This is a genomic window from uncultured Psychroserpens sp. (assembly GCF_947501425.1).
Taxonomy (GTDB): domain Bacteria; phylum Bacteroidota; class Bacteroidia; order Flavobacteriales; family Flavobacteriaceae; genus Psychroserpens.
In genome coordinates, this window is sequence record NZ_CANMVN010000003.1 from 115343 (window position 1) to 346028 (window position 230686).

Sequence of the window (230686 nt, forward strand, 5' to 3'; positions counted from 1 at the left end):
TTCCACCGACAGCGACTTTTAGAACATCTTGCACATCTTGAATCGAGATTCCATATCGTGCTATCTTGTCTCTATCTATATCAATTAAAAGATATGGTTTACCAACAATCCTATCAGCAAAAACAGCTTCGGTTTTAACACCCTCCACTTGCTTTAAGATTGTTTCTAATTGTACACCAAAATCTTCAATTTGTTTTAAATCCTGTCCCTTTACCTTAATCCCCATTGGCGCACGCATACCTGTTTGTAGCATGACCAAGCGTGTTTCAATAGGTTGTAATTTTGGTGCAGACGTAATGCCTGGCAATTTTGTTACACGAACAATTTCATCCCATATATCGTCAGAAGATTTTATTTCAGGTCGCCAATTCCTGTAAAACTTGCCATCATCATCTTCAATAAGGTCTTTAGAACTAATTTCAGGCATTGTAACGGCTTCATCTGAATAATTAGGACTACTTGCTGTTGTTCCGTTTTTAAGTTCAAATAAGCCATCTTCATTAACCTTATAGCGTTGACGTTCTCCATTGTCATTCAACATATATTCAGGTTTATATTGAATTAAGTTTTCGTACATAGACAAAGGTGCTGGGTCTAAAGAAGATTCTACTCGTCCTGCTTTTCCAACAACAGTTTCAATTTCAGGTATACTTGCAACAGCCATATCTAATTGCTGTAACACTCGTTTGTTTTCCTCAACTCCTGCATGTGGTAATGAGGTTGGCATTAACAGAAATGAACCTTCATTAAGGGATGGCATAAACTCTTTACCTGTGTTTTTCATAATTAAAAATCCACAAATAACAATAGCTGTTGGTATTGACAAAAAAATAAGTTTGTTATCTAAGCACCATCTTAAAATACGTGTGTAATGATTTCTGAATACAGTAAAAACCCCTAATAGTCCAAAACAGATAACACCAACGAAAATGAGATTCCAAAAAATGCTTTTGTCAACGCCTAAAGGTCTCCAATATTCAGCTAAAAGAAACACTATTGCTAAAGCTGAAATAGCAATATTAACATAGTTCACTTGATTTTCAGATAATCTATTTTGATATTTTAGAATTGCTGAAACACCAAAACCAATAAGAATCAGACCAAGCCAATAACCATAAATAATTACTATTAATCCAAATAGAATTAAAGCACCATTGATAATAAATTTTGAAACCTTTTTAATACTTCTTTTCTGAAATAAAAAGGAAGCAAACGGTGGAATTAAAAATAAAGCAACAATGATTGAAGCTGTCAATGCAAAGGTCTTTGTAAATGCCAAAGGTCTAAACAATTTGCCCTCTGCACCTATCATAGTAAACACAGGAATGAAGCTGATAATTGTGGTTAAAACTGCTGTAAGAATTGCACCTGAAACTTCGGAAGTTGCATTATAAACTACCGTATTAATTGGTAATTCTTGTTCATTCTCATCTAAATGCCTAATAATATTTTCGGAAAGAATTACGCCAACATCTACCATTGTACCAATAGCAATGGCAATTCCTGAAAGTGCAACGATATTGGCATCTACTCCAAAGAGTTTCATTGCTATAAACACCATTAAGACAGCTACAGGAAGTAATCCTGAAATAAGTACGGAAGCACGAAGATTAAATACCATTATGATAATCACTAAAATGGTAATGAGAATTTCTAAAGTTAATGCCTCGTTGAGTGTGCCTAAAGTTTCTTTTATGAGTTCTGACCTATCGTAAAACGGTACTATGGTAAGTTGAGAAGTTCGTCCATCTTTTAATTCTTTTGTGGGTAAGCCTGAACTTAATTCGTTGATTTTTGCTTTGACGTTGTTGATGACTTCTAATGGATTTGCGCCATATCTTGCTACGACCACACCACCAACAACTTCTGCACCTTCTTTATCTAAAATACCTCGTCTTGCTTTTGGTGCGAGTGATACTTTTGCAATATCCTTGATTTTAATTGATGTGAAATCTTCGGAAGTAACAACTGCATTTTCTATATCTGAAATAGACTTAATATAACCCAAACCTCTAACCAAATACTCGGCTTGATTAATCTCAATAGTTTGCGCACCAATGTCTTTGTTACTCTCTTTTACAGCCTTTACAATATGATGTAAGCCAATATTGTATTGTCGCATTAATTCAGGGTTAACATCGACTTGATACTCCTGAACATAACCCCCTATTGAAGCAACTTCTGAAACTCCACTTGCAGATGACAAGGAATACTTTACATAGTAATCTTGAACACTTCTTAATTCGTGTAAATCCCATCCACCTGTGACATTACCGTTTTCGTCTCTACCTTCTAATGTGTACCAAAATACTTGACCTAACCCTGTGGCATCAGAGCCTAAAGATGGGTTGACTTCATTAGGTAATAAATTATTTGGTAACGAGTTTAGTTTTTCGAGGATTCGGCTTCTGCTCCAATAGAAATCTACATCTTCTTCAAAAATGATATAGATACTTGAAAACCCAAACATTGAAGAACTACGAATCGTTTTTACTCCTGAAATCCCAAGTAATGATGTCGTTAATGGATATGTAATTTGGTCTTCAATATCCTGTGGCGAACGACCTTCCCATTGGGTAAATACAATTTGTTGATTTTCGCCAATATCAGGAATGGCATCTACTGCAACAGGGTTGCTTGGTAAAAAACCTGTATCCCACTTAAAAGGTGCATTTACAATTCCCCATCCTACAAAAAGGACGAGTAACAAAACAGCTACAAGTTTGTTTTCTATTAAAAATTTGATGCTTTTATTTAGCATAGTATTTGATAATTAAACAATTAGACATTGGTGTTGTGAAAACTCCGAATACTGCAAATTATCCTTACGACATAAAGCCATAGGATAAAAAAGTCTATTGTTTAAAAATCAAATTAAATAGGTCTCGTCAATCTTGTAGATTTGCCTGACGACGAGTGGTGGTTTGTATTGTTGAAATGTTGATACTTCTTTATCAAACCCTTCAAAAAGATTAATATAAGAATATATAAATGAAGCTACGAATTGCTGTTGCTCAAAGGTAAGATTATCAAAAGAAATTTTTAACTCGTCTTGACCATCTGCTACTAATTGTTCATCGGTACAGCAGTTCTTTTTGGTAATCGAGCAACCATCAGTTGATGGATTTTGCATTTCCACTCCACAACCTTTTGCCTTTTTAAAGACAGTTGTTTCGACCAAAGTATCTCCACAATAATGCATATTCACAGTAAATGACATTGTAGAAAATAGCACTACAAAAGCCATCAGAAAAGACGTTATTTTATGGAATATTTGTTTCATATTAATAACAAAGGTAGAAAAAATCTTTTCAATTAAAATTGGGTAAACTTTTACTTAAAAAAATTGTAATACAATTTGTAGTAATTATTTGCATTAATAAGTATAAAGATTTATTTAAACTTCATATTTACACTAAAAAAAATAGAGTATAAAACATCATGTCTGTCATTTGTTGGAATTTATATGAAATATAGCATTAAGCCGTATAAATTATACACATCAATATGTATTTAAGATGGATGGTAAGACAAGATTATAACGGAGTCGATTTCGGGATTTGGAATAGCCTCTCTCCCAACCAACTCTCTTGTCCGCTCGACGTTCACTCCGGAAATGTAGCACGCAAATTAAAACTTCTAAAACGCAAACAAAACGATGGTAAAGCACTAGCTGAATTAGACAATGCTCTACGACGTTTAGATCCTAATGATCCTGTAAAATATGATTTTGCGCTATTTGGCTTAGGTGTTTTTGAAGGATTTTAAGATTCAGTTGATTATCTTTAGAGCGTAATCAACTCATCCCATTATGAAATTAAGACTTTTATACCTTTTTGTATTGTCTAGCACTATCGTATTTGCTCAAGATTTACAAATTCCAATAGACACCACTATTGTTACTAACCACAGCACAACCATCAAGGGGAAATCGGTAAATTATAACGCCATGACAGGGTTTCAGCCCGTTTGGAATGAGGAAGGGAATGTGACTGCCTCATTATATTATACATATTACAAGCGCACAGATGTAAAAAACGGAAATCAACGACCATTGATTATTTCGTTTAATGGTGGACCAGGTTCTGCTTCGGTTTGGATGCACGTAGCTTATACAGGTCCAAAGGTGTTGAATATTGATGATGAAGGATATCCAGTGCAACCTTATGGTGTAAAAAGCAACCCGAATTCTATTTTGGATGTTGCTGATATCGTCTATGTCAATCCAGTTAATACAGGCTATTCCAGAAAAGTAAAATTAGCTGACGACATTTATGCAGACGATAAGGAGTTCTTCGGAATTAACGCAGATATCAAATATTTGGCGAGTTGGATCAATACATTTGTTACACGACAAAACCGTTGGGAGTCTCCAAAATATATTATTGGTGAAAGTTATGGTGGTACACGTGTTATGGGATTGGCCTTAGAACTGCAAAACAACCAATGGATGTATCTCAATGGTGTAATTATGGTCTCTCCTGCCGATTACAAGGTATTACGTGTTGGCGGACCAGTATCATCGGGATTAAATTTACCCTATTACACAGCAGCAGCCTGGTATCATAAGATGCTACCTGCTGAACTTCAAAATAAAGACTTGTTAGACATTCTACCAGAAGCTGAAAATTTCGCTGTCAATGAGCTGATGCCTGCGATTGCTAAAGGTGGATTTATTTCTGATGTGGAGCGAAAAGCCATTGCTAAGACAATGAGTTATTATTCTGGTTTATCTGAAAAAGTTATACTTCAGCAAAATCTAGATGTTCCGAATCGTTTTTTCTGGAAAGAGTTACTACGAGATAAAACTGGACAAACCATTGGAAGATTGGATTCTAGATATCTCGGCATTGATAAAGTGGAGACAGGTATAAGTCCGGATTATAGTGCAGAACTCACATCTTGGCTACACTCCTTCACTCCTGCTATTAATTATTACATTAAAAATGAACTGAATTTTTCTACAGATGTAAAATACAATGTTTTTGGTAATGTTGGCAATTGGGATCGCTCCAATGATAATGTTCGTGATAACTTGCGACAAGCCATGGCTCAAAACCCGTATTTAAACGTCTTGACACAATCTGGATATTATGATGGAGCCACTACGTATTTTCAGGCCAAATACAGCATGTGGCAAATAGATCCTAGTGGAAAAATGAAAGACCGTTTTACATTTAAAGGCTACCGAAGTGGGCATATGATGTATCTTAGAAATGAAGATCTTATCAAAGCAAATGATGACCTCAGGGCATTTATAAAAGCCTCGTCAGCAAATGGAAAAGCTGCTAAATACTAAATAAAAAAGGCTTCCTAAATGGAAGCCTTTTTTTAAATGATATATTCTATTAACCTTTCAACCAGGCTTTTCTTAATTCTTTTTGTGCTGCTGTAGCATTTTCATCTTCAATTAAAGATTGGCTAATTGCAGTTGCTTCGGTTAATTTTGTATTAATTTCAATAGGTTTTCCATCACGCTCTAAAGTCATCGTAATGTCCTGACCTTTCTGCCAACCAAACATACCACCAATAAGTTGTTGTGCATTTTGTAGCGACAAGTCTTTTCCATTGATTTTCTTGATTACATCACCAGCTTGAATACCTTGAGACTTCCAGAATGAATTGTTCAATGCCATTGGCGAAAAGAAAATAGTTCCTTTCTCCTGATCTGCATCAAAAATGATGTTTTGGCCACCAGCAAAAATATAATTTGTTGGTACTTCTTTCTCTCCTAAAGTTAATCCAGCTTTAGAGAAAAACACGTTGTAATCTATAGGCGTTTTTCCAACAACGTGAGTATTTAAAAATTCTCCAACCGAAGGGTAAGTCATTTCAGTAATTTCAGCAATGATGTTGTCATCTACAAAAGGTTTGTCTTTACCATATTTAGCAGATAGTTCTTTCATTAACGATAACATACTTCTATTTCCGTTACTTTCCTCACGCATCAAAATATCGATACACATTCCTATTAAAGCACCTTTCTGATACACATTAATATAATTTGAAGCATAAGGCTCTTCTAGGATATTTTCACTCATTTCAGTAAAACTCATGGCATCATCCATGTTTTTTGAAAAATTGATCTTCTGCATCATCGTATTGTAAAACTCATCATTGGTCATTAAGCCTTCATATACTTGAAAATGCTGAGCAAAATATTCTGTTACACCTTCATACATCCATAGGTGTTTAGAAAATGTAGGATCGTTATAATCAAAGTAGTGTACATCTTCAGAATGAACAGACAACGGAGTTACGATATGAAAAAACTCATGAGCAACAACATCAACTATAGATTTCGCCAAGCCTTCTTTAGGAGATGCCTCTGGCAACACAACTACTGTAGATGTGTGGTGTTCCAAAGCTCCGAATCCTTTCGGAGAGCCCTCACTACCATCTGCTAAATATAAGTAGATATCATAACGCGGTGTACTATTGATATCGCCTAAATATGCTTTTTGAGCTTCCATCATTTTATAGGCAGTTTCCTTTAAGCTAGCTGCACTATGTACATTATTTGGAGAATATACACTTAAAACTATTTTGATATCTCCTACCATAAACTCTTCAACATCCAAATTTCCGTACATCATTGGATTATCTGTAATGTCAAAATAACGAGGTGCAAAATAAGACGTTGTAATTTGAGTCCCATCAGAACTTGATGTCGAATTCGTATTTTGTAAAGCTGAAGTACGATCAAATGTTGCTGGAGCAGTAACATCTAATGTATATTGTGCATTCTTCAATGAATCAAAATAACCAATAAAACCATGTAAGTTCAACACGTAGTTTTTAGGTTCAATATTAGTACCTGATGGCGAGAAAGGCACTTCTCCTCCAATACCTCCAACGGCTTCCTGATCAAAAGTATCATTAACCATATAGGTTATTTTATCCAAGTTTGTAGCATCAGCAATGGTCCAAGTGTTTGTGTCTACCTTAGTCACTGTCATTTCTTTTCCATCGTAATCAATGGCTTTAAAATTGTCAATATACTTTCCGAAGTCACTAACAGAATAGGTACCTTGGACAACTTTAGGTAATCTATATGTTACCGTTTCCTGTGTAAAACGTCCAGGGTTTACCATTACAGGTGCTTTGTCTTCTACAACTTTAGATAAGTTTATAGATGTTGAAATTGGATTAGCAGTAGCTAAATCATTTACTGTGGATTTTGACGGTCCACATGCTACAAGTACAGTACTCAGAGCAAAAATAGATAGGGTTTTCTTCATTTTAATGATAATTTTTTTGCAGATATTTTCATCTGACGCACAAAACTACAATCTGTTACCAGCAATTTAGCTAAGGTTTTGTTAAAATGGTATTTTTGCAATATGTCAAATTCGCTTATCAGCATACTTATTCCGTTTAAGGATACAGAGATCTATCTCACTGAATGTTTAAATTCTATTTTGGATCAAAGTTATCGTAATTGGGAACTATTGATTGTTGATGATCATTCAACTGATAATAGTTATCAACTGGTTAAGTCTTATGCGGATAAAGATAACCGTATTAAATTATTTAAAAACTCAGGACAAGGTATTATTGACGCCCTACAGTTAGCATTTAATGAAAGTTCGGGGACTTACATCACGAGAATGGATAGCGATGATATCATGCATCCCGAAAAACTAATCACAATGCATAATGAACTACAAATTCACGGTAAACAACATATTGCATTAGGCTTAGTAAAATACTTTAGTGAGTATGGAATTGGTGATGGTTATGCTAAATATGAGGTTTGGCTTAATACACTTACTGAAAATGGCACTAATTATACCGAAATCTATAAAGAGTGTGTCATACCCTCACCATGCTGGATGATACATCGAGATGATTTTTTAACCTGTGGTGCTTTTACACCTGATCGTTACCCTGAAGATTATGACCTCACGTTCAGGTTTTATAAAAACCAGATAAAATGTATTCCAAGTAAAACTGTCTTACATTACTGGAGAGATTACAGCAATCGTGCCTCAAGAACGCATGAACATTACGCAGAAAATCACTTTTTAGAGTTGAAGGTTGACTATTTTTTAGAACTTAATTATGACTCAACCAGACCACTTACCATATGGGGAGCGGGACAAAAAGGCAAGAAAGTTGCTAAACTTTTAAAGCAAAAAAAAGTTCCTTTTATCTGGATTTGTGATAATCCAAAAAAAATTGGTAAGCATATATATAATGAATTACTACACAGTTTTCAACACTTAAATACTTTAGACCAACCACAAAGTATTGTTACTGTAGCTAATTGGGAGTCACAGCAGGAAATCACAACGTTTTTTAATCATCAGAAAATGCAACCTATGATCGATTATTTCTTTTTCTGTTAGCTAATTTGATGAAACGTTAAAATTCTCAAAAGCTAAAGCCACAAATCGCTTATCATTTTCTATATTTGATTCCAAACTAAAACAATCCCAAAATAGGAATGCAGTTTAAACACCCAGAACTTCTTTACGCCTTATTTCTGCTAATCATTCCTATAATTGTTCATTTATTTCAACTGAGAAAATTTAAAAGTGTTCCTTTTACAAATGTTCAGTTTTTAAAAGAGCTCACCATACAAACGCGAAAAAGCTCTCAGCTTAAAAAATGGTTAACATTAATTACTCGATTGTTGCTACTAGCCTTTGCTATAATTGCCTTTGCTCAGCCATACCTATCAAATTCTGATAGTTTCAATACCAAAAGTGAAAAAGTGATTTATCTAGATAATTCCTTTAGTATGCAATCGCCAAGTACTAATGGAAGCCTTCTCAACACTGCAATTCAGGATATGATTGAGAATATTGATGAAAACGAACAGATCTCTATTTTTACAAATAATGTAAATTTTAACAACACAAGTATAAAAGCAGTTAAAAATGATCTTATTCAACTTAAACATTCACCAGACCAACTGACTTATAATGCAGCTATTTTAAAAGGGAAGCAGTTGTTTTCAAATGATGAAAGCACCATTAAAAATCTAATTTTGGTTTCTGATTTTCAACAAAAAGAAGAAGCACTAACTGCCACTACTGATAGTTTAATCAACCTAAAACTGGTACAACTCCAACCAACAAATACAAGCAATATTGCAATAGACAGTGTATACATCTCCAAAACAACAGTTGAAAATCTGGAACTCACAGTCACTATAAAAAATCAAGGTGATGCTATTGAAACCTTGCCTGTATCACTTTATAACGACGATAAACTTATAGCTAAAACTGCCGTTAATATTGACGATAGTGCGACCACCAACTTTACTATTCCGGCTAATTCTATATTTAATGGACGCATTGTCATAGAAGATAGTAATCTGCAATACGACAACACACTTTATTTCAATATTGGTAGGCGCGAAAAAGTGAATGTATTATCTATAAATGAAACTGACGACCGTTTCCTAAGTAAAATTTACACCAGTGACGAATTTGAGTACATGTCCTCAAATTTTAGTGCATTAAATTACAATGTATTAGAGCAACAAAATCTGATCATTCTCAATGAACTTAAAACTATTCCAAATGCATTAGCTACAACTCTAAAATCATTCACAGACAACGGCGGATATATATTAATTATTCCTTCTAAAGACGCAACACTAAACACTTACAATCAATTATTTACGCTTTACAAACTATCAGGATTCAGCAATCTCAATACTACTGAGAAAAAGATAACCACAATCAATTTTTCTCATCCGCTATTAAGTAATGTTTTTGATAAACGGGTTAATAATTTTCAATATCCAAAAGTAAATACGTTCTACAATAATGCTACTAATTCTCTAAACTCAATTTTAAGTTTTGATGACGGAACGTCTTTCTTGTCACAATCCCAAAATGCATATCGGTTTTCGGCTTCCTTAGATGCTGAAAATTCTAATTTCAAGAATTCACCGCTTATTGTTCCTGTATTGTATAACATTGGGAAACAGAGTTTAAAAACAGGTGATTTGTTTTACACTATCGGACAAGAAAACACCATAGATGTAGCCACTAAACTACAGCAAGATGATATTTTAACCTTGGTCAATGGTGATAATTCAGTAATTCCACTACAACAAACCTATGATAATAAGGTGGAGTTAATAACCAATACATATCCAGATGTAGCTGGTATTATTTCGGTACAAAATAAAGACACTTTTCTTAAAAACCTGAGCTTTAATTTTGATCGTAGAGAGAGTAATCTTAACTACTTTGATATCGGTAACATAGCTAATGCTACAATAAATAATTCAGTAGCTTCTGTAATAAGCGACATCAAAAGTGCTACTAATGTTAATGAACTATGGAAATGGTTTGTTATTTTTGCAGTGATTTTCTTAATCATTGAAATGCTCATCTTAAAATTTCTGAAATGAACGTACTTGTAAAATCTGCCACTATAGTTGACCCTAAAAGCGATTTTCACAATCAAACCGTTGATATTCTTATTGAAAAAGGAACAATTTCCCATATTTCAAAACGCATTCAAAACCCGAAAGACTACAAAGAGATCCGATTGGATAATCTACATGTGTCTCAAGGTTGGTTTGATAGTTCAGTAAGTTTTGGAGAGCCAGGTTTTGAAGAACGTGAAACTATAGAAAACGGACTCAAAGCTGCTGCACTTTCAGGATTTACAGCAGTTGCAGTAAATCCAAATACTAATCCAGTTATTGATTCGTATGCAGACATATCATTTTTAAAGTCTAAAGCAAATAAGAATTTAGTTAACCTCTATCCTATTGGCGCTTTGACCAAAAACGGCGATGGTAAAGATCTTGCTGAACTTTTTGATATGAAAACAGCTGGTGCTATTGCGTTCTATGATTATCAAAAACCTATTACTAATCCTAACCTGATGAAGCTCGCTTTACAATATGCAAGTAACTTTAACGGATTGGTGTGCTCATTTCCGCAGGAATCAAAAATTACCGGATTAGGTGTTATGAATGAAAACATAACCAGTACATCTCTAGGTTTAAAAGGAAATCCAGCTTTAGCCGAAGAATTACAAATTGCCAGAGACTTATTTATTCTGGAGTATACAGAAAGTAGACTACACATTCCAACAGTATCAACAGCTAAATCTGTTGAATTGATAAGAGCTGCAAAACAGAAAAAACTAGACGTCACTTGTAGTGTTGCCATACATAACATCATGTTTGCAGATGATTGCTTAAAGACCTTTGATACTAATTTTAAAGTATTACCACCTTTAAGAACTCAAAACGATATTGATGCTCTTATTGACGGACTCAAAGACGGAACTATAGATATGGTAACAAGCGATCACAATCCTATAGATATTGAACATAAAAAGATAGAGTTTGATTATGCTAAATATGGTACGATCGGACTTGAAAGTGCTTTTGGTGCTTTAAACTCACTATTTACTATAAAGAAAACTGTTGAGCTTTTAACGAAAGGAAAAGAGCGTTTTGGTATAGAGCCCTCTCCAATTTCAATTGGGAGCAGCGCAAATCTATCACTATTTAATCCTGACGAACGCTATACTTTCTCAAAAGAAGACATAGCATCTACCTCAAAAAATTCTATGTTTATTGGGACAGAGCTTAAAGGAAAAGTTTATGGAGTTATTAACAATAACCATATGAAAATCAAATAAATACAATGCAAAACACCTCAAATAATACTGATAGCTATGCAATTGTAGCTTATATCACACTCATAGGAACACTTATTGCTTTTTATATGAATCGTGAAGAACGTAATCCACTCGTATCATTTCATGTACGTCAAGCTTTGGGATTATGGTTACTCCAAATGTTCTTGGGTTATTTTATTGGTGCTTTTGATAGTTGGATGATTTCAATGTCATTCTGGATCTTCTTTATTGCATTATTCCTATATGGCATATTTGGTGCAGTTGGAAAACAAATGAATGAGGTACCAATTTTAGGACCATTCTTTCAAAAGATATTTTCATCAATTGGTCAGTAATCTATGAGTTTATATCATCTAACAAAACCTTCGTCATTAAAAGATAATGCGCCTTTACTCATTATGTGTCATGGTTATGGCAGTGATGAAAACGACCTCTTTTCTTTTGCTCAAGAACTTCCTGAAGAATTATTTATCATCTCATTGAGAGCGCCATACGCCATGCAACCATTTGGAAATGCCTGGTATGCTATCAATTTTGATGCCCAACAAAATAAATGGAATGATGTTGAACAAGCTATAGATTCTAGAGATAAAATTTCAGATTTTATTGATGAAGCTTGTGCTAAATACCCTGTAAATAAAGACAACGTAACACTTCTTGGTTTTAGTCAAGGAACTATTTTGAGCTATGCTGTAGCACTTACTTATCCAGAAAAAGTAAAAAATATCATTGCCTTAAGCGGATATGTGAGTGAAGATATGCTTTCAGAGGACCTCAATAAAGACTATTCGCATCTGGATTTTTATTGCTCCCACGGAAGTGTTGATCAAGTAATTCCAGTAGATTGGGCTAGAAAAGCACCAAAATTCTTAAATCAACTCAATATCAAACATATCTACTCTGAATTTCCTGTTGGTCATGGTGTAGCTCCTCAAAACTTCTATGAATTTAGAAGCTGGCTCGAGAAAAGAATCTAAATATGAAATATCTGCTCACAGGGCAAACTACCCAACGCTTAAACTTTAGATTGGTTACTAAACAAGATTACAATCTCTGGCTACCATTGTTTAAAGAGAACAACGTAGATAAATTTCTAGGTATGCCTGAAGGCATGACACAAAGAGAGCAATGCGACTTTTGGTTTAAAAAAGTATTTCATAGATATGAAAACGGACTTGGTGGTATGAATGCGCTTATTGATAAAACTACTGGTGATTTTATTGGACAGTGCGGACTCCTTATTCAAACTGTTGAAGATGAAGAACGTTTAGAAGTAGGCTATTCTATTCTTCCTAAGTATTGGGGAAATGGGTACGCTCAGGAAGCTGCAATAAAATGTAAAGAGTTTTGCTTTGAACATGAATTCACAAACAATCTTATGTCTATGATGCATGTGGATAATATAGCTTCTGAAATTGTAGCAAAAAAGAATGGTATGACCTTTGAAAAATGTGTAAAAGGTTATAATGTGTTTAGCATCAACAGAAACACATGGCTTCAACAAAAAAGTTGATTAAGGCTGATATATAGTAGACTCCACGACTCTGAACTTTAAATTCTTTCTATCTTCAATCTCATAAGTCAATAACATTTCGCCCCAATACGTTCCATCTGTAAAACTTGCTATAATCCATTTGTGGTTAAGCATTCTAATTTGATCGATTAGCATCTTTTTATCAGTCATTGATGCATAAGGTACCAATGGATGGTCTTCAGTGTCGTAAATATTGAGGTTCATCAGCTCATCTTTGATAAACGGTACAAACTCTGAAATCTGGAAGCCTTGCTTTTCCCAATAGATCATAGCATCGTCATTGGTATCAAACTTAAATGTATACATATCCAATGCCTTATTGTCTTCTATTAATCTTATAGAATCTTTGAGACTTGCATTCATTTCCATGTAATTTGTGAGCTTTTTATCATAATCTTCAATAATATTTTTGGAGTTCACATACTGAAAGATTACAAGTAAAAATGTAAAAATAAACAAGTACATAAAAATTCTATTCTTCATAGTTATAGTTCTATTTGTAAGTTATCGTAAGCTAAGTAAACGTTTTCTGGTAATGTTTGTTGTACGTCATCATGAAAACCTAAATAATGACTAATATGTGTAAGGTATGCCGTCTCTGGTTGTACTTCGTCAATAAAATTTAAAGCTTCTTCAAGATTAAAATGTGAAATATGCTCAGTCTCTCTCAAGGCGTTTACAACTAACACCTTAACCCCTTTCAATTTTTCAACCTCTTGGTCAGCTACAGTTTTCATATCTGTTAAATACGCAAAGTCTCCAAAACGAAAACCAAACACCTGAAGCTTGTGATGATAGCCATTAATAGGAATAACTTTCAAGTTTCCGAGGAAAAAAGGAGTGTTTGTTATTTCATTCTGAATAACAGTAGGTACACCTGGATATTTATTTTTAGTAGTAAAAATATAGTCGAAACGTTTCGCTAATTCTCCTAAAACACGTTTATGGGCATAAAATGGAATATCACCTTGTCTGAAATAGAACGGACGAATATCATCTAATCCAGCAGTATGATCGGCGTGCTCATGTGTAAAAATAACACCATCAATCTTACTGCAATTGGCTCTTAGCATCTGTTGTCTAAAATCTGGACCACAATCTACCACATAAGTAAAATTGTCCCACTCCACTAAAACAGATACTCGTAAACGCTTGTCTTTTGGGTTATCACTTTGACACACAGGATGGTCACTTCCAATAACTGGAATTCCTTGCGATGTACCTGTGCCTAAAAACGTAATTTTCAATGCTTATTAATTTAAAGCAAAAATAAAACTTATTTTTTTAGTTTGCCGACCTATTTTAATACCTTTGTCTTGTTGACAAAACCCAGACTTAAAGATGGAAATAACCTTAAAAGGCGATAGAGAGTTTGAAGAGATTCCCTCGTTAAAAACGAAATGTTTACGAATCAACCTAAATGAAAATATTTATGGTACTTTCGCGGAAATTGGAGCAGGACAAGAAACTGTTCGTCAGTTCTTTAGAGCTGGTGGTGCATCTGGAACAATTGCCAAAGCGATGTCTGCCTATGATAAAGCCTTTAGTGATGCTATTTATGGTATAGAAGATGATAGACGTTATGTAACTGAAGCACGTTTGCGCAAGATGTTAGATCATGAGGTTAACCTTGTGGAAGAACGAATATTAAGAGAAACTCATCCTAATAAAATGTTCTTTGCCTATGCAAATACTGTTGCAACAATCGATTTTGCAAAAAAGTATAAAGGTCATGGTTGGGTTGGTATCAAGTATCAGGTTGATCCAAAACAAGGTTATAATGAAATAGTTTTACATATTCGCTTCAAAGAAAATGATGCGAGATTGCAACAAGAAACCTTAGGAATCTTAGGAACTAATCTTATTTACGGTGCGTTCTATAAATATAACGAACCTAAAAAATTATTACGCTATTTATATGATCATCTGGATAAAGACCAGGTAGAAATTGATACAATCAATTTTGCTGGCCCTGTATTTGAGGATGTAGACAACCGTTTGATGAGTTTACAACTCGTGAAGAATGGAATGACAGATGCTGTCATGTTTGCTCCTGATGGTAATAATGTATTGCCTGCCAGAGTACTTTATAAAAAGAACATATTAGCCTTACGTGGTAGCTTCAGACCTGTAACTAAAGTGAATATGGACATGTACAAGAAATCTTATGACATGTTTATTAAAGAGAATAAGGTTGACGTTGATAAAACTCAGGTTATTTTTGAGATCACACTGTCTAACCTTAGAGCTGAAGGAGAAATTGATGAGCAAGATTTTATGGATCGTGCGAGACTACTCTGCTCACTAGGTCAAACAGTATTGATATCTAACTTTCAAGAATATTACAAACTTGTTGAATATTTCTCTCAATATACTAAGAGTCGTATGGGCCTTGCCATGGGTGTCAATAATCTTGTGGACATTTTTGATGAAAAATATTATCGTCATTTAAGTGGTGGTATTTTAGAAGCCTTCGGAAAATTATTCTTCAAAGATCTACGTGTTTATTTATATCCAATGCAGAATGATGATGGCACTATTACAAATAGTGAAAATCTAAAGGTGCATCCAAGAATGAAAGAACTTTACAAGTTCTTCAAATACAATGGTAAGGTTGTGGATATCACAGAATATGACGAATCTATATTGACTGTGTTCTCAAGAACCGTTCTGAAAATGATTGCTAACAGTGAAGAAAACTGGGAAACAATGTTGCCAGAAGGTGTTGCTAAACTTATAAAAGAAAAAAGTCTCTTCGGATGCGAAACTGAACAAGTGCATTTAGGAGATTAAATATTTTAAATATTAAACAATAAAAAGCCGCATGATAATCATGCGGCTTTTTCTATTTGTTACGAATTGCAAATCTTTTTAGTAAAAAAATTTAAAGATTATTCAGAGAGTATTTGAGCTGTATGTTCTTTAGTTTTTACCTTGGTAATCACGTCTTCGATAATGCCATTTTCATCAATTACAAAAGTTGTTCTGTGAATACCATCGTATTCTTTTCCCATAAATTTTTTAGGTCCCCAAACTCCAAATGCTTCAATTACTGCTTTATCTTCATCTGCCAATAAAGGATATTGGAACCCATACTTGTTTTTAAAATTTGACTGCCTTTTAGCACTATCAGCACTCACACCTAAAATTTCATAACCTTGAGCTTTAAAACGATCATAATTATCATTTAAGTTGCAAGCTTCGGCAGTACATCCCGGAGTACTCGCTTTAGGATAGAAAAAAACAACCAATTTCTTCCCTTTGTAATCTGCTAAAGAAATAGTGTTTCCTTGTTCATCTTTTGCTGAAAAATCTGGAGCCTTATCTCCTACTTTTAATTCTGTCATAATTGCTAACTTTGGTTTCTGTAAAAATACGACTTATGACGAAGCAAGAAAAGGTAGATTTTGTTATTAATACGTTAAAAGAATTATATCCTGAGATACCAATTCCTTTAGAGCACAAAGATCCATACACATTACTCATTGCTGTATTATTATCAGCTCAAAGCACTGATGTGCGTGTCAATCAAATCACACCACTTCTGTTTGAAAAAGCAGATAATCCATATGATATGATCAAGCTTTCTGTAGAAGAGATTAGAGAGATTATCAAACCAGTTGGCCTCTCTCCTATGAAAAGTAAAGGAATTTATGGCTTATCTCATATTCTTATAGATAAACATGATGGAAAAGTTCCAAAGACTTATGACGAATTAGAGGCACTTCCTGCTGTTGGTCATAAAACAGCTGCTGTAGTATTATCTCAGGCTTTTGGTATTCCAGCATTTCCTGTAGATACACATATACATCGCTTGATGTATCGTTGGAATCTGACTAATGGAAAAAATGTAGTTCAAACCGAAAAGGATGCAAAACGCCTCTTTCCGAAGGACCTATGGAATGATTTACATTTACAGATTATTTGGTACGGACGAGAATATTCACCTGCCAGAGGCTGGGATTTGGAAAAAGATATTATTACTAAAACTATAGGAAGAGCCTCAGTTTTAAAAGCCTATCACGCTTCAAAAAAGAAATAAAAAAAATCCTGAAGACTAACGATTCAGGATTTTTTCAAATTTAGTTTTGAAGTGCTTCAAACTTCAAATTATTACAATGTATAACACTTAAAGCCTTTGAATAATTCAAAAGAAAATCCACTGTCTCTTCTTTTGGGTTTAGGTTGTTTTGTTTTTGGGGACATTCTGAGTAAAGTTTTGCCATTTTACGTTTTTTAGTTTGTTATAATCACATAAACGCAACAAAACTCAACTTATTGTATCAATTCGTTAAAATAATATTATTCTTATCAATTACTTTTCTTAAGTTAATTAGTGCATAACGCATTCTTCCCAATGCTGTATTAATACTAACACCTGTTCTATCAGAGATTTCTTTAAAACTCATATCTTTATACATACGCATCACTAACACCTCCTTTTGATCATTTGGTAGTTCTTCGATAAGACGACGTAAGTCACATTCTACCTGATCTTTGATTAATTTCTTTTCTGCATTTAACGACGAATCACCCAATACAGAGAAAATATTGAAATCACCAGAATTATCAAATTTTGGCATTCTGTTATTCTTTCTGAAATGATCAATCACTAAATTATGTGAGATACGCATTACCCAAGGTAAAAATTTACCTTCTTCATTGTATTTACCTAATTTTAAATTTTTGATGACCTTTATAAAGGCATCCTGAAAAATATCTTCGGTGATATCTCTATCAAAGACTTTTGAATAAATAAAACTGTAAATCTTTTGTTTGTGTCTATGGATAAGGACAGATAGAGCACTTTCGTCTCCATTCATGTAGTTCTTAACTAAAACAGCGTCTGTGATAAGTTCGTGTCTCATAATAATTACTTTAAATGCAAAGAATTAATCTTAGCTTGGGGTTAATTTGTCTTAAAGTAATATTATTATATAGGCAACTATGTTTTAACTGTTTATGTCTCAAATATAACAACAATCATTCCGAAATTCCAAAAAAAAACACCAAACTTTAACATTTTAATCAGCAATAATCCATTTTCTAAGCTTCAATAAAAGGCGTATCTTTGCACTTTCTTATTCGCTAAAACTCCTATGAACACTAACATTCTAGACCTAAATCCAAAAGAAAATATCATTATAAAAGGTGCAAAATTGCATAACCTAAAAAATATTGATGTTGTGATTCCTAGAAATAAACTAGTGGTTATCACAGGTTTATCAGGCTCTGGAAAATCTAGTTTAGCGTTTGATACCTTATATGCTGAAGGACAACGCCGTTATGTAGAAAGCTTATCGAGTTATGCACGACAATTCTTGGGTCGACTCAATAAACCAAAAGTTGATGTTATTAAAGGAATTGCTCCAGCTATAGCCATTGAGCAAAAAGTGAATAGTACAAACCCTCGTTCTACTGTTGGAACTTCTACTGAAATTTATGACTATTTAAAATTATTGTTTGCCAGAATCGGAAAGACTTACTCTCCTATTTCTGGTCAATTGGTAAAGAAACACAGAACTAAAGATGTATTAGACCTTGTCAAATCTTTTGATGATCGTGAAAAACTATTGCTCCTATCTCCTATTATATTAGAAGAAGGTAGAACAATGGCCGACAAGTTAAGTGTATTAAAACAACAAGGATACGCCAGAATTCAGCATAAAGAAACCGTTTTAAGAATTGAAGATGCTCTTGAAAATGACTTAAAAACCAATGTGTTTTTAGTTGTTGACCGAATTATTGTTAAACATGAAGATGATTTTTACAATAGATTAGCTGATGCCATAGAAACTGCATTTTTTGAAGGAAAAGGTACTTGTATCATAGAATCGCTATCAGATCAAAAGCGTACAGAATTCAATAATCGTTTTGAATTGGATGGCATGACCTTTCTTGAGCCAAATCCGCATTTGTTCAGTTTTAATAATCCTTATGGTGCTTGCCCAAAGTGTGAAGGCTATGGAGATGTTATTGGTATTGATGAAGATCTTGTAATCCCAAATACTGGACTATCAGTTTATGAAAATGCTATTTTTCCGTGGAGAGGTGAAAGTATGAGTTGGTATCGTGATCAACTGGTAAATAACTCCCATAAATTTGATTTTCCAATTCACAAACCATTTTTCGAACTTACTAAAGATCAAAAGCAATTGGTATGGAATGGCAATCAATATTTTGAGGGCTTGAATTCCTTTTTTGCAGAATTAGAGTCTAAAGCTTACAAAATTCAGAATCGTGTTATGTTATCTCGCTATCGCGGAAAGACAAAATGTAATGTATGTAAGGGAAAGCGATTAAGAGAAGAAGCCAATTACGTAAAGATTAATAATGTAACAATTACTGACTTAGTAGAAATGCCTCTGGATCAATTGGCAAATTTTTTCAAACAGTTAGAATTAGACGATTACGATACAAAAATTGCTGAACGATTACTCAAAGAAATCAATAACAGATTGTCTTTTTTGAGTAATGTAGGACTGGACTACTTGACCCTTAATAGAAAATCAAATACCTTGTCTGGTGGTGAAAGCCAACGTATCAACCTTGCCACTTCTCTGGGAAGTAGTCTGGTAGGTTCCATGTATATTTTAGATGAACCTAGTATTGGACTACATCCAAAGGATACCGAAAAACTAATTAAAGTTTTACAAGCACTCCGAGATCTTGGCAATACTGTGATTGTAGTTGAACATGATGAAGACATTATGAAAGCTGCCGACGAAATTATCGATATTGGTCCTGAAGCTGGAACATTTGGTGGCGAAGTTGTAGCTACAGGAACTTTTAAAGATATTTTAAAATCAAAATCTCTGACAGCTCAGTATCTTAATGAGACATTACAGATTGAAATTCCCAAGACAAGGAGGACATCGAAATATCAAATAGAAATTATTGGAGCCAGAGAGCATAACCTTCAAAATATAGATGTGGTCTTTCCTTTAGAAATGCTAACAGTTGTTACTGGTGTTTCTGGTAGTGGGAAAAGTACTTTGGTAAAGAAAATCTTATTTCCTGCTATTCAAAAACAACTTACAGGATTTGGAGATAAACCAGGACAGTTTACAGAACTAAAAGGAAATTTTAAAACCATCAAACATATTGAGTTTGTTGACCAAAATCCAATTGGTCGTTCCTCTCGTTCAAATCCTGTGACTTACATTAAAGCCTATGATGATATTAGAGCCTTATTTTCAAATCAGAAACTGAGTAAAATCCGTAATTATCAAGCTAAACATTTTAGTTTTAATGTTGATGGCGGACGTTGTGAAACCTGTAAAGGTGATGGCGAAGTAACTATCGAAATGCAGTTTATGGCAGATGTGCATTTAACCTGTGAAACATGCAATGGAAAACGTTTTAAAAAAGAAGTTTTAGAAGTTACTTTTGAGGGTAAAAACATTGATGATATTTTGACCATGACCATTGATGATGCTATTGCATTTTTTGATACTCATAACGTTGCTAAAATCAAAAATAAGTTGCAACCACTTCAAGACGTTGGTTTAGGGTACGTGGCACTGGGTCAAAGTTCTTCTACCCTTTCAGGAGGTGAAGCACAGCGTATCAAACTAGCCTCTTTCCTCGGAAAAGGGTCCAAAAGCGATAATACCCTTTTTATTTTTGATGAACCAACCACAGGACTACATTTTCATGACATTAAAAAATTATTGAAATCATTTCAAGCCTTGATTGGAAAAGGACACTCTATCATTGTTATAGAACACAATATAGATCTTATAAAATGTGCAGATCATATTATTGATCTAGGTCCTGAAGGTGGAAATCGTGGAGGACAAGTCGTAGCTTATGGTACACCTGAAGACATCGTAAAAAACAAAGCATCCGTTACTGGACAATTTCTGAAAGAAAAGATTTCATATTAGCTCGTTAAAAATGAAAATGCTAATACTATTCCTCCCGCAGTTGGTATCACAAAGAGTAAAAACACAAAAGAAATGACACCGCTTTTTATCCAGCTTAAAAACCAATTTTGCTTGTAGAATTGTATCAACGCAATTAAAAAATACAAATAGGTAGACAAAGCAATAAGCCAATCAATCCAATCAGGAATGTCATATATAAATCTGTTAACTGCAAAAAGGATACTAAAAACACTAAATAAAAAGGAGAAAAAATAAAAACTAAATACCAAATGGTAGGCATATTTGCCTTTATTGAAATAGAATATTTTCAGAATGAAAGCAAATAACGGGAGCAAGAAAAACATAGCAATAGGAATACTATCAAAAAAGACCTGTAAAATGGATCCTGCACCCTGACCCTTTACCAAACTCAGCATCCTTTCAAAAAAACGACGCTCTATAAACCCTGGATCTTCAGACATTCCCATTTGACGTAATATGACATCCTTCTCTGCTCCTGCTGCTATCATAGAATCGACCTTATTCTTATCAAAATCATAGGATTTTCTGAAGTTATTTGAATTTGCTTTTTCTGTTTTCAAAATAGAATCGGCCATTTTAATATCCTCATCTTTCAAACCAAGCACCTTTTGATTGTCTTTGATTGGTTTCATTAGCTTTTCAATTTGAACAGAATCCAAAGGTTTCAAAGTGTCTTTTTCAGTTTTAATTACTTCAGATTTAACAATTTTATCATTGATCTTATCAGCCTCCAGCACAAGTTCTCTAGTACTAAATGAAATAACAAAAAAGAAGATTACAGAAATGAACAAATACATTTGTCCTGGATGTAAATACAATAAACGCTTGCCTTCAATAAATTTATTTGGCAGAAAGCCTGGCTTAAACATCAATGGAATAAAGCCTTTTAAAAATCGGGCGTCAAAAGAAAAATAATTGCTAATTGTGTTATAAAACAACACACCCAAAGTTAAATCCTCATCTGTTTTTTGCCCACAATGCGGACAAAATTCATAGTGCTCTTTCATTGGTTTTTCACAATTCTTGCACGCTAATGGCTTTATTGTTTCAGGTACATTGGATTTTGCCATTGAAAGGATTAATTGGTTATATAAATTTAAAAAAAATAAAATTCACACCAATTATATAAGCACAATATAATTTTCGGCTCTAAAAAAAACACATAAACACCTGATATTGTATGATTTAAAATTTTGGCACGCATCTTGGATAAATCATAACAAATAGCGTAGGCCGAAAAGCTACAATTATGAGTAGGCAAAATCTAAAACCTTAATACTATGAAAAAACTAGTACTATTATTTACAGGTTTGTTAATGGGATTAACAACTGTATCAGCAGCAGAAACTATCACTGCAACTCAAGGACATGATTTTAATAATTCACGCTATCGTTTTGCAGAACCAATAGTGTTCATTGAGCGTGGTGTAGAATTTTTAATTTTTCCTGACGGAAGTTTTGATTTCAATACAGAAATCGACAACAACGTTTCAGACATCTACTACAGAAACTCAAGAACTAGAAGAGGTTCTGTAAATACTACTCATGGTGCACCTGGAACCGTTGGAAGAGCTCATTACGGCACTTCTGGATCCAGAGGTGTTATCATTACTCATGATAGCAATGGAAAAGTAAGACGAATTGGTAATGTTTTTATCAATTATGACAGACGCGGACGAATAAAACGAGTAGGTTCTGTATATATGAGTTATCAACGTAGAAACGGATTTCTTCGTCAAGTTGGTGGATTAAGAGTGAACTATAACCGTTGGGGAGAAATCGTCCATGTTAGTGGAATTGTAAACCATTATAATGCAAATTTAAACTGTGGTGTAGGATCTGGAGTTGGAGGCAATGAATATGACAACTTTGGATTTGATGGAAATTATGACGACGACTTTTACTACTACCGAAAAAATGGTAAAGTAAAAAAGCATAAAAGAATGAAAATAGATAGAGATTAATGTATTGATTTTTTTGATTGGTTGTTCACCTGATTAGTGAACATATATAAAATCCCGTTGCGCTTCCCCAAGCCTTCGGGATTTTTTGTTCTAACAACTTTCTTCAATCAAAGCTCTGAGTTTCTCATTAGGCACCATATCAATTGTCAAATTTACACGTTCGGTATCACCAGAATTCACCACTTGATGTATATCTGTAAGTTTTAAATACCAACATTCACCTGGTTGCATTGGAACTGGCTTTTCGTTCAAATAAAATACAACACCTTCATTGTTAACTATTGGTATCGTTAATCTAATCACCGATTTTTCAACCTCCAGACCAAGAGTAGGGTCTGTATGAGCCTTCACTTCAGATTTAGGAGCTAATCTTAATAAGCGTACTAAAGTCACATCGGTTAGCTCTCTAAATGATTCAATAATTGCCTTTAAATAAGGAGAACGTTCTAACTCTGATGTATTTGACCAATCAGTCCATGAGCCATCAGCATAATCGTCTGCTGGTGGAGGAACAGGCAATGATGGATCAACAATATGAGCAGGTGCTCGCAATTGGATCACATTATAATATTCAAAATTATTGAGCTGTAATTCCTGATACTCCTCTAATAGTCGTTTAGCATCAAAATGCAATGGTAATTTAACACGATCAGTTATTACTTGAGATTCTCTTACAATATGCATAAGTTTCGTTAAATTTAAATGTGCTACTAAATTACCAGTCCTGAAGCTTTTCTATATGGGTAGATTTACCTGTTTTTATGTTTTTTATATGAAGGGGTTTACACCTAACAATATTTTTTTGGCACGCTAATTGTTTTATTAAAAGTGTAATCAAAAACCCTTACAATTATGAAAACGAAGTTTCACAAACACTTAAGCAATGCAAATAGCGCAAGCAAAAGATTAATATCACTCTTTGTGCTGTTATTACTGGTAGGAACATCAGTAAATGCAACAACCACCAACACAGTAGAATCAAATTCATTACACAACTATGTTAGAGGTTATGGCAATTCTTTCATATTTGTTGAAGGCGGAATAGAATTCTCTATTTTTCCAGATGGTCAATTTGATTTCTACATGCCAAATTACGGTCCGAATGTTAATGTAGGATTTAGTACACCAAATGTATCAATTAGTTTTAATACTGGTTTTGACTATAATCCGTACGTACAGTATGACGATTTTGGAGCTATTATTCAAATTGAGAATACACCAATTTTTTACGATTATTATGGTCGTGTAACTCAAGTAGGAAATGTAAATATTAACTACAATGGTTTTGGTCGAATTACTCGATTGGGTGGATTATACATACACTACAACAGATATAGAGCATTCTCTCACTGTACTGGGTTTATCAACATATACAACAGAGCCTATGTGTTTAGACCATGGCATCAGTATTACGTAGTGCCTCCTGTAAACTATTGTGTTGTATACTCAAGACCTTACAGACAATTTTATACACCTGTTAGACATACGTATTACAGACCATATAGAGATAATTACAGACAGCCTGTAAGAACTAATGGTCGTAGAGGAACTGCTTCAACAATTGGTCGTAGAGCTAATGAAAGATATGTACAGTCAGCTACAACAAGACGTGGAGGAGATAGAAATTTAGCGAGCTCTACAAGACGTGGTAACGACAGAGCTTTAGCATCTGGTTCAGATAATTCAAGGATTAATAGAGGTGCTACTACAAGAACCTCAAGAGATAATAGAACTAATACTAGAACTGTTAGAGATGGAAGAAATACAACAACAAGAACACCTGGTAACAACAGAGCTATTAGAGATAATAGCAAAGCCAATACTAGAACTAACAGAGGCGTAAGAGTGAAGACTAGCAACTCTAGATCAAATTCTAACTCTAGAAATGTGACCAAATCCACTAGAGCTGTGTCTAATAATAAAACGACCACAAGAACGGTTAGAAAAAATGCGAGTGTAAGAAAACCAAATACATCAAATACTCGTATATCTAGTAACAAACGAAGCAACAGATCTTCAAAAACTGTATCACAGTCAAGAAGTAGAAAACAGTCTTCAGCTAGACAATCTAGTTCTAGAACGTCGTCAAAAAGTACAAGATCAGGAAGAGCAAGGTCTCGTTCGTAACAATATATAATTTTTTGGTTGGTTAGTAGATTGTCCCATAAGCAGTATGCCTCAAAGCACCTTATGGGACTTTCTCATTTAAACCTTTTTCTAACGCTTTAACTTCAAATACGTATTAATCGCTTCTGAAATATCTTCAGACACATTAAGCCTGTAAATAATTACTGTGTATAATATTCCTAGAGCTAACGATTTCAGTGTGATATTTACATACGGATTGAATGGGAACTCCCAAAAGTAAAATCCAAACACCAAAACAATTAGTACTAAAGTCATTTTTAAGGTTTCCGAAGTAAAAGGAAGCATATTGAATTTTGCTTTTACAAAATATACCTTTATTGAATTGTAAACTACTATAGCAATAAATGTAGCGATTGCTGAACCATTAATACCATATATTGGAATGAGAATTAAATTTAAAACAATAGCTAAAACTGCTAAAATAACTCCAAAAAATAGTACCACACGATAGTAATCACTATTGAATAGAATGGCATTGTTATTACCTAAGAGGTTGTCATAAAGCTTTGCGATACTGATCAAAAACACAACTACCAAACCACCACTAAATTCAGGAGGAATAATCTCATACAAAGCATTGATATTAGATATAATAAGTAAAAATATAAATCCGCTAATGATATAAAGTGTTAAGGAGCTTCTCTGATAAAGATCTTTAAGCTCTACCTGATTATTTTCATTTAAAAACTTAGCTGTAAGCGGTAATAATATCTGGTGCATAGCTCGTTGCGGAACCGCAATGACTGTAGCAATAAATACAGCAACACTATAATAGGCTATCGTTTCTATGTCCAGATAATTGTTTAACATGAATTTATCAATATCTAAAATAATTGTAGCTATCGAACCTGCAATAATGATAAGAGAAGAATACTTTAAAATTGAACTTAGTTTATCAATCTTATTGAACCTAAATACAGGCAATCGCTTCCAAAACGCATACAACATCATAACAAATGCCCTAAAAACATACACACCAACAATTCCCACAAGAAATTGATCAATAGTAATCAGTTTGAAAAACACTGCAAACAACAGAATCATGGCTCCAACTCTATGGAACACTTCTTTCATAAAGTTTCCAAAAACGGTTTGCATTTGTACTTTCATCCATGCATAAAACACTTCAAAATAAGCCATAGACAGTGCAGTGATAAAAATATACCACAAGTAACCTCTTACTATTTCATTTTTTTGAGACAGAATATCAGCAATAACATCATATGCCAAATACCCAACAATAGCAACTGGAATAGATAATACCAATGGTAAAAACAGCATCAATGTTAAAAAGCTGTTCAATGAATTTTTAGTCTTGAAACTCGTGTAAAACTTAACTATAGTATTGTGGGCTCCAAAAGCCACAAGTGGCATCATAATATTTGCTGCAGATAAGATATAAGCCACTAATCCATAATACTCATCTGTGATGAAATTGGTATATAAAAAAAGTGTATTTACAGCTCCTATTCCAAAACCTAAATAAGTAGTAATGGTGTTTTTTAAGGATTGATTAACGACAATTCCCATTAGATAATTTCAGACAAGGTTTTAGTTAGCGATTTTCGACTATACTGCTCTAACCCTATAGCATTTACAACCAATGAATCAGATTTGTATGCTTCAAAATACAACAAAATTTGAGATTTAATTAGTTCTTTCTCATCATAACAAAAATAATGACCTGTATTTGTGCGTCTCAAAATCGGCTCAACATCAGAACCTTTTGGGCCAACAGCTATAATTGGTGTAGCTGATGCCATATACTCAAATAATTTACCAGGAATAATAACTTTAGTGTCTTCAGAATCAATTTCTACCATAAGTAGAACTCGGGAAGCCATTTGTTGCTGTATCGCTTCGTCGTGTGATACATATCCTAAATTATGTATGTAACGCTCCAAACCAAAAGCATGCATGGATTGTAATACTTCTTCACTCACTACACCTATAAGTTTGAGCTGAAATGCACTCCGGAAATCGTCTCGATCATCAATTAGTTCACTTAGGGCTTCCCATAGTTGTCTGGGATTTCGCTCTGATAATAAGGATCCAATATGGGCTAAAGTAAATTTCTTATCTTTTGATGGTTTTGGTACATGATGATTGTCATAACCATTCGTAATCACCGAAATTGATTGTTTTGTCTTTGATATAAATTCCTGTTTCGTATTCTCACTGGTAACAATGATATGATCTGCTTGTTGCAATACCTGAGTTTCCAATTGCTTGTGTTTTGCTTCGGAAGCCTTGGTCAGTTTTAATGCTTTATGATATCCAATTGTGGTCCATGGGTCTCTAAAATCGGCTAACCACTTCACTCCTAGTTGTTGCTTTAAATGAAAACCAATTAAATGCAAACTATGTGGCGGACCAGTAGTTATTATCGTATCAATATTGTTGGTTTTGATATAGTTATTTAGAAAAGCTACTGATGGTTTCACCCAATTCTTTCGTGCATCTGGAATAAAGAAATTTCCACGAACATATAACATCAAACGCTGAATGAGGGATTGCTTCTTTTTCTTCGGAATAACACCTGAACTGATTTGTTTTGCTCCTTGTTTTGAAAGTATCTTTGCAAAACGATAAGGTTCACTAATAGGCTGTTTTATAACCTTAACGTCCTCAGGAATCTCATTCAATAAACTCTCATCAACTATGGGATAACTTGGGTTTTCAGGACAATAGACAATGGGCTCTATTCCAAACTCTGGCAAATATTTAACAAACTTCAACCATCGCTGAACGCCTGGACCTCCAGCTGGTGGCCAATAGTATGTGATGATGAGGATTTGTTTTTGCATAAAGTGCCTCTTTGTGAAACTTATAATTGTTTAATGTTGAAAAAATCTAATTTAACCTTTAGATATGTTGATACCAATAATTTTCTTTTTGATGTGAACGTCCTCGTTTAAGGGGTATTGAGGTAAAGACTTATCGCGTTCAACCTCAAAATAAATTCCGTCGTACTCTGCCTTCCAAGTATCACAGCCGTTACAAGTAAACCATTCTGGCTTTCCATAAGCATTTACAACATCAATCATCGTGGATTTATTAAGCACAATATTTTTTGATGTTTTGCCATTAAATGGAGATTTAAAACTAATTAAGAAAATTTGTTCTTCTGGATCATTTTGCATGTAATAAAAAGACATTCCCAAATTCTTATATACAATCTGAAAACTATAATCTTTATGTTTTATAAGATCGTAGTCTTTACCAAGTTTATGCTTTACATCTGTTGCATTAATGGTGTTGATATGAAAAGAGTCAATGCCTTTACCTTCTGTAATAATATGCTCATACTGTGTATATTTATTTACGCTACCACAGTTTATCAATACTAACAAAGATAAGATTGACAAAATCTTTTTCATAAATTCAATAATTTGTGAGTGTTATGTGTTAGGAAACTTTTTATATCCAAACCATAAGCCAGCAATCAACAACAAAACAAAAGCAATAGAGCTCCCAAGAGCGATAGTACTTCCGGTTTGTACCACTTGAGGTTCAAATTTGAATTCGATCTCATGATCACCTGCAGGTATTTCGAGTCCGCGTAATGCATAGTTCACACGCTGTATTGGTACTTCTTGTCCGTCTATAGTCGCTTGCCATCCATTTCCATAGTATATTTCAGAAAAAACAGCAAACCCATCATAAGTATTTGCGGACTTATATTTTAAATAGTTCGGTTTATAATCGGTTAATACAATCCTAGATGTTGAATCTGTTACAAAGCGTTTCGAAACTAAGTTTTCATCTGTTGTTATAGCTTTTACAGAAGTTTGCAAACTATCCAGAGCTTTGATTTCGGCATTAGCAGACTCTTTCTTCTCAAGTTCCTTCACAAACCAGGCATTACCATTGGCATCTTCGTTAACAAAAGGAAATATTTGGCCTTGTTCTTCAGCTATAATGTATTTGGTATTGAGCATATTCAATACATTCATATTATTTCTGGAAATATGGAAGTCGTATAACTCGTCAAAACGTTTCAATTTAGCCGCATGATATCCATTAAGCGAGTTATGAAAATACGCTGCTTTAGCTGGCATAGTTCTTCCTTGACTCGAAATATCCCATACTCTGAAATGTCCATCATCTTGCATAATCTCCTTATCTGCTGCATTAGCTTGATAAGGTTTATTAACCTGTATTGCTGATACGAAGTTTTCAGTATTAACATAACGACGGTCAACACCCACAAGATCAAATAAAATAAGTATGGCAAAAATACCAATGACTACATTTTCAGATAATTTCTTTTTCAAAAACATAAAAATCGTTCCTGCAGATAAGAGTACTAAAATCAATGTTCGTAGTGTGTCCTGAGTGAAAAATACACGTCTTTCTTCTCGCAACACCTCAATGTAGCCCTCTCCATATTCACCATAAAGTTGTCGGTAATACCCATCATTTGCACCAACAAAGTCGAATAATGCCGATTTAAATATTAAGAATATCAAAGCCAAACCTCCAGCAATAGCTACTGATATTTTAAGTGCTTTTAGTTTCTTCTCATCTTTATCAAAATCGTTAAAAAGCCTAACTAATCCAAAAATTGCTAATACAGGAATACATAGCTCTAAAATGACCTGAATAGAACTTACAGCTCTGAACTTATTGTATAATGGCACATAATCAATAAAGAAATCGGTTAGAAACGGTAAATTCTTTCCGTAGGATAATAAAAGGGATAAAATAGTTCCACCTACAAGCCACCATTTTAAGCGACCTCTAACCAAGAATAATGCAAACACAAACAAGAAAATAACCACAGCTCCCACATAAGCTGGTGCTTCAACAATTGGTTGATCTCCCCAATAGGTTGGCGTATTTCTAGCCTCTTGTAATGCCTGAGTAGGAGTTGCACCTAATTTTCTGAAGAATTGGTAAATTTCGGAATCTTTGCCTACATCTTCAGTATTTCCTCCACCAAAAAGTCGTGGTATGTAAAGGTTGAATGTTTCTGCTTTTCCGTAGCTATATTCTGTGATATAATCTCTGTTTAATCCAGAGGAGACTTCTTTTGGAGAGTCATCAGGATTGATAGTTAATTCAGATTTGCCACGAGAACTTTCTTTTACGTACTCTTGGGTTGCCAAGATATTTGTTGCATTAAGGCCAATAGCAAGTATAAGCGCAACGACCATGAGACCAACCGATTTAAAAAAATGGGGTAATACTTTCTTTTTATAAGCGTCAATGAAATAAGTAATACCAAGAACAAGTACTAACAACATCAAATAATAGGTCATTTGAAAATGGTTGGCACCAATCTCTAACCCTAGTGCAACTGCAGTGATTAGAAAGCCAAGTATATATTTTTTCCTAAAGGTGAGAACAATTCCACTTAAGACCAATGGCATATAAGCAATAGCATGTGCTTTACTGTTATGACCTACGCCAAGGATAATAATGAGATAGGTTGAGAATCCAAAGGCTAAAGCTCCTAAAGCAGCCAATTTAAAATCTACTTTTAATGAGAGCAACAAGATATAAAACCCTATAAAGTAAATAAAAAGGTAATCAGCAGGACGCGGTAAAAACCGCAAAACAGAATCTAGTTTTTTTATGTAATTGTGTGGATATTTAGCTCCTAATTGATACGTTGGCATACCTCCAAATGCACTATTGGTCCAATAGGTTTCTTCGCCAGTATTAGCTTTGAACTCCTTTTGTTGCTGAGCCATACCAATATAGTGCTTGATATCGCTTTGCATAATCTGTTTCCCTTGAAGAACAGGACTAAAATATGCCAAGGAAATAACCACAAAACCCAATAAAATCAGAAGATGTGGTAATACGTTTTTAAATGAAAATTGCATAAGAGTGATTGACTTTCAATTGAGTCGAAAATTAGTCAATTTCTTCGTAATCTATGTACTCTCCTACTTTTTTATTTGAAGATGAATTTCTATTAGGTATTTTATCGATAACCGTTTCTCCCTCCTTATGCTGCTGAGTCTGCTGTTGTTGCTGACCAAACTGACCCTCAAATTTTTGCTGCATTTTTTTTGACATATAGCGTACCAAATAAGGCGCAAATATCCTAGACAGAATCTTTATTCCGTAATAAATTAAAAGAATAATGAGAATGGTTCTTAAAAAACCAGTTAATGACGCTGCTTGTAACATTAAATTAATTTTATTCAAAAATACAATTATATGTATTTAAAAGGTCTGTTTGGTGACATAAAAAAATCTTAATTCTGGTTATTATTAGGACAAAAAACAATAAAATAGCATTTTTTTCTTTTATGTTAAGAGAAAATCTTTGTGATTCAATATTGATGTGGGAGATTTTCATTTGCCAAAAATCCATAAGGATAAATGGTATAAAATATCTATATTTGACTTAAACCGATAACCTATGAATCTTATCAAAAGAGTTCTATTCTTTACAGCTTTGCTAATCACACAGTTAACCTTTGCCCAGTATACTGAAGTGATCAATTCAAATAGACCTGGTGTATCAAGAAGTGCCTTTTCTGTTGGAACCAACGTTGCACAACTAGAAGTTGGTCCATACATTTTAAATGAAAAGCACACACCTCTAAATTATGAAGTCTCTGGTTTTGGAATAGATTTTTCTGCTCGATACGGATTGCTTTTTGAACCCTTAGAGATCAATATTGAAGGAACCTATCAAAATGATACATTTACTGATAACCGTTCGGTAATCCCTTCAGAAGACAAACGTTCTAATTTTAAAAATTTTACAATTGGTGCCAAATATCTGGTTTATGATCCATATAAAAATGCTGAAGAAGACAAACCAAACCTCTATAGTTACCGTGCCAATAGATCCTTTAAATGGAAATCACTCATTCCTGCAGTAGCAGTCTATGCTGGTGCTAATTTTGATGCAAAGAATAATCCGTACACTGGTCCTGGAATTGAAGGGTTTAGTCCGAAGGTCATGTTAGCCACTCAAAATAATTTCTCTGGTGGTTGGGTGCTTGTGACAAACTTTGTTTTAGATAGAATAGGAACCGATTTTTCAGACTTTCAGTATATTATTACACTTACCCATTCATTTAGTCCTCAATGGGTCATATTTGGTGAAACCCAAGGCATTTCAAGTGATTTCTATGCCGATAATTTATTTAGATTTGGAGGCGCATATCTTTGGAGTAAGGATTTCCAGTTGGACACAGCACTAACCTTCAACACAAAAGACACACCATCGGTTTTTAGTGTTAACTTCGGAATGTCTTATCGCTTTGATTTTCATGTAGATAAAGAGATTGATAATGGAAATTCTCGTAACGATGCTGATAATAGAAAACCAAGAAAAAAGAAAGGCAAAAAGAAACGAACAGATGATTTTGACGATGACGGAAATCTTTAAGCTTTACAAGACTATATGATTACAGTTAAAGAAATTCATTCAAAAAAGGAATTGAAGCAGTTTGTAAAATTTCCTTTTAAACTCTATAAAGACTCTAAATATTGGGTTCCTCCAATAATTAAACAAGAATTAGAAACCTTTAACAAAGATAAGAATCCAATTTTCAAGGATGCTGAAGCTCGTTTTTTCTTAGCCTACAAAAACAATAAAATCGTAGGTCGAATTGCAGCCATTATTAACTGGCTGGAAGTCAAAGATCAAAACCTGAAAAAAATGCGTTTTGGCTGGTTTGACTTTATAGATGATCAGGAGGTATCTAAAGCATTACTTACCGAAGTAGAGCAAATTGGTAAAGAACATGATTTAGATTATACTGAAGGTCCAGTTGGGTTTTCTAATTTGGACAAAGTTGGTGTTATGACTGAAGGATTTGATAGTATCGCACCAATGATTACATGGTATAATCATCCATATTATGTGAAGCATTATGAAAATCTTGGATACCAAATAGAAAAACATTACTCTGAAAGTAAATTCCCCTTTGAAAACGTTAAACCAGAATTTTTTAAGAAAGCTCAGGAACTGATCAAAAGGCGGTATAATTTACGAGCCTTAAAGTTTACAAAAACATCAGAGGTTATGCCCTATGCAGATAAGATGTTTGATCTTTTTAATGAAAGTTATGCATCTTTATCGTCTTTTGTTGCCATTACAGATATTCAGAAGGAATACTTCAAGCAAAAATTTATCAGTTTTGTAAACCCTGAATATATCAAATTTGTGGTTGATAAGGACGATGAACTTGTTGGTTTTGCTATTGTCATGCCAGCATTTGCAAAAGCATTACAGAAAGCGAAAGGTAAATTATTTCCGTTAGGATTTAGACACATTTTAAAAGCGAAAAAGGATAGTAAGGATGTTATTTTCTATTTAATTGGTATTCATCCTACTTATCAAAATAAAGGTGTCCATGCCGTAATCTTTAACGAATACTATGAAACCTTTACTGAAAAAGGAATTCAAACTTGTTTTAGAACTCCTGAATTAGAAGATAACGAAGCCATTCATAAAATATGGAAACACTTCAATCCTGAAGTGTACAAAAGACGTAAAACATTTCGTAAAGATCTCTAAATAAAAAATCCGATTCAGTTTGAATCGGATTTTTTATTTGTAATATTTATTATATAAAATTACTCACCCATTGCAGCCATAACTGCAGCAGACAAGCGCTTATAAGTTCCGTTTTGCAAGCGTTCTCTAATAGCATCGAATGCATCCAACGTTTCTTCAACATCTTTCAATGTATGAGTTGCAGTTGGTATCATTCGTAATAAGATTAATCCTTTAGGAATTACAGGGTATACCACAATTGAACAGAAAATCCCGTAGTTTTCACGAAGATCACGCACTAAAGCCATAGCTTCAGGAATACTTCCTTTAAGGTAGACTGGAGTAACACAACTTTGAGTATTACCAATATCAAATCCTCGCTCCTTCAATCCTGATTGTAACGCATCAACTATAGTCCAAAGATTTTTCTTTAATTCTGGCATAGTCTTTAACATTTCTAAACGCTTTAATGCGCCTACTACGAGTTGCATTTGTAACGATTTAGCAAACATTTGAGAACGTAAATTATATTTTAAATAGTCTATGATCTCTTGGTCTGCAGCAATAAATGCTCCAGTACTAGCCATAGATTTAGCAAACGTAGCGAAATATACATCAATATCATCCTGAACACCTTGTTCTTCTCCTGCTCCTGCACCAGTTTTCCCTAAGGTTCCAAAACCATGAGCATCATCAACAAATAATCTGAAATTATACTTCTTCTTTAATGCTACAATCTCTTTTAAACGTCCTTGCTCTCCTCGCATTCCGAAGACACCTTCAGAAATCACCAAGATACCACCTCCAGTTTGCTCAGCCATTTTAGTAGCACGCTCTAAATTCTTCTCTAAGCTTTCAACATCATTGTGTTTATAAGTAAAACGTTTTCCCATGTGAAGGCGAACACCGTCGATAATACATGCATGAGCGTCAACATCATAAACAATGATATCATCTTTAGATACCAATGCATCTACAGTAGACACCATTCCTTGGTAACCAAAATTAAGTAAGTAAGCAGCTTCTTTGCTTACAAATTCTGCAAGTTCATTCTGTAATTTTTCATGAAGATCAGTATGACCAGACATCATTCGTGCTCCCATTGGGTAGGCAGAACCGTACATAGCAGCAGCTTCAGCATCTACTTTACGAACTTCAGGATGATTAGCCAATCCCAAATAGTCATTGATACTCCATGTAATCACTTCTTTCCCTTGAAACTTCATTCGATTAGAAATCTGTCCTTCCAGCTTTGGAAATACAAAGTATCCTTCAGCCTGAGAAGCCCATTTCCCTAATGGTCCTTTATCCTTATAAATCTTCTCAAATAAATCCTTCATTAAAGCGAGTTTTTAGTCTTATTAGTTGGGACAAAATTAGGTAATTATATTATGACTGCATAATATTTTTATAAACCAATGTTTATATCCTCTTTAAACATAAAAAACCTATCACGATGAGACGTAATAGGAGTTTTATAAACTGAATTGTTGTTTTTTATTTTATATACTGAATTTTCTCAGTAATTTCTGTCTGACTATCAAAGAACCCTTGGTCTTCCATCCATTTATCACTGTACACTTTACTCATATAACGCGAACCATGATCAGGGAATACTACTACAACTTTATCTCCTACTTTAAATTCTCCTTCTTCATTGAGCTGTTTTAATGCTTGCATTGCTGCACCACTAGTATAACCTACAAATAATCCCTCTGTTCTTGAGATCTCGCGAGCTGTATGGGCACTTGCTTCGTCAGTAACTTTGACAAACTTGTCAATGAGGTCAAAATCTGTTGCGGTAGGAATTAAGTTTTTACCTAATCCCTCAATTCGGTAAGGGTATATTTCTTTGTCATCAAACTCTCGTGTTTCATGATATTTTTTTAGTACTGAACCGTAAGCATCGACACCTATTACTTGAACATCTGGATTTTGCTCTTTAAGATACTTTGAGATTCCAGAGATTGTTCCTCCAGTTCCACTACAAGCAATTAAATGTGTAATTTGCCCTTCTGTTTGTTCCCAAATTTCAGGACCTGTAGTGTGGTAATGCGCATCAAGATTAAGCTTATTAAAATACTGATTAATGTAAATAGAGCCTTTGATTTCGTTGTGTAAACGCTTTGCTACTTGGTAGTAAGAACGTGGATCATCTGCACTAACGTTAGCTGGGCACACATAAACCTGAGCTCCCATAGACTTTAGCATATCGATTTTATCAGCAGAGGATTTTGAACTTACTGCCAGAATACACTCATAACCTTTTATAATACTAACCATAGCAATACTAAAACCTGTATTACCTGATGTAGTTTCAATAATAGTGTCTCCTGGAGTTAAGATACCTTGACGTTCAGCTTCTTCTATGATGTGAAGTGCTATTCTATCTTTTGACGAGTGACCAGGATTAAAAGCTTCTACTTTCGCAAAGAAGTCACCATCAAAATCTTCGGTCATTTTATTTAATTTGATAAGAGGTGTCTTACCTATAAGCTGCAAAACATTATCAAATACTTGTATGTCTTTTTTCATAAATGCTATTTATCAGTTCTACAGTTCAATAAAATTGAAACATAAAACCTCGCAAAATTAAGATTTTTTTTTGAATTAGCTAGTAATTCCCTCTAAGTCTAGCAAAAATGCAAATTCTTGGACATCCTCTTTAATGGCTTCAAATCGCCCAGAAGCACCGCCATGACCAGCTTCCATGTTTGTTACCAAAAACAATTTGTTAGTATCCTGTTTATAAGTTCTTAGCTTAGAAACCCATTTTGCGGGTTCCCAATACTGAACCTGAGAATCCTGTAAGGCTGTGGTTACCAGTAAGTTTGGATAGCTTTGTTGTTTAATATTATCATAAGGCGAATAACTCTTTATGTAATCATAGTAATCTTTATCATTTGGATTTCCCCATTCATCATATTCTCCAGTGGTTAAAGGGATTGTATGGTCTAGCATAGTTGTTACTACATCTACAAAAGGCACTGCTGCAATTACACCATTGTATAACTCAGGTGCTTCATTGATAATTACACCCATTAATAAACCTCCTGCACTTCCTCCCATGGCATATAAATGAGCTGCAGATGTATATTTTTGAGCAATCAAATGCTTTGAACAATCAATAAAGTCTGTAAAAGTATTTTTCTTTTTCAATAATTTCCCATGTTCATACCATTCTCGCCCTAAATACTCACTTCCTCTTACATGTGCAATCACATAAATAAACCCTCTATCTAACAGAGATAGTCTAAGTGTTGAAAAATATGGATCTATTGTTGAGCCATAACTTCCATAAGCATATTGTAACAATGGAGCATTACCATCTAACTTGGTGTCCTTTCGTCTTACTAAAGACATTGGTATTTTAGTTCCATCCTGAGCTGTTGCCCAAATACGTTCTGAGGTGTAATTATTTTTATCAAAATCAGGATCTAAAACTTCTTGCTCTTTTTTGACCTCCTTGGTTCTTGTGGTCATATTAAAATCTATGACAGATGAAGGAGTTGTCAGCGAATTATAACTGTAGCGCAATATATCTGTGTCAAAATCCACATTGGTGCTTACATTTGCAGTATAAGTCTCATTATCAAAGGGTAAATAATAATCGGCTGTTTTATCCCATCGCGTGATTCTAAGTTGATTTAAACCTTTTGAACGCTCACTTATGACCAAATAATCTTTGAAAATCTCTATATCTTCCAACAATACGTCGTTACGATGTGCAATTACCTCAACCCAATGATTAATACTAGTTTGATGTTCATGAGTTTTCATCAACTTAAAATTAGTTGCTTCATCGCGATTGGTCAATATGTAAAATTGGTCTTGAAAATGAGCTAAACTATATTCTAATCCTCGAATTCTAGATTGAAATATTTTAAAATTAGCATCTGGTGTGTCTGCATTCAGAATATAAAACTCGTTAGTTAATGTACTGTAACAGGCAATAATGATATATTTTTTTGATTTCGTTTTATAAACAGTGGTACCAAAAGTCTCATCTTCCTCAGTATAAATAAGCATATCTTGAGCTTCAGTATCTCCTATTTTATGTTTGTATATCTGATTAGAGCGCAATGTTTGTTCATCCTTTTTTGTGTAGAAAAGTGTTGAGTTATCGTTTGCCCATGTTGATGATCCTGTAGTATTCTCAATTCTATCTGAAAAAACCTCATTGGTTATTAAACTTTTAATTTGAAGCGTGTACTGACGTCTACCCGTCACATCAACACCAAATGCTATCATTGTATTGTCTGGACTCACGCTTAAACCTGCTAATCTAAAATACCCATGACCTTCAGCCATTTCATTACAATCAAATAACAATTCCTCTTCGGCTTCTAAGGACTCTTTCTTCCTAGTATAAATAGGATAGTTTTTACCCTTTTCATAGCGTACAACATACCAATATCCATTGTATTTGTAAGGCACAGATGAATCATCTTCTTTAATTCTCGATTTCATCTCTTGGAAAAGAGTTTTTTCAAAAGCTTTTGTATGCGCTGTCTCATGCTCATAAAACTGATTTTCTTGTTTGAGATAGTCTAATACATTCTGATCTTCGCGTTGATTCAACCAAAAGTAATTATCTATTCGAGTATCATTATGAATTTCTAAGGTCTTTGGAATCTTTCTGGCAAGCGGAGCTTGAATAGTCGTCTTCATTTTTCTTTTTAATAATCTGGCAATTTAGTAATTTTGTTATTCATAATTTAATACTTAACAATATGTTTGGAGATATGATGGGAATGATGGGCAAACTTAAAGAAGCCCAAAAGAAAGTTGAAGAAACAAAAGAACGTTTACATGGCGTGTTGATTGATATGAATAGCCACGATGATAAACTCAAAGTGACTATAACAGCCAATAGAACCATAAAGTCAATTGAAATTGATGAGGAATTACTTCAAGACAAAGACATGTTAGAAGATTATTTGATTCTCACTATAAATAAAGCCATAGCTCGTGCTACTACAGTTCATGAGACTGAAGTTGCTGCTGTAGCTAAAGAAGGGATGCCAAACATTCCTGGTATGGATATGTTCAAATAAAAAAATGATGCTAAGTCAGCTCTAGAAATCATTTAATATTTCTAGTAGTTTATTATGCATGTCATCAGTATAATCCAAATGGGTTACCATTCTTAATTTATTACTTCCCATTCCGATGATATGAATGTCATGATCTGATAGTTGTTTCAGAAACTCACTTTCGTCAACGTGAGGCTCTAATTCAAAAATAATGATATTGGTCTCTATCGGTTCAACTTTTCTAATAATAGACAAGTTCTCTAAAACATGTCCTATCTCCTTAGCTTTCTTGTGATCTACTGAAAGTCTATCCATATGATGATCGAGAGCATAAAGTCCAGCTGCAGCCAGATAACCCACTTGGCGCATTCCACCTCCCAAAATCTTTCTAACACGAACAGCACCTTGCATAAGGTCATGATCTCCTATCAAAACTGAACCTATCGGGCAGCCCAAACCTTTACTCAAACATACAGATATAGTATCAAATAGTTGTCCGTAATCTTTAGCTGTCTCCTTAGTATTAACTAGTGCATTCCACAAACGAGCACCATCGAGATGATACCCTAAACCATGGGTATCACATACTTTCCTGATACGCTTTAATTCTTCAAAATCCCAACAAGCACCTCCACCTTTATTGGTTGTGTTTTCAACTTCCACAAGAGATGTTAAAGGGCTATGATAAAAGTCGGGTGGATTAATTGAAGCTTCTACTTGTTCAGCTGAAAACATGCCGCGATGTCCATCGATAAGCTTACATGAAATACCACTGTTAAACGAAGCACCTCCGCCTTCGTAATTATAAATATGCGCATACTTATCACAGATCACTTGCTCACCTGGATTAGTATGTAATTTTAAAGCGGTTTGATTAGCCATACTTCCTGTAGGAAAGAATAAAGCCTGATCTTTTCCAAATAGCTTTGCTAAACGTTGTTCTAAAGCATTTACTGAAGGATCTTCTTTATATACATCATCACCAACCTGAGCAGTCATCATGGCTTCTAACATGCCTTTGGTTGGTTTAGTAACCGTATCACTTCTTAAATCTATAATCATGTCTTAATTCTGGTTATAATTACAATAATCGCTTCCAATTGGTGAACCATCGGGTATTTTTGGAGCGTTTTTTATTTTAAATTTTTCTGGGTGTTCTTTAAATTCTTTGATTATCAACCCGTATTGTGTTGCATAAAGTGATGCTTTCTTTTTATCAGATAAATAATCGTGTATCAACGAATTGATTGCATTATTAGCCAAAGCTTTTACCTGAAAGACAGATTGGTCATTTACAGCTAAATTCATTAAATACATCAATACACGTTCATTGATGAGTTGTTGAATCTCATCCATATAAGGGTCACCATGAGTCATTCCAAAGGATTGATCTAACAGGTCTTTTAACATTTCATCAAGCCCAAGTTGCTTATCATCTAAACTTTTCTGCTGAATTATTCTGTTAGCACGTTGCGGATGCAATAAGAATTTCAGAGTCATATCGCTAGCTGTAACTGCTGCGCTCATAGGATCAAAAGCAACTCCTGTTTTTCCTGAAAACGACTCGCGACCTCTACTGTAGCCATAAGCTCTTGGTGGAAATAATGCTAGTTTATCCTTCGGAATGGACAACGCTTCCACAGATATAGTTTTTAAGATCATATCTAAAGTTGCCTTTTGAGTTTTAGCATCAATAGGTTTTACAGTCATTTGTCCATCACCTTTTACAGCATAATTGTAGTCTAATCCTCCAACAACTTTAGTAGCTGCCTCGGTTTGATAACGATGGAAAAAATACAAGGGTACAAATACGTCTTCTAAAACAGAATACGGTTCTCCTTTACGAATATTATCCTTTGAAAAATTTGAAATGGCTTCAGCTCTCACTTGTAAAACATTCTCTAACTCTTCCGAAGCACTTCGTCCGTTATCCCACAAATGTGCTAAGGCATGTGCTCCTCCTTGGGCTCTAGCATCAGAATCGGTAATAAAACGCAATCCTGCGAAATCGGCTGCTTTAAGAATTTTATTGAGAGCTTCTTTTTCGTTGGTATCAGAATCAAATTCAGAATAACTATACGCCACAGTTACTTTATCCCACTCACCAATACCAACAGCATAGGCATCACTAAAATCGATAGCTCCGTTTGTCATGGTAATTGTAGGATGCGGATAATCCATTACAGAGGCTCTTCCTTTGGTACTCGCAGCAAAATTGTGAGCAAAACCAATAGTATGACCAACCTCATGTGCACTCAACTGTCTAATCCTTGCCAAAGCCATCTCTAACATAGGTTGGTAATTATCATCGCGCTCAGCAAAAGGTTTGTTCATCAAAGCCTGAGCAATCAAAAAATCCTGACGTATACGTAAACTCCCCAGACTCACATGTCCTTTGATGATTTCTCCTGTTCTAGGATCTACAACGCTTCCTCCGTAACTCCAGCCACGAGTAGATCGATGTACCCATTGAATAACATTATATCTACAATCCATTGGATCTGCATCTTCTGGTAACATTTTAACCTGAAAGGCATCTTTGAATCCTATCGTTTCATAAGCTTCGTTCCACCATCGCGCACCTTCAAGTAAAGCCGAACGAACTGGCTCTGGTGTTCCTGGGTCTAAATAATAAACAATTGGCTCTTTAGCCTCACTAACTGCAGCATTTGGATCTTTCTTTTCTAAACGATGACGAATGATGTATCGCTTTTTAATCGGCTCCTGAATAGGTGTTGCATAGTCCAAATACGACATAGAAATTGCTCCGCTACGCACATCAAACTCGCGCATTTTATAATCATCATCCGGTAATTCTATAAAACTGTGGTGCTGGATAACGCTTACTAACGACGGTGTAGGTGTAACACTTCTAATATTTCGCCCTTTGGCTTGTCCTTTAAAAGTTAATAAAGCTTCAAACTCCACATTTTTTGGAAAGGCTTTGGTTCGCTCTAATGACAAGGCACTTTTACTAAGGTCAATCTTATGACCTCCTTCAGATTTCAATCGATTTGCCACACCATGAGCATCCAACATCAAAAATGGCGTGAGGTCAATGATATATTTTCCATCCTTATTCTCTAAAATCTTGAATCCATATATCACCGATTTTGCAAAGGCTTGCTCTATACTCTTCTTCTCAAGTTGGTTATCAGTAATAGCTCTGTATTTCAGATTGGGCTGAATGAGCAATAGTTTATTACCTGCTTTCTCAAATTTTACCAAGCGCTCTTGTCCTAGCTGACCTCGATCCAAACCAATATCGTTAGACCCAACACCTGTTGCTAAGGAGTTGACATACAGAAATTCTTTATTTAATTCTTTTACCTCAAGGTAGATTTTATCTGTAGATGTTTCGTAATGAAAATCAAAAAAGCCATTGTAAGACTTTAATTCTTTTTTTTCTAACATCTGTGCAAATGAGATAGTTACACATAAAAAAGCAACTACTGAGAGTATGTAATGTTTCATAATTGTCAATTAGTTTATAAAGCTACATAATTTAGTCAAATTATAATTGTGACAAATTGAAATTAATTGTGTCTTAATACATGAAACTAATAGTTGCAGGTATGAGTTTGCTTCTGATTTAAAATAATTATTCTGAAAGCCCTATCAAACAGATTAATCATCATATTTATACATATTAAGAAAGGAGATTTTAAACCTATCTTTGACAGCTTCTCTACGCGACTATATTCCCAAATTAATTCTTTAGGTCTGGAAGTCTATAAAACATCATTAAAAAATGCTGAATCAAAAATTGACATCTCCATTAGGCCTTTTGAAGATTCAGATGTCAATGCTTTAAAAGAAGGCTTACGACATACAAGATTGGTACAAGAAAGCATTCCTAACTGTTATGTGGCCACTACTAAAAATGAGACCACTATATACAGGCATTGGATATTTAAACATGATCAAAACGAAAGAGTAGCTAATTACTTTGGAGATTTATTTCCAAAACTTAAAAAAGATGAAGCGCTTATAGAAGGTGTATTTACTCATCCAGATTATAGAGGTCTTCGTGTCATGCCCAATGCTATACATAAAACTCTTACGCAACACCAATACACATCTATTAACAGAGTTATTGTATTTGTAGACGAAAAGAATATTCCTAGCCTTAAAGGATTTCATCGCAATGGATTTAAACCTTACATCATAAGACAAGAAAAATGGTTGTTTTTCCGAAGAAAAGTATCTTTTATTCCTATTACTTCGGAAATGGAACATAACTATTTCAATTGGTCATAATCAAGAAACTATTAAACAACTTCAATTTTTATTTTATCTAAAGAATTTAAGTGTTAATTTCGCTGAAAATTATTCACAATGATTACATCAGATCAGATTAAAGATCTCAATACACGCCTTGACAAACTAAGGCACTATCTTTGACATAGATGCCAAACTGATCGAAATCTCTAATGAAGAGGAACAAACCTTCGATCCCAACTTTTGGAATGACTCTAAGCAAGCTGAATTAGTAATGAAATCCCTTCGAGAGAAAAAGAGCTGGGTTCAAGACTTTAACAACTCCAAAACCTTAATTGAAGATCTCGAAGTGATCTACGACTTTTTTAAAGAAGAGGAAGCCTCTGCAGAAGATGTGGAAAACAGATATAACAAAGCCTTAGCTCTTATAGAAAAACTAGAGTTCAAAAACATGTTGTCTGATGAAGGTGATTCGTTAAGTGCTGTCCTACAAATTACAGCTGGTGCTGGTGGTACCGAATCTTGTGATTGGGCAAGTATGTTAATGCGTATGTACTTGATGTATGCTGAAAAAAGCGGATTTAAAGTCAAAGAACTCAACTTTCAGGAAGGTGATGTTGCTGGAATAAAAACCGTAACTTTAGAAATTGAAGGTGATTATGCTTTTGGTTGGCTTAAAGGCGAGAATGGTGTACATCGTTTGGTACGTATTTCACCATTTGACAGTAATGCTAAACGTCATACTAGCTTTGCTTCCGTTTATGTATATCCTTTGGTAGATGACACTATTGAAGTAGATATCAATCCAGCAGATATTGATATCACAACAGCGAGGTCTAGTGGTGCTGGTGGACAAAACGTCAACAAGGTAGAAACCAAAGTACAGCTAACTCATAAGCCAACTGGTATTCAAATCTCATGTTCTGAGACACGTTCACAACATGATAACAGAGCGCGTGCTATGCAGATGTTAAAATCTCAGCTTTATGAAATAGAACTACAAAAGCAAATGGCACAACGTGATGATATAGAGGCTGGAAAGATGAAAATTGAATGGGGAAGTCAAATCCGTAATTATGTGATGCATCCTTATAAACTTGTAAAAGATGTACGTACAGCTCACGAAACAGGAAATGTAGATGCAGTTATGGATGGAGACCTAGAACCATTTCTAAAATCTTATCTTATGATGATGGGACAAAAAGAAGAAAACCCAAACGAATTATAATATATTAAAACATGATTAAAATATATCACAACCCAAGATGTAGAAAATCCAGAGAAGGTTTAGACCTTCTAGAAAATTCTGGCAAAGATTTTGAAGTGATAAAATATCTGGACGAGCCAATTTCCGAAGCAGAACTAAAAAATATAGTATCGCTTTTAGGAATTTCACCTTTAGATTTGGTACGAAAAAATGAAGCTATTTGGAAATCCGATTACAAAGGGAAAGATTTATCAGATGCTCAAGTCATTAACGCTATGGTAAGTAATCCTAAACTTATTGAACGACCAATAGTTATTAATGGAAAACAGGCAGTAATTGGTAGACCTCCAGCAACCATATTAGATATTATTTAAGATGAAAAGAATTTACATTATCGTATTTGTACTTAGCCTATTTGCAAGCAATGCCTTTGCACAACGACGATCACAACAACGACCTCAACGTACCATAAATCCTGAAAAGGAACAGGAACGTTACGAAGAAAGAGCCGAGGAACAAAAAAAGAAATACATAGCTGATTTTGTTGGAACACTAAAAGTTGATGATTTCCAGAAAGAGATCATCACACAACAAATGGATTCGTATTTTGAAGAACTACGTAAGATCAATAAAATGGGCTTAACGCGCTTTGAACGCCAAGAGCAAATTGAAGCTCTAGATGTAAGACATTTTAAAGATACAAGAGCAATGGTCTCTGAAGATGTCATGAATAAAATCATGGATGCTGTCAAAGGCAAATGGGATCAGAAAGCTGAAAAGAAAAAGAAGAAAAAGCGAAAGAGAAAAAATAAGGACAAAAGCTAAGCTTTAATATAGTCTTAGCAAGCTTTAACGCCTTTTAACACTTTATGTTATGAGGCGTTTTTTGTTTAACAAAAGATTAACCATTCACAGGCACAAGTAATTCTAAATTTGCACATCTAAACAACAAAACCTTTAACAAACCACCAATGAATTTAAAACCATTATTATTAGTTCTTTTATTTCTATGTTCACTGTTTAGTTACGCTCAAAATGAAGTAACTATCTCAGGAATTGTTATAGATGCCGAAGATAAAGCTCCTTTAGAATATGCCACCATCTCATTTTTCAGTAAAAAAGAAAATAAGATTGTTACTGGAGGTATTACAGATACCAAAGGTATGTTCAAGATTGAGGTTCCTATTGGTACTTATAATGTTTTGGTCGAATATTTATCATATAAAACCAAAACCTATGAGGACAGAACTATTGACAAAAGTATAAATCTGGGCACTGTCTCTCTCGAACTCAACCTTGAAGCTTTAGATGCTGTAGAAGTGGTTGCTGAGCGTACTACTGTTGAGATCAAACTGGATAAAAAAATCTATAATGTTGGTAAAGATCTAACCGTTAGAGGCGGAACTGTAAGTGATGTCTTAGATAATGTACCATCTGTGTCTGTAGATGTCGAAGGAAATGTTGCTCTAAGAGGAAATGATGATGTAAGAATTTTAATCAATGGGAAACCGTCTGGACTTGTAGGATTAAATTCTACAGAAGCCCTAAGACAACTACCTGCTGAAGCTATAGAGCGTGTTGAAGTCATTACAGCGCCTTCTGCTCGTTATGACGCCGAAGGTACTGCAGGTATCCTAAATATCATTCTTAGACGTAGTAAACTGCAAGGCCTAAATGGAGCTATAACCGTTAATGCTGGTTACCCAACACAAGCTGGTGTCTCTGGAAATATCAACTATAGAACAGGCGATTTCAACTTTTTCAATACCACAAGTTATAACTACCGAAATGTACCAGGTAATGCGTTCACTGATACTGAATTCTTTCCTGATAACAATAGATTAGAGGAAACCAGAGATTTTGATCGTATCAGAAAAGGTTTCAACACCAACTTTGGTGTAGAATGGTATATTAATGATTCGGCATCATTGACCACATCTGTTCAATTACGTGATAGCGACAATGAACAGGAAACCGATAATATTGTTAGAGAATTTGATGCTGATGGCAACTTAACCTCTAGACGTGTTCGTTTTGATCCAGAGTTTGAAGACGATAAAACCGTTCAGTATACCCTTAATTTTGATAAGCAATTTGGTGAAGATAGTGATCATAGATTCACCTTTAATTTTCAGTATGAAGATAGTGCCGAACTTGAAGAATCATTAATTGTACAAGATGATATTCCGGTTGAAGATGTAGCGACAGATGAAAATCAAGAGCGTGTCTTTTTACAGAGTGACTATGTCTTGCCTATAGGTGAAGTAAGTCAGTTTGAAGTGGGTTACCAAGGTCGTTTTCTGACTTTAGATACCGATTATGAGATTTCTTTTAGAGATAACGATTCAGGCGAATTTGAGTTAAGTACTGATTTGAGTAATAATCTTATCTACAGAGAATATGTTAATGCCATATACACTCAGTTTGGTAGTAAAATTAAATCGAAATTCAGCTACCTCCTAGGATTAAGAATGGAGGAATCACGTATTACTATTGATCAGGTTACAAGTGGCGATTTTGATAAAAAGAATTATGTAGGTTTATTTCCAACAGTGAATTTAGCATATGAGATCAGTGATGATGAAAATATTACTTTAGGTTACAACCGAAGAATTAGACGACCACGTTCGCGATTTATCAATCCGTTCCCATCTCGTAGTTCGGCTACTAATCTGTTTCAAGGAAATCCAGATTTAGATCCTAGTTATTCTAATACGTTCGATCTAGGATACTTCAGAAAATTTAGTAGCAAGTTATCGTTAAATACGTCGTTATACTACCAACGCACTACAGATAATTTCAATTTTATCAATCAAGGAACTGATGATTTCTTCATTTTTGAAACCAATCAGATTGTGAATATTGATGACCCAAACTTTGATGAGCTCAATGAAAACTTCGATCTCATCCAAATTATAAGACGTACACCTGTTAATTTAGCTACTAATGATCGCTATGGTTTTGAATTTACACTGACTTACAGACCTACTAAAAAATGGAATATCAACGGAAACTTTAATTTATTCCAATCCATCACTGAAGGAGTGTTTGAGGATACCGATTTTGGAGCCGAAAACTTAAGTTGGTTTGTCAGACTCAATAATAAGTACACCTTACCAGGTAACATCGACTGGCAAACACGTATGAACTATCGTGGACCGCAGGAAGATGCGCAAAATAAAAGACAAGGTATCTTTTCTATGGATTTAGCATTTAGTAAAGATCTGTTTAAAGACAAAGCATCAATTGCGGTAAATGTTAGAGATGTGTTCAATTCAAGAAAGCGTATTTCTGAAACTACCACACCTAATTTCAGGTCTGATAGTGAATTCCAATGGCGAGTAAGAACAATCAACCTTGCTTTTACCTACAGGTTTAATCAGCAGAAGACACGAGAGCGCAATGGTCGTGATAACGGCAATGGTGGTGGCGATGATTTTGATTTTGAAGGTTAAGATATTTAAATGAAAACATAAAAAAAAGGAAACCAATATGGTTTCCTTTTTTTATTTATGATACTAAACGCTTAGAGAGCAGCTTCTCTCTCAGCTTTCTTTTCTTCTTTACGTTCTTTCATACGTTCTATAAATGCACCTCCAACCCAGTAAGGGATCACAAAAGTGATAAGAAAGATCATTAACCAAAAACCGATGGTTAAAATTGTTAAAAACGCTAAAAATCCTAAATATTGGTCAAATTCAAAAATCATGTGGTTTTTTTTTGTTACTGCAAAGATATAATAAAGGGTTTTGTTTTGCAATAAGAAATTTGAGATTTATTAACAGGTTGTAAAGAATTTTTTAAATTATATTTTATTGATACAGTACATCTAAAGCATGGTCATAATAAAAACCACTTGTAACATTTGGGTCCTTTGTATATACACCTAAGATTTGCTTCATGTAACCATTTATTGAACTCGCATCCTTTAACCCTTTAATATCCGTAAAAATACTGGTACTTGGATCTGTAATTTTATAAGTATCTTTAAAAGTATAAGGCTTAGATATATATTTAAAATTAAAATTATTATAGCTTTCTGGATTAGTTTTAGCAGTTGGCTCTGCATAGTAGGTTTTAAAATTAATGAGCTCAAAATCAGTTATATTGAATTCGAAAGATTTAAATCCTGGATTATTGTTATGATTCAATGATATTCCTGGTGTAGAAATACTAACTGTAATTAGTTTGTTTGGATCTGTATTGTCATCAGCAGCATATATACGGCGTAGACCATCTAAATGTGTATGACTAGTGAGCATGCCTCGAATTTTTGGTTGATTGTTCTTTAATAGATCTAAAAAACCATTTTGAACTTTGACACTATTTCCATTTTTATCTGTAACATAAAGGTTATCATTCCACATATTATCACCATTAAAACCATGACCATCACGTCCAGGAGGGATATGCATCATTAATAATACATTATCAGTAGTATCAAATCCATCTATTGTTTTCTCTAACCATGAAAATTGATTTTGTGCAGCAGAGTCCTGAGAAACTCCGTCATTAGGACGATAGTGATTATGCCTCCCTTTTCGGCAAAAAATAACCGAATTCAACGCCACAACTTTGAGCACCTCCTTATCTACATTTAGATCGACACTATAATATCCAAACTCTTTATTAAAATCAAGATTGCTTATAGTAGTCGTTTTTGAATTCCTGTTAATTATTGGCCACGGATTTGTTGGCACATCATCTAATGAAAAAATTGTGGTTCCGTTTGGGCTAACTCCATCTTGAAATGAGTGATAATCGCCTTTCATTGTATCATTATTTCCTGGTAGATACAAAATTGGAAAATCACCATCTAAGTCTCTAAAATCTTTCAATACCTCACCTATATTATGTGTTATATTTGAATAGTAATTAGGTAAATCTCCTAAATACACCATAAATCTTGGTTTTTCATGTTTGCTTACTGAATCAATCTTTCTTATCGTTCTTTTCCAAATCGAATCTCCTGATACAGAACCATAGCCTACCATCCCTAAAGAATCATCAAGATGTACATCAGATAAGGTTAAGAAGTTAGCCGTTAATGGATCTGATGGTGTTGTTTCATCCTCTTCAACTGTATCTGTTAATGAATTTGCTTCTACTTGCTTATCATTTTTACAACTGAATGATAAAACTAAAAACAAACAAAGTAATATATAATAAAATGATTTCATGATTAAACTATTTAAATTAGCTAGTATCAAAACTAATGGCTACATTTTAAAAATCTATGCGTATAAATACCTGATTTATAATTTATAACTCATACGTTAGACGGCTAGTCAACGCTTCCAATTTCCGAGTGAATTAAACCAAAATCCATTCGAAAATACGTATCAAAAATCGTAACTTTGTAGCTCTTAAAATACACAACCCATTATGAACTACAGAATAGAAAAAGATACAATGGGCGAGGTCAAAGTGCCTGCCGATAAACTCTGGGGAGCTCAAACAGAGCGTTCTCGAAATAACTTTAAAATTGGTGCTCCTGCATCCATGCCTTTAGAAATTGTATATGGCTTTGCTTACCTTAAAAAAGCTGCAGCCTACACCAACGCTGAGCTAGGAGTTTTAGCTGATGAAAAGAGAGATTTGATTGCTCAGGTTTGTGATGAAATTTTAGATGGAAAGCATGACGATCAGTTTCCTTTAGTGATCTGGCAAACAGGTTCTGGAACGCAAAGTAACATGAACGTAAATGAAGTAATTGCTAACAGAGCTCATCAACTAGCTGGGCAAGTCATTGGTGAAGGTGAGAAAACCATTCAGCCAAATGATGATGTCAATAAATCGCAATCGTCTAACGATACCTTTCCAACTGGAATGCACATCGCTATTTACAAGAAAGTAGTTGAAACGACTATGTCAGGTGTGATCAAATTGAGAAATACATTACATGAGAAGTCGGTAGCGTTTAAAGATGTTGTAAAAATTGGACGTACGCACCTTATGGATGCCACACCATTAACACTCGGTCAAGAATTTTCGGGATATGTATCTCAATTAGATCACGGACTAAAAGCGTTAGAACACACCTTACCTCACCTAGCCGAATTAGCTCTTGGTGGTACTGCTGTTGGTACAGGATTAAATACTCCTAAAGGCTACAGCGAATTAGTCGCTGAATATATAGCTAAATTTACAGACTTACCTTTTGTGTCTGCTGATAATAAGTTTGAAGCTCTTGCTGCTCACGATGCTCTTGTAGAAACGCATGGAGCATTAAAGCAACTAGCAGTCTCATTAAATAAAATTGCTAATGATATACGTATGATGGCCTCTGGTCCAAGAAGTGGTATTGGAGAGATCATCATTCCTGCAAATGAACCTGGTAGTTCAATCATGCCAGGAAAAGTAAATCCTACACAATGTGAGGCTTTAACTATGGTTTGTGCTCAAGTAATGGGTAATGATGTTGCTGTAACGGTTGGAGGTACTCAAGGTCACTATGAGCTTAATGTATTTAAACCAATGATGGCTGCAAATGTCTTACATTCTGCACAACTTCTGGGTGATGCTTGTGTGAGCTTTGAAGCTCATTGTGCTTCTGGTATTGAACCTAACCATGAAGTGATTAAACAACTATTAAATAACTCATTAATGTTGGTTACTGCCTTAAATACTAAGATTGGGTATTATAAAGCTGCAGAAATTGCTAACACTGCACACAAAAACGGAACAACACTAAGAGAGGAAGCGATCAACCTTGGCTATGTCACTGCCGAAGATTATGATGCCTGGGTGAAACCTGAAGACATGGTTGGTGAGCTGAAATAAGATTTAACTTACGTTAAAATGCATAAAAACATCGACAAAAAGTATATTGTCGGTGTTTTTGTATATATTAGCACCAACAAATTAACACTTATGAAAACAACTTTACTTAGCTTTATTTGCATAACTTTTTTTAGCATACTATCATTTGCCCAACCCTTCGCGGCTGTACAAACGATAGATTCTAATACAGGAACAGACCCTTACGAATTTGCATCAGGTGATCTTGATGGCGATGGTGATATTGATCTGGTTATGGCCACTTATGATTTCAATGGCGGAACACCAGCTCAGGATTATATCAAATGGTATAAAAATGATGGTAGTGGAAACTTTACAGTAGAAACCGAAATATCAACAACCTTACAGTATATTGACGGACTTACCGTTGCTGACATTGATGGACAATATGGTTTAGATGTTATTGCTACATCTGGTAATCAGGATAAATTGGTTTATTTCCTTAGTAATGCTGCTGGTGGATTTGATACTGAAGTAGTAGTTGATGCTGCACTTATTGGTCCTGGAGAAGTTACAACTGGTGATATTAACTTAGATGGCCATACTGATATTGCAACGATTTCATTCTCAAACAGTAGAACTCAATGGTATTCTGGTGATGGTACAGGTAATTTTACTGCTGAAGCTGATATTGAAAATGGTACAGGAAACTTTTCGCTTTATGTTAGTCTCGCAGATTTAGATGGTGATACCGATTTAGATGCTGTTGTAACTTATTATGGTGATCAATCTATTGAGATCTTTTACAATCAGTATATAGAAAGTGGTTCTACATCTGTATCATGGATTAAAGATACTGTTACAGTTGACAGTGGTTCTACAGCTACTAATTTTTTATTCAATGTAACTACTGGAGACGTTAACAACGATGGTAATTTGAACATTATTGCTGTTGATAATTTTTCTGGAGATGTCACTTGGTATGATAAAGTAAAGAATGGAACATCAACAGCTAACGCTATTTCTGATGATTCTATCATTGATAGACCTGCAGCAGCTGTGATAGCAGATATTAATAACGATGGTGAAAATGATGTACTACTAACTGATGGTGGCTCAATAGACGATGCTATTATATGGTTTCAGGGAGCAAATAATGCTAGTCCTAGTGCAACACCACAATTAATTGCAGACAATAACTTCCAAATGTATGATTTCGCAGTGGATGATTATGATGGTGATGGCGACAAAGATATTGCATCTATTGGGTTTAGTAACGATACTGTATTTTGGTACGAAAACGAATTGATTACATTAGGTGTCTCTGAATTTGACCCACAAGAGTTCATCATATATCCTAATCCAGCTCAAACACACATTTCGATAAAAGGTGATTTTAACGAGGCTATTAGTATCTCTGTTTTAAATACTTTAGGTCAGCAAGTGATGAGTTCAAAAGTGATGAATAACCAACGCTTGGATATTTCTAAATTAGAAACTGGACTTTATATTATAAAATTTGATAACTATAACACAACGTATAAGTTTGTAAAAGAATAAGTTATTTTTAAATACTCACAAAAAACTGCCTTTTTCATGACATTAGGCAGTTTTTTTTATTTTAAAGATTAGTATTTTTATATCATAAAATGACTTATACCCTTTCCTATGTCCATACTCATAAAAAACATAAAAGAATTACTTCAGGTTAGAAATACTAACGTCACCATAGTCAAAGGTGACGACATGAAAGTATTGCCTACACTAAAAAATGCCTATGTATTAATAGAACACGATACCATTGTAGAGTATGGTAGTATGGATGATTACTATAACATGAATGCTGAAGAGGTAATTGACGCTACCGGAAAAATAGTCTTGCCTACATGGTGTGACTCACATACACATATTGTGTATGCTGGTGATAGAACACAAGAGTTTGTTGATCGAATAAACGGATTATCATATGAAGACATTGCCAATCGTGGTGGTGGTATTTTGAATTCGGCTAAAACACTTCAAAACACCTCTGAAGATGAGCTCTATGAACAAGCGTCAAAGCGCTTGATTGAAGTAATAAAAATGGGAACTGGAGCCATTGAAATTAAATCTGGCTATGGACTCACCGTTGAAGCCGAATTAAAGATGCTTCGTGTCATCAGTCGTTTAAAGAAAGATTTTCCTGTTAAGGTAAAACCAACATTATTGGCGGCACACGCTATACCAGAAGCGTATAAAAACAATAAAGAAGGCTTTATGGATCTTGTGGTCAATGAGATGATTCCTGCAGTTTCCAAAGAAAAACTTGCCGAATATATCGATGTCTTTTGTGAAAAAGGATATTTTGATCTTGAAGATACAGAACGTGTTCTTGAAGCTGCAATTAAACATCGTTTAATCCCTAAACTACATGTCAATCAGTTTAATGCTTTTGGTGGTGTTGACTTAGGTGTAAAATACAAAGCTTTATCTGTTGATCATCTAGAAGAACTCAACCCAGAGGATATTTCGGCATTACAAAACTCAAATACAATGCCTGTAGCACTACCCTCTTGCTCCTATTTTTTGAGTATTCCATATACACCTGGTCGAAAACTCATTGATGCAGGCTTACCATTAGCTTTGGCAACAGATTACAATCCTGGCTCAACTCCTAGCGGAAATATGAACTTTGTAGTTTCAACAGCTTGTATTAAAATGAAGTTAACTCCAGAAGAAGCCATCAATGCTGCAACGATAAATGGCGCTTATGCCATGGGTATTTCTAACATGTACGGAAGTATATGCAGAGGAAAAAAAGCTAATTTGATTATTACTAAAGCCATTCCTAGTTATCACTATCTGCCTTATGCTTTTGGTGAGAACCATATAGACACAGTTATTATCAATGGAAAACGATTTTAAACTTTCCGAAGATCAACCCATTTCTAAGGCATGTCATGATCAAGGACTAACTCATTATGCTGATGTATTTAACTATGTGAAAGCTTTACCTTATGGCCGTACTTCAAATCGTGGAGATTTTCGCTTGGTTTTACAGGAACACAAAGGCACCTGCTCTACCAAACATGCTTTACTTAAAGCAATCGCTCTGGAAAATAGTTATACTGCTTTAGAATTATACTTAGGCATTTTTAAAATGAATGCTGTTAACACGCCTAAAATACGACCTGTTTTAGAGTATTATGAATTGGAATATATACCCGAAGCGCATTGTTATTTAAAGCATAATAATACAATTACTGATCTTACATTTAGCACTAATAACAGCACAAGTTTTTTAGATGATTTATTACATGAGGAGACCATTATTCCTGATCAAATTGGTGATTATAAAGTGCGTATGCATCAATCTTACATAAAATTCTGGATTGAAGACAACAAGCTTAGATATAACTTTGAGCAACTATGGAATATCAGAGAAATATGTATTAAAACATTTTCAGAATAACCAAAAAAAATCCGGAAATTCAACGAACTTCCGGATCTCAACCTAAACCTATCTCTATCTTATTTCAGAGTAAATTCTGAAGTAGAAATTAATTCTTTGTTATTAAACACGTTTACAATGTAACGTCCTTTTTCAAACTCGTCATTAGGAGCTACAAACTCACAAATATTCAAGTTTCTATTTTCGTAATTGAACTTACTGATCAAACTGTAGTTTAAGACTGTTTCATCAAATTGTATTTGCTCGTTAGCACCTAATACATTGTTCTTTGGATCTAATACCTGAACGTATAATTCTTTATCTCCTGCACCTACTAAAGCGTTTTTAGCAACGGTGTAACACACTCTGATTTTATCACTACGACGTGCACGTTCTGTAGGAATCAACTTACCTGAACTACGTTCTATAACACCAAACCCTTTAAGGTTTACTGTTTGTAATACTGCTGCATTTTCAACAACTTCGGCTAATTGCGTATTTTGAACCAAAAGGGAATCTGTAAACACTGTACGCTCAGCTAATTGCACTGTAGTGCTATCTAAGCTAGATGCCAATAATGAGTTTTCAACTTTTAGTTTATCATTCTCAGCCATGATTACGTCCATTTCTTCCTGAAGTGCTAAGAATTTCTTCTTATATCTCCATAAACTGTTTACGCTATTTTGCGAAATCTTTAAAGAATCCATTAAGCCTTGAATACGCTCTCTGGCATCTATTAATTTTTCGTTTGCTACTTCATTTTCACCAATAGCAACGTCATACTGTTTTGCCATTGTACTTAAATCAGCCATAACCTGCTCTTTCTCTCTGGTTAAAGCTGCTTCATTTTCTTTTTTCTCATTGTACAGTTTTGATGTGTAAAATCCTGTACCTAAAAATAATGCCAATAGAATTCCTAAAGCAATTTTTAATCCTGTACTCTTACTGTTTGAATTTTCCATAAGTTACTTTTTGTTTCTAGTTATTTTTTAAACGTTAATTGTTTCAATTTTATTTGATAATCTTTGAAACTGAAAATAAAAAAACTGTACTTTTAATACATCAAAATTAATCAATTTTGTTGATGGAACACTTAAAACCTTTTACCAATTCAGAATTAAAAACCATTCTGAATAAACGTTCTAAAGAGACCAAATTTGGAGAACACATCTCATTACTCTCAGACTTCAGTGATATATACGAGCAACTATCAAAATTAGATGTTAGCTATGTTATTTTCGGAATAAAAGAGGATGTAGGTGTATTTGCAAATTACGGAAAAACAGGAACTTACAGCGCTTGGGATGCTGTAATAAAAGTTTTGTTAAATACACAAAGTAATAGACATACACACGCCAAAAAAGTGCTTATTTTGGGTCATTTAAACTTTGATATTTATCAGGAAAAACTCAAAAAACTAGATCAAAACAAGAAAAAAGATGTGCAAAAAGCCCGAAAACTAGTGTCTAAAATTGACGAATCTGTTGCCTTTTTAGTATCACAAATTGTAAGTGCTGGTAAGATTCCTATTATCGTTGGAGGTGGTCACAATAATGCCTACGGAAATATTAAAGGTACAGCACTAGGGCTTAAAAAGTCTATAAATGCTATAAATTTTGATGCACATCACGATTTTAGAGCTGAAGAGGGACGACACAGTGGAAACGGTTTTAGTTATGCCTTTGCAGAAGGGTTCCTCAAAAACTATTTTATCTTCGGTCTACACGAAAACTATACTTCTGAGCGTATTTTTAAAACGCTTAAAAAAATAAAATCAGTTGCTTATAACACCTTTGAATCGGTTATGGTGAGGCGAGAATTACAGTTTGATACTGAATTATTACGTGCTTCAGATCATGTAGCCACGTCTCATTTCGGATTAGAAATCGACTGTGATGCTATACAAAACATTCCAAGTAGTGCAATGACACCCAGTGGTTTCGCCGTAAATAAGACTAGAGCTTTTGTGCATCATTTTGGACAACATGACCTGGTATCCTACCTACATATTTGTGAAGCTGCTCCAACCCAAGACACAGAAACACGAGTAGGTAAACTCATTAGCTATTTAATTACAGATTTTATAAGAGCGCATGAAAACCATTGAAATTATTCCTTTTGATAATAGATACGCCAAAGACTTCTATAACTTAAATATAGAATGGTTGCGCACCTATTTCTATGTTGAGCCTTTTGATGAGGAAGTATTAAGTAAGCCCGAAACCTATATCATTAACAAAGGTGGTCATATTTTCTTTGTCAGAGAAGACGATCTCATTCTTGGAACAGTAGCGCTTATGCCTACTGAAGATCCACATGTTTTTGAATTAACAAAAATGGCTGTGCTACCAAACCAACGCGGTAAAAAAATTGGGCAGCAATTATTACAGTATTGCATAGATTTTGCTAAAAACAATGCCTACAAAGCGCTTATGCTCTACTCTGCCAGAAAACTGGAAAACGCAATATATATCTACAGAAAATACGGTTTTATAGAATTAGAACTTGAAGCTAATAGTCCTTATGAGCGTAGTGATATTAAGATGGAATTAAAACTAAAGTGACACTTTTAAAAATTGATCCATTTCAGAACAATAAGTTTGATCTTCTTCACATAGACTATACAAGGTTTGTAACAGCAGTTCGTTTACTGTTTTATCTTCTGGGTAGATGGCATGAGCTAATTTAAATTCAGAATAAGCTCCGACAAAGTTTTGTCCTCTTAATCGACTAATACCAGAATTCATCAAAAATCTAAACGCAATATCATTGTTTCTTTCAATACGTTCTTGCTTAAGCTTATACATCTTATTAGATTGCTCCAAAATTGCTGGTGCCTTGAAATAAAAGCAAGTAAAGAACGCACCTAATAAGAACAGTGTGATTAGTGTTGCTAAAGTATGTGTTTGTTTCGAAGGCTGAAGTTTAAACGTTCTGTTGTAATCAGGTAAGGTATTGCATGTTGGTTTACGTCTTCGTTTAGAAAACACTTTTCTTGGACGCTCTTTATACTTCCAAGACAACATACCAAATCCCATATAACCACCCATAACAGTCTTTATTTATAAGTCTGTAAATCAATGGATTTGTTACAGTTTCAACCATTTAAAAGTAGTTGAAAGTATACTGAAGTTTAATTACAGTTTGAACGTTGATTTAATGTAATCAAAACTATCACCTATAGTATCAAAAATATGTTCTTCGGAAATTAAATCTGGAACAATATCTATAGAGATTAATTTATCTTTTGGTTGCTCCTGAACCGCTGTAAGTAAAACTTGAACACCTTTTTGCTCCAAGTCTAATACAGCGTTTTCCAAAGCATATAAACCAGATTGATCTATATAAGGCACACGATCCATACGAATAATCAAAGCTTTGACTTCATCTGGAATATTTTTGATTTCATCTTGAAAATGAGAAGTAAATCCGAAGAATAATGGACCATATAAATGTTTTATATATACTTTATCTTTAAATTCATTGTAAAATTCCAACTCATCCTGCCAAGGTTTTTCGCCGTCAAATCCAGCTAGTGTTCCAACTTCCATACCTTTTTCACCAATGTCACTAGCACGTTTCATAAATAACAAAGACGCTAACAACAATCCTATCCCTACAGCTTGAATTAAACTTCCAAACGTTGTAATTACAAGTACCAAAATCAAAACCACAGCATCTGCTTTTGGAACAGCCAGTAAATGCTTTAAGCCTTTAGTATCAATAATTTTAAACCCTATAGGAATCAATAATCCAGCTAAAACTGATAATGGAATATAACCTGCTAACTTCCCAAGCCCTAATAATACTGCTAGTAACACTAAACCGTGGACTGTACCTGAGACTCTAGTTCTACCGCCAGAATTTATATTAACAACAGTTCCTTTAGTTGCACCAGCACCTGGTATTCCACCAATTATAGCTGCCAAAACATTACCGATTCCTTGTCCGATCAACTCTCTATTACTGTTATGCTTAGTCTTAGTCATGTTATCAGCTATAACTGAGGTAAGAAGCGAGTCTATTGAACCCAGTACTGCTAAAACAAGTGCATATTCTGCAATCAGTGCATAAGCACCAGAATCTACTAAAAAGATACCATCAATTTGTAACGAAGGCAAGCCAGACGGAATATCACCTATTATAGGTATATCCCAATTTAAAAAATATCCTGCGATGGTTGCAACAATTAAAGCCACTAAAGCACTTGGAATGGCTTTAGTGATATATGGAAACACGTAATAGATAACTACTGTTAAAGCTCCTAAGGTTAAAGCTTGCCAGTTAAAATCTGTAAACAATCGTGGAAAATCCTGAATAACGAGCCAAGTAGATTTTGCAGAATCTAGGCCTGCAAAAGGAAATAACTGAAGAATGATAATAATCAATCCCACTCCACTCATAAAACCTGAAACTACTGGATAAGGAAAATATTTAACATAACCTGCAATATTGATTAGTCCAAATACAACTTGAAAAACACCACCAAGCAAAAATGTGAGTACAATAATTGGCATAGCACCTTCCAAACTACCAGTAAGCTCTATAGCAGATGCTACTAGAGCAGCCGATACAACTGTCATTGGACCAGTTGGACCACTAGCCTGTGTGGCAGTACCTCCAAAAATAGCTGCAAAAATACCTACTGCAATTGCACCATATAATCCAGAAATAGCTCCTAGACCAGATTGAACCCCAAATGCCAAAGCTAATGGAAGAGCAACCACACCAGCAACTAATCCTCCAGTTAAATCACCTTTGAGATATTTAAAATTGTAAAATTTTGATTTCATGACTATACACTTAAAACTAAAATGCTAAGTTATTAAAAAACAATGTAAGAATTTGCTTAATTATTATCCTTCTCTAATGCCTGTAAAGAATCTAACCGACGCTTAAGCACTTCAATTTCTTCGGAATTATTATTGACTTTAGGAATGGTTGTAAGTGAATCTACAACGCGCTGTAAATCTGCGTCGGTCATTTCGTTTTGGTAGTAATAGCCAATGCCTTCACTTGCTCTCCAGGCTTCACCGAGTTGATCATACACTTCCTTATCCCAAGTGCTTGGATGCTTAACATCGATCCAGATCACATCACGATATTCACTATCAATTAAAGCTAAGTCTGGTGTAGCAGAACCATCAAATTGGCCAGCTGCATTTTCTTTGATAGCAGATATTGTTCCGAGGAAAAATAAACGCTTGCGCCCAGCAATATCTTTAATATATGGTCTAAATTCAACAGGTTTATTAACAGACCAATCAAATTCTTTACGTGATTCTATAACTTTTAATGGCATAGCAGAAACGCCTGCATAACCTTGCTTTTTAGCCGCATGATCATAATAGTATAATTTATCAGTTCCATCGGCTGGCACAAAAACACTGTAACTTAAACTTGTACGCTCATCACCTACTGGTTCTAAGCCAAACCAATGATATAAACCGCTATAAGCATCACTCTCTGAGCCTGCAAAATCAAAGTCGGTCACAAAAGGTTGTTGATTTTGGTCATCAGGAAGATCAGGAATTTTAACTGCTGTTTCCATATTCCAAGGTAAAGGATCACTAAAACCACCCAAAAACTTAAGTGATTCGGCTTGTAAGCGAGATACTTCTTCTGCTAATGTGTTTTGCTTACTCAAATAAGGATAATTGCTCATCTCATCTGGCGCAATATAAGTCCCTTTACCTATAGCTATACGCTCTAGATAATCATTAAAATCATGTTCGCCATTTTCTATAACCATCACACCTCCAAAACTAGGATAAGGAAAGAAAAAGCCTTTCCATTTAATCAGACTTACCACCTGTACCCATTCGCCTGAATCATTTTTCATGTAAAAGGTGTCACTAGGTTCATAATTAAATAGCATCCACGGATTAAAACGTTGCACTACTGCGTTGTATGTGTTACGGCTGAACTTTAAAGATTCACCTATTGAAAACGTGACAGGAATTCGGTTTTCTGAGGAGAAACGCGGAAAAGGAGTCGTACTTGACACAGCAAAAACTTCTTCAGTATTATCGCTAATCTGTTGAAATGTATAATTTTCTGAAGGCTGAATTGCCATCGTCCATTTATTTTCATCGTCTACACGAACCAAATGAGGCAGAGACACGTCTTTAGTTTCCCCTACGCTCTCGTTGGCCATTGAGAAAATGTTTCGCAATGGTTGGATTCGCTCATTTTGTGTAAGAGGCAGCTCGTTGATTTCAACTTTATTCAAATCATTAAATACGTTATAGGTTTTCATGTAGTCATACAACTTTAGGTGCCAACCGACTACATAAATTAATCCGAAGAATAACAATAGTAAACCTAAGATTCCCAGACGCTTCCCAGTACTGGCGGAGCTTCTGAATTTTTTGAGTCCGAAAAACAATACCACCAAACTCAGGATAATAATAAAGATATATTTCCGAAGAAATAGTAAAGCCGGTTGATAATCATCACGAAGTACAAAAAGGGCAATGAGTAAAATAAGTCCGACAAGAACTGTTATCACCTTTTGTTTTTTTCCTTTATTCCAATAGTTTTTTAGCATGTTCTATAAATTTCTGTCAGGTCGAGCGCAGTCGAGACCTAATTAAAACTTCCCGACTGCACTTGATGAGACTACTCTTTTAATTCTTTACACACTTCGACTCCGCTCAGTGTGACAAAAGCAAATACCAACCATTCATTACATCAAACCTTTATCCTTCAAACGGTCTCTTGCCGATTTTTGATCTGTCTTAGGTTCTGGATCAGTTTTGATTTCTTCTTTAGCTTCTTCAACGACCTTAGCATCTTTAGTTTTTAGGTCTTCAATAAATTCTTTTCCTTTCTCTACAACATTCTCAAACTTGTCTTCTAGAGATTCGCTTTGCTCCTCTATCACCTTACTTGATTTCAATACAAAATTTGCTAAATAAGTACCTAACAAAGCACCAGCAGCAAATGAGGAAAAAGCTGAAATACCATTATAACTTCCAAATACAGAAATAGGCGTTAAAAATTCAACAACTAAAGCTGCAACTAAAACAAGTGTGACAATAAAGATCAAACGTGGAATAAACGGTTGCTTAAATACAAAACCTTTAGGATTGTCAGCACTCATTTGCAATTCTTTACTGTTGACCATTTTATTTATAAAACGATAAGCGCCATTTCCATTAGACTCTCTCCAGTATAAGAAAATTCCAAATAGAATGGCTACAATAAATATGATTAATTCTAGTCCCATAGTTGTTGGTTTTAATTGATGCTTTATAAAGTTAGTCTAATTTTATTAAATATTGTTACTAATTGTTTCGATAACCCAATCCTGGAGAGACTCATCCCAAGTATCATATTGCTTGTAGAACTCTTGTTTATCATACCAATACAAGAACAATACATCTTTTGGTGAAATATTCATGAGTAGTTTCCAAATGAGATCTTGATGTTTTGGATGTAAACTCGAATGAGGTTCATGCATGGCTTCAAAAAGATCCTGATCTACTATATCTGAAATTTTATATTGATTACTGGTTTCCAGTTTTTCAAGATAACGCTCAACACTCATCACCTTTTTTCTTGTCTCAATATCCACTTTATTAAGGTAACTTTTAAACAACAACGGATTGTTTAAAATATCTTTAATAGGATGCTGTGTATCCTTTAAATGCTGTGCAAATTCAAACTTCTTAATACGTTCGTATCGTTTTGTATTTACGATTTCCTCAAGGTCATAAGCAATGATGATATGGTCTCTAAGCTTTTCTAATAATTCTGGTTGAGAAATATGAAAAATAAGCACATCATGCATGGTGTCTTTGATGGCTTCTTTATACCACTTCATATCTTCAAATACGACAATAGGTGAAATAAAATCTCTTAAAACATAAACACCTCCAAAAGATTTGGTGTAGAATGAATCTGTCACATAATTCACAGGAGCTAAATTGAGATCACGTTCTCTGAGATCTCCATATTTTCTTGCCGATTCCAGTAATTGATTATGCATCTCCTCATCGATAAAATTATTACCATGTTTGAATTTTTCAATGAGTTGTAATTGTTCCTCTCTAACATTATCTAAATTATCAATAAGGTGAAACTTTATAGTCACGATATGATACTTCAAGACATCAAGAGGTTCATAGAACGCATCAATACTTTGATCAAAATCTATACAAATAGCTGAATCTCTGGTAATATCATTGATTCTATCGCCATGCTTTTTAAACACCTGTACCATCATTTCTCTGTCAAAAGTATGGTATGGTAAGTATACAGGCTTTTTGTTTTGTAAAGGTGAAATGATAATGCCATGCGGATTAGATTCTCCATTGCATAAATAGTTCTCATCACCTTTTTCTTCGGCAACTTCAGGACTCCACCCAATGCCATCTATGTGAAAGTGGGTAAGTTTAGTTTCAGTAGAACCTAATTGTAATAAGCATTTATTATAACGTTCCACTAGTTTCCCACTCACAGGAATAAGTTCGCTTCTATATAAATTTGCTGCTTTAAGTTTATTCATGATTATTGTTTACCAAATTGCTCTCTTGCTTCGGTTTCAATATTTAACTGATTAATTCTTGCGTCTACTTTTCGTTTAAAATCGGTATCTGCAATTGTTGCTACATTATCTAAGTATCTCACTACTTCCTGACGTCTAATTTCAGAGAAGTCCAAACCTTTCATATTAGCACGCATCAACTCTTGAAGCATGTTAAACTTGGTATCATAGTCTTTCTTGAAATAGATTTCAGGATTTTCAAACCAGTCTTCCTCCAGATCAAAATCGGTTAAACGCAATGATACTGCACTTTGAATATTTCTAACATCTCTTGATGAGAAAAACGGGAATAACTTCTGAATTTCTTTATACAGATTTGCATAGAACAAATGCTGATTGGTTTTAAAACTCTTTTCTACTTTATCATAAGCTTCAAGAACGCGTTCTTCAGTTGGTTTATCTGAGACGTTTAAAATCTCACCCATATTTTTTGCCAGACCTTGATCTTGCAAATAACTATAGTTCTCTGGACCTTGCATATTGACAAAATCTGGCATGGTGTCATCAAATTTTCGCCACCACAGATGATCCTGATCTAAGAAATCATGTTCAGTTCGTGCACCATCAATTTTAAATCGACCTTGCACTCTTGAGATGACTGCTTTATCTAGCATTTCAGGCAAGTTTGTAAAGAGTCCGATAGAACTGTTTCCGTAGTTAACAGCATAAGCACCTTCAGTATATCTTAAAAACACACCTATCACTTCTTTAACACCAGCAGAAACACCTTGAGCCGTACGTTCCTGTAAATTATTCTCAGCATCATCAATTGGCGCAAAGATCAGTTTTGACGGATCCTGTAAAGGCTTCATCCACTCCACCATTTTTTCCGCGGAACCACCTTGAAAAGTTGAAATTAATGTATCAGGCATTGGGTGAAATAAAAACGGAATATCGAGGTTATCACAATGTTCTTTAAGTCGGGTTGCTATAGCTGCAATCAACATACTTTTACCTGTTCCCGGAATTCCATAACCCATAAACACAGGCATAAAACCACCTAATTCCTGAAACGGATTTTTCTTTGCAGTAAAATCGTAGCTCAACATACGTTCAGTTAAACGTCGAGCAAAGTGTTTTGCATCTCTGTTACCAACAATTTGTTCAAACTGGATTTTATTGAATTCGACACTTTTGGCTGCACCTTGAAATACATTCTCCCATCCAGACACAGCAAAATCTGAATTTTCCAACTTATAAGTTCTATCTGTGATGGTCTCAGTATATTCTAAGCTACTCTTACGCATTTGAATCTCTGAGATCAACGCTTCAAAATATACCACAGTAAAATCGACCACATCCTGATCTGATTTGATGATTTCTGGATGCCCTAAATATTTGTCGTAATAGAACAAAGCACAAGAAATTCCTTTTAATGGCGTCATGATGGACACCTCAGGAATACCTGCAAACTTATTTCGCATAACACTTCTATCATCTGAAGCCACCGTTTGTAAATCATGTAAGATCTTATAGGCAATAGCATATAGCATAAACGCTGTAGCGGTTTGCATTTTACTTTCGTACTCTCGTTTCCCAGAATTGTCTAAGGCTGATCTATTCTCAGCTAAACTTGATAATCCAGAGGCATCATAATAACTATCTTTAATCCAAATTCCAAGTGTGATTCCTTCCTGAACAGCATACAACGTTTGATTGAGATGCAACGGAATGGCGATAGATTCTGGTAACAGACGCTTTTTTAACTCTAAAATCGTTTTAGATACTGAAGTCACTTCTGATCCACCATTTCCTTTGGCACGTGATAAGTACAATAATATCGACTCATCTTTAGCGTCTTTATCTTTATTTTTTGCACGTTGTCCTTGCTCCCATTGTGTACTTTTAATGTAAGAGGTTGCTTCATCACGAAGCATATCAAGTTCATTTTGTTTTATAGGAAAAGTAGAATTGTGTTCCATATGTTTAATCTTCTGTTATCAATTTGTGGTTTGTAAACAAGGTTTTCTTTTGTTTGAATTAATCTGAACTATTCATCACTGTTTACTTCATTTTAAGGTCTGCAATTTGAATAGGTGCTTTGGCCAACTTATTCATAATCTCAGGAGTTTTATTATACAGTAATTGTATCATTCTGTGTGGTGCAAACACATATTTTTGTCGGAATATAGTATCCCATTTTTGAAAGATTTGCTTACTAAAGAAACTGCCTTCCTTAAATTCGCTTTGAGAATTGACTTCATCTATTTTAAATGAAATGGCGTATGATTCTAATGGAATGGTTTTTTTAGCAATTCCGTCAAGAATGGCATGAGTAATCTCATTCTCATCTTTAGCAAACACGTTATGTATTGGTCCGAGATCAACGCGTTTAATCTGTTTTGGTAAGACCTTAGGCAAACGTTTATCTATAGCATAAGCCATAGAATCCATAGCCATCTCACGATCTGCCACCGTTTTTAAAGCATAATAAATCTCTTCTCTATCCTTATGTGGATTACTGCCATCATAATTGAAATACATATAGCAAACGAATGGTCTGTTATGAGATACTTCATAAAAACTCCAACTCACTAAGTATTGTCCAGGAGAACCTGGCGGTGCCTCAATAATCTTACCTTGTACAAATCGGTTAAATATATATTCCTTCTTGGCTGACGTGTAATATACTATAGACGACGCCTGAAAAAGTTTGCGTTTGGCAATGGGTTCTTTTTTACGCAATAAAGTATCAAGAAACTCCTCTTTCAAAACATCGATATTGGTTAATTTTCCAAGATACTCATTACGTAATTCTAAGTCATTAAATAAATAACGGAACTCCAAATAATTTGGAAAACCAGAATCGGTAAGATCCACCTTCATATTTTCTTCATCGTCATACATGTACTTGACACGCATGGCTTCAATTGAGTACAACAATAAATCACAGTATTGCTTAAATAACAACACTTCCTGTTCATTAAGAATCTGCTTTTGTTGTACGGCAACGATCAATTCTTTAAGCGTAAAGTCTATCATTTTGTGATAGAATACATACTGCTCTTTAGAGTCTAATACTGCTGAATCTAATGGTGTAACAATCATATACTTATTATAAATTCAAAGATTTATAAACTAAATTTTTCTTTACAAATATGGGTCTCTTTGGTTATCTTTTCTCCATTTGCTCCATAGGAAACTTCTTTTTTGGTATCACATTCAGAATGATCATTAGAGATAAAGATATAAGTAATAACACCAGAACTTATAATGACTAATACCAGAGACGCTAAAAATATTTTTTTCATAACTACATGTTGCGTTAAGGATAGAGCAATTGTTGAAGCTCTCCTCTTAGCTAGAAAGCTTTAGAGGAAGCGACTTGCGATAGCCTGACCCTCTGTAGCTTTTGGGCGAAAGAGGGGAACGCCCAACGTCACTAAAGTTTCGTTGGACTTACCCAACTTGATTAAAGTTTCTCGTTGGACATCTATAACTTAAGACAACAGATCGTCGTCGTTTGACTCTGGCTTTGCGTCACCTTCTGGTTCTCCTCCTCCATCTGAAGGTGCATTAGGATCTGCATTATAATATTCATCAAAAATCTCTTTCATATCGATACCATAACGGTCTGCAAAATTTTTCTGAATTTCAGAATCTTTAGTTCTTATCTCTTTAAGGGCTTCGGCATAGCTACCATACACACCTTGCATTACTTTCTCATGAACTGGAATGTTATCCATCATTTCTTGACGCGCTTTAGCACTAGCTGTATGCATTGCTGCTAGGGTTTCACCAATATGTTCATCGGTTTTCACACCTAAGTGTTCTAAAATAGCTGCAAACTCCTGATCGGTTCTGGCTTTTAATGCTACTACATAACCATCATAGTATTTGAGACGCTCATCGGTATCACTCTTTAATTTTGCACGATGTGTTTGTAAGTTACTACGTAGAGATGTCAATACTTTTATGGTTAAATTATGCTTGTGAACGAAGCTATCTTTTGAAGCAGCAAGAGTAGTATACGCATTTTTAAGACCTTCAAGTTCTTCAACTTTTTGTTCTAATTGTGTTACTTTTTCAAGCGCTTCTGAATATTCGGTAGATTGTTTATCGGCGACTTCCTCTAAAGCCTGGCGTGCTTGTTTTAATAAAGCGTACTGCTCTTCGAGTTGTGTTTCAACTTGCTTTTTCTTTTCTAAAGCCTTGGTATGGTTGTTACTCGCTTCAACAATAGCTGTTTTTAAACTCTCTTCAACTTCTTTGATTTCGAGCTCTCTGTCTTTTAATCGCTTGATAGCTGCCTGACTCTTAAATGATAATTCATTCAATAAGGTTTGAACGTCTGCACTTTCTATTCGTTGCTGAAACATCGCTTTAGCTTTATTATCAGATGCGTCGCGTTCTTTTTGAGCAGCTGCAAGTTCATCTTCAGCTTTTTTAATCTTGCTTTTTCGTCCCCATAGATTATTCCACCAGGTATCAGGTGTATTCTTTGCATCTTCAAGCTCTACCTTTGCACGCTCTAAACGTTTGATGGCGTTATCGATAATTTTTTGCTCAGCTGCATTTAATGCAGAGAAGCCTTCGAACATGATACCAACCTCATCCTGATAATCGGTAAGGTCTTTTATTGCATCTAATAAGGTCGATCTATCTTTTTCAGCCATATCAACAACATTATCTAATGTTGCATTTAAGATTTTCTGACGACTTTCTGGATCATCTTCCTGGGCCAACTTAGACTTCATTTGGTCTATGGCTTTTCCCCAATTTACATCTACTTTCTCAGTTTTTTCGTTGGAATTTGTTTCTAATAAATCAAAATCATCAGACATATTATGTTGTGTATTAAAGTTGAACAATATTTAGGACAAGCAATTTCGTTAAAAAATATGATTTTAAAAACTTAATCTGCCTAAAATATCTGTATCAAAAGGTAATATTTTGTTACAAACTTTATTTGCAAATCATTTGTAATTATCTTTAGAATCTAAAAAAACAAATACTATGAAATATTCCACCCTTTTTTTAATCGCAATTTGCTTTACTATCTTCTCGTGTAAAACAGATACTAAAGAGCAATCTACCAAAGCGTCTGAATCTAACAGTAAAGATTTAGCCGCTGAAAATTCATCCAAACAAAAACAGTTGGAGATACAACCCATATCACATGCTACCATGGTGCTATCTTATGGAAGTGATGATTTTTATATCGATCCTACTGGTGGAGCTGAAGCATTTAGTTCATTTTCAAAACCTGAATATGTGATCATTACAGATATACATGGAGATCATTTAAATATTGAAACGTTAAAGGGGATTGATCTGAGTTCTACTATGGTCATAGCTCCTAAAGCTGTTGTAGATCAATTGCCCTCAGAACTTAATATCGGTAAATTGGTAACTTTGAATAATGGTGACTCTATTACAGATAAAGGGTATGCATTTGAAGCTATTCCAATGTATAACTTAAGAGAGGAAGCTCTTAAATTTCATACTAAAGGACGTGGAAATGGTTACGTAATGTCTATTGGTGGCGAACGTATCTACATTTCAGGTGACACAGAAGACATTCCAGAAATGAGAAACTTAGAAAATATTGACAAAGCTTTTGTTTGTATGAATTTACCATGGACCATGACTGTAGACAAAGCTGCTGAAGCTGTTATAGAGTTTAAACCAAAAACAGTTTATCCCTATCATTACAGAGGTAAAGATGGTATGAGTGATGTAGACAAATTCAAGACACTCGTAAATCAAGGTGATGAATCTATAGATGTGGTTCAATTGAATTGGTATAAGTAGATTTTACTATATTTTATCGATTAAGTGTAACTTTTTATAGATTAATTGCTTGATTTTTAAATATTATTGTATATTTGAGGACCAAATCAAGTTAAACCTAGTGTAATGCTAACTACTTATACCTCAAATATTTCCCTTGTAAGCACGATGCAACTTACCATAGTTCTAATAGTCACTGCTTCGATATTTCTAGTGTTCATTGCTGTGGCAATCATTAAAATGTATAAGCTGAAGGCGGAGAACAAACGATTAACTGATAACAGTTTTTACAAATCAGAGGTCGATAAAAGTTACCAAGATTTTACTGACGGTCATTTATATGACAATAACAACTAACTAATATGGAAGCTAATCTTGCTAGGATAACAACAATATTATCTATTGCAATAATTACCATTTTAGGATTATTAGTATTGAACCTAATAAAAATTCATTCACTTAAAAAAGAGAACGAAAAGCTTAAAAAGCAAATAGATAAACAATAATAAAAAAGCCAGCAAAATGCTGGCTTTTTTATTTTATGATGTTTGATCTTTATCTTACCAATTTCTTGTACTTAATTCGTTTAGGCATCAAATCACCTCCTAATCGTTTCTTCTTATTCTCTTCGTAATCTGAGAAACTACCTTCAAAGAAATAGACTTGGCTATCACCTTCAAAAGCTAATATATGTGTACAAATACGATCTAAGAACCATCTATCGTGAGAGATAACCACAGCACATCCAGCAAAGTTTTCTAAACCTTCTTCCAAAGCTCTTAAAGTATTAACGTCAAGATCATTAGTAGGTTCATCTAAAAGTAGTACATTCCCTTCTTCTTTTAGTGTCATTGCTAAATGTAAACGGTTACGTTCTCCTCCAGAAAGCAAGCTCACCTTTTTGTTTTGCTCACTACCTGAAAAATTAAAACGACTTAAATACGCTCTGGAATTTACCTGCTTACCTCCCATCATGACCAACTCCTGTTCGTCACTAAAGTTTTGCCAAATTGTTTTTTCAGGATCTATATTAGAATGCGACTGATCAACATAAGCAATTTTAGCGGTCTCACCGACAATAAATTCACCTTTGTCTGGTGTTTCTTCACCCATAATCATCCTGAAAATAGTGGTTTTACCAGCACCATTTGGTCCTATCACACCAACTATTCCTGCTTGTGGTAAATTAAAATTCAGATCTTCGTATAATAATTTATCATCATACCCCTTACTTACACCTTTGGCCTCAATTACATTAGTACCTAAACGCGGTCCATTAGGAATGTAAATTTCCAACTTTTCATCAAGCTGTTTTTGATCCTGACTCATTAATTTGTCGTAGTTCTTTAAACGGGCTTTTTGTTTTGTCTGACGACCTTTAGCACCTTGACGCACCCATTCTAGCTCACGTTCTAGCGTTTTTTGACGCTTAGACGCTGTTTTGCTTTCCTGAGCCATTCGCTTCGATTTCTGATCTAACCAGGATGAGTAATTACCTTTCCAAGGAATACCTTCTCCTCTATCAAGTTCTAGAATCCAACCAGCAACGTTATCTAAAAAGTATCTATCGTGCGTTACCGCTATAACTGTTCCTTTATATTGTGCTAAATGATGCTCTAACCAATGTACCGACTCGGCATCTAAGTGGTTGGTAGGCTCATCCAATAGTAATACGTCAGGTTCTTGTAGAAGCAAACGACATAAGGCAACACGACGACGCTCACCTCCAGAAAGTACACTTATCTTTTTATCGCCATCAGGTGTGCGTAAGGCATCCATAGCTATCTCGAGCTTAGTATCTAATTCCCATGCATTAGATGCATCTATCTGGTCTTGCAATTCTGCCTGACGGTTCATTAGCTTTTCCATTTTATCAGGATTGCTATAGACTTCTTCTAAACCAAACTGGTCATTGATACTGTTATATTCATCAAGAATGGCTACAGTTTCAGCTGCTCCTTCTCTAACGATTTCCATTACGGTTTTATCATCATCAAGTTTAGGTTCTTGTTCCAGATATCCAACAGAATAGTCTTGAGAAAAGACCACATCGCCTTGATAATTTTTATCAACACCAGCAATAATTTTAAGCAATGTAGATTTACCAGAACCATTAAGACCAAGAATCCCGATCTTTGCCCCATAAAAGAAGCTTAAGTAAATATTTTTGAGTACTGGTGTATTTGCAGATTGAAATGTCTTGGTCACGCCAGACATTGAAAAAATTATTTTTTTATCGTCGCTCATTATACTCTTCCTTTTAAAGCGTTAAACACCCAAGCAATAGCAAAAAAGCCAATACCAACAGCTGCAAAACCCCATCCTGCTACTTCATCATATCTAAATGCACCTAGTGCTATTAACCCTAATCCTACAATTATCATTATTGTGGTAGCCCAAGCTAACACAGTATTTTTATTCATAGCCATATTTCAATTTTTTAAGCGAAATACAAATATCGTATTTTTAAACTAAAAAAAAGCATTCCGTTTAAGAATGCTTTTTCGCTATTAATCAATTAAGGTGTATTAATTCATAGGAACCTCAACGATCACTAATTCTGATTTATCATTGGCTTTAATCTCAATACGTTCTGTTTCTGATATTCCAATAGCATCTCTCTTTCTCAGGATGGTATCTGCGATATCTACTTCACCATCAACTACAAATATGTAGAACCCATTCTGACCAGATTTGATATCCAAATGTACCGACTTGCCTGCGTCTAAACTAGTTCTGTAGATATAGGCTTGCTGACTAATAGGTAACGCATCACCTTCCAGTTTATCTTTTGGAGCAACAACAGTTTGTAATTGATTTTGTTTCCCTTCAGAAGCAAATGCACGTTGCTCATAGTTTGGCTCCACACTAAGTGCTTCTGGAATGATCCATAACTGGAGAAAATTAACCTCATCAGTCTTACTATCATTAAATTCAGAATGTGTCAAACCCGTTCCTGCGCTCATCACCTGAACTTCTCCAACTTCGATAGCGCGTTTGTTTCCCATGCTATCCTTGTGAGACAATGCCCCTTTTAATGGTATTGAAATGATCTCCATATTTTGATGTGGATGAGTACCAAATCCCATTTTTGGTTGTACCACATCATCATTAAGAACGCGTAAAGCACCAAAGTTCATTCGTTCCTGATTTTGATAACTGGCAAAACTAAATGTATGATGTGATTTTAACCATCCATGATTTGCAAATCCTCTGGTGTCTGCTTTGTGAATTATTGTTTTCATAGTGTTTATTTTTATTAGTTCGTTGGAAGAAATCCCATTTTTCCCATTTGGTAATCTCGCATGGCTTCCAGCAATTCTGTTTGCGAATTCATGACGTAAGGTCCGTAGGTAGCTACAGTTTCTTTAATTGGCTCACCAGACAAAAACAAAAGTTTACTGTCTTGTTCTGCTTTGATTTTAAATCCGTCACCATCCTGATTGAACTCCATGAGTTGATTTTTGTCTAATTCTAGATCCTCCACGCCATTCACTGTTACTTTTCCGTTGAGTAAATACAAGAATCCTTGATGAGAATTAGCATATTCAATTGCTTCTTCTCCATTAGTTTTTGCGTCGATCATAAACGCATTTACAGGAGTTTGTGTTGCTATCTTTCCGAAGGAATTATTAAGTGTACCAGCAATAATTCTAGTTTCTACATTTTGATCTTCGGAAATGATCACATTAAAATCCTCATGTCTGGCATGCTGATAATTGGCTTGTATCATTTTTTTCTCTGCGGGTAGATTTAACCAAAGCTGAATACCTTCTATAGTTCCCCCTTTTCTTATAAGATCTTTTGTTGGTCCTTCCGAATGAATAATACCGCGTCCAGCTGTAGTCCATTGCACATCACCAGCTTTTACAACGCTTTCGTGACCTAAGGAATCTCTATGCAATTGTTCGCCTTGTACCAAAAATGTTACTGGCTCAAATCCTCTGTGTGGGTGTGGACCTAGATCAAAAGGGTTGTTGGTTTCCGAAATCTCATATGGACCATAATGATGTAACAATACAAACGGATCGATCATCTCAATAGCTTGTGTAGGGAATGGTTGTCGTAACCGAATTGGTCCCATATTGACGAAATGACTACGTCCTGCTCTTTTTATAGTATTTAATTTCATAATAACACTTTTCATTATAATATTCTCCATGGAAAATATTTGATTAAAAAAATACGCTTAACGCATTTTATCCAGCAAATCACTTAACTGTTCTGCTTCTTTTTCATTTAAATTTTTAAGCAATTCCTTATTTAAATTATTAGGAATCGAATTTAATAAGGCTTTTCCTTGCTGTGTAATAACAATTTTAACAACTCTTCTGTCCTGTTCAGAAGGCAATCGTTCTATATAGTTTTTAGCACAAAGCTTATCCATTAGTCGTGTTGCGTTAGGTGAACGCTCCAACATTCTATCCTTTATGGTTTGCACATTAAGCGGTTCTCCAGCTCCTTTGAGAATTCTCAATATATTATATTGCTGTGGAGATATGCCAAAGTCTTTGAAAAACTCATTCTGACAACTTGTGATCCAATTGGCCGTATAAATAATATTAAGCATGGCCTTAACTCTATTATTTTCAAATGTTGAATTGATATCTTTTGATAGATCTCCCATAATAACTCTTAAAATAAAACGTCTTTATATTCGGTTCTCTTTTTAAATACTGCTGCTGCAAACGGACAAAGTGGTAAAATTTTGATTTCTTTTTCTCTGGCATAGTCCACAGAAGCTTCAACTAAAGTATACCCTACGCCTTGTCCTTTCATTGACTCATCAACCTCGGTGTGGTCTATAATGATTTTATCAGAACCAGCATGACTGTATGTCATTTGTGCTTTTTTTAATCCTTCAACCTCATAATAGAAGCGACCTTTACTTCCTGTATCTTCGTGTTGAATAGTCATATTATAAACTCTCTTGAAATTGTTTAACCTCTTCCATCAAATCCTGCTTTAATTGGTCATTTACCAAGACTCCATCTTTAAAGTTTTCGCCAAAAGAAGGTAAAGAAAATTTTCCAACAATGTTTCCTCCCATATATGGAAAACGTCCAGCAGCTATGTCTAAAACTGTTACTCCTCCTCTTCCTCCTGGAGACGTTGCCATCAAAAGCATAGGCTTATCACTCCATAATTTTCCATCGATACGAGACATCCAGTCAAATATATTTTTAAAGACTGTTGCATAGGCTCCATTGTGTTCAGCTAGTGAAATAATAATTCCATCTGATGATTTGATATGCTCCAAAAATTTGTGAGCGTTCTCTGGTATACCATGTTGCATCTCATAATCAATTCCATAAATAGGAAGATCAAAATCATTGAGATCTAACACGTTAACCTCTACATTTTCAACCAATGTTGATGCATAGGTTGCTAATTGTTTATTTATTGAAGTCTTACTATTACTTCCTGCAAATGTTACAATGTGTTTCATAAGTTTATTTATTAATTCGTTTGTAAAAAATGTATGATACAACAAGGAGTACTAGTGCTATTGCAGCACCTCCTTGCTCTCCATCTCCAATCATGTAGTGTGCAAAAAATGCTAATATGAATGCATAGAAAAACCCAGCATAAGCCCATTCCTTAAGCGTCTTATATTTCGGAAGCCATAAAGCCACTAAACCTAATAATTTAACTACTGCATATGGATAAATGATATATGAAGGATATCCAAAACTTGTAAAAGCTTTTACAATATCTTCATGTTTAAAAAAATACATACTAACCGAAAATAGCATCAACATGGTCAGTAAACCAGTTGCTATATAAAAAATAATTTTGTCTCTTTTCATTTGATTATGTGTTATGATGGTACAAATATATGATAAATAATTTTAGTTTCCAAGGAAAATATTTCCACGGATATTATTTTAACAAAGTATTCACTTTTTAATCCGTTATGGGTTTCGTAAATTCGTATTAAATAAAAACACAATATGGACATCAACTTCAACAAGAACGAAGATCATAATAAATTACTCCTATCAGAACTTAAAAGACGCCTTGCTAAAGTCAAGCTAGGTGGTGGTGAAAAACGAATTGAAAAGCACCATGCCAAAGGAAAAATGACCGCAAGGGAGCGTATAGACTATTTGCTGGATTCAAAAAAACCATCAGTAGAAGTTGGTGCTTTTGCTGGAGAGGACATGTATCAGGAGCATGGTGGTTGTCCCTCTGGAGGTGTAGTGATTAAGATTGGCTATGTCAAAGGAAAGCAATGCATTGTCGTTGCTAATGATGCTACTGTAAAAGCTGGTGCCTGGTTTCCAATTACAGGAAAAAAGAATTTACGTGCTCAAGAAATCGCTATCGAAAATAGATTACCTATTATATATCTAGTGGATTCGGCTGGAGTGTATTTACCAATGCAGGACGAGATCTTTCCAGATAAGGAACATTTCGGACGTATATTTAGAAATAATGCTGTAATGAGTAGTATGGGAATTACTCAAATTGCTGCTGTCATGGGAAGTTGTGTTGCTGGTGGTGCCTACTTACCTATTATGAGTGATGAGGCTTTAATAGTTGACAAAACCGGAAGCATTTTCTTAGCTGGTAGTTATTTAGTGAAAGCAGCTATAGGTGAAACTATTGACAACGAAACTCTAGGAGGCGCTACAACGCATTGCGAAATTTCGGGTGTTACTGATTATAAGGCTAAGGACGATAAGGATGCTCTCAATACAATTCAACGTTTGATGGATAAGATTGGTGATTATGATAAAGCGGGTTATAATCGCGTAGCTGCCAAAAAACCAAATGAGAATCCTGATGATATCTTCGGAATAGTACCGCGTTCAAGAGCGGATCAATACGATATGAAAGAGATCATCAAACGACTTGTAGATAATAGTGAGTTTGATGAATACAAGGAAGGTTACGGACAAACAATTATTACAGCTTATGCAAGAATTGATGGCTGGGCTGTTGGGATTGTTGCCAACCAACGAAAACTAGTTAAAACCAAAAAAGGCGAAATGCAATTTGGTGGTGTTATTTATAATGATAGTGCTGACAAAGCCACACGTTTTATTGCGAATTGTAACCAGAAGAAAATCCCGTTAGTATTTCTTCAGGATGTGACTGGCTTTATGGTTGGGAGTAAATCTGAACATGGAGGTATTATCAAAGATGGTGCTAAAATGGTAAATGCAGTAAGTAACTCTGTAGTGCCAAAATTTACGATTGTCATCGGAAATAGTTATGGAGCAGGAAACTATGCCATGTGCGGAAAGGCTTATGATCCACGATTGATTGTAGCTTGGCCAAGTGCTGAATTAGCAGTGATGAGTGGAAACTCTGCAGCTAAAGTATTGTTACAAATAGAAAAAGCTTCACTAGAAAAACAAGGTGAAAAAATTACACCTGAAAAAGAAAAAGAGCTCTTTGATAAAATTAAGAATAGATATGATAACCAAGTATCTCCATATTATGCCGCAGCACGCATTTGGACAGATGCTGTGATCAATCCGTTAGATACCAGAACATGGATAAGTATGGGAATAGAAGCAGCCAACCACGCTCCTATTGAAAAACCTTTCAATATGGGAGTGTTACAGGTTTAGTATGAAATTTTTATTAATTATATCATTTCTTTTAGTATCCATATATGGTTTTTCACAAGCAGATGTGATACCACCATTAAAAGCCAAAGATTCTTTTGAGTTACAAACTAATCCTGTGTTTAAAAAAGACAGCTTAGTTATCATTCCAAGGGAAACGAAACTTGACTCAAGTTCATTCATTGTCAATAATAAAATTGATAAAAAACTACTTAATAGATATAAAATATCTGTTTTTTACTATTCAAATGCGAAATCCAGATACCCATATTATGTAAAACAATGGAACGCTCCTATTGTTATATATATGGATAAAGCTCTACCGAAACAATTAAGAAAATCAGTAAAGCTATTTATCTCAAATTTTGAAGGAATTGATAATTTAAATATCACAATTACAAAAAATAAAAACAAAGCCAACTATTATATCAAACCAACTGATAAAATTTTCATCAATAAAAGCTATATTTTTGAGAATTATTATGAAGAAGAGAGGTTTGCATTCAATAATGGTGATTATGTGATCTTACCTTCAGAAAATCAACAAATACAGGGATGTATTCTCGAATTAAATCTTAATACTCATTTAAGCATAGATATTTTAGAGAGCAATCTAAAGCAACTATTCTTTCTTAGTTTGGGTAGGTTTTTCGTAATTCATAATGACAGAGATGTTACAAGTTATTTATCCCCTTTTTATGAACCACAAAATAACTTAAGCATGTCAGATTTAACAATGTTAAAAATACATTACAGTCATATATATGAGTTCCCTACAACTAGTACCGAATTTAATAACCTATTAAAAGCCAATCAATGAAATATCTTTTAATACTAATCACAATGTGTTTTTGTTTGCTATCTAGTGGGCAATCCAAGAGTGAACAACAGAGAACCAGTTCATATATTCCATTACCGATATGGAAAAAAATTTATAAAAGACCTTTGACTAAACAAGATTCAATGAGTTTTTTAATTCAAGGAAAAGATACTTTAGTTAAAACCAATACTAATCCAAAAACAGGAGGTATAACTGTACCTTATGAATATAAAGACTCCACATTTTTAAGCTATTATACAAAAGTTGCTTTCAGACTAAAAAATGATAGTACTGATAAAAAGCAAACCATGAAATATTGGAAACAACCTATTAGAGTATACATAACAAAAAATTTCTCTAAAAAGGTGGAAAGAGAATTCAAAAAATTTGCAAAATCCACCATTAATCACATCGATTCACTACAGATAGAGTTTGTGAATAAATTAGAAGACTCAAATTTTATTGTTTATTCTCAGAAAGATGACAATTATGAACCTAAAATAAATATTGATAATCAATCTGCCTATTATATGTATTGGAACAAGAACAATCAGATAACCAAGTTTTCAATGCGAATTAATACAGACTTCTATTTTAGTGACAAACTAAAGCTAATGGAAATGAAACGCTATTTCATTCAATCTCTTGGTTATTTTCAGTGGATCGAGGACTTTATTTGTAAGAGCTATTTTTCAACGTGTTCCTCAACTGAAAAAGAACTAACTTTTTTAGATATTGAATTATTAAAGTATCACTATTCATATGGAATTTGTAAAGGAACTGACCTGGAAACATTTATGGATCAACATGCAAAAGCAAAAGCCTTGTTAAGTGAAAATCCAAAAAATAAAATGAACTTTATTCATACTAATTAGTTAAATTAACATTTATATGACTTACTACTAAACCAAGTGAATAATACTAAACACACATCTCCTTCATACGTTATAGTCTTACTAATTCTAGCGGCAGAAGCTGTGTTTATTTTACCATTTGTGTTACAACGAATCTTCAGACCTACATTTTTAGAAACGTTTGATGTTAACAATGAGCAATTGGGCTATTGTTTTTCTGTCTATGGTATTGTAGCGCTATTTTCATATTTATTTGGTGGTCCTATTGCCGATAAATTTCATCCAAAAAATTTAATGGCAGCCGCTTTATTACTCACTGCGGCTGGAGGTGTATATCTGGCATCATACCCAACACTTGGAAACTTAAGAATATTATATGGTTATTGGGGTTTTACTACAATTTTCTTGTTCTGGGCAGCTATGATCAAAGCGACAAGAATTTGGGGCGGACAAAACAAACAAGGGATTGCATTTGGTTTTTTAGATGGCGGAAGAGGCCTTGTTGCTGCTGCTTTTGGATCGGTTGGTGTGCTTATATTCGCGTTATTTATTGATGTAGACATTTCTGAAACGACACTAACTGAAAGGCGCTATGCCTTTAAACAGGTGATTTTAACCTGCTCTGGAATTGTTGCTTTCATTGCAATACTGGTCTTCTTTTTTTTAAATCGACTCAAAGGAAATGACAGTTCCAATTCAAATCTGAAGTACTTTGACTGGACAGCTTTTGCACAACTTATCAAAATTCCTTCGATACAACTTTTGATGATCATTATCCTCTGTGCTTACACAGGTTATAAAGCAAGTGATTTGTTTACTTTATATGCCACTCATGTGATGAAGTATGATGCTATTACATCCGCAGGTGTTGGCACGTCATTACTTTATGTAAGACCAATTATAGGTGTCGTTATAGGCTTTTTGGCAGATAGAACTCGACCTTCACTCTGGTTGGTTATTGGATTTGTACTCACTACAGTATCTAGTATGTTTTTTACAATGAATATTATTGATGATAGTACCACGTTGCTATTCGTTATTAATATCTTATTGATGGCTATTGGTGTTTACTCCTGCCGTGTGCTTTATTTTGCAACATTAGAAGAAGCTAAAATACCTATAGCATTGACAGGAACAGCAGTTGGACTAGTCTCTATCGTTGGTTACACTCCAGACATTTTCTCAGGTCCTATGTTTGGTATTCTGGTAGATAATATTGATAAGCCTGTCGGACTTCAAAATGCGTTTTTGGTACTCGCTTTATTTAGCTTGGTTGGGTTATTAGCCGCATATAAATTTTATCGAATCAATAGATCCTCGTGTTAATTCCCTTTGTGATCACTAACTCTTGGAATGGTCAATAATTTGGTTTGCCTGCCATTGACATATCTAAATCCGTTGTCTCCATAAAAACCAGCTTCCTCAAGCATCACTCTAATATCCCGTTTCCATTCAGGAATTGTCACAGTAGTATTGAGTTCAATAGCATAGACTGTATTAGGATATAGTGGATAATCTCCTGTACCTTCTACTCCGCCTTGAGCGTCCCACATCCCAATAGTTGGTCCTGACGAATGTCCATAACTACCTAATGGATGCGTATAAATAGAAGGTCTCAAACCCTGAGATTTGGCGTCTTTAAGTGATTTTAATAAGATCTCATTTCCTGTTTTTCCAGTTTCAAAATTGGAGGTAAAGATATCCTGAACGCGATTACCTGCTTTGAGAGCATCTATCAGAAATTTTGGAGGTCTGGTTTCATTAGGCTTTAAGACATATGCTAATTCCTGACAATCGGTATTGAGTCTTAAGTATGTTATTCCGAAGTCACAATGAATCAAATCACCTGGTAAAATAACCTGTTGCTCAGGACGATCTGAAAAGGAATATAAATGCCCTTTTAAATCATCTTTACTACGCTGCACATCTACTGTTGGGTGAAACCATGTTTGCAAACCAAGATCGCTTACTTTTTGTCGCATCCACCACTCGACTTCAGTAGTTGTAGTAATTCCTGGCGTGATTACTTTTTCGGAAAACGCCTCAGCAATGATTTCATGCGTAATATTGACCAGCTGATCGTAGATGACCATTTCTCTATCTGTTCTGGTTTCAATCCAACCAATAGCTAATTTTTCCGCAGAAACCACTTTACGATGATACGCTTTTGGGAGATACTTCATGAACGCTTCATAGTCGGTTTTTACAAGTCCGTCAGCAATATTGAAATCGCTTGAGTAATTGAGTCCTATTGTTTTTGGTTGTCGTTCCTCAATAAGTTCCATGAGACGTTTCCATTGGTTAGGCTCTTTATCTTTATCCCATGCCGAAATGATATTCTCTCCAAAATTATATCTGGCAACAGCTAGTTTTTCTATAGTGTTTTTCGTTTTGTTCCTGAAAAATAAAATGATTGTACGTCGTCTCGCGTTAAGCCAGGTTGCAGGTAGCATTGTTTTGAGAACAGGATCTTCATTATATTCTCTTGAAATGACGATCCACATATCAATATTTGCCCGATCCATAAGCTTAGGCAAAACCGTATTGAAACGTTCTTCTAAAATCTCATCAACGACTCTTGCTTGCTCCTGAACAGGAAGTATGTGCTGTGCATTGATCTGAAACCCGAAACCTAATATTACAATCCAAAATATTCTCATAGAGTTAATTGTTTCCTTAAAAATATGGATTTTATATATCAAAAAATAACTTACAAATGTTTTAATCCTTGATGACTGAAATAATCTGTGGCAATAAAGATATAGCTGTAAGTAATACTGCATTATTATTTTTAGAGCCTTCAGAGGCAGTAACAACCGGTTTAGCAGTTGTTACATCAGATCTGGCAATCATAGTCTTGGGGTTTCTTATCATGACAACAGTGCTTAGAACATCTTCCTCTGCCTGCTCCTTTGCGTAATTGTAAGCCAATTCTATACCATCTTTATGCAACTCTTTGATACTACTAGGTTTCAAATGCTCGACAACGTACATGATCTCTTTCAAATCTTTTGAAGAGGTTTTCTTAAGGGCTATTCCGTTAAAACCTGAGTATGTAATAATAGAAATATTGTCTGTAGCAACCAAACGCTTAGATACTAAATTCAAAGCTTGTTTCAAAATCACTTTGTCTTCAGCTATGAGTTCACTAACTGGTGTTTGTATCAAAAAAATATAGTGCTCATTATCATACTCCAGATCTTCATCTTTGTTTTCAATAGCATCTACAATAAATGAGATCAAATTATTAATCGATACTGATTTCGTTTCAACATTCATGTCCTGTGCAGTTGCTAAATAACTCATTAGCAACACTACTACTAGTGTGATTGGATTTTTCATTGTGTTTGTTTTATAAGTTCATAATAAACTTACAATCAACAACTTGAATTAAAAACACATACTGAGTGAACCTTGCTTTTGGATGAGTGAACTACTTTGAAATCGCTTCAAGCGTTTTTTTTCTGTGTAGTTTTTTATTGGGTGTTTCAATGAATTTTGGAATATTATACACCACTTTAGGCACTTCAAATTTATCTAAGGTATCAAAAACAGATGGGTCAATGGTATTAGTTTCAGCTTCTAAAACTAAAACAACCTTTTGTCCCAAATCATTATCACTTTCTGAAGTAATAAAAAAACGAGTTTCAATAGTATCCTGAAGTTTTGCTTCAATAACTTCCGGAAATAACTTTAATCCTCCAGAATTAATCATGTTATCAAAACGACCTATGATATCAAATTCGGTATCAGAAACCAAATTAATAACATCATTAGTTACTACGACATCATCAGATAATTCTGGAGCATTGATCACCAAACAATCACGATCATCTTTTGAAATAGATATATCACGTAATATTTTAAAATGTGCATTTGAATATGACGTTTTATTGAGCTGTCTCACAGCAATATGACTTACCGTTTCTGTCATGCCATAGGTTTCATAAACGGTAGAACGAACCTTTTGTAATTTAGCTTTAAGCGACTTAGACACTCGTGCTCCACCAACAATTACGGTTTTGATGTCTTCCAAACGCTCTAAAGAATTTTGTATCTGAAGCGGAATCATGGCACAGAAATCATAAGATTTATGATGATCATAGGCTGGTATGGTAGATGGTGACACCATATCCAATTCCAATCCTAATATCATGGCTCTCACCAACATCATCTTACCAGCAATATACTGACTAGGCAAACAGTGTAATGCTTTATCGCCAGGTTGCAAGCCGAAAAAATCTCCAGTCATTACTGACGAATTAACCATTTGCTGCTTCTTGATCTTTATACTTTTAGGTAAGCCTGTAGAACCAGACGTATTAGTTATTACATAATCATGGTCATCAAGCCAATCTAATAAAAAGTGACCAATGATTTGCTCATAGTCTTCTCCTTCTTTCACCAAACTATAGCCTACTTCTTTAAGTTCGTCGTGGTTATAGTGAATTCCGTTGAGCTTAAATCTTAAATGTATTTTATCAAATGTCGGTGTCATATCTAATTTGCAATATCTTATTATTCACCAATTATTTTATAATCTTCTTTTGGCGGTTCTTCAACAGTTCCTAGAAGTTTCGTTTTCCAATGTTTCCATCTGTACTTTTTGGATAAAATGAACAAGATGATTGGATACACGACCAATACTGGAATTAATATCTCAGATATATGGTTGGTAGCTTGTTCTGCAGTATTTTTAAAAATAGCATCGGTCTGAATTGCTGACCAATCTGAAGTAACCAATAATGCTGCCATTAAGTTGTTTCCAAAATGGAAACCAAGTGCTAATTCTAAACCATCATCCATTAAGGTCATTATTCCTAAAAGAAGCCCTGTTCCTATGTAGAACATCATGATAACAGGACCCATTTCTTTAACCTCAGGATTAGCCGCATGAAGGACTCCAAATAACACAGAAGTTATAATTAAAGGGAACCATCTGTTCTTTACTACAATTGCAATTTGTTGCATCAAATAACCTCTAAACAAGTACTCTTCGAGACCGATTTGAAGCGGAAATAAAATCAGGCTCACAATGACTAGTATTGAGAATTTTACGGGATCTATTTGCAACTCTAATTGTGAAGAGTCAGAAAAATAGCTAATAGCAAATAAAACCAGCGTGATAGCAACAATTAGCCCAAAAGAAAAAAACGCTCTACGCCAATCTATTTTATCTCGGGCAGTAGTTAATGACACTATACTCCTTTTGTGTAAAAATTTGACGAATAGAAAGAGAAACAGTAATAAAAAAGCAAAAGGCATCAAGTTAAAGGCCAACCAGAAATTCTTACTGGGTATCATTCTCAACAATTTCTTTTGTTCTTCAACAACATCAAATCCATCACTAAAAAAAAGGAAAAAGATAAGATTACCTATGAAAAGCCCAGAAACAACCAATACAGTTAAGATAACTTTCCACGCTTCGTTTTCACCTTTATAAGCTTGTTGCAAATAATTCATTAGTTAAATATTAAAATTCCAGTTGATATGTTTTTCGTATTGCAATGTACCATTTTTTACAACTAATGGCGAATCAAAATTGTTGGTAAATAAACTTCCAGTCCCAAGTCCTTGAGGCAAATTACTATTGAGTGTAAATGTCCACTGAGCTATAGCATTTAATCCTATATTACTTTCTAAAGCACTAGTAATCCACCAACCTATTTGTTTAGCTCTGGCCAGTTTTATCCAACTTTCGCTACCTTGAAAACCACCAACCAATGATGGCTTTAGTATGATATACTGCGGATTAATAGTTTCTAAAAGTGTGCTTTTTTTCTCTTCGGAAAAAACACCAATTAATTCTTCATCGAGTGCAATAGGCAAAGGAGTTTGCTCACAAAGTTTTGCCATCTCATCCCATTGACCTTGTCTTATGGGTTGTTCAATAGAATGTAGATCATAATCTGACAAACGTTTAAGTTTTTCAAGAGCCTCTAAGGGAGAAAAAGCACCATTAGCATCTACACGTAATTCTATAGTATTTGACGAAAATTCTTGTCGGATAGATTTCAGAAGCTCTAATTCTGTTTGAAAATCGATAGCACCAATTTTCATTTTAATACAACTGAAACCAGCAGCTAACTTATCTTTGATCTGATCCTTCATGAAGCTTTCACTTCCCATCCAAATGAGTCCGTTAATATCAATCGAGGCATTTTCTTTTGTAAAATCTGATGGAAATAGTTCGAAACTACCCTGACTACTTAAAGACTTAAATGCCATTTCTAAACCAAATTGTATACTTGGGAATTCTACAAGCTCTATTAATAAATGCTCTAAACCAAGATTGATATGATTACAAGTCCATTGGAGTTGGTCTTCAAAGTCTGACCGATCATCAATGCTCAACCCTCGAAACATGCCACATTCACCAATTCCACTTTTACCGTTTTCGCTTAAAACAATGAACCATGTATCTTTGGTTTTCAAAATCCCACGAGACGTTCCGCTGGCTTGTTTGAAATTAAGTGTATATGGTTTGTACGTTGCAGTCATAATCTTCTGCAAAAATAAGGAATCTTAGTACATTATGAGGTTATTAAGTGCTTAGAATTTATGATGAAAACTAAGTTGCAATTGTGCTTTTCCTACACTATTAGTTTTTTGATTCATCCATCCCAATTGAAAGCGCATATTAGGTTTTAAAACATAACCTAATCCCAGATAGGTACGGTTACGATCAAAAAATTCTACTGTTCTGTTGTCTCCAATATCTTGCTGACCATTAATAAACAGCTCATTGTACAAGGCTGCATAAAAGGCGCCTTTATCTAAAGCACTTTTATTGACAGGAACGTTCATAAATAAGTTGTAGCGGTATCTGGTTCTAAAATCTTGATCTTCCACAAAACGTTGTTCATACCTAAATCGATGTGTAAGATATACGCGATTTCCAATTTTATGAGGCAATAATGCTTCCTGATAAATTCTACTTTCAACTGATGTGTCATCACTATCTCCAAATACTCCTGTAGTAATATGAGCATAACCGAGTGTAAATTTAGCTTTTACACCTTTCGGACTGTAAGTTAAACCTGAGCGCAATAATAATTGTTCTAAATCTCCAATCAAATTCCAATTACGATATTGAACATCACCTTGAACCCCAAACTGACTCTCCTTGAACTGATGATCAAAAAAATACATATACCATGCTCCAGTTTTACCAGATTCTACCTGAGCTAGAGATTTAACTGAAATGAATAAAATAAGTAGAAGTGTAAGCTTTAATTTCATAGTTGGCAATTTAGCGCAAAATAAGACCATTGTATCTGTAATTAAAATCAAAGGTAGCAAATAACAGATTTTTAACAATTTTGTACTTTAGCAGAAAGCAACACTAATAATGCAGGACCCAAACTTCCCAGATATCATCTTATACGCTATTCCTTTTTTTATTATAGCAATGGCACTGGAACTATATGTTACTATTAAACAAGGCATTAAAACTTACGAGACCAAAGATGCTTTCTCCTCTATTGCTATGGGTTTAGGAAATGTGTTTCTAGGATATTTTAGTAAAGCTCTGGTATTGCTATCTTTTATTTACATATATAATAATTTCAGACTCTTTACCATTCCAATCGTCTGGTGGAGTTTTATCCTGATATTTTTTGCTGATGATTTTGCCTACTACTGGTTTCATCGTATTTCGCATGAATGTCGCTTATTTTGGGCCTCACATGTAGTACATCATTCCTCACAGCACTACAATTTGAGTACTGCATTGCGTCAAACTTGGTCTGGCGGATTTTATTCTTTTGTGTTTTGGTTATGGTTACCGCTTTTGGGTTTTCATCCAGGAATGATCATGTTGCAGATGTCTATTAGCTTATTGTATCAGTTTTGGATCCATACCGAAGCCATAGACAAAATGCCAAGATGGTTTGAAGCGGTCTTTAACACACCATCTCATCATCGTGTGCATCATGGAAGCAATCCTCTGTATCTGGATAGAAATCATGCAGGTATTCTCATTATTTGGGACAAATTCTTTGGAACCTTTCAACCAGAATTAAAAGAGGAAAAAGTAATTTATGGATTAGTTAAAAATATCAATACTTACAATCCGATTAAAATTGCATTCATTGAGTGGATCCATATGTTCAAAGACACGTTCTCTGGTCGAAAATCCCTAAAGAACAGACTCCTATACCTCATTAAACCTCCAGGTTGGAAGCATGATGGGACTGGACAAGTCTCTGATGATCTTCGAAAAGAATGGCTAACAAATACTACAAAAAATGACATTCAATAATAAGGTAGTTTGGATTACAGGTGCCTCTAGTGGAATTGGCAAAAGCCTTGCCATTGCTCTATCTAAACACAATTGTAAACTCATTCTATCAGCCAGAAGACTTGAAGAACTTGAGAAAGCAAAACTACTATGCCAAAATCCAGAAGCTGTGAAGGTTTTGAAATTAGATTTAGCTCATATCGAGTCTATGCCTAATATCACAAATACTGCTATATCTTACTTCGGAAACATTGACGTATTAGTAAATAATGGAGGTATAAGCCAACGCTCTCCAATTATAGAAACTTCTATTAATGTGGACCGAAAGCTGATGGAAATAGATTATTTAGGCACTGTAGCTTTATCCAAGGCTTTACTTCCGCATTTTGTAGCCAACCAAGCTGGTCATTTTGTAGTAGTTTCGAGTTTAATGGGAAAGTTTAGCTCTTCATATCGTTCGGCCTATTGTGGTGCCAAACACGCATTACATGGCTTCTTTGATGCTTTGCGCTTAGAACATGATAAAGACCATATAAAAGTGACGATGATCTGTCCAGGATTTGTAAACACAAATGTAGCCAGAAATGCATTAACAGCAGATGGTACAAAACAAGGTTATCAGGATGACATGACCGAAAATGGTCTTGATGTCGATGTATTTGTTAAAAAAATGATTAAAGCCATCCGTAAGGAAAAGTTTGAAGCTTATATTGGAAAATTTGAAAGGTTTGGAGTCTATGTCAAACGGTTATCCCCTAAGTTGATTCATAAATTAGTGCTACGAAGTAAGGTAAGATAGCTTATTTTTTCTCAGCGATTACTTCTATCAAAATCGGACAAAACAACGTTGCGCTCTTATTTTTTGACAGGCTTTCAAAAGCCTCTAGTGCTAGTTTTACATCTTCACCTAATAAGTAACCAGAATCTACTAACCTTGGAAAATAACTATAATAAAAGGATTTGGGCCACTGCCAAACCAAATTATCAGGAGTGGCAAGTTTAGACATTAATCGTTTGCTAGTTACCTTCATTCCGAGGTCTTCAAAAATTTCAGGTAATTGCCTACCAATATCTATTTCTCCTTCTTGTTCTTTAAAACTCTTTAGACAAGCTGCAATAGCTTTAGCTACCGCATCATTGTGTGGTTCAATTTGATGCGTACTCCAATCATAGTATTCGTGTAGTACCATTTTACCTCCTGGTTTTAATGCTGTCATAACCTTTTCTAAAACCTCTTTCACATTAGGTATCCAGGCCATTGCCCATCGGCAATACATCCCATCTAAACTATTAGGCTCTAAAACCATATCATTAAAATCTGCATGCAAGGCATCAATTTGCAAACCATATTGCGCGTTGATACTGTCAAGGAACTTTATAAAATGTTCAGAACGGTCAACTCCAATCACTTTGCCTGAGTTACCAACCACAAAAGCAAGTTCTTTAGTACAAAATCCTGGTCCGCAACCCAAGTCCAAAATAGTTTGTCCAGCTGTAAAACCTGCTAACTCCCAACCCTTATGAGCCTCAGAAGCCCATACTTGATGTTGTAAACCCAGTCTGTGTAGCTCTTCCTGATCTGTTCCTAAAATATAAGCGTTTTCTTCGTTCAATGCTACTGCTTTTTATTACAACTCAATACTTTCTCCAATCTCTAGTAACATCAGATCCTTATTCTTATCAAAGAATTTGCGTTTAGCTGCTTCATGGTCAATTTCAATATAACCAAACGTATCAAAATGATACCCAAGCACTTTATCGCACTGCACAAAGTCGCTGGCATGAATGGCTTCATCAATTCCCATAGTAAAGTTGTCTCCAATAGGTAGTATAGCTAAATCTAGTTTTGTAAATAATGGAATAAGTTTCATATCCATTGTCAATGCTGTATCACCTGCAATGTATATATTTTTATGTTCTCCTTCGATTACAAAACCACCTGGCTGACCACCATAGCTACCATTAGGAAAAGACGACGTATGTATAGCATTGACATATTTCACGCTACCAAACTCAAATTCCCACTGACCGCCATGATTCATGGGATGACTTTCTAAACCGAGCTTATCATAATGCGTAGCAATTTCAAAATTAGATACGATGACTGCTCCTGTACGTTTAGCAATAGCTTCCACATCAAGTATATGATCCTGATGTGCATGAGTAACCAATATATAATCGGCTTTTAGAGTTTCAATATTAATGTCTGCTGCTTTCGGATTACCAGATATGAAAGGATCTACCAGAATATTGATGTCAGCAATTTTAATTCCTAAACTGGCATGACCATAAAATGTAATTTGCATTGATGATTGGTTTTGATTAATTCAGAACCTAAAATACGAAAAAACTCAGACAGATTAGAAGAATTTGTCTGAGTTTTAAAGCCCCAAATTTTATTGCCAACATAATAGCAAACAAATGCCGACCTACAAAATTTCAAGTTAAATATAATAATTAATTATTTGATTTCCAAATAATTATGTTAAATAAATTATAAAATATATCCAATACCTAAAAGTACAGAAAACATAAATGCGGTCAGTGCCAATACTTTTAATTGTGGATCAAACTCGTCGGGACTATTAGCTTTACGTATTTTATTAAGATGGATAATTAAAGGCATATATGCTATGTAGAATAAAAAATTATACACGCTTGAATAGTATAATATTGAAAAAATAAAAGACACTAACATCGCGGAAATAATCAGAAACATATGATATTGTTTTGCCTTAACAGCTCCGAGTTTCACAGCCAATGTTTTCTTTCCAGCTGTGATATCAGAATTAATATCACGCATGTTATTAAGATTCAAAACTCCAACACTCAGTAAACCCAATGAAATTGCAGGTAAAATCACGTGATGATCAACATGCTTAGTGAATAGAAAATAACTACCAATGACGCTCAATAATCCGAAGAAAATAAACACAAAGACATCACCTAAACCTCTATAGCCATATGGAGAACTTCCTATTGTATAATTGATAGCAGCATAAACTGACAAGCCAGATAACAAGAAAAACAACAAGGCATATAGGAAATTTTTACTTCCGAAGGATACAAAAATCAAACCTACAGTTAAAACGATAACTACGAGGATATTCATTTTTATTCCATGAAACATCTCGTCTGGCGAAATAGCTCCACTTTGAATAGCACGTTCTGGTCCTATTCTATCCTCATTGTCTGTGCCTCTAACTCCATCACCATAATCGTTAGCAAGATTAGAGAGTACTTGCAAACTAATAGTCAAAAGGACAGCAAAGGTCATTATCATACCATCAAATTTACCATTGTAATAGGCAAAACAAGATCCAATAATAATACCAGATACAGAGAGTGGTAAAGTACGTAATCTAAAAGCTGAGAGCCATGGCTTTACTTTTTTAAACATAATTAACTTTTAGAATTATGGAATCCATTTCTTATCAAAGTTAGGCTTACGCTTTTCTAAAAACGCATCACGACCTTCTTTAGCTTCGTCTGTCATATAAGCCAGACGTGTAGCTTCACCAGCAAACACTTGTTGTCCAACCATTCCATCATCGGTAAGATTCATCGCAAATTTCAGCATTTTAATAGACGTTGGTGATTTAGCCAATATTTCCTGAGCCCACTCATAAGCTGTATCTTCTAGTTCATCATGTGGAATTACCGCATTTACCATTCCCATGTCGTAAGCTTCTTGTGCAGAATAATTTCTTCCGAGAAAAAAAATCTCACGAGCTTTCTTTTGTCCGACCATTTTAGCGAGATATGCAGATCCATATCCACCATCAAAACTAGTAACATCAGCATCTGTCTGCTTAAAGATTGCGTGTTCCTTGCTGGCTAACGTTAAATCACATACCACGTGAAGGCTGTGACCTCCTCCTACTGCCCATCCTGGAACCACAGCAATAACAGCTTTTGGCATAAAGCGAATCAATCGCTGTACTTCAAGTATGTTTAAACGATGGTATCCATCATCACCAACATAACCTTGATGACCTCTGGCTTTCTGATCTCCTCCAGAGCAAAAGCTCCAAATACCATCTCTTGTTGATGGGCCTTCAGCAGAAAGTAATACAACACCAATATTGACATCCTCATTAGCATCATAAAATGCATCGTAAAGCTCACTTGTGGTTTTAGGACGAAATGCATTTCTCACATCAGGACGATTAAAGGCAATTCTTGCCACACCATTTCGTTTCTTATAGGTAATATCTTCATAAGTTTTTACAGTAACCCATTCGGCTGTGTTCATAGTCAAAAATATTTATGCAAAAATACTGCTTTTATATATAATATATCAACCTAAAAACATCCAAAACTATCACCTCAATCGTATAAACATTTCGTTGTCAAATTTTTATGTGACTTTTTTAATAAAACTGTGTCTTAATTTAGGTGTCAAATGATACCAACATTAATTAGTTAAAATAAATATTAAGGGATATGACCATTGTAGAATCAAATGTAGCTTCAGAAATAATAAAACAGGAGTCATCGGAAGCTGGAACACTCCACTTTTTTAACAATTTAGCTGTTGTTGAATTCAACGAAGGTGTTCATGTAGATCTTAACACTGCAAGACAAACCATACATGATCTTATTAAATACTTCGGAAATTCTAAACCTTTCGGACTTATAGCTAACAGAGTCAATTCGTATTCAATTTCTTTATTAGAAACGGTTGAAGTAAAGTCTATATTTCCAAATCTTGTTGCTTATGGTGTTGTAAGTCACAATGAAGCTGGACGAATGAATGCAGAAATTGAGAGTAATTTCTGTGCCACTCAAAACATCAGTTTTGATAATTTATATGAAGGACTTAATACAATTAACAATAGAGTTATAGAGCAAATACCTGTTTCACTCAACTAGTCGTATGCCATCAGATTCAATAGTAATCAGGCGTTTTTTATAGAGTGTTCCAATAGCTTTTTTAAATGTTTTTTTGCTCATTTGCAGCTCTTGTTTGATATCATCTGGATTAGATTTATCGTTAAGCGGCAGGAAACCATCAGGACTATCTTCTAAATATTGCATAACTATATCAGCATTTGGCTCGATTTTGCGGTAACCTATCTTACCTAAAACGATATCAAGTTTATTATCGTGTCGTACTTTCTTTACATATCCTTTGAGACGATCACCAACACTTATGTCTTTAAATATATCTTCTGAAAATATTAATCCCAAATGTTGGTTATTGACTATAACATTCATTCCCAATTCTGATGGATGTGATACAATAAGATCTACTTCATCAAATTGCTGAACTGTAAGTTTAGTATTGTCCAGAAAACGGTTAGTTTTACTGGAAGCTACTAATCTATCGGTTTCTTCATCGAGATAACAATACACCAAATACCAACCTCCTGCTTTCATTTTAAAGGCCTGTTCCTTAAACGGGCAAAAAAGCTCTTTAACCATTCCCCAATCGAGAAAAGCACCATGAGATGTAACTTGATTACATCTAAGCAAAGCAAAATCATCACGAACAATGTATGGATCGTCTGTAACAGCAACTGGACGTTCTTCATTGTCCAAATAGACAAAAACTTCTATTTTTTCCCATATTTGAAACGATTCTGGAACATAACGGTTAGGCAGCAAAACCTCATTGTTTTCGGTATCTGCTAAATATAGACCTTGATCAGTTTCACGAATTATGTCAAGTGTATTATAGTCTCCAATTCTTATCATGGGTCAAAGATACAGATATTAGTATTGAGAACTAAAAAAAGCGTTACAATTCTATAGAACCATAACGCTTTGAATATTTTAAAAAAATCAGATTAATATGCTGATTCTTTTTTGAAATGCTTTGTTAGTAAATAATACACAACAGCTCTGTATTTATTTCTGTTAGATTTTCCGTAAGTCTCCATGACTGAATCAATACCTTTATCTAGATCTGCGCTATCTTTTAACCCTAATTTTTTAATTAAAAAATTATTTTTAACAGTCGCTAATTCTGATTCATCAGACCCTGAAACCGTTGCTGCATCAGCATTGTAGATCGATGGACCACAACCAATAGTTACTTTTGTCAATAAATCCATATCAGGATTTACACCACATTTGTCTTTTAAATCTGCAGCATACTTTGCTATCAATTCATCTCTTTTACTCATCTTAGTTGTAATTTTTTCTTGTTAATAAATTATTCGGTCTATAAATATAGTTATTTATTGGACACATTAAAATGGGTAAAGTCACATTTATTTAATAAACTCAAAATAATTAAGAAGAATTTCGTCGTTTTCTGTTCTAGGTGTAAAAATTTCCATAAGACGAGGTTGTTTTGAATTTTTATAAAATGATTTCAATGCCATTTGCAATTCATCTTCATTTTTAACTGTTAAGTAGTCAAAATGAAACATCTCACAAAGCTGTTTAGCTGTTAAGTTGTGTTTAGTCTCAAAGAAATAATCAAAATTGTCAGTATTCTTATGTCCTGGGAGAATTCTGAAAATACCACCTCCCTGATTATTGATAAGAATAATTCTGAAATCATTTGGCACATAATTATTCCAAAGCGCATTACTATCGTAAAAGAAACTCAAATCACCAGTAATAAAAGTTGTTTGTTTTTTTGAAACAACTGCACATCCAATAGCTGTTGATGTGCTTCCATCAATTCCACTAGTTCCTCGATTGCAATATATTTCAAGAGACGAATTCATATTAAATAACTGAGCGTAACGTACAGTAGAGCTATTTCCCAATTGCAATATTGATTTATTTGGAAGTGATTTCAACAGCACGCTAAATACTTTAAAATCACTAAATGGAATTTGTTTAATATATTCCAAGTGTTTCTTACTACGGTGTTGTTTCACAGTAGACCAAGTATCTAAATAGCTACTTTTAGTAACATGGGTAATCTTTGGTAAAAACTCTGAAAAGAAATCATTAGGCGTTGCAACAATATGTTTATCTAAACAGAAAAAAGTATCATTGGCTTTTTTCTCATCAATATGCCAATGGTGTTTTGGCTTGTACTTTCGTAAAAATGCTTTGATCTTTTTAGAGACTACCATTCCTCCTAAAGTAACTAAAATTTCAGGTTGTAACGCTTTAAACTCAGCCTCATCAAGAGGAGCAATGATCTTATCAATACTTGGTAGGAATTTAGAATGATGCAAATTTGATGTGGTTTCTGTAAAGACGATAACACTGTCGTCCTCAGCCAATTCATTGAGCCATTGCTGTTCTATTTGGTTTGGCGGCAATACACCAACTAATATCATTTTTTTAGTGGACACATACCATTCATCTATACAATCCTTAAGTTCTGCCTGATCAATTTTAGGCAATTTAAGATCAATCAAAACAGGTTTAGGGTGAACAGTAGGCTCCTCAACACGCTCATAAAGTGGTTCATCAAAAGGCACATTGATATGTACTGGGCCTTTTTTCAGTTTAGCTAAACTTAGAGCTTTACTTATTTCTTCTTCATTATACAACTGAATATCTTGTTGTAGCCCTAAAAACCTTTCTAGCTTGTTCTCAAGGTTCTTAAAAATAGGCAGTTCCTCTTTTTCTGATAATCGATGCTCGTCTTTAAGATCTAATTTTAAATTAGCCGAATACAGAATGTGATTCTCATATACATTTTTTTGTTTGATTGTTTGTCCGTCTCCTATCTCAATTAAATGCTTAGGTCTGTCGGCAGATAACACAACCAAAGGTATGTCACTATAAAAGGTCTCTGAGATTGCTGGATAGTAATTAAGTAATGCACTACCTGAGGTACAAACAACAGCAACAGGTTCTTGTAATTGTTGTGCAATTCCCATAGCAAAAAAGGCCGCACAACGCTCATCAACAATACTGTAACAATGAAAAAATTCATCATTTGTAAAACCAATAGTGAGTGGTGCATTTCTACTTCCAGGAGAAATTACAATATGCTTAATATTTTTGAGTTTACACAACTGAACCACAGTTTGTGCAAGCGGAATTTTAGGGTACTTCATCTAATGACAAAGTTATTTAATTTACGGGTCAAAAAAAACAAGAATTACTACAATTAATTTACTAACTTTCACAACTTTATAATCAATTCAAAAAACATGAAAATTAATTCCCTCATTTTTCTTCTCAGCATTGTTTTTATTGCAAATACCACAAACGCTCAACAACCCGAAAATCTCTGGCTAAGACATACCGCAATTTCTCCTAACGGAAATCAAATAGCATTTACTTATAATGCTGATATCTATGTGGTTTCGGTCAATGGTGGAAAAGCAACCAGACTTACAAGTCATAGTGCATACGACACGAAACCAGTTTGGTCTCATGATGGTAAACAAATTGCATTTGCTTCAAACAGACATGGTAATTTTGACGTGTATGTGATGACTGCCAACGGAACCAATGTAAAACGGTTGACCTTCCATTCGGCAGATGATATGCCTACAGATTTCTCACAAAATAATGATGCAGTTTGGTTTAATAGTATTCGTCTTGATGGAGAAAAATCTTTGTTGTTTCACAGACTTGGGGAGTTATATAGCGTTGATCTTTCTGCTTCCATGCCAAAGCAAATATCAAGTTTTCCAGCTTATGAAGCTAAAAATAACGCCAAAGGCGATATGATTTTTGAAGAAATAAAAGGTTATGAAGACGAATGGCGTAAACATCACACCTCTTCGGTTACGAGAGATATATGGATAAAATCAACATCGGGACAATACACAAAACTTTCAGATTTTAAAGGCGAAAACCGTAACCCTGTTTTTGGTCCTGGTGATACTTTTTATTATTTATCAGAACGCTCAGGAACATTTAACGTTTTCAGCTCTACGCTTTCTGATCCAGGTTTGGCTGTTCAGGTTTCAGATTTCAAAATGCATCCCGTGAGGCACCTTTCAGTATCAAACAATAATATCCTTTGTTATAGTTTTAATGGAGCTATTTACACTCAAAATATTGGTGAGTCTCCAAAAAAATTGAATGTCAATGTTGGAGGTGATCAATCACTAATGGATAATGAGCTTCTTTTTGTCAACGGAAATGTAACAGATATGGTTCCCTCTCCCAACGGAAAAGAATTGATATTTATTCATCGAGGCGATGTATTTGTTACTTCAGTAGATGGAAGCCTAACACGACGATTAACCGAAACTCCAGAACAGGAACGCAGTATCGATATTAGTCCAGATGGAAGAACTATTGTATATGCAGGCGAACGAAATAACAGCTGGAATTTGTACACACAAACCATAGCAAATAAAGACGAAAAGTATTTTGTAAATGCTATAGAACTCAAAGAAGAGGTATTACTCGAAGATTCTTCGGAGAGCTTCCAACCTCTATTTTCTCCAACTGGTGAAGAGGTAGCGTATTTAGAAGAGCGCACTAAATTGAGAACGATAAATGTAAAAACGAAAAAAGTAACCGTTATTCATAATGGTGAAAAACATTTCTCGTATGCTGATGGTGACCAAGAATTTCAATGGAGTCCTGATGGTAAATGGCTTGCCATAACCTTTTATCCTGACCAATATTGGTTTGGTGAAATAGGCATTTTAAAAGCCGATGGCACAGGAGAACTTATCAATGTATCAAAAAGTGGATTTAGTGATTTCTCACCACAATGGTCTCTTGACGGTTCTATATTGTATTGGGCTTCAGATCGAAATGGTATGCATAGTGTAGCTAAAACTGGTCCGTCACAATTAGATGTATATGGTGTGTTTTTAACTCAGAAAGCTTTTGATAAATTCAAATTGAATAAAGATGAATTTTCATTTATGGTAGATGAAAAAACAGACGACAAGAAAGATGAAGACGCAAAGAAAGGCGATAAAAAGAAAGATAAAGATGCTAAAGACAAGGCAAAGGAATTAAAACCAATTACTATTGAATTTGACAATCTTCATAAGCGTAAAGCAAAACTTTCATTATTCTCAACGCGCTTATCTGATATGTTAATCACCAAAGATTCAAAATCGTTGTTATATCTTGGTCGTGTTGACAATCAGGCAAATTTATGGAAACTCGATCTTCGTACGAAAGAGATCAAGTCTTTGGGTAAATATGGACGTGGTGGTTCTATGGTGTTTGGCAAAGATGCTAAAGAAGTGTTCATACTGAGTGGCGGACGAATTTCTAAAGTTGAAGTTGGATCTGGTAAGAAAACTTCTGTAGGAATTAAAGATGAAATGTCATTCAATTTATCTGCCGAACGTTTATACCTCATGGATCATGTGTCTCGACAGGTGAAGAAAAAATTTCTCGATCCTAAGCTCCATGGAGCGCCTTGGGATGAATTATCTTCAAACTATAAAAAGTTTGTGCAACACGTGAACAACGACTACGACTTTAAAGATATCTTAGGTGAACTTTTAGGTGAACTTAATGCTTCGCACACTGGTGCGCGATTTAGAGCATCAAATAGTAAAGGTGACCAAACAGCATCCTTAGGAGTTTTTGTTGATGACACACATTCAGGAAACGGTATCAAAATCTCTGAAGTCATTGAAGGAAGTCCGTTGATTAACAGTGATAAAAAAGTAAAAGCTGGTGTTATTATTGAAGCTATCGACGGAGAAACCATTGCACAAAATAGCAATTATTATAAATTATTAAATAGAAAATCTGGAGATGCAATAACCATTGCTTATTACAATCCTTCAACCAAAAACAGATGGAAAGAACGTGTAAAGCCAATTTCAATTGGTGCCGAAAATGAATTACGTTACCAACGATGGATCAAGAAAAATCGTGAGATGGTACACAAATTATCAAATAATCAAATTGGTTATATGCATATTAGAAACATGAGTGATGGAAGCTTTAGAGAGTTTTTAGAAGAGGTCATGGGAGAAGAAGTGAACAAAAAAGCATTAGTTGTAGATACGCGTTTTAATGGTGGTGGTGATCTGGTAGATGACGTGACGACATTCTTAAGTGGTAAAAAATATATGGAATTCCAAAACGGCGGGAAAATTGTTGGTATGGAATCTCAACGTCGTTGGACCAAACCAAGTATTATGCTTGTCGGCGAATCTAACTATTCTGATGCGCATTGTACTCCTGCTGGATATAAAGATTTAAAGATTGGTAAACTAGTAGGAATGCCTGTTCCTGGAACTTGTAGTTTTGTATGGTGGGAACGCATTCAAAATGGTATCGTCTTCGGAATTCCTAACATGCAGGTATTAGATATTAAAGGCGATGTTCTAGAAAATAAAGAACTACTTCCAGATATTCAGGTAAAAAATGGATTTGACAACATCACTAATGGAAAGGATGAACAAATTGAAGCTGCAGTTAGAGAATTGTTGAAGTCTGTGGATTAAGGTTAAATCAAATTATAAATGTCAAAAACCCAATATCGTGTTTATGTTGTAGAGTTATCTAAACGTGTATTTACAGAACACGCCAGATTTCGAAATGCTAATCCCCAATTTAATGGTGTGTTGCAATGCTTATATGTTGGTATGACCAGTAAGACACCCAAGGAACGCTTTTTACAACATAAAACAGGTTACAGGAATAAGAAAGGCTACAAACTCTCCTCTAATATTGTTGAGAAATACGGCTTGTATTTGAGACCAAGTTTATACAATCACATAGAACCCATGGCAACGAGAGCTGAGGCTTTAAAGATGGAAGAAACTCTGGCATTAGAGTTGCGACGACAACGTTATGCGGTATGGTTTAATTAAGTCAATACAGACAACATAGTCTGCGCCTTATTAACTGTTTCATCCCACTCTTCTAAGGGATTTGAATCTTTGGTAACTCCGCCTCCAACGTAAATCATAGCGTGTTGGTCCTTGATTTGCATACAGCGTAAATTCACATACAACTGACTAGTAGTTTTTACTGAAGCATATGCATTATTCTCAACATTTCGTCGATTGGTATTTCTAGTCTTTGTGGTTTTAATATTGAGTTCTCCCAAAAATCCAGTATAAAATTCTCTGTTGTAATTCTCATTAGACAAGATAAATGCTTTGGCGTTGTGTTTTGGTAATCCACAAACAGCAGGTGTTGGATGTAAGGTATGAATTACATCTTTTAAACAATCAGGTTTTAAGGTGCCAAAAATTTCAGATTTCAAATGTAATAATTGTCCGGCTCTAATGGTCATAGCCTCTGTGCTATTTAAACGCTCTACAAATGGTTTTAAACCATCAATTATAAAATCGGTTACAAACTGTTGCTCCTCTTTATTTTTTAAATTCCAATCTACATTAAGATGGCCATTGTAAGGTTGTGTTCCAGCCAATGACATGGTTTTAAAACGTTGTCCTTCTACATTTAAAAGTGTTTCAGGAGTAGCACCTAACCACAATCCTATTTCAGGATGATACCAGATATAAACAAAGGCGTTTTGGTAATGGTTTAGTAAGGATTGAAATATGTCTAAAGGTGTATCTTCGGATATTGGAACAGTTTCAACTCTGGATAACACAATTTTTTTTACGCTATCAGTAGTGATGTGATCGATACCTTTCTGAACCAAATTGACATGATGTTCTCGTTTACTCTCATCATGTAGTTCCCGATTGTTCTTTGGGACTATTTCCGAAGAAAAAGACATTTCAGAAGTTATCATATTGCAGTGTTCTGAAGGAAAGATAATCGTTGCATGTTCAGAATCAAATGGAGAAAATATAAATCCGTTCTCTGAAAAATCATCAACAATATGAATGGTACTATTGTTTTGAAACAAAGCCTTTACAATGGTCTTATTTGGCTTTCGGTAGGCTACAAAAGGTAATTGAGATGTGTAATGTTTTTCAATATGTAAAAAGAAATCCTTTTCAGACATGTGCATCACTTTTTTGGAAGTGAAATGGTTGAGAGTCTACAAATAGATATTAAATTATCATGATCATCTGTTACTCTAATATCCAGAAGTTGCGTCGTTCTGCCTTTGTGTAAAAATGTAGCTTTAGCGTAAACATGTCCATCTGAGACACTTTTAAGATGATTAGCAGTGATTTCAAGTCCGCGCACAAACATGTTTTCAATGTCCAAAAATATATGAGAAGCAAAACTACCTACACTTTCGGCTAGAGCAGCAGTAGCGCCTCCGTGTAATACTCCATCTGGTTGGTAAACTCTCGAATCAACAGGCATTTTGGCAATCAGAAAATCTTCTCCATAATCTACCATCTCAATATTCAAGGTTTCCATTAAGGTATTTTTACATACTGAATTAGCACGAGCTAACACCTTCTCTTTAGATAATTGCATAGAAATACTGTATTTTTAAAGTCGATAACAAAAATACAAAATGAATTCTACAGAAAAGGAAATTTCTTATACCATTACCAATAGTTATTCTACATTAAACACCTTGACATCTGAGACTAAAAATATTTGGTTTGTATGTCATGGCATGGGGTATTTGAGTCGTTATTTTCTCAAGTATTTTAGAGGGTTAGACCCAAAAGAAAACTACATTATTGCACCTCAAGCTCAAAGCAAATATTACATCTCACCTCAATTTAAACATGTTGGAGCAAGCTGGTTAACACGAGAAAACATACTAATGGAAACCGAAAATGTAATGAGGTATTATGACTCAATTTTTGAGCATGAGCAAATTTCCGAAGTTAAGAACCTTATTGTTTTAGGCTATTCGCAAGGTGTTAGTGTAGCTATGCGTTATGTGTCTAAACGCCAGATCCAATGCTCGCAACTCATCTTGCATTCTGGTGGAATTCCAAAAGAGCTTTCAGCAAAAGATTTTGAATTTTTTAATGCTAAGGCTACACTCATTTATGGCACAAACGATGAATATCTCGATGACGCACGAATGGAACAAGAATCTAAAAAAGCGAGAGAGTTATTCAATGACAAATTAGAAATTATTCCTTTTGAAGGCGTCCATGAGGTCAATGTTGAATTAATACATAATCTTATTTAAAAAGAGGTAGCCATATAATGACTACCTCTTTACTAAATAATTAAATTCAAAATGTCTCAGTTTACAGTATCACTTTTTATTTGATGACACAATTTTCTTAAGCACGCTGCCACGATTTGTAGTAACACGAACAAATAGAATTTGGTCTTTTATATTAGATAAGTTAAACTGAGATTTACCTTCTGTATTTTTGATATAACCTTTAATCGTTACATCTTCTAATACCATTCCTCTGATATCCATAATTTGAATAGATACATCTGAATCAAAATCTAACTCATAAGCAATATTCACTATATCTTTAAATGGTACAGGATATGCTTTGAAGTCAAAAGAATTATCAATCATATCTGTTATTCTATCTTTTTCACCTTCGTATTCAGTTTGCACACATACTTCAACATCAGCATAAGCAATTAAGTAGAAATCATCTAAACAGCCATTTTGTAATACACTATTCACCGGAATAGTAATAGTAGCTGTATTACCATCATCTGAAAAACTAGAGTACGCATATTCATTAGGATCTGTGGTCTTTACACAGACTCTCCTTTCTTTAGTGGTCATTTTTCGATTACCAGTTGATGTATCTTCACATGGAAAAGCTTCACAATCTAAATGCACATTTACATTACCTAATTCGAAATCGAAATCATCAGATAGCGAGTCGTCAACTTCGTAGGTCACAATAATGTCATTACCTTCTCTTACTAAGGTCACAGAACCGACTAACATTGCTAGAGAGTCTTCATCTGTAGGATCACAATCATTATCAGAATCTACATAAAGATCAAACGAATAGGTATTATAATTTCCAAATTGATCTTGTGTCTCAAGGTCTAAACCACCATTGGTCCATCCCCAATCATTCTCGTACAACTGATCTGAATCTAAGAAACACCATTCGTAATCGCCTCCTGGATCTGGTGCATAAGCATAGGCATCTTCATCAACGCAACAATCTACTATTTCTACTTTGAATTTGATTCCTACTTCACAACCAGTACCAATTCCGTAAGTATAAGTTAAACCGTGAACACCTTCTCCCAGAACAGTAGGATCAAAACTATAAATACCTTTATCATCTATTACTCCTGGTCCTGAATATACTCCACCCTCTGGCTGACCACCAAATAGTGGCACATTACCGCCTTGGAGACATATGATCTCTAATGTAGGGTGTGATATTTCAATATGTTTCTCATTAAGGATTAATGTAGCATTATATTGACAACCATTAGAATCGTAGAGACTTAATGTAATAGGAGAATCAAATACATCATAAGTAACACCATTTAAAGGCCATGTATACGTATCACCAGGACAAACCTCAGCTTCAACAACGATATCTTCAACTTCAGGATATTCATTAATAATCAATGTTGCAGTGTAAGGGCAGCCGTTATCGTCCAGTAAGTCTAGTACTACCGGAGAATCTGCTGCACTATAGCGTATATCTGTACCTGCCAAATCCCAAGTGTATAGAGTTCCGTAACATATAGTTACAGTTTCCTCAACATCTGGTGTCACTGGATAGGCAGTGACAGTTAGCACTGTTTTGTACGGACAGCCATTAATGTCAGTTCTGGAAATATCATACATTCCTACACCATATTCAATACCTTCGTAGTTATACGTTTCACCTTCACAAACTTCACCTGAAGCAGTATCGTCTGGTGTTACTGGATAAGCGGTAACTGTTAATACTGTTTTATACGGACAACCATTAGCATCTACTCGTGGAATGTCATAAGAGCCAACAGCATACTCGTTGCCTTCGTAATTATATGTTTCACCTTCACAAACTTCGCCTGAAGCGGTATCATCTGGTGTTACTGGATAGGCAGTAACGGTTAATACTGTTTTATACGGACAACCATTAGCATCTACTCGTGGAATGTCATAAGATCCAACAGCATACTCGTTGCCTTCGTAGGTATACGTTTCACCTTCACAAACTTCACCTGAAGCGGTATCGTCTGGAGTTACTGGATAGTTATTTACCGTAACTGTTGACGACACTTCCGGACATGAGCCTGAAGCCAGGAATGTATAAGTATACACATTCCCTACTGGTCCGCTCCAAATTCCGCCGCCATCTGCATTTCCGCCTAAGGCATTAAATAATTCATTATCTGTTGGTGTCACACCTTCGCAAACGGTTAATGTTCCATTTTCTCCTGGATCTGGTGCATCATCTTCTGAAATCGTTAAAGTCGCAGTATATGGACAGCCATTACTATCTGTTAAATTTAGGATCACTGGTGAATCTGCTATGGTGTATGAATTGTTATCTACTGACCATAGATATGAATCACCTTCACAAACCGTAACATCTGTAATAATATCTGGTGTCACAGGATATGCTGAAACCGTCAACACTGTAGTGTATGGACAACCATTAGCATCTACTTTTGGAATATCATAAGATCCAACTTCGTATTCCATTCCTTCATAAGTGAATTTATCACCTTCACAAACTTCGCCTGAAGCGGTATCATCTGGTGTTACTGGATAGGCAGTAACGGTTAATACTGTTTTATACGGACAACCATTAGCATCTACTCGTGGAATATCATAAGAGCCAACTGCATACTCGTTGCCTTCGTAGTTATACGTTTCACCTTCACAAACGTCTCCTGAGGCTGTATCGTCTGGAGTTACTGGATAAGCAGTAACGGTTAATACTGTTTTATACGGACAACCATTGCCATCTATTCTCGGAATATCATAAGAGCCAACAGCATACTCGTTGCCTTCGTAGTTATATGTTTCTCCTTCACAAACTTCGCCTGAAGCTGTATCATCTGGTGTTACTGGATAAGCGGTTACGGTTAGTACTGTTTTATACGGACAACCATTAGCATCTACTCGTGGAATGTCATAAGAGCCAACAGCATACTCGTTGCCTTCGTAATTATATGTTTCACCTTCACAAACGTCTCCTGAAGCGGTATCGTCTGGTGTTACTGGATAGGCGGTAACGGTCAACACCGTTTTATACGGACAACCATTAGCATCTACTCGTGGAATGTCATAAGATCCAACAGCATACTCGTTGCCTTCATACGTGTAAGTCTCCCCTTCACAGACTTCGCCTGAAGCCGTATCGTCTGGTGTGACTGGATAAGCAGTAACGGTTAATACTGTTTTATACGAACAACCATTGCCATCAACTCTTGGAATATCATAAGAGCCAACAGCATACTCGTTGCCTTCGTAGTTATATGTCTCTCCTTCACAAACTTCACCTGAAGCGGTATCGTCTGGTGCCACTGGATAAGCGGTAACGGTTAATACTGTTTTATACGAACAACCATTGCCATCTACTCGTGGAATATCATAAGAGCCAACGGCATACTCGTTGCCTTCGTAGGTATACGTTTCACCTTCACAAACTTCACCTGTAGCAATATCATCTGGTGTCACTGGATAGGCAGTTACTGTTAATACTGTTTTATACGGACAACCATTGCCATCTATTCTCGGAATATCATAAGATCCAACAGCATACTCGTTGCCTTCGTAGTTATATGTTTCTCCTTCACAAACTTCGCCTGAAGCGGTATCGTCTGGTGTCACTGGATAAGCGGTAACGGTTAATACTGTTTTATACGGACAACCATTGCCATCTATTCTCGGAATATCATAAGAGCCAACAGCATACTCGTTGCCTTCGTAGGTATACGTTTCACCTTCACAAACTTCACCTGAAGCGGTATCGTCTGGAGTTACTGGATAGTTATTTACCGTAACTGTTGACGACACTTCCGGACATGAGCCTGAAGCCAGGAATGTATAAGTATACACATTACCTACTGGTCCGCTCCAAATTCCGCCGCCATCTGCATTTCCGCCTAAGGCATTAAATAATTCATTATCTGTTGGTGTCACACCTTCGCAAACGGTTAATGTTCCATTTTCTCCTGCATCTGGTGCATCATCTTCTGAAATCGTTAAAGTCGCAGTATATGGACAGCCATTACTATCTGTTAAATTTAGGATCACTGGTGAATCTGCTATGGTGTATGAATTGTTATCTACTGACCATAGATATGAATCACCTTCACAAACCGTAACATCTGTAATAATATCTGGTGTCACAGGATATGCTGAAACCGTCAACACTGTAGTGTATGGACAACCATTAGCATCTACTTTTGGAATATCATAAGATCCAACTTCGTATTCCATTCCTTCATAAGTGAATTTATCACCTTCACAAACTTCGCCTGAAGCGGTATCGTCTGGTGTGATATTATATTCAGTAATAGTTAGTGTAGCTGTATAAGGACAATCATTGATGTCAGTTAAGTTTAAAACTACCGGAGAATCTGTTGCTGTATAGGTATTACCATCTACTGACCAAAAATATGAATCGCCAGAGCACACCTCAGCACTGTCATTTATATCATTAGTACCAGGCGGAGGACTTACTCCAGATACATTACCAGTACATTGGGTAGGATTCAGCGGGTCTTCACAACCAGTAGAGGGAATAACAGGAGTAATATCAATATTGAAATCAGTACCTTGATTATAAGTTAAAGTAAAAGAGCCAGATAGAGCTCCTCCACCCAAATTCCCTAGACATACGTCACTTGAAATAGATAATGCGTTTGGATCTGTAGCACTATATTGACCATTAGCTCCATTAATTGGAACTGTTACAGAATAAGTTCCATTTGATACACAAGATACTAATGGATCTTCAACATTAAGTGAGCAGATTACTACATCACTATCTCCGCATCCAAATCTTGCCTTAAAATTGTTTATAGCTAAATCACCATCGGCATCTTGATCCCATACTGCTAAATACATATTTGCAGGTTCTAAAAAATCTTCTCCTTCAATAGGTATAGTATTCCATGTACTTGAACTTTCAACACCACAGGCTATACGTTTAAGATCGCCACAATCTCCACTTAACTCTTGTCCATTAGCCGCCAAAGTAGTTCCTGCTTGATGAACATTTGAAGAATATAAAACCCATGCAATGTTGTCACCAGAATTGTCATTTATCTGAATTTCAAAACTTCCTGCAAATGCCCTAACATCAAAATTTAACCAAATAATAGGTTCTCCATTTGTCGGGTTTAAAGGAAATACTGTTGTTTGGGTACTTGGATCTACACATGGTATCCCAGAAATATCAATTTCAAATTGTGTAGCATCATAAACAGAATTATTATAAGGCATGATCTGAGATTGTGTCTCAGCAGAACTTCCACATCTAATAATACCGTTTGGAAATGCAGCATTAGGTGCGTCATCAATTGATCCACCTGGAAGCCATGTAGAGCCTTGAGTCCATCGCTGCGCACCTTCACAAGGTGTGTCATTTTGAGCAAAAGATAAATGGAAGCCAAATAGAAGTACGACCAGAAACGATACTCTTTTGAATACGATTTTTGGAGAAATAGCAAAGATGTTCATAATGTAGTTGATTTATTATAAGTTAAACCATCACATTATAGATTCTATATGTATAGAGAAGGGCTGATATATGCTACTAATCAACCTAAGATTAAAATGCTATTATAATACGTTAAGCTACTTAAAAGCAACTCGTTGTGGGGAGTATTTGATTAAATATATAAGTATTAAAAGCTTAGCTCACAATTAATTCGATTAACTGCCAAGTTTTACTGAGCAATGGTAAATAAAATCCGACAAACTCATTTTTAGGAACTTACAATTAAGTTTTTGATTTACATTATTTTGAATATTTTTAGAGCTTAATATTGTGCTATGAATATGAACCCTACTCTTGAAAATAAACGCGTAAGATTAAGTCCGCTTACACTTAATAATTACCAAAATCTCATTGATATAGCGCAAGAAAAAGATCTCATCTACTACTCTCCTAGCGATATTTCAACTTCGGAAAATTTAAAAGCCTATGTAGAGATTGCTTTGGAAGGCTATGAACAAAAAACAATCATTCCTTTTATTATATATGACAAGGACAAACAGAAATATGCAGGAAGCACACGTTTTGGATTGATTCATTGGAAAAATAAAGTCCTTCATATTGGTTGGACTTGGATTGGACATGAATTTCAAGCTACAGGACTTAACACACACATGAAATTTTTAATGCTCCAATATGCCTTTGAAACCTTAGAATTTGAAAAAGTGGAATTTAGAATTGACCAGCGTAATCTAAAGTCTAGAAAAGCCGTTGAAAAATTAGGCGCTACACTTGAAGGCATTCTGCGACAAGATACACTTATGAAAGATGGATTTCGACGAAATACCTGTTGTTATGGGATTTTAAAACCTGAGTGGGAGACAATTAAAGTCAGTCTCATGAACAAACTATAATGCTTTTTCAAAAGTCCATTTAAAACCATCGAATGAAAATACATTCATATCCAATACCAATGTAGTGTCTGTTAAGGTTGTAATACCAGCAATTCTAATTGTACCATCTAATGTTCCATCCTCATTATAAAATGCCTTTTTTAAAATTGGAATGCCATTATCGTTATCTTCAATGACATAATCATAGGTTTGATTTAATATACCTGTACCATCAGGATATGTATTATCAACAGCAATGACTATACTATTTTCAGTATCGAAAGTCCAGTAACGGTCGCCAATCTCAAAATCTGTATTTTCACCTCCAAATCCACCAAACTGGTTAATCATATTCCATGTTCCATGCAGTGGGTCAGTTATAACTGGCATTTCAGTTTCATCATTACTACAACCTAGGAATACTCCAAACATTAAAATAACTGAAAATCGTAATAGTAATCTCATGAAGCTAGTTTTATTAAACATAAGAAATAATATCCTAACGTTTTAAAAAATCTAATCTTTTATTTTCCAAAAATTGTCTTTCTAAATCGTTTATCACAGTCTACAACGCCTTATCTATATGAATTAGAGCTACTTTAAAATCTTGCTTTTGTGAATAATAATCGGCTTTAGCTGCATGATATAGATAAACTCTTTGTACTAAGTCTTCAGGGTTTAATTGTTTAAAATATGAATTAGTTTTTTCAAAATCTTTATTCTGAATACAAATCACACCATCGTTAATACATAAATTGGCATAGGTAGCAATACATATAATGCTTCATACCATTTTAAAATTTGGTTCCAATTGGTATATTCAAAATCTTTTGCTTTTAGACGCTCTGCAACTATAGCAGTTTTTGTAATGATAACTGGAAAAATAGTTGTTTACAATTATAAGACGCTTAGCGAATTAAAAAGGGGACAATTTTTTAAAACATTTTCCCCTTCAATATAAAACTTTTGGTAAAAAAAGATACTAATTGTAGCTCTCCAATTTCTTTTTTATCCATTCAGATACATCTCTGTAGTAACTTTCACTTAGCTCATCTTTTTGTTCATCCATTAATTTTAGTGCTTTTTGAAAAGAAGACTTCGCCTTCGTTTTATCTCCGATCTTATCATAGACATCACAAATATTAACAAACACTTTAACATCATTTGGTTTTTTATCTAATGCCATATGATATCCCACTAATGCAGTTTTATAATCCTCTACATCTCTAAAATCATTAGCTACAAAATTCAAATAAGATGCACTAGGTTCGTGCACATAACCAAATAACATCTTTCGCTTTTTATTAAATGCTTCTACTTGTGCTTTTAAATCACCTGAAGACGATTTTGATAGGTCTTCCATAATCTTCTGATCAGCAAAATAATTTCTACTCATACTCACTAATCCATCACAAAGTGAAGGACCAACAATTTGCCAATGATCAACGCGTTCAATTAAACGCGGTTCCCAAGCCAAGGATTCATTTGGATATTGTTTTATCAGCTTGTCAATACTATTAACATAACCTCCAAACTCTAACTCTCTTCTACCAACATCTCCATGAGACAAGTATAAGTACTTTCTAAAAACGGTATTATTCTTTAGCATTTTAGCTGCATTTTTTTCAATAATATTGTCTGTGTCACCAAAGGACGGACTTATACCAATGTAAGCATCAAACATATCCTTATTTTCACTGAATAACGTATTACTAACGAAGGCACCTCCCCAGGAATGTCCAACTATTGTTCGAAATCCATCAGTTCTGTAATTTTTCTCTATCAACGGAAAAACTTCCTTTTTCAAATGCTCCTGAAGTTCTGTGTTTTCTGGATTAAACTCTGATCCACGATTATCAGAAACAATACCAACAGCAATCATTGGCATTGACGCATAATTATCAACGGTATATCCAATATTTCCTTTGGCCATATTCCAAAACAAATCAGATTGTGCGTCGAGTATATAAACCACAGCAAAGTTTGATATGGTGTCGTTTTTATAGCGTTGAGGGAGAAAGACTCTTACTTTTCGTTCTTTGTTAAATACTTCGGAATTGATAACATGTTCGATGTTAGATGAATCTTGAGCTTCAACTTGAATTGTTGAAAAAGCGATGCATAAAATGCAAATGGTTTTTAATAACTTCATAATTTTGATTTTGATGATAGGTATTATTTTACATAAGCATTTTAGTTGATGGTTATATTAAAGATGAGCCTTTAGTAATATTGTTACAGTTAGCATCTGTAACAAAAAAAGCACAACTATCAGGATAAAACCCAATAGCAATGCTTTAAATATAAATAATAAGTTGTATTAACTTGTTTTCTGTAACGTTTTATTCTTTTCTTTTAGAATTGCTAATTGCTTTTCAATAAATGTAATGGCTTGCTCTGTTTTGTAACTTGTTTTAGAAGCAAAGTCATCAAATTTTTCTATAAATTTTTCTTTACCAGAAGCTGCAGCTTTAGAGACGTCCTCTTTAACTTCTGTAAAATCTTTAACGATTTGGTTTTTAATATCCTTACCTTCTTTTTTAAGTTTATCTCGTGTTACGCTCCCTTTTTCAGGTGCTAACAACACACCAGCTGTTGCGCCTAATAATACACCTAACACTATTGCTCCTTTATGAATCATGACCTGTATTTTTAAAATTAATTTGTTTACTATATGAGTCTATCAAATTACAAAATTGTTACAAACAAATTCATAATCAATGATTTAAACTTTAAGCACAGAAAACATAAGTAAAGCTTTATTTATGAAATAAGATTTTTAACAATAGCTTTAACAGGAAGAATTTCTTTAGTATGTTCAATGCTCGGTCCAGCCACCCAAACTGTTTTATAGGTTGCTTTTTTAGCGGCTTTCTCAGTGGCTTTCATTCCAATGGAGAAACGCACCATTTTAACCCATTTTTTAAGCTTTCGATTTTTATTGAGTAGATTTTCAATCCAGGTGGCTTTGGTTCCTATTTTTTGAACATAAGGTGTATTAATCACTGTACACGGTGTTCCGGAGATACGCTCAGTCATGACGATATCCTCTGCTCCATAGTCTACACAAGCTTGCTTATAGTCATCGGTTACACCAGCTTCAACAGAGGCAATGAACGGACTTCCAACAGACACACCTTCGGCACCATATCCTAACATTTTGTCAATATCTGCCTTGCAACCCACACCACCAGCAGAAATAACAGGAATAGATAAATTATCATTTAATTCCTTGATTAATGCTTCTGGAGATAAATTTCCACGGTGACCACCAGCCTCATTATTTACAGCAATGGCTGCATCTGCTCCTAAACTTTCAACTTTTTTAGCAAAGCGAAGATCAGTGACATCACAAAATACTTTAATGCCAACAGCATGTGCCTGATTAATGGTTTCCTCAGGACTTCCGAGAGATGTAATAATAAAATCACAACCTTCTTCACATAGCACTTCTAATTGCCCTTTGTATTTAATATTTGATTTATTGACTATCAAATTAAAACCAAATGAGCCACCTTCTACTTTATTAGCCTTAAGTGTTCTTATAGCATCACGCAATTCATCTAATGTTCTGTAATTTAAAGCAGGAATACAACCTGCAATTCCTGCATTCATAGCCTCAGTAACCATTGCTACATTAGATACTAAAAACATTGGCGCTTGAATGATAGGGTATTTAATATTGAGAAGTTGAGTGAGCTTAGTGTCCATGAATATCAAATTGATTTTAGCAAATATAATAAAATATTATGCACGCATAACATCTGATTGATTAGCAATGTAAAAAAGAGTTGTATCTGATATATATCATTGCAGCAACTACCTCTATAATATATATTTAAGCTGAAAATCATAAAATATGAAATCATGAAAAAATCGGCTATGATTATACTCCTACTTGCATTAAGTAGCCAGGTATATTCTCAAATTGTAAAACTTCCTGAAGTAATCATTACTGCGGTAAATTATAAATATTTAAACGCAGTTGATTCTGCAGAGAATTCGCTGACAGTACAAATGTTAGAAGAGAAAGTTGCCATGTTCGATCTTAAGGGTTATGAACTTTATAATGATGAATATGACACACATTACGTAACATTTTATATTCCAGATGGAAAAATTCTTGCAGCTTATGACAAAAACGGTAAGCTTATTAGAACCATTGAGAAATTTAAAAATGTAAAACTTCCTAAAGCAGTACAAAATGCTATTGCTAAACGCTTTCCAAATTGGTCTGTTGTTAGCGATGTGTATAAGGTAAGCTTTCATAAAAACAACGATGTTGCCAACAAGCAGTACAAAGTACGACTTGAAAATGGTGACAAAAAAATGAAAGTGAAACTGGATGAACAAGGAAACTTTCAGTAGTACTCTTTAAGCAGTTAAAAAAGTCCAGTAATATTCTTACTGGGCTTTTTTTTATGTATTCAATCATGAAATCTGTAATACGCACATTTTAGGTAAGCTCCTTCCTGAAATCCAATAGGATGATCCACATCATGCTGTGTTTTCTGCTCTATGGAAAAAGAACGTTTGGTCGATTTTAATGCTTGCTCATTAATATCATAGAATGAAGAAGCAGTTACTCTAGAGGAGCAAGACGCCAATACTAATAAACCTTCTCTGGCTGTGAGCTGCTCTCCTAATCTTGCTAGTTGCGCATATTTCTTTTTTGCTAATTGAATTTCAGATTGTTGCTTTGCAAAACTTGGTGGATCAATGACAACTACATCAAATCGCTTTTTTTCTGAAATGAGCTGTTCTAAAATTTTAAAGGCATCTCCTGCTATAGTATTATGGACTCCAGAATAGACATTTAGTCTTCCATTGTCTTTTGCAATTTCAAGAGCTTGCTTGCTTATATCCAAACTTGTCACTTCTTTTGCTCCATTAGCTAAGGCATGCACCGAAAAACCGCCAGCATAAGAAAAGACATCTAAAACGGTTTTTCCCTTACTTAACAATCCAACTTGCCTTCTATTCTCTCTGTGATCTAAAAAGTAGCCTGTCTTGTGTCCTTTAATTACATTGGCTGAAAACTTTACGCCATGTTCGACAAACTCAACGACCTCATTGTCCAGACTTCCATAAACCACTTCTCCGTCTTTTAATTCATGAGCTGAGGAGTTTTGTAACCCACGACTCAATCGCAATACCACTGTTTTACAGTGTGAGGTTTCAATTAAGCTTTCCAGAATAGTTTTTAGGTCAGACAACCAAATTTCAGAATAAAGTTTAACCACTAAAACCCTATCATAGACATCAGCAATGAGAGAAGGAAAACCGTCATTCTCCCCAAAGATCAATCGATAACTATTCGTGTCTGTTGCTAAAAGTGGTACTCGTTTTTTATATGCATTCTGAATTTTCCGAAGAAAAAACTCATCATTAATTGTTACTGATCTACTGTCATTGTAAATCATCTTGATACGAATTGGCGAGTTGCCATCATATAAACCAATACCAATCATGGTATTCTTTCGCTTTCCGAAAATTATAGCTAAATCACCTGTTTCAGCATCATTATTAATCTTAGTGATACTATCAGAAAACACCCAAGGATGACCTTGTTGCACATAGTTTTCACCCTTTGCAGTAAGTTTTACGGCCAGACGTTTTTGCTTAATCGAAGTTTCAATGGTAGACGAAAAGTTCATAGGTGCAAAATAGCAGGATTTTAATAATTATTATGAGTATGCATAAAAAAAGCGCGATTAAAAATCGCGCTTTTTTATATTTCTTTATTATTTATCTATGCATTTGCTTTTTGCTTACTTGAAGCTAAGGCATATATTACTAAACCAAAACCAATTTTGTTGATTGCATCTGCGATGTTATAGGCAACATCAACACTTCCAGATCCAAGTATGCTTGTATACCATCCGTCTGTTCCCAGCATATATCCTAAAGGATAGATTGCCCATCCAACTAATACAAACCAACATAATATTTTATGTGCTTTTAGTATTTCTCCTCCTGCGGCAACAGCCAATTTTTTAGCGCTTCCTAACCAAATTTCATACACAATGTAGAAGTAAGCCAATCCAGAGATACCACCCCAAAGAGCTGCCTGATCTGGATATACAGCCTCTCCAAAGTATCCGGTTACTAACATGATTACAGAAAATAAGATCATTTTCCACATCAATGATTGTTTAGCTCCAGCCACTTTAAGAATTAAGTAAAATTCCACACACATCAACGGTACAGTTAAAATCCAATCTACATATCTGAAAAATGTAGGTGATTCCATATTTGCCGCCCAATAATCTCTCATGTAGAAGTAGTGTACAGCAGCAATGAATGTAATTAAACCAGAGACGAGCACCGAAGTGCGCCATTTTCTATCAAATTGGTTAAGAGATAAAAAGAAAAACGCTGAAGCAGCCATCATAGCCATACAGCCTACAAAAAATGTGAACCCAACATAATCAGAAGGATCCATTTTTGTAGTAACGTCAGTTAGAAGTAAAAGAGTTTTCATAACGATTTTTTTTTGTTAATTATTTTTTTGTTTAATCAAATTTAAACATTGTTAAACAAAATTATTTTATTTTTAACAAAATTTTTAGTTATTAATTATTAATCTTGCAAATAATTATGTATAAAATTTATAATCTTTCAATAGTTCTTAGTTTTTTCGGTTTATGGGTGACATCCCTATTTCCGGGAGAGCTTGAAGTTGTTTTAGGATTTATTTTTATTTTCTCTTTTGGTATTTTGCATGGATCCAACGATATTTTACTTATTAATTCTATGTCAAACCCTAAAACCAGATTTCCAATGTTCAGGGTTTTATTCACGTACATCATAATTGTTTTAGCAGCTGTAGTTGTATTCTACTTTTTACCTTTGTTGGGGTTGATACTTTTTGTCCTTTTTAGTGCATTTCATTTTGGTGAACAGCATTGGGAACACAGAACATTATCCATTTCTAAAGGCTTGAAACAACTCCTTTACATACTGTACGGACTGTTTGTATTACAGTTATTGTTTGTATTAAATCCTGATGATGTGATTGAGGTTGTTCAATCTATTTCTGGATATATTTTGGAAGAATCTTTGATTCTTTACTCATTTATTAGCAATAGCATTGCGCTGTTGGTATTAATCATTATTTTATTATTGAAATCGGAGGTGTTTAAAAATAGTTTGATAAAGGAACTCCTTTATTTAATGGTGTTTACTATTATATTCAAAGTATCAACACTTATTTGGGGCTTTACTATTTATTTCATTCTCTGGCATAGTGTGCCCTCTCTTTATGAGCAGGTTGGTTTTATTTATGGAACATTCAACAAAAAAAATGTATTGAACTATTGCAAAAAAGCACTTCCCTATTGGATTATATCACTTGTAAGCATAGCATTGGTCTATGTATTATTTAAAGAGAGAGCTATGTTTTATGCTTTGTTTTTTTCATTTATCGCTGCTGTAACATTTCCACATGCATTAGTGATCAATAAAATGTTTAGTCATAAAACATAAAAAACGCAACCATTTCTGATTGCGTTTTTTAAATGTTAAGTAATTATTCTTTGGATTCCTCGACTTCGCTCGGAATGACAATTCAATTTATTTTACTTCTTCAAAGTCTATACTTCGACTTCGCTCAGTACAGGCTTACTTGACTTCTTCGAAGTCTACGTCTTCCACATCATTTCCTTCTGCTTGTTCGTTCTGACTTGCATCTGGTCCTGGTGCTTCTGCTCCACCTTGTTGCGCTTCTGCTTGTGCTTTGTACATTTCTTCAGAAGCCACTTTCCAAGCTTCATTAATTTTTTCTAAAGCAGGCTCTATAACAGCAATGTCTTTAGATTCGTAAGCTTTCTTCAATTCTTCAAGCGCTTCTTCAATTGGCTTTTTCTTATCGTCTGATAGTTTATCACCAAATTCTTTAAGCTGATTCTCTGTTTGGAAAATCATAGCATCTGCCTGATTTAATTTATCAGCCGTTTCTTTTGCCTTAGCATCAGCTTCAGCATTAGCTTCTGCTTCTTGCTTCATCTTTTGAATTTCCTCTTCAGTCAAACCAGAAGACGCTTCAATACGAATATCCTGAGATTTTCCTGTAGCTTTATCTGTAGCAGATACTTTAATGATACCATTAGCATCAATATCAAAAGTTACCTCAATTTGTGGTACACCTCTTTGTGCTGGTGGAATTCCATCTAAGTGAAAACGACCAATAGTTTTATTATCTGCTGCCATAGCACGTTCTCCCTGTAATACATGGATCTCTACTGATGGCTGATTATCTGCTGCTGTTGAGAATACTTGTGATTTCTTAGTTGGAATTGTTGTATTCGCTTCAATTAACTTTGTAAATACATTACCCATTGTTTCGATACCAAGAGATAATGGTGTTACGTCTAATAATAGTACGTCTTTCACATCACCTGTTAATACACCTCCTTGAATTCCTGCTCCAAGAGATACAACTTCATCAGGATTTACACCTTTACTTGGTGATTTTCCGAAGAACTTCTCTACGGCTGCCTGAACTGCTGGAATACGTGTAGAACCACCTACTAAGATCACTTCATCAATATCACTCTTAGATAAACCTGCTGCTTTTAATGCAGACTCACATGGCTCGATCGTACGTTTTACTAAATCGTCAATTAACTGCTCAAATTTTGAACGCGTTAATGTTCGTACTAAGTGTTTTGGTCCACTAGCAGTAGCTGTTACATATGGTAAGTTGATTTCTGTTTGTGCAGAAGATGATAATTCGATCTTCGCTTTTTCAGAAGCTTCTTTTAAACGTTGTAAGGCCATTGGGTCTTTACGTAAGTCGATACCTTCTTCAGAATTAAACTCATCTGCCAACCAATTAATGATTTTTTCATCAACATCGTCACCACCTAAATGCGTATCTCCATCTGTTGATAATACTTCAAATACACCATCTCCTAATTCAAGAATAGATACATCATGTGTACCACCACCAAAATCAAATACGACGATCTTTTGGTCTTGACCTTTTTTATCTAAACCATAAGCTAAAGCTGCAGCTGTTGGCTCATTAATAATACGTCTCACTTTAAGACCTGCAATTTCACCAGCTTCTTTAGTTGCCTGACGCTGAGAATCATTAAAGTAAGCTGGCACAGTAATTACTGCTTCGCTAACAGATGTTCCTAAATAATCTTCAGCAGTTTTCTTCATTTTCTGAAGAATCATAGCCGATAATTCCTGTGGTGTATACAAACGACCATCAATGTCTACACGTGGTGTATCGTTGTCACCTTTTACCACTTTATATGGTACACGTTCTGCTTCTTTTTTAGACTCAGAATATTTGTTTCCCATAAAACGTTTAATCGAATAAACTGTTTTTGTTGGGTTAGTCACTGCTTGTCTTTTTGCTGGGTCACCAACCTTAATTTCACCACCTTCAACAAAGGCAATAACTGAAGGCGTAGTTCTTTTACCTTCAGCGTTTGGGATTACTACTGGCTCGTTACCTTCCATTACAGAAACACAAGAGTTCGTAGTTCCTAAATCGATTCCAATAATCTTACTCATAATTGTATATTTAATTTTTCTATTTCCTTTACTTCGGAAATGTTATGTTCATTTTAAATTCGTAATCTATATGTCAATGATTATGCCATGACAAAAAATATGACATCATGTCACAAACAATTCATATCATTCATAAAAAAATGTCTACCTTTAAATAGTTACATACTAATATCAACCCTCTACAAACAATGTCAGACTACTATAAGGTTAACTATGATTTTATGCGTTCTTTGTATCCTATTTCAAAGAAAACCTATGACAAACTTTATGCTATTGCCGAATTAAAAGAATTCCAAGCGGGTACAAAATTGGTAGATCTGGGTGAAGTAAGTCGTAAACTTTTTCTCATAAACAAAGGCGTATTGCGCTCGTATCTCATCTTGGAAAATGGTAAGGAATTGACAAAAACACTGTTCACTCCTACTGAATTTTTTGCGTCATTTACCTCAATGCTCACAAATAAACCCTCTGAATTTGTTTATGAAACACTGACCGATTGTGATATTTATGAGATCAATTATGAGGCATTCATGAATTTATGTGCTACTAATTCTGAAGTTTTAAAATTTTATTCTAAATATCTTGAATTTCTGTTTATTGCTGGAGAAAGTATGTTTATTGAGATTTCATCTATGAATGCTAGTGAACGCTATCTTAAGTTAAAAGAACGCATTCCCAATATTGACCAACTCATCCCTCAATACCAAATTGCATCATTTCTCAACATTACACCTGTACAATTAAGTAGAATACGTTCAAAACTGTATTGATTTTATATTTTGCATGTAAGCATTTGTCCCAATAAAAATTATATTTGCCAGACTAAATTGATTTAAAACATGGAGTGTATTTCTGTCTTTGACATGCTTAAAATTGGTGTGGGTCCATCCAGCTCCCATACATTAGGTCCATGGCGAGCTGCCGAACGTTGGATCAAAGAGTTGAAAACCTCCAAAAAGTTTGATAAAGTAGAGCAAGTTAAAGTAGATCTGTATGGTTCTTTATCTCTAACAGGAAAAGGTCATGCTACAGATTATGCTATCCTTTTAGGGTTGAGTGGTGCAGATCCAGAACTTATTCCTGTGGATACTATAGATATCATTATTGCTTCCATAAAAAACACAGGCACAATCTTATTCAATAATGAAAAACCGCTTCCTTTCGATGTTTCAAAACAAATTATATTTAACAGAAAATTCTTGCCTTTTCACGCCAATGGCATGAGCTTTTCAGCATTAATCAATGGAAGATATTATAAGTCTACTTTTTATTCAATTGGTGGTGGATTTGTGGTGAAAGAAGAACGGACAAATCATAAAAAGAATTTTGAGATCAAGTGTTCATTTCCATATCCCATTGATAAGGGAAATGAGCTATTAAAATTTTGCCATGATCTCAATTTGCCAATTTCGGGTGTGGTTTTAGAAAATGAAAAATCTATATATTCTGAAGAACATATTGACACCGAATTGAAGCGCATTTGGGACACCATGTTAGAATGTATGTATGTTGGCTGTCATACCGAAGGTAATTTACCTGGAGGCTTGAATGTAAAACGACGTGCCCATGATATGCATGAACGATTAAAGGGTAATGTTCCTTATACCAATCCGGTGGAATGGCTTTTCTCCATAAGAAATACTGAAGTCAAATTTAGACAGATTTTAAAATGGGTGAGCTGTTTTGCTCTCGCAGTCAATGAGGTTAACGCATCTTTAGGTCGTGTCGTCACAGCACCTACCAATGGAAGTGCAGGTGTAATTCCTGCAGTATTGATGTACTATCTCGTTATCGAAAACCACGATGGTAATTTTGAAGATATCAAACGCTTTTTACTAGTTGCAGGTGAAATTGGCAGCATCTTTAAAAAAGGTGCTACTATTAGTGCAGCGATGGGTGGATGTCAAGCTGAAATTGGTGTATCTTCAGCGATGGCAGCTGGAGCATTATGTGAATTATCTGGAGGTACTCCAGAACAAGTATTAGTGGCTGCCGAAATAGCCATGGAACACCATTTAGGTCTCACTTGTGATCCCATAGGAGGCTTGGTTCAAATCCCTTGCATTGAGCGAAATGCTATGGGAGCTATTAAAGCTATAAACGCTTGTGAACTGGCCTTAGATTCAGATCCTAACCATATGAAAGTCCCACTAGATAAAGTAGTTAATACTATGTGGGAAACAGCAAAAGATATGAATACCAAATACAAGGAAACCTCTGAAGGTGGCTTGGCTGTTGGAGTGCATTTGAGTGATTGTTAATTAGAGCCTACTCCTGTCTGCAATCTTTTCGTCGTGTATCAATTAAATATATAATCTTCCAATTACCATTGTCTTTGAACAACTGAAATGAATTTACACCACAATGGCTAAAGTTTTTATCAAACCAGAAATTATAAGGTGTCCAGGCATGTGCCATGTTACCATCTATCTGGATGTTGTAGCCTAGCAATTCTTCTTTAAAGGTTTTCTCTTTCGGAATGGAAACTATGGAATTCAAAAATGTTTTGAATTCTGAAGTGTTCAATACAAAGCTACCCTCTCTGTTTTGACCAATGGACTGCATTTTAATATCCTTGCCAACAGTCTCGAGTATCATTGTACTGTCTTGTTTATGAAAACCTTCAAAAAAACGGTCAATGGTTGCCTTTACCTTATCTGTTTCCGAAGATTGAGAAAAGACCAATGATGTAGTGAGCAGTGCAATGAGAATGAAAGAATACTTCATGAGTTTGAAAATTTCAGTTAAATTATAAAATTAATAGTTTTTAGACCTAAGAATAAATAAAGTTTAACAAAACTCTGTATTTTTACGGATAATTAATTTATTCAATATGTCTGTTGCAAAAAAAGATTACAAAAGAATTACAGTAAAATCTCTTATTGAGATGAAACAAAACCATGAAAAAATATCCATGCTAACAGCCTATGATTATACCATGGCTAAAATTGTAGACGAAGCTGGTGTTGATGTGATATTAGTTGGTGATTCGGCAAGTAATGTGATGGCTGGACATGAAACAACTTTACCAATTACTTTAGATCAAATGATTTATCATGCGTCTTCAGTAGTAAGAGCTATTGACAGAGCTTTGGTTGTGGTAGATCTTCCGTTTGGTAGTTATCAAAGTGACCCGAAAGAGGCATTGCGATCTGCTATCAGAATTATGAAAGAATCTGGAGGACACGCTGTTAAAATGGAAGGTGGTAAAGAAGTAAAAGAGTCTATTAAACGTATTCTTAATGCTGGAATTCCGGTTATGGGGCATTTAGGTTTGACGCCTCAGTCTATATATAAATTTGGAACTTATACAGTTCGTGCTAAAGAAGAGCAAGAAGCGAAACAATTAAAGGAAGATGCATTAATGCTTGAAAAAGCAGGTTGTTTTGGGATTGTCCTTGAAAAAATCCCTGCAAAATTAGCTCAAGAGGTTGCTGAAAGTGTTTCTATTCCTGTTATTGGTATTGGTGCTGGTGCTGGAGTTGATGGACAAGTTCTTGTTTTACATGACATGATTGGAATGACCCACGAATTCAATCCGCGTTTTTTACGTCGCTATATGAATTTATACGAAGACATGACCAAAGCTATTGGTCAGTATGTTGACGATGTTAAAGCTGTTGATTTTCCTAATGATAAAGAGCAGTACTAAGCTAATGTATCCTTTACAAGATCTTATAAAAACACTAGACTTACAACCGCATCCTGAAGGTGGTTTTTTTAAAGAAACGTACAGGAGTGATGGCATGATATCTAAAACTTGTCTTCCTGATGTTTTTAAAAGTGAAAGACACTACTCTACTGGAATATATTACCTCCTAGAATCCAATGATTTCTCCGCGTTTCACAAAATCAATCAGGATGAAATGTGGCATTTTTATTTAGGAGCTCCACTAGAACTTACGATGATTTCAGACCAAGGCGTATTAACAATGGTTACCATTGGAAATGATATTCTGAACGATCAAGTCTTACAATTTGTAGTTCCAAAGAATTATTGGTTTGCGGCAAAAGTTTCAACTCCAAATAGCTTTTCACTACTTGGTTGCACAGTTGCTCCAGGTTTTGATTTTCAAGATTTCACTTTAGCTTCCCGTGGCTCATTAACTGCTAAATTTCCGCAGCATAGAGCTATAATTAAAACACTAACCAGACAGTAATGTCTCATTTAAAAAAAATACTATCCACTAAAGATAATCTTCAAGTTATTTATGAAGACAATCATATTATCATTGTCAATAAACGTGCAGGCGACATTGTTCAAGGTGATAAAACAGGCGACAAGCCTCTGAGCGATGTTGTTAAGGACTATCTAAAAGTCAAATATAATAAGCCAGGAAACGTATACTTAGGAGTTGTACATCGCTTAGATAGACCAACAACAGGTATTGTGCTATTTTCAAAAACGAGTAAAGCCCTTCCAAGGCTAAATAAGTTATTTGCTGAAAAGAAAGCCAAAAAGACCTATTGGGCCATTGTTAAAAATCCGCCAGAGACGTCACAAGGAACATTGATTAATTGGTTAAAGAAAAATCCAAAAAACAACAAATCGACTGCATATCCTAAAGAAATAAAAGACAGTAAAAAAGCCATTTTACACTATCAGCTGATCAAAACATTAGATAATTACAGTCTTTTAGAAATAGAATTAGAAACTGGCAGACATCATCAAATTAGATGTCAGCTATCTCACATTGGTTCTCCTATAAAAGGCGACCTTAAATACGGATTTGACAGGAGCAATAAAGACGCTAGTATTAGTTTGCATGCAAGGCGTTTGGAATTTATTCATCCTGTATCAAAAGACACAATAGATGTTACTGCTAATCTCCCTGAAGATCCTATCTGGAACGCTTGTAAGTAACAGTATTTAAATTGGGTAATGGATTGTTAACTTCACACCATGATTGGGTTGAGAAGTAATCTCTAAGTCTGCATCGATCAATTCGGCTCTACTTTTCATATTGATAAGCCCTGAACCTTTTTCTGCCGAAGCCACATCAAAACCTTTACCATCATCAGTGGCAGTAATCGTGAGTATATCTGTTTGATAATCTAAAATTACTTTTAATTGATCTGCTTCAGAGTATTTAACTGAATTAGAAAAGAATTCCTGTAAAATTCTAAAGAGGATAATCTCATGCTTTTTATCGCTAAATTCTCTTTTATCTCCTTTGATCTCTAACTCGGCTAAGGAAAATTTCATACGTTTGAGTCTATTCAATTCATTGGTAATTGACTCTTCGAAACCCATATTTAAAAGCACATCATTATTTAGGGATTTGGATAATGCACGAACTTCCTTAAGACTATCTTTAACAATATCTGTCGTCTCTTGTACTTTACCTTTAACATCTTCAGGTACTTTTGTACCTAACATATTAAGTTGCATACTGGCATAAGCTAATAACTGCCCAACATTGTCGTGTAATTCCCATCCAACATGTTTTAAGGTTTGTTCTTGAATTTCAGATTGTGTTCGTGAAATCTCTTCGTCGAATTCTTGTTGCTGCTTAAAATTATCTAATAGAAGTTTACTTTTTCGTCTTTGAAAAGCAATAAAAAAGACGATAACCATAAATAGAAGCATGATGACAACTAAAGTCATATAACCTATTAAAGCTATTTCTTCCTCCTTTATCGTTTGTTGCTGTAAAGCGCATACCAAAATCCAAATGCGAAACATAAGTATGTAAAAATATTAATAATCAATAAAAGTAAGTATCTGAATTTTATAAAGTTAGTATTAATAGCCTTAAAATAACCATCATAAATAAATAATGGCATCACACAAATATACCACATCAACAGTCCAATGCTAACATAGAAAGATGGTAACTTATAAAATTCTAAGATCTCATCATTCCTCATCAGCTCAATGAAATACAATATAACATAAATACAAATAATAATTGTCCCAAAAATCATATCATAAGGCAAACTTGAGGTAAAGAATGCATCAGTGATGGTGAAAAATATCAAAACAAATAAACTGTAGGTAATAATTACGGTACGAATTATAATCTTTGATGTTTTGGTACTCATCATATTTGAATAAAATATTCCAATCATTCCAATAGCTAGATATGAATAGATATTATAAAGCCAAGAATTAGTGCAAAACACACTATTTTTAAAACTGATATACCAGCTATAATCATAGTTGTTTTGCATAATTTCAGAATATTCTCCAATTAGTTCAACAAAGAATGTTAACCATAAATAGTATACAAATATTTTTAATACAGAGTTTTTATTTTTTTTTAAATAAAGTGTACCAAATACAGCAGCAATAAGCTCTACTGATTTTGTTATTACTGAATAATTATTTAATAAAAAATCTTCCAAAAATATATTTATTATTGAGGATAGTTAGCTCCTGGTGGCTTCCCACTACTTCCATGATCTAATCCATCGCCACCAGGCAGATCGCCTCCACCCTGAAATTTAAAATTCAAAAGACTTCCTTTTGATTTATTAGGATAACCTGTTGGTGCAAAAAGTATAGTTGTATAACCTGCTGTATCTCCTTCATTTGGATGAGCACCAAGATATAATCTTACACCTGTCATAGTGTATTGAAGTGTATCAGCCTGAGCTTGAGCGTAAGCAAGATAATTGTTGAGTTCATCTAATGAATACCATGACGATCTGTTATCTCCACCTTCAACTCCTCTAAAGAACTGACTAGAAATACTGTCATATCTTGGGTTATAAGCCTCAGTCAACACCTTAATTTCCTTAGGCGAAATCAAGCCTTTTGGTTGAGATATTGGCACCATTGAATCGACCACATCGTATTCCATAGAGCAGTAGTAATACATCGCAGCTGCTCCGACAACGATTCCTAAAATAAGTCCTCCTAATTTTTTCATAATTTGATTAGTTTTGAATTAATAGTGGGTGTAATGTATTGAAAAACTTAATAAAAATCTACTTTTTTTGTTAAAATCTAGGTTTTTTCTTACTAAATTATGCATTTAAACCGAATCTTTTTGCCAAAAATCTGTTGAGATAACCTATTTATCGAAGACTCAGTTAATTGCAATATTCTTGGGTATCCACCTGTGGTCTGACAATCTCGCATTAATATTAAGAGTTGACCAGATGGTGTTAATTGCACAGTCCCGGGTAATACCAACGATGTAATTATACCTCCTAGTTCATGAGTAATTCGGTCTTCAAACTGATAAGCCATTCTATTACTGTCTTTTGAAATCGTTAGAGTATTGTCAAAAAGCAAATCTTGCTGCTGTTTACTTAATTGATTAAACTCTGGGCCTTTAAAAACCTCAAATTCGTTATGACTAAAATGTTTTTTGTTGATTTTCACTGAAGACAAGGGTTTATGATTGATACTTGTTTTGCTCAAACACTCAAGAGTATCGCCTTTACTGAGCTTTAACTTAGATGTAATAGCGCTATACATACTTCTACTATTCATCTTTTCCTCAGTCATAAAACCACCTAAAACTGCAACATAAACTCTAAATCCGTACTCCAACTTACCAAATTGCAATACATCACCTTTTTCTACTGAAATTGGCACATTGTGCTTTACTACCTCAGAATTAAGCATGGGATTCATATATGCACCAGTAATACATATTTCAGTGGCAATGGAAAACCTGAGTTTTGGTCCGAACATTACAGATTCAATAACTGCAGCATTATTATCATTTCCAAGAATTCTATTCGCCAAACTTGCAGAATAAAAATCCATAGCACCCGAAAAGGGAACACCATAAGCCTGATAACCTATTCTACCAAGATCTTGAATAGTATCACAGAAACCTGTTTTGAGCACTTCAACCATCAAGCACCTCACTTTCTAAAATATAAGTCCCATCTATGACCTCATGCAAAATTGAATTGTAGCGACTTCTACTTACTGATACAAACTGAATTTTATCACCAGCTTTAGCAAAACAGGGCACATCATTATTAACATTAAAAAATTCTAAAGGAGAATTTCCTATGATATTCCATCCTCCCGGACTCGCATTTGGATAGATTCCTGTTTGTTCGCCACCTATAGCTACTGCTCCTTTTTTAATATGTAATCTCGGACTTTTTTTCCTCGGAAAACACAAGCGTTTATCTAATCCGCCTAAGTATAAAAATCCTGGTAAAAAACCAATAAAAAAAACTGTGTAGATTGTATCAGAATGCAGTGTAATAATATCTGATATGGACATATTCTTTTGAATAGAAATTTCATTTAAATCCAGTCCGAATTCTCCATCATAACACACTGGAACTTTCCAGCACTTCGAAGTCTTTTTATTTTTAATCACTCGCTCAGAATATAATGCTTTGAGTGCTAAAATCTTATCATTGACATTATCAATAGCAACATTGTAAATAACTAATATCGAGTTATATGCATTATTTACCTGAACTATAGATTTAATACTACAACTTTCAATGTGATTCTTAAATAACAGAACATCATCTAGTACCTTTTCATCAATTTCTGAGGGCCATTCAATCAAAATTGAACATTCTGAAAAGCGATGATATGTAAGTTCAAAACTCAAGTATTAATTAAGAAATTTCAATGTTATTTTGTTTCAGTTTAAAGATCAAAGATTCTAAGTTTTTTACTACATTTCTTCCATCACTATGTACACAAAATGTATCTGCTTTTATTGCTACTTCTTCCCCGTTTAAAGTCGTTACTTTTTTATCTAAAATCATACGACTTACATGATGAAACATGATTTCCGGATCATCAATTAAAGCATCATTATTTGCTCTGGACACCAAAGTCAGATCCTGATTATAGTTTCTATCTGCAAAAGCCTCAAATACAACCTTCAGGCCTTTTTCAGTAGCTATTTTAGAAATAACCGACCCAAAAGGCGCATACAATGCTGTACTAGCATCTATTTTTATTATGACATCTACAATAATGGATGCAGTATTTGCATCAACAGCAGCAAGATTATACAAAGCACCATGAGGTTTGATATGATGCAATTCTAAACCCTCCGCATTAAGTATCTGTCTGAGTGCATTGATTTGCTCCACAAGACTGTTGCTTAAGTTTTCTGCAGATATATTCATCACTTTTCGACCAAAGTTTGGTTGATCAGGAAATGACGGGTGAGCTCCGATTTTAACAGCATACTTTTTAGCTAATCCTACTACAGTTTCCATAGTAGATCGATCTCCAGCATGCCCTCCACAGGCTATGTTACATGATGAGATCAACGGCATTATAAATGCTTCATTACCAGTACCTTCACCTAAATCGCAATTTACGTCTATTGTTATCACAGATCTACATTAGATTAAATACTTTCAGAATACTTTTTACACCTAGAAAGACAGCTATTCCAAATATAACGAATCCGAGAACATTTTGAAGTATTGAGTTTTTATATCTACCTAGAATGGATGTTTTATTCATAATCCACAATAAAAACCCAGCAATTACTGGTAATAGCAGTCCGTTTGCAACCTGAGCAAATTTTATAATCTCAACAGATTTAAAACCAATTGATGAGAATAACACTCCCAATCCCAAAATAAACATCCAGACCAATCTGAATCTTTTCGCTTTCATATTTGAACTCCAACCCAAACAGCCTGAAGCTACGTAAGCAGCGGCTAAAGGTGCCGTAATTGCACTGGTAATTCCCGCAGCAAACAAACCCAAAGAAAGAAAATAAGACGCATAGCTCCCAAATAATGGCTCTAAACCCTTTGCAAGATCTGCTGCATTATTTACTTCAACTGTTTTAATAGCTGCTGCAGATATTATAATACACATCGACACTAGACCTCCTAAAACCACAGCTATAATGGTATCTTTACGAGCATATTTCAAGTCGGAAACATCTTGCCATTTCTCCTTCACTAGCGAAGCATGTAAGAACAGATTATATGGTACGACTGTAGTTCCTACCAAGGCGATAACTGTCAAAATATTGTCGTCAGAAAACTGTGGAGTAAAAAGTCCGGCAAATACTTCAGAAAGGTCTGGCTTGGTCAGTACTGCGGTAATTAAAAATGCTAAACTCATTAAAACGACTAATGAAATTAGCGCTTTTTCTAAAACTTTATAATTTCCTATGTAAAGTAAAATAAAGGCTATCACACCGATGGCCATGGGAAAAATACTTAATGAAAAATCATTGATATCAACTTGAGAGCTTCCAAATATAGTTTCTAAACCCAATACACTCCCACTAATATTACCAGCTTCATATGCCGCATTACCAATAACTATTGCCGACATGATCAAAATAACGGCTAAGGTTTTAAATACAGGATTAGGAATTTCAGATTTGATAACTTCCGACAAACTTTTTTGGGATACAATTCCTAAACGTGCAGACATTTCTTGCAAAACTACTGTTGCTACAATAGATAACAACATAGCCCAAAGCAGCGAAAAACCAAAATTTACACCAGCTAAAGTACAAACAGTTACTGTTCCAGGACCAATAAAAGCTGCAGCCACCAATGGACCTGGTCCAATGTTTTTAAACCAGTTTTTAATCATGTTTTACAGAGTTTAAGGCATATATAGCAAAACTACCTAACCAGTGACCACCTTCATAGCTATCACCAACAATACTTGGCAACGAGTAATTAATATGCTGATTGGCTATCGTATTGAGATGCGAATACTCTGTCAAGTCTTCAGCAATTTCATTTAAACTCCATGCTCTTGAAAAATTTACACCATCAAGATGCACCAGTTTTCCATCGGTTCTGTCACTAACTTTGCCAGTATCTAAAGAAAACTTCTCATTTTTTAACTGCGGAAGGAAATCATTAAGCCACATTTTAAATTCTTCAGAAGGCAACACACGTTTCATCAATGCTGCTTCTTCTAAACAAGGCGACAAAAAATCAAATCCACTAGGCTCCCAAGTCAAAGGGCAACCTGCATCACTACTGTAAAAATCTTTGGCACGTTGTTCAATCAATAATCTAAGTTGATCATTTCCAACAGTTTTTGCATAATCGTATGCAAAAGAGAGTCCGAATGCTGTATTAGAATGCTCACCAACACGAATAGGATAATTGAGTTTTGGCAGAAAATCGATATATTTTTCTACAATCAAATCGGTCAATGGTTGTAAATTATATTCCAATTCTCTCGCAAGAGGGTCCTTCCAGGTATGAAGTTCTTCGGCCAATTTTAAGAGCCAAGCCCAACCATAAGTTCGCTCATAGGTAGCGTTGTATTTTCCGAAGAAATAATTCACCTCAGCTTTAATATGTTGTTCAGACATGTTCTCAAGCAACATGCTTTTTATAGTGTCTGCATTATCTAATTGAGGATATTGTTTTAACAGACTTACCAAACTCCAATGCCCATGAACAGCCGAATGCCAGTCGAAGCAACCATAAAATGCAGGATGCAAATCTTGAGGCGACCTTAGATCATTATCATCACCAATAGTTTGATTGAGTTTGTTTGGATATTCGGTTTGGATACAATGAATGGGGAGTTGCGCTAAGCGATTAGCCTCTTTTAAGTTAATAATAGGTATGACGATATCTTCCGTATTAGCTTTTGCTTCTGTATCAATGGCTGATTGTTTTTCTTTAGTATTACAGCTAAAAACTAAAATAAAAAGCCATAAAATGTGATAAATTTTCATTTTAAAAGATGTCAGTTAGTGTAGTAAAAGTACAATTTTAATATGCTTATCTATAACTTTTAAAAGCTATCCATGTAAATATTAGTAATAGTGCTTATATTTAAACTTGTAAATTGAAATTTCAGTATTTTACTAGCTATTAAATATTAAAATCGATGTCCACAGAAACTAAACGCTCAAAAAAATGGTTAAGAACCTTAAAGTTTCTAGCGGCTTACTTGGTCGCTGCATGGACATTTCTACAATTTATTGATTGGATATTAAATCGCTACAACATTTCACCTTACTGGGTAGATGTTTTACTTTGGATATTTATTGGCATCATTCCATCTTTACTAATCTATTTGCATCATCAAGAGCGGATTAATAAACGTATTCTGAAGCTTAGAGAAATTATTATTTTTCCACTAAATGCTTTAATCCTTATTCTCGTTATATACTTTGGCTTTGGCAACAGTGACTTAGGGGCTACCACTAAAGAAATAAAATACACTAACGAAAGTGGAAAAACAGAAACAAAGACAATTACCAAAGAAGAGTTTAGAGTTGGTATTCCAATTTACGGTTTCAAACAAATTACTCCAGACACAACTTATTCTTGGCTACGCTATGGCATTGGACGTTTATTAGAAGAAGATTTACTTCAAAATAAAAATATTAGTCCAAATTTCGATTTTTTAACTAATACAACAACTAAAATAAGAGAAGCCTCATTATTCTATAATTTCTATATAGATGGTACTTATGAAAAAGTAGGAAAAGATTTCAAAATCACTACTCATATCAGGAAAGCTAGGAATGGCAAAATTTTAAAAGAGCAAACCTTTACTGGACCAAATATTTTAACGCTCTTAGATGATATTAGTGTATTTATCACATCTAATTCGGGCTTTGTGGAAAGCAACTCATTAACATACTTAGACCTTCCTATAAATGAGTTTATAAGCAATTCTCTGCCTGCCTTGAAAGCTTATGCTGATAACAACTACAGAAAAGCATATGATATCGACAAAGGTTTTGCTCTAGCATATTTACAAGAGGCAAAACGCAATACTAAATACAACAGAGGAAAACTAGAAACGCAAGATATAATTGATAAAGCTGTAACGTTAAAAAATAAACTTCCATTACAGAAACAACTTGAAATATTCATTCAGAGAAATATTGCTTACGGCAATTTTGAAGAAGCCGAAGAACAAGTAAAACTACAACTAGAAGTTGACCCAAACAATGAGTTTTATAATCAAGTACTGTATGCCATTTATGGAGAAACAAAAAACACAAAAGCATACTTAACAGCTTCTGAAGATTTATTTAATAAAAATCCTTCAGCTTTTAACGGACTGACTCTGGCAGAGGCAGCAATGCTTAATGGTGAAGATGATAAAATAATAGAAGGCCTTAAAACCTATGAATTAATCAATCCTGAAATTAAAGCTCTCAAATTAGAACCTCTAATTTTTAAAGGCCAAATTAATGATGCAAAATCTTTATTTGAAGAATACAAATTAGGAAATCCTAACAACGTACGTAATAGAGCTTATGATTCTATATTTTCCTATTTACAAAATCATAACCTTGAAGATCTAGATATGAATGAATTTGTTGGTCTTTACCGTTCAGAATCTAATGAGGCTCTCATTGAATATTGGATCAATAACGGTAGATTAATTCAATATGAAAAGAATCAGGATATGCGTACCTTATTACCAGCAGGCAAAGACGCCATAGCTGGAGGCTTTGTTAATGATCTCACTTTTCACTACCAAATAATTAGAAGTGAAAACGGCAAACCTATTGGACTCAAATCTACTCTTTTTGATTGGTCAAAAAGCTATAATAGGTTTTATTGGAAGTTAGATAGTAGTATTCTAGAAGCTAATGAAGCCTTTGAGAATAATCAACTAAAATTAGCAGATTCTCTTTACAAAATAGCTATTGACAATAATCCTAAACATGCCTTTTTAAAAAACATACAAGAGCATATTAGATACACAGGGACCATCTCTACCGATTCTCTACTGCTACAACACCAAAAGTTTTCAGGATCCTATGGTCCAAGAAGATTTTGGATTGAAGATGGTAAGTTTTACTACAAGAGAAAAGATGAAAATAGCGACTTGGTAAAGGTTGAATTATTGGCTATAAATGAAAATCGATATATGGATTTAACAAGATTAGGTACAATTATGGCGTTTGAAAATGATAATTCTGGAAAAGTAGCCTCTAAATCTTACAGCTATGCTATAGGTGAAGAACTAAAATTTGAATGGGGTTTCTTTGTCAATGAAACTGTTAATAATTATTTCCCTAAAGATGATTAATCACCCCAACCAACCCTCACGATCCATACTGCGGTATTGAATGGCTTCGGAAATGTGAGCGTCATTAATATTCATTAACATAAAAGATCTGAATGACTTTTAATTACATTAATTCTATTTGAAACAGATAATATCTTTTCAACTTTTTATAATAATATATATATTGGTAAAATTTGATAAAAAAATATAGGGAGGGCTTAATATCAAAAAGGGAGAGTCAAATTGTTTTCTAAATACCTGCTATATAGACAGCGGGATTTTCACAAACTTCAGCACAGCCTCCATTATCAGCACATTCTAGTATCGCTACGGCAGCACATTTTTTTGTGGGACAAATGGTATAACTGGTTTCGTTTCCTTCGTCATCAAAACACGCTATATGGAATCTGTCACCTTGTGTTCTTTGTAAATTTCCATTAGACTCCAAAATTCTTATTGAAGTTAGATAGTAAGTGTCAGAACGTTTAGTAATTGTAAAAGCGACATCTGCATTATTATTTATTCTACTGTAATCTTCTACTTCGGATAATAAAACTTCTAATGGGTCTTCAATAGTTAATTCTTTTGTTTCGTCAGACTTATTGAATCCAAAACTTAGAGTAGTTACAAATGCAACTAAACATAATTTAATAAATGTATTTTTCATATTTAAGTTTTAATTGATATTGTTAGGTGTATAAGTGATTTTGGCTTTGTTATTACATACATTTGCACAACCACCACCTTCAAGGCAGTCCCAAGTTGCTTGACCAGCACAGCCGACATCTTCACCACATTCTGTTACTACTGATTCACCATCACCATATGTACAAGTTACTTGATAGTCATCCCCTGGACCACGATTTAGATTTTCAGTACCGTTTACAAAATCCATTACTTTTGCAGAATTTTCAATAATTTCAATAAAACCTAAATAATCATCTTTCTTAAGATTAGCAAACTCATAGGTTACTATCTTACTATTTTCATCTCCTAAAACTTTCATTTTGGAAACAACTTTATCAATCCTTAATCTCAGTTCTTCAGATGAAATATTTTCGGGATTGGATTCTTTTTCACACGAAGTGAAGTTTAGTGCAAATGCACAAAGTAGAAGTACTAAAAAGTACCTCGAATGATAATGAAATAATTCTTTCATATTAAAAAATTTAATGCCTCATTAAAGGTCTTAGGCTGTTAATTACGACCTTTCAAACTAATATTCAGCTTGTTAAAATATTTAATTTACAATTTATTTTTTAAATGAGATTTAATTACTAGAATAAAAACTATTAAATTACCCCAACCAACCTTCCCTATCCATACTGCGATATTGTATGGCTTCGGAAATATGAGTACCATTAATAGTTTCAGAACCTTCCAGATCTGCAATGGTTCTCGACACTTTAAGAATACGATCATAAGCCCTTGCCGATAAGTTCAGTTGTTCCATCGCGTTTTTTAACAAGGTCATAGATGCGTTATCCAACTTACAATGCTTTCTAATCTGTTTCGTATTCATTTGTGCATTATAATGTACAGTTTCCGAAGAAGAAAAACGTAAGGTTTGTACCATTCTGGCCTCAGTTACTCGTTTCCGAATCTCGACTGAAGACTCCCCTTTTCGATCATCAGACAATTTATCAAAAGGTACTGGTGTCACTTCAATATGAATATCTATACGATCTAATAAGGGTCCAGACACCTTACTCAAATACCGTTGCATTTCCGCAGGAGACGATGTTACTGGTGCATTAGGATCATTGAAATAACCACTAGGACTCGGATTCATACTCGCTACCAACATAAACGACGATGGATAAGTAACGGTAAACTTAGCTCTCGAAATCGTAACCTCTCGATCTTCCAGAGGTTGACGCATGACTTCCAAAACCTCCCGCTTAAATTCTGGCAATTCATCTAAAAACAAAACACCATTATGTGATAAGGAAATTTCACCTGGTTGTGGATAACTGCCACCACCAACCAAAGCCACATTGGAAATAGTATGGTGCGGACTTCTAAATGGACGCTGAGACATCAAACCTGTATGCGCTTTGACTCGACCTACTACTGAATGAATTTTGGTTGTTTCTAAAGCTTCATGTAATGTCATTGGTGGTAAAATACTAGGTAAACGCTTTGCTAACATCGTTTTTCCTGCACCTGGCGGACCTATTAAAATAATATTATGCCCACCAGCTGCTGCAATTTCCATACAACGCTTAATGCTTTCCTGACCTTTGACATCACTAAAATCAAATTCTGGAAAATCCAATTTCTTATAAAACTCCTCTCGTGTATTAATGATTGTTTGTTCTAAAGGTTGGGCTTTATCAAAATAGTTAATCACCTGAATGATGTTGTCAACACCATAAACATCCAAGCCATCAACAATAGCAGCTTCTTTAGCGTTTTGCTTCGGAAGAATAAATCCCTTATACCCTTCTTCTTTGGCTTTGATTGCAATTGGGAGCGCTCCTTTTATAGGTTGCAAATTTCCGTCAAGTGATAATTCACCCATGATGAGATATTCATCCAGTTGTTCTGCTTTTATTTGCTTGGACGCTACAAGGATTCCAATAGCTAAAGTGAGATCATAGGCAGAGCCCTCTTTACGAAGATCGGCAGGTGACATATTGATTATGATCTTTTTCCCAGGAATTTTATAGCCATTGTTTTGAAGTGCTGCAGCAATTCGAAAATTACTTTCTTTAATAGCATTATCAGGTAATCCAACCAGATGGTAACCTATTCCAGAATCAATATTAACCTCTACAGTAATTGTAGTGGCTTCAACACCAAAAACGGCACTTCCAAAGACTTTTTTGAGCATAGATAGAATATTTCTTTAAATATAGAAAATATTCTACAAATCTCTATACTAATTAAGCCTTTTACTTAAGAAAGCACACTGTCAATTACAGCTTCAAGATCATGATCATCATCAATTGTATTCAACCAAGATGACGTATCGTCATGAAATAAAAACGAGTTGAGTGCCTGACTCACAGCATGTTTATCTGCAGTTTGTAAGTTATCGACAACTGTTTCAAGATTTTCAAGCAATTGAATTGGTGTTACTTTTTCTTTAGATAATTTAAAAGCAATCTTTCCTGTGATTTCCAAAAACTTGAGGTAATTGACTTTAGTGGTGATTGGTGTATTAATATTCAGACGATTAAACACTTCTCTTGTGAATGCTCTGGTTTGCGGACCAGAAATACCGTCAATAATTACTGGCTTTCCGTAGATATAATGCAACACCATTTGAAGGTATAGGGTTTCGGACTGTGATGATTCGTGATAATCAACTATAACACTTGTATCTACATGCCAGTGATCGGCATGATTAGGATAGAGATGATTAAGTACAATACCAAAATGCTTCCGAAGAAACGATTCGATTCCTAAATACAATTCTTTTTGATGAATGAAATTATTAGTCACCAATTGATGATCATCCCAAAAAATAGCATCGAGATCAAAGGCTTTCCCCAAACCATGATGTCCTGGCTTATTGACTAAGATTCCTGCACACGTAATGATATTTGGAGTACCTAACGGACAATGGTCAAACACCTCTTTTAATGCAGATTCTAACACTGTTAAGAAACTCTCCTCTACTCTAAAATCGTGAAGTTTCCCAGGTGTTCCATATGGATGCTGAGGTAATCTGGCATAATGTAATGCAATGTTATTAATGGCATTTATTGTCTTCATGTTATTTTGATTCTAGTTGTTTAACAATTGATTAATTGCTTGTATTTGTTCTGAAATTAGTTCACTTTGAATAACGCTATCGTAATATTTGATGGTACTTGTACTTAAATGTCTGGCTAGAGTTGGTTCATAGGTTTTCCAGACTGCACCATTATCATCTAGCTCTTTTTTGACTTTAGCATTTTCAACATCTAAAAAATATTTAAGCTCTATAATCTGGTTAGAATCTGTAAGCTCATCGGCTCCTAAAAAATCTTGAACCTCCTCCAATTCGATCTGAAATGGTAAATAGATCGGAATATAAGTCATAGATTCTCCCTTATCTCTATCGTTTATAAAATCACTCAGGTAATTTGGTATTTTATCAAGATTGAGTCCTGTCTTAAGGTCTGCTACAATATTATCCTGTTCCTTTTCATCCATCATTAAATGAGTAATCCCACTTTGTTTTTGAAATTTTTGAATGAGATACCATATGTAATTGTTTCGACCGTTAATGATCTCTACAAATACTTTTTTGGTGCGACTCAACGTCGTATCTTTTTGTATGTAATTATAGAGATCTAATGAACTGAGTAATCCGCTATTATCAATAGCACCAGCATCAATGTAGTGTCCGTAATTTTTGATCTTAGCTGCCGGACTTAATGCAGGAAACCTGTTTGTTGAAGAGATCGCTTCATAATAAGCTATTGCACCATTATGTAACTGTGATAGATTATCTGAATTAAAAAATAATGTGGTCTCTCTAGGATATTTAACCGAATAAAACACACCTCGTTTTCCATTCGTTTTGGCTGTGTTAATTATTAATGATGGAAAATAACCATTAGCATTATCATAAATATTAGTTTTCCAATATGAATTAAAGGACATAGAGTCTAACTCCATAGACGTTTGACTTTCCAAAATATTCCTGTAAGTGACCATAGAGTAATATGAGCGATCTTTATATGGATTAATTTTATTGAATGGATATACCTTTCTAATAAAATCATAACCGAAAGTAAGTGCCAAATCTTTTGATGCAAAATTCTCTTTAGCCACTTCATCTATTTTATTGGCAATTCGTTTGTAATCATTATTGTATCTACCATCTAAAACCGAATATAACGACAAGCCCATCATGCCACCAGAAGCTCCGGAAAGCGATACAGTCTGATCCAGAAATTCGCCATCAGATTGAATTTGGATCTCGTTAAGCACTTTCATAGTCCAGATATTGGCTTTCAATCCACCACCATGAGAAGCCACAAAAAACAAAGGTTTCGTTTTTCGCTCTCTGAGTTTGGCTTTAAATTCTTTCATTTCGAGAACGTTCTCATTAGAGACACTATCATAAACTTTTAGCTCGTGAATTGCACTTTCGGCATTATAAGAAACAATACATAAAACAATGATGAGCATTGTAATAGCTGAGGCAATTAAACGTCTTCTATTAGAAAACTTTTTTTGCTTTTTTAATGGCAATAACTTGTGTCTGTTCTCTGGATATACCTTAGAATTATACAAATAACTTTTATCAGTAACAAGAGGGTTTTTCTCAAGATCTTTCTTCTGAGTTTGAAAAATAGAGATCATAAAAAAGTACTTCAGTAAACATGCTAATGTGTAATAAATGATGAAAAAGTAACTCAGTAGAATGAGCATGGCATTGGATAGTTTCCAATTGTAAAATACCGCAAAATTACTATAGATTAAAAAGAGAATAACGGCAAAAGCAAATACCAAATAATACCTGAGGTAACCAACACTATTACTAATCCATTTTAGCTTGTAGTACACAGCAATCACATAGACCCTGAAAACTCTAAAAAGGATATACATAAATGCCAATAAAAATGTAAAAACCTGAAGTAACCAATAACCAGCTAAACTAAATTTGAGTGAAAAAATAACAATCAATCCAACTATAATCACAAATACAATAGAGAGCAATAAGGCTGTGACACCTAACGAATAGAATCTTTTCTTTTGAGATTTGATCTTATCTATGGCATCATCGTCAACGGCTTCGGCTAGTTTTTCTTGATACACATCAAACTGATCTAACAAAGCAATTAATACAAGAGCAGGAATCACAGAAAGCAGTAATGAAATACTTTTTATTGTGGTGATATCATAACCACTGAATACCAATTTAGGATAGAAGGTTTGATAGATGTAATAATGCCAGATAATAAAAATCACTAAACCGAGACAATGTCTGAAATATTTCGCTTTAAAATCTTCTTTGTAATTGGTCTTATCAATTTTAGAAAAAATAAAAATTGGATAGCTTAACCATTTGTAAACATACCATTGGTGATCGTCACGACTATTATTTATATTTTCTGCATAATAAATATATCTCGGATAATGCGCCAGAACTGAGGCAAAAACAGAAATCACAACAAAACAAAACATGAGAGACCACATGTCGTTCTCTATCATATCTACCAGAAGTGTATTGGCTTGTTCTAATGCTTGAACCATTAACAATATAATACCCAAAAACAATAAACTCAAGTAAGATGATTTACCAAATTTACCAAATGCAGATACGAGATTATTAACAAAATTTAAAAACCGAAGAATCAGTTTCCCTATATTTTTTAAAAACATGATAATTTTTTAAAATTACTACTCTTAGCGTCAACAAGGATTAATTTTAATATTCTATAGGGAGTATTATGACTGTAATTTACAAAAAAATATTAGCTCACAAGTCATGTGAACTTTTAAATTAGAGAATTTATTTCAAGTCGAAATACATTATTTTATATTTACAAAATCTAAGGTATTGCTTATATGAGCCTCTCTAAACGTATTGGATTAGTCTTAGGGCCAACGCTCTTTACATTAATCATTTTATTTTTTAAACCTGAAGGGCTGTCTCCCCAAGCTAATGCGATTCTGGCATCAACAGCTTGGATAGCCATTTGGTGGATCACAGAGGCCATTCCAATTGCTGTTACAGCGCTCTTACCTATTGTTCTTTTTCCACTATCTGGCGGACTAGACCTAAATACGACTACTAGTGCTTTCGGACATAAATTTGTATTTCTCTATTTAGGCGGATTCATTATTGCCATAGCTATAGAAAAATGGAATCTTCATAAACGCATAGCTCTTAACATCATTAATATAATTGGCAGCGATGTAAAAAAGATCATATTAGGTTTTATGGTTGCTACAGCGTTTTTATCCATGTGGATCTCAAATACAGCTACCTCTGTAATGATGCTTCCTATTGGTATTGCAATCATCAAACAACTTAAAGACAACCCAAACACTGCTGAAAATGAAAATATGATTTTCGGAAAAGCACTCATGCTAGCCATTGCCTATAGTGCTTCAATTGGAGGTATTGGAACATTAATTGGCACACCTCCTAACCTTGTTTTAGCTGGTGTAATTTCAGATATTTACGATTATGAAATCACGTTTTCTCAGTGGTTTATTTTCGGGTTTCCTATCTCATTATTGTTATTATCCATCTGTTGGATCTATCTTACCAGATTTGCTTTTACATTCAAACAGACCGAATTTCCCGGCGGAAAGCAAGAGATCAAACGTCTTCTAAAATCTCTGGGAACGATAAGCTATGAGGAAAAGATTGTCGCATTTGTTTTTGGTTTGACAGCTTTTTGCTGGATCACCAGATCATTCATATTAAAAGGATGGTTTACTGCTATCGATGATACTATTATAGCAATCTTCTTTGCCATTCTTCTATTTTTGATTCCGGCGAAACATAAAAAAGAACAAATCATCAATTGGGAAGAAGCCGTAAAACTACCTTGGGGAATCATCATTCTATTTGGTGGTGGAATGGCATTAGCCAAAGGTTTTGAAATTAGTGGTCTTGCAGAATGGATTGGTAATCAAATGACAGCTTTACAAGGTGTCACTACAATTTTACTAATACTTTTACTTGTAGCAGCTGTTAATTTCTTAACTGAAATCACCTCAAACCTAGCCACAACAGCCATGTTATTACCTGTGTTGGCACCTATGGCTTTAACGGTAGATATTCATCCATTTGTATTGATGGTAGGTGCAGCTGTTGCCGCTTCCTGTGCATTCATGCTTCCTGTAGCAACACCTCCAAATGCTGTGGTTTTTGGATCTGGTTATTTGAGAGTTCCTGATATGGTGAGTAAAGGGATTGTCATGAACATCATCTCGATTATTATCGTTGCACTCTTTGTTTACTTTTTGTTACCTGAAGTTTGGAATATCGTTGTTAACCAATTTCCTGAGGAATTGAAACCAAATTAATTCTTTAAAAATTTAACTGATTGTCTTTGGTCTTTACCTTCAATATCAAGAAAATAGATTCCTGAAAGGAATTCGGACACATTAATAGTGACACTCCTTGAGTCTGTTACCGAAATTTGTTTTAGTACTCTTCCATTGAAATCAACAATAGTTATCCTATTTAACATAGAAACACTTTTAATAACTAACTCCGAACTTGCTGGGTTTGGATATACCGAAAATAAACGATTATCAAGCTCTTCAATAGAAAGCAACTCTGTAATATCATATACTTGAGCAAAACCAGCAAAACTAGCTAAGTTATCGTTACTAGGATCACCTATTACTATTTTATTCCCATCAGTTGTTACATCTACACTATACCCAAATTCATCATTCCCATTAATTCCAAAAAGTGTATTTCCTATTTGATTCCAATTATCATTTACCAACTTGTAAATTTTAGTATAATTAGCTTGATATGCACCAATCACTAAAGTCTCTCCATCTCCTGACAAATCAATAGACCACCCAAAACGTTCAAATGAAGATTCTCCTTGAAGGTCTAAACCTAGAGGCTCCCATGAATTAGCATTCAATTCAAAAACCTCTACTTCACCAGAGAAATTTCCATTCTCATTATTTCCCCAACTTCCTATAGCTACTCTATTTCCATTGTCGGATATTGCAGAAGAAGCTCCAAAGAAAATAGCTGGTCCTTCACCAGTAATAGTAGAACCCGTTTGAATCCAAGCAGAATTGACTAACGAAAATACTTTTGCATAACCTACTCTTGAGGTACCATCCTCATTGATTGAAGCTCCACATATAATATGATTACCGTCACTTGACATATCCAAAGATACTCCAAAGACATCATTCTCAGTATCACCTTCGACTTCAAATGATAAGTTCCATTGTGTTCCATCATAATCAAACACCTTTAAAGCACCTGTATCAAATCCATTTGTATTACTATCAAAATATGGCGCACCAACTGCAATTCTATTTCCATCATTAGAAATGGCAACATTAGTTCCAAACTCATGACTATCATCACTTCCATTCAATGTAACTCCCTTTTGTATCCAATCTGTTCCATCAAATTCATAGACTTGAACACTTCCAGCATTTATATCAAACAAATCGCTATACTGTATCCCAATTACGAGTGTTGTTCCGTCATCAGTAATATCAACCGACCGACCAGCATTATCACTTTCATTATAAGAATCTAAATCATTACCTAACTGTATCCAATTTGTTCCATTAAATTGATAAACTTGTATTTTACCTGAACTATCACCATTTATTGTAGCGTTTGGAGAGCCAACCACAACAGTTTGTCCATCACCTGATGTTGCGACTGACCATCCTAAAGCATTATTTATAGAATTCCCATTTATATCATCACCAACTTGCACTTGAGAATTTAGACAACAAGACATCAGTGTGACCAAGCTTAATAAAATATTTGACTTCATTTTCATTTTTATAAAGAGTATTACTTAAGTTCTATTTTGATATTTGTGTTACAAAATCCAAAGCACGATTTTCATTATAGTAGAAGTTTCCAGGTTGAATAAATCCAACATGACCTCCAAACTTTGGCATCTCTAAATGTAAATTCCTATTGACTTTAGCCTCTTTTATCGGATAACACTCTGGAGATAAAAACGAATCATTTAAGGCATTGATCACTAGTGTTGGGACCTCAATAGCATTTAAAAATTGTAAGCTACTGCATTGTTCATAATAGTCCTGAGCATCTTTAAAACCATGTGCTTTAGACGTGTAGACTTCATCAAAGTCTCTTAAAGTTTTGATAGATAAAATTTCCTCCTGGGTAATATGTTCGGGAAAATTTTTGATCTTCACTTTCAACTTATCTACTAGGTGTTTTCTGAATCGTATTGCAAACGCTGCGTTCTTTGGCATATGTAACTCTCTTGCCGAGCCAATGAGATGCACAGGAACTGATATGGATATAGCCGATTTGATTTGCTTCGGAATCTCACGCTCCTCACCTAAGTATTTGAGTGTGATATTTCCGCCTAAACTAATGCCTTTGATGTAAATTCTCGAGTAGTTTTTATTCTGAATACAATGCTGAATTACATCATCCAGATCGTTAGTGGCTCCCGAATGATAACTGTGATAAAACCGATTATCTTCACCACTACAGCCTCTAAAATTCACACTAACGGCATCAATTCCATTCTGATTAAATAGCTTAGCTGTTCCAGTAATATATGGACGTTGCGCATGACCTTCAAGACCATGAAGTAGAATAATCACAGCATCTGACTTGGCTTCAGCATAACTCCAATCTAAATCTAAAAAATCCTGATCTCTAGTTTCAATGCGTTCGCGAATTTGTTCTACACCATTGACTTTTCGGATCAATCCGGAGTACACTGTTCCTATAAATCCGTTTCTAAATTGAAAAGGTGGCTTGTAGTTAGACTCTACTATTGGCATTTAAGTGCTAGCTATTATTTTAAAACTGTGAATTCTATAGATGAATCGTTATACACCTTATGCGTCTGTGCTTTAAAATCCTCTGCTTTAGCCTCAAAAATATTATCGACATAAGTTTGCGGATTAGCATCTATATATGGGAAAAACGTACTCTGTACCTGAACCTGGATCTTATGTCCTTTTTTAAAAGTATGAAACACATCCTGAAGCTTTAAACTGACTGCAGTTTTTTGGTTGGGCACAAATGGCTCAGGGGTAGTCATGCTATTTCTGAAACGACCACGCATGACTTCACTTCTTATCATCATATGATAATTGCTAAGTTTGAGATGATCTTGAACGTCTTCGGTATTTTCGATATCCGATGGAAATACATCAATAACTTTTACAATCCAATCGGCAGCAGTCCCTGTTGTAGACACATTTAGTTTAGTTAAAATATCTCCTGCAAGCGTGATATCGTCTTCTAAAATTTCAGTTTCAAATGTGAGCACATCAGGACGTCTAGATGCAAACCTTTGATCGTCTGTCATAAATTTTCTTGGTGTAAAAACAACTTTGATATCTTCACTATAAGGTACTGGCTTTTTAGGATCACTTACAAAATCAGATGTTGTTATCATTCGGTTAGCTCGTTGTGTTAACTTTTCATAAGGCTGCATGTAATAGCTTTCTTTAGAAACATTCTTTGGAGGCCAAGTATCAAAACTCACCCATTCTTTCTTACCTGTATCAAACATATGAGCTTCAGGTAAATTTGTACTTCCATTTGCATCTCCTTTCAAGAAATGATTGAAAAATGGTGTTTCGATTTCTTTCTGAAAATAATCAGAAATGTTATCTCCAAAATGAATATTCCCTATGACTTGACGCTCTCTAGTTCTTGCCCAATCTCCATGACTCCAAGGACCAAAAACTACAGTGTTGTAGTTGTCGCTATTCTCTTCGATGCTTTCATATGTATTGAATGGTCCGTAGAGATCTTCAGCATCAAATAATCCACCTACAATCATTGTTGCTGGTTTTATATCATTTAAATGCTGAATAATGCCACGACTTTGCCAGAATTCATCATAATTAGGATGATTTTTTATCTGATTATAAAACACATTATTTTCATCATAGTACTGGTCTAAGTTACTCAACGGACCAGCATCTAAAAAGAATTGATATTGATCTTCGGTTCCAATATCTGGAAACTCATACCATGATTCTGTTGTTGGTGTATCTTTCATGTAACCAAATACAGCAGTTGCTCTCCAATAGCTTAACAGAAAAGCTCCATTGTGGATAAAATCGTCAAAATAAAAATCGCCTATACACGCTTGAGGCGATGCTGCTTTTAATGCTGGATGGCCTGATAGCACTGAGTAAGTAGCATAGAATCCCGGATATGAAATCCCGTAAGTTCCAACATTACCATTATTATGATCTATATTGTTAACCAGCCATTCAATGGTATCATATGTATCACTGGCTTCGTCAGTTTGTGTTCCTGTTTTATTGGGAATAAACGCTCTCATATTGTCATACACCCCTTCACTATTCCATCGGCCACGAACATCCTGATACACCATAATATTACCTTCTTCCATGAGATATTTATTTGGTCCAACCTTTTTGCTGAATTCATTTTCTCCATAAGGTCTACAGCTGTAAGGAGTTCGTTTTAAAAGGATTGGATAGGATTTAGAGGTGTCTTTTGGAGAATAGATCGTAGTATGCAGTTTTATACCATCACGCATTTCGATCATTACCTCTTTCTTGGTATAATTATCTTTAACATAGGTATCTTCGACCTCAGCAGTCTTAACATCTTCTACAACAACTTCAGTACGTTTACAATTAACGATTGCGATTGCTATAAAAGCAAGAATAAAAAGTTTTTTCATTATGGTTGGAGATTTTTTAAAAAGCTAAAGATACATATTCTACAAGTGAAAAATCGAAACAAAATGTTAAGAGACTTCTAAAGATGTAAACTCAAAGGTCTTCCCGTTAAATAAGCCTTTATCACTCAATTTCAAGGCAGGAATAACCAACAAAGCCATAAATGAAAGCGTCATATAAGGTGCATTTAATGTGCAACCCAGAGTTTTGGCCATAGCATCCAGATTAGCATAGTCATTACCAATGGTTTGGCCGTCCTTATCACTCATAATTCCAGCCACAGGTAGTGGTACAACTTTGTCTTCGGAATCTGACACTGCACAAATACCTCCTTTGTTTTCAATGATAAGATTAACCGCTTTACAAATCATCTCATCACTTACTCCTACTGCAATAATATTATGCGAATCATGACCAACAGACGATGCTATAGCTCCTTGCTTTAAACCGAAATTTTTAATGAATGCCATAGCTGGCGAATCATCATTATATCGATTAACGACTGTCATTTTTAAAATGTCAGTTTCAGTATTTGAGACTAAATTTCCATTTTCTATCGTAGCAGTCTCAATCAACTCATTGGTCACTAACTGACCTTCCAAAGCTTCTATAACTCTGATTCTTTTAGAATTTGAAGACACTTTAAAATCAGAGACGTTTTTTAGGTTGGTATTGAAATTATTGAGTACCTCAAAAGACAAGGACTTAAGTTTTGAAATTCCATTTTCACTAACCAATCTACCATCTATATAGGTTTGCAGAACTTTAAAATCTTTCAAATCTTCTACAATAATACAATCGGCTGTATCTCCAACGTTTAGCAATCCAACATCAAGATTGTAATGCTTCACAGGATTGACACAAGCTGCTTTAAGTATTTTAAAAACATCAATACCCTTTGCTACAGCTCTAGAACACAATTTATTAATATGATCTATAATCAAGTCATCTGGATGTTTATCATCACTACAAAACATCATATTATCATAATAGTCAGGAAGCAAGTCGATCAAGGCTTCAAAATTTTTGGCTGCACTCCCTTCTCTAATAAGTACTTTCATACCTTTTTGAAGTTTCTCCAAACCTTCTTCATAAGTAAAACATTCATGATCTGTTGAGATTCCAGCACTGATATATTTTGTGATGTCATCACCCAATACACCAGGAGCATGACCATCTACAGGTTTATCGTAATGCTTTGCCCAAGCTATTTTTTTAAGCACTTCTGCATCATCAAACAATACACCAGGATAGTTCATCATTTCGGCTAAATACTTAATATCAGGGTTTGACATTAGTTGTTTGACACCATCAGAATCAATAACAGCTCCTGCCGATTCAAAAGCCGTTGCGGGCACACAAGAAGGTGCTCCAAAGTTAAATTTGAAAGGGGTTTGCTTACCATTGTTAATCATAAAATTCACACCATCAATACCGAGAACATTTGCAATCTCGTGAGGGTCAGACACTGTAGCAACAGTTCCATGGTTTACGGCTATTCTAGCAAATTCACTTGGTACCAACATAGAGCTTTCAATATGGATATGCGCATCTACAAATCCAGGCATAATGTAGTGTTCACTATCGTGTTGTTTCTCTTCAATGGCTACAATTTTCCCTTCGGCAATAGAAACCTCTCCTTTATAGATTCGTCGGTTCTCAATATCGACTATTTGTCCTTGTAATGTTATCATGCAGTCAGTTACACCTCTTTTAGTGTTATTTTTAAAATTTTTGTTGTTTGTTTAGTCACTTTAAATCGTTCATCTGCTCGCCTTCCCAGAATCCAAACAATATCATCATTAGAGGTTAACAACCATATATTTTCCTTATCAACTAATGATAACTTCTCGTCCTTAAAATATTTACTGAGTTTCTTTTTTCCTTTCATTCCTGAGGGATAAAACGCATCTCCTTCTTGCCATTGACGAAGCACAAGTGGATAAGTGAGTTTACCCTTGTCTATAAATATTTGGGTTTTTGAAGCGTTTGAAATGGTATTGACTTGATTAAAAACCAGTGTTCCAATACCAGTTTGTAAGTTATTATCCTGCTCACTGATTTCTATGGATTGGTGTGTTTCAGTAACGCGATTTGTTAAAATAAGATGTTTCCGGTCTTTAATCAATCGATGGGTTTCTGAAAGAACTTGCTTTCCCGATTGGGCATCTAATAAATTGACAACATCATTCCATGCTGTAAACCCATAATCCTTAAACATTTCATACATATATGCCTTTGCATTGTTGACCTTTTTAAATTCTGAAATTTTAAATGTAATGTAATCGTCGTCTATGTCAACAATAGCTCGCTTAGCTACAGCGTTTAAACTTTCCTCAACGATGTCTGCTGAGTCATTAAGGTGACTTAAGGTTTGTTTAAAACCTTGTATTACTTCGGGATTAATCTCTTTAAGGGCAGGAATCACTCGATGTCTCAATGCATTCCGAAGGTATTTATCAGATGTATTGCTACTATCCTCTCGCCAACTTAAGTTCTTTTCATTGGCATAAGACTCCAAATCTTCTCTGGTAAATGGTAATAACGGTCTAATGATAGCATCATTTTTTTCAGGAATACCTGTTAAACCATGTAATCCGCTCCCACGAGTAAGATTGATCAGAAAGGTTTCAAGGTTATCATCAGCATGATGTGCCGTAAGTATGTAATCAAACTTTAAATCTTCAGCAAGATCAAAAAACCAATTATAACGCAAATCCCGAGCTGCCATTTGAATAGATATCTTGTGTGTTTTTGCGTAATCTTCAGTATTAAAAGATTCCACAAACACTTCAAAATCGAGTTGATCTGCTAAATCAATTACAAAACTTTCATCCTCATCACTTTCAGTTCCGCGTAAGTTAAAATTACAGTGAGCCAATGAAATATCTAATCCTAATTCATGACATAAATGTGTTAAAACCACACTGTCTAATCCACCCGAACAAGCAATAAGCAGCTTACTTTTTGTAAGCAGACTTAAGTTGTTTTGAATGTGATTTTTAAAAGCGTTAATCATAATTCAAATATACAACTTTGCTTTTCTTAAGCAGTGTTATAATTTAGATGAAGCTGATAAATATCATATGAAAACTCTCAAGTTTACTTTAGCTTTACTTTGATAACCAAAATCGATTGATATGAGCACTTTAAAGAACATTCAGGATAAGTCTACTCAGGATGAGTTTGACAAAAAAGTATTATCTGCAATACAACATTTACAACCTTATGTAAAACACCGACTTTATGTAGCAGAATCAACAGGTATTTTACCTAAAAACATGTATCGTTCTAATGATATGATTGATACAGCCATATTAGAATTGTATGAAGGTGGATACAATATAGACGATGAAGCACTTGCGGTTAAACTCAGATTGTTTTCTATAGTGGATAAGGATCTGGATACACTATTTAAGAAAGAGGCATTTCATAATAAAACCATAAGCACAGATTCTATATTACAAGAGGAATTAGATGGTTTAGAAGAACGCTTTTCTGTAGATGCAGACCTCGACCTTATTATGAACGAAGATTTTGACGATATTTCATATGCTCAGGACAATAAACACAAACACGTATTTGTATATACAGACAGAGACTCGTCATTGTTAAAAACCTTTGATATAGAAGATTTGAGTCCGCAAAAATCACAAAAGGTCATTGGTGGCTTTTACAGTTGGCTTCCCACACAAATTGCTGATGTGGTAGATTTATATGTCTTTGGGAAACTTAGTTTTGAAGATATTGCAAAAATCAAGCATATAGAAGTTACACGAATAGAACGTATTTTTAATGCCATTAAAAAAAGTTTCAGAAAGAATCTCAACTAGTTTTCAAGAACCTCACGCATAGCTTTGGCTTTAATCAGGCATTCTTCATATTCTTTAAGTGGATCACTTTTAGCAGTAATAGCTCCACCAACTGAATAGGACACATATTTTTTGGTCTCATTAAAGAGAATACTTCTTATAACCACATTAAAATCAAAATCGTTTTCTGGTGAAAAATAGCCTACAGCTCCAGAATACAAACCGCGTTTGGTTTCTTCAAGCGCTTCAATGATTTTCATTGCCGATATTTTTGGAGCTCCAGTCATACTTCCCATAGGAAAAGTTGTCTTGATGATATCAACTGGATGTGTGCTTTGAGTGACCTGAGAATGCACTGTAGAGATCATTTGGTGAACCTGATCAAAGGTGTACACTTTACAAAGTTCGTCAACAACCACACTGCCTTTAGTTGCTGTTTTCGATAAGTCATTTCTAACAAGATCGACAATCATAACATTTTCACTTCGCTCTTTAATATCTATTGAAAGCGCTGTTTTCAACTTATCATCTTTAACTTTATCTGCTGAACGTTTTGCTGTTCCTTTAATAGGTTGTGAAGTAATCTTTAAGCCTTCTTTTTTTATGTAACGTTCAGGTGAGGCCGAGAGTAAATACTTATCATAAACTCTTAAAAATGTAGCAAATGGAGGCTTGGATATATTGTTAAGCTTATTGTAGGTCTCCAGAGGATTGATAACAGTATCTTCAGCATAGAACTCCTGACAGAAATTGGCTTCGTAAATATCTCCTCTATGAATATGAGCTAACATCTCATTTACCTTTGCAAAATATTCGTCTTTATGAATTCTGAGTTTGATTTTTACTCTATGTTCTTCGGAAATGGGCTCATCTAAATCTGTTGTATTCGAAATAGACAATCTGGAAAAATCTACTAAATCTATAGCCTTTAAGTCTTGTTCTAACTCATCTGAAACAAAATTCAAATAATGAGTTTCTAGTGTATTTCCTTTTAAAAAAAAGAGTTTTTTAGGTTGAAAGAAAAACAATTCCGGAAAGTGTAATCCATCAAAATTATTAGAAGAGAGATCTTCAACATCATTTTTAAGATCATAAGATAAATAACCAAAAATCCAGTCTTTAGTTGCCGATTGGTATTCTTTTAATTGATCAAAAGCATCATAGTAGTCGGTTTGAAAAATAGTAAAGGCATCTACTGCCATAACAGCATCATAAGAGGCAAACCTGTCATCGTAATCATTACTATCTAACCAAATAACTTCATCAAATTGCTGACTCCATGTCAATAATTTTTGCTTATATTGTTCAGCATTATTGATAGATGTAGTTGTTGTTTTTCTCAAGATGACGCTTTAGTATTTTAAAGTTCAAATTTATTAAGAAACTAACAATTTACATCACTATTGATATTAAAAAAATATTGCTCTACACTATGACTAAAATCTCATCATTAATTCAATATACATCTAGGTTAGCTGTTTTTGTTTTATTACTCGCATGTACATTTTCATTCTCTCAATCTCAGGAAAATTATAATCTACTCTGGAAAATTGAGGGCAAAAACATGACCTCACCATCCTATTTATTTGGCACCATGCACGTAGATGACGCCAGAGCTTTTCAATTTAGTGATGCGGTAATGCCTGCCATTAAAAGTTGCGAAGTATTTGCCTTAGAGGTCAATCCTGATTCTGTTAGTATTGTTCTTAATTCAAAGGTGTTTACTAAAGCACCTAAAGATGAATTCAAATCTGTTTTAAATGATAAAGACTATAAAAGGTTAGTAGATCGGTTTACAGAGGTCAATGGGTTTTCATTTGAAGACTCTGAAATTAGAGACCCAAATGTTATTCTCACAATGTTATATCCAGACGAAAACAAAAAAAATGACAAGTCTACCTATGTAGACATGTATCTGGTTGGTCAGGCTAAAACCATGCGTAAAAAAATTACTGGCTTAGAAGATATTGAGACGCAAATTAGTCATTACGAAATGCTGGATAAAAGTGAAAAGAAAGCCTACATATTAAAACAAATTGAAAGTACAGTTGCTGAAATTGACTCTTTAAAGAATGTCATGACCGAAATCTATTACTCAGGTAATATTTATGAAATTGAACGTATTATAGACGAGGATTTTGGAGGCACCGATGAAGAGATGATCGAAAGGAATAAAGTCATGACTTCAAGCATTGAAAAAATTATAAAGAAAAAAAGTTTATTTTCTGCTGTTGGAGCTGCTCACTTACCTGGTGAGTATGGTGTTATCAACCTTCTCAAAGAGAGAGGCTATAAATTAAGTCCTGTTGTTGCTAATTTCACAGGTGTTGCCGATACTTATAAAATAGATCAGGAAAAATTTGAATGGTATACATTCGCAGATAAAGATCTAGGATATTCTTTAGAGTTACCCAATGCTCCTAACTATTCTGAGGACTCAGGAAATTTCACATTACACACCTATACTTCGCTTTTAGATAACACAGTATATATGATGTTTGGATTAGATTTTAGGTTTACTCCAGGAGATACACTTCCAAAACAAAATATAGTAAATCGCTATCTTGGGAGCATTGAGGATAATTACAACGGAAAGATTATTGATAAAAAAGAAATTGATTTTGATGGTGGCACACATATTAAGAGTACTCTTATAACCAATGACAACAGAACCATTAAATCTCAAATGACCGTAAAAGATAAGATGGTGTATTATCTCACTGTACAAATAGATAGCACTTCTTCTGATCTTAAATCTGTTGATCGCTTTTTCAATTCACTCAAGTTTTTAGAACCTAAACCACTAGAAATTAAACCGATAGATTGGGAGACATATACTTATGACGATGCTGCTTTTTCAATTGCATTGCCAGGAAAACCAAAAAACATCTCAAGACAAACTCCAAATCCTGTAGATCCTGAAGGAGATCCTTACTATCTAAACATGTTTAGTATAGTTGATAACGAGAATGAAGACAACTACCTATTCAGATTTAATGACTTACCCAATGGATACTTTATGGAAGATCCAGAGGAAGGTTTTAATTCCATGTACCAGAATATGGTGTCCAACGGAACTATTGTATCTGACCCTAAGGTTATCTTTCTAAATGGATACGAAGGTCGCCAATACGAAGTATTACTCAGAGAGAAATACCACACATTCATTAGAGTGTATTTTAGAGGAAATCGAACTTACCTCCTTCTCCATCAGAAACTCAACGAGACCGACAAGGCTACTTTGGATAGTCCGTTTTTTAATGATTTTAAATTTATAGATTATAAGCCCACAGCATTAGAGACGTATCGTATAGAAGGCACTGAAATAGAATTTAAAAAATTCGGTAATGTTAAAACTTTATTCGACACTGAAGATTATGACACCTCATATCTAAAAGGTTCAAATGAATATTACACCACCAATCCTAGTACAGGTGATGTCTATCAATTTGGTTATGGTGAATTTCAGGACTATTTCAAAATAAAAGACCTAAACGAATTTTATGATCTCAATCTTGAGACTCTAAAAGACTGGAACGATACAATAATTAATAAGCGCCCGATTAAAGTTGGAGATGTTGAGGGTATGGAGGCCTACATCAAAGGTAAAAACAGTAGCGGAATGTCTAAACATCATCTCTGGATTCAAAACAAACGTCTTTACATGTTTACGGCATTTACAGCTCAGGAAGATTTTAATAAAGTAGTTACTGATAGTATTTTTAGTTCTTTTAGAGATCATTCTAAACCTTCAACGTTTGACATGTATGCTTCTAAAACATCTAAAATTATTAAAGGTCTGAGATCAAAAGATACTATTACCAGAAATAGAGCAATAGGTGCATTTGATTACTATGAATTTGAATTGGACGATTTGCAAAAACTACACAAGGCTTTAGCTACAAATTTTGGAGACGATGAACTCAATGAAACTGTGAGAACCAAAATACTAAGCGAATTTTATGAATTAAATAATGAAAATACCTTAGGTGTGGTTAAGACCTTATACGAAGATGCTAAAAGTTCAGATGAGATCAAATCTGCTATTCTCGCTTTAGTTCATCAAATAGATGACAAAGATGCTATAACAACCTATTTAGAAATGTTATTTGAAAATCCACCTAAAGAGATCGAAAATTACAGCTGGCAGATCTTTAGTCCGCTTAGAGATTCTGTACCATTAGCTTTAGCCAATTATGACAAGTTAGTTGAACTTACCAACATAGAAGATTTCAGGAACACGGTTTTAGGAATTTCAGCAGATATTCTAACCAATAAACAAGACAGCTCTCAAATTGTAAGTAGCAAGATTGATAAGCTTATGACCTATTCCAGAGAAGATTTGGCCAATTATATTACAGAAACTAGTGACACAACATCCTATAATTACACCTATAATGGCAGAGTTTATAACTATCTCAGACTCATGGACACACAACTTGTTGACCGATCACTAACAGATGAATTTACAAACAAGTTAATGAATAGAGAAGATAATGACTGGTTCAAAACGAATGCTGTTGTAGCGAGAATTAGAAATGAATTACCTGTTAAAAAATCATTATTAAATGCTCAAATGGATAGCTTAAGTTCTAGATACAGAGTCATTAAAGCTTATCACAACATCAACAAACTTAATAAGGTTCCGAAGACATATCTTGAGGCTGAGAATATGGCTAAGCTATCGTTGACTAACTATTTGGAAGACAGTGACGATTATGGGTCTAAAATATCATTATTAGGCACCATACAAATAGATGGTAAAACCTACTATGGAGCTTCAATCAATTATGAATATGACGATGTAAAAGAATCTTACTTCTCTTTAATTGGTCCTGTTTATGAAATATCACAGGATAAAGATTTTGAGCTATATGATATTACGCTAGATTGGTCTGAGCTTGCCGATGATTGGAAATCACAGGCCAAAGCACTGTTAAAAGAATCTGAGGAAGACAATTAAATACATTACAATAGTATTACCTTTGCAGCATGGAGCAGCAAATTACTTTTAATGATCTTAATCTAAACACACCACTATACAACGCCTTGGGTGACTTGGGTTTTGAATATCCTACACCTATTCAGGCGCAAGCTTTTAATGTTGTAGCATCAGGCAAAGATGTGGTTGGTATAGCACAAACAGGTACTGGTAAAACCTTTGCTTACATGCTTCCCATCTTACGTCATTTAAAATACTCTAAACAAACTAATCCACGAGTTTTAATTTTAGTTCCTACTCGCGAATTAGTTGTTCAAGTTGTTGATGAAATAGAAAAACTTGCTGCTTATATTAATGTAAGAGTTTTAGGGGTTTATGGCGGAACTAATATCAATACACAAAAACAAGCTGTGGCTCAAGGTCAGGATATTATTGTTGCTACTCCAGGACGTTTGTTCGATTTAGCAGTAAGTCATGTTTTACAATTAAAGTCCATTCAAAAGTTAGTTATTGATGAAGTTGATGTCATGCTGGATCTAGGTTTCAGACATCAATTATTAAATATCTTTGATATTCTACCAGAACGTCGTCAAAATATCATGTTCTCGGCAACAATGACTGAAGATGTTGATGAGTTGATTACCGATTTCTTTATCAAACCGCAACGTGTAACCGTTGCCGTATCTGGAACTCCACTTCATAATATTGAACAACAACGCTATGATGTTGCCAATTTTTATACTAAAGTCAATCTATTAGAACATCTTTTAGACGATACTGAAACTTATAATAAAGTACTGGTTTTTGTAGCGTTTAAAAAATTAGCCGACTTACTATTTGATCAATTAGAAGAACGTTTACCTGGACAATCATGTGTAATCCACTCTAATAAAACACAAAACTACCGACTAAGAAGTATTGATCAATTTAGACATGGAGAGCATCGTATTTTAATTGCTACAGATGTCATGGCTCGTGGATTGGATATTGAGAATATAAGTCATGTGATTAACTTTGACACACCTAAATATCCAGAAAACTACATGCACAGAATTGGTAGAACTGGTCGTGCAGAACAACAAGGACACGCCCTTACCTTTTCTACGGAAAAAGAACAGGAAGCCATTGAGATGATTGAAAGCTATATGGATAAGAAGATCACTCAATTAGATTTCCCTGAGACTGTTGAAATCTCAAAACAACTCATTGAAGAAGAGCGTCCGCAAATACGAGAACGTAACAACCCAATAAAGCGACGACAGGATGAAGATGCTCCAGGTCCAGCGTTTCATGATAAGAAAGACAAGAATAAAAAAGAAAATCTGGGAGGTTCTTATAAGTTTAAAATTGCTGCAAAATACAAAAAGCCAAAAACCAGAGGTGATAAAAATTACAACAAGCGAAACAAGCGTAAATAATTTGTGATGAGAGTACCATTATTAATCCTGATATTTTGCATTTCAATCCTTACATCACAAGCTAATACAAATCCCATTTGGGGACAAACTGGTCATCGTGTGGTTGGAGCGGTTGCAGACCAACATTTAAAAGGAAGTACTAAACGCAAGCTTAAAAAGTTACTTAATCATCAGTCTCTAGCACTTGTATCTACATTTGCCGATGAGATAAAAGCTGATGCACGTTACGATAAATTCAAAGCATGGCATTACTTGAATATGCCTTTAGATGGCACTTACGAATCTTCTGAAAAAAATCCAGAAGGCGATCTGGTTACTGGTATAGATTACTGCATCTCCATAATTACAAATGATAATACTTCAAATGACGATAAAGCGTTTTATCTCAAGTTACTCATTCATTTGATAGGTGATTTGCACCAACCTTTTCACATTGGTTTGAAAGACGATCGTGGAGGAAACGATTTTCATGTGCAATGGCAAACCAGAGACTCAAACATGCATAAAGTTTGGGATACGCAGATTATTGCATCTTATGGTATGAGTTATTCAGAACTAACTAATAACCTTGATTATTTAACAAAAGCCGAAATAAAAGCCATCAAAAAAGGAAGTATTTTAGATTGGATTAGTGAAACCCATCAATTAACCAAAGTGGTTTACAACTCGGCAAAACAAGGAGACAACTTAGGTAATGCTTACTCATATAAACACCTATCAATGGTGAAGCAGCAATTGCAAAAGGCAGGCATTCGATTGGCAAGTATACTGAATACCATTTTATAATGTAATACTTTAGTCATATGGCTTTGGCACTCAAAATCCCTTCTCAAATTAATGAAAAGGGATTATAGAAAGCCTGAGCAAACTAGATCATGATTGACATATTAATCTATAACCCTAGATACCTAGTCTACAACTTTTATCTGACTTTCTACTATATCTTTAATAGGGACGATAAGCTTTCCTTCAGAGTTTTTTAACACTACCGAAATATTATCAATAGCATCAATTTCAAATGTTTTATTTTCGAATTCTATTTTCTTTCCAACTTCAAAGGTTTTTCTAGTATAAAATGTTCTGAGTAAATCACCAACAACCTCTCGCGCACCTAGTCCAAATGCTAAAGCAAAAGCTAGTAAAAATGCAGCAAGAATCATGGTTAAATTACTTGTAATGATATCTGTATTAACACCAGCCTGATTAAGAGCAGTTATAGAGATAAAAATGAGTAATAAGAAAAACACAACCTGACTTAGCATTTTACCTCCAGACAGATCCATGGATTCGAACAAAGATTTCAACCCTTTTTTTACAAAATTCGCAAAAAGCAAACCTAGTATGAATATGACAAGCCCAACAAATAATTGTGGTAAATAGCTTAAGAAATCACTTATCTTTTCAGATAAGATTTTTAAATTTAAGATATCAGACACCATGATTAACAGCATGATGTAAATAACCCATTTCACAAATGTGGAAATGATTTTAATCGTATTAAAATTAAGCTGTTTTCCCTCTACAATCTCAATTTCATTTAATTTTTCATCGAGCTTATCAACTTTAGCAAGCTTGAGCGCTTTTTTAATAAGTCTGACTACTATTTTGGAAAACAACCATCCAAAAATTAGTACAATTAAAGCACCTATAATACTTGGAAATATTTTTGTAATCTCTAACCACATTGTAGTTAATGATTCCATAGCAATGTTCTTATACTCTGTAATTTTGTCCATGATTTATAGTTTAATAATTATATAGCTATTATTTTTTGTCTCTTCTACTGATAACCGTCTCTATCACATCTCCCAAATTGTATGAAAATAGCTCTGCTAGTTCCATTATTAATTTAGCAATGGCAATGTCATTCATAACCTTTGCTTTCAATTCTTCAGGAACTGACTTCAATGGCTTATCTATATCTCTAAAAGGATTTTCCATTATTTAAGGTTATTAGCATAAACGGTTAATAATTTATCTTTAGCACGCTTGATTCTCATCTTTACAGCGCTCTCCCCAATACCTAAAACCATCTCAATTTCCTTTATAGAAAGGTTATCTTGATATTTTAGTAAAAGTATCATCTTCTCATCAGGTGATACAAGTTCCAATGCTTTTTTGAGTTTGTCAACTCTCATATCGCTAAAATCTGATTCATCTTCATCCTCTGATATATTTTCTATATCAGTATAGTCAACAGATTGTTTTTCAAATTTTTTAGCTGTACTTCTAGTCACATAATTTACACAATGGTTATAAGTAAAGGCATATAACCATGTAGAAAATTTAGACTTCCCTTTAAAACTGGCTAATTTAACAAAGAGCTTCAAAAAGACATCTTGTGTTAAGTCCTTAGCCTCATCTGCATCTTTAGCAAAACCGTAGCATTTATTGTATACTAAAGTTGCAAAACGATCATACAATACTTCAAAAAGTAGGGTATCATTGTTCTTTACTATAGCACTTACCAGCTCTTCGTCTGATAGTTTCATAATGTCACTAGAGGGTTGCAAAAAATTACAGATTGGTTTTAATAGGTTTCTAGTTAAGACACTAAAATTTATGTGAAGTCACACAATTTTCGAACTTGTATGTTAAATTTATGAATATTAATCATAACAGAATAAAATTGGATATAAAAAAAGCGAACTTTTTAAGCTCGCTTTTTTTTATAATAAACATAATTTTTACTTCTATGTGAAATTATTGTAGAACACATAACTCCTACTTTACTTCCATTATCGATAGCAGATTACAAATATAAGCCTGCACAAGTTTATTGACTTCTTTTACCTCAAGTATAACTTTTACTTGTCTGGTAATTCAGGAATGTAAACAACATCAATTTCTATATCATTTCCATATGTTAATATAATTGAACATAATGCGGAAACACGCTTTCCGTTGTGAACAGCAGGTTTCATTACAGGCATTTTTCTAAGCACTCTCAGGATTTCTCCTTGAATGGTCACTTCTGAATCTCTAACTTTCATTCCAGTCAGGTTTCCAGATTCATTGATTATAAAAAAGACGTCTACTTGCTTTGGTTCTGAAAGATTTAATGCTTTGAACAGCTTCAAGTTAAACTCCCGTTTTATGAAAGTTGATACTTTATTACTAAAACACTTCATTGTTTCTTCTTTAGATAATTCCTCACAACCCTCAAAGACAGGTACTAAATCCACATCTTTTAATATCATCCTATTATCAGGATTGTGATTTCCCAAACCATCTTCATAAGAAACGATGCTGCATAAACCTAACAATGCCTGTTCCTCTTCTTCAGAAATATTTCCTTGTACCATTATTTGCTGTTGAACAGCATTGATTTTCATAATCAATTCACTTTCTGACGCATTATTATCATCCTTACAAGAAATCACCATACAAAATAACACAAGTATAAGTGCACTATTTTTAAGAGTAACTCTCAAAAATTTAAATGACAAATCATTTCCTTCAATTTTAAATCTCATATACATATTTTTATGAATTAGCTTCTGACTTCAACCGTAATCTTAGTACTATTACACCTATTCTAGTGATGATAAACGTAAGTAGACCAAATGTGGCTGTTAATAGCGAGATTTTAAGACCTCCTGCAAACATAGCTGGATCAACATTCCCCATAGCTTCCAGAGAATCAAATGCTGAGATCAATCCAATAACAGATGCAAAAAATCCCATAACTAAACCAAGTAATCCAAAATCAACTGCTAGTTTTAATGATTTATATGCTAATGACAAAGATTTATTTGCATTCATAAAACCTCTAATAATAAAAGCTAAGGATACTAGTAAGCAAATTAAAATAAGCGTCATAAATAATGGACCGCCTTCCACATATAAGTTTGCCGCTATTGGTTGAAAAAAGATTCCTTTTAATGTAATTGATAGTGTATTCATAATGTTTAAATTTAATTATAGTTTTTTAAATAATAATGGTTCGTTTTCTCCTCTTGTAAATCTTACCAAACCTGTTTCAGGATAAAAATCCAGTACCACACCAAGTGTATCAAAGGTGAATTGGTGTTGCTTGGTAGGTGTTAGCTCTTTGAGATCGCTTTGTTCTGGTGCTCCAAGCAAAATATTACCTTTAGCTTTAAAAATAAGTTTGTATGGTACTTCATCGCAGGCATATTCTCCTACATAGAGCTTAACCTGTTCTTCTGTGAGTTCAATTCTTGTAAAGTTGGGTAGTGTAATTGGTTGTCCGTGACTAGCAGCAAAGGCAGCCAACATAATTCGCATTTTACTAAAATCTAATCCGTTAGCCACTAATGCTAGTGTTGTTTTAGTTTGTGGTACATGCACTAACATCGACTGGAATCCATCAATACCTCCTTCACTGGCATAAAGGTCAACACCATTCATGTTAGCATAAAAGAGACCATGACAAACTTCGTTATTATTTGTTTTTTTCATCACTTCAAGACTAGATGACGTTATCAGTTTTCCATTAAAGAGTGCATTCATAAAGATGACTAAATCGCCAGATGTAGAGACTATTGCTCCTGCACCTCCTGGATTTGACATATCTGTTTCTGGTAAAATATTCCACATCTTGTCTTCAAATACATATGAATGACTTTCATTATTATCAGAATTTATTTTTCCGCCGTAATAGGTATGCTCCAATCCTAACTTCTCTACAATTCTTCTATTCAAGCATTGAGCAAACAACTCTTTATCTAATGCTTCGATAATATATCCTAATAATAGATAATTAGTATTGCTGTATTCTGTTTGCTCTCCAGGCTCAAAATCTAAAGCATAGCTTTCAATTCGCGTCAACATTTGCTTTTTTGTTGAGGGCTTTAACATCCAGTCGCCAAAATCCGGATGATTAGTTATATTATACAAACCACTACTGTGATTAAGTAAGTTTGAAATTTTAATTTTTTCAGAACCTGGAACTTTTGGATAAAACATTGAAAGTGGTGTCTCTAAAGTAATTCGACCTTCTTCAATAAGTTGGAAAATCATGACAGCAGTAAATGCCTTAGAAATAGATCCTACTCTAAATCTGGTGTTTTCATTATTTTTTATTTCCGCATTCACATTAGAAAAACCAACCGATTTACTAAAAACTTTTGAATTGTTACTAGTAATGGTCATTGTAGCCATTAGCTTGTTATTATCTTCCAGAATATTTAAAAATTTGTTTAATTGATTGAAATTAGGTTCTTGAGAAAAGCAACTACAGGACAGGACTAAAATGATTAGACTTAGCTTTTTAATTGATGATATTATCATGATCTGTTGTTTTTTGATTATGACCCAAAACTAAGTATAAGATCTTCACAGAAATTTTTTTTGCGACCAACAACCATTTTAAAACCTGATATGACATAGATGTAGAAACCCTTGCTAAATTGGTTGTTTGTCTCTAATTCGTGCTTTCAGTTTAAAAATATAGTATTATTGTAGTGCGTATTAGATATGTTTACAAAACAATTCATTTTAAAAAAAACTGGACAACTACTTTTACACCTACTGTTTTGGGTTGGTGTTCTCTTTTTCTACACGTATTTCTTTGGTGTAAATAGCAGTAGATATGAGGATAGTTTTATGTTCTCGCTTTTTTTGATGCCTATAACTATTGCAACAACTTATGTTGCGACTTATAAATTAATTCCAGACTACCTTATTACCAAAAAATATTCGCGTTTTGCGCTTTACAGCGTGTATACGTTTATCATTTCAGCGTATCTAATTGCTGTATCTATATTTTTTAGTTTGATCTACATTTCAAATTTTGAATATTCTGAAATGAATCCTGCAACAAAAAACATCATTTTTATTAGTACAGCAGTATATTTAGTGGTTTTTGTAGTAAGTGGTTTCAAACTTTTAAAACTCAATCTAAAACAGGCTTCTAAGACCAGAGTTTTAGAAACCAAAATATTAGAAACACAACTCAAATTAAAAGAGCAGGAATTAAATTACCTCAAAATGCAAATTCATCCGCATTTTCTATTCAACACATTAAATACCATGTATGGTTTTGCTTTAAAGAAAGCCGATGAGACACCTGATATGATCTTAAAACTATCTAACCTTTTGGATTATTTACTCTATCAGGCAGAAAAACCGTTTGTACTCCTTTCAGAAGAAATTGCACATATTAAAGATTATATCGAACTGGAAAAAATGCGTTTTAATGATAAACTCGATATTCACATAGATGTTGATACCAATTTGAAAGACATTACAATTGCGCCTATGCTCCTACTTCCATTTGTAGAAAACAGTTTTAAGCATGGCAGTATTCAAGATGATGTTTTATCAATTAGTATTATAGTAACTACTGATTCGGGCAAGATACATTTCAGAATAACAAACACTAATACAGAGCATAGTTCTAATACAGGAGGTTTAGGTTTAGAAAATATAAAGAAACGCTTAGAGTTGTTATATCCTGATCAATATGAATTAAGTATAGATAACACCAATGATATGTACAGTGTTTCACTACAATTAAAACCACAATGACATGCATAAACCTCACAACATATCTTGCTTAATTGTTGATGATGAAGCTATCGCCAGAGAGATCATCGAAACCCATTTATCAAAATTTCAAAATGTAAACGTTGTTGCAAGCTGCAGTAGTGCTTTGGAGGCTTTTAATCACATTAGTAATGATACCATTGATCTTATATTTTTAGATATTAATATGCCTGAAATTTCTGGTATTTCATTTGCGAAATCTATCAATAGAGATGTTAAGGTCATTTTCACAACAGCCTATAGAGACTATGCTGTAGAAGGTTTTGAATTAAAAGCTGTGGATTATTTACTGAAGCCAATTTCGTTTGAACGATTAGAAAAAGCCCTAAATAACTATTATGAAATTTATGGTACTAAGGAACAAAACACTACTTCTGGTTACTTTGAATCAGAGTTTATGTTTGTACGTTCTAATCGTAAAATGATAAAGATAGATTACGATGCCATTATCTATATAGAGAGCTACAGCGACTATCTTAAAATACATCTCAAAGACCAAACAATCATTACAAGAGAAACAATCACTGCTATAGAGGCTAAGCTACCTAAGCAGCGGTTTTTGAGAATTCACAGATCTTATATTGTAGCTGTTTCTTGCATTCAATCGTTTACCAATGAGCACATTACAATTAATAATATTGCAATACCAATAAGTAGAAGTTATAAGAAAGAAGTGCTCAGACATTTAGAAAAATTTTGAATACTATTCAATAAAACCGTATTTTAGACGTTGCCTTATAAATTGCTATACTGTTAAACGTCAGCTTAATGAAAGATTACCTACACAAAACTATACCTAATCTCCAACCTTTTAATTACGCTCGTCATTATGATGATTTGTTTATAGACCAGCAATGGGTTTTAGTAAATGGGATTTCAGAAAAAAAATCTATTTATACGTTTAAAGCTGATAATATTCTTGAAATTTCAAGAAAGGAATCTGTTATAGAAACCTCCTGGACACTCAATATTAATAATGTATTTTCTATTGAAACTGAAGACGGACTTATAACCGTTAAAGCCTATTTTAAAGATGATGATGTCTTGGTCTTAAACCATCAAAATAAAGAAGAATTTGCATTGTTTATCAATACTACCAATTATGATCAAGATCTGGATTCTGTAGCAGATGTTCAAAATTTCTTAAAAGAAAAGTACAAACAGAAGGTCTCAAAACTTATCTATGGTCATGAGTTCTATTATATTGAAAAATCGGAAGAATTTGGACCATATACTGTAGAAGCGCTTTCTGAAAAGGTAAAAAAAGAAAAGATAAGCGCCTATTGTTTTGTTCGCGATGTCAATGAATATGATTATAGCAAACGACTACGAATTTATGATCTCATAAAAGAATTATAGTCTACTTATTTCTTCTTCAAGTGGCTTTCAATGTCACTTAAATGAAGACTCAATGCACGAATTGAAATTTGAATCTCTCTGACCAGAAGTGCTAAAGACAATAGCAACAAAATCAAAGCGATTCCAAAAATCCAAACGGCTAATATGTGATAATCGATGTAAATTAAGAACATCGTTAACACACAAAGCAACAAGCTTACAATTCCAAATATTTGCATCCATCTGGTAAGATTGAGTCTCAATTTTAAATTTTTAATCTGAGCTATCAAAGAGGCATCCATTTTCTCCAGATACCTATCGTGTAAGTTTCTAATCACAGCTGCATAGGCTAAAAAACGATTGGTATACGCTAGCATGATTAATGAAATTGCTGAAAATAATAAAGCAGGTGTTGTAAGGGTCAATTCTTCCATAAAAGCTAAATTAGCTATTATTTAGGTTTTAAGGTCATCACATAAGCATAACTTTCATTGAAATAATCAACTAGTAATTGTTTATTACTATATAAAGCTTCAGGAACTTTCACATAATCACGCATGACAGCACCATAAGAGCGATACTCTGTAGCATTATATTTTTCTTTGAACTCTTTTTGAGCATCTTTAGACAGACGAATACCAATTTCGGCATCTTTATTTAACAAGGTAAACATATAGCCGTTAGCAGAGGTGTAAATCATTTTTTTGCCTTTGCGTTCAAAATCTGGACATTGTTCGACGATGCTATCGTAAAATTTTAGTTGGTCTTCCCACATGATTTATGTACTATATAATTTAAAGATAAAGAAAACAAGATGAAACTTATATTAACTGTTCTCTATTTTGATTAATTAGTAATTGTTGTATAGGTCTCAAGAATTTAATCATCTTTAATATTGGCTTCTATTAAACTTAAAGTATCTTTCAAAAAACGCATAATAGCGTTTTCATTTACAGTAACATAAGATTGATTCATGTAATAATCAAACAACATACTATCAACTTCTAGGCTTGACAGGAAAGCCGCGTAATTTTCTTTTGGAACTTCTAAAGGTTGAATACTAATATTGCGTTTGTAATCAGATCTGTTCATTGAAGCGTCTACATTTCGCAGTGGAATGAACTTGTACAATATTCTGGGTACATTGTTTACCCAATATTCTCTTCTAATAATAATGTCTTCCTTGTAATCGTCAAGTTCACCAGTCCACTGGTTTAGTGCATATTTTAATTTAGAATCTCTTATGATTTCCAGATTACCAGAAGATGTAATGTCGTTCATAACACCTAATCGTGCATCAAATGTGGCGTAATTGTACATTTGCCCTAGTAAACTATCAATAGTTTTGGTTTCAAATGCGTTTGTATGGTCAAAATTCATTAACGCAACAATGGCATTCAAAGACTCTTCATTTAAAGCATGGTCAAACTCGAGTTCTTTTATATTTTGCTTGAATTCTTCCCTTAAACTCAAAAGGATTTGCTGTTCCTTCTCTATATCTTTCTGCTTTTCATTCCAATTATTGATTTGTAGTGCAATCAGGATTCCAATAACTACTAATAGAATCTCTCCTATGGCGTATTTAAAGTATTTACCCATTTGATTTTGGTTGATTAGTGAGCGACGTATATGACGGAAGAATTTAATCATTGATAGTGATTTTGTTATTTTTCTTTTCTCTCAATTTTTATTGTGCGAATAGTTTTCTCAATAGCCTCCTTAGTCTTATTGGCAAATCCTACATATACACCTGTAAATCTCATAACGAATCCAAGTTGGTCTAAAAAGTCTTTATCTGATAATCCATTTCCATCATAACGCTGGGTTGTAATCATATTATCTATGTATTTACGACTTTCCCATTCAAGTAATTCACTCCGCTGATCGTTGATTTGCCCAACATAATTGATTCTCTTATAATAATATTCATAGAGGTTAACTATCTCACTTTTTAAAGTGTCGTTTTCTAAATTCTCAATCATACCTGTTCCGCTGGCCGTTTTGTATGCACCTGCTACAGGAAAAAACGTCCAATTTCTCCCTATATCGATTTGATAGTTTTTATTGTTTTCAAGTATTTCATTCTGTTTGGATTTGTTACCAAGAGAAATCAACTTTTTTAAACCTTTCAGCCTATTTTCTTGGACTTCAATAATTTCTGTTATAGTCAATAAATCATTATTTAAATCAGATTCCAAACTACTTAGAAAGGTATTAACATTGCCTTGTGTCTTTTTATTTTCATTCCAATTATTAATCTGTAGTGCAATAAGAATACCGATGACTACAAGCAGAATTTCGCCTATGGCGTATTTAAAGTATTTACCCATTTGATTTTTTTCAATTAAAGATTTACGAATATGACGAAAGAACTTTATCATAGATTTTATTTTAAGGTTTCTCTATGATTCGTTAAGTCTTTTAGCACACTGTGATTTTTGTTTTGCAGAATTTCAATTTGATTCTTTACATTGATTGACAACCCTCTTATTAGCTCAAAATGCGCTTCCATTTTTGGGTTTTTAAAAATAGCTTTCATCTCTCCTAGAGTTGATGTCGAGTCGTACGGTTTTAAAGCTTCATAATATTCCAATTCCAGAGGTATGATATAATCTTGAAGATTCTTATTCAACAGTTCTGTTGCACGATCCATCATAGTAACTAAATACGCATATTGCATTAATTCTTCTCTTAACTCTAAGTTGCTTATTTGCTTAAAATCTTCAGTATGATTGCGTATGAGATTAGAACCATCATTCAATTTCACGAATGGTGAAAGCTCTCCAGAGTAGTAAATTTTACTGTAAGCATTGCTAGAATCTTGGTTAATTGCAATATAATGCCCAAAAAGGGTATCAATATGTATTGTACCTTCAATTCTAATATCAAATAAAAGCGAGTCTGCTTTGGCCTGACTAATCATTTTATCAACCATCTTGTACTCAGCAATAGTGTTTTTTCGGTTTTCGTTCCAGTTGTTGATTTGTAGTGCAATAAGAATTCCTATTACAACTAATAGAATCTCGCCTATGGCATATTTAAAGTATTTACCCATATGATTTTGGTTGATTAGTGAACGACGTATATGTCTAAAGAATTTAATCATTTCAAGATTTGTCTAATACTAGTTTTAATTCTTCAGTAATTTCGTTGAGGGTTTCTATTGACATTTTTAAAACAGTTACATAATTGGCATACCTTGAATTGTAGTTATTGATAACGTGATACCTGTATTCTTTACTGTTAAGAAAATAATCTTGCAGTGCTGCACTACTATTATTTTGCATAATCGTTTTACTCATATATTCTGGATACCAATCATACTTATCCCTAAATAGCGTCATTAAATCTTCAATCTCTTGATTAATAGCTATCTCTAAATTGTCAATAATTATGAGCTTCATTTGGTCATAAGCTTCAATTATTTTAATAGACAAGCTGTCATTGGTATTCATCGCTTTTAATTGATTTACACCTGTTGTATTCAAAGTTGTGGCTACTGGATTTGCTACTACTAATCTTGATAATCCAACATCAAATAAGTCTGGAGTAATAGAATCATTAATCACTCTTTTAAAAATATATTCTATGCTATCGTGATGTTCTACAATTGCAGTCAATTCTTCTATATCACTATTAATATCTGCTAAGGTGCGCTCATATACAGCCATTAATTGTTTTTGTTGACGTCTGTTTTCATTCCAATTATTTATTTGAAGTGCTATCAGAATTCCTATAACAACAAGTATAATTTCGCCAAAGGCATAGATTAAATATTTACTGAATTTGTTTTCAGAAAGAAGTCGTTGGCGTATTCGCCTAAAAAATTTAATCATAATTTACTTTGTCATTTCGACATGAGGAACATAGTGACATTTGAGAAATCTCATTTTTGAGATGTCTCGACTGCGCTCGACATGACAGCGATAAAAGCAAATTAGGTTGATGGTATAAATTGAGGTTGGCAACTATTTGTACCTAAAGATATTAAAATGTTACAGACCATAGAAATATCCTACAAAAAAAGCGAACTCTATGAGTTCGCTTTAAATTATATTAACTGTAGAGATTCCTCGACTATGCTTACGCTAAAGCTTCAGCGACACACGTACACTCGGAATGACAGTCATTGTTTACTAAACGTGTAAAGCACGATCGTCAGTAGCTGCTAATGCTGCTTCTTTTACTGCTTCGGCAAATGTTGGATGCGCATGAGACATACGTGAGATATCTTCGGCAGAAGCTCGATATTCCATAGCTACAACTGCTTCAGCAATCAAATCGGCACAACGTGCTCCAATCATATGGATACCTAACACCTCATCTGTAGTTTTATCGGCTAAGATTTTTACAAATCCATCAATATCACCTCCTGCTCTTGCTCTTCCTAGCGCTCTAAACGGAAATTGTCCAGCTTTATAGGCTACTCCAGCCTCTTTCAGTTCTTCTTCAGTTTTACCTACAGCCGCAACTTCTGGCCATGTATATACCACTCCAGGAATCAGGTTGTAATCAATATGTGGCTTTTGTCCGGCTAAAGTTTCAGCAACAAACACACCTTCTTCTTCAGCTTTATGAGCTAACATCGCACCTTTTACCACATCTCCAATAGCATAAATATTACTCACGTTAGTTTGTAAATGTTCGTTAACTTCAACCTGACCTCTATCGTTTAATTTTACTCCAGCAGCTTCGGCATTTAATCCGTCAGTGTAAGGTTTACGTCCAACAGATACCAGACAGTAGTCTCCTTTAAATTCAACCACTTCGCCTTTTTTATTCTCAGCTTTCACAATCACCTCATCACCTTTACGCTCAACAGATTGCACCTTGTGAGACATCATCATTTTAAATTTCGCCTTTTTAAAGACTTTATTCAATTCTTTAGACAATCCTGCATCCATAGTTGGAAGAATTCTGTCCATATATTCGATCACAGTTACCTCAGCACCTAATCGTCTGTATACTTGTCCGAGCTCCAAACCAATAACTCCTCCACCAATCACAATCATGTGCTTAGGGATTTCTTTAAGTTTTAAAGCTTCTGTAGATGTAATAATACGCTCTTTATCCAAAGTGATAAATGGTAAATTAGCTGGTTTAGAACCTGTAGCAATAATGATGTTCTTAGCTTCAATCTCTCCAGCATCTTTTCCTTCGATCTTAATGTGCGTAGCGTCTTTAAAACTACCTAAACCTTCATAGACATCGATATTATTTTTCTTCATTAAGAAATCAATTCCACCAGTAGTTTGGTCTACAACTGCTTGCTTACGACCAATCATCTTTTCAAGATTTACCTTGATATCACCAGGGATTTCGATACCGTGTTCTTCAAAATGCTTAGTAGCCTCTTCATAATGATGAGAGGATGCCAAAAGTGCTTTACTAGGAATACAACCTACATTTAAACAGGTACCTCCAAGTGTAGAATATTTTTCGATTATTGCTGTTGTCATGCCTAATTGAGCGCAACGGATTGCTGCTACATATCCACCAGGACCAGAACCAATTATTGCTACATCGTATGATTTCATAAGAAAATATTTATCAGTTTTAATAAAAATGACTACAAAAATACGACTTTGATTTCTGAATTACTATCGTCCTGAGATGAAATTATCATCAATTCGTTTTAAGACGGAAAACCCAACATACTCCCCATACCAACAGTAAATAACCAAGAACCATAAATAGCATGTTCTACAGAAACCATAAGTGTTGATGTTGTTTTTTTAAATGTGAAAGCAAAAAGAAGACCTCCAACAAAGGTAAGTATTATAACGAGTCCATTTCCGAAGAATAAATGCGCTAATGAGAACACTGACGCATTAAGGAACATAAATAAGTATTGGTCTTTAAATAGGTTTTGATAACGTTTAAAATAAAACGTTCTGTATATCAATTCCTGTGGATACACAGAGAAAAAGCTATAGACAAAAAGGATAATGATCCATAAAATAGGCTTGTTTAAAAGCACAACAAATAAATTGGTTTTATCTACAAACCACATATAGATTGTAGTAAGAGCAGCAATACCTGCTAATTGAAGAAGAATCCGTTTAAAAAAAGAAGACCAATCTAAATTTTTGGAGATTCTAAATTTGACTTTTTCAACTCTTAACAATACAACTATAACATATAGAAAGCCAAGAACTCCTAATACCATTTTAATCCATATTGGAAATGTTACAGCAAAGCTTACTGGGATTAATACAAAAAGAATAAAGAACTCACTGAGTTTGTAAGGTATGGATTGCATTCAATAAAGATACAGAAACAAGATTAAAAACTAATAGCTGTTGTGTGCTTTACCTCGTTGATCATAAACGTGCTATGCGTACTACCTATATGACTGATGGTTGTTAGTTTTTTAACCATAAACTCTCTAAATTCCTCCATATCTGAAACTAGTACTTTAAGTAAATAATCGTAATCACCACTAATGTGATAACATTCTAAAACTTCGTCCAATTTAGCGACTTCATTTTCAAATTCTATCACGTAATCTTTACTGTGCTGAACAAGTTTAATACTGCAAAACGTTACAAATGCTTTATCAATAAGGCGTTTATCCACCAAAGTCACATGCTGTGCAATGACGCCTTCACGTTCTAGTTTTTTAATCCGTTCATAAACCGCAGTGACAGAAAGGTTTAATTTACTAGACAATTCCTTATTGGTCTGCTTGCAATCCTCTTGTAGAAAATGGAGTAATTTTTTGTCAATAGCATCCAGCTGTATCATTTTGAAAATTTTTCAGTTTAACAATTCAAATCTCAATAATTAAAGCAAATATAACTACAAAACAAATAATATATAGTTTTATTTTCTAAATAACATATTATACATTGATTAATAATCTAAAATACATGATATTTGATGTGATATTAACTAAAAACTCAAACTCTAATGGCTTTTAAACCAGCAAATAACATTCAGGACTTACAATATTTTGGCGAATTTGGAGGTGTTAATCCATCTATTTCAGATTCATCAACTTATACGTTTCTTTCAGCAAAAACCATGTTTGACACCTTTGAAGGTAATGCAGATGGTTGCTATTTATATTCGCGTCATTCATCTCCTTCAAATCTTTACCTAGGAGAGGCTCTTGCTGCTATGGAAGGTACAGAAACAGCTAATGTTTCGGCTTCTGGAATGGGAGCTATTACACCTGTTTTGATGCAACTATGTGGAGCTGGTGACCATATTGTGTCGAGCAGAACAATCTATGGCGGAACTTATGCCTTCCTCAAAAACTTTGCACCTCGTTTTAACGTCTGTACATCCTTTGTAGATATTACAAAATTAGATACCGTTGAAGCTGCTATTACAAAACACACCAAAGTACTATACTGCGAATCTGTGAGTAATCCATTATTAGAAGTTGCAGATATCAAAGGTTTGGCTGAAATAGCGAAACGCCACAATTTGAAGCTTGTTGTTGATAATACCTTTTCTCCTTTATCAATTTCACCTGTGAAATTGGGAGCAGATGTTGTGATTCATAGTTTAACAAAATTCATCAATGGATCATCAGATACGGTTGGAGGTGTAGTTTGTGGAACACAGGAATTTATTGACGATCTAAGAAATGTGAACGATGGCGCTTCAATGCTTTTAGGATCTACAATGGATAGCTTGCGTGCAGCATCAGTTCTTAAAAATTTAAGAACACTCCATATTCGTATGCAACAACATAGCATGAATGCTACCTATCTAGCTGAAAAATTTGAACAGGACGGATTAAAAACAGTATATCCTGGATTAGCATCTCACCCTTCTCATGAGTTGTTTAAATCTATGATGAACGAAAAATACGGATTTGGAGGTATGCTCACCATTGATGTTGGCTCTTTGGATAAAGCCAATGAACTTATGGAAATGATGCAGGAACAAAATTTGGGTTATCTGGCTGTTAGTCTTGGTTTTTATAAAACATTATTCTCTGCACCTGGAAGTTCTACCTCTTCGGAAATTCCTGAAGACGAACAAAAAGCAATGGGATTGAGTGATGGTTTAATTCGTTTTTCTATTGGCTTAGATGCTGATATTGAACGTACCTACAGCATGATGCGCAAATGCATGGAAGAATTAGATATATTAGCAAAAGAATTAGTGTAACAGTAAAATTTGAGTGAATTAATCTAAGCCTTTCAAAAATAATTTTGAAAGGCTTTTACATTAGTATTTAATGCACCAAACTACACTTATATTGGTTGGCCTAGTTTCATTACCTCCCTGAGTTGCTGAATCAAACGCTGGTAATGTAATCGTATGGTTGTGAGGACCATTGCTAGAGCTTGAGCTGGGCGGAATATAAATAGCATGATTGTGATTTCCAGAGTTACCTACACTAACTGTTCCACTAACACTATGAGAATGACTTGGAGCCATTTGTGAATCATAGTAAGCTCCTGTGTCTGCCAGTTGTCTAATGGTTACACTTCCTCCAAAAGATGGAGGATCATCAGCATCAATATTATTGTAATATACACGGTGGTTATGACTTCCGGCAGCATTTGTATTACCATTAAAACTTGCATTATGATTATGAACACCTGATGTATTTGTATTTACGTTAAATGGCCCTATGGTATGCTGATGTGTTCCGGCCATAGATGAAACTCCTGCTGGTGCATTAATTGTGTGCTGATGAGAATTCACAGCTCCAGTTTGCTTAGTTCCTACATTGTTGCCTGCTATACCATCTCCTCTATCAGTTCTTGTAGCAGCATCAGGATCATTACCAGAACCATCATCAAACCCTCTTAGAAATTGTCCTCTATAATCTGGCAAGTTAAACGTAGTAGATCCATTTCCATTTCCGTAGGTTGTGCCAATCACATTAAATAAATCGGCATAGGCAGTTCTACTTACGGCACTGCCATCACAAACCAAGTATCCTGTAGGAGCTGTCGCTGTTGGAAAGGCAAAAATTGCAGCAGTCGGTATACCATCTCTACTTTTATCCATGAGTCTCACCCAATGCGTACCATTATAATAATAAAATCCCGAAACATCATCCGTTTGATAGACTAGTAAGCCTTCTGCTGGTGATGTAATCGAGATACGTTCGGAAACCAACATTCTAGGAATTAAAATTCCACTATCAGTAGATGTTATTTCTAAAGCCGCTGATGCATCTGGAGTTGTTGTGCCGATTCCTACCTGTGCAAAACTGCAACAATACATCGACAATATAAAAATGAAAGAAATGTGTAAACGTTTCATAACTTAGGGATTGGTTAGGAAACGAAAATAAAAGACGAATACTTCTTTTTAAAGAATTATATTACAGATGGTAAGAAAAATTGTATAATTGGTAAGAATTAAACCACACTCAATTTCATTTAAAATTGTTTTTTATGCACTTTTTGCACTCATCGATTTATAATAAGCCAACTGATTGGTAATATCGATAGTATTACTTTGCACATCTTCTTTTAGGTCAAAATACTGATCTATGATTGCAGATAAACCATTTGATTGTTCATAATGAGATTCTAATTCTCTAAGAAACATTAAAGTCTCTAAATTCTTTTGAAGTTTCCATTTAAGCATTCTAATTTGAGAATCGAATTGACCTCCATCAAATTGATAATTGGATAATAAATCTTCTGAAATATTAGTATTATACTCTAATTGTTCAGTCTTTGCGATGAAGTTTACAACCTTGTTTACATCACTAGTGCTAGAAAACACTTCAAACACTTCATTTGCACAGGTGTAAAAAAATGATATCACATAGATTATTACAGGTGATAAATAAGGGGACATGTTCATAACGAATTAATTATTGTTATTAATTGGACACGCTAATTTGAGTAAGTCACCAGAATTCGATGTAATGTGTTTTATTGAAGCCTAACAGATATAAAAATCCGATAAAGTGCTGATTTATTGACTCTTAAGCATATTAAAATGAAGCTATTTAATTAAATTTCAATATAAAAAAGACTATATCCCTTTCATACGTTCCCATAGTGCTGATATGGTAAAACTAAAATCTTCCATTTCTGGAGCAAAGGGTTTCATGTCTAATCGGCCATTAGATTCATATAGTTTCAAATTGAAAACAGCTTTATAACCATTTCTAGTTTTGACCAGTGGATATCTTAGATCATTATAGATAAACTCTCCATCTACCGAAGGTTCAACATTATAGTAATCATTACTAAACCAGGCTAAACATGCTATATCATTTTCAAAAGTTTTAGTTTCAAGACGCTTCTTAGGAATAGTTTGCCATTCTGAAAATTGATCTGAAGTATCAAATAAAGAATAAAAAGCAACCTGATAATTATCATCGGTTTCTGCAATGCCATACCAAAGAATATTATTTAAGATGGTAGGTTGTGTGCTAAAACGGTCATACACTATTCCTTTTTCAGCTAAAGTAGAGACAAATACACGATCGATATAGAACTTGTTAAAAATGGTAAAAAGCATATATGCAGAACTTATACCTATCCCTAATTTCAACCATAAACGTCTACGCTGATGTTGTCTCTTAAAAAACATCATAATAATCATACACAACAAAAAAGGCACTGTGTAAACTAAATCAGCTACAGCAATATTATTAAATGCTACCCGATAATTTGAAAATGGAGCAAATAATTGAGTGCCGTATGGAGTAAAACAATCCAAAATAGGATGCGTAAATAAGGACCAAAAGAATAAAGAGATCCAATCTGTTCTGGTGGTTGTGTTCAATCGTTTTCCCTGATCGTATAGTTTATGAACTAACCAACCCAAAAGTAATGCTGCCAGAATTGAGAATACAATAGAATGCATAAACCCTCTGTGAAAAAGCATTGCATCAATTTCATTATTATGTAATAGGCTTCCTACCAAAACATCTAAGTCAGGTATGGTGCCTCCAATGGCCCCAAATAGTAAAGCTTTGTTTCCAATTTTCTTACCTAAAACAGCTTCTCCACATGCAGCACCTAAAACAATTTGAGTTAATGAATCCATATATCGACCAACAGTTGAATTGCAAAAATACGCATCTCATCCGATTTGCAGAATAGGTAACATTATCGTAACATTACAACACCAAAACTAAGCTAAGCACATGGAAGACGAGAATAATATTTCAGAAATCAAACTTGATGATCAAAAAATAATAGATAATACCGAATTAAATATTTGGGAAGCTCTTATTCCTGTATTTGCTTTGGTTGGTATGCTTGCTTATAATATATACGTCTATGGAGATGATGCGTTAAGTGGAAGTAATCAGTTTATTCTATTAATGGGAGCTGCTGTAGCTGCTATAGTGGGTTTCTTTAATAAGGTTAAATATAAGAGAATGCTGGAGGAGGTTGCAGAAAATGTAAAATCAACTACTGGAGCCTTACTTATACTATTAATGGTTGGTGCGCTTGCAGGCACCTGGCTCATTAGTGGTATTATACCAACTATGATCTATTATGGCTTACAAATACTGAATCCTACCATATTTCTTGCAGCATGTGTCGTAATTTGTGCTATCATTTCTATTGCCACAGGAAGTTCTTGGACCACATCTGCTACTGTTGGTATTGCACTGGTTGGTATTGGTGAAACTCTAGGTATATCGATAGGAATGACTGCAGGTGCTGTACTTTCCGGAGCCTATTTTGGCGATAAGATGTCTCCATTAAGTGACACCACAAATCTGGCGCCAGCTATGGCAGGTGGCGAACTTTTTAGTCATATTAAGTATATGGCACTAACCACAATACCTACGATAGTGCTAACCCTCATTATTTTTATAATTATAGGTTTGAATTTAGACACTACAGGCACACCTCAAATAGCAGATAAATTAGAGGCTATTGATGGTGCTTTTAATATTAGTCCATGGCTATTCATAGTACCAGTGATTGTTATTTTTATGATTGTAAAAAAGACACCTCCTTTAATTGCATTATTGTTTGGAGCACTCTTTGGAGGAATTGCCGCTATTATTGCGCAACCTAATATTGTTGCTGAAATAGCAGGTGCTGAATCCTTAAATTTTCAATCAGCTTATAAAGGAGTCATGAATGCATTAACTGTAGATACAGCAGTTACAACCTCAAGCGCCGAACTTAATGATCTATTTACTGCTGGTGGTATGAAAGGTATGTTAGGAACCATCTGGCTAATTGTTTGTGCTATGGTTTTTGGAGGTGTTATGGATGCTATTGGAGCTTTGTCCAGAATTACAGATGCCTTACTGAAATTGGCAACAACTACGTTTGGTTTATTTGCAAGCACTGTAGCTAGTTGTCTAGCCTTAAATTTAACAGCATCAGATCAATATTTAGCATTAGTAGTTCCTGGAAAAATGTTCAAAAAAGCTTATGAAGATAGAGGACTTGCGCCTGAAAATTTAAGTAGAACGCTAGAAGATTCTGGTACTGTAACTTCTGTTTTGATTCCATGGAATACTTGTGGAGCTTATCATTCAAAAGTGTTATTTGGTTATGCTGGAGCTACTGCGTACATACCTTATGCATTTTTCAGTATTATTAGTCCGTTTATGACTCTACTGTTCGCTGCATTTTCAATTAAAATAAAACAGCTAAAACCAAACCTCAGTTTTCATAGCTTTTAGATATCTAAACTATAGACTTCTCAATTTAACAAGCCTTTATTTATCAAATAGCTAAAAAAAGACCTGCTTTTTTGAAGCCATTTTTATATACTATTATTTCATAATTTAATATAATCAATACCTATTTCCAACACCCTTATTTTATAGGTAATTTTGTACAAATTAATATTAACAACTTAAACTATAGATATGGCTTTAGTAGGAAAAAAATTTCCAAATTTAAATGTAGATGCAATGAACGAAATGGGTGACACTTTTAAACTCAACGTTCTTGAAGAAGCAATCAACAACAAGAAAAAAGTATTGTTATTCTGGTACCCAAAAGACTTTACTTTTGTTTGCCCAACAGAATTACACGCGTTTCAAGCTGCCCTAGGTGAATTTGAAAAAAGAAACACAATTGTTATTGGAGCGTCATGTGATACACCTGAAGTACACTTTGCATGGTTAAATACTGCAAAAGATAATGGCGGAATAGAAGGAGTGACTTACCCAATTCTTGCAGATTCTAACAGAAATCTGGCATCAACTCTAGGAATCCTTGATATTACTAATGAACAGTACAACGAAGAGACTGGAGTAGTAACTGTCGAAGGAGACAATGTAACATACAGAGCAACCTACATTATTGATGAGGAAGGAACTGTAGTTCACGAAGGTGTTAACCATATGCCGCTAGGTAGAAACGTCAATGAATTTTTACGTTTAATTGATGCTTACACTCATGTACAGGAAAAAGGTGAAGTTTGCCCTGCAAACTGGGAAGAGGGAAAAGACGCAATGAAACCAAATGCAAAAGATACTGCTGAGTACCTTGCTGCTCACTTAAACTAATTATTATGTTAAAAGAATTAGAACAAGATAACTTAACTGAACTCGTATCACAAAATGATACCGTAATTGTTCAATACTCTGCTGGTTGGTGTGGTAATTGTAGAATTATGAAACCAAAGTTTAAAAAGTTAGCTTCGGAACATGAAAACGTCACTTTTGTGATGGCTGACGCAGAAAAATTTCCTGAATCTAGAAAATTAGCAACAGTAGATAACTTACCGACGTTCGCAACTTTTAAAAACGGAAGTTTTATTAACCAAACTCAAACCAACAAGTTTGATATTTTAAAAGATCTAGTTAATGAAGTTACCTGTAATTAAACATTTGTCACAGTTTATTGAGGACAATGATGAAGATTTCTTAGTTGAAACCATTGAAACCCTGGAGAACCTAACCGAAGTTCCTTCATTAAAAGATGAAGAACTAGATGTTATTGGAGAGTTAATCTCTAATATGTATGGTGCTTTAGAAGTTAACAAAATGGTGAAAGACGGAACATCAAAAAAAGAGGCGCTAAATGCATTTATGCAACGCGTCATGGGTTCTATTGACAACTAATATCATATTAGAATAAAAAAGCCACTTCAATCGAAGTGGCTTTTTTTATTTCTAGCAATCTATTTTATAACTTAAGAAGGTTCAATAGATTTTTAAATCCTTTTTCCAATGCATGGTCATAAGCTGTTCTTCCCTCATTATCCTTTATGGACCTGTCTGCATTATGATCTAATAAAAGTTTGACAATTTGCTCTTTATTATACATTGTTGCAAATATTAGTGCTGTAGTACCCATGGAGTTAATAGCATTGATATTTGCTCCATTATCAATCAATAACTTTGCTAATTTTTCATTTCCCTTGAAACTTACACCAATAAGCGCAGTATTTCCAGTACCATCTTGTGTGTCTATTTCTGCATTGTGATCTATTAAAATTTTAGTTGCGATTTCATTATCAAAGTATGTCGCAAAGATTAAAGGAGTGAAACCTCTTGAATCTCTGCTATTGGCTAATTCTGGATTAACATTTAAAAAAGCTTCAAGTTGCTTGTGATTTCCAGAGCGTATCGCTTCATAAAAAAGGGCTGTGTCTTTCATTGAACATGTTATTACTAAAAAAAGGAATGTGTAGTCTAGACAACCCATTCCTTTCCATACAATTATTTGAGGTTTAACTAATTACTTTAAATCGAAGCGATCTAAGTTCATTACTTTCGTCCAGGCAGCAATAAAATCATTCACAAATTTTTCCTGAGCGTCATTAGCGCCATAGACTTCACAAACAGCTCTTAATTCGGTATTAGATCCAAATATTAAATCTGCACGTGTCCCTTTGAACTTTACTTCACCTGTTCTACGATCACGTCCTTCGAAATGCGTTTCTTTGTCTGAAGTAGCATTCCATGTGTAGGTCATATCAAGTATATTTTTGAAGAAATCATTACTTAAGCTTCCAACATTATCTGTAAATACACCATATTCTGAATTGTCAAAATTAGTACCTAGAACACGCATTCCACCAACTAAAACTGTCATTTCTGGAATAGTAAGCGACATTAAATTAGCTTTATCAATTAGTAAATCTTCTGCCTTAGCGTCTACATTCGCATTTTGGTAATTTCTAAAACCATCACCAACAGGTTTTAAATAATTGAATTGCTCAATATCAGTCATCTCTTGGCTTGCATCGCCTCGGCCTTGTGCAAAAGGCACTGAGACATGATGACCTGAATTTCTAGCTGCTTCTTCAATAGCGGTGCTTCCACCTAACACGATTAAGTCGGCCAGAGAAACTTCTTTACCAAACTCTTTTTGAATACCACGATAAACACTTAATACTTTGTCTAGCTCTTTTGGATTATTAACTTTCCAATTACGCTGTGGTTCTAGAGCAATACGTGCTCCATTTGCGCCGCCTCGCTTATCAGAATCTCTATAAGTTGAAGCCGAAGCCCATGCTACTTTTACTAACTCTGAAATAGATAAGCCAGAAGCCAAAATCATATTCTTAAGGGATTGAATATCTGAATCACTTAACCTGTAGTTTACTTTTGGAACTGGATCTTGCCATATTAAATCTTCCGAAGGGATTTCTGGACCAACATATCTATCTTTTGGTCCCATATCACGATGAGTTAGTTTAAACCATGCACGAGCAAAAGCATCTTCAAATGCTTTGTGATCTTTATGGAAACGCTTAGAAATCTTTAAGTATTCTGGATCAGTCTTCAAGGCAATATCAGCAGTTGTCATCATTAATGCCTGCTTTCCTTCTCCTCCAGCTCTTGGAGCCATGCGTGCTTCAGATTCGGCAGTTGGTGTCCATTGATGAGCTCCTGCTGGGCTCTTAGTTAACTCCCAATCATAATTGAGTAAAACATCAAAATAGTCATCATCCCATTGTGTAGGGTTTGGAGTCCATGCCCCTTCAATACCTGAAGTTATAGCATCTTCTAATACTCCAGACTGGTAGGTGTTTTTCCACCCTGTACTCATTTCTGCCATGGTTGCACCATGCGGTTCTACACCGACATACTGACCTGGATCTGCTGCGCCATGCGCTTTTCCGAAGGTGTGTCCACCAGCTACTAAAGCCACAGTCTCTTCATCATTCATTGCCATTCGACCAAAGGTTTCGCGAACGTCATGTGCTGAAGCCATCGGATCAGGTTTTCCATCTGGTCCTTCCGGATTCACATAAATCCATCCCATCATTACCGCTGCTAGTGGATCTTCTAAATCTCTTTTTAAAGGGTCTTGTTCTCCATCGTATCTCGCAGCATTTTCACCCCATTCTGTTTCACTTCCCCAATATACGTCTTGCTCTGGTTCGTAAATGTCTTCACGCCCACCAGCAAACCCAAATGTTGGGAATCCCATAGACTCTAAAGCAACGTTACCAGCAAGAATCATTAAGTCTGCCCAAGATAATTTGCTACCATATTTTTGTTTGATTGGCCATAAGAGTAATCGTGCTTTGTCTAAATTACCATTATCTGGCCAACTGTTAATTGGAGCAAAACGTTGATTTCCTGTTCCAGCACCACCACGACCATCTCCTACTCTATAAGTTCCTGCACTGTGCCAAGCCATACGAATCATTAATCCTCCATAATGTCCATAATCAGCAGGCCACCAATCTTGCGAGTCGGTCATTAGAACTTCCAAATCTTTTTTTAATGCTTCATAATCGATACTACTAAATGCCTTAGCATAATCAAAATCTTTTCCGTAAGGATGATTCTTCTTTGCGTGTTGGCGAAGAATATTAAGCTTTAATTCATTAGGCCACCAGTCTCTATTTTTAGTACCAGCGCCAGCGGTTTCTTTTTGTGTACCACTTAGAAAAGGACATTGACTAGCATCGCTATTATTGATATCAAATGCATCGGTATTGTTGTTATCCATGATTAAATTTTAATGATTAATTGTTTCAGTCTTAAAGTTATGAAATTTCGCGACTAAAAAACAGCTAGGAAATATTTTAATAACCTATATTAAAATTGACAAAATTTATATTATTGAATTACTATCGTATTACTATTAAATTATATCTGTTAAAAGATTAAGGAATTATCAAAAAAAGAAAATGGATAAATCTAAGGATCAAGAATATTAAAAATGAAAAAAGCCACGTCAATCAAACGTGGCTTTTAAACAACCTAACTAAATCAATCAAAATATTATCTAGCGATAATTTTACTTTATTGTTCAACAAATATACGATTAAGTTAAACAAAACTAATGAGCATTATAAAAACTTTAACGTTTTAGTTACTCATATCTAATTAAAATAATTGCGAAGTTTTTTGTAACTTATAGTACAATTAAAACCTATAAAAATGAACGAAACTGAATACACAAAGATTTACGGAGGAAACTTCATTTTAGTAACAAGAGTCAAAGCTGCACTTGAATCTGAAGGCATTGTTCCAATTGTTAAAGATGAAGGAGAGTCTCAAAGATTAGCAGGCTACGCATCAATGAATCAAGGTTTCCAAGAAATATACGTCCATAATGACGAACTTAAAAAAGCTAATGAAATTCTGGACCGTGTAAAATCTGAAATGGAAGCTTAAAAACTCAATTAAGTAGTAACGGCATACATCTTATCTCGGAGTTCTTTGATTTTTTTATCGCTCATGTACTCATCAAATGTCATGTAACGATCAATGATTCCGCTAGGTGTTAGTTCTATAACTCTATTCGCAACGGTTTGAGCAAATTCATGATCATGCGTTGTGAACATGACTGTTCCTTTGAAATTTTTAAGCGAGTTATTAAATGCAGTAATACTCTCTAAATCCAAGTGATTGGTTGGTTCATCTAACATTAATACATTAGCTCTCAACATCATCATGCGACTCAGCATACAACGTACTTTTTCCCCTCCAGATAATACATCTGCAGTTTTTAGGGCCTCTTCTCCACTAAAGATCATCTTTCCTAAGAATCCACGTATGTAAACTTCTTCTCTCTCTTCCTCTGTTGTTGCCCATTGACGCAACCAATCAACAAGAGTTAATTTATTATCAAAATACTCACTGTTATCTAGTGGTAAGTATGATTGTGACGTTGTAATTCCCCAAGAAAATTTCCCAGCATCTGCTTTTTCTTTATCATTAATAATTTGATAAAATGCTGTTGTTGCTCTAGAATCTTTTGAGTAAACAACAACTTTATCTCCTTTAGTAAGGTTGATATCAATATTCTGAAACAATATATCGTTATCTATTGATGCTGCTAAACCTTCAACATTCAATATCTGATCTCCAGCCTCACGATCTCTCTCAAAAATAATTGCTGGATAACGTCGGCTAGATGGTTTGATATCAGAAATATTCAACTTATCAATCATTTTCTTTCTACTAGTTGCCTGCTTAGATTTAGCAACGTTAGCAGAAAATCGTCTAATAAACTCTTCTAATTCTTTCTTCTTCTCTTCTGCCTTTTTATTTTGTTGTGCTCTTTGTCTTGCCGCTAATTGAGAAGACTCGTACCAAAACGTGTAGTTACCAGAAAAGTGATTTATCTTCCCAAAGTCTATATCAGAAATATGTGTACAAACAGCATCCAAAAAGTGTCTGTCGTGAGATACCACAATAACGCAATTATCATAGTTTGCTAAAAAGTTCTCTAACCAAGAGATTGTTTCATAATCCAAATCATTGGTAGGCTCATCCATAATTAAAACATCAGGATTTCCAAAAAGAGCTTGAGCTAATAGTACTCGAACTTTCTGTTTTCCATCCAAATCATTCATTAAGGTATAATGTAAGTCCTCTTTAATCCCTAAGTTTGAAAGCATAGCTGCTGCGTCACTATCGGCATTCCATCCATTCATTTCTTCAAACTCTACCTGTAGCTCACCAATTTTTTCGGCATTTTCATCAGTATAATCAGCATATAACGCATCGATATCAGACTTCAGTTTATACAAAGGTTTATTACCCATAATTACAGTTTCCAGAACTGTATGCTCATTGTATAAGTTGTGATTCTGTTCTAAAACCGACATACGTTTGCCTGGTTCTAAATGAACATGACCAGAAGTAGGATCTTGTTTTCCTGCAAGAATTTTCAAAAAAGTTGATTTTCCTGCACCATTGGCTCCAATAATTCCGTAGCAATTTCCGTTATTGAACGTTGTATTGACTTCATCAAAAAGAATTCTTTTTCCAAACTGAACCGAAAGGTTAGACACTGATAACATAAGGCGTATTTTATTTTTTGCAAAAGTAGAAAATTCAATCCATTGAAAGAAACTAATAGCACTTATTTTTAGACAGTATTTTAAAGCATATTAGCAGTAAAATCAATATTTAACAACGTATTAACAAGAGTTACTATTTTCAAACTTTATTTTTGTTACACATACAAACTACCTACGATTGCAAATACCTATGAAACTATATTTAGTTACATGTTTAATTACTTCCCTTTTTTTAGGTTGTAATTCTAATTCTGAAAAAGGAGATCATGCCTATTTTGGAGGAGAAATTATAAACCCTAATAACAACTATATCACACTTTACAGTAACGAAACTGATCGTGACACCATTTACTTAGATAATAACAATAGGTTCATACACAAAATTAAAAACCTCAAAAGTGGTTTGTATTCATTTACTCATGGAGGCGAATATCAAACGTTTTTGGTTGAACCAAATGACAGTTTATTGTTTAGACTTAATACAAACGATTTTGATGAATCTTTGGTTTATACAGGGACAGGCTCTAAGAAAAACAATTATTTAATTAAAGCGTTTTTAAATAACGAAATTGAAAGCAAGACATTATCTAAGCAAAAGTACCTTGAACCTGAAGCTTATGATAAACGTATCAATAAACTGAAATCTCAGCGTCTTGAAAATCTTGAACGTTTTATAGCTACTCACGAAACCTCAGAATTGTTTAAGAAAATAGCTGAATCTGGAATCAACTATAATTACTATGCCTATAAGGAAATGTATCCTTTTGGTTACTTCGGAAATAATAAACTTATTCATTTTAAAGACTTGCCTGAAGGGTTTTATGATTACAGATCTGATGTAGACTTCAACGATGAAAGCTTAAGTGCCATGTATTCATATAACAGATTTTTACTCTGGCACTTTCAAAATATAGCGCTTCAAAAATATTATAGTGATGGAACTCATCAAGTTTTCGACAGGCATGCTTTAACTTATAATCTTGACAAATTGAAGATGATTGACAGCATTGTTCAGAACAAAACAATCAAGAACTATGTCCTCATGCACACAACCAGGGAGTTTATCTTTAATAGTGATAATGCTGCTAAATCAAAAAGCATGTTAGACGCTTATCTAGAGTTAAGCACTGATGAAGACAAGAAAGACTACCTTACCAATTTAGTAGACGCCACAATCAATCTATATCCAGGAAATAAAATTCCGGAAATTGATATTGTTGATTTCAATAACGAAGAACTCAACCTTCATTCGGTTATTAAACAACCAACAGTAATCTACTGCTGGTCTTCAAATTTCAAAATGAGCTACAGAAATAATCATTACATGATGAAAAAACTGAAAGTTCAATATCCAGACATGAAATTTATTGCGATTAATATTAATGATATGGATTCTAGTTCTTGGAAAAAGACATTGAATTTGCTCAAATACCCTACCGAAAATGAATACATATTCAAGAATCCTAATGAGGCCGTAAAGACTTTTGCTATTGCGTATTCTCAAAAGGTTCTTATTGTAGATAGTAATCGAAATATAATAAAGTCTAATGCAGACTTATTTAGCGATAATATTAAAGAACATATTGAAGTTGCTTTAGCTTCAAACAAAAAAAAGCTCCTGAACCAATAATTCAAGAGCCTCTTTTTCTTTTTTTTCTGAAATGTGATTAGTTGCCTTTCTTGTAATCTGCAAGAAACTTCTCTAAGCCTATATCTGTTAACGGATGTTTCAACAATCCTACAATTGAACTCAAAGGTCCAGTCATAACATCTGCTCCTAGTTTTGCACAGTCAATAACATGCATCGTATGACGAACAGACGCTGCTAATATTTCAGTATCAAAACCATAGTTATCATAAATCATTCTAATTTCTGCAATGAGATTCAATCCATCTGTAGAAATATCATCTAAACGCCCAATAAAAGGAGATACGTAAGTGGCTCCAGCTTTAGCTGCTAATAAGGCCTGACCTGGAGAAAAAACCAATGTTACATTTGTCTTAATACCTTTATCTGAAAAGTACTTACATGCCTTTACGCCATCCTTGATCATTGGCAATTTAATTACAATCTGATCATGTAAATCTGCAAGCGCTTCCCCTTCTCTGACCATACCCTCAAAATCGGTTGAGATGACTTCTGCAGACACATCACCATCAACAATATTGCAAATGTTAACATAATGCTTCATAATATTGTCATGACCTGTAATGCCTTCTTTAGCCATTAAAGATGGATTGGTAGTAACACCATCTAAAATACCAAGATCTTGAGCTTCTTTGATCTGATCTAAGTTAGCTGTATCAATAAAAAATTTCATGTGTAGTTATATTATAGTTGTGTTTTAAATTATGAGCACGAATTTACAATTTTATCACACCTTCCGAAGAACATATTATCAAATGATATTAACAATGAAATATCTAAAGGTAATTAACGCTAATTGTGTACTCCTTAGAAGTAGAAGTTGTGCACATATCGTCGTCATATGCTCCTGAGTAATCATTAGGTTCTACCTCTAAAAAGAGCTAAAAATGATAGCTTCCAGCTCGCTGTGCAACACCTTCAAAAATAATTGTTCTATAATCTACAGACATCGTTATACCATCTGGAAGTTGACCTTCTAACTCAAAGAAATAGTCATACTCATCATCATTAGAGGCGTTTCTAATCTCTGCTTCTAATTCTTGATAATAATAATCACCATAAATGGCATTATTGAAATAAACTTCAGGTAATTCTGGTGATTTACTGTTGATTAGACAATCTAGAACATCTTCACAACTTATGAATGTCATTACACTCAAAGAAAACAACAGAGTTTTAAGCTGTTTTGTGTTACACGATGGTATCATTTTTAATCGCCTATGATAATCGTGTATTCTTTAGATGTAGATTCAGAGCACAACGGATCATCATAAGCATCTGTTTCAAAATCATAATTGATTGGAGGGTCAACGTACAAATAGACTGTAAACTTAAAAGTTCCTGTTTCCATTGGTGTTCCTTCAAAAGACACCGTTCTATAATTTTGAATCATCACTAAACCATCTGGAAGCCCATTATCAACCTCAAATTCGTAACCATAATCATTATCACGCGGCTCGTTCTTAATTTCAGCATCAAATTCTTCGTAGTAATAAACACCAATAGTTCCTACTCCAAATGATTTATTTGGGAGCTCTGGTCTACGATTTACAATACAATCAAAGAAGTCTTCACAAGATGTGAATGAAAATAGGCTTAGAACTAATAGTAGAGGTAATAGTCGTTTCATTATGATAGATTATTTTGGAAAAATATTCCTCAAAAAACATACCGAAATTATAATTTGTAATGATTCAGTAATAATTTTTCATAAACCTTATCAGGAAGGATACGCTTTAAAACAATGGAGAACTTTTGCATAAAAGCTCCTACTTTGTAATGAATTTTAGGATTAGAAGTATTAATGATCTTGTAGATCATGTTAGACACTAGTATAGGATCATCACCACTATCGACATCTTCATCTATAGCTTTTAGCACTTTTCCATAGGTTTGCTCATATGGAGATTCGTTTCTAACTGGAGCATGATAACGCCCAGCAGCAATATTAGTGGCAAAATCACCTGGAGCAACATTAGTCATATGAATATTGAAATCTTTTATTTCCATTCTAAAAGCTTCAGTAATCAATTCTAAAGCTCCTTTACTAGCACTGTAAATACCTCGATATGGCAATCCCATATATCCAGCAATAGAAGTAATATTTATAATCAATCCAGAGCTTTGCTTGCGCATTTGAGGCAGTACAGCTTTTATAACATTAATAGGTCCAAATAGATTGGTGTCAAAATTTCGTTTAATCTCTTCGTTAGGAATTTCTTCAATAGGCCCTGTAATACCTGCACCAGCATTGTTAATGAGTACATCCAAACATCCACACTCAGCAACTACTGTAGTAATTGCTTTTGAAATAGACTCCATATTTGTAACATCTAATGCAACCAATTTTATTTTAGAATCAGGATAACGCTCAGGAGACCTACTGGTTCCGTAAACGGTATATCCTTTTTGAGATAAAAACTCTCCGACAGACTTTCCAATTCCCGAAGATCCTCCTGTAATTAAAACAACTTTAGACATAGAATAACTTGGCTGATTTGATTTCAAAAGTACAATATATATAGGAAAGTATTGGGTACAAAAAAAGGCAAGCTACCTACATCACACCGCTACGACCGCGTACCTTTGCTTCGTTCCCGACCTGGAGGATTAAGCAGGAGCTGGTTGTGTAGGACTTGCCCGGCTGCAAAGATACAATCTTTTAATACTTTTCCAATCATTTTTTAAACTGAATTTTATTAAATAACTTGCAACAAAATCAAATCAAAAATGCACTCAATTAAAGCTTTCATAATCACCACCTTAAGTCTTGTCTTGATTTCATGTGGCAATACGCAGCCACAAAAATCTGGCTTAACAATTTCTACTAATTTCGAAAAAAATATAGTTAGCATTGGAGATGATGTAGAATTGACCCTAAATAACCCTAAAGATTTGGTGATTTCTGGAGTAGACTATAAATTTAATGGAGAACCTGTAGAGGGACGTTTTAAAATAGACGATGAGAAGCTAGGTGTTCATATTATAACAGCAAAGGTTCAATATGATAATACATTTGAAGATATCACAACTAAAATCACAATATTAAATAATAAACAGCCAAAAGTTTATGGTTACAAAATCATAAATGAATATCCGCATGATATTACGTCATATACACAAGGTTTAGAATTTCATGATGGAGTTCTCTACGAGAGTACTGGTCAGTATGGCGAGTCTAAATTGCGAAAGGTAGATTATAAAACTGGTGAAATTTTAAACAATATAAATCTTGCAAACCAATATTTTGCTGAAGGACTAACTATTTTAAATGATAACATCTACCAATTGACTTGGCAGGAAAATATAGGCTTTATTTATGACCTCAATTCTTTTGAAAAGAAAAGTAGTTTTAAATATGGAAAAAGCAAAGAAGGCTGGGGAATTTGTAATGACGGTAAAACAATATACAAATCTGATGGAACTGAACAAATATGGCTGCTTAACCCAGAAACTTTAGTTGAGGAAGACAAACTTCAAGCTTACACTAATAAAGGCAAAATTGTTGAGTTAAATGAACTTGAATGGGTAAACGGAAAAATATATGCCAATCGTTATCAAAAAAATGGTGTGGCTATTATCAACCCAAAAAATGGTGCTATAGAAGGTGTGATAGACTTTTCGCCTCTACGTAAATTAGTAACTCAACACAATGGTCTTGATGTGCTCAATGGTATTGCTTATAACCCAGAAACCAATACCTTATTTGTAACCGGAAAACGTTGGGACAAATTATTTGAGGTTGAAATTTTAGAAAAATAATTTCCCTCACTCAAACCACTAGTTCACTCATTCTTACTTTTATTATTTGCGCTCCTTTTAGTTCTTTGGACTATGAGAACAGCATTAAAAATCAAGATTCCAGAGCCATGTCATGAAGACTGGAATACAATGACACCAAACCAAAAAGGTCGGCATTGTGCCTCATGCCAAAAGACAGTTCATGATTTTACTTCAAAAACTGACGAATCTATTGTTAAAGCATTGCAATCTGGTGGCAATCTTTGTGGTCGGTTCAAATCTACACAGCTCAATCGAGAATTGGTATTAAGTCGAAAAGAGAAAAACAACTATTTATCATTTGTAGCCTCTACCCTTTTTGCTTTTTTAAGTATTGGAACACAAGACGCTGAAGCTCAAGGCGAACCAAAAAGACTTAGGGTAGAATCTTCGAAGCAAAACATGGTAAGAGGAAAAATTGCTAAATCACTCTTTAAACAAAAGGAAATTACTGGTATTGTAACAAAATCTAGTGATGGACTTCCATTACAAAGTACAGCAGTATCAGTCAAATCATCTAAAGACTCCAAACTTATTATTGTTAAAACCGATGCAAACGGTATTTATAAAATTAAAGCCAATGTTGGAGACACACTGATATTTTCCTATGTGGACCATATCATTGAGGAGCGTGTCATCTCAGATAAAAGTGTAATCAATGTCAGTTTAACTAAAGCTGATGAATCACCAAATTTTATGGTTTCTGGTAAAGTATTTACTTTAGACGATGGCTTACCATTACCAGGTGCGAGCGTCATTGTAAAAGGTACCACAAGAGGCTGTCAAACGGATTTTGACGGACTGTATAAGATTGAAGTTAAACCTGGCGAAACCTTGGTGTTTTCTTATGTTGGCATGACAGATACAGAGAGAGTCATTGGTGTTAATGACAAAATTAATATTGCTATGGAATTTGATGGCACACTAGGTGAAGTTGGTATGATTGTAGCAGGATATGTAGTAAGTTATGACTATGCTCCTTACTCATCAAAAGAATATGTTTCAAACCCTTATTACAATAAAGAAGGTTATGAAGATTATAAAGCAGAGCAACAACAACGAACCAAAAACTATTTTAAATTCTATAAAAGAAAACGAAAAGAACATCGAGAAAAGATTAAAAATGGTGAGATTGAGCGAACATCACTTGGGAAATTTCTATATAACATCGCTAATATTTTCAGAAAGAAGGAATAAATGATACTTTTAAGTTTCTATTTCAGAATCATACCACAATGCAAATTCATGAACAAGAACTTATCGTTTCCGAAGCAGATCTAGACTCAAGACAGCATGTTAACAACGTACACTATGTTCAATGGGTTCAGGATCTGGCTGAAGCACACTGGTTACTCAAATCTTCCGAAGATACACGTAAAAACTACTATTGGGTGATGATTAGTCATCATATCCAATACAAAGCTGAGGCTGTTCTAGGAGATACACTTTTACTAAAAACCTATGTCACCTCCTCCAAAGGTGTACGATCCACGAGGATAGTTGAAATTTATAATGCCACAACTCAAAAGCTGCTAACCACATCAGAAACCATTTGGTGTTTTATGTCGCATGAAACCAACAGACCTTATCGAATTCCAGAAACAATCAATTCACTTTTTAGTTAAAATATAATTAAAGTACTTGTTAAATTATCTTAAGAGTTGATACACTGTCGTGAGAATTATCTTAATTTGAGATAACAACCATCAACCAAGACTTTTGAAATCACTTAAATTTTTTTTCTTTTTAATTGTTCCAATCTTCTCTAGTGCACAAACAGTAAAAGGAATTATATATGATGCAGAAACTACAATTAAGGGAGCCAAACTCATCAATACAACTCAAAATGTATTGAGTTATTCTGATGGTAAAGGACTGTTTAGCATACGTGCTAAGCGCAATGACACACTAATCATTAGCTCATATTTCCATTATGAAAAAACCTACGTAATAAAGCAAAGTGATTTTGAGGAAGACATTGTTATCGAACTTAAAAAAATAACGAATGAATTAGATGAAGTTGAAATTACAAAGGTTAATGAAAAAGAGTTTGACACTACTGCCTTTCAAAGTAACTTAAAAGTTCAAACCTTAGATTTTCAAAAGCCTTCTTTGGTCTACAGTGGTGAGAACCTTCAGCCCACTCTTGATGTGATTGGTTTGGTAAGAGCTATCGGTAAACTTTTCAAAAAGAAACAAGTTGAAATTAAAAAAATAGAGGTTGAAGATCTGCAGCGTGTATTTACTGAAAGCACTTTATTTACAACACCTTTTTTGCGCAACGAACTTCATATTTCAGAAATCTATGAATTTCTCTTTTTTGAATATTGCAGTGCGCAACACTTGGACCTCTACCTTCTTGAAAAAGACAACGAATTTCTACTTCTGGATGAACTTTTAATCCATAGTAAAGCCTTTAATAAACTTGTTGAAGACTATGAAAAAGATTAGATTCTCAATTATTTTTTTACGCTTCATACTAAAAGATGACTTCAAAAGTTATACTTTTAGTGCCTAAAGGCATATTTAAATAGCCATTCATACGTTTAAGAGTTAGATATCAGCAAATGAAACGAATATTATCCTTTCTTTTTACCATATGTATATTAATGCTTTGGAGTTCTTGTCGTAAAGATTTCGACTTCTCGCCAAGCACTGGAAACTTAGAGTTTTCTAAAGACACCGTTTATCTGGATACCATTTTTACCAATATTGGATCCAGTACTTATAATCTTAAAGTATATAACAGAACAGATGAAGATATTTCTATTCCAACAGTTCGCTTAGGTCAAGGGGAAGCGTCTAACTACAGATTAAATGTTGACGGACTTCCAGGAAAAGAATTTGAAAACGTAGAGTTATTAGCAAATGATAGTTTATTCATTTTTGTAGAGACTACTGCAGACATCCAAACGCTTTCTCTAAACAGTTTGGAATTTTTATATACTGATGCTATAGAATTTGATAGTGGTAACAATCTGCAAAAAGTAGAATTGGTAACGCTTATCAAAGATGCTATATTTATCTATCCAGACAGAGACGAAACCACAGGAATTATAGAAACACTATCTTTTGATGTTGATGGCGACGGCACACCAGACGACACTACAATTCAAGGTCGTTTTCTCGAAGATGATGAACTCACATTTACTAACGAAAAACCTTATGTAATTTACGGCTATGCAGCTGTAGATGAAGGTGATATTCTTACTGTTGAAGCTGGAGCTCGAGTACATTTTCATGCCAATTCAGGCCTATTAGTAACTAATAATGCTTCCTTAAAAATAAATGGTGCGCTAAGTACAGATCAAGAGGCACTTGAAAATGAAGTGATTTTTGAAGGTGATCGATTAGAGCCTTTGTTTGAAGACCTTCCTGGACAATGGGGAACCATATGGTTGTTTAATGGTAGTGTTGATAATGATATCAACTATGCAACAATTAAAAACAGTACTGTTGGTATATTATGTGAGGGCAATCAAGATGCAGTAGATGATAAATTAACCATCACAAACTCACAAATCTATAACTCTAGTAACTTCGGAATATTAGGTCGCGCTACATCTATTGCTGGTGAAAATGTAGTAATTAATAATTCTGGTCAGTCATCTTTTGCAGGAACGTTTGGCGGTAAGTATAATTTTACCCACTGTACCATCGCTAACTACTGGAATACAGGTTCCAGACAATTTCCATCGGTATTGCTTAACAACTATGTCACTGATGAAAATGGTATGGATCAAGGTAATGATTTAGTTGAAGCAAATTTTAATAACTGTATCATCTTCGGAAATGATAATCCTGAAATCTTTTTAGATGAAATTTCAACCAGTAGTGGTTTCGATTTTGATTTTAAGTTTACCAATTGCCTGATTAGATTTAGTGATCCAAGTGGATTCTTTGGTGGTGATAATTTCAATATTAATAATCCTGATCTATACGACAACTGTATTTTTAATAACGATCCAGATTTTAAAGCACCTTTTGAAAACATGCTCATGATTGGCGAAAATTCGGGAGCCAATGCAGAAGGTGATCCTGCATTTATTATTACTACTGATATTCTTGGCGTTAACAGAACAACACCACCTGACATAGGTGCCTATCAGCATGTGACTTTTGATGAGGATTAACTACTTGAATGTAATCTTTATGGAATAATTATTGATGCGTTTTAAAGTGGTATTTAACTTTAAAAACACTAGTCATGATCACAAAAACGCTACACAAAACTTGTATTCTATTAGTTATCTTATCTTTTTCAAACTTAGTTGAAGCGCAGAATACTGAACAGCAAATCCTTCAAACAAATCTATTGACGCTTCAGTTTCTAGAAGCAAACAACAATGATTCAAAATTTTATGATGGTGAGATCTATCTGAAAAATCAAGATACACTTAGAGGTTCTATTAGTCTAAATCATGCAAAAGCCAAAACCTACGCTGCAATCTTATCAACCGATGATGGATATGAATATATTTCTAATCAGGAGATTGAATCTGTTGTCTTATATGGTGAATACAGAGATCAAGCGCTATCCTCCAGATTTGTACCATTAAAAGATCATGAATTGTTATATCGCGAAGTTTACAAAAAAGATGAGCACACAGCAATATATGATGGCTCAACTAATCCTTTTAGAGGTATTTTAGTTGGAAGAGTCTTAGTTAAAGACCATAATACCATTGAAGATATATTTAATTTTTGGGCTTCCGGACCGAAAAAGGATTTGATCAATTATATCAACAAAAGAGACAACAAAAACTACAAAAGGCGCGACTTTAAAACCATAGAAGACCTATTTGCGAAACTATAGATTAACAAGCAGTTAACAAGATTGTCTGAGTTATTTTATTACTTTTCAATAATCAACTAAATACTTCGACCATGAAATCATTACTTATCATACTTTCTATAGTCCTAACTTCTAATTTATGTATCGCTCAATCTACTGATTCAGCTGGAGTTATTAAGGCGTGTACAAATTATCTGGAAGGCTTCTATGAAGGTGACACTGCAAAACTTAAAGAGAGCTTACAGCCTACACTCAATAAATTTGGATTTTGGAAAGATAAGGACACAAAGACCTATAACCAAGTGGATCATATGTCGTTTAAACAAGCTCTAGCGTATGCACAGAACGTTAAGGATAAGAAAAACTTTCCTGCTAAAGATGCTCCGAGAGACATTACTATTCTAGATATGGGAGAAACCATTGCTTCTGCTAAAGTTATAGCATGGTGGGGAATTGACTTTATCTTACTCTCTAAAAGAGGCGATAAATGGATGATAGAGCAGGTACTTTGGGAAGGTCCATTAAAAAAAGAACATCAAGAATAAAAAAAGACCTTTCAAATTGAAAGGTCTTTTTTTGTGGGTATTTATTCTTAAGAATTAAAAAGTGGTTTACCGCTCATCATAGCATTGACTTTATCAGCAATAGTCCAAAGTTTAGATTCTTCCTGATAGTTCATTATAGCTTCATCAATAAAACCAACAATGGTTTCCATGTCGTCATCTTTTAAACCTCTTGTGGTGATTGCAGCAGTTCCAACTCTAATTCCGGAAGTAACAAACGGACTCTTATCATCAAATGGCACCATATTTTTATTCACTGTGATATCAGCTTTCCCTAGTGCCTCCTCAGCGTCTTTTCCTGTGATGTCTTTATTTCTAAGATCGATCAACATCATGTGGTTATCTGTCCCTCCAGATATGATGTGGTAACCTCTATCCACAAAAGCTTTAGCCATTGCAGCAGCATTACGTTTCACCTGAAGCATATAGTTCATAAATTCATCAGAAAGAGCTTCTCCAAAAGCAATAGCTTTAGCTGCAATAATATGCTCTAAAGGTCCGCCCTGATTTCCTGGAAAAACCCCAGAATCTAATAATCCAGACATTTTACGCAGGTTTCCGTTTTTCAGTTTTAAACCAAAAGGGTTTTCAAAGTTCTCTCCCATCATTATGAGTCCGCCACGAGGTCCACGAAGTGTCTTATGCGTAGTTGTGGTTACAATATGACAATGTGGTAATGGATCGTTTAAAATCCCTTTGGCAATTAATCCTGATGGATGTGAAATATCAGCTAATAAAATAGCACCAACATTATCAGCAACTTCTCTAAATTTCTGAAAATCCATATCGCGCGAATACGCAGAAGCGCCAGCGATAATTAACTTTGGTCGTTCTTTTTCAGCAACATCAGAAAGCATGTCGTAATCAATAAGACCAGTATCTTTTTTTACACCATAGAATGTTGGATTATACAACTTACCAGAAAAATTTACTGGAGAACCATGGGTTAAATGACCACCATGAGATAAATCAAACCCTAAGATGGTATCACCTGGCTTTAAGCATGCAGCAAAAACAGCAGTATTTGCCTGACTCCCAGAATGTGGTTGAACGTTTGCATACGCAGCACCAAATAAAGCTTTAGCCCTATCTATGGCAATTTGCTCTACTTCATCAACTACTTCACAACCTCCATAATAGCGCTTACCTGGATAGCCTTCGGCATATTTATTAGTTAAAACAGAGCCAGCAGCATCCATAACCTGGTCACTGACAAAGTTTTCTGAAGCAATAAGCTCCAAGCCATTTATTTGTCTGTCTTTTTCAGCATTTATTAATTCAAAAATCTGTGTATCGCGTTGCATATGTAAAGTTTAAATTAAATTTTATCAAAAATAAGAAATCATCTTATTAAAAAGATTTAAAAAATCCAGTTTAACGCATTGTTTTATGAGCATGTTATCAACAGTTAAATTTCGGTGAAATTTCATGGTTTTATGCAATTAAATATGTAGGTTTGAATAGAAAATAAAAACAACACAATTCGCTACAATATGCCATTATCAGCAAATAATCCCAATAGAACATCTTGGTTATATGTCAACAAATATTCTGATTTTCCAATTCAAAATATTCCTTTTGGTGTTTTTCTTACAAGAGAAGACATTATTACTATAGGTACCCGAATTGGAGATACAGCCATAGATCTAGGTGCACTACACCAATTAGGTTATTTTAAAGGAATTCCGTTAACTGATGATATTTTTCTTCAAGATTCATTGAATGATTTTATTGCAGACGGAAGACAAACATGGCGCGCAGTAAGAAATCGTATAGCAGAAATATTTGATAGTAATAATGCTACATTAAGAGACAATACCAAGCATAAAGAGATTGTTTGTTTCAGATTAGATGAAATTGAAATGCAGATGCCTGTTCATGTTGGAGACTATACTGATTTCTACGCCAGCAAAGAACATGCAACTAATGTAGGTTCTATGTTTAGAGATCCTGAAAATGCTTTGATGCCTAATTGGGTACACATGCCTGTAGGTTATCATGGTCGTAGTTCTTCAATTATCACAACGCATATTCCTGTACATCGACCACAAGGGCAAACCATGCCTGAAGGTGCTAAAGCTCCTGTATTTGGACCTAGTAACTTAGTCGATTTTGAATTAGAAATGGCTTTCATTACCACAGATGCAAATGATCTAGGGGAACCAATTCCTGTTGATGAAGCCGAAGAATACATTTTTGGATTAGTACTACTAAACGATTGGTCTGCCAGAGACATCCAAAAATGGGAATATGTCCCATTAGGTCCGTTTTTAGGAAAGAATTTTGCATCATCTATTTCGCCATGGATTGTCACGCTTGACGCTTTAGAACCATTTAGAGTAGACAGCCCAAAGCAAGATCCAAAACCATTACCTTACTTACAAACTAAGGGTAAAAAAAGTTTTGACATTCAACTGGAAGTCGGCATCCAACCAAAAGATGGCAAAGAAACTACAGTTTGTAAATCAAACTTTAAGTACATGTACTGGAATATGGCGCAGCAATTAGCACATCATACTGTTAATGGCTGTTCTGTGAATTCAGGTGACATGATGGGAAGTGGTACTATTTCTGGCCCAACAGAAGATTCTTATGGATCGATGTTGGAGCTATCATGGAAAGGCACAAAACCCATAAAATTGAAAGATGGAACAGAGCGAAAATTCATCAATGATTACGACTCAGTTATTATGAGAGCGCATTGTGAGAATGATGATGTTCGTATAGGTTTTGGTAAAGTAAAAACACAATTACTTCCTGTTTTTAATCCAAAGAAAAAGAAAAAATAAAATCACATTAAAACGCACATAAAAACCGATGTATGAAACTCCAATTTCTACGTCGGTTTTTTGTTTGGCATCATATTTGGATTTACTATGTAAATAATCATTTAAAATCCAGAATTATGAAGCAATTACTACTCACAACAGTACTTCTTCTGGTACTAACATCATGTAGCGGAAGAAAACAAATTGAAAAGGCAATTAGTCATGGTAATTATGACCAAGCCATCAATGATGCGTTACGAAAACTCGAAAATAACAAAGACAAAAAGCGCAAGCAAGACTACATCGTTATGCTTGAAGACGCCTATTATAAAGTTTTAGAAGAAGACCTACAGGATGTAAAGCATTTAAAAAAGGATGGAAATCCAGAACAATATAAAACGATCTACGAGATCTATTTAGATTTGGAAGCAAGACAGAATGCAATTAAACGTGTGTTGCCATTACAAATCAATGGAAGAAATCTCAATTTAAAATTCAATGATTATACGTCGGAAATTGTCGATTACAGATATAAAACGTCTGAATATTTAATTGACGAAGGTATTGCGTTGTTGGATTCGGAAGATAAATACAATGCAAGAGAAGCTTATAAGATCTTTAAGTATATAGAAGGTATCAATCCTAATTTTGAAGAGACCAGAAGTCTCATTACTGAAGCGCATCAAAAAGGAACAGATCATGTTATTGTAACTATTGAAAATCAGACACATCAAATCATTCCGCAGCAATTAGAGGCTGACCTTTTAAACTTTGATACGTATGGATTGAACCAATTTTGGACCGTGTATCATGCAACTCCAGTTTCCGAAGTGAATTATGATTATGCGATGCAATTACAGTTGAAACGAATCAATATATCACCTGAGCAAGTGAATAGCACACAGAAATTGAGACAAAAAACAATTGTAGATGGTTGGGAATATCAAAGAGATGACAATGGTCATATCGTATTAGATAGTCTTGGCAACAAGATCAAAATAGATAAACTGGTGAATGTAAGAGCCCGTTATTTTGAAGTTAATCAATTTAAGTCAACTCAAGTTATTGCTGATGTGGTTTATACTGATCTGAGAACAAACCAGACTTTAGACGCTTTTGCAATAGATAGTGAATTTGTATTTGAGCATTTGTATGCCACAGTGAGAGGTGATAAAAGAGCCTTGAACAGAAGAGAATATGAATTAACCAGAAACAGACCACTGCACTTCCCTACCGATGCCCAAATGGTATATGACACAGGTGAAGATTTAAAGCTAAAATTGAAAAACATCATTAACTCGTATCGTATGAGACGAAGTTAATTCATCTATATTTTTGAGTAAAAAAACTCCCAAAGTGATTGCTTTGGGAGTTTTTTATGTATCATTTGACGCAACCTTTTGTAAGAAAGTTCATCTACTTAAAAACTTTAACACGTCAATCATGAAAAAAACAGTACTACTTACGATTATCGCTTTATATTCAACTTTCTGCTTTTCACAAGATCCAACGATGTATATTACAAACGGAGGATCAGGCTACACTGTTATTGAAGGAAACACGTATACATTTTCTGTAAACTTATATAGTGCCACAACAACAGATGTTATTGTAGATGTTGTTACTATTGATGATTCTGCAGATGCTTCAGATTACACACCTTTAAATACAACGGTTACAATTCCTGCAGGACAATTAAGTAGTAACCTACTCACCATTCCAACTGGTAATGATTCAACTATTGAAGATAACGAGGCCTTTTTTATTGAAGCAACCGTAACCAGTAATAATACAGAAAACACAGAATTTAGCAAATCAATTTATCTGTTTGATAATGATGCAACTCCTACAGTAAATATATCCTCATCCATAAGTTTATTAGAAGGACAAAATTACAATTACAATATAAGCCTAAGCAATCACTTCAACTCAGATGTAACAATAGATTTCTCTACAACACCTGGAACAGCAGATCTCTCAGATTATATTCCAACTAACACTACAATAACATTTCTAGCGGGTGAACGTTTTTCACAAATTCCAATTATCAGTATTGATGATGCGCTTACTGAAACTGACGAAACCTACACCATTACGGGAAACGTAATCTCAGGAAATACAACCAACACTACAATTCCTCTTTCAGTAACAATTATTGATAATGATGTTACACCTACCTTAAACGTATATAGTAGTGATGTCAATGAAGGCAATACAGCATATGTGAGTGCTAATTTGAACAGGGCGTTTAGCAGTAATGTAGTTGTGGAATTAGTTACCTCTAATGGTACTGCTGACAATACTGATTATGCTAGTGTGAATCAATCAAAAACGATTAGTGCTGGGAATTATGGGGTTAGTTTCCAGATTCCAACTACCGATGACAATTTGGATGAAGCCGACGAATCTGTTAATTATAGTATTACTGTAACTTCAGGAAATACAACAAACACTTTAGAGACTGGTTCTTTTGATATCCTTGATAATGATGGGTTACCAAATTTACGTCTAAGACCAGTCTATAATTTTGATGGTATGGAAAATTATGGAGATAGTATAGCGGTTGAAGAAGGCTTTCCACTCAAATTCAGATTAAGTCTATCAGAACCAAGTCTGGTAGATACCAATATTACTGTAACAACAACCAATGGGACTGCAGATGGTTCAGATTATACTACATCAACCATAACCACTACAATTCCTGCTGGATATATATTTAATAGTCAGGAAGAGCTAAATTATCCTACCATTTTAGATCAATTAGATGAAGACGATGAGAATCTCTTCATCACAGCTCAGGTCACTTCTGGGAATACCTATAACAGTAGCATTACTAAAGAAGGTATTATCATAGATAACTATGATATTAATGCACAACAGGATCAAATCATTTCAATTTTAGAAGTTGGCACTACATTTCAAGTGTTAGATAATGATACCTTCGAGGGATTACCAGTAGATGCATCTAATTTGAATGTATCGTTAATTGGATCAAATACCATTGGTGTTACGTTAAGTACTGCAGGTATTTTAACTGTTCCAACGACTGCTCCATATGGCACCTACTATTTATACTATGAAATTTGTGAGTCTTCAAACCCAACAAGCTGTGATACTGCAGGATTAATAATTAGAGTTCAATCACCTCTTGAAGCCAGTTATAGTGCTAATTATGTTGACTTTAATGGCGATGGGTTTGTCAATGTAGGAGATACGATTGAATATGAATTTACTGTGACTAACAATGGTAATGCAGTGATTACAGATATTGATGCAGAAATATCTTTTCCAGATTTGACTGTTGTTGGAGGTCCTTTGGCTAGTTTAGCACCAGGAGAAACAGACAATACAACTTTTACAGCAACACACATTTTAACACAAGATGATATCAATTTTGGATATTCTGATGGTAGTCTGGAAGGAGCAAACTTTTTCGGAACCTACTATGGATATGAAGTTCAAGATAATTTATACGACCCAAACCAGTATTTTCAGTTGCAACAATCTAATGGTTTAAAACTGAATGCCTTTGTAGATGCCAATGGAAACGGAACGCAGGATAATGGCGAAATCAATTTTCCGTTAGGTCAATTTAATTATGAAATAAACAATGATGGCATTCTTCATAATTTATATGTTTCGCCACATTATCTATATGAATCTGATCCAAACACCATTTATAATATATCATATACTGTAGATCCTGAATATGCCGCAAACAATACCACAGCCGCAAGTTACACTAACATTACTGTTCCTGTAGGCTCTGGGATTACAACATTAGATTTTCCAATTACTGTCACACCCTATCAGGATCTATCTGTAAACATTTCACCAATTATGAATGTGCCTGTTCCAGGATTCAATTATTCTAATTACATTACCTATACCAATAATTCTAATCTTAATATTCCATCAGGAACTATTGATTTTACTTTAGATAGCGCTTTAAATCTATCAAACGTTTACGATACTAATATCACAATAACGCCCACTGGTTTTACTTATAATTTCTCAAACTTACAACCCTATGAAACGCGATATCTATGGGTAGAAATGAGTGTTCCTACACTACCAATAGTAAGCCTAGGGCAACTGGTAACTAATTCTGTTGCTATTGAATTACTCTCTGGAGATATTAATCCACTAAATAATTCATCAAGTCTGACTCAAACCATTGTTGGTTCTTACGATCCCAATGACATTACAGAGCGTCATGGTCCGGAAATTGTTCACTCTGAATTCACAACTAATGATTACCTAACCTATACCATCCGATTTGAAAATACAGGAACAGCAAATGCCATTAATATAAGAGTTGAAGATGTTTTAGATGAGCAGCTTGACGAATCTACACTAAGCATGTTAGATGCTAGTCATGAGTATACTTTAGAACGTGTAAATAAAGATTTGGTTTGGAATTTCTTCGGAATTAACCTACCTCCATCAGAAGATGACAACTCGATGACTGGACATGGTTATATTACATTCAAAATAAAACCGCTTTCTGATTATGCAATAGGTGATATTATTCCTAATACTGCTGAAATCTATTTTGATTTTAATCCTGCTATTATTACCAATACCTGGACAACTGAATTTGTAGAGGATAACTTAAGCACTGAAGATCAAACATTCTCTAATCTATCTGTTTATCCAAATCCAGTAAAAGACAACCTGTTTTTATCAAATAACTCGCCTATTGATTCTGTGAAAATAACATCAATTTTAGGAAGAGAAATTTTAGTCAAAGATGTTAATAGCCTCAATGGCATTATCGATTTAAAAACCATTTCCAATGGCATATACTTTATAACAGTAAAATCAAATACACAAGAAAAAACAATAAAGATTATTAAAGAGTAATTTTAATCCAAGATAGATGTAATAAAAACTCCCAAAGAGATTACTTTGGGAGTTTTATTTTTTAACAAATACCATACAATGTTGCCATGGTAAGTTCTCAATATTTTGTTCCAGAATAAAACCTGCAGCTTCAAATTCTTTTACAGCTTGGGTCTCTGTCATTTTGTGAAGTCGTTTGATTGGCACTCTATCATCCTCTCCTCTATATTCAATTAGAAAAATTTTTCCATTTGGTTTTAAAGCCTCTTTTATCGAGGCAATCATTTCGACAGGATAGCTAAACTCATGATAAACATCAACCATAAGCACTTTATCAATGGAGTTCTCTGGAAGATTAACTGATTGTTCTGCTCCTTGAATTGTTTTTACATTTTTGATATCGCCTGATTCTTTACGATATTCCATAGCAACCAGCATTTCCGGCTGAATATCAACTGCATAGATCAAGCCTTTATGAGCCATTGGTGCCATTTGAAACACATGAAATCCTGAACCTGCTCCAATATCAGCAACAACATCTGTTGGTCTGATATCCATATTCTTTAAAAGTGTTGATGTGTTCTCCTCTTTTTCGCGCTCAGAACGTTCTAACCAATCTATGCCTTGGAATCCCATAACATAGGCAATTTCTCGTCCCATATACCATTTCCCAATGCCGTTTGGGTCACCTTTTTTATAAGTGTAATTTTGTTGGCCATTGGTTGCAATTGTAGAAAGCAACGTAGCAAAAAGGATAAACTGACAGATCTTTTTTTTCATTTCAAATAGCAATTTATAACGAAGTTAAGTTATAAACGACTAAGCAGAAAGAGTTTAACGCTGTTATAACATTAGACTAGGATTCAAATCTACTCAAATCTATATCATTGATAGCACCATGCGACGCATGAGCCACAGTTGTACCATTTTTGATTATAAGTAACTGAGGGGATTGATGCATGACTTGAAATTTGTAACCAACTTCATTAGAAACCTCTCTGTAACTTAGAAGATCTAAATAGTATAAATCGAGATTTGCATCCAAATCATACATGCTTACAAATTGATTCATCACCATACTGCTAATACCACATCGTGTAGAGTGTTTAAAAATGACTTGGGTTTTAGTTTTTGAGCGTTTTTCTATCTCATCCAATTGAGAGATATTAGTTAAGGCCTGCCAAGGCAATAATTTTTCTTCTTTAGGTTCAGAAGATCCAAATAAATTTTTAAAAATTCCCATGCTATAATTGTCGAATTACAATTCCAAACTTACAGTCGCTATTTTTTTATAAACTTTATGGTATTAGTAGCGCCATTCTCGAATGAAATAGTCATAAAATATATACCAGAATTTAAACGTGTTGTATTGTAAGTGATAGTTTGATCTTCAACATAATATACATCTTGAGACACTGTACGACCGCTTAAGTCAACTACTACCAATTCAACATTTTGCTGCGTTATTTGATTTGTCTCAATATGTAAATCAGAGCTAGTCGGATTTGGATAAAAACTTAATCTAGTAGAATCTTCAAACTCAGATACCGATAACGGACTCTCTTGATACACTCTAACATAATCAATAATCATAGCACTTTCAGTAAACCCTGGAGATATATTTGGTAAAATTGCTGTATTCAATAACAAATATTGTTCTTCATAAAAAGGCCATGTATCAGCATTTTTGACAGCAGGATTGTAAGTATAATGCTGAATACCGTCAACACTAAAAACCATTTTCTCTGGAGACCACTCTAAGGTATAGACATGAAATCCTGAGGAAGCAGTTGATACAATTTGACCACCTTTATTAAACGTATTACCAAAACTTGAAGGCGAATGAATTGCACTTTGAACAAAATTCTGATTATCACCCCAATGTTCCATGATATCAATTTCACCACAAGCAGGCCAACCTGTTGTATCATAACCCAAATTATCCCAGTAGGCTCCATCTTCATCAATATTTTTTCCTAACATCCACATGGCTGGCCATGTTCCGACTCCAGATGGCAATTGCGCTCTAATTTCTACCTTTCCGTAGGTAAATGCAAACTTAGAATTTAATCGTGCCGACGTATACTGCTTAGTGACACCTTGATCAGTAAACGTTTCTTTTTTAGCTACAAGATTTAAATTCCCTGCATTCACAAAGGAGTTCTCTATCCTATTTGTGTAATGTTGTATCTCTCCATTATACCAACTATTTCCAGCTGGCAGTTGAGTTTGGTGAAACCATTTGTTATTATCAATGGCGCCATCTGTATCAAACTCATCAGACCAAACCAAATAGTCATAAACCGGATCATCGGATTCGATATTGAGATATAAGAAATCATCCAGATAAGCTAACACGTGATCGTTATTGTTTTCACCATTAACCTGAATGACGACTCTGTTAAAATCGGTTCTTTGGTTTGGTGGTAAAGAACTTGGATCCAGATTTATATAACTATCATTTTCAAAATTAAATGTAACTTCCTGCCACTGATCTAATACAATAGGCTTTATGATTTCACTTTGCGTCATCCAAGGTGCTCCAATAGTGTTATCTTGAAGCTTTAATGAAATTTGATTGGTTTGAGTTCCTGTCAAACTAGTTGAAGGCACATACACTTTTAAACTGAAACTATTCTTAGTCGATAAATCGTAATTAGAATTAATATCAAACTGAACATTGGCATATTGTCCTCCAGTATCATGATACTCTAAAACAGTATTTGAAGTATTAATACCCAACTGATAAGGATTGACCTCATTAACAGTCATTCCGCAATCATCACCATACCAACTGGTAATGGTTCCTCCTCCTTCAAAATCATCTTCAACATTTTGAGCATGGATATTGAAAGTTAATAGTGTTATTATCAAGTAGAAGTAGCGCATAGAAAATCTTTTTTTCAAAAATATCAGTAAGTTTATGAAATAGCTAAATTTCCAACCATACACAACCTATACAATTGGTGTGTAAACTGTTAAAAAAACGAATAATCCGACAAAATGTCTTTAAAACAAGCAACTTATATGACTTTTTGTCGTTTAATTCTTACTATTTATTAATGGTAAGATTATTGACCTATGGGTATCGTAAAATACTAACAAAAACACAGTTTTATATATATGAATTTTAATAATTATACCATAAAATCTCAGGAGGCCATTCAGCAAGCACAACAGCTAGCTCAAAGTTTTGGTCATCAACAAATTGAGAATGAGCATATCATTAAAGCCATTTTTGAAGTTGATGAAAATGTGCTTCCATTTCTACTTAAAAAACTAAACGTTAATGTAGAGGTGCTTAAACTTGCATTAGATAAGCAAATCGAGAGTTTTACCAAAGTTTCAGGAGCAGACCTCATGATATCTCGCGAGGCGAGTAAAGCACTTAACGAGGCATCTATCATTGCAAAAAAAATGAACGATGATTTCGTTTCCGTAGAACATTTGATCCTTGCTGTTTTTAAATCAAATAGTAAGATTGCTCAAATGTTAAAGGACCAAGGGGTAACTGAAAAAGGTCTCAATACAGCTATTGAAGAACTTAGAAAAGGGGATCGTGTGACTTCACAAAGTCAGGAGGATACTTATAATTCTTTAAATAAATACGCAAAGAATTTAAACCAACTGGCTAAAGATGGAAAATTAGATCCGGTTATTGGTCGCGATGAAGAAATTAGACGAATTCTTCAAATCTTATCAAGACGTACTAAGAACAACCCTATTCTTGTTGGTGAACCAGGAACTGGTAAAACAGCCATTGCCGAAGGTTTAGCACACAGAATTATAGATGGTGATATTCCTGAAAATTTAGTTAACAAACAAATCTATGCACTCGATATGGGAGCATTGATTGCTGGTGCCAAGTTTAAGGGAGAGTTTGAAGAGCGTTTAAAAGCAGTCATTAAAGAAGTGACTACCAGCGAAGGTGATATCGTACTATTTATAGACGAGATCCACACGTTGGTTGGTGCTGGAGGCGGACAAGGCGCAATGGATGCAGCTAATATTTTGAAACCAGCTCTGGCTCGAGGTGAATTACGTGCTATTGGAGCCACAACTTTAGATGAGTATCAAAAATACTTTGAAAAGGATAAAGCTCTAGAACGTCGTTTCCAAAAAGTAATGGTTGATGAGCCTGATACAGAAAGTGCAATTTCTATTCTAAGAGGTATTAAAGAAAAATATGAAACACATCATAAAGTTCGAATAAAAGATGAAGCTATTATTGGTGCTGTAGAATTATCTGAGCGATACATTACAAACCGTTTCTTACCAGATAAAGCTATTGACCTTATGGATGAAGCTGCTTCTAAACTTCGTATGGAAATCAATTCTAAACCTGAAGAATTAGATGTGCTTGACCGAAAGATTATGCAGCTTGAAATTGAGATTGAAGCTATTAAGCGTGAGAAAGATGAAACAAAGTTAAAATCGTTACGTTCAGATTTGGCGAACCTTAAAGAGGAACGCAATGAGCTCAATGCAAAATGGAAAAGCGAAAAAGAAGTCGTAGATAATATTCAAAATACTAAATCAAATATTGAAGAGTATAAACTTGAGGCAGAACGTGCCGAACGTGAAGGCGACTATGGTAAGGTTGCTGAGATTCGCTACGGAAAAATAAAAGAAGCTCAGGAACAACTTGAAACACTTCAGAAAGAATTACAAAAAAATCAAAGTGAAAGCTCTTTAATCAAAGAGGAAGTAACTTATGATGACATTGCTGAAGTGGTAGCAAAATGGACTGGCATTCCTGTTACTAAAATGTTACAAAGTGAACGTGATAAGCTTTTAAAGTTAGAAGACGAATTACACAAAAGAGTTGTTGGTCAGGAAGAGGCTATAACGGCTGTTAGTGATGCGGTAAGACGCTCGAGAGCAGGATTGCAGAATCCGCAAAAACCAGTTGGAACATTCTTATTTTTAGGAACCACAGGTGTTGGTAAAACCGAATTAGCCAAGGCTCTTGCCGAATATTTATTTGACGATGAAAATGCCATGACCAGAATAGACATGAGTGAGTTTCAAGAGAGTCATAGTGTAAGTCGATTGGTTGGTGCTCCTCCAGGATATGTTGGTTATGATGAAGGCGGACAATTAACTGAGGCGGTAAGACGTAAACCCTATTCGGTAGTATTGCTTGATGAAATTGAAAAAGCTCATCCTGACACGTTTAATATCTTATTACAAGTACTGGACGAAGGCCGATTAACAGATAATAAAGGGCGTGTGGCCGATTTCAAAAACACTATTATCATTATGACCTCTAATATGGGAAGCCATATTATACAAGAGCGTTTTGAGGCTACAAAAGACATTGACTCGGCTATGGAAGCTGCTAAAGTTGACGTGCTTGCCTTACTTAAGCAAAGTGTTCGTCCAGAGTTTTTAAACCGTATTGATGACACGATTATGTTTACGCCTTTAACACGGGACAATATTAAAGACATTGTTGGCTTACAATTGAAAGGTGTACAAAAAATGATTGCAAAACAAGGCATTACTTTTGATGCAACTCCGGAGGCAATACATTATTTAGCAGAACGAGGTTATAATCCAGAATATGGTGCAAGACCAGTAAAACGAGTCATTCAGAAAGAAGTATTGAATGCGTTGAGTAAAGAAATTCTTTCAGGAAATGTGACTACAGATAGCATCATTTTATTAGACGCTTTTGACGACAAACTTGTATTTAGAAATGAAGCTAGCTTTGTATCAGAAGAAATTTAATAATCAGTGTAACAAAACCATTATATAACAGTCTTTTAAGTGGTTGGTTAGTTGAAAAGCAACGTGAATTTTAGAAATAAAATGAGCGTTGCTTTTCCGTTATGAAAAAAGGCCACATTTCTGTGACCTTTTTTGTGCTATTAATGAACGTTACGTTAAAACTTAAGCCCTACTCCTAGTCCGACAACTAATGGATTGATGTCGACCTTTACGCTTTCAGAATCATTATTGACCGTAACATCTGTATTAAGGAATAATTTCTTCACATCTAAGTTCAAGAACCACTTGTCATTGAGGTTATAATCTAATCCAGCTTGCAGAGAAAAACCTACAGAGTTCTCATAATCGATGTCTTCAGCATCACCAGCATCTTCACCATAGAAAATGGTATAATTAATACCTGCACCTACATAAGGTTTAAAATCGTCTGCATAAAAATGATATTGTAAGTTCAGTGTTGGAGGTAATAACCAAACATATCCTAAATCTGGACCATTTTCGATTTCAACCTCATGTTTTGTTGTTGCAAGAATCAATTCGGCAGCAAGATTTTTGTTAAAGAAATATGTGAAATCAACTTCTGGAACAAAAGTCGTTGAAATATCAACATCAGCTCCATCAATATCATCATCTGGAGATGGAACAACAGCTATAACTCGGAAACGAGCTTGCCATTTACTGAAATCTGCATTATCATTAGAAGTTGTCTCTTGTGCATTGACATTGACCATTGAAAAAAGCCCTGTCATTACTAGTGCGAAAATTATTTTTTTCATGTTGTGATTATTTAATATTTCTGCAAATTTATAGGTAAAATAAATCCTCATTTATGACAAATATCATAGTTAGAACTATTTGTTTTTACCCATTTTTAATATCCCGTTGAAATGATCATAAAATGTCTAAATCATGTTACAACTAAAGCAAATCAATAGTCAAAATATACCAATTGGTATATTTTTTATATATTTGTGTTCATGCACACAAAAGCTGAACATACTAAACAGTTTATTTTAGAGACAGTGGCTCCTATATTCAATCAAAATGGATATGCAGCAACAAGCATGAGTGACATCACCAAAGCAACAGGTCTCACTAAAGGTGCTATCTACGGAAATTTTAAAAACAAAGAAGCACTTGCCATTTCTGCATTTAAGTTTACGGTTAAAGCGCTTATGAAAAAGATTGCAATGCACTTGGAACTGAGTGATTCTCCAATTCAAAAGTTGTTCTTAATATCTGATTTTTATAGAAATTATTACGACTACAGTAAGCGACTTGGCGGATGTCCTGTATTAAATATAGGAGTAGATGCAAACAACCAAAATACCTTACTACTTGAAAACGTAAAAATAGTGATAGAAAAAATTCAGGACCAGGTTGCAACCATCATTGAAAATGGCATAGAAGCAGGTGAGATTTCAACTGAGATCAACGCCATGCAATACGCAAAACGGTTAGATACAATGATTCAAGGCGCTGTTTTTATGACCTACACAATGAATGATGAATTTTACATGAAAGACACTATGAATCAAATTGATCAAATGATACATAACGAACTAAAAGCTTAAAAAAATTTAACCCATTATATACCAATTGGTATATTAAAAACTTAAAGACTATGGAATTTCCAAAAATTGTAAGTAGCAAGACAAAAATCAGGTTTCAGGATTGTGATCCTTTTAATCATTTAAATAATGGTAGTTATATCAATTATTTTATGAATCATCGAGAAGATCAATTACTAAAACATTACGATATCGATATTTACAAAATGGCTCAAAAAAAAGGAATAAGTTGGGTATCCAGCAGCAATCAAATTGCTTACCTCAAACCTGCTTTTTTAATGGAAACGGTCACCATAGAGTCCCAATTGATATTCCATAATTCCAGTGAGTTAAAAGTAGAAATGCGTATGTATGATGAAAACAAAACACACCTTAAAGCTATTATATGGAGTGGCTTTGTTCATTTTAATCTACTCAAGCAATCAAGAGCACTTCATTCGGAAACTTTAATGACGTTTTTTGAATCTGTATTAAACCCAGTTTCTGCAGTTACTTTTGAGGAGCGTCTCTCAGAATTTAAAAAGATGAAAACAGAATATTAAAAATTGTGTAACAATTCCTCTGGTCTACATACTAATCAGAAAATCTAAATTCTAATTATGAAAAAATCACTACTTAGTCTCGCATTAGCACTCCTTGGAATCTTTTCAATTCAAGGGCAAGAACTCGAAAAATCATTATTATGGGAAATCTCAGGTAACGGATTAACAGAACCTTCATATCTGTATGGCACCATCCATATGACCTGTGATGCTTCTCTGGATGAAGACATAAAAACTGCTCTCGATAAAACTACATTGCTAGTCTTAGAGATCGATATGGATGAACCTGGAATGCAAACCGCAATGATGACAGGTTTGTATATGCAAGACGGTCAAACATTGAAAGACTTAGTAAGTGAAGAGGATTATGTAACGCTTTCAGCTTTTGTTAAAGAGCAAATGGGTATGCCTTTAGATGCCTTAGGAAATGTTAAACCTTTTTTTATTTCAGCAATGTTCTACCCAAAGTTATTAGGATGTCCTGTTCAGTCTTATGAGCAAGCGCTTATGGATGTAGCTCACGAACAAAAAGAAGAAGTTTTAGGTTTAGAAACGGTTGAAGAGCAATTAAATGTTTTTAATAAAATCCCTTACAAAGACCAAGCTGCTGATTTATTGAGGTCTGCAAAAGATAATTTAGCTTATGATAAGGAGAGTTTCCAGAAAATGCTCCAACTATATGATGCTGAAGATATTGAAGGCATAGATAAAATGATGAAAGATGACAGGAATTTAACAACAACAAAACACCGAGATAAAATGTTAGATAACCGAAATAAGAACTGGATTCCTAAAATAGAAGAGTTTTCAAAAAAACAAGCTACATTTTATGGTGTTGGTGCTGGACATCTTGCCGGAGATAATGGTGTAATTAAACTACTTAGAAAAGCAGGATATACTGTTAAGGCTGTAAATTAAAATTCATGTAAATTTGACTCTAAGCCTCTAAAAAAGAGGCTTTTTTGTTAAAAACATGTTTAAAACTCTTCATTTACACAATAAAACTTTCATAATTAAGATTATGATTATTAGAATTAATTGCTAACTTTGAACCGCTATTAATTCCCAAATTTACATTAGTTAATTAAACGTTTAGTCTTTGTCAAATCAAGACTTAACGAAATATTTGCCTACTTTAATATGAACATAAGCTCACATATTGATCACACACTCTTAAGTGCATCTGCCACTGAACGTGACATTATAGACCATTGCAATCAAGCCAAGAAATATAAATTTTATTCTGTTTGCATAAACAGTTGCTATGTCCCACTTGCCAAACAACTTTTAAAAGATTCTAAAGTAAAAATATGTACTGTTGTTGGATTTCCATTAGGAGCATCTTCAACAGAAGCAAAAGTATTTGAAGCTAAACAAGCCATCAATGATGGTGCTGATGAAATTGATATGGTCATGAATCTTGGTGTTTTTAAAAGTAAAAACTACGTAGAGGTTTTTAAAGACATCAAAGATGTAAAAACTGCCATTGGTAAAATTCCATTAAAGGTCATTATCGAAATTAGCGAATTGTCTAAAAATGGTATTGTCAAAGCCTCTGAGATTTGTGTTGACGCCAAAGTCGATTTTGTAAAAACCTCAACGGGGTTCTCAAAAAGTGGCGCCACATTAACTGCTGTCAAAATCATTAGAAAAACAGTAAGAAATCACTGTAAAATAAAAGCCTCAGGAGGCATTGGCGACTACGAAACTGCAAAAAAATATACAGATATAGGCGTAGAACGTTTAGGCACATCTAGAAGTGTTGCTATTGTTAATGGTGAGCTATCTAGTGCTGATGCAACTGATTACTAACTTTAACCTTCCTTTATTAATAGTTTAGTTGAGAGTCATTATATTTGAGAATCATTAAATTTTCAAACTATGAGATCTTTACTCACATTATTGTTTATTGTTGTATTTAATCTACCTTCATTTTCTCAAAATGCTGAGGATACTGCTGAAACTACAACCTATTACTTCATTCGTCATGCTGAAAAAGATCGCAGCGATAAGACCAATAGGAATCCAAACCTTACTGAGGCAGGAAAAACAAGAGCTATTCATTGGAGTGAGATATTTCAAAATGTAAAATTTGATGCTGTATATTCAACACAATACAATCGTACCATTCAAACTGCTACGCCAACAGCCGAAAAGAACAAGTTAGAGCTTCAATATTACGATCCGAGGACATTATACTCAGAGGATTTTTCCGAAGCTACTAGAGGAAAAACAGTACTGGTCGTTGGACACAGTAACACCACGCCTGCATTTGTCAATATGATTCTGAAAGACAGGAAATATCCTGATATTGATGATAACAATAACGGCAACTTATATATTGTCACCATTTCCGAAGGTCACATTACAGATCTGGTACTAACGCTGAATTAACAGTTACATTCTCCAATTCTATTTTGGATAATAATTTTAATGCATCATCCTGAAACAATTGAGCTAAGTCAATGAGTTCAACAGATGCGCTTTCTGGCTTGTAATTATTGTAATCCACAAAGCGGATTCCTTCTATAATCCGTTGGTTATATGCTTCTCTAAAACGCAATCCTTTTCCATCCTCTTCATTATAAGAATAGGCTAAATAATCAACCTTAAACGTTTCACGATTAACCCAATACAAAAATACATCTTCAAAGTCTTCTCCGCCTCCTTCCTGATCAAAGGTGACTTTAATGGTGTAATAATCCTTGCCCTTGATACTAACATCACTTAGCAATTCTTTATTCACAGCCTTATCATTTAATCCATAAGGCAACACCGAAAAATAATGCACAGAGTTTATCGATGCAGAATATTTGGTCACCATAGTATCCGTTACTGATATTGGAAAATTATCAGCCAAACGCATAAATCCTTTATTATTCAAAATGTCAGTGATGGTATTTATCGTATCAAAATAGCGAGATGTTGTATCTCTAAACTTTCGCTCAAAATGAAAAACGCCTTTATTCCTGTATGCCATGTAGTGCTTATCTCTAAAATCAAAATTGATTAATGAGGAATCAATTTTTGCTCCACCAGAAACCTCAATAGCTTTGGTTATTATGGTATCAGCTGATAAGACTGGAGTCTCCTTATTCTTGCAGTTAAAGAAGATGAAAATTACAGCTGTAAAAATGGAATATGCAATTGTTTGAGATTTATACATTTCAATGTTGTTTATTACCCATTCTGGGTTTCATAATTAAGTCGGAAAACTCATGATTTAATAACAGTGTAAAACTATTAAAAATAATTACCTTTGCTCTCCATGCAAAAACCTGTAAATATAAAAAACAAAAAAGCTAAGTTTGAGTACGAGATTCTCGATACTTACACGGCTGGTATTGTGTTAACGGGAACAGAAATAAAGTCCATTAGAGATAGTAAAGCATCCATTGCAGAAAGTTTTTGTGAATTTAACGATCGTGGTGAATTGTTCGTCATTAACATGACTATTCAGGAATATGTATATGGCAATTATTACAACCATAAACCTAAAGCCGAACGTAAACTTCTATTAAATAAACGCGAACTCAAAAAACTGCAGAAGGAGGTCAATATTAAAGGAAATGCGATCATACCTCTTCGTTTATTTATTAACAACAAAGGCTTAGCAAAACTTGAGATTGCCTTAGGAAAAGGTAAAAAATTATACGATAAGCGTGATACTATAAAAGATCGGGATAATAAGCGTAATCTAGATCGTATTAAGAAGATTTACAAGTGATTCAATTTGCCTCACACAAATTCTTGTAGGAAAATATTTAACAATTCTCTACGTTTTATTTATGATTGTTTAACAAATGTGGTGTGATTAAATGGCTATGTTTGACAACACTCAGGCAACCTTTTACAAAAAAAGTGCGTCTATATATTATAACCGTCATTCAACTATTGCATGAAAACAACTTTACTCTCAGCCATTACACTCTTATGTACCTTTACTGCACTTGCTCAAATCAAAGGCTCTGTCTCCGATAATAAAAATGAACCACTGCCTTTTGTAAATATTTACATCGAAAACACCTACACTGGAACAACCAGTAATGAGGATGGTAACTATGAACTTAATATCACACAGTCTGGAAATTATACTGTGGTATTTCAATTTTTAGGCTATAAAACGGTGAAAAAAAAGGTTGATATTCAATCGTTTCCATACACCTTAGATGCTGTATTGATAGATGAAGAGATCTCATTAAATGAGGTTGTAATTAATGCTGAAGACAATCCAGCTGATAAGATCATTCGGCAAGCTATTGCTAAACGTAAAGAAAATCAGGAGAAGATTCAGAGTTATAGATCCGACTTCTATTCTCGTGGATTAATAAGAATTAAAGACGCTCCTGAAAAAATATTAGGTGCTGAAGTTGGCGACCTTGGTGGCGGATTAGATTCTACAAGAAGCGGTGTCATTTATCTTTCTGAAACCGTATCAAAATTAGAATATTTAAGGCCAAACAAACTCAAGGAAAAAATTCTGGCTTCAAAAGTTAGTGGTGATGATAACGGATTTAGTTTCAATAACGCCATAGATGTTGATTTTGATCTGTACGAAAATACTGTTGAAATAGGGAATCAAATTATTACGCCAATCGCTAATAATGCCTTTGGGTATTATCGTTATAAATTGGAAGGTGTATTCTATGACGACAGAGGTAATTTAATCAATAAGATAAAAGCGACACCAAGACGAAAAAATGATCCTGTATTTGAAGGTTACATCTATATTGTTGAAGACCAATGGACCATCTATGCTACTGAACTAGACCTCACCGGAACTCAAGCACGAATTCCTGCTGTTGACAAAATAACCATTACTCAAAACTTTTCTTTTTCTGAAAAGGATAATATCTGGGCAAAGATCTCTCAAAATATAGATTTTAAATATGGTCTGTTTGGTATTAAAGGTGACGGTCGTTTTACTGCTGTTTACAGTAATTATGAATTTAATCCAGGTTTGACTCGTAATGATTTCTCCAGAGAAATTGTATCCTTTGCAGACCAAGCCAACAAGAAAGATTCTTTGTTTTGGAATTCTACAAGACCTGTACCTCTCACTGAAGAGGAGATTACTGATTATATCAAAAAAGACAGTATTCAAATTGTAAGAGAGTCAAAAACCTATCAGGATTCGGTAGATCGTGTCAATAACAAATTTAAATTGGGAGATATTATTGGTGGATATACCTATACCAACTCTTATAAAGATTGGAGATTAGGTATAACTTCCCCTATTGAAGCTATTAGTTTTAATACAGTACAAGGTTGGAATGCAAATGTTGGTGCTTTTTATACCAAAGGCTATAACGATTATGAGCGCTATATCTCCATACGCGGAAATATCAACTATGGGTTTAGTGACGATCGCTTACGAGGCACAGTATCGGCTACCTATAAATTCAACAACAAGAGTCGTCCATTTTTAACGCTCTCAGGAGGTGTGACTACTCAACAATTCAATAGTAGTAATCCTATCTCAAAATCCTTAAACACTAGCTTTTCAATGTTTGCTGAAAAGAATTTTATGAAGATCTACGAGAACAGTTATCTACAAGCCTCCTACTCTAATGAGTTATTCAATGGGTTTAGAATGAATGCGAGTTTAAGTTATCAGAGACGACAGGCGCTATTCAATACAACCGATCAGGCTTGGTATCCTCAAGATGATAGAATTTATACAAGTAACAATCCTCTAGATGAAACCGCTTTTGGTGTGGCACCTTTCGACACTCATAATATTGTGAAACTTAATGTGACTGCTCGTATCAACTTTGCGCAAAACTATTTAAGTTATCCTGATGGGAAGTATAATATTCCAAATGGAAAATATCCTACAGTAGTATTAGGTTATGAAAAAGGGTTCTCATCCTCTGTTGAGGATTACAATTTTGATCAGATCAAAATTCGTGTAAATCAAGGTCTTAATCTAGCTGACAAAGGACGTTTTCAGTATAATATAAAAGCCGGAAAGTTCTTTAATGGTGAAGACATCGCTTTTGTAGATTACCAACATTTTAATGGCAACCAGACACAGATCGGACAAGGTTCTTACCTCAATGTATTTAATAATTTACCTTATTATGTGGGTAGTACAAATGATTCGTATCTGGAAATGCATGCCGAACATGATTTCAACGGATTTCTCCTCGGAAGAGTCCCTCTTTTGAAAAAATTGAACTTCAATTTAATTCTTGGCGCTCATAGTCTAGCCTCTCCTGACAATAAACCTTATCAGGAATATACCATTGGTTTAGACAATATTGGATGGGGAAAATTTAGATTTTTACGATTAGATTATGTACGTTCGTATCAAAGCGGATTTCAAAGTGATGCCATTTTGTTTGGCTTGAAATTCTTTTAATCTCATATTATGAAACATTTAATTTTAGCCTTATGTTTAATTAGTGTAAGTGCGTTTAGTCAGGAAACTCAAGACTATTCTAAAAACGTTGCAACAATCGATAGCACTTTAGAAACCTTATATGCTGTAATCTCAGGAGATAAAGGTGAAGATCGCAACTGGGAGCTTTTTAAACAACTATTTCATGAAGATGCTAAATTAATTCCCACAGGAAAAACCAAAGATGGAACACATGCTGCAACGTTCATGACACCTGATGGTTATATTGAACGTGCAGGACCCTGGTTAGTTGAAAATGGTTTTCATGAAGTAGAAATAAACAGAAAGACACAAACCTTTGGAAATATCACTCAGGTATTTAGTACATACGAATCTTTCAGAAGTAAAAACGACACCGAACCTTTTATGAGAGGCATCAATAGCATTCAGTTATTAAATGATGGTGAGCGTTGGTGGATTATTAATATTTACTGGCAGCAGGAAACTGAAGACAATCCAATTCCTGAAGTATATTTAAAGAACTAATTCTATTTTTGTTTTATCAGCTTAAACTTGGCTTCTGAATGTTCAGAAACACCTTTAAAAATAAATTCATCAAATAACTTTTGTTCTCTTTATTTTTATTGAAGGTATGAATCAGTTTTTATCTTCTAATAAAGGTACAAATCGAAATTCCCCAAATTCGTGTTGTTCAAATTCTTTCGCTCCTTTTCTAATAAACAGTGTCATGATCTGAATATCATCTCCAACTGGAATGACGAGTCGGCCACCAATTTTCAACTGACTTAATAAAGGCTTTGGTACAAATGGTGCGCCAGCTGTGACAATAATACTATCAAAAGGTGCCTCATCTTCTAATCCGATATATCCATCCCCAAAAATTAATTTCTTAGCTCTGTAACCCAACTTTGGTAAAAATTTACTAGTCTTTTTGTAAAGTTCATGCTGACGTTCAATACTGTACACTTTAGCACCTAACTCACATAAAACAGCCGTTTGATAACCGCTTCCTGTTCCAATTTCTAAAACTTTATCGCCAGGTTTAACTTGTAAAAGTTCAGTTTGAAAAGCAACAGTATATGGCTGAGAAATAGTTTGATCAGCAGCAATTGGAAAGGCTTTATCCTGATAAGCATGGTCTAAAAATCCGGAATCCATAAATAAGTGTCTGGGGATTTTTCCAATGGCTTTAAGTACATTCTCGTTGGAAATTCCCTTATTTTTAATGGTAGTCACTAATTGTTGTCTGAGTCCCTGATGTTTAAGCGTGTCTTTCAAAGTAGTTAAGTTTTCAATGCTAAAATAACTGAAACATTTTTATACTGAAAGTTAAAACGTACTGAATTATTAACCATATAAAAACAAGTGTTTTTTATTATCATTTTCGCATAAATAAACTACGAAAAATCTTATTTTTGTTAAAAACGTAAAAACAATGCTAAAAGCTGGTGTACTAGGTGCTGGTCATCTGGGAAAAATTCATTTAAGACTTCTCAATCAATCTGAAAAATATGACCTTATCGGTTTTTATGACGCAGACGAAGACAATGCTAAAAAAGTAGCAGAAGAATTTGGATATACATATTTTAACTCTATAGAAGCTCTAATTGATGCTGTTGATATGGTAGACATTGTTACTCCTACTTTATCACATTATGATTGTGCCAAAAAAGCTATTGCAAAAGGCAAACATATATTTATAGAAAAACCAATTACAAATACTGTCGAAGAGGCTGAACACATTAGAGAATTACTGGCAGAGCATAATATTCGCGGTCAGGTTGGTCACGTAGAGCGCTTTAACCCAGCGTTTATAGCGGTTAGAGATCAAGTAAAAAACCCAATGTTCATTGAAACGCATCGTCTGGCTGAGTTTAATCCACGAGGTACAGATGTTCCAGTGGTTTTAGATCTGATGATTCACGATATTGATATTATTTTAAGTGTAGTAAAATCGACCGTAAAACAAGTATCAGCAAGTGGTGTTTCAGTTATAAGTGATACACCAGATATAGCAAATGCACGTATTGAATTTGAAAATGGATGCGTAGCCAATCTTACCGCAAGTAGAATTTCTCTAAAAAATATGCGCAAAACACGTTTCTTTCAAAAGGACGCTTATATATCTGTTGATTTCTTAGAAAAGAAATGCGAGGTAGTTAAAATGAAAGATGCTCCAGAAAATCCTGGAGATTTTGATATGATACTCCAAAATGCTGAAGGTGTTAAAAAACAAATCTATTTTGACAATCCTGAAATTGCTAATAACAATGCTATTCTAGATGAGTTAGAAACTTTTGCTGATGCCATTAACAACAACACCACACCAGTTGTAACACTTCATGACGGGACTGAAGCCTTGCGTGTTGCTAAAATGATCATAGACCAGTTTTAATCAATCAATTAAAACTCTCAAATAAACTTTTTTAAACATTTCAATTTAATACAAATGAAAAATATAGCAGTAATTGGAGCAGGAACGATGGGAAACGGTATTGCCCATACCTTTGCTCAATCTGGATTTAAAGTACAATTAATAGATATTAGTGAAGACTCTCTTAAGCGAGGTATGGCTACCATAGCTAAAAATCTGGATAGAATGGTTGCTAAGGAGAAAATTTCGGAAGCTGATAAACAAACCACTTTAGATAACATCACAACATTTACTAATATTTCTGAAGGTGTGGAATACGCAAGTCTGGTTGTTGAAGCTGCAACAGAAAATATTGATTTAAAACTAAATATCTTTAAGCAGTTAGATGAGGCTTGTCCAGAAGATACTATTTTAGCAACTAACACGTCCTCTATATCAATTACTCAGATAGCAGCAGTTACCTCTAGACCTGAAATGGTAATAGGAATGCATTTTATGAATCCTGTACCTATTATGAAATTGGTAGAAATCATTAGAGGCTATAACACAAGTGACGACGTTACCAATACCATTATGGAACTCTCAAAAACTTTAGGTAAAATACCTACTGAAGTTAATGACTATCCTGGTTTTGTAGCCAATCGTATTTTGATGCCAATGCTCAATGAATCTATAGAAACCCTTTATAATGGCGTTGCTGGTGTTGAGGAGATTGATACTGTTATGAAATTAGGTATGGCTCATCCTATGGGACCATTACAATTAGCAGATTTTATTGGTCTTGATGTATGTCTATCAATTTTAAATGTGATGTACGACGGTTTTAAAAATCCGAAATATGCACCTTGCCCATTATTAGTTAACATGGTACGAGCTGGTAAACTAGGTATTAAATCTGGCGAAGGGTTTTACGATTATTCTGAAAGTAGAAAAGCGGAAAACGTTGCTAAGCAGTTTTTAAAATAAACCCACACCATAGTCTTTATGATTCGTGCTTTCATCTATTGTTGCTTTTTTTTGCTCATTTTAGCTTGCAAAAACAAAAGCAGTATTGTGGATGATACTAACAGAAGTTTATTAGATAAAACAGAGGTAACTGATTCTAATATTTCAGAAGCAATTACAGATTATAAGGTGCTTATTAAAAACAATCCTGAATATATCTCAAACGGATTCGATTTTCCAGTTGGAAAACCTGATGCCCAAGGCTACTATAACGCTCAAAAATTTCAAGAGAACAATCATTTAGGTGACGATTGGAATGGTGTTGGTGGTGGAAATACTGATCTTGGTGATCCAATTTATTCCTTAGCAAATGGTTATATTAGTGAGGTAAAAAATTACGAAGGCGGCTGGGGAAATGTGATCAGAATTGTTCACTTGCATGATGACAAACTATATGAGTCATTATATGCGCATTGTGATACCATGCTTGTTTCAGTAAACAAGTTTATTAAAAAAGGAGAGCAAATTGCTACCATAGGAAACTGTAATGGTTACTATCTGGCACATTTGCATCTGGAAATTAGAAGTGATGTGAATTTAGATATCGGACCAGGTTACTCGACCGATACCAAAGGATATTTAGATCCGACGAAATTTATAAATAAAAACAGACACTAATTGGCAAAAGTGCATCCATTTAAAGCGGTAAGACCTACAAGAGCTATAGTTGGCTTGGTAGCTGCACGTCCTTATCAAAGCTATACAGTATATGAACGTGAATCGCGAATGGATTATAATCCTTATAGTTTTTTGCATATTGTGAATCCTGGTTATAAATACGACAAGGTTATTACTGGCGAAGAACGCTATAAACTGGTTAGAAATCGTTATCTGGAATTTAAAGAAGATGGTGTCTTTGTTCAAGATGATACACCTTCCTATTATATCTATAAAATTGTTAATAGACATGGTCAGGAATTCAACGGGATCATTGCTGCAACCAGTGCTAAAGATTATGAAAATGACATTATAAAAAAACATGAAGATACAATAGCCAAAAGAGAGCATACATTTAAAACCTACCTGCAAACAGTAGGCTTTAATGCAGAACCTGTACTACTTACCTATCCAGATAATACAACTATTTCTGAAATAATTAAAGATGTACAAAAAGGCCATGCCGAATATGAATTCACAATGACCTACAGAGATACTCACTATTTATGGCGATTACACGATGAGGACAAAATAGCTAAAATTCAAAATGAGTTCGAGACTATGGAAACCTTATACATTGCAGATGGACACCACAGATCGGCATCGTCAAATTTATTGTATCAAGAGGAAAAAGCTAATAATCCTAATCATAAGGGCAATGAACCTTACAACTTTTTTATGTCGTACTTGATTCCAGAATCTGATCTGGTTATACATGAATTTAACCGACTAATAAAAGACTTGAACGGATTGACCAAAGAAGAGTTTTTAATTCAGTTAGATGCTATGTATCGTATTGAAAATAGAGGTGTCATGCCCTACAGTCCGTCAAAATCACATCATTTCAGTATGTATCTGGATGGTGAGTTTTATTCTTTATATCTGCGGAAAGCAAACTATACGTTCAAAACAGCTTTAGATCGGTTGGATGCACAACTACTATATCAAACCATATTAAAACCCATTTTGGGTATTGAAGATCTTCGCAATGACAATCGTATTGAATATGTCAATGGAAGACATGAAATGATTACTATAAAAAGCAGTGTGGACAGTGGTGATTTTGAAGTTGGTTTTGGAATGTGTCCCGCAACCGTAAAACAAATGAAACAAATTGCAGATGAAGGTCTGAAAATGCCTCCAAAAAGCACGTATATCCTTCCAAAATTACGAAGCGGTATTACGATATATGAATTTTAAACATTATTCTTGAATACATCTGATAGACATCCAAATTAAACCAGCTGCGCTATCAATATCATTGTATTCTACAGAATCATTAAAATCCTGAAGACTTACGAAATTAGTATTGACATCTTCTTCATCAAGGTACGAAAAGTAAGCCTTTTCACCAACACCAGTTTCAAATGAGTCAAGGTCTGGCTGTACTTTGTAACCACCTGGTAATGCCGAAAAAAGAGATTCATTACTTGCAAATTCAGTATTCCAAAATATAGCATTATTAGATTTCAAATACTTACCAGCCCTGTTTGTTCCACCTAAATAATTAATTAATGCTACATAATCTTCTTGGACAGGTAATCTCCAACCATCTGGACATACATCGCAAAGTCTATAAAAATTGCCATAGTTCATGCCATCCTGTACATCATCATAATATTCAATACAGTTGGTATTGTTATCTGAATACCTTAAATTTTCAGCCATCCAAGTCATACCATCAATAGTGACCCATTGGTACACTTCACCATCTCTAGTATCGGTAAACATTCCTGTTTCTGTATAAAACTCTGAAGACAAGGTAACTTCAATATTATCGCCATAAGTGACAGCAATAGAGTCAGAATCTAAATCATCATAGTACGTGGCAAATGCTCTAAAATAATAGGTAGTACCTGGCTCAAGACTATTAATATTGTAATTAGAAATACCATTAGTTGTCCCAGTTGGAAATTGAAAATTTGAGCCATTCTCGTCAAAAACTGGGTTTGGGGTAAGGTCCCAGCAAATTCCTGTTTGATCAGGACCAAAAGTACCAAAGGATGTGGATGTTGATTTTACATCAGCACCAAAAAGTCCAATAAATGTTGGTGGTAAAGTTTGTACAGTTGGCGGGACTATAACAAATTCCGTTATCTCAAGTAGTATTGTTGTTGTTGTTGATAGCGCACCCAAATTATCAGAAGCAATAGCTTTCAACTCATAAGTACCTGGTGTTTCAAAAGATGTATTAAAGGAATATTGATAGGGAATGGAAGTAATTTGCGCAATATTTTCTCCATTAAATTCTATATAAACCGTATCAACTTGACCGTCTGGGTCGTCAGCAGCTACTAGTATATCTAATATATCACCTAGAGCAATTGATAAATCTTCATTAGGTGAAATAAAACTAACATTAGGAGGTATGTTTGAATCCTCGTTATCACTATTCTCACATGAAATTAGTAATAGAATTGTAAATAAAACTAAATTTTTTAAGAATGATTTCATAGCTTTTCAATATTTTTTAATATATAAAAAACATTAAGTAATTACAAAAAACACAACCTATATATCTTTTAAATTCTTTAATTTGTACATCCAAAAAACGATTATGTCATCAATTAAAGAAAACTTAAACACTATACTATCCCAACTACCAGAGCACGTTACTTTAGTTGCCGTTTCAAAAACAAAGCCTATTTCAGATTTAATGACAGCATACAATGCTGGGCAACGCGTTTTTGGAGAAAACAAGATTCAAGAAATGGTTGAGAAATATGAGCAAATGCCCAAAGATATTGAGTGGCATATGATTGGTCATGTGCAACGTAATAAAGTTAAATACATGGCTGAGTTTGTGAGCTTAATCCATGGTGTCGACAGTCTGAAACTTCTAAAAGAAATAAACAAACAAGCCAAAAAACACAATAGAACTATTGACTGTTTATTACAAATAAAAATCGCTGAAGAGGACAGTAAATTTGGAATGTCTCCTGATGACGCATTAGATTTAATCGCTTCAGAAGACTATTCCGAATTAAAAAACGTTCACATTACTGGAGTGATGGGAATGGCTACCTTTACAGATAATCAATCCCAAATTGAAGAAGAATTTAAACGACTTAAAAGTACATTTGATAAACTCAAGGCAATTGATAATTCCTTACATATTATTAGTATGGGAATGAGTGGTGATTATCAATTAGCTATTGAATGTGGAAGTACTATGATTCGCGTTGGAAGTAGTATATTTGGAAGTCGAAATTATTCAAATTAAAAACAAGAACTATCTACGCAATATTAGACATAGAAACCACTGGCGGAAAGTATAATGAGGAAGGAATTACTGAAATTGCCATCTATAAATTTGATGGTCATAAAGTGGTCGATAAGTTTATTAGTCTGGTTAATCCTGAACGAGAGATACAACCCTTTGTAGTCAACCTTACTGGGATTAATAGCAACATGCTTAAAACTGCACCCAAGTTTTATGAAGTTGCAAAACGCATCGTTGAAATCACTGAAGACTGTATCATCGTAGCTCATAACTCACAATTTGATTACCGTATTTTACGTACAGAATTTAAGCGTCTTGGTTTTGGTTTTAAACGAAAAACACTCTGTACAGTAGAACTTTCAAAACAACTCATTCCAAACCAGCCCTCTTACAGTCTTGGAAAGTTAACTCGTGCTCTTGGTATTCCCGTTAGTGATAGACACAGAGCAAATGGTGACGCAATGGCCACAGTAAAGTTATTTAAGATGCTTCTTAGCAAAGATCTTGAAAAGCATATCATTAAAAATAATGTCAAAACCGAAATCGTAAAGCGTCTCAACGACAATCATAGAACTATAATTGATGCTCTTCCTCCTGTAACTGGTGTGTATTATATTCATGATGAAAATGGAGATATAATATACATTGGAAAAAGTAAAAACATTAAGCATCGTATCAATCAACATTTTACAAATAACAGCACCAAATCGAAAAAAATTCAATTGTTAGCAAAGTCAGTAACCTACGAGGCTACAGGTAGTGAACTTGTTGCGTTATTAAAAGAAAGTGAAGAAATAAAGCGAAACAAACCTTTGTATAATAGAGCTTTAAGAAGAACTATTTTTACGCATGGTTTGTATAGTTATACAGACGAAAATGGCTACATCAATTTAAAAATAAATAAGACCAATATAGACCAAAAACCAATCACTACATTTAGCAATATGCAAAGTGCAAAAAGCTTCATGTTTAAAATTGTTGAGTCTTATGAGCTTTGCCAAAAATTAACTGGTATATATCCTACCAAATCTAACTGTTTTAAATACACCATTAAAAGTTGTTATGGTGCTTGTATCAATGAAGAGCCACATGAAGAGTATAATAAACGTGTTCAACAGCTTATTACTAAGAACAGCTATGAAAATAAGAATATGATTATTATTGATAAAGGCAGAGATATAGACGAAAAAAGTGTTATTTATATCGAAAATGGTGTCTTTAAAGGGTTGGGCTTTTATGATTTGAATCACCAAATCACTAACATCGATGTTCTTGAATCTATAATTACTCCAATGGAAAACAACAGAGATACCCAACACATTATTCAAAGCTATTTAAGACGCAATAAAAAAATCAAAACGATCTCTTTTTAAACTTATGAAATATCTCAAATTGATCCTGTTGTTATTGGTCACTAACACCTATGCACAAACCGATAATTTTGCATTAACCTTTGAAGTTACAAGACCTGATATAGAGTTAAACCATTACGCAAAAGATTCAACTGCTAATGCGGTATTGATTTATGAGAAAGGTCATAGTTTTGTTGATAATAACTCGTTTAATTTAAACACTAAAGTAAAAAGTAAATTAAAAATATTAAACCGAAATGGTTATGAACATGCTAATGTATCTATACTCATTTACGACAATAAAAAGGGAAGTAGAGAAAAAGTTAAAGACATTAATGCTACTGTTTACAATATCGAAAATGGAAAAGTTGTTAAAACTTTCCTTAAGCAGTCAGATATTTTTGAAGAACGTTATAACGACAACTATAAGTTCATAAAGTTTGCGTTTCCCAATATTAAAGAAGGCTCAGTAGTCAATTTTAGTTACACCATAGAATCGCCACTTATGTACAAATATAAAGGCTGGAATTTTCAGAGTGATATTCCAACGATGTACAGCGAATATTTGGCTAGTATTCCAGGAAACTGGGAGTATAACGTAAAATTGGTTGGTGGACAAAAACTGGTTACTAATTCGATGAGTCTAGAGAAAAGATGCCTTACTTCTGGTACAGCAAGTGCAAATTGTAGTGTGAGTAGATATGTCATGGTTGATATTCCTGCTTTTATTGAAGAAGACTTTATGACCACTAAAAACAACTATCTCTCACGAGTAGAATATGAATTAAAAGTATTTAGAAGTTTTAATGGTTCAGTAGATAACATTACTAAAACATGGGAGACTACAGACAGAGAGATAGAAAGGGATACAGATCTAGGTCAACAACTAAAAAAAATTAGTGCTGTTAAAAAATTAGTAGGTAACAATATTTCTCAAAACACCGATGAACTAGAGAAAGCCAAAATGATATTAGAATTTGTTCAGGATAATTATACTTGGAATGAAAGTTTTAGAGTACTGGAAGGTATTTCCATTAAAGACCTTTTGAAAGACAAGTCAGGAAACGTAGGAGAAATCAATGCTTTACTACACAATCTTCTTGTAGCTAATGAAATAAATGCTAAACCCATCTTATTATCTACGCGACAAAACGGATTTGCAACAAAGCTTTATCCTGTTGTGTCAGATTTCAACTATTTAATAGTAAAAGTAGATATTGATGGTAAAACTTATCTCTTAGATGCTACAGATGAGTTTCTAAATTTTGGTCAAATTCCATTTAGATGTTTAAATGGGTATGGTAGATTATTGGATTTTAAAAACGGAAGTCAATGGTATGATATTGAGTCTAATGGCTATAGCCTAGAGCAATATAGCTATGATTTAGATTTTAATGACGAGCAAGTCTTAAAAGGTACTGTCGATTTTAAATTAACAGGATATCATTCACTTTTTGAAAGGAGAGCATATTTTAAAAACCCTTCAAGCTATGAAGAATCATTAAGTAACTCCCATACAGATCTAGAATTTTCAGATTTTAAAACGATTGATACTGAAAGAAGAAGTGCCGATTTCAATACGAATTTCCATATCGAAATGACACCTGAAGTTATTGGTGACGTAATTTATATTAATCCTTTCTTATTTAAATTCTTTAAAGAGAATCCTTTCAAACTTCAAGAGCGAAGTTATCCTATAGATTTTGGGTATAAAGATGCTTACGTCTATAGAATAAAGATTAATATGGCAGACTCTTACCAAATCAAAGAATTACCAGAACCAATAAACTTAAGACTTCCTGGAAATAAAGGATCATTCTTATTTTCAACACAACAACAGGACAATAGTATCACATTATACTTCAAATTATCATTTAATGAAAGCATCTACCCTTCAGAATATTATGAAAGCTTAAAACAAATGCTGGCTCAGGTAGTTGATGTACAAAACAACGCGCTTATCGTTTTAGAGAAAAAACAATAACTTTTAGTATTTTGGGCATATGAAATACCTAACTATTGCTGTCTTACTCTTTTTTGTAAATGTAAATGCTCAAACTAAATTCAATTCTGAAAGCTTCGAGGTTACCAAAGAAGAACTCGAACTCAATGTATTTGATAAAGATTCTACTGCAAACGCATTGGTTATCAGGGAAATTGGAAGTACAGATGTCAATTCTCGAACGTATTTTCTGGAAACAGAAGTTGAAAAAAAAATAAAGATTTTCAACAAGAATGGTTTTGATTTTGGAGAAGTATCATTGACACTATTTGATGATAATGATGGTCAAAAAGAAAGTATTAAAAATATAAAGGCTACAGTTTATAATCTGAAAGACGGTGAAATTGAAAAAACAAAACTAAAAAAAACATCTGTTTTTGAAGAAGCGGTTAATGATAATATCACTTCTGTAAAAATTGTATTCCCTAAAGTAAAAGAAGGTTCTATTATTGTATTCAGTTATAAAAAAATCTCTCCTTTTATGTATAAATATGAGGGTTGGGAATTTCAGGATGTAATTCCAAAATTATATAGTGAGTATAACGCAAGTATATCCAGAGTTTGGGAGTATCACGCTAAACTTGTAGGCAATTTAAAATTTACTACAGAAGAGCACAGTATCGATAAATATTGTATGAGATTTTCAGGTTCTGGTGGCGAATGCAATGTTAGTAAATATGTTATAGAAAATGTTCCAGCTTTCATAGAGGAGGACTACATGACTACAAAAAATAATTACCTCTCCCGTATCGAGTATGAACTTAAAACCGTAAGAGGTGCACGCGAGAAACATATTACTCAAACATGGGATGCCGTTGATAATAAAATATTAAACGAAACAGCTTTAGGAAGAGAGTTACATAGAACCAATACTCACAGAGCTTTAATAGAAAAAAAGGTCTTATCACTTGATAGTCCTTTAGAAAGGGCTAAAACTATTTACAAGTATGTTCAGGATAATTTTAAATGGAATGGAGTAGAACGCATTTTTGAAGGAGTTTCTACCAAATACCTAGTTGAAAACAAAACTGGGAATGTAGGCAGTATTAATATGTTGCTATACCTAATGCTCAATGAATTTGAAATTGATGTAAAACTCTTGATTCTATCTACAAGAGACAATGGTTTTGCTACCACACTTTATCCTGTTATATCTGATTTTAATTATCTCATTATAAAGGCTGAAATAGATGGAGAAACTTATTTGCTAGACGCAACGAATAAATATTTATCGTTTGGAGAATTACCTTTTAGATGTTTGAATCACTATGGCAGAGTACTAGACTTTTTTCAAGGAAGTGAGTGGTATGACATTAATGTTAAGGATGCAAGTATCCAACAGTTTAGCTGTGTATTAGATCTTGATAAAGATCAAAATATTACTGGTCAAATTGATTTTGAAGCTTCTGGTTATCATGCTCTACCATTAAAAACACTTTACTTTGAGAATTCGGAAGCATTTATTGACGGATTCACAAATGAATTCAACCTTGTAGATATTACCGATTTTAAAGTTGCTACTACCGAAAAAACTTCAATCACTTTCAGCAGTACATTTGATATCGAAAATACTACAGACCTTATTGGTAATACATTATACCTTAACCCAATACTATTTAAATTCTTTTCCAAAAACCCATTCGGTCTTCAGGAGCGAACTTATCCAATTGATTTTGGATACAAAGACACTTATATCTATAAAATAAAAATTAATGTAGATAGCTCCTATACTATTAAAGAACTTCCAGAACCAGTCAATCTCACATTACCAAACCGTGATGCAGGCATCCTTTTTTCTGCTCAACAGAAAGACAATCAAGTACTACTCTATTTCAAATTAACATTTAATAAGGCTCTATATGCTTCAGATTATTACGAAGCTCTAAAAGAGATTATGTCTAAAGTAATTGACATTCAAAACAACACTATTATCGTTTTAGATAAAAAACAATAACTTTTAGTACATTTGAATTAATGGACCAGCAACAATCAAATAAAAATTGGAGAACAAAACTCCATGAAATCATTTATGAAGCCGATACTCCAGCGGGAAAATTATTTGATGTCATACTACTTATTGCTATTCTGGCCAGTATTCTTTTAGTAATGCTGGAAAGTATTAAAAGTTTCGATGAGAAATACCACAACTTTCTAGATATATCAGAATGGGTGATCACAATTCTTTTCTCTATAGAATATATAGTACGTATTATTTCAGTAAAAAAACCCATGAAATACATCTTGAGCTTCTATGGGATTATTGATTTACTCTCAACCATCCCTAAATATATTTCTTTATTCTTAGGCGGAACTCAAGCTTTAATTGCACTTAGAGCTCTAAGACTATTACGTGTCTTCAGAATTCTGAAACTGGCACGTTATCTGGGCGCCTCTAACCAATTGGCTAGTGCTATCAAAGCCAGTAAAGCTAAAATTGCTGTCTTTTTATTTGCTGTACTTATTGCTGCTGTCATTTTTGGTACGATCATGTACATGGTTGAAGGTGAAGAAAATGGTTTTACAAACATCCCAAAAAGTGTGTATTGGTGTATTGTTACATTAACAACGGTCGGTTTTGGAGATATTGCACCTCAAACTCCTGTTGGACAATTCATTGCAACCATTATTATGGTTCTCGGTTATGGGATTATCGCTGTTCCAACTGGAATAGTATCTGCAGAATACACTAAGGCTTCGGGTGATAGTAAGCATAAAATTTCAGATGAAGAACACGAACATATGAAAGACCTACAACTCAATACACAATGTTGTGTAAATTGTCTAGAGGAAACTCATAGAGATGGTGCAGAATTCTGTTTCAAATGTGGCTGTAAATTACGTCATGACTAAAACTCTAATCGCTATAGTAGGTCCTACAGCTATAGGAAAAACTGCTCTCAGTATCAAATTAGCTAATTATTTCAAAACTGAGATCATTTCAGCAGACTCCAGACAGTTTTATAAAGAAATGCAAATTGGCACTGCAGCTCCTACGCTTTCCGAATTGAATGCCGCTCCTCATCATTTTATAAAACACATTTCAATTGAAGACGACTATAATGTGGGAGCTTTCGAAAAAGATGCTATTGATACGTTAAAAACGCTTTACAAAACACATGAAGTCGTTATTATGGTTGGTGGCTCAGGATTATATGTCAATGCTGTCACCAAAGGCTTAGATACGTTTCCTAAAGTTGATAAATCAATACGTGAAGATCTCAATCAAAAATTAGCCTCTCATGGTTTAGAAGCTCTGCAACTTCAGCTTAAAACATTAGATCCAAAAGCCTATCAAAATATTGCTGTTGATAATCCGCATCGCGTTATAAGAGCCTTAGAGGTTTGTATTGGTAGCGGACAAGCCTACTCTTCATTTTTAACTTCGGAAGAAAAAACCAGAGATTTCAAAACAATAACTATTGGACTTACCGCTGATAGACCTATTATTTATGATAGGATTAATAGACGTGTTGATCTTATGATTGCTGAAGGTTTACTTGATGAAGTAAAACAACTCAAGTCTAAACAACATCTTAATGCACTAAATACAGTTGGCTACAAAGAACTATTTAACTACTTAAATGGTGAATGGGATTTAAAGTTTGCTATTTCTGAGATTAAAAAAAATACCAGACGTTTTGCTAAACGACAACTCACATGGTTCAAAAAAAATGAAGATACGATCTGGTTTGAATTTAATACAGAAGTAGAAACAATTGTTGCAACAATTAACGATGCATTATCTAGCTCTTAAAGTTTTTTTAAAAAATAAACTATAAAAAACACTTATTTTCAGTTAATTAGAACTACTTTCGCCACTTAATTAATTTAATATATATTATGAATAAAGGTACCGTAAAATTCTTCAATAGTTCTAAAGGATTTGGATTTATCACAGAAGAAGGTAACAGTAAAGAACATTTTGTACACATTTCAGGTTTGATCGATGAAGTTCGTGAAGGCGATGATGTAGAATTTGATTTAACAGAAGGAAAAAAAGGATTAAACGCAGTTAACGTAAAAGTTATCTAATATTTTGATATTTTTTTAAAGTAAAAAAGCCAATCTAAACGATTGGCTTTTTTTATTTTTTATTGCTATCATGCATTAGGCATCTTGATTAACTACAAGTCTAAACCCTTCACCATGAATGTTCAATATTTCAACATTCTCATCTAACTTTAAGTACTTTCTAAGTTTAGCAATATAAACATCCATACTTCTAGATGTAAAATAGTTATCATCTCTCCAGATTTTTGTCAATGCTAATTCACGTGGCATGAGATCATTCTCATGAAGTGCTAGCATACGTAATAATTCATTTTCTTTAGGAGATAATTTGATTGGATCTTTACCATCAAACTTTAAAAAACGAAGCTTAGAGTTCAAATCAAACTTACCTATTTTAAACTCAAACTGTTTACTATCAGCAATTGTATCTGTTGCCTTACGCTGCATTATTGCTTTAATTTTCATTAAAAGCACTTCGCTATCAAAAGGCTTATTTAAATAATCGTCTGCTCCAACTTTGTAGCCTTTAAGCACATCTTCCTTCATGGCCTTAGCCGTTAAAAAGATAATTGGTACATCTGTATTCTTTTCTCTAATTTCTTTAGCTAAGGTAAATCCGTCCTTATAAGGCATCATGACATCCAAAATACAGAGATCGTAATCATCTTTTTTGAATTTTTCGAAACCTTCCATTCCGTTTTTAGCATGAACCACATCATAATCGTTCATGTTCAAATAGTCTTTTAAAACTGTTCCGAAGTTTGGATCGTCTTCAACTAAAAGTATTTTCTTATTCTGTTCTTCCATAATTTTATGATATTAATGGTAGTTTTATTGTGAACGTACTACCTTTCCCTTTTTCACTTTCTACTGATATATAACCTTGGTGGTCATCTACAATTCGTTTAACATAAGCTAAACCTAAACCATGACCTTTAACATTGTGTACATTTCCTGTGTGCTCTCTGTAAAACTTTTCAAACACCCGTTTTTGAACTTGCTTGGACATTCCACTTCCCTGATCTGAAATTTTCAGCAAAATATTATTTCCAACATTTTCTGTATAAACATCTATTTTAGGTTCACCTTCTGTATACTTTATAGCATTATCTAAAATATTGACAATTACATTTGTAAAATGCGTTTCATTAGCTAATACTGATGATTTATCAGCTTCTAAATGAGTTTTAACGTATCCGTTTCTATCTTCAACTATTAATTCAACATGTGTAATCGCATCTTCTACTAGGTCGTGAAGCTTCACTCGTTCCTTACTAATATTGAGTTCATTTTTTTCTAATTTCGAAATTCGCAATACATTTTCCACCTGAGCGTGCATACGTTTATTTTCGTCTTTAATCATTTTCAAGTAACGCATTACTTTTTCTTGGTCTCCAATAATTTTAGGGTTCTTTATCGAATCTAATGCCAAATTTATTGTTGCTATAGGTGTTTTGAATTCATGCGTCATATTGTTTATAAAGTCTGTCTTAATCTGAGATATCTGACGTTGTTTTATAAGCTGATAGATAGCACTGGAATACGCTAGAATAATGATTGATGTAAATATGATAGACAACACTATCATACCTAGAATAGAAGAGAGTAAAAACTTTCTTCGCTCTGGAAAATCAACATATAACGTAAACTTACTTTTGTTTTGATTGTCTGCAAAAACAGGAATCCCCATAGTTGATTTCGTGTTCAGGTAAAAATCATCAGATTGAATCTTAGTCGCTAAATCTTTATCATATATCGCATATTCAAAAGGTGTATCAATACCACTGCTTGCAAATTGCGATGCCAATAATTCTGATACTTCTTCGTTTGTAATTCTCTTATAAACTGGGTAATTCTTGTAGGCTTTTCGATAATTTTCTTTATAAAACTTTCGTCCTACTTCATCTAAAGTACTGTAATCTGTGAATTTTTGGCTAGGTCTTAAGCTTACTTTACCATCAATGGAGTTACGCTCAAAAACCTTAGTTTCACTTATATTAGTGAATCTACTTATGTTTATACTGTCTGTACCAATGTCAAAGAACAATGATGGAACTTTAAAGCTCTCTTCTGCAATAGCATTTTTAAACCTAATAGCCTGATTTGTTTCTTCATTGAAAGAATCAAAAATCAAAAGATGTTTGATCTCTGTAGTATCAGGTGTTCGACCATTTGCAATCACTTCTCTATATACTCTATCGTAACTGAGAAGTTCTTTATCTTCAATAGCTTTAGAAACCGAAATAAGAGAACGTTTAACATTTAAAGTAAATTGTTTCTCTTCGTTTTTTAAAGTATTGTTAATAAAAAATGCTTGAACGAAGATGATGCCAATGAGTGATAAACTCATCAAAACCACCAATAAAATGAATAGCTTTTTGCCCATCATTCAAATTTAGTATTTTAACATTTAGAACTATTAATGTTTAACCTTACATTAACAAATATGTTAATTCTTGATTTTTTTGATTTTTTTTAGAATGGACCTATGTGTTTTAGCAACCTGTTTTTTAGTGTCCTCAAGCTCATCATTTACAATTACAAAATGAGATTTTTTGATCTTTTCTTCATCACTCATTTGGTTTTTTAGTATAGCTTCTATCTTAGATCTGTTAGTGTTATCCCGCTCTAGCACCCGTTTGATACGCTCTTCAACATCTGCTGTTACTGTAATTATAAAATCATATTCAGCTTCCTTATTATGCTCAAAAATAATTGCTGCTTCTTTGATAACATATGGTGCATTTTGTCTTTTCAACCAACGTTTAAAATGAGATCCTACTTTTGGATGGACAATTGCATTTATTTTGTCTAAATTCTCTTTATCATTAAATATTTTTGAAGCAATAAATGGTCGGTTTAAAGTATTTCCAATATAAGCTTCTTCTCCAAATAGAGCAACTAACTTTCTTCTAATGACTTTAGATCTGTTCATTAATCGCTTGGCTTCAACATCAGCAATGTAGATAGGTATGTCGTATGCTTTAAAAAAGTTTGCGACAGTAGTTTTTCCGCTACCAATTCCTCCTGTAAGTCCTACAACAATCATTTTACAATTATATATTCTACTTTGTTTTGTTTTAATTTAGCCGATTTAATATGGTCTGAATTTATGATCAATTTAGGTGTAAAATATGAAGTTTTGGTTTTTAAAACCGTATTGTAATCACACTCAATCTTAAAATCATGAGGCTTTACTAATTTATAGTTTTTGAGACTTACGTAATAATAAACCTTCATATACTTAGGAAAATAATTAATCTCAATCGTATTGGGTTTATTCAAAATTGTTACTGGAATTTCAAACGTTCCTTCAGTAAATTTTTCAACTTGAGCCTTAACAATTACATTATCTTCGGAAATCTTTAAACGCTCAGACGATTCTGGAAGATCAAGTTTAACTGGATGGTTTAAATCAGATTTCACATCATTCAAATTGAACGTTTGTGTTTTTATTACATCAATTTTAGAAATTTCTTGTTCAGACCCTATTACTTTTACTGAATCTGGCTCTAATACTATATCATAAAGCACATCATAACCTGGAGCATAATTAACCTTAGAACTTAATACTACTGGAACTGTTTTTACACTCAAAACACCATAAGGAAATAATAAGGTATCAGGCTTTACTGATACAATCTTTACTGATTGTCCGAGTTGTTGTTTAAAATCATAAGTTCCTTTCTCAGCTAACCACAAATAAGTATTATCTTTAATACTCGTGTTATTTTTAAAGTCTAAACTATATGTTGGATTATAAAAATAATAGGACAATAATTTGAATCCATTTGTTGAGACTGTAACATTTACTTGAGGTAAAGTATCTATTGTAATTACATTATTTTCAGGCAGATTCTTATACTCAATTGAAAAAGGAATGGTTTCAACATAGGTTTCTGACAGCTTTGTAACTACCAGAATAAAAAATGCTATCAAAAGAAAAAGACCGAAAAGATTAAGTTTCTTATTCTTTATAGATTGTACTACTTTCGATTTGATATTACTTACCATTTTTAAAGAATAATTTAGGGAAATGTTCCTTCGGATCTTTATTTAATAAATCAATAGCAATTGTTGATTTTAAAAACCCATATCCATATCCGAAGAACTGAATAAAAATAGCCAAAATAGATTGAACAGCCACACTAAGGCTGCGTGTTTGAATGCATGCAAGAATAAATGCTATGACTAAGTAAGCTAGATATAGAAACAAAAAGAGTT

The 230686-nt window shown here is 34.2% G+C and carries 211 protein-coding genes, 1 other RNA gene and 1 pseudogene (2 of these 213 cut by a window edge); 92 read left to right on the forward strand and 121 right to left on the reverse strand.

Going from position 1 to position 230686, the window contains the following annotated elements:
- On the reverse strand, positions 1-2761 hold the 5' portion of the coding sequence (locus tag Q0951_RS05455; protein WP_299335230.1) for an efflux RND transporter permease subunit. 944 nt of this gene lie to the left of the window's left edge; the window shows 2761 of its 3705 coding nt (coding positions 1-2761); the start codon lies at positions 2759-2761; its stop codon lies off the left edge, out of view.
- A 108-nt stretch (positions 2762-2869) separates the two neighbouring features.
- On the reverse strand, positions 2870-3283 hold the full coding sequence (locus Q0951_RS05460) for a hypothetical protein (RefSeq protein ID WP_299335232.1): 414 nt from the start codon (positions 3281-3283) through the stop codon (positions 2870-2872).
- 218 nt (positions 3284-3501) lie between these two features.
- Here Q0951_RS05460 and Q0951_RS05465 point away from each other — a divergent pair.
- Positions 3502-3768 (forward strand): annotated as a pseudogene (locus Q0951_RS05465) (DUF2400 family protein); the annotation flags it as partial.
- Between the two features lie 43 nt (positions 3769-3811).
- Complete coding sequence (locus Q0951_RS05470) at positions 3812-5299, forward strand: carboxypeptidase (protein ID WP_299335235.1); 1488 nt, start codon at positions 3812-3814, stop codon at positions 5297-5299.
- A gap of 49 nt (positions 5300-5348) precedes the next feature.
- Here Q0951_RS05470 and Q0951_RS05475 read toward each other — a convergent pair whose 3' ends face one another.
- Positions 5349-7241 (reverse strand): peptidase M61, encoded by a 1893-nt coding sequence (locus Q0951_RS05475; RefSeq protein WP_299335238.1) that lies wholly within the window; start codon positions 7239-7241, stop codon positions 5349-5351.
- A 102-nt stretch (positions 7242-7343) separates the two neighbouring features.
- On the opposite strand from Q0951_RS05475, the gene Q0951_RS05480 reads away from it, so the two are divergent.
- From Q0951_RS05480 to Q0951_RS05505, 6 genes are all read left to right on the forward strand, one after another.
- Positions 7344-8351, forward strand: coding sequence for a glycosyltransferase family 2 protein (locus tag Q0951_RS05480; RefSeq protein WP_299335240.1), 1008 nt, complete (start codon positions 7344-7346; stop codon positions 8349-8351).
- A gap of 98 nt (positions 8352-8449) precedes the next feature.
- Complete coding sequence (locus Q0951_RS05485; RefSeq protein ID WP_299335243.1) at positions 8450-10375, forward strand: BatA domain-containing protein; 1926 nt, start codon at positions 8450-8452, stop codon at positions 10373-10375.
- Entirely contained in the window at positions 10372-11625 is a 1254-nt protein-coding gene (locus Q0951_RS05490) for a dihydroorotase family protein (RefSeq protein WP_299335246.1), read from the forward strand. The genes Q0951_RS05485 and Q0951_RS05490 overlap by 4 nt, the downstream gene beginning before the upstream one ends.
- Positions 11626-11630: 5 nt before the next feature.
- Entirely contained in the window at positions 11631-11960 is a 330-nt protein-coding gene (locus Q0951_RS05495; protein WP_299335248.1) for a hypothetical protein, read from the forward strand.
- Between the two features lie 3 nt (positions 11961-11963).
- A complete protein-coding gene (locus Q0951_RS05500) occupies positions 11964-12602 on the forward strand; it encodes an alpha/beta fold hydrolase (protein ID WP_299335249.1) in 639 nt (212 codons plus the stop codon).
- A gap of 2 nt (positions 12603-12604) precedes the next feature.
- On the forward strand, positions 12605-13138 hold the full coding sequence (locus tag Q0951_RS05505) for a GNAT family N-acetyltransferase (RefSeq protein WP_299335250.1): 534 nt from the start codon (positions 12605-12607) through the stop codon (positions 13136-13138).
- On the opposite strand, the gene Q0951_RS05510 is transcribed toward Q0951_RS05505, so the two are convergent.
- Together Q0951_RS05510 and Q0951_RS05515 are read right to left on the reverse strand one after the other, a co-directional pair.
- Positions 13139-13642, reverse strand: coding sequence for a hydrolase (locus Q0951_RS05510; RefSeq protein ID WP_299335252.1), 504 nt, complete (start codon positions 13640-13642; stop codon positions 13139-13141). It lies immediately after the preceding gene.
- 2 nt (positions 13643-13644) lie between these two features.
- Positions 13645-14406 carry an MBL fold metallo-hydrolase gene (locus Q0951_RS05515; RefSeq protein WP_299335254.1) on the reverse strand — a complete coding sequence of 254 codons (762 nt, stop codon included), beginning with the start codon at positions 14404-14406 and terminating at the stop codon, positions 13645-13647.
- A gap of 94 nt (positions 14407-14500) precedes the next feature.
- Between Q0951_RS05515 and Q0951_RS05520 the strand changes: the two genes are divergently transcribed.
- Positions 14501-15952 (forward strand): TonB-dependent receptor, encoded by a 1452-nt coding sequence (locus tag Q0951_RS05520; protein ID WP_299335256.1) that lies wholly within the window; start codon positions 14501-14503, stop codon positions 15950-15952.
- Positions 15953-16050: 98 nt separating this feature from the next.
- Here the strand turns inward: Q0951_RS05520 and bcp are convergent, their stop codons facing one another.
- On the reverse strand, positions 16051-16506 hold the full coding sequence (gene bcp, locus Q0951_RS05525) for a thioredoxin-dependent thiol peroxidase (protein WP_299335258.1): 456 nt from the start codon (positions 16504-16506) through the stop codon (positions 16051-16053).
- Between the two features lie 35 nt (positions 16507-16541).
- On the opposite strand from bcp, the gene nth reads away from it, so the two are divergent.
- Positions 16542-17201 carry an endonuclease III gene (nth, locus tag Q0951_RS05530; protein ID WP_299335259.1) on the forward strand — a complete coding sequence of 220 codons (660 nt, stop codon included), beginning with the start codon at positions 16542-16544 and terminating at the stop codon, positions 17199-17201.
- 241 nt (positions 17202-17442) lie between these two features.
- On the opposite strand, the gene Q0951_RS05535 is transcribed toward nth, so the two are convergent.
- Positions 17443-18027, reverse strand: coding sequence for a sigma-70 family RNA polymerase sigma factor (locus tag Q0951_RS05535; RefSeq protein WP_299335260.1), 585 nt, complete (start codon positions 18025-18027; stop codon positions 17443-17445).
- A gap of 231 nt (positions 18028-18258) precedes the next feature.
- Here Q0951_RS05535 and uvrA point away from each other — a divergent pair, with 231 nt between their 5' ends.
- Entirely contained in the window at positions 18259-21048 is a 2790-nt protein-coding gene (gene uvrA / locus Q0951_RS05540) for an excinuclease ABC subunit UvrA (RefSeq protein WP_299335261.1), read from the forward strand.
- Here uvrA and Q0951_RS05545 read toward each other — a convergent pair.
- Positions 21045-22139, reverse strand: coding sequence for a DUF3667 domain-containing protein (locus Q0951_RS05545; protein WP_299335262.1), 1095 nt, complete (start codon positions 22137-22139; stop codon positions 21045-21047). The genes uvrA and Q0951_RS05545 overlap by 4 nt on opposite strands.
- A gap of 210 nt (positions 22140-22349) precedes the next feature.
- Between Q0951_RS05545 and Q0951_RS05550 the strand changes: the two genes are divergently transcribed.
- The gene (locus Q0951_RS05550) at positions 22350-23033 is read left to right on the forward strand and encodes a hypothetical protein (RefSeq protein ID WP_299335263.1); all 684 of its coding nucleotides are present in this window, start codon (positions 22350-22352) and stop codon (positions 23031-23033) included.
- Between the two features lie 90 nt (positions 23034-23123).
- Here the strand turns inward: Q0951_RS05550 and Q0951_RS05555 are convergent, their stop codons facing one another.
- The gene (locus tag Q0951_RS05555) at positions 23124-23717 is read right to left on the reverse strand and encodes an aspartyl/asparaginyl beta-hydroxylase domain-containing protein (protein WP_299335264.1); all 594 of its coding nucleotides are present in this window, start codon (positions 23715-23717) and stop codon (positions 23124-23126) included.
- 168 nt (positions 23718-23885) lie between these two features.
- On the opposite strand from Q0951_RS05555, the gene Q0951_RS05560 reads away from it, so the two are divergent.
- Positions 23886-25160 carry a hypothetical protein gene (locus Q0951_RS05560; RefSeq protein WP_299335265.1) on the forward strand — a complete coding sequence of 425 codons (1275 nt, stop codon included), beginning with the start codon at positions 23886-23888 and terminating at the stop codon, positions 25158-25160.
- Between the two features lie 90 nt (positions 25161-25250).
- Here Q0951_RS05560 and Q0951_RS05565 read toward each other — a convergent pair whose 3' ends face one another.
- From Q0951_RS05565 to Q0951_RS05585, 5 genes are read right to left on the reverse strand one after another with little or no spacing between them, the layout of a single operon-like run.
- Positions 25251-26711, reverse strand: coding sequence for a lipopolysaccharide biosynthesis protein (locus Q0951_RS05565; RefSeq protein WP_299335266.1), 1461 nt, complete (start codon positions 26709-26711; stop codon positions 25251-25253).
- Positions 26711-27988: a glycosyltransferase family 4 protein gene (locus Q0951_RS05570; RefSeq protein ID WP_299335267.1), complete on the reverse strand. Its 1278-nt coding sequence runs from the start codon at positions 27986-27988 to the stop codon at positions 26711-26713. Before Q0951_RS05570 ends, Q0951_RS05565 begins: the two co-directional genes overlap by 1 nt.
- Positions 27989-28039: 51 nt before the next feature.
- Positions 28040-28561: a hypothetical protein gene (locus Q0951_RS05575; protein WP_299335268.1), complete on the reverse strand. Its 522-nt coding sequence runs from the start codon at positions 28559-28561 to the stop codon at positions 28040-28042.
- Between the two features lie 21 nt (positions 28562-28582).
- Positions 28583-31015: a YfhO family protein gene (locus Q0951_RS05580; RefSeq protein WP_299335269.1), complete on the reverse strand. Its 2433-nt coding sequence runs from the start codon at positions 31013-31015 to the stop codon at positions 28583-28585.
- A gap of 31 nt (positions 31016-31046) precedes the next feature.
- Positions 31047-31325 (reverse strand): DUF4834 family protein, encoded by a 279-nt coding sequence (locus Q0951_RS05585; RefSeq protein ID WP_299335271.1) that lies wholly within the window; start codon positions 31323-31325, stop codon positions 31047-31049.
- Positions 31326-31560: 235 nt separating this feature from the next.
- On the opposite strand from Q0951_RS05585, the gene Q0951_RS05590 reads away from it, so the two are divergent.
- On the forward strand, positions 31561-32541 hold the full coding sequence (locus Q0951_RS05590; protein ID WP_299335273.1) for a transporter: 981 nt from the start codon (positions 31561-31563) through the stop codon (positions 32539-32541).
- 15 nt (positions 32542-32556) lie between these two features.
- Positions 32557-33675, forward strand: a complete 1119-nt coding sequence (locus Q0951_RS05595; RefSeq protein WP_299335275.1) for a GTP cyclohydrolase — start codon at positions 32557-32559, stop codon at positions 33673-33675.
- A 59-nt stretch (positions 33676-33734) separates the two neighbouring features.
- Here the strand turns inward: Q0951_RS05595 and Q0951_RS05600 are convergent, their stop codons facing one another.
- The 3 genes from Q0951_RS05600 to Q0951_RS05610 form a co-directional block, all read right to left on the reverse strand.
- Complete coding sequence (locus Q0951_RS05600) at positions 33735-34994, reverse strand: aminotransferase class I/II-fold pyridoxal phosphate-dependent enzyme (RefSeq protein WP_299335278.1); 1260 nt, start codon at positions 34992-34994, stop codon at positions 33735-33737.
- Positions 34995-35151: 157 nt separating this feature from the next.
- Positions 35152-36189 (reverse strand): PLP-dependent cysteine synthase family protein, encoded by a 1038-nt coding sequence (locus Q0951_RS05605; RefSeq protein ID WP_299335281.1) that lies wholly within the window; start codon positions 36187-36189, stop codon positions 35152-35154.
- A 75-nt stretch (positions 36190-36264) separates the two neighbouring features.
- Positions 36265-38325, reverse strand: a complete 2061-nt coding sequence (locus tag Q0951_RS05610) for a S9 family peptidase (protein WP_299335283.1) — start codon at positions 38323-38325, stop codon at positions 36265-36267.
- Positions 38326-38387: 62 nt separating this feature from the next.
- On the opposite strand from Q0951_RS05610, the gene Q0951_RS05615 reads away from it, so the two are divergent.
- Positions 38388-38711: a YbaB/EbfC family nucleoid-associated protein gene (locus Q0951_RS05615; protein WP_299335285.1), complete on the forward strand. Its 324-nt coding sequence runs from the start codon at positions 38388-38390 to the stop codon at positions 38709-38711.
- 21 nt (positions 38712-38732) lie between these two features.
- Here Q0951_RS05615 and Q0951_RS05620 read toward each other — a convergent pair whose 3' ends face one another.
- Both Q0951_RS05620 and Q0951_RS05625 read right to left on the reverse strand, forming a co-directional pair.
- Complete coding sequence (locus Q0951_RS05620) at positions 38733-39752, reverse strand: low specificity L-threonine aldolase (RefSeq protein ID WP_299335287.1); 1020 nt, start codon at positions 39750-39752, stop codon at positions 38733-38735.
- A gap of 3 nt (positions 39753-39755) precedes the next feature.
- The gene (locus Q0951_RS05625) at positions 39756-42164 is read right to left on the reverse strand and encodes a zinc-dependent metalloprotease (RefSeq protein ID WP_299335289.1); all 2409 of its coding nucleotides are present in this window, start codon (positions 42162-42164) and stop codon (positions 39756-39758) included.
- 363 nt (positions 42165-42527) lie between these two features.
- Here Q0951_RS05625 and Q0951_RS05630 point away from each other — a divergent pair, with 363 nt between their 5' ends.
- The 5 genes from Q0951_RS05630 to Q0951_RS05650 all read left to right on the forward strand — a co-directional run bounded on the left by Q0951_RS05630 (position 42528) and on the right by Q0951_RS05650 (position 47573).
- Positions 42528-42950: a GNAT family N-acetyltransferase gene (locus Q0951_RS05630; protein ID WP_299335290.1), complete on the forward strand. Its 423-nt coding sequence runs from the start codon at positions 42528-42530 to the stop codon at positions 42948-42950.
- 78 nt (positions 42951-43028) lie between these two features.
- Positions 43029-44139 (forward strand): peptide chain release factor 2 gene (gene prfB, locus Q0951_RS05635; RefSeq protein ID WP_299335291.1). Its coding sequence is split into 2 segments (ribosomal slippage): positions 43029-43091 and positions 43093-44139, totalling 1110 coding nucleotides; the frame shifts between segments, so codons are not numbered across the junction.
- Between the two features lie 11 nt (positions 44140-44150).
- Entirely contained in the window at positions 44151-44492 is a 342-nt protein-coding gene (arsC, locus tag Q0951_RS05640) for an arsenate reductase (glutaredoxin) (protein ID WP_299335292.1), read from the forward strand.
- 1 nt (position 44493) lies between these two features.
- Positions 44494-44943 carry a hypothetical protein gene (locus tag Q0951_RS05645; RefSeq protein ID WP_299335293.1) on the forward strand — a complete coding sequence of 150 codons (450 nt, stop codon included), beginning with the start codon at positions 44494-44496 and terminating at the stop codon, positions 44941-44943.
- A 146-nt stretch (positions 44944-45089) separates the two neighbouring features.
- Positions 45090-47573: an outer membrane beta-barrel family protein gene (locus Q0951_RS05650; RefSeq protein ID WP_299335294.1), complete on the forward strand. Its 2484-nt coding sequence runs from the start codon at positions 45090-45092 to the stop codon at positions 47571-47573.
- A 71-nt stretch (positions 47574-47644) separates the two neighbouring features.
- Here the strand turns inward: Q0951_RS05650 and Q0951_RS05655 are convergent, their stop codons facing one another.
- Positions 47645-47824, reverse strand: a complete 180-nt coding sequence (locus Q0951_RS05655) for a hypothetical protein (RefSeq protein ID WP_299335688.1) — start codon at positions 47822-47824, stop codon at positions 47645-47647.
- Between the two features lie 106 nt (positions 47825-47930).
- Positions 47931-49298, reverse strand: coding sequence for a metallophosphoesterase (locus Q0951_RS05660; RefSeq protein ID WP_299335306.1), 1368 nt, complete (start codon positions 49296-49298; stop codon positions 47931-47933).
- 205 nt (positions 49299-49503) lie between these two features.
- Here Q0951_RS05660 and fumC point away from each other — a divergent pair, with 205 nt between their 5' ends.
- The 4 genes from fumC (at position 49504) to Q0951_RS05680 (ending at position 54310) form a co-directional block, all read left to right on the forward strand.
- Positions 49504-50901, forward strand: a complete 1398-nt coding sequence (gene fumC / locus Q0951_RS05665) for a class II fumarate hydratase (protein WP_299335308.1) — start codon at positions 49504-49506, stop codon at positions 50899-50901.
- A 90-nt stretch (positions 50902-50991) separates the two neighbouring features.
- Entirely contained in the window at positions 50992-52419 is a 1428-nt protein-coding gene (locus tag Q0951_RS05670) for a T9SS type A sorting domain-containing protein (protein WP_299335310.1), read from the forward strand.
- A gap of 108 nt (positions 52420-52527) precedes the next feature.
- The gene (gene hutI, locus Q0951_RS05675) at positions 52528-53763 is read left to right on the forward strand and encodes an imidazolonepropionase (protein WP_299335312.1); all 1236 of its coding nucleotides are present in this window, start codon (positions 52528-52530) and stop codon (positions 53761-53763) included.
- A complete protein-coding gene (locus Q0951_RS05680) occupies positions 53747-54310 on the forward strand; it encodes a hypothetical protein (protein WP_299335314.1) in 564 nt (187 codons plus the stop codon). Before hutI ends, Q0951_RS05680 begins: the two co-directional genes overlap by 17 nt.
- A 59-nt stretch (positions 54311-54369) precedes the next feature.
- On the opposite strand, the gene Q0951_RS05685 is transcribed toward Q0951_RS05680, so the two are convergent.
- A complete protein-coding gene (locus Q0951_RS05685; protein WP_299335316.1) occupies positions 54370-55251 on the reverse strand; it encodes a chromosome partitioning protein ParA in 882 nt (293 codons plus the stop codon).
- Positions 55252-55373: 122 nt separating this feature from the next.
- On the opposite strand from Q0951_RS05685, the gene Q0951_RS05690 reads away from it, so the two are divergent.
- The gene (locus Q0951_RS05690; RefSeq protein ID WP_299335318.1) at positions 55374-56396 is read left to right on the forward strand and encodes a formimidoylglutamase; all 1023 of its coding nucleotides are present in this window, start codon (positions 55374-55376) and stop codon (positions 56394-56396) included.
- The gene (locus Q0951_RS05695) at positions 56383-56853 is read left to right on the forward strand and encodes a GNAT family N-acetyltransferase (RefSeq protein ID WP_299335319.1); all 471 of its coding nucleotides are present in this window, start codon (positions 56383-56385) and stop codon (positions 56851-56853) included. The genes Q0951_RS05690 and Q0951_RS05695 overlap by 14 nt, the downstream gene beginning before the upstream one ends.
- Here the strand turns inward: Q0951_RS05695 and Q0951_RS05700 are convergent.
- The 9 genes from Q0951_RS05700 to Q0951_RS05740 form a co-directional block, all read right to left on the reverse strand.
- The gene (locus tag Q0951_RS05700) at positions 56845-57339 is read right to left on the reverse strand and encodes a hypothetical protein (RefSeq protein WP_299335321.1); all 495 of its coding nucleotides are present in this window, start codon (positions 57337-57339) and stop codon (positions 56845-56847) included. The genes Q0951_RS05695 and Q0951_RS05700 overlap by 9 nt on opposite strands.
- 87 nt (positions 57340-57426) lie before the next feature.
- Positions 57427-59082 carry a SulP family inorganic anion transporter gene (locus Q0951_RS05705; protein WP_299335323.1) on the reverse strand — a complete coding sequence of 552 codons (1656 nt, stop codon included), beginning with the start codon at positions 59080-59082 and terminating at the stop codon, positions 57427-57429.
- Between the two features lie 56 nt (positions 59083-59138).
- Positions 59139-60839: a hypothetical protein gene (locus tag Q0951_RS05710; protein WP_299335324.1), complete on the reverse strand. Its 1701-nt coding sequence runs from the start codon at positions 60837-60839 to the stop codon at positions 59139-59141.
- 138 nt (positions 60840-60977) lie between these two features.
- The gene (locus Q0951_RS05715) at positions 60978-61520 is read right to left on the reverse strand and encodes a hypothetical protein (protein WP_299335326.1); all 543 of its coding nucleotides are present in this window, start codon (positions 61518-61520) and stop codon (positions 60978-60980) included.
- Positions 61521-61565: 45 nt separating this feature from the next.
- Positions 61566-62801, reverse strand: coding sequence for a DUF6638 family protein (locus Q0951_RS05720; RefSeq protein WP_299335328.1), 1236 nt, complete (start codon positions 62799-62801; stop codon positions 61566-61568).
- A gap of 2 nt (positions 62802-62803) precedes the next feature.
- Positions 62804-64762, reverse strand: coding sequence for an AAA family ATPase (locus tag Q0951_RS05725; protein ID WP_299335330.1), 1959 nt, complete (start codon positions 64760-64762; stop codon positions 62804-62806).
- An 82-nt stretch (positions 64763-64844) separates the two neighbouring features.
- A complete protein-coding gene (locus Q0951_RS05730; RefSeq protein ID WP_299335332.1) occupies positions 64845-65888 on the reverse strand; it encodes a hypothetical protein in 1044 nt (347 codons plus the stop codon).
- A 23-nt stretch (positions 65889-65911) separates the two neighbouring features.
- Positions 65912-66091: a hypothetical protein gene (locus Q0951_RS05735; protein ID WP_299335334.1), complete on the reverse strand. Its 180-nt coding sequence runs from the start codon at positions 66089-66091 to the stop codon at positions 65912-65914.
- Positions 66092-66280: 189 nt separating this feature from the next.
- A complete protein-coding gene (locus Q0951_RS05740; protein ID WP_299335335.1) occupies positions 66281-67624 on the reverse strand; it encodes a microtubule-binding protein in 1344 nt (447 codons plus the stop codon).
- Between the two features lie 172 nt (positions 67625-67796).
- Between Q0951_RS05740 and Q0951_RS05745 the strand changes: the two genes are divergently transcribed.
- Positions 67797-68594, forward strand: coding sequence for an MBL fold metallo-hydrolase (locus tag Q0951_RS05745; RefSeq protein WP_299335336.1), 798 nt, complete (start codon positions 67797-67799; stop codon positions 68592-68594).
- A 534-nt stretch (positions 68595-69128) separates the two neighbouring features.
- Here the strand turns inward: Q0951_RS05745 and ettA are convergent.
- The 8 genes from ettA to Q0951_RS05785 form a co-directional block, all read right to left on the reverse strand.
- Positions 69129-70820, reverse strand: coding sequence for an energy-dependent translational throttle protein EttA (ettA, locus tag Q0951_RS05750; protein WP_299335337.1), 1692 nt, complete (start codon positions 70818-70820; stop codon positions 69129-69131).
- The gene (locus Q0951_RS05755) at positions 70820-71002 is read right to left on the reverse strand and encodes a CAL67264 family membrane protein (protein ID WP_243472163.1); all 183 of its coding nucleotides are present in this window, start codon (positions 71000-71002) and stop codon (positions 70820-70822) included. Before Q0951_RS05755 ends, ettA begins: the two co-directional genes overlap by 1 nt.
- Before the next feature lie 99 nt (positions 71003-71101).
- Positions 71102-71818 (reverse strand): pirin family protein, encoded by a 717-nt coding sequence (locus tag Q0951_RS05760; RefSeq protein WP_299335338.1) that lies wholly within the window; start codon positions 71816-71818, stop codon positions 71102-71104.
- 14 nt (positions 71819-71832) lie between these two features.
- Positions 71833-72735, reverse strand: a complete 903-nt coding sequence (locus tag Q0951_RS05765) for a pirin family protein (RefSeq protein WP_299335339.1) — start codon at positions 72733-72735, stop codon at positions 71833-71835.
- A gap of 27 nt (positions 72736-72762) precedes the next feature.
- Positions 72763-73200, reverse strand: coding sequence for a MarR family winged helix-turn-helix transcriptional regulator (locus Q0951_RS05770; RefSeq protein ID WP_299335340.1), 438 nt, complete (start codon positions 73198-73200; stop codon positions 72763-72765).
- An 8-nt stretch (positions 73201-73208) separates the two neighbouring features.
- On the reverse strand, positions 73209-73490 hold the full coding sequence (locus Q0951_RS05775) for a GNAT family N-acetyltransferase (RefSeq protein ID WP_299335342.1): 282 nt from the start codon (positions 73488-73490) through the stop codon (positions 73209-73211).
- A gap of 1 nt (position 73491) precedes the next feature.
- Positions 73492-74022, reverse strand: coding sequence for an NADPH-dependent FMN reductase (locus tag Q0951_RS05780; protein WP_299335344.1), 531 nt, complete (start codon positions 74020-74022; stop codon positions 73492-73494).
- 4 nt (positions 74023-74026) lie between these two features.
- On the reverse strand, positions 74027-74383 hold the full coding sequence (locus Q0951_RS05785; protein ID WP_299335346.1) for a DoxX family protein: 357 nt from the start codon (positions 74381-74383) through the stop codon (positions 74027-74029).
- 144 nt (positions 74384-74527) lie between these two features.
- Between Q0951_RS05785 and Q0951_RS05790 the strand changes: the two genes are divergently transcribed.
- From Q0951_RS05790 to Q0951_RS05805, 4 genes are all read left to right on the forward strand, one after another.
- Positions 74528-76156: an acyl-CoA carboxylase subunit beta gene (locus Q0951_RS05790; protein ID WP_299335348.1), complete on the forward strand. Its 1629-nt coding sequence runs from the start codon at positions 74528-74530 to the stop codon at positions 76154-76156.
- Between the two features lies 1 nt (position 76157).
- Positions 76158-76973, forward strand: coding sequence for a hypothetical protein (locus tag Q0951_RS05795; RefSeq protein ID WP_299335351.1), 816 nt, complete (start codon positions 76158-76160; stop codon positions 76971-76973).
- 143 nt (positions 76974-77116) lie between these two features.
- Entirely contained in the window at positions 77117-77848 is a 732-nt protein-coding gene (locus tag Q0951_RS05800) for a DUF2927 domain-containing protein (protein WP_299335353.1), read from the forward strand.
- 36 nt (positions 77849-77884) lie between these two features.
- On the forward strand, positions 77885-79153 hold the full coding sequence (locus Q0951_RS05805) for a nitrate/nitrite transporter (protein ID WP_299335355.1): 1269 nt from the start codon (positions 77885-77887) through the stop codon (positions 79151-79153).
- On the opposite strand, the gene Q0951_RS05810 is transcribed toward Q0951_RS05805, so the two are convergent.
- The 6 genes from Q0951_RS05810 to Q0951_RS05835 form a co-directional block, all read right to left on the reverse strand.
- Positions 79150-80487, reverse strand: coding sequence for a M24 family metallopeptidase (locus Q0951_RS05810; protein WP_299335357.1), 1338 nt, complete (start codon positions 80485-80487; stop codon positions 79150-79152). The genes Q0951_RS05805 and Q0951_RS05810 overlap by 4 nt on opposite strands.
- 61 nt (positions 80488-80548) lie before the next feature.
- Entirely contained in the window at positions 80549-81169 is a 621-nt protein-coding gene (locus Q0951_RS05815) for a hypothetical protein (RefSeq protein ID WP_299335360.1), read from the reverse strand.
- Between the two features lie 91 nt (positions 81170-81260).
- Positions 81261-82325 (reverse strand): AMP-binding protein, encoded by a 1065-nt coding sequence (locus tag Q0951_RS05820; RefSeq protein ID WP_299335361.1) that lies wholly within the window; start codon positions 82323-82325, stop codon positions 81261-81263.
- A 20-nt stretch (positions 82326-82345) separates the two neighbouring features.
- Positions 82346-83290 (reverse strand): CPBP family intramembrane glutamic endopeptidase, encoded by a 945-nt coding sequence (locus Q0951_RS05825; protein WP_299335363.1) that lies wholly within the window; start codon positions 83288-83290, stop codon positions 82346-82348.
- 3 nt (positions 83291-83293) lie between these two features.
- Positions 83294-84328, reverse strand: coding sequence for an o-succinylbenzoate synthase (locus tag Q0951_RS05830; RefSeq protein WP_299335364.1), 1035 nt, complete (start codon positions 84326-84328; stop codon positions 83294-83296).
- Positions 84329-84379: 51 nt separating this feature from the next.
- Positions 84380-85069 (reverse strand): DUF2490 domain-containing protein, encoded by a 690-nt coding sequence (locus tag Q0951_RS05835; RefSeq protein WP_299335366.1) that lies wholly within the window; start codon positions 85067-85069, stop codon positions 84380-84382.
- A 109-nt stretch (positions 85070-85178) separates the two neighbouring features.
- Here Q0951_RS05835 and Q0951_RS05840 point away from each other — a divergent pair, with 109 nt between their 5' ends.
- Complete coding sequence (locus Q0951_RS05840) at positions 85179-86090, forward strand: sterol desaturase family protein (protein ID WP_299335368.1); 912 nt, start codon at positions 85179-85181, stop codon at positions 86088-86090.
- Positions 86077-86868: an SDR family oxidoreductase gene (locus tag Q0951_RS05845; protein ID WP_299335370.1), complete on the forward strand. Its 792-nt coding sequence runs from the start codon at positions 86077-86079 to the stop codon at positions 86866-86868. The genes Q0951_RS05840 and Q0951_RS05845 overlap by 14 nt, the downstream gene beginning before the upstream one ends.
- A gap of 1 nt (position 86869) precedes the next feature.
- Here the strand turns inward: Q0951_RS05845 and Q0951_RS05850 are convergent, their stop codons facing one another.
- The 4 genes from Q0951_RS05850 to Q0951_RS05865 all read right to left on the reverse strand — a co-directional run bounded on the left by Q0951_RS05850 (position 86870) and on the right by Q0951_RS05865 (position 90324).
- On the reverse strand, positions 86870-87682 hold the full coding sequence (locus tag Q0951_RS05850) for a methyltransferase domain-containing protein (protein WP_299335371.1): 813 nt from the start codon (positions 87680-87682) through the stop codon (positions 86870-86872).
- A 15-nt stretch (positions 87683-87697) separates the two neighbouring features.
- The gene (locus Q0951_RS05855; RefSeq protein ID WP_299335373.1) at positions 87698-88375 is read right to left on the reverse strand and encodes a metal-dependent hydrolase; all 678 of its coding nucleotides are present in this window, start codon (positions 88373-88375) and stop codon (positions 87698-87700) included.
- Between the two features lie 188 nt (positions 88376-88563).
- Positions 88564-89469 carry a 1,4-dihydroxy-2-naphthoate octaprenyltransferase gene (gene menA / locus Q0951_RS05860; RefSeq protein ID WP_299335375.1) on the reverse strand — a complete coding sequence of 302 codons (906 nt, stop codon included), beginning with the start codon at positions 89467-89469 and terminating at the stop codon, positions 88564-88566.
- Between the two features lie 15 nt (positions 89470-89484).
- The gene (locus Q0951_RS05865; RefSeq protein ID WP_299335377.1) at positions 89485-90324 is read right to left on the reverse strand and encodes a 1,4-dihydroxy-2-naphthoyl-CoA synthase; all 840 of its coding nucleotides are present in this window, start codon (positions 90322-90324) and stop codon (positions 89485-89487) included.
- A 191-nt stretch (positions 90325-90515) separates the two neighbouring features.
- Between Q0951_RS05865 and Q0951_RS05870 the strand changes: the two genes are divergently transcribed.
- On the forward strand, positions 90516-90944 hold the full coding sequence (locus Q0951_RS05870) for a hypothetical protein (protein WP_299335379.1): 429 nt from the start codon (positions 90516-90518) through the stop codon (positions 90942-90944).
- Here Q0951_RS05870 and Q0951_RS05875 read toward each other — a convergent pair.
- From Q0951_RS05875 to menD, 3 genes are all read right to left on the reverse strand, one after another.
- The gene (locus Q0951_RS05875; RefSeq protein ID WP_299335381.1) at positions 90933-91769 is read right to left on the reverse strand and encodes a S1-like domain-containing RNA-binding protein; all 837 of its coding nucleotides are present in this window, start codon (positions 91767-91769) and stop codon (positions 90933-90935) included. The two genes, Q0951_RS05870 and Q0951_RS05875, sit on opposite strands and share 12 nt — an antisense overlap.
- 92 nt (positions 91770-91861) lie before the next feature.
- Positions 91862-92200: a DUF2853 family protein gene (locus Q0951_RS05880; RefSeq protein WP_299335383.1), complete on the reverse strand. Its 339-nt coding sequence runs from the start codon at positions 92198-92200 to the stop codon at positions 91862-91864.
- An 87-nt stretch (positions 92201-92287) separates the two neighbouring features.
- A complete protein-coding gene (gene menD, locus Q0951_RS05885; protein WP_299335385.1) occupies positions 92288-94048 on the reverse strand; it encodes a thiamine pyrophosphate-binding protein in 1761 nt (586 codons plus the stop codon).
- A gap of 96 nt (positions 94049-94144) precedes the next feature.
- Between menD and Q0951_RS05890 the strand changes: the two genes are divergently transcribed.
- Entirely contained in the window at positions 94145-97378 is a 3234-nt protein-coding gene (locus Q0951_RS05890; RefSeq protein ID WP_299335387.1) for a S41 family peptidase, read from the forward strand.
- 18 nt (positions 97379-97396) lie between these two features.
- Complete coding sequence (locus Q0951_RS05895) at positions 97397-97747, forward strand: ribose-5-phosphate isomerase (RefSeq protein WP_299335389.1); 351 nt, start codon at positions 97397-97399, stop codon at positions 97745-97747.
- Here Q0951_RS05895 and Q0951_RS05900 read toward each other — a convergent pair.
- Complete coding sequence (locus Q0951_RS05900) at positions 97744-98859, reverse strand: chorismate-binding protein (RefSeq protein WP_299335391.1); 1116 nt, start codon at positions 98857-98859, stop codon at positions 97744-97746. The two genes, Q0951_RS05895 and Q0951_RS05900, sit on opposite strands and share 4 nt — an antisense overlap.
- Positions 98860-98864: 5 nt before the next feature.
- Complete coding sequence (locus Q0951_RS05905) at positions 98865-99287, reverse strand: PaaI family thioesterase (protein ID WP_299335393.1); 423 nt, start codon at positions 99285-99287, stop codon at positions 98865-98867.
- 40 nt (positions 99288-99327) lie between these two features.
- Between Q0951_RS05905 and Q0951_RS05910 the strand changes: the two genes are divergently transcribed.
- Positions 99328-99963 (forward strand): esterase, encoded by a 636-nt coding sequence (locus Q0951_RS05910; protein WP_299335395.1) that lies wholly within the window; start codon positions 99328-99330, stop codon positions 99961-99963.
- Between the two features lie 69 nt (positions 99964-100032).
- On the opposite strand, the gene Q0951_RS05915 is transcribed toward Q0951_RS05910, so the two are convergent.
- Positions 100033-105402: a T9SS type A sorting domain-containing protein gene (locus Q0951_RS05915; protein WP_299335396.1), complete on the reverse strand. Its 5370-nt coding sequence runs from the start codon at positions 105400-105402 to the stop codon at positions 100033-100035.
- 315 nt (positions 105403-105717) lie between these two features.
- Here Q0951_RS05915 and Q0951_RS05920 point away from each other — a divergent pair, with 315 nt between their 5' ends.
- A complete protein-coding gene (locus tag Q0951_RS05920) occupies positions 105718-106293 on the forward strand; it encodes a GNAT family protein (protein ID WP_299335398.1) in 576 nt (191 codons plus the stop codon).
- Here Q0951_RS05920 and Q0951_RS05925 read toward each other — a convergent pair.
- The 4 genes from Q0951_RS05925 to Q0951_RS05940 form a co-directional block, all read right to left on the reverse strand.
- On the reverse strand, positions 106288-106737 hold the full coding sequence (locus tag Q0951_RS05925; protein WP_299335400.1) for a hypothetical protein: 450 nt from the start codon (positions 106735-106737) through the stop codon (positions 106288-106290). The two genes, Q0951_RS05920 and Q0951_RS05925, sit on opposite strands and share 6 nt — an antisense overlap.
- Positions 106738-107254: 517 nt before the next feature.
- Positions 107255-108424, reverse strand: coding sequence for an alpha/beta hydrolase-fold protein (locus tag Q0951_RS05930; RefSeq protein ID WP_299335401.1), 1170 nt, complete (start codon positions 108422-108424; stop codon positions 107255-107257).
- A gap of 168 nt (positions 108425-108592) precedes the next feature.
- Positions 108593-108913 carry a YtxH domain-containing protein gene (locus Q0951_RS05935; protein WP_299335403.1) on the reverse strand — a complete coding sequence of 107 codons (321 nt, stop codon included), beginning with the start codon at positions 108911-108913 and terminating at the stop codon, positions 108593-108595.
- Between the two features lie 122 nt (positions 108914-109035).
- A complete protein-coding gene (locus Q0951_RS05940) occupies positions 109036-109983 on the reverse strand; it encodes a nitronate monooxygenase (RefSeq protein ID WP_299335405.1) in 948 nt (315 codons plus the stop codon).
- A gap of 156 nt (positions 109984-110139) precedes the next feature.
- Here Q0951_RS05940 and Q0951_RS05945 point away from each other — a divergent pair, with 156 nt between their 5' ends.
- On the forward strand, positions 110140-110640 hold the full coding sequence (locus tag Q0951_RS05945; protein WP_299335407.1) for a nicotinate-nucleotide adenylyltransferase: 501 nt from the start codon (positions 110140-110142) through the stop codon (positions 110638-110640).
- A gap of 59 nt (positions 110641-110699) precedes the next feature.
- On the opposite strand, the gene Q0951_RS05950 is transcribed toward Q0951_RS05945, so the two are convergent.
- Both Q0951_RS05950 and Q0951_RS05955 read right to left on the reverse strand, forming a co-directional pair.
- Positions 110700-111929, reverse strand: coding sequence for a class I SAM-dependent rRNA methyltransferase (locus tag Q0951_RS05950; protein ID WP_299335408.1), 1230 nt, complete (start codon positions 111927-111929; stop codon positions 110700-110702).
- A 95-nt stretch (positions 111930-112024) separates the two neighbouring features.
- Entirely contained in the window at positions 112025-112756 is a 732-nt protein-coding gene (locus Q0951_RS05955; RefSeq protein WP_299335410.1) for a bacteriorhodopsin-like, read from the reverse strand.
- Between the two features lie 116 nt (positions 112757-112872).
- Here Q0951_RS05955 and Q0951_RS05960 point away from each other — a divergent pair, with 116 nt between their 5' ends.
- Positions 112873-113760, forward strand: a complete 888-nt coding sequence (locus tag Q0951_RS05960) for a Brp/Blh family beta-carotene 15,15'-dioxygenase (protein WP_299335412.1) — start codon at positions 112873-112875, stop codon at positions 113758-113760.
- A 135-nt stretch (positions 113761-113895) separates the two neighbouring features.
- Here Q0951_RS05960 and dnaK read toward each other — a convergent pair whose 3' ends face one another.
- Positions 113896-115803 (reverse strand): molecular chaperone DnaK, encoded by a 1908-nt coding sequence (dnaK, locus tag Q0951_RS05965; protein ID WP_299335414.1) that lies wholly within the window; start codon positions 115801-115803, stop codon positions 113896-113898.
- Between the two features lie 188 nt (positions 115804-115991).
- Between dnaK and Q0951_RS05970 the strand changes: the two genes are divergently transcribed.
- Positions 115992-116573 (forward strand): Crp/Fnr family transcriptional regulator, encoded by a 582-nt coding sequence (locus tag Q0951_RS05970; protein WP_299335416.1) that lies wholly within the window; start codon positions 115992-115994, stop codon positions 116571-116573.
- A 69-nt stretch (positions 116574-116642) separates the two neighbouring features.
- Positions 116643-118064 (forward strand): L-serine ammonia-lyase, encoded by a 1422-nt coding sequence (locus Q0951_RS05975; RefSeq protein ID WP_299335418.1) that lies wholly within the window; start codon positions 116643-116645, stop codon positions 118062-118064.
- 7 nt (positions 118065-118071) lie between these two features.
- Here Q0951_RS05975 and Q0951_RS05980 read toward each other — a convergent pair whose 3' ends face one another.
- Entirely contained in the window at positions 118072-118530 is a 459-nt protein-coding gene (locus tag Q0951_RS05980; RefSeq protein ID WP_299335420.1) for a nuclear transport factor 2 family protein, read from the reverse strand.
- A gap of 106 nt (positions 118531-118636) precedes the next feature.
- Here Q0951_RS05980 and panB point away from each other — a divergent pair, with 106 nt between their 5' ends.
- The 3 genes from panB to Q0951_RS05995 are packed head-to-tail and all read left to right on the forward strand — an operon-like array spanning position 118637 to position 120667.
- Entirely contained in the window at positions 118637-119455 is an 819-nt protein-coding gene (panB, locus tag Q0951_RS05985) for a 3-methyl-2-oxobutanoate hydroxymethyltransferase (protein ID WP_299335422.1), read from the forward strand.
- 4 nt (positions 119456-119459) lie between these two features.
- Positions 119460-119963 (forward strand): cupin domain-containing protein, encoded by a 504-nt coding sequence (locus tag Q0951_RS05990; protein WP_299335424.1) that lies wholly within the window; start codon positions 119460-119462, stop codon positions 119961-119963.
- Positions 119963-120667 carry an RluA family pseudouridine synthase gene (locus Q0951_RS05995; protein WP_299335426.1) on the forward strand — a complete coding sequence of 235 codons (705 nt, stop codon included), beginning with the start codon at positions 119963-119965 and terminating at the stop codon, positions 120665-120667. Before Q0951_RS05990 ends, Q0951_RS05995 begins: the two co-directional genes overlap by 1 nt.
- Before the next feature lie 6 nt (positions 120668-120673).
- Here Q0951_RS05995 and Q0951_RS06000 read toward each other — a convergent pair whose 3' ends face one another.
- From Q0951_RS06000 to Q0951_RS06035, 8 genes are all read right to left on the reverse strand, one after another.
- On the reverse strand, positions 120674-121411 hold the full coding sequence (locus Q0951_RS06000; protein ID WP_299335428.1) for a histidine kinase: 738 nt from the start codon (positions 121409-121411) through the stop codon (positions 120674-120676).
- Positions 121412-121440: 29 nt separating this feature from the next.
- Positions 121441-122151: a hypothetical protein gene (locus Q0951_RS06005; protein WP_299335430.1), complete on the reverse strand. Its 711-nt coding sequence runs from the start codon at positions 122149-122151 to the stop codon at positions 121441-121443.
- Positions 122152-122162: 11 nt separating this feature from the next.
- Positions 122163-122678 (reverse strand): hypothetical protein, encoded by a 516-nt coding sequence (locus tag Q0951_RS06010; RefSeq protein ID WP_299335432.1) that lies wholly within the window; start codon positions 122676-122678, stop codon positions 122163-122165.
- Between the two features lie 92 nt (positions 122679-122770).
- Positions 122771-123619 (reverse strand): biotin-dependent carboxyltransferase family protein, encoded by an 849-nt coding sequence (locus Q0951_RS06015; protein ID WP_299335690.1) that lies wholly within the window; start codon positions 123617-123619, stop codon positions 122771-122773.
- The gene (gene pxpB / locus Q0951_RS06020) at positions 123612-124343 is read right to left on the reverse strand and encodes a 5-oxoprolinase subunit PxpB (protein WP_299335434.1); all 732 of its coding nucleotides are present in this window, start codon (positions 124341-124343) and stop codon (positions 123612-123614) included. The genes Q0951_RS06015 and pxpB overlap by 8 nt, the downstream gene beginning before the upstream one ends.
- 7 nt (positions 124344-124350) lie before the next feature.
- Positions 124351-125085, reverse strand: a complete 735-nt coding sequence (pxpA, locus tag Q0951_RS06025) for a 5-oxoprolinase subunit PxpA (protein WP_299335436.1) — start codon at positions 125083-125085, stop codon at positions 124351-124353.
- A gap of 4 nt (positions 125086-125089) precedes the next feature.
- Complete coding sequence (locus Q0951_RS06030; RefSeq protein WP_299335438.1) at positions 125090-126316, reverse strand: Nramp family divalent metal transporter; 1227 nt, start codon at positions 126314-126316, stop codon at positions 125090-125092.
- Positions 126309-127427: a DUF2891 domain-containing protein gene (locus Q0951_RS06035; RefSeq protein WP_299335440.1), complete on the reverse strand. Its 1119-nt coding sequence runs from the start codon at positions 127425-127427 to the stop codon at positions 126309-126311. The genes Q0951_RS06030 and Q0951_RS06035 overlap by 8 nt, the downstream gene beginning before the upstream one ends.
- Before the next feature lie 155 nt (positions 127428-127582).
- Here Q0951_RS06035 and Q0951_RS06040 point away from each other — a divergent pair, with 155 nt between their 5' ends.
- Positions 127583-129751: a hypothetical protein gene (locus Q0951_RS06040; protein ID WP_299335442.1), complete on the forward strand. Its 2169-nt coding sequence runs from the start codon at positions 127583-127585 to the stop codon at positions 129749-129751.
- Positions 129752-129980: 229 nt separating this feature from the next.
- On the opposite strand, the gene Q0951_RS06045 is transcribed toward Q0951_RS06040, so the two are convergent.
- From Q0951_RS06045 to Q0951_RS06065, 5 genes are all read right to left on the reverse strand, one after another.
- Positions 129981-130397 carry a hypothetical protein gene (locus Q0951_RS06045; protein ID WP_299335444.1) on the reverse strand — a complete coding sequence of 139 codons (417 nt, stop codon included), beginning with the start codon at positions 130395-130397 and terminating at the stop codon, positions 129981-129983.
- Positions 130398-130406: 9 nt separating this feature from the next.
- Complete coding sequence (locus Q0951_RS06050; protein ID WP_299335446.1) at positions 130407-130889, reverse strand: hypothetical protein; 483 nt, start codon at positions 130887-130889, stop codon at positions 130407-130409.
- Positions 130890-131027: 138 nt separating this feature from the next.
- Entirely contained in the window at positions 131028-132566 is a 1539-nt protein-coding gene (locus Q0951_RS06055; protein ID WP_299335448.1) for a YifB family Mg chelatase-like AAA ATPase, read from the reverse strand.
- A 65-nt stretch (positions 132567-132631) separates the two neighbouring features.
- Complete coding sequence (locus Q0951_RS06060) at positions 132632-133453, reverse strand: hypothetical protein (protein ID WP_299335450.1); 822 nt, start codon at positions 133451-133453, stop codon at positions 132632-132634.
- A gap of 12 nt (positions 133454-133465) precedes the next feature.
- On the reverse strand, positions 133466-136057 hold the full coding sequence (locus Q0951_RS06065) for a hypothetical protein (protein WP_299335452.1): 2592 nt from the start codon (positions 136055-136057) through the stop codon (positions 133466-133468).
- Positions 136058-136243: 186 nt separating this feature from the next.
- On the opposite strand from Q0951_RS06065, the gene Q0951_RS06070 reads away from it, so the two are divergent.
- Positions 136244-137716 (forward strand): DASS family sodium-coupled anion symporter, encoded by a 1473-nt coding sequence (locus Q0951_RS06070; RefSeq protein WP_299335455.1) that lies wholly within the window; start codon positions 136244-136246, stop codon positions 137714-137716.
- On the opposite strand, the gene Q0951_RS06075 is transcribed toward Q0951_RS06070, so the two are convergent.
- The 5 genes from Q0951_RS06075 to tilS form a co-directional block, all read right to left on the reverse strand.
- Positions 137713-139179 carry a T9SS type A sorting domain-containing protein gene (locus Q0951_RS06075; RefSeq protein ID WP_299335457.1) on the reverse strand — a complete coding sequence of 489 codons (1467 nt, stop codon included), beginning with the start codon at positions 139177-139179 and terminating at the stop codon, positions 137713-137715. The two genes, Q0951_RS06070 and Q0951_RS06075, sit on opposite strands and share 4 nt — an antisense overlap.
- 31 nt (positions 139180-139210) lie before the next feature.
- A complete protein-coding gene (locus Q0951_RS06080) occupies positions 139211-140176 on the reverse strand; it encodes an alpha/beta fold hydrolase (protein WP_299335459.1) in 966 nt (321 codons plus the stop codon).
- Between the two features lie 14 nt (positions 140177-140190).
- Positions 140191-142068: a CocE/NonD family hydrolase gene (locus Q0951_RS06085; RefSeq protein ID WP_299335461.1), complete on the reverse strand. Its 1878-nt coding sequence runs from the start codon at positions 142066-142068 to the stop codon at positions 140191-140193.
- Positions 142069-142134: 66 nt separating this feature from the next.
- Positions 142135-143757 carry an adenine deaminase gene (ade, locus tag Q0951_RS06090; protein ID WP_299335692.1) on the reverse strand — a complete coding sequence of 541 codons (1623 nt, stop codon included), beginning with the start codon at positions 143755-143757 and terminating at the stop codon, positions 142135-142137.
- Positions 143758-143768: 11 nt separating this feature from the next.
- Entirely contained in the window at positions 143769-145085 is a 1317-nt protein-coding gene (gene tilS, locus Q0951_RS06095) for a tRNA lysidine(34) synthetase TilS (protein WP_299335463.1), read from the reverse strand.
- Between the two features lie 121 nt (positions 145086-145206).
- Here tilS and Q0951_RS06100 point away from each other — a divergent pair, with 121 nt between their 5' ends.
- The gene (locus Q0951_RS06100; protein WP_299335465.1) at positions 145207-145899 is read left to right on the forward strand and encodes a hypothetical protein; all 693 of its coding nucleotides are present in this window, start codon (positions 145207-145209) and stop codon (positions 145897-145899) included.
- Here the strand turns inward: Q0951_RS06100 and Q0951_RS06105 are convergent.
- Positions 145896-147221 (reverse strand): anthranilate synthase component I family protein, encoded by a 1326-nt coding sequence (locus tag Q0951_RS06105; RefSeq protein ID WP_299335467.1) that lies wholly within the window; start codon positions 147219-147221, stop codon positions 145896-145898. The two genes, Q0951_RS06100 and Q0951_RS06105, sit on opposite strands and share 4 nt — an antisense overlap.
- A gap of 89 nt (positions 147222-147310) precedes the next feature.
- Between Q0951_RS06105 and Q0951_RS06110 the strand changes: the two genes are divergently transcribed.
- From Q0951_RS06110 to Q0951_RS06120, 3 genes are read left to right on the forward strand one after another with little or no spacing between them, the layout of a single operon-like run.
- Positions 147311-150841, forward strand: a complete 3531-nt coding sequence (locus tag Q0951_RS06110) for a TraB/GumN family protein (protein WP_299335469.1) — start codon at positions 147311-147313, stop codon at positions 150839-150841.
- Positions 150842-150870: 29 nt separating this feature from the next.
- Positions 150871-152238, forward strand: coding sequence for a DEAD/DEAH box helicase (locus Q0951_RS06115; protein WP_299335471.1), 1368 nt, complete (start codon positions 150871-150873; stop codon positions 152236-152238).
- 6 nt (positions 152239-152244) lie between these two features.
- Positions 152245-153024: a S1/P1 nuclease gene (locus Q0951_RS06120; protein WP_299335472.1), complete on the forward strand. Its 780-nt coding sequence runs from the start codon at positions 152245-152247 to the stop codon at positions 153022-153024.
- Between the two features lie 122 nt (positions 153025-153146).
- Here Q0951_RS06120 and Q0951_RS06125 read toward each other — a convergent pair whose 3' ends face one another.
- The 6 genes from Q0951_RS06125 to Q0951_RS06150 all read right to left on the reverse strand — a co-directional run bounded on the left by Q0951_RS06125 (position 153147) and on the right by Q0951_RS06150 (position 157494).
- Positions 153147-153974 carry a hypothetical protein gene (locus Q0951_RS06125; protein WP_299335474.1) on the reverse strand — a complete coding sequence of 276 codons (828 nt, stop codon included), beginning with the start codon at positions 153972-153974 and terminating at the stop codon, positions 153147-153149.
- 28 nt (positions 153975-154002) lie between these two features.
- Positions 154003-154179, reverse strand: coding sequence for a hypothetical protein (locus tag Q0951_RS06130; protein ID WP_299335475.1), 177 nt, complete (start codon positions 154177-154179; stop codon positions 154003-154005).
- Positions 154179-154730 (reverse strand): sigma-70 family RNA polymerase sigma factor, encoded by a 552-nt coding sequence (locus tag Q0951_RS06135; RefSeq protein WP_299335477.1) that lies wholly within the window; start codon positions 154728-154730, stop codon positions 154179-154181. The genes Q0951_RS06130 and Q0951_RS06135 overlap by 1 nt, the downstream gene beginning before the upstream one ends.
- 315 nt (positions 154731-155045) lie before the next feature.
- Positions 155046-155714 (reverse strand): hypothetical protein, encoded by a 669-nt coding sequence (locus Q0951_RS06140; RefSeq protein ID WP_299335479.1) that lies wholly within the window; start codon positions 155712-155714, stop codon positions 155046-155048.
- A gap of 10 nt (positions 155715-155724) precedes the next feature.
- Positions 155725-156144, reverse strand: coding sequence for a MotA/TolQ/ExbB proton channel family protein (locus Q0951_RS06145; protein ID WP_299335481.1), 420 nt, complete (start codon positions 156142-156144; stop codon positions 155725-155727).
- Between the two features lie 15 nt (positions 156145-156159).
- A complete protein-coding gene (locus tag Q0951_RS06150; protein ID WP_299335483.1) occupies positions 156160-157494 on the reverse strand; it encodes a serine hydrolase in 1335 nt (444 codons plus the stop codon).
- Positions 157495-157680: 186 nt separating this feature from the next.
- On the opposite strand from Q0951_RS06150, the gene Q0951_RS06155 reads away from it, so the two are divergent.
- From Q0951_RS06155 to Q0951_RS06165, 3 genes are all read left to right on the forward strand, one after another.
- Positions 157681-158733, forward strand: a complete 1053-nt coding sequence (locus Q0951_RS06155; RefSeq protein ID WP_299335485.1) for a sensor histidine kinase — start codon at positions 157681-157683, stop codon at positions 158731-158733.
- Between the two features lies 1 nt (position 158734).
- The gene (locus tag Q0951_RS06160) at positions 158735-159451 is read left to right on the forward strand and encodes a LytTR family DNA-binding domain-containing protein (protein WP_299335487.1); all 717 of its coding nucleotides are present in this window, start codon (positions 158735-158737) and stop codon (positions 159449-159451) included.
- 68 nt (positions 159452-159519) lie between these two features.
- Entirely contained in the window at positions 159520-160110 is a 591-nt protein-coding gene (locus Q0951_RS06165) for a hypothetical protein (protein WP_299335489.1), read from the forward strand.
- Positions 160111-160115: 5 nt separating this feature from the next.
- Here the strand turns inward: Q0951_RS06165 and Q0951_RS06170 are convergent, their stop codons facing one another.
- From Q0951_RS06170 to Q0951_RS06210, 9 genes are all read right to left on the reverse strand, one after another.
- Positions 160116-160523, reverse strand: coding sequence for a DUF2721 domain-containing protein (locus Q0951_RS06170; protein WP_299335491.1), 408 nt, complete (start codon positions 160521-160523; stop codon positions 160116-160118).
- A 17-nt stretch (positions 160524-160540) separates the two neighbouring features.
- Positions 160541-160864 carry a hypothetical protein gene (locus tag Q0951_RS06175; protein ID WP_299335493.1) on the reverse strand — a complete coding sequence of 108 codons (324 nt, stop codon included), beginning with the start codon at positions 160862-160864 and terminating at the stop codon, positions 160541-160543.
- A gap of 104 nt (positions 160865-160968) precedes the next feature.
- Positions 160969-161739: a DUF6090 family protein gene (locus Q0951_RS06180; protein ID WP_299335495.1), complete on the reverse strand. Its 771-nt coding sequence runs from the start codon at positions 161737-161739 to the stop codon at positions 160969-160971.
- Between the two features lie 14 nt (positions 161740-161753).
- On the reverse strand, positions 161754-162470 hold the full coding sequence (locus Q0951_RS06185; RefSeq protein ID WP_299335497.1) for a DUF6090 family protein: 717 nt from the start codon (positions 162468-162470) through the stop codon (positions 161754-161756).
- A gap of 5 nt (positions 162471-162475) precedes the next feature.
- Positions 162476-163195, reverse strand: coding sequence for a DUF6090 family protein (locus tag Q0951_RS06190; RefSeq protein ID WP_299335499.1), 720 nt, complete (start codon positions 163193-163195; stop codon positions 162476-162478).
- A gap of 1 nt (position 163196) precedes the next feature.
- Entirely contained in the window at positions 163197-163925 is a 729-nt protein-coding gene (locus tag Q0951_RS06195) for a DUF6090 family protein (protein WP_299335501.1), read from the reverse strand.
- Positions 163926-164225: 300 nt separating this feature from the next.
- Positions 164226-165626, reverse strand: a complete 1401-nt coding sequence (gene lpdA, locus Q0951_RS06200; protein ID WP_299335503.1) for a dihydrolipoyl dehydrogenase — start codon at positions 165624-165626, stop codon at positions 164226-164228.
- 98 nt (positions 165627-165724) lie between these two features.
- A complete protein-coding gene (locus Q0951_RS06205) occupies positions 165725-166351 on the reverse strand; it encodes a CPBP family glutamic-type intramembrane protease (RefSeq protein WP_299335505.1) in 627 nt (208 codons plus the stop codon).
- A gap of 23 nt (positions 166352-166374) precedes the next feature.
- Positions 166375-166833: an Lrp/AsnC family transcriptional regulator gene (locus Q0951_RS06210; RefSeq protein WP_299335694.1), complete on the reverse strand. Its 459-nt coding sequence runs from the start codon at positions 166831-166833 to the stop codon at positions 166375-166377.
- A gap of 168 nt (positions 166834-167001) precedes the next feature.
- Here Q0951_RS06210 and Q0951_RS06215 point away from each other — a divergent pair, with 168 nt between their 5' ends.
- Positions 167002-168216 carry an aminotransferase class I/II-fold pyridoxal phosphate-dependent enzyme gene (locus Q0951_RS06215; protein WP_299335507.1) on the forward strand — a complete coding sequence of 405 codons (1215 nt, stop codon included), beginning with the start codon at positions 167002-167004 and terminating at the stop codon, positions 168214-168216.
- Between the two features lie 60 nt (positions 168217-168276).
- Here Q0951_RS06215 and Q0951_RS06220 read toward each other — a convergent pair whose 3' ends face one another.
- The 3 genes from Q0951_RS06220 to Q0951_RS06230 form a co-directional block, all read right to left on the reverse strand.
- Complete coding sequence (locus tag Q0951_RS06220; protein ID WP_299335509.1) at positions 168277-169326, reverse strand: phage tail protein; 1050 nt, start codon at positions 169324-169326, stop codon at positions 168277-168279.
- 132 nt (positions 169327-169458) lie between these two features.
- Positions 169459-169872: a hypothetical protein gene (locus Q0951_RS06225; RefSeq protein ID WP_299335511.1), complete on the reverse strand. Its 414-nt coding sequence runs from the start codon at positions 169870-169872 to the stop codon at positions 169459-169461.
- Between the two features lie 180 nt (positions 169873-170052).
- Entirely contained in the window at positions 170053-171075 is a 1023-nt protein-coding gene (locus Q0951_RS06230) for a metal-dependent hydrolase (RefSeq protein WP_299335513.1), read from the reverse strand.
- Positions 171076-171175: 100 nt separating this feature from the next.
- On the opposite strand from Q0951_RS06230, the gene nhaC reads away from it, so the two are divergent.
- The 4 genes from nhaC to Q0951_RS06250 all read left to right on the forward strand — a co-directional run bounded on the left by nhaC (position 171176) and on the right by Q0951_RS06250 (position 174076).
- Positions 171176-172684 (forward strand): Na+/H+ antiporter NhaC, encoded by a 1509-nt coding sequence (nhaC, locus tag Q0951_RS06235; protein ID WP_299335515.1) that lies wholly within the window; start codon positions 171176-171178, stop codon positions 172682-172684.
- 189 nt (positions 172685-172873) lie between these two features.
- Positions 172874-173518: a peroxiredoxin gene (locus Q0951_RS06240; RefSeq protein ID WP_299335517.1), complete on the forward strand. Its 645-nt coding sequence runs from the start codon at positions 172874-172876 to the stop codon at positions 173516-173518.
- 5 nt (positions 173519-173523) lie between these two features.
- Positions 173524-173838, forward strand: a complete 315-nt coding sequence (locus tag Q0951_RS06245) for a co-chaperone YbbN (RefSeq protein WP_299335519.1) — start codon at positions 173524-173526, stop codon at positions 173836-173838.
- Positions 173819-174076 carry a hypothetical protein gene (locus Q0951_RS06250; protein ID WP_299335521.1) on the forward strand — a complete coding sequence of 86 codons (258 nt, stop codon included), beginning with the start codon at positions 173819-173821 and terminating at the stop codon, positions 174074-174076. Before Q0951_RS06245 ends, Q0951_RS06250 begins: the two co-directional genes overlap by 20 nt.
- A gap of 64 nt (positions 174077-174140) precedes the next feature.
- Here Q0951_RS06250 and Q0951_RS06255 read toward each other — a convergent pair whose 3' ends face one another.
- Positions 174141-174614, reverse strand: coding sequence for an ankyrin repeat domain-containing protein (locus Q0951_RS06255; RefSeq protein ID WP_299335523.1), 474 nt, complete (start codon positions 174612-174614; stop codon positions 174141-174143).
- A gap of 81 nt (positions 174615-174695) precedes the next feature.
- On the reverse strand, positions 174696-176924 hold the full coding sequence (gene katG, locus Q0951_RS06260; RefSeq protein WP_299335525.1) for a catalase/peroxidase HPI: 2229 nt from the start codon (positions 176922-176924) through the stop codon (positions 174696-174698).
- Positions 176925-177358: 434 nt separating this feature from the next.
- Between katG and Q0951_RS06265 the strand changes: the two genes are divergently transcribed.
- Positions 177359-177595, forward strand: a complete 237-nt coding sequence (locus Q0951_RS06265) for a DUF2007 domain-containing protein (protein WP_299335526.1) — start codon at positions 177359-177361, stop codon at positions 177593-177595.
- 8 nt (positions 177596-177603) lie between these two features.
- Here Q0951_RS06265 and Q0951_RS06270 read toward each other — a convergent pair whose 3' ends face one another.
- Positions 177604-179229, reverse strand: a complete 1626-nt coding sequence (locus tag Q0951_RS06270) for an ABC-F family ATP-binding cassette domain-containing protein (protein ID WP_299335527.1) — start codon at positions 179227-179229, stop codon at positions 177604-177606.
- 190 nt (positions 179230-179419) lie between these two features.
- Here Q0951_RS06270 and Q0951_RS06275 point away from each other — a divergent pair, with 190 nt between their 5' ends.
- The gene (locus Q0951_RS06275) at positions 179420-180859 is read left to right on the forward strand and encodes a hypothetical protein (RefSeq protein ID WP_299335528.1); all 1440 of its coding nucleotides are present in this window, start codon (positions 179420-179422) and stop codon (positions 180857-180859) included.
- 37 nt (positions 180860-180896) lie between these two features.
- On the opposite strand, the gene fsa is transcribed toward Q0951_RS06275, so the two are convergent.
- The 5 genes from fsa to ffs form a co-directional block, all read right to left on the reverse strand.
- The gene (fsa, locus tag Q0951_RS06280; RefSeq protein ID WP_299335529.1) at positions 180897-181550 is read right to left on the reverse strand and encodes a fructose-6-phosphate aldolase; all 654 of its coding nucleotides are present in this window, start codon (positions 181548-181550) and stop codon (positions 180897-180899) included.
- A gap of 208 nt (positions 181551-181758) precedes the next feature.
- Positions 181759-182085: a hypothetical protein gene (locus Q0951_RS06285; protein WP_299335530.1), complete on the reverse strand. Its 327-nt coding sequence runs from the start codon at positions 182083-182085 to the stop codon at positions 181759-181761.
- A 2-nt stretch (positions 182086-182087) separates the two neighbouring features.
- The gene (locus Q0951_RS06290) at positions 182088-182507 is read right to left on the reverse strand and encodes a hypothetical protein (protein WP_299335531.1); all 420 of its coding nucleotides are present in this window, start codon (positions 182505-182507) and stop codon (positions 182088-182090) included.
- 47 nt (positions 182508-182554) lie between these two features.
- A complete protein-coding gene (locus Q0951_RS06295; RefSeq protein ID WP_299335532.1) occupies positions 182555-183358 on the reverse strand; it encodes an SDR family oxidoreductase in 804 nt (267 codons plus the stop codon).
- A 62-nt stretch (positions 183359-183420) separates the two neighbouring features.
- Positions 183421-183519, reverse strand: an RNA gene (gene ffs / locus Q0951_RS06300) — signal recognition particle sRNA small type.
- A gap of 88 nt (positions 183520-183607) precedes the next feature.
- Here ffs and Q0951_RS06305 point away from each other — a divergent pair.
- The 7 genes from Q0951_RS06305 (at position 183608) to Q0951_RS06335 (ending at position 189997) form a co-directional block, all read left to right on the forward strand.
- A complete protein-coding gene (locus Q0951_RS06305) occupies positions 183608-184639 on the forward strand; it encodes a glutaminyl-peptide cyclotransferase (RefSeq protein WP_299335533.1) in 1032 nt (343 codons plus the stop codon).
- Positions 184640-184711: 72 nt separating this feature from the next.
- Positions 184712-185854, forward strand: a complete 1143-nt coding sequence (locus tag Q0951_RS06310) for a carboxypeptidase-like regulatory domain-containing protein (protein WP_299335534.1) — start codon at positions 184712-184714, stop codon at positions 185852-185854.
- 38 nt (positions 185855-185892) lie between these two features.
- Complete coding sequence (locus Q0951_RS06315; RefSeq protein ID WP_367179746.1) at positions 185893-186282, forward strand: acyl-CoA thioesterase; 390 nt, start codon at positions 185893-185895, stop codon at positions 186280-186282.
- Between the two features lie 94 nt (positions 186283-186376).
- Positions 186377-187108, forward strand: a complete 732-nt coding sequence (locus Q0951_RS06320) for a hypothetical protein (protein WP_299335535.1) — start codon at positions 186377-186379, stop codon at positions 187106-187108.
- A gap of 116 nt (positions 187109-187224) precedes the next feature.
- The gene (locus Q0951_RS06325) at positions 187225-188790 is read left to right on the forward strand and encodes a right-handed parallel beta-helix repeat-containing protein (protein WP_299335536.1); all 1566 of its coding nucleotides are present in this window, start codon (positions 187225-187227) and stop codon (positions 188788-188790) included.
- 74 nt (positions 188791-188864) lie between these two features.
- Positions 188865-189473, forward strand: coding sequence for a hypothetical protein (locus Q0951_RS06330; protein ID WP_299335537.1), 609 nt, complete (start codon positions 188865-188867; stop codon positions 189471-189473).
- Between the two features lie 71 nt (positions 189474-189544).
- Positions 189545-189997 carry a nuclear transport factor 2 family protein gene (locus tag Q0951_RS06335; protein ID WP_299335538.1) on the forward strand — a complete coding sequence of 151 codons (453 nt, stop codon included), beginning with the start codon at positions 189545-189547 and terminating at the stop codon, positions 189995-189997.
- 47 nt (positions 189998-190044) lie between these two features.
- Here Q0951_RS06335 and glyA read toward each other — a convergent pair whose 3' ends face one another.
- Positions 190045-191319 (reverse strand): serine hydroxymethyltransferase, encoded by a 1275-nt coding sequence (gene glyA, locus Q0951_RS06340; RefSeq protein ID WP_299335539.1) that lies wholly within the window; start codon positions 191317-191319, stop codon positions 190045-190047.
- A gap of 189 nt (positions 191320-191508) precedes the next feature.
- Here glyA and fahA point away from each other — a divergent pair, with 189 nt between their 5' ends.
- The 3 genes from fahA to Q0951_RS06355 all read left to right on the forward strand — a co-directional run bounded on the left by fahA (position 191509) and on the right by Q0951_RS06355 (position 197649).
- Positions 191509-192804 (forward strand): fumarylacetoacetase, encoded by a 1296-nt coding sequence (gene fahA, locus Q0951_RS06345; RefSeq protein ID WP_299335540.1) that lies wholly within the window; start codon positions 191509-191511, stop codon positions 192802-192804.
- 32 nt (positions 192805-192836) lie between these two features.
- Entirely contained in the window at positions 192837-194105 is a 1269-nt protein-coding gene (locus Q0951_RS06350) for a hypothetical protein (protein ID WP_299335541.1), read from the forward strand.
- Between the two features lie 121 nt (positions 194106-194226).
- On the forward strand, positions 194227-197649 hold the full coding sequence (locus tag Q0951_RS06355) for a Calx-beta domain-containing protein (RefSeq protein WP_299335542.1): 3423 nt from the start codon (positions 194227-194229) through the stop codon (positions 197647-197649).
- A gap of 54 nt (positions 197650-197703) precedes the next feature.
- On the opposite strand, the gene Q0951_RS06360 is transcribed toward Q0951_RS06355, so the two are convergent.
- The 3 genes from Q0951_RS06360 to Q0951_RS06370 form a co-directional block, all read right to left on the reverse strand.
- Positions 197704-198408, reverse strand: coding sequence for a class I SAM-dependent methyltransferase (locus tag Q0951_RS06360; RefSeq protein ID WP_299335543.1), 705 nt, complete (start codon positions 198406-198408; stop codon positions 197704-197706).
- A gap of 76 nt (positions 198409-198484) precedes the next feature.
- Positions 198485-198871, reverse strand: a complete 387-nt coding sequence (gene ytxJ / locus Q0951_RS06365; RefSeq protein WP_299335544.1) for a bacillithiol system redox-active protein YtxJ — start codon at positions 198869-198871, stop codon at positions 198485-198487.
- 38 nt (positions 198872-198909) lie between these two features.
- Positions 198910-200517, reverse strand: coding sequence for a family 16 glycosylhydrolase (locus Q0951_RS06370; protein WP_299335545.1), 1608 nt, complete (start codon positions 200515-200517; stop codon positions 198910-198912).
- A gap of 234 nt (positions 200518-200751) precedes the next feature.
- On the opposite strand from Q0951_RS06370, the gene clpB reads away from it, so the two are divergent.
- Positions 200752-203361, forward strand: coding sequence for an ATP-dependent chaperone ClpB (clpB, locus tag Q0951_RS06375; RefSeq protein WP_299335546.1), 2610 nt, complete (start codon positions 200752-200754; stop codon positions 203359-203361).
- 155 nt (positions 203362-203516) lie between these two features.
- On the opposite strand, the gene Q0951_RS06380 is transcribed toward clpB, so the two are convergent.
- Positions 203517-204137, reverse strand: a complete 621-nt coding sequence (locus Q0951_RS06380; RefSeq protein ID WP_299335547.1) for an OmpW family outer membrane protein — start codon at positions 204135-204137, stop codon at positions 203517-203519.
- A gap of 201 nt (positions 204138-204338) precedes the next feature.
- On the opposite strand from Q0951_RS06380, the gene Q0951_RS06385 reads away from it, so the two are divergent.
- From Q0951_RS06385 to Q0951_RS06405, 5 genes are all read left to right on the forward strand, one after another.
- Complete coding sequence (locus tag Q0951_RS06385) at positions 204339-204935, forward strand: TetR/AcrR family transcriptional regulator (protein ID WP_299335548.1); 597 nt, start codon at positions 204339-204341, stop codon at positions 204933-204935.
- Between the two features lie 50 nt (positions 204936-204985).
- Positions 204986-205474, forward strand: a complete 489-nt coding sequence (locus tag Q0951_RS06390; RefSeq protein ID WP_299335549.1) for a thioesterase family protein — start codon at positions 204986-204988, stop codon at positions 205472-205474.
- A 57-nt stretch (positions 205475-205531) separates the two neighbouring features.
- Complete coding sequence (locus Q0951_RS06395; RefSeq protein WP_299335550.1) at positions 205532-206392, forward strand: TraB/GumN family protein; 861 nt, start codon at positions 205532-205534, stop codon at positions 206390-206392.
- Positions 206393-206614: 222 nt separating this feature from the next.
- Positions 206615-207286: a deoxyribose-phosphate aldolase gene (gene deoC / locus Q0951_RS06400; RefSeq protein WP_299335551.1), complete on the forward strand. Its 672-nt coding sequence runs from the start codon at positions 206615-206617 to the stop codon at positions 207284-207286.
- 69 nt (positions 207287-207355) lie between these two features.
- The gene (locus Q0951_RS06405) at positions 207356-207868 is read left to right on the forward strand and encodes a histidine phosphatase family protein (RefSeq protein ID WP_299335552.1); all 513 of its coding nucleotides are present in this window, start codon (positions 207356-207358) and stop codon (positions 207866-207868) included.
- Here the strand turns inward: Q0951_RS06405 and Q0951_RS06410 are convergent.
- Complete coding sequence (locus Q0951_RS06410) at positions 207840-208640, reverse strand: DUF6503 family protein (RefSeq protein WP_299335553.1); 801 nt, start codon at positions 208638-208640, stop codon at positions 207840-207842. The two genes, Q0951_RS06405 and Q0951_RS06410, sit on opposite strands and share 29 nt — an antisense overlap.
- Before the next feature lie 102 nt (positions 208641-208742).
- On the opposite strand from Q0951_RS06410, the gene smpB reads away from it, so the two are divergent.
- From smpB to Q0951_RS06425, 3 genes are all read left to right on the forward strand, one after another.
- Positions 208743-209201, forward strand: coding sequence for an SsrA-binding protein SmpB (gene smpB, locus Q0951_RS06415; protein ID WP_299335555.1), 459 nt, complete (start codon positions 208743-208745; stop codon positions 209199-209201).
- 171 nt (positions 209202-209372) lie between these two features.
- The gene (locus Q0951_RS06420) at positions 209373-211838 is read left to right on the forward strand and encodes a DUF5686 and carboxypeptidase regulatory-like domain-containing protein (protein WP_299335557.1); all 2466 of its coding nucleotides are present in this window, start codon (positions 209373-209375) and stop codon (positions 211836-211838) included.
- A gap of 9 nt (positions 211839-211847) precedes the next feature.
- Complete coding sequence (locus tag Q0951_RS06425) at positions 211848-212363, forward strand: hypothetical protein (RefSeq protein WP_299335559.1); 516 nt, start codon at positions 211848-211850, stop codon at positions 212361-212363.
- A gap of 111 nt (positions 212364-212474) precedes the next feature.
- Here Q0951_RS06425 and Q0951_RS06430 read toward each other — a convergent pair whose 3' ends face one another.
- A complete protein-coding gene (locus Q0951_RS06430; RefSeq protein WP_299335561.1) occupies positions 212475-213116 on the reverse strand; it encodes a protein-L-isoaspartate(D-aspartate) O-methyltransferase in 642 nt (213 codons plus the stop codon).
- A gap of 157 nt (positions 213117-213273) precedes the next feature.
- Here Q0951_RS06430 and Q0951_RS06435 point away from each other — a divergent pair, with 157 nt between their 5' ends.
- From Q0951_RS06435 to Q0951_RS06450, 4 genes are all read left to right on the forward strand, one after another.
- Entirely contained in the window at positions 213274-214233 is a 960-nt protein-coding gene (locus Q0951_RS06435; RefSeq protein WP_299335563.1) for a Gfo/Idh/MocA family oxidoreductase, read from the forward strand.
- A 54-nt stretch (positions 214234-214287) separates the two neighbouring features.
- Positions 214288-215178: a 3-hydroxyacyl-CoA dehydrogenase family protein gene (locus Q0951_RS06440; RefSeq protein WP_299335564.1), complete on the forward strand. Its 891-nt coding sequence runs from the start codon at positions 214288-214290 to the stop codon at positions 215176-215178.
- 87 nt (positions 215179-215265) lie between these two features.
- Positions 215266-215835, forward strand: coding sequence for a M23 family metallopeptidase (locus Q0951_RS06445; RefSeq protein ID WP_299335566.1), 570 nt, complete (start codon positions 215266-215268; stop codon positions 215833-215835).
- Positions 215836-217074 carry a DUF1015 domain-containing protein gene (locus tag Q0951_RS06450; protein ID WP_299335568.1) on the forward strand — a complete coding sequence of 413 codons (1239 nt, stop codon included), beginning with the start codon at positions 215836-215838 and terminating at the stop codon, positions 217072-217074.
- A gap of 3 nt (positions 217075-217077) precedes the next feature.
- Here Q0951_RS06450 and Q0951_RS06455 read toward each other — a convergent pair whose 3' ends face one another.
- A complete protein-coding gene (locus Q0951_RS06455) occupies positions 217078-218328 on the reverse strand; it encodes an FISUMP domain-containing protein (protein WP_299335569.1) in 1251 nt (416 codons plus the stop codon).
- Positions 218329-218431: 103 nt separating this feature from the next.
- On the opposite strand from Q0951_RS06455, the gene Q0951_RS06460 reads away from it, so the two are divergent.
- The 7 genes from Q0951_RS06460 (at position 218432) to Q0951_RS06490 (ending at position 226483) form a co-directional block, all read left to right on the forward strand.
- Positions 218432-219097, forward strand: coding sequence for a YggS family pyridoxal phosphate-dependent enzyme (locus Q0951_RS06460; RefSeq protein WP_299335571.1), 666 nt, complete (start codon positions 218432-218434; stop codon positions 219095-219097).
- 11 nt (positions 219098-219108) lie between these two features.
- Positions 219109-220470 (forward strand): exonuclease domain-containing protein, encoded by a 1362-nt coding sequence (locus tag Q0951_RS06465; protein ID WP_299335698.1) that lies wholly within the window; start codon positions 219109-219111, stop codon positions 220468-220470.
- Positions 220471-220474: 4 nt separating this feature from the next.
- Positions 220475-222433 (forward strand): DUF3857 domain-containing protein, encoded by a 1959-nt coding sequence (locus Q0951_RS06470; protein ID WP_299335573.1) that lies wholly within the window; start codon positions 220475-220477, stop codon positions 222431-222433.
- Positions 222434-222452: 19 nt separating this feature from the next.
- Positions 222453-224405, forward strand: a complete 1953-nt coding sequence (locus tag Q0951_RS06475; protein WP_299335574.1) for a DUF3857 domain-containing protein — start codon at positions 222453-222455, stop codon at positions 224403-224405.
- Between the two features lie 20 nt (positions 224406-224425).
- Entirely contained in the window at positions 224426-225301 is an 876-nt protein-coding gene (locus Q0951_RS06480) for an ion transporter (RefSeq protein WP_299335576.1), read from the forward strand.
- A complete protein-coding gene (gene miaA, locus Q0951_RS06485) occupies positions 225294-226205 on the forward strand; it encodes a tRNA (adenosine(37)-N6)-dimethylallyltransferase MiaA (protein WP_299335578.1) in 912 nt (303 codons plus the stop codon). Before Q0951_RS06480 ends, miaA begins: the two co-directional genes overlap by 8 nt.
- 86 nt (positions 226206-226291) lie before the next feature.
- Positions 226292-226483 carry a cold-shock protein gene (locus Q0951_RS06490; RefSeq protein WP_299335579.1) on the forward strand — a complete coding sequence of 64 codons (192 nt, stop codon included), beginning with the start codon at positions 226292-226294 and terminating at the stop codon, positions 226481-226483.
- A gap of 75 nt (positions 226484-226558) precedes the next feature.
- Here the strand turns inward: Q0951_RS06490 and Q0951_RS06495 are convergent, their stop codons facing one another.
- The 5 genes from Q0951_RS06495 to Q0951_RS06515 all read right to left on the reverse strand — a co-directional run.
- On the reverse strand, positions 226559-227269 hold the full coding sequence (locus Q0951_RS06495; protein ID WP_299335581.1) for a response regulator transcription factor: 711 nt from the start codon (positions 227267-227269) through the stop codon (positions 226559-226561).
- Positions 227270-227273: 4 nt separating this feature from the next.
- On the reverse strand, positions 227274-228812 hold the full coding sequence (locus Q0951_RS06500; RefSeq protein ID WP_299335583.1) for a HAMP domain-containing sensor histidine kinase: 1539 nt from the start codon (positions 228810-228812) through the stop codon (positions 227274-227276).
- Positions 228813-228911: 99 nt separating this feature from the next.
- On the reverse strand, positions 228912-229511 hold the full coding sequence (coaE, locus tag Q0951_RS06505; RefSeq protein WP_299335584.1) for a dephospho-CoA kinase: 600 nt from the start codon (positions 229509-229511) through the stop codon (positions 228912-228914).
- Positions 229508-230476, reverse strand: a complete 969-nt coding sequence (locus Q0951_RS06510) for a YbbR-like domain-containing protein (protein ID WP_299335585.1) — start codon at positions 230474-230476, stop codon at positions 229508-229510. Before Q0951_RS06510 ends, coaE begins: the two co-directional genes overlap by 4 nt.
- On the reverse strand, positions 230466-230686 hold the 3' end of the coding sequence (locus tag Q0951_RS06515; protein ID WP_299335700.1) for a glycosyltransferase. The gene runs 790 nt beyond the window's last position; 221 of the gene's 1011 nt are visible here — the last part of the coding sequence; the start codon falls outside the window, past its right edge; its stop codon occupies positions 230466-230468. Before Q0951_RS06515 ends, Q0951_RS06510 begins: the two co-directional genes overlap by 11 nt.

Coding starts and splice junctions, on each gene's coding strand:
- Q0951_RS06100 (WP_299335465.1), top strand. CDS start 145,207: ATGAGCACTTTAAAGAACATTCAGGATAAGTCTACTCAGGATGAGTTT.
- Q0951_RS06150 (WP_299335483.1), bottom strand. CDS start 157,494: ATGATAATATCATCAATTAAAAAGCTAAGTCTAATCATTTTAGTCCTG.
- Q0951_RS05815 (WP_299335360.1), bottom strand. CDS start 81,169: ATGAAAAATCCAATCACACTAGTAGTAGTGTTGCTAATGAGTTATTTA.
- Q0951_RS05710 (WP_299335324.1), bottom strand. CDS start 60,839: ATGCTAAAAAACTATTGGAATAAAGGAAAAAAACAAAAGGTGATAACA.
- Q0951_RS05660 (WP_299335306.1), bottom strand. CDS start 49,298: ATGAAATCATTTTATTATATATTACTTTGTTTGTTTTTAGTTTTATCA.
- ytxJ (WP_299335544.1), bottom strand. CDS start 198,871: ATGGGAATTTTTAAAAATTTATTTGGATCTTCTGAACCTAAAGAAGAA.
- Q0951_RS05875 (WP_299335381.1), bottom strand. CDS start 91,769: ATGATAAGAATTGGAGACTATAATACACTTGACATAATTCGTGAAACT.
- Q0951_RS05475 (WP_299335238.1), bottom strand. CDS start 7,241: ATGAAGAAAACCCTATCTATTTTTGCTCTGAGTACTGTACTTGTAGCA.
- Q0951_RS06080 (WP_299335459.1), bottom strand. CDS start 140,176: ATGCCAATAGTAGAGTCTAACTACAAGCCACCTTTTCAATTTAGAAAC.
- Q0951_RS06475 (WP_299335574.1), top strand. CDS start 222,453: ATGAAATACCTAACTATTGCTGTCTTACTCTTTTTTGTAAATGTAAAT.
- Q0951_RS05720 (WP_299335328.1), bottom strand. CDS start 62,801: ATGAATAAACTTAAAGCAGCAAATTTATATAGAAGCGAACTTATTCCT.
- Q0951_RS05840 (WP_299335368.1), top strand. CDS start 85,179: ATGCAGGACCCAAACTTCCCAGATATCATCTTATACGCTATTCCTTTT.
- Q0951_RS05580 (WP_299335269.1), bottom strand. CDS start 31,015: ATGCAATTTTCATTTAAAAACGTATTACCACATCTTCTGATTTTATTG.
- Q0951_RS06145 (WP_299335481.1), bottom strand. CDS start 156,144: ATGAATACACTATCAATTACATTAAAAGGAATCTTTTTTCAACCAATA.
- Q0951_RS05645 (WP_299335293.1), top strand. CDS start 44,494: ATGAAAAGAATTTACATTATCGTATTTGTACTTAGCCTATTTGCAAGC.
- Q0951_RS06225 (WP_299335511.1), bottom strand. CDS start 169,872: ATGTCCCCTTATTTATCACCTGTAATAATCTATGTGATATCATTTTTT.
- Q0951_RS05505 (WP_299335250.1), top strand. CDS start 12,605: ATGAAATATCTGCTCACAGGGCAAACTACCCAACGCTTAAACTTTAGA.
- Q0951_RS06405 (WP_299335552.1), top strand. CDS start 207,356: ATGAGATCTTTACTCACATTATTGTTTATTGTTGTATTTAATCTACCT.
- Q0951_RS05790 (WP_299335348.1), top strand. CDS start 74,528: ATGGACATCAACTTCAACAAGAACGAAGATCATAATAAATTACTCCTA.
- Q0951_RS06220 (WP_299335509.1), bottom strand. CDS start 169,326: ATGAAACGTTTACACATTTCTTTCATTTTTATATTGTCGATGTATTGT.
- katG (WP_299335525.1), bottom strand. CDS start 176,924: ATGGATAACAACAATACCGATGCATTTGATATCAATAATAGCGATGCT.
- Q0951_RS05680 (WP_299335314.1), top strand. CDS start 53,747: ATGGAAAACGATTTTAAACTTTCCGAAGATCAACCCATTTCTAAGGCA.
- Q0951_RS05970 (WP_299335416.1), top strand. CDS start 115,992: ATGTCAGACTACTATAAGGTTAACTATGATTTTATGCGTTCTTTGTAT.
- Q0951_RS05950 (WP_299335408.1), bottom strand. CDS start 111,929: ATGAACTTTTCGTCTACCATTGAAACTTCGATTAAGCAAAAACGTCTG.
- Q0951_RS06305 (WP_299335533.1), top strand. CDS start 183,608: ATGCACTCAATTAAAGCTTTCATAATCACCACCTTAAGTCTTGTCTTG.
- Q0951_RS05595 (WP_299335275.1), top strand. CDS start 32,557: ATGATTACAGTTAAAGAAATTCATTCAAAAAAGGAATTGAAGCAGTTT.
- Q0951_RS05980 (WP_299335420.1), bottom strand. CDS start 118,530: ATGAAGTATTCTTTCATTCTCATTGCACTGCTCACTACATCATTGGTC.
- Q0951_RS06395 (WP_299335550.1), top strand. CDS start 205,532: ATGAAAAAATCACTACTTAGTCTCGCATTAGCACTCCTTGGAATCTTT.
- Q0951_RS05470 (WP_299335235.1), top strand. CDS start 3,812: ATGAAATTAAGACTTTTATACCTTTTTGTATTGTCTAGCACTATCGTA.
- Q0951_RS05785 (WP_299335346.1), bottom strand. CDS start 74,383: ATGAAAAGAGACAAAATTATTTTTTATATAGCAACTGGTTTACTGACC.
- hutI (WP_299335312.1), top strand. CDS start 52,528: ATGTCCATACTCATAAAAAACATAAAAGAATTACTTCAGGTTAGAAAT.
- Q0951_RS05615 (WP_299335285.1), top strand. CDS start 38,388: ATGTTTGGAGATATGATGGGAATGATGGGCAAACTTAAAGAAGCCCAA.
- Q0951_RS05590 (WP_299335273.1), top strand. CDS start 31,561: ATGAATCTTATCAAAAGAGTTCTATTCTTTACAGCTTTGCTAATCACA.
- Q0951_RS06140 (WP_299335479.1), bottom strand. CDS start 155,714: ATGAGATTTAAAATTGAAGGAAATGATTTGTCATTTAAATTTTTGAGA.
- Q0951_RS05610 (WP_299335283.1), bottom strand. CDS start 38,325: ATGAAGACGACTATTCAAGCTCCGCTTGCCAGAAAGATTCCAAAGACC.
- Q0951_RS05535 (WP_299335260.1), bottom strand. CDS start 18,027: ATGAGACACGAACTTATCACAGACGCTGTTTTAGTTAAGAACTACATG.
- Q0951_RS06190 (WP_299335499.1), bottom strand. CDS start 163,195: ATGATTAAATTCTTTAGACATATACGTCGTTCACTAATCAACCAAAAT.
- Q0951_RS05480 (WP_299335240.1), top strand. CDS start 7,344: ATGTCAAATTCGCTTATCAGCATACTTATTCCGTTTAAGGATACAGAG.
- menA (WP_299335375.1), bottom strand. CDS start 89,469: ATGTTTAAAAAAGTAAAGCCATGGCTCTCAGCTTTTAGATTACGTACT.
- Q0951_RS06035 (WP_299335440.1), bottom strand. CDS start 127,427: ATGAAAATTTATCACATTTTATGGCTTTTTATTTTAGTTTTTAGCTGT.
- Q0951_RS06380 (WP_299335547.1), bottom strand. CDS start 204,137: ATGAAAAAAATAATTTTCGCACTAGTAATGACAGGGCTTTTTTCAATG.
- Q0951_RS06310 (WP_299335534.1), top strand. CDS start 184,712: ATGAGAACAGCATTAAAAATCAAGATTCCAGAGCCATGTCATGAAGAC.
- tilS (WP_299335463.1), bottom strand. CDS start 145,085: ATGATTAACGCTTTTAAAAATCACATTCAAAACAACTTAAGTCTGCTT.
- Q0951_RS05960 (WP_299335412.1), top strand. CDS start 112,873: ATGTATAAAATTTATAATCTTTCAATAGTTCTTAGTTTTTTCGGTTTA.
- Q0951_RS06250 (WP_299335521.1), top strand. CDS start 173,819: ATGAAGTTACCTGTAATTAAACATTTGTCACAGTTTATTGAGGACAAT.
- Q0951_RS05880 (WP_299335383.1), bottom strand. CDS start 92,200: ATGAGTAAAAGAGATGAATTGATAGCAAAGTATGCTGCAGATTTAAAA.
- Q0951_RS05605 (WP_299335281.1), bottom strand. CDS start 36,189: ATGAAAAAAGACATACAAGTATTTGATAATGTTTTGCAGCTTATAGGT.
- Q0951_RS06205 (WP_299335505.1), bottom strand. CDS start 166,351: ATGCAATCCATACCTTACAAACTCAGTGAGTTCTTTATTCTTTTTGTA.
- menD (WP_299335385.1), bottom strand. CDS start 94,048: ATGAAGTACCCTAAAATTCCGCTTGCACAAACTGTGGTTCAGTTGTGT.
- Q0951_RS05700 (WP_299335321.1), bottom strand. CDS start 57,339: ATGGGTGGTTATATGGGATTTGGTATGTTGTCTTGGAAGTATAAAGAG.
- nth (WP_299335259.1), top strand. CDS start 16,542: ATGACGAAGCAAGAAAAGGTAGATTTTGTTATTAATACGTTAAAAGAA.
- Q0951_RS05865 (WP_299335377.1), bottom strand. CDS start 90,324: ATGAACACAGCCGAATGGGTTACTGTAAAAACTTATGAAGATATTACC.
- ettA (WP_299335337.1), bottom strand. CDS start 70,820: ATGAGCGACGATAAAAAAATAATTTTTTCAATGTCTGGCGTGACCAAG.
- Q0951_RS06410 (WP_299335553.1), bottom strand. CDS start 208,640: ATGTATAAATCTCAAACAATTGCATATTCCATTTTTACAGCTGTAATT.
- Q0951_RS05650 (WP_299335294.1), top strand. CDS start 45,090: ATGAATTTAAAACCATTATTATTAGTTCTTTTATTTCTATGTTCACTG.
- Q0951_RS05510 (WP_299335252.1), bottom strand. CDS start 13,642: ATGAAGAATAGAATTTTTATGTACTTGTTTATTTTTACATTTTTACTT.
- Q0951_RS05795 (WP_299335351.1), top strand. CDS start 76,158: ATGAAATTTTTATTAATTATATCATTTCTTTTAGTATCCATATATGGT.
- Q0951_RS05770 (WP_299335340.1), bottom strand. CDS start 73,200: ATGGGAGATCTATCAAAAGATATCAATTCAACATTTGAAAATAATAGA.
- Q0951_RS05810 (WP_299335357.1), bottom strand. CDS start 80,487: ATGAGAATATTTTGGATTGTAATATTAGGTTTCGGGTTTCAGATCAAT.
- Q0951_RS05690 (WP_299335318.1), top strand. CDS start 55,374: ATGGAACACTTAAAACCTTTTACCAATTCAGAATTAAAAACCATTCTG.
- Q0951_RS05945 (WP_299335407.1), top strand. CDS start 110,140: ATGAAAAAATCGGCTATGATTATACTCCTACTTGCATTAAGTAGCCAG.
- Q0951_RS06290 (WP_299335531.1), bottom strand. CDS start 182,507: ATGAAACGACTATTACCTCTACTATTAGTTCTAAGCCTATTTTCATTC.
- Q0951_RS05550 (WP_299335263.1), top strand. CDS start 22,350: ATGAAAAAACTAGTACTATTATTTACAGGTTTGTTAATGGGATTAACA.
- Q0951_RS05585 (WP_299335271.1), bottom strand. CDS start 31,325: ATGTTACAAGCAGCGTCATTAACTGGTTTTTTAAGAACCATTCTCATT.
- Q0951_RS06155 (WP_299335485.1), top strand. CDS start 157,681: ATGTTTACAAAACAATTCATTTTAAAAAAAACTGGACAACTACTTTTA.
- Q0951_RS05930 (WP_299335401.1), bottom strand. CDS start 108,424: ATGAAGTTATTAAAAACCATTTGCATTTTATGCATCGCTTTTTCAACA.
- Q0951_RS05940 (WP_299335405.1), bottom strand. CDS start 109,983: ATGGACACTAAGCTCACTCAACTTCTCAATATTAAATACCCTATCATT.
- bcp (WP_299335258.1), bottom strand. CDS start 16,506: ATGACAGAATTAAAAGTAGGAGATAAGGCTCCAGATTTTTCAGCAAAA.
- Q0951_RS06295 (WP_299335532.1), bottom strand. CDS start 183,358: ATGTCTAAAGTTGTTTTAATTACAGGAGGATCTTCGGGAATTGGAAAG.
- Q0951_RS05765 (WP_299335339.1), bottom strand. CDS start 72,735: ATGGAGAATATTATAATGAAAAGTGTTATTATGAAATTAAATACTATA.
- Q0951_RS05800 (WP_299335353.1), top strand. CDS start 77,117: ATGAGTTTTTTAATTCAAGGAAAAGATACTTTAGTTAAAACCAATACT.
- Q0951_RS05845 (WP_299335370.1), top strand. CDS start 86,077: ATGACATTCAATAATAAGGTAGTTTGGATTACAGGTGCCTCTAGTGGA.
- Q0951_RS06425 (WP_299335559.1), top strand. CDS start 211,848: ATGAAACATTTAATTTTAGCCTTATGTTTAATTAGTGTAAGTGCGTTT.
- Q0951_RS05490 (WP_299335246.1), top strand. CDS start 10,372: ATGAACGTACTTGTAAAATCTGCCACTATAGTTGACCCTAAAAGCGAT.
- dnaK (WP_299335414.1), bottom strand. CDS start 115,803: ATGAGTAAGATTATTGGAATCGATTTAGGAACTACGAACTCTTGTGTT.
- fsa (WP_299335529.1), bottom strand. CDS start 181,550: ATGAAATTTTTTATTGATACAGCTAACTTAGATCAGATCAAAGAAGCT.
- Q0951_RS06015 (WP_299335690.1), bottom strand. CDS start 123,619: ATGGTTGAAGTGCTCAAAACAGGTTTCTGTGATACTATTCAAGATCTT.
- Q0951_RS05575 (WP_299335268.1), bottom strand. CDS start 28,561: ATGAAAAAGATTTTGTCAATCTTATCTTTGTTAGTATTGATAAACTGT.
- Q0951_RS06510 (WP_299335585.1), bottom strand. CDS start 230,476: ATGGTAAGTAATATCAAATCGAAAGTAGTACAATCTATAAAGAATAAG.
- Q0951_RS05600 (WP_299335278.1), bottom strand. CDS start 34,994: ATGAAGGATTTATTTGAGAAGATTTATAAGGATAAAGGACCATTAGGG.
- Q0951_RS06355 (WP_299335542.1), top strand. CDS start 194,227: ATGAAAAAAACAGTACTACTTACGATTATCGCTTTATATTCAACTTTC.
- Q0951_RS06135 (WP_299335477.1), bottom strand. CDS start 154,730: ATGAAACTATCAGACGAAGAGCTGGTAAGTGCTATAGTAAAGAACAAT.
- Q0951_RS05685 (WP_299335316.1), bottom strand. CDS start 55,251: ATGGAAAATTCAAACAGTAAGAGTACAGGATTAAAAATTGCTTTAGGA.
- Q0951_RS06440 (WP_299335564.1), top strand. CDS start 214,288: ATGAAAAATATAGCAGTAATTGGAGCAGGAACGATGGGAAACGGTATT.
- Q0951_RS06490 (WP_299335579.1), top strand. CDS start 226,292: ATGAATAAAGGTACCGTAAAATTCTTCAATAGTTCTAAAGGATTTGGA.
- Q0951_RS05740 (WP_299335335.1), bottom strand. CDS start 67,624: ATGTCTGATGATTTTGATTTATTAGAAACAAATTCCAACGAAAAAACT.
- Q0951_RS06045 (WP_299335444.1), bottom strand. CDS start 130,397: ATGAAAAATACATTTATTAAATTATGTTTAGTTGCATTTGTAACTACT.
- Q0951_RS05955 (WP_299335410.1), bottom strand. CDS start 112,756: ATGAAAACTCTTTTACTTCTAACTGACGTTACTACAAAAATGGATCCT.
- Q0951_RS06215 (WP_299335507.1), top strand. CDS start 167,002: ATGGCTTTTAAACCAGCAAATAACATTCAGGACTTACAATATTTTGGC.
- Q0951_RS06185 (WP_299335497.1), bottom strand. CDS start 162,470: ATGATAAAGTTCTTTCGTCATATTCGTAAATCTTTAATTGAAAAAAAT.
- Q0951_RS05920 (WP_299335398.1), top strand. CDS start 105,718: ATGAATATGAACCCTACTCTTGAAAATAAACGCGTAAGATTAAGTCCG.
- Q0951_RS05545 (WP_299335262.1), bottom strand. CDS start 22,139: ATGGCAAAATCCAATGTACCTGAAACAATAAAGCCATTAGCGTGCAAG.
- lpdA (WP_299335503.1), bottom strand. CDS start 165,626: ATGAAATCATACGATGTAGCAATAATTGGTTCTGGTCCTGGTGGATAT.
- Q0951_RS05460 (WP_299335232.1), bottom strand. CDS start 3,283: ATGAAACAAATATTCCATAAAATAACGTCTTTTCTGATGGCTTTTGTA.
- deoC (WP_299335551.1), top strand. CDS start 206,615: ATGAACATAAGCTCACATATTGATCACACACTCTTAAGTGCATCTGCC.
- clpB (WP_299335546.1), top strand. CDS start 200,752: ATGAATTTTAATAATTATACCATAAAATCTCAGGAGGCCATTCAGCAA.
- Q0951_RS05895 (WP_299335389.1), top strand. CDS start 97,397: ATGTCAAAAACCCAATATCGTGTTTATGTTGTAGAGTTATCTAAACGT.
- Q0951_RS06335 (WP_299335538.1), top strand. CDS start 189,545: ATGAAATCATTACTTATCATACTTTCTATAGTCCTAACTTCTAATTTA.
- fahA (WP_299335540.1), top strand. CDS start 191,509: ATGCCATTATCAGCAAATAATCCCAATAGAACATCTTGGTTATATGTC.
- Q0951_RS06195 (WP_299335501.1), bottom strand. CDS start 163,925: ATGATTAAATTTTTTAGGCGAATACGCCAACGACTTCTTTCTGAAAAC.
- Q0951_RS06245 (WP_299335519.1), top strand. CDS start 173,524: ATGTTAAAAGAATTAGAACAAGATAACTTAACTGAACTCGTATCACAA.
- Q0951_RS06065 (WP_299335452.1), bottom strand. CDS start 136,057: ATGTTTTTAAAAAATATAGGGAAACTGATTCTTCGGTTTTTAAATTTT.
- Q0951_RS06265 (WP_299335526.1), top strand. CDS start 177,359: ATGAACGAAACTGAATACACAAAGATTTACGGAGGAAACTTCATTTTA.
- panB (WP_299335422.1), top strand. CDS start 118,637: ATGTCTGTTGCAAAAAAAGATTACAAAAGAATTACAGTAAAATCTCTT.
- uvrA (WP_299335261.1), top strand. CDS start 18,259: ATGAACACTAACATTCTAGACCTAAATCCAAAAGAAAATATCATTATA.
- Q0951_RS06115 (WP_299335471.1), top strand. CDS start 150,871: ATGGAGCAGCAAATTACTTTTAATGATCTTAATCTAAACACACCACTA.
- Q0951_RS05915 (WP_299335396.1), bottom strand. CDS start 105,402: ATGAACATCTTTGCTATTTCTCCAAAAATCGTATTCAAAAGAGTATCG.
- Q0951_RS06240 (WP_299335517.1), top strand. CDS start 172,874: ATGGCTTTAGTAGGAAAAAAATTTCCAAATTTAAATGTAGATGCAATG.
- Q0951_RS06270 (WP_299335527.1), bottom strand. CDS start 179,229: ATGTTATCAGTGTCTAACCTTTCGGTTCAGTTTGGAAAAAGAATTCTT.
- Q0951_RS05555 (WP_299335264.1), bottom strand. CDS start 23,717: ATGCATATTGTAAGAGAATCTCAAGTAATAACTGATCGTGTTAAATTA.
- Q0951_RS05725 (WP_299335330.1), bottom strand. CDS start 64,762: ATGGAACACAATTCTACTTTTCCTATAAAACAAAATGAACTTGATATG.
- miaA (WP_299335578.1), top strand. CDS start 225,294: ATGACTAAAACTCTAATCGCTATAGTAGGTCCTACAGCTATAGGAAAA.
- Q0951_RS06455 (WP_299335569.1), bottom strand. CDS start 218,328: ATGAAATCATTCTTAAAAAATTTAGTTTTATTTACAATTCTATTACTA.
- Q0951_RS05835 (WP_299335366.1), bottom strand. CDS start 85,069: ATGAAATTAAAGCTTACACTTCTACTTATTTTATTCATTTCAGTTAAA.
- Q0951_RS06055 (WP_299335448.1), bottom strand. CDS start 132,566: ATGCTCAAAAAAGTCTTTGGAAGTGCCGTTTTTGGTGTTGAAGCCACT.
- Q0951_RS06030 (WP_299335438.1), bottom strand. CDS start 126,316: ATGATTAAAAACTGGTTTAAAAACATTGGACCAGGTCCATTGGTGGCT.
- Q0951_RS06110 (WP_299335469.1), top strand. CDS start 147,311: ATGACTAAAATCTCATCATTAATTCAATATACATCTAGGTTAGCTGTT.
- Q0951_RS06460 (WP_299335571.1), top strand. CDS start 218,432: ATGTCATCAATTAAAGAAAACTTAAACACTATACTATCCCAACTACCA.
- Q0951_RS05565 (WP_299335266.1), bottom strand. CDS start 26,711: ATGGGAATTGTCGTTAATCAATCCTTAAAAAACACCATTACTACTTAT.
- Q0951_RS05620 (WP_299335287.1), bottom strand. CDS start 39,752: ATGATTATAGATTTAAGAAGTGATACGGTTACTAAACCAACCAAAGGC.
- Q0951_RS06330 (WP_299335537.1), top strand. CDS start 188,865: ATGATCACAAAAACGCTACACAAAACTTGTATTCTATTAGTTATCTTA.
- arsC (WP_299335292.1), top strand. CDS start 44,151: ATGATTAAAATATATCACAACCCAAGATGTAGAAAATCCAGAGAAGGT.
- Q0951_RS06060 (WP_299335450.1), bottom strand. CDS start 133,453: ATGAAGACAATAAATGCCATTAATAACATTGCATTACATTATGCCAGA.
- Q0951_RS06285 (WP_299335530.1), bottom strand. CDS start 182,085: ATGATACCATCGTGTAACACAAAACAGCTTAAAACTCTGTTGTTTTCT.
- Q0951_RS05900 (WP_299335391.1), bottom strand. CDS start 98,859: ATGTCTGAAAAGGATTTCTTTTTACATATTGAAAAACATTACACATCT.
- Q0951_RS06370 (WP_299335545.1), bottom strand. CDS start 200,517: ATGCGCTACTTCTACTTGATAATAACACTATTAACTTTCAATATCCAT.
- Q0951_RS05495 (WP_299335248.1), top strand. CDS start 11,631: ATGCAAAACACCTCAAATAATACTGATAGCTATGCAATTGTAGCTTAT.
- Q0951_RS05890 (WP_299335387.1), top strand. CDS start 94,145: ATGAAAATTAATTCCCTCATTTTTCTTCTCAGCATTGTTTTTATTGCA.
- Q0951_RS06180 (WP_299335495.1), bottom strand. CDS start 161,739: ATGATTAAATTCTTCCGTCATATACGTCGCTCACTAATCAACCAAAAT.
- nhaC (WP_299335515.1), top strand. CDS start 171,176: ATGGAAGACGAGAATAATATTTCAGAAATCAAACTTGATGATCAAAAA.
- Q0951_RS06170 (WP_299335491.1), bottom strand. CDS start 160,523: ATGGAAGAATTGACCCTTACAACACCTGCTTTATTATTTTCAGCAATT.
- Q0951_RS06085 (WP_299335461.1), bottom strand. CDS start 142,068: ATGAAAAAACTTTTTATTCTTGCTTTTATAGCAATCGCAATCGTTAAT.
- Q0951_RS06255 (WP_299335523.1), bottom strand. CDS start 174,614: ATGAAAGACACAGCCCTTTTTTATGAAGCGATACGCTCTGGAAATCAC.
- Q0951_RS05775 (WP_299335342.1), bottom strand. CDS start 73,490: ATGACTATTCAACACGAAGATACAGGAAGTAAAGGTCGCTTCTATTAT.
- Q0951_RS05570 (WP_299335267.1), bottom strand. CDS start 27,988: ATGCAAAAACAAATCCTCATCATCACATACTATTGGCCACCAGCTGGA.
- Q0951_RS06160 (WP_299335487.1), top strand. CDS start 158,735: ATGCATAAACCTCACAACATATCTTGCTTAATTGTTGATGATGAAGCT.
- Q0951_RS06120 (WP_299335472.1), top strand. CDS start 152,245: ATGAGAGTACCATTATTAATCCTGATATTTTGCATTTCAATCCTTACA.
- Q0951_RS05755 (WP_243472163.1), bottom strand. CDS start 71,002: ATGGCTATGAATAAAAATACTGTGTTAGCTTGGGCTACCACAATAATG.
- Q0951_RS05730 (WP_299335332.1), bottom strand. CDS start 65,888: ATGATTGTTACACCATTAGATTCAGCAGTATTAGACTCTAAAGAGCAG.
- Q0951_RS05910 (WP_299335395.1), top strand. CDS start 99,328: ATGAATTCTACAGAAAAGGAAATTTCTTATACCATTACCAATAGTTAT.
- Q0951_RS06275 (WP_299335528.1), top strand. CDS start 179,420: ATGAAACTATATTTAGTTACATGTTTAATTACTTCCCTTTTTTTAGGT.
- Q0951_RS06350 (WP_299335541.1), top strand. CDS start 192,837: ATGAAACTCCAATTTCTACGTCGGTTTTTTGTTTGGCATCATATTTGG.
- Q0951_RS06385 (WP_299335548.1), top strand. CDS start 204,339: ATGCACACAAAAGCTGAACATACTAAACAGTTTATTTTAGAGACAGTG.
- Q0951_RS06495 (WP_299335581.1), bottom strand. CDS start 227,269: ATGGAAGAACAGAATAAGAAAATACTTTTAGTTGAAGACGATCCAAAC.
- Q0951_RS05780 (WP_299335344.1), bottom strand. CDS start 74,022: ATGAAACACATTGTAACATTTGCAGGAAGTAATAGTAAGACTTCAATA.
- Q0951_RS06230 (WP_299335513.1), bottom strand. CDS start 171,075: ATGGATTCATTAACTCAAATTGTTTTAGGTGCTGCATGTGGAGAAGCT.
- Q0951_RS06390 (WP_299335549.1), top strand. CDS start 204,986: ATGGAATTTCCAAAAATTGTAAGTAGCAAGACAAAAATCAGGTTTCAG.
- Q0951_RS05995 (WP_299335426.1), top strand. CDS start 119,963: ATGTCTCATTTAAAAAAAATACTATCCACTAAAGATAATCTTCAAGTT.
- Q0951_RS06130 (WP_299335475.1), bottom strand. CDS start 154,179: ATGGAAAATCCTTTTAGAGATATAGATAAGCCATTGAAGTCAGTTCCT.
- Q0951_RS05830 (WP_299335364.1), bottom strand. CDS start 84,328: ATGACTGCAACGTACAAACCATATACACTTAATTTCAAACAAGCCAGC.
- Q0951_RS06050 (WP_299335446.1), bottom strand. CDS start 130,889: ATGAAAGAATTATTTCATTATCATTCGAGGTACTTTTTAGTACTTCTA.
- Q0951_RS05745 (WP_299335336.1), top strand. CDS start 67,797: ATGAAATATTCCACCCTTTTTTTAATCGCAATTTGCTTTACTATCTTC.
- Q0951_RS05735 (WP_299335334.1), bottom strand. CDS start 66,091: ATGAAAAAAATATTTTTAGCGTCTCTGGTATTAGTCATTATAAGTTCT.
- Q0951_RS05500 (WP_299335249.1), top strand. CDS start 11,964: ATGAGTTTATATCATCTAACAAAACCTTCGTCATTAAAAGATAATGCG.
- Q0951_RS06000 (WP_299335428.1), bottom strand. CDS start 121,411: ATGACTTTAGTTGTCATCATGCTTCTATTTATGGTTATCGTCTTTTTT.
- Q0951_RS05485 (WP_299335243.1), top strand. CDS start 8,450: ATGCAGTTTAAACACCCAGAACTTCTTTACGCCTTATTTCTGCTAATC.
- Q0951_RS05715 (WP_299335326.1), bottom strand. CDS start 61,520: ATGGGACTAGAATTAATCATATTTATTGTAGCCATTCTATTTGGAATT.
- Q0951_RS05695 (WP_299335319.1), top strand. CDS start 56,383: ATGAAAACCATTGAAATTATTCCTTTTGATAATAGATACGCCAAAGAC.
- Q0951_RS06480 (WP_299335576.1), top strand. CDS start 224,426: ATGGACCAGCAACAATCAAATAAAAATTGGAGAACAAAACTCCATGAA.
- Q0951_RS06070 (WP_299335455.1), top strand. CDS start 136,244: ATGAGCCTCTCTAAACGTATTGGATTAGTCTTAGGGCCAACGCTCTTT.
- Q0951_RS05670 (WP_299335310.1), top strand. CDS start 50,992: ATGAAAACAACTTTACTTAGCTTTATTTGCATAACTTTTTTTAGCATA.
- Q0951_RS06315 (WP_367179746.1), top strand. CDS start 185,893: ATGCAAATTCATGAACAAGAACTTATCGTTTCCGAAGCAGATCTAGAC.
- Q0951_RS05625 (WP_299335289.1), bottom strand. CDS start 42,164: ATGAAACATTACATACTCTCAGTAGTTGCTTTTTTATGTGTAACTATC.
- Q0951_RS06075 (WP_299335457.1), bottom strand. CDS start 139,179: ATGAAGTCAAATATTTTATTAAGCTTGGTCACACTGATGTCTTGTTGT.
- Q0951_RS05820 (WP_299335361.1), bottom strand. CDS start 82,325: ATGACACCGACATTTGATAAAATACATTTAAGATTTAAGCTCAACGGA.
- Q0951_RS06500 (WP_299335583.1), bottom strand. CDS start 228,812: ATGAGTTTATCACTCATTGGCATCATCTTCGTTCAAGCATTTTTTATT.
- Q0951_RS06325 (WP_299335536.1), top strand. CDS start 187,225: ATGAAACGAATATTATCCTTTCTTTTTACCATATGTATATTAATGCTT.
- Q0951_RS05905 (WP_299335393.1), bottom strand. CDS start 99,287: ATGCAATTATCTAAAGAGAAGGTGTTAGCTCGTGCTAATTCAGTATGT.
- Q0951_RS06125 (WP_299335474.1), bottom strand. CDS start 153,974: ATGGACAAAATTACAGAGTATAAGAACATTGCTATGGAATCATTAACT.
- Q0951_RS06420 (WP_299335557.1), top strand. CDS start 209,373: ATGAAAACAACTTTACTCTCAGCCATTACACTCTTATGTACCTTTACT.
- Q0951_RS06470 (WP_299335573.1), top strand. CDS start 220,475: ATGAAATATCTCAAATTGATCCTGTTGTTATTGGTCACTAACACCTAT.
- Q0951_RS06165 (WP_299335489.1), top strand. CDS start 159,520: ATGAAAGATTACCTACACAAAACTATACCTAATCTCCAACCTTTTAAT.
- Q0951_RS05935 (WP_299335403.1), bottom strand. CDS start 108,913: ATGATTCATAAAGGAGCAATAGTGTTAGGTGTATTATTAGGCGCAACA.
- coaE (WP_299335584.1), bottom strand. CDS start 229,511: ATGATTGTTGTAGGACTTACAGGAGGAATTGGTAGCGGAAAAACTACT.
- Q0951_RS05520 (WP_299335256.1), top strand. CDS start 14,501: ATGGAAATAACCTTAAAAGGCGATAGAGAGTTTGAAGAGATTCCCTCG.
- Q0951_RS06040 (WP_299335442.1), top strand. CDS start 127,583: ATGTCCACAGAAACTAAACGCTCAAAAAAATGGTTAAGAACCTTAAAG.
- Q0951_RS06360 (WP_299335543.1), bottom strand. CDS start 198,408: ATGAAAAAAAAGATCTGTCAGTTTATCCTTTTTGCTACGTTGCTTTCT.
- Q0951_RS05990 (WP_299335424.1), top strand. CDS start 119,460: ATGTATCCTTTACAAGATCTTATAAAAACACTAGACTTACAACCGCAT.
- Q0951_RS05925 (WP_299335400.1), bottom strand. CDS start 106,737: ATGAGATTACTATTACGATTTTCAGTTATTTTAATGTTTGGAGTATTC.
- smpB (WP_299335555.1), top strand. CDS start 208,743: ATGCAAAAACCTGTAAATATAAAAAACAAAAAAGCTAAGTTTGAGTAC.
- fumC (WP_299335308.1), top strand. CDS start 49,504: ATGAACTACAGAATAGAAAAAGATACAATGGGCGAGGTCAAAGTGCCT.
- Q0951_RS05855 (WP_299335373.1), bottom strand. CDS start 88,375: ATGCAAATTACATTTTATGGTCATGCCAGTTTAGGAATTAAAATTGCT.
- Q0951_RS05870 (WP_299335379.1), top strand. CDS start 90,516: ATGACCATTGTAGAATCAAATGTAGCTTCAGAAATAATAAAACAGGAG.
- Q0951_RS06010 (WP_299335432.1), bottom strand. CDS start 122,678: ATGAAAAAATTAGGAGGACTTATTTTAGGAATCGTTGTCGGAGCAGCT.
- Q0951_RS05560 (WP_299335265.1), top strand. CDS start 23,886: ATGAAAACGAAGTTTCACAAACACTTAAGCAATGCAAATAGCGCAAGC.
- Q0951_RS06435 (WP_299335563.1), top strand. CDS start 213,274: ATGCTAAAAGCTGGTGTACTAGGTGCTGGTCATCTGGGAAAAATTCAT.
- glyA (WP_299335539.1), bottom strand. CDS start 191,319: ATGCAACGCGATACACAGATTTTTGAATTAATAAATGCTGAAAAAGAC.
- Q0951_RS05825 (WP_299335363.1), bottom strand. CDS start 83,290: ATGAATTATTTGCAACAAGCTTATAAAGGTGAAAACGAAGCGTGGAAA.
- Q0951_RS05975 (WP_299335418.1), top strand. CDS start 116,643: ATGGAGTGTATTTCTGTCTTTGACATGCTTAAAATTGGTGTGGGTCCA.
- Q0951_RS05705 (WP_299335323.1), bottom strand. CDS start 59,082: ATGAAATCAAAATTTTACAATTTTAAATATCTCAAAGGTGATTTAACT.
- Q0951_RS05760 (WP_299335338.1), bottom strand. CDS start 71,818: ATGAAAACAATAATTCACAAAGCAGACACCAGAGGATTTGCAAATCAT.
- Q0951_RS06175 (WP_299335493.1), bottom strand. CDS start 160,864: ATGTGGGAAGACCAACTAAAATTTTACGATAGCATCGTCGAACAATGT.